The sequence below is a fragment of the Thioalkalivibrio sp. ALJ24 genome, from assembly GCF_000377785.1.
Classification (GTDB): Bacteria; Pseudomonadota; Gammaproteobacteria; order Ectothiorhodospirales; family Ectothiorhodospiraceae; genus Thioalkalivibrio.
This window is the reverse complement of record NZ_KB898726.1, coordinates 141,995-364,807: the sequence shown is the minus strand read 5'-3', so window position 1 is coordinate 364,807 and position 222,813 is coordinate 141,995. Positions and strand designations below refer to the sequence as shown.

The 222,813-nt window shown below is 67.2% G+C and carries 225 protein-coding genes, 3 tRNA genes, 1 other RNA gene and 3 pseudogenes (1 of these 232 running past the window's edge); 143 read left to right on the top strand and 89 right to left on the bottom strand.

From position 1 onward, the window contains the following. The 6 genes from D571_RS14060 to fliT form a co-directional block, all read left to right on the top strand. On the top strand, positions 1–171 hold a 171-nt coding region (locus D571_RS14060; RefSeq protein ID WP_255349491.1), incomplete at its 5' end, for a flagellin. Positions 172–564: 393 nt separating this feature from the next. Next, on the top strand, positions 565–1,803 hold the full coding sequence (locus D571_RS0105885; protein WP_026287624.1) for a flagellin: 1,239 nt from the start codon (positions 565–567) through the stop codon (positions 1,801–1,803). A 62-nt stretch (positions 1,804–1,865) separates the two neighbouring features. Continuing rightward, positions 1,866–2,321 (top strand): flagellar protein FlaG, encoded by a 456-nt coding sequence (locus D571_RS14055; RefSeq protein WP_018935752.1) that lies wholly within the window; start codon positions 1,866–1,868, stop codon positions 2,319–2,321. 162 nt (positions 2,322–2,483) lie between these two features. Continuing rightward, positions 2,484–3,827: a flagellar filament capping protein FliD gene (gene fliD / locus D571_RS0105875; RefSeq protein WP_018935751.1), complete on the top strand. Its 1,344-nt coding sequence runs from the start codon at positions 2,484–2,486 to the stop codon at positions 3,825–3,827. Between the two features lie 33 nt (positions 3,828–3,860). Next, positions 3,861–4,283, top strand: a complete 423-nt coding sequence (gene fliS, locus D571_RS0105870) for a flagellar export chaperone FliS (RefSeq protein ID WP_018935750.1) — start codon at positions 3,861–3,863, stop codon at positions 4,281–4,283. Between the two features lie 11 nt (positions 4,284–4,294). Next, entirely contained in the window at positions 4,295–4,633 is a 339-nt protein-coding gene (fliT, locus tag D571_RS0105865; protein ID WP_018935749.1) for a flagellar protein FliT, read from the top strand. Here the strand turns inward: fliT and D571_RS0105860 are convergent. Next, on the bottom strand, positions 4,630–6,873 hold the full coding sequence (locus D571_RS0105860) for a bifunctional (p)ppGpp synthetase/guanosine-3',5'-bis(diphosphate) 3'-pyrophosphohydrolase (RefSeq protein WP_018935748.1): 2,244 nt from the start codon (positions 6,871–6,873) through the stop codon (positions 4,630–4,632). The genes fliT and D571_RS0105860 overlap by 4 nt on opposite strands. A 106-nt stretch (positions 6,874–6,979) precedes the next feature. Between D571_RS0105860 and D571_RS0105855 the strand changes: the two genes are divergently transcribed. Further along, positions 6,980–7,816, top strand: a complete 837-nt coding sequence (locus tag D571_RS0105855; protein WP_018935747.1) for an alpha/beta hydrolase — start codon at positions 6,980–6,982, stop codon at positions 7,814–7,816. Between the two features lie 53 nt (positions 7,817–7,869). After that, positions 7,870–8,175 (top strand): hypothetical protein, encoded by a 306-nt coding sequence (locus D571_RS0105850; protein ID WP_018935746.1) that lies wholly within the window; start codon positions 7,870–7,872, stop codon positions 8,173–8,175. On the opposite strand, the gene D571_RS0105845 is transcribed toward D571_RS0105850, so the two are convergent. The 4 genes from D571_RS0105845 to D571_RS0105830 form a co-directional block, all read right to left on the bottom strand. Then, the gene (locus D571_RS0105845; protein WP_018935745.1) at positions 8,150–9,373 is read right to left on the bottom strand and encodes an alpha/beta fold hydrolase; all 1,224 of its coding nucleotides are present in this window, start codon (positions 9,371–9,373) and stop codon (positions 8,150–8,152) included. The genes D571_RS0105850 and D571_RS0105845 overlap by 26 nt on opposite strands. Positions 9,374–9,512: 139 nt before the next feature. Beyond that, positions 9,513–11,144, bottom strand: coding sequence for a BCCT family transporter (locus D571_RS0105840; protein ID WP_018935744.1), 1,632 nt, complete (start codon positions 11,142–11,144; stop codon positions 9,513–9,515). Between the two features lie 103 nt (positions 11,145–11,247). Then, positions 11,248–12,453 carry a tryptophan synthase subunit beta gene (gene trpB / locus D571_RS0105835; protein WP_018935743.1) on the bottom strand — a complete coding sequence of 402 codons (1,206 nt, stop codon included), beginning with the start codon at positions 12,451–12,453 and terminating at the stop codon, positions 11,248–11,250. Between the two features lie 140 nt (positions 12,454–12,593). After that, entirely contained in the window at positions 12,594–13,073 is a 480-nt protein-coding gene (locus D571_RS0105830; protein ID WP_018935742.1) for a DUF302 domain-containing protein, read from the bottom strand. 132 nt (positions 13,074–13,205) lie between these two features. Here D571_RS0105830 and D571_RS0105825 point away from each other — a divergent pair, with 132 nt between their 5' ends. The 6 genes from D571_RS0105825 (at position 13,206) to D571_RS0105800 (ending at position 18,346) form a co-directional block, all read left to right on the top strand. Next, entirely contained in the window at positions 13,206–13,844 is a 639-nt protein-coding gene (locus tag D571_RS0105825) for a VTT domain-containing protein (RefSeq protein WP_018935741.1), read from the top strand. A 68-nt stretch (positions 13,845–13,912) separates the two neighbouring features. After that, positions 13,913–15,439: a BCCT family transporter gene (locus D571_RS0105820; RefSeq protein ID WP_018935740.1), complete on the top strand. Its 1,527-nt coding sequence runs from the start codon at positions 13,913–13,915 to the stop codon at positions 15,437–15,439. A gap of 73 nt (positions 15,440–15,512) precedes the next feature. Further along, on the top strand, positions 15,513–16,799 hold the full coding sequence (locus tag D571_RS0105815) for a response regulator (protein WP_026287621.1): 1,287 nt from the start codon (positions 15,513–15,515) through the stop codon (positions 16,797–16,799). Beyond that, entirely contained in the window at positions 16,796–17,500 is a 705-nt protein-coding gene (locus D571_RS0105810) for a sensor histidine kinase KdpD (RefSeq protein ID WP_018935738.1), read from the top strand. The genes D571_RS0105815 and D571_RS0105810 overlap by 4 nt, the downstream gene beginning before the upstream one ends. Positions 17,501–17,606: 106 nt before the next feature. Continuing rightward, positions 17,607–17,975, top strand: coding sequence for a hypothetical protein (locus D571_RS0105805; RefSeq protein WP_018935737.1), 369 nt, complete (start codon positions 17,607–17,609; stop codon positions 17,973–17,975). A 41-nt stretch (positions 17,976–18,016) separates the two neighbouring features. Further along, complete coding sequence (locus tag D571_RS0105800) at positions 18,017–18,346, top strand: non-heme iron oxygenase ferredoxin subunit (protein WP_018935736.1); 330 nt, start codon at positions 18,017–18,019, stop codon at positions 18,344–18,346. Positions 18,347–18,435: 89 nt separating this feature from the next. Here D571_RS0105800 and D571_RS0105795 read toward each other — a convergent pair whose 3' ends face one another. Together D571_RS0105795 and D571_RS0105790 are read right to left on the bottom strand one after the other, a co-directional pair. After that, entirely contained in the window at positions 18,436–18,639 is a 204-nt protein-coding gene (locus tag D571_RS0105795) for a hypothetical protein (RefSeq protein ID WP_018935735.1), read from the bottom strand. Between the two features lie 16 nt (positions 18,640–18,655). Then, on the bottom strand, positions 18,656–18,880 hold the full coding sequence (locus tag D571_RS0105790; protein WP_018935734.1) for a hypothetical protein: 225 nt from the start codon (positions 18,878–18,880) through the stop codon (positions 18,656–18,658). A 345-nt stretch (positions 18,881–19,225) separates the two neighbouring features. Between D571_RS0105790 and D571_RS0105785 the strand changes: the two genes are divergently transcribed. The 9 genes from D571_RS0105785 to D571_RS0105745 all read left to right on the top strand — a co-directional run bounded on the left by D571_RS0105785 (position 19,226) and on the right by D571_RS0105745 (position 28,455). Further along, positions 19,226–22,459 (top strand): putative bifunctional diguanylate cyclase/phosphodiesterase, encoded by a 3,234-nt coding sequence (locus tag D571_RS0105785; RefSeq protein WP_369773855.1) that lies wholly within the window; start codon positions 19,226–19,228, stop codon positions 22,457–22,459. 74 nt (positions 22,460–22,533) lie between these two features. Further along, complete coding sequence (locus D571_RS0105780) at positions 22,534–23,280, top strand: class I SAM-dependent methyltransferase (RefSeq protein ID WP_018935732.1); 747 nt, start codon at positions 22,534–22,536, stop codon at positions 23,278–23,280. Between the two features lie 6 nt (positions 23,281–23,286). Further along, a complete protein-coding gene (locus D571_RS0105775; RefSeq protein WP_026287618.1) occupies positions 23,287–23,553 on the top strand; it encodes a DUF167 domain-containing protein in 267 nt (88 codons plus the stop codon). A 12-nt stretch (positions 23,554–23,565) separates the two neighbouring features. Continuing rightward, on the top strand, positions 23,566–24,600 hold the full coding sequence (gene pyrC, locus D571_RS0105770; protein WP_018935730.1) for a dihydroorotase: 1,035 nt from the start codon (positions 23,566–23,568) through the stop codon (positions 24,598–24,600). 101 nt (positions 24,601–24,701) lie between these two features. Continuing rightward, positions 24,702–25,187, top strand: a complete 486-nt coding sequence (locus D571_RS0105765; protein WP_026287617.1) for a hypothetical protein — start codon at positions 24,702–24,704, stop codon at positions 25,185–25,187. 4 nt (positions 25,188–25,191) lie between these two features. Then, complete coding sequence (locus tag D571_RS0105760) at positions 25,192–25,572, top strand: DUF1992 domain-containing protein (RefSeq protein WP_018935728.1); 381 nt, start codon at positions 25,192–25,194, stop codon at positions 25,570–25,572. After that, positions 25,562–26,641: a PA0069 family radical SAM protein gene (locus tag D571_RS0105755; RefSeq protein ID WP_018935727.1), complete on the top strand. Its 1,080-nt coding sequence runs from the start codon at positions 25,562–25,564 to the stop codon at positions 26,639–26,641. The genes D571_RS0105760 and D571_RS0105755 overlap by 11 nt, the downstream gene beginning before the upstream one ends. A 93-nt stretch (positions 26,642–26,734) precedes the next feature. Further along, positions 26,735–27,547 (top strand): hypothetical protein, encoded by an 813-nt coding sequence (locus tag D571_RS0105750; RefSeq protein WP_018935726.1) that lies wholly within the window; start codon positions 26,735–26,737, stop codon positions 27,545–27,547. A gap of 8 nt (positions 27,548–27,555) precedes the next feature. Continuing rightward, the gene (locus D571_RS0105745) at positions 27,556–28,455 is read left to right on the top strand and encodes a mechanosensitive ion channel family protein (RefSeq protein ID WP_018935725.1); all 900 of its coding nucleotides are present in this window, start codon (positions 27,556–27,558) and stop codon (positions 28,453–28,455) included. 8 nt (positions 28,456–28,463) lie between these two features. On the opposite strand, the gene D571_RS0105740 is transcribed toward D571_RS0105745, so the two are convergent. Beyond that, a complete protein-coding gene (locus D571_RS0105740; protein ID WP_018935724.1) occupies positions 28,464–30,176 on the bottom strand; it encodes an ExeM/NucH family extracellular endonuclease in 1,713 nt (570 codons plus the stop codon). A 101-nt stretch (positions 30,177–30,277) separates the two neighbouring features. Here D571_RS0105740 and D571_RS0105735 point away from each other — a divergent pair, with 101 nt between their 5' ends. Then, positions 30,278–31,156, top strand: coding sequence for an undecaprenyl-diphosphate phosphatase (locus D571_RS0105735; protein ID WP_018935723.1), 879 nt, complete (start codon positions 30,278–30,280; stop codon positions 31,154–31,156). A 9-nt stretch (positions 31,157–31,165) separates the two neighbouring features. On the opposite strand, the gene D571_RS0105730 is transcribed toward D571_RS0105735, so the two are convergent. Together D571_RS0105730 and D571_RS0105725 are read right to left on the bottom strand one after the other, a co-directional pair. Beyond that, positions 31,166–33,685: an ABC transporter permease gene (locus tag D571_RS0105730; protein WP_018935722.1), complete on the bottom strand. Its 2,520-nt coding sequence runs from the start codon at positions 33,683–33,685 to the stop codon at positions 31,166–31,168. Next, positions 33,682–34,392 carry an ABC transporter ATP-binding protein gene (locus D571_RS0105725; RefSeq protein ID WP_018935721.1) on the bottom strand — a complete coding sequence of 237 codons (711 nt, stop codon included), beginning with the start codon at positions 34,390–34,392 and terminating at the stop codon, positions 33,682–33,684. Before D571_RS0105725 ends, D571_RS0105730 begins: the two co-directional genes overlap by 4 nt. On the opposite strand from D571_RS0105725, the gene D571_RS0105720 reads away from it, so the two are divergent. Then, a complete protein-coding gene (locus tag D571_RS0105720; RefSeq protein ID WP_018935720.1) occupies positions 34,391–35,089 on the top strand; it encodes an arylesterase in 699 nt (232 codons plus the stop codon). The genes D571_RS0105725 and D571_RS0105720 overlap by 2 nt on opposite strands. Before the next feature lie 53 nt (positions 35,090–35,142). Here D571_RS0105720 and D571_RS0105715 read toward each other — a convergent pair whose 3' ends face one another. After that, positions 35,143–35,472, bottom strand: a complete 330-nt coding sequence (locus D571_RS0105715) for a hypothetical protein (protein ID WP_018935719.1) — start codon at positions 35,470–35,472, stop codon at positions 35,143–35,145. A gap of 104 nt (positions 35,473–35,576) precedes the next feature. On the opposite strand from D571_RS0105715, the gene D571_RS0105710 reads away from it, so the two are divergent. Further along, positions 35,577–35,653, top strand: a tRNA-Arg gene (locus D571_RS0105710). Between the two features lie 8 nt (positions 35,654–35,661). Here D571_RS0105710 and D571_RS0105705 read toward each other — a convergent pair. Genes D571_RS0105705 through D571_RS0105695 form a run of 3 tightly spaced genes read right to left on the bottom strand, consistent with a single transcriptional unit; the run spans position 35,662 to position 40,427 of the window. Then, on the bottom strand, positions 35,662–35,973 hold the full coding sequence (locus D571_RS0105705; protein ID WP_018935718.1) for a circadian clock KaiB family protein: 312 nt from the start codon (positions 35,971–35,973) through the stop codon (positions 35,662–35,664). Then, complete coding sequence (locus tag D571_RS0105700; RefSeq protein ID WP_018935717.1) at positions 35,970–37,685, bottom strand: ATPase domain-containing protein; 1,716 nt, start codon at positions 37,683–37,685, stop codon at positions 35,970–35,972. The genes D571_RS0105705 and D571_RS0105700 overlap by 4 nt, the downstream gene beginning before the upstream one ends. A gap of 15 nt (positions 37,686–37,700) precedes the next feature. Continuing rightward, positions 37,701–40,427: an EAL domain-containing protein gene (locus D571_RS0105695; RefSeq protein ID WP_026287614.1), complete on the bottom strand. Its 2,727-nt coding sequence runs from the start codon at positions 40,425–40,427 to the stop codon at positions 37,701–37,703. A 442-nt stretch (positions 40,428–40,869) separates the two neighbouring features. Here D571_RS0105695 and D571_RS0105690 point away from each other — a divergent pair, with 442 nt between their 5' ends. Further along, a complete protein-coding gene (locus tag D571_RS0105690; RefSeq protein ID WP_018935715.1) occupies positions 40,870–41,463 on the top strand; it encodes a CBS domain-containing protein in 594 nt (197 codons plus the stop codon). A gap of 33 nt (positions 41,464–41,496) precedes the next feature. Here D571_RS0105690 and D571_RS0105685 read toward each other — a convergent pair whose 3' ends face one another. The 3 genes from D571_RS0105685 to D571_RS0105675 are packed head-to-tail and all read right to left on the bottom strand — an operon-like array spanning position 41,497 to position 43,976. Beyond that, positions 41,497–42,585, bottom strand: a complete 1,089-nt coding sequence (locus D571_RS0105685; protein ID WP_018935714.1) for a succinylglutamate desuccinylase/aspartoacylase family protein — start codon at positions 42,583–42,585, stop codon at positions 41,497–41,499. Then, positions 42,586–43,491 (bottom strand): 30S ribosomal protein S6--L-glutamate ligase, encoded by a 906-nt coding sequence (gene rimK / locus D571_RS0105680; protein ID WP_018935713.1) that lies wholly within the window; start codon positions 43,489–43,491, stop codon positions 42,586–42,588. It abuts the gene before it with no gap. 14 nt (positions 43,492–43,505) lie between these two features. Next, positions 43,506–43,976 carry an ATP-dependent zinc protease gene (locus D571_RS0105675; protein ID WP_018935712.1) on the bottom strand — a complete coding sequence of 157 codons (471 nt, stop codon included), beginning with the start codon at positions 43,974–43,976 and terminating at the stop codon, positions 43,506–43,508. A 146-nt stretch (positions 43,977–44,122) separates the two neighbouring features. On the opposite strand from D571_RS0105675, the gene D571_RS0105670 reads away from it, so the two are divergent. Together D571_RS0105670 and D571_RS0105665 are read left to right on the top strand one after the other, a co-directional pair. Beyond that, positions 44,123–46,348, top strand: a complete 2,226-nt coding sequence (locus D571_RS0105670) for a TonB-dependent siderophore receptor (RefSeq protein WP_018935711.1) — start codon at positions 44,123–44,125, stop codon at positions 46,346–46,348. Between the two features lie 65 nt (positions 46,349–46,413). Beyond that, positions 46,414–47,493, top strand: a complete 1,080-nt coding sequence (locus tag D571_RS0105665; RefSeq protein WP_018935710.1) for a lipoate--protein ligase family protein — start codon at positions 46,414–46,416, stop codon at positions 47,491–47,493. A gap of 111 nt (positions 47,494–47,604) precedes the next feature. Here the strand turns inward: D571_RS0105665 and D571_RS0105660 are convergent, their stop codons facing one another. Together D571_RS0105660 and D571_RS0105655 are read right to left on the bottom strand one after the other, a co-directional pair. After that, positions 47,605–48,600 (bottom strand): SPFH domain-containing protein, encoded by a 996-nt coding sequence (locus tag D571_RS0105660; RefSeq protein ID WP_018935709.1) that lies wholly within the window; start codon positions 48,598–48,600, stop codon positions 47,605–47,607. Continuing rightward, positions 48,597–49,121 (bottom strand): NfeD family protein, encoded by a 525-nt coding sequence (locus D571_RS0105655; RefSeq protein WP_018935708.1) that lies wholly within the window; start codon positions 49,119–49,121, stop codon positions 48,597–48,599. The genes D571_RS0105660 and D571_RS0105655 overlap by 4 nt, the downstream gene beginning before the upstream one ends. Positions 49,122–49,259: 138 nt before the next feature. On the opposite strand from D571_RS0105655, the gene ppk2 reads away from it, so the two are divergent. Further along, positions 49,260–50,093 carry a polyphosphate kinase 2 gene (ppk2, locus tag D571_RS0105650; protein WP_018935707.1) on the top strand — a complete coding sequence of 278 codons (834 nt, stop codon included), beginning with the start codon at positions 49,260–49,262 and terminating at the stop codon, positions 50,091–50,093. Positions 50,094–50,138: 45 nt separating this feature from the next. Here the strand turns inward: ppk2 and D571_RS0105645 are convergent, their stop codons facing one another. After that, positions 50,139–51,134 carry a serine/threonine protein kinase gene (locus tag D571_RS0105645; protein WP_018935706.1) on the bottom strand — a complete coding sequence of 332 codons (996 nt, stop codon included), beginning with the start codon at positions 51,132–51,134 and terminating at the stop codon, positions 50,139–50,141. A gap of 104 nt (positions 51,135–51,238) precedes the next feature. On the opposite strand from D571_RS0105645, the gene D571_RS0105640 reads away from it, so the two are divergent. The 12 genes and pseudogenes from D571_RS0105640 to D571_RS0105590 all read left to right on the top strand — a co-directional run bounded on the left by D571_RS0105640 (position 51,239) and on the right by D571_RS0105590 (position 60,344). Beyond that, positions 51,239–52,036, top strand: a complete 798-nt coding sequence (locus D571_RS0105640) for a motility protein A (protein WP_018935705.1) — start codon at positions 51,239–51,241, stop codon at positions 52,034–52,036. 10 nt (positions 52,037–52,046) lie between these two features. Further along, positions 52,047–52,151 (top strand): annotated as a pseudogene (locus D571_RS14610) (flagellar motor protein MotB); the annotation flags it as partial. Positions 52,152–52,311: 160 nt separating this feature from the next. Continuing rightward, positions 52,312–52,746, top strand: coding sequence for an OmpA family protein (locus D571_RS13620; RefSeq protein WP_018935703.1), 435 nt, complete (start codon positions 52,312–52,314; stop codon positions 52,744–52,746). Positions 52,747–52,889: 143 nt separating this feature from the next. Next, on the top strand, positions 52,890–54,812 hold the full coding sequence (thrS, locus tag D571_RS0105630) for a threonine--tRNA ligase (RefSeq protein WP_018935702.1): 1,923 nt from the start codon (positions 52,890–52,892) through the stop codon (positions 54,810–54,812). A gap of 15 nt (positions 54,813–54,827) precedes the next feature. After that, positions 54,828–55,346 carry a translation initiation factor IF-3 gene (gene infC, locus D571_RS0105625; protein ID WP_083916872.1) on the top strand — a complete coding sequence of 173 codons (519 nt, stop codon included), beginning with the start codon at positions 54,828–54,830 and terminating at the stop codon, positions 55,344–55,346. Positions 55,347–55,451: 105 nt separating this feature from the next. Continuing rightward, on the top strand, positions 55,452–55,652 hold the full coding sequence (gene rpmI / locus D571_RS0105620; RefSeq protein ID WP_018935700.1) for a 50S ribosomal protein L35: 201 nt from the start codon (positions 55,452–55,454) through the stop codon (positions 55,650–55,652). 20 nt (positions 55,653–55,672) lie between these two features. Next, a complete protein-coding gene (gene rplT, locus D571_RS0105615; protein WP_018935699.1) occupies positions 55,673–56,032 on the top strand; it encodes a 50S ribosomal protein L20 in 360 nt (119 codons plus the stop codon). Between the two features lie 134 nt (positions 56,033–56,166). Then, positions 56,167–57,195, top strand: a complete 1,029-nt coding sequence (pheS, locus tag D571_RS0105610) for a phenylalanine--tRNA ligase subunit alpha (RefSeq protein ID WP_026287612.1) — start codon at positions 56,167–56,169, stop codon at positions 57,193–57,195. Continuing rightward, positions 57,195–59,558: a phenylalanine--tRNA ligase subunit beta gene (gene pheT / locus D571_RS0105605; protein ID WP_018935697.1), complete on the top strand. Its 2,364-nt coding sequence runs from the start codon at positions 57,195–57,197 to the stop codon at positions 59,556–59,558. Before pheS ends, pheT begins: the two co-directional genes overlap by 1 nt. A 3-nt stretch (positions 59,559–59,561) precedes the next feature. After that, the gene (locus D571_RS0105600) at positions 59,562–59,861 is read left to right on the top strand and encodes an integration host factor subunit alpha (RefSeq protein WP_026287611.1); all 300 of its coding nucleotides are present in this window, start codon (positions 59,562–59,564) and stop codon (positions 59,859–59,861) included. Continuing rightward, positions 59,845–60,201: a MerR family transcriptional regulator gene (locus D571_RS0105595; protein ID WP_018935695.1), complete on the top strand. Its 357-nt coding sequence runs from the start codon at positions 59,845–59,847 to the stop codon at positions 60,199–60,201. The genes D571_RS0105600 and D571_RS0105595 overlap by 17 nt, the downstream gene beginning before the upstream one ends. A 66-nt stretch (positions 60,202–60,267) precedes the next feature. After that, positions 60,268–60,344 (top strand) — tRNA-Pro (locus D571_RS0105590). A 97-nt stretch (positions 60,345–60,441) separates the two neighbouring features. Here D571_RS0105590 and D571_RS0105585 read toward each other — a convergent pair. From D571_RS0105585 to D571_RS0105530, 11 genes are all read right to left on the bottom strand, one after another. Beyond that, positions 60,442–61,575 (bottom strand): phage integrase Arm DNA-binding domain-containing protein, encoded by a 1,134-nt coding sequence (locus D571_RS0105585; RefSeq protein ID WP_026287610.1) that lies wholly within the window; start codon positions 61,573–61,575, stop codon positions 60,442–60,444. Continuing rightward, positions 61,572–61,772: a hypothetical protein gene (locus D571_RS0105580; RefSeq protein ID WP_018935693.1), complete on the bottom strand. Its 201-nt coding sequence runs from the start codon at positions 61,770–61,772 to the stop codon at positions 61,572–61,574. The genes D571_RS0105585 and D571_RS0105580 overlap by 4 nt, the downstream gene beginning before the upstream one ends. A gap of 79 nt (positions 61,773–61,851) precedes the next feature. After that, positions 61,852–62,361, bottom strand: coding sequence for a single-stranded DNA-binding protein (gene ssb, locus D571_RS0105575; RefSeq protein ID WP_018935692.1), 510 nt, complete (start codon positions 62,359–62,361; stop codon positions 61,852–61,854). Next, the gene (locus tag D571_RS0105570) at positions 62,361–62,543 is read right to left on the bottom strand and encodes a carbon storage regulator (protein WP_024328866.1); all 183 of its coding nucleotides are present in this window, start codon (positions 62,541–62,543) and stop codon (positions 62,361–62,363) included. The genes ssb and D571_RS0105570 overlap by 1 nt, the downstream gene beginning before the upstream one ends. Continuing rightward, positions 62,543–62,749: a hypothetical protein gene (locus tag D571_RS0105565; RefSeq protein WP_018935690.1), complete on the bottom strand. Its 207-nt coding sequence runs from the start codon at positions 62,747–62,749 to the stop codon at positions 62,543–62,545. Before D571_RS0105565 ends, D571_RS0105570 begins: the two co-directional genes overlap by 1 nt. Then, the gene (locus D571_RS0105560) at positions 62,742–62,999 is read right to left on the bottom strand and encodes a hypothetical protein (protein WP_018935689.1); all 258 of its coding nucleotides are present in this window, start codon (positions 62,997–62,999) and stop codon (positions 62,742–62,744) included. The genes D571_RS0105565 and D571_RS0105560 overlap by 8 nt, the downstream gene beginning before the upstream one ends. Next, positions 62,996–63,616 (bottom strand): HNH endonuclease signature motif containing protein, encoded by a 621-nt coding sequence (locus D571_RS0105555; protein ID WP_018935688.1) that lies wholly within the window; start codon positions 63,614–63,616, stop codon positions 62,996–62,998. Before D571_RS0105555 ends, D571_RS0105560 begins: the two co-directional genes overlap by 4 nt. 257 nt (positions 63,617–63,873) lie before the next feature. Next, on the bottom strand, positions 63,874–64,884 hold the full coding sequence (locus D571_RS0105550) for a DUF1351 domain-containing protein (RefSeq protein WP_018935687.1): 1,011 nt from the start codon (positions 64,882–64,884) through the stop codon (positions 63,874–63,876). Between the two features lie 16 nt (positions 64,885–64,900). Next, positions 64,901–65,560, bottom strand: a complete 660-nt coding sequence (locus tag D571_RS0105545; protein WP_018935686.1) for a lambda exonuclease family protein — start codon at positions 65,558–65,560, stop codon at positions 64,901–64,903. Then, a complete protein-coding gene (locus D571_RS13615) occupies positions 65,557–66,339 on the bottom strand; it encodes an ERF family protein (protein ID WP_018935685.1) in 783 nt (260 codons plus the stop codon). The genes D571_RS0105545 and D571_RS13615 overlap by 4 nt, the downstream gene beginning before the upstream one ends. 117 nt (positions 66,340–66,456) lie before the next feature. Beyond that, positions 66,457–66,747, bottom strand: coding sequence for a hypothetical protein (locus D571_RS0105530; protein WP_018935683.1), 291 nt, complete (start codon positions 66,745–66,747; stop codon positions 66,457–66,459). 164 nt (positions 66,748–66,911) lie between these two features. On the opposite strand from D571_RS0105530, the gene D571_RS0105525 reads away from it, so the two are divergent. The 3 genes from D571_RS0105525 (at position 66,912) to D571_RS0105515 (ending at position 68,765) form a co-directional block, all read left to right on the top strand. Then, positions 66,912–67,130 carry a hypothetical protein gene (locus D571_RS0105525; protein ID WP_018935682.1) on the top strand — a complete coding sequence of 73 codons (219 nt, stop codon included), beginning with the start codon at positions 66,912–66,914 and terminating at the stop codon, positions 67,128–67,130. 128 nt (positions 67,131–67,258) lie between these two features. Next, positions 67,259–68,137, top strand: a complete 879-nt coding sequence (locus tag D571_RS0105520; protein ID WP_026287609.1) for a DNA-processing protein DprA — start codon at positions 67,259–67,261, stop codon at positions 68,135–68,137. Between the two features lie 49 nt (positions 68,138–68,186). After that, the gene (locus D571_RS0105515) at positions 68,187–68,765 is read left to right on the top strand and encodes a hypothetical protein (RefSeq protein ID WP_018935680.1); all 579 of its coding nucleotides are present in this window, start codon (positions 68,187–68,189) and stop codon (positions 68,763–68,765) included. 119 nt (positions 68,766–68,884) lie between these two features. Here the strand turns inward: D571_RS0105515 and D571_RS0105510 are convergent, their stop codons facing one another. After that, positions 68,885–69,547, bottom strand: coding sequence for a LexA family transcriptional regulator (locus tag D571_RS0105510; protein ID WP_231363045.1), 663 nt, complete (start codon positions 69,545–69,547; stop codon positions 68,885–68,887). A gap of 84 nt (positions 69,548–69,631) precedes the next feature. After that, positions 69,632–69,811 (bottom strand): annotated as a pseudogene (locus D571_RS14545) (helix-turn-helix transcriptional regulator); the annotation flags it as partial. Positions 69,812–69,907: 96 nt separating this feature from the next. Here D571_RS14545 and D571_RS14605 point away from each other — a divergent pair. From D571_RS14605 to D571_RS0105450, 12 genes are all read left to right on the top strand, one after another. Next, positions 69,908–70,165: a YdaS family helix-turn-helix protein gene (locus tag D571_RS14605; RefSeq protein ID WP_018935678.1), complete on the top strand. Its 258-nt coding sequence runs from the start codon at positions 69,908–69,910 to the stop codon at positions 70,163–70,165. A gap of 98 nt (positions 70,166–70,263) precedes the next feature. Beyond that, positions 70,264–70,650: a hypothetical protein gene (locus tag D571_RS0105500; RefSeq protein ID WP_018935677.1), complete on the top strand. Its 387-nt coding sequence runs from the start codon at positions 70,264–70,266 to the stop codon at positions 70,648–70,650. After that, a complete protein-coding gene (locus D571_RS0105495; RefSeq protein WP_018935676.1) occupies positions 70,647–71,057 on the top strand; it encodes a hypothetical protein in 411 nt (136 codons plus the stop codon). Before D571_RS0105500 ends, D571_RS0105495 begins: the two co-directional genes overlap by 4 nt. After that, a complete protein-coding gene (locus D571_RS14255) occupies positions 71,029–71,838 on the top strand; it encodes a hypothetical protein (RefSeq protein ID WP_024328864.1) in 810 nt (269 codons plus the stop codon). The genes D571_RS0105495 and D571_RS14255 overlap by 29 nt, the downstream gene beginning before the upstream one ends. Beyond that, a complete protein-coding gene (locus D571_RS13600; RefSeq protein ID WP_018935674.1) occupies positions 71,835–72,596 on the top strand; it encodes a hypothetical protein in 762 nt (253 codons plus the stop codon). The genes D571_RS14255 and D571_RS13600 overlap by 4 nt, the downstream gene beginning before the upstream one ends. Continuing rightward, on the top strand, positions 72,596–72,910 hold the full coding sequence (locus D571_RS0105480; RefSeq protein ID WP_018935673.1) for a MarR family transcriptional regulator: 315 nt from the start codon (positions 72,596–72,598) through the stop codon (positions 72,908–72,910). The genes D571_RS13600 and D571_RS0105480 overlap by 1 nt, the downstream gene beginning before the upstream one ends. After that, positions 72,907–73,353, top strand: coding sequence for a hypothetical protein (locus D571_RS0105475; protein WP_018935672.1), 447 nt, complete (start codon positions 72,907–72,909; stop codon positions 73,351–73,353). The genes D571_RS0105480 and D571_RS0105475 overlap by 4 nt, the downstream gene beginning before the upstream one ends. Beyond that, the gene (locus tag D571_RS0105470) at positions 73,350–73,628 is read left to right on the top strand and encodes a hypothetical protein (protein ID WP_024328863.1); all 279 of its coding nucleotides are present in this window, start codon (positions 73,350–73,352) and stop codon (positions 73,626–73,628) included. Before D571_RS0105475 ends, D571_RS0105470 begins: the two co-directional genes overlap by 4 nt. Beyond that, the gene (locus tag D571_RS0105465; RefSeq protein WP_018935670.1) at positions 73,625–74,104 is read left to right on the top strand and encodes a hypothetical protein; all 480 of its coding nucleotides are present in this window, start codon (positions 73,625–73,627) and stop codon (positions 74,102–74,104) included. Before D571_RS0105470 ends, D571_RS0105465 begins: the two co-directional genes overlap by 4 nt. A gap of 181 nt (positions 74,105–74,285) precedes the next feature. Continuing rightward, positions 74,286–74,804 carry a DUF1441 family protein gene (locus tag D571_RS14040; RefSeq protein ID WP_018935669.1) on the top strand — a complete coding sequence of 173 codons (519 nt, stop codon included), beginning with the start codon at positions 74,286–74,288 and terminating at the stop codon, positions 74,802–74,804. Next, positions 74,797–76,920 carry a terminase gpA endonuclease subunit gene (locus D571_RS13590; protein ID WP_018935668.1) on the top strand — a complete coding sequence of 708 codons (2,124 nt, stop codon included), beginning with the start codon at positions 74,797–74,799 and terminating at the stop codon, positions 76,918–76,920. The genes D571_RS14040 and D571_RS13590 overlap by 8 nt, the downstream gene beginning before the upstream one ends. A 2-nt stretch (positions 76,921–76,922) precedes the next feature. Further along, positions 76,923–77,231, top strand: a complete 309-nt coding sequence (locus D571_RS0105450) for a helix-turn-helix domain-containing protein (protein ID WP_156002698.1) — start codon at positions 76,923–76,925, stop codon at positions 77,229–77,231. Positions 77,232–77,453: 222 nt separating this feature from the next. On the opposite strand, the gene D571_RS14250 is transcribed toward D571_RS0105450, so the two are convergent. Next, positions 77,454–78,197 carry a hypothetical protein gene (locus D571_RS14250; protein ID WP_156002695.1) on the bottom strand — a complete coding sequence of 248 codons (744 nt, stop codon included), beginning with the start codon at positions 78,195–78,197 and terminating at the stop codon, positions 77,454–77,456. A 360-nt stretch (positions 78,198–78,557) separates the two neighbouring features. On the opposite strand from D571_RS14250, the gene gpW reads away from it, so the two are divergent. From gpW to D571_RS14240, 16 genes are read left to right on the top strand one after another with little or no spacing between them, the layout of a single operon-like run. Beyond that, on the top strand, positions 78,558–78,803 hold the full coding sequence (gene gpW, locus D571_RS0105445; protein ID WP_018935666.1) for a gpW family head-tail joining protein: 246 nt from the start codon (positions 78,558–78,560) through the stop codon (positions 78,801–78,803). Beyond that, positions 78,803–80,401, top strand: coding sequence for a phage portal protein (locus D571_RS0105440; protein ID WP_018935665.1), 1,599 nt, complete (start codon positions 78,803–78,805; stop codon positions 80,399–80,401). Before gpW ends, D571_RS0105440 begins: the two co-directional genes overlap by 1 nt. Then, on the top strand, positions 80,398–81,735 hold the full coding sequence (locus D571_RS0105435; protein WP_018935664.1) for a S49 family peptidase: 1,338 nt from the start codon (positions 80,398–80,400) through the stop codon (positions 81,733–81,735). Before D571_RS0105440 ends, D571_RS0105435 begins: the two co-directional genes overlap by 4 nt. Before the next feature lie 15 nt (positions 81,736–81,750). After that, positions 81,751–82,122: a head decoration protein gene (locus tag D571_RS0105430; protein WP_026287607.1), complete on the top strand. Its 372-nt coding sequence runs from the start codon at positions 81,751–81,753 to the stop codon at positions 82,120–82,122. A gap of 15 nt (positions 82,123–82,137) precedes the next feature. Next, on the top strand, positions 82,138–83,163 hold the full coding sequence (locus D571_RS0105425) for a major capsid protein (RefSeq protein ID WP_018935662.1): 1,026 nt from the start codon (positions 82,138–82,140) through the stop codon (positions 83,161–83,163). A 5-nt stretch (positions 83,164–83,168) separates the two neighbouring features. Further along, positions 83,169–83,516 (top strand): hypothetical protein, encoded by a 348-nt coding sequence (locus D571_RS0105420; RefSeq protein ID WP_231363043.1) that lies wholly within the window; start codon positions 83,169–83,171, stop codon positions 83,514–83,516. A gap of 3 nt (positions 83,517–83,519) precedes the next feature. Beyond that, complete coding sequence (locus D571_RS0105415) at positions 83,520–84,068, top strand: hypothetical protein (protein ID WP_018935660.1); 549 nt, start codon at positions 83,520–83,522, stop codon at positions 84,066–84,068. After that, a complete protein-coding gene (locus D571_RS0105410; RefSeq protein WP_018935659.1) occupies positions 84,065–84,490 on the top strand; it encodes a hypothetical protein in 426 nt (141 codons plus the stop codon). Before D571_RS0105415 ends, D571_RS0105410 begins: the two co-directional genes overlap by 4 nt. Further along, the gene (locus D571_RS13920; protein WP_018935658.1) at positions 84,487–84,951 is read left to right on the top strand and encodes a DUF1353 domain-containing protein; all 465 of its coding nucleotides are present in this window, start codon (positions 84,487–84,489) and stop codon (positions 84,949–84,951) included. Before D571_RS0105410 ends, D571_RS13920 begins: the two co-directional genes overlap by 4 nt. Beyond that, entirely contained in the window at positions 84,941–85,240 is a 300-nt protein-coding gene (locus D571_RS0105400) for a hypothetical protein (protein ID WP_029681210.1), read from the top strand. Before D571_RS13920 ends, D571_RS0105400 begins: the two co-directional genes overlap by 11 nt. Next, complete coding sequence (locus D571_RS0105395; RefSeq protein WP_018935656.1) at positions 85,237–85,803, top strand: phage tail protein; 567 nt, start codon at positions 85,237–85,239, stop codon at positions 85,801–85,803. The genes D571_RS0105400 and D571_RS0105395 overlap by 4 nt, the downstream gene beginning before the upstream one ends. Next, positions 85,800–86,096, top strand: a complete 297-nt coding sequence (locus D571_RS0105390) for a hypothetical protein (RefSeq protein ID WP_018935655.1) — start codon at positions 85,800–85,802, stop codon at positions 86,094–86,096. The genes D571_RS0105395 and D571_RS0105390 overlap by 4 nt, the downstream gene beginning before the upstream one ends. After that, a complete protein-coding gene (locus D571_RS0105385; protein ID WP_018935654.1) occupies positions 86,093–86,506 on the top strand; it encodes a hypothetical protein in 414 nt (137 codons plus the stop codon). Before D571_RS0105390 ends, D571_RS0105385 begins: the two co-directional genes overlap by 4 nt. 14 nt (positions 86,507–86,520) lie before the next feature. Continuing rightward, a complete protein-coding gene (locus D571_RS0105380; protein WP_018935653.1) occupies positions 86,521–87,672 on the top strand; it encodes a phage tail tube protein in 1,152 nt (383 codons plus the stop codon). Further along, entirely contained in the window at positions 87,672–88,037 is a 366-nt protein-coding gene (locus D571_RS14245) for a hypothetical protein (protein ID WP_018935652.1), read from the top strand. Before D571_RS0105380 ends, D571_RS14245 begins: the two co-directional genes overlap by 1 nt. Continuing rightward, the gene (locus tag D571_RS14240; protein ID WP_024328862.1) at positions 88,034–88,345 is read left to right on the top strand and encodes a DUF1799 domain-containing protein; all 312 of its coding nucleotides are present in this window, start codon (positions 88,034–88,036) and stop codon (positions 88,343–88,345) included. The genes D571_RS14245 and D571_RS14240 overlap by 4 nt, the downstream gene beginning before the upstream one ends. Here the strand turns inward: D571_RS14240 and D571_RS0105365 are convergent. Then, entirely contained in the window at positions 88,317–88,514 is a 198-nt protein-coding gene (locus D571_RS0105365; protein WP_018935650.1) for a hypothetical protein, read from the bottom strand. The two genes, D571_RS14240 and D571_RS0105365, sit on opposite strands and share 29 nt — an antisense overlap. A gap of 46 nt (positions 88,515–88,560) precedes the next feature. Between D571_RS0105365 and D571_RS0105360 the strand changes: the two genes are divergently transcribed. Genes D571_RS0105360 through D571_RS14575 form a run of 9 tightly spaced genes read left to right on the top strand, consistent with a single transcriptional unit; the run spans position 88,561 to position 97,846 of the window. Next, positions 88,561–90,543 carry a hypothetical protein gene (locus tag D571_RS0105360; RefSeq protein WP_018935649.1) on the top strand — a complete coding sequence of 661 codons (1,983 nt, stop codon included), beginning with the start codon at positions 88,561–88,563 and terminating at the stop codon, positions 90,541–90,543. Further along, a complete protein-coding gene (locus D571_RS0105355) occupies positions 90,540–91,169 on the top strand; it encodes a DUF2460 domain-containing protein (protein WP_018935648.1) in 630 nt (209 codons plus the stop codon). The genes D571_RS0105360 and D571_RS0105355 overlap by 4 nt, the downstream gene beginning before the upstream one ends. Then, a complete protein-coding gene (locus D571_RS0105350; RefSeq protein ID WP_018935647.1) occupies positions 91,166–92,020 on the top strand; it encodes a DUF2163 domain-containing protein in 855 nt (284 codons plus the stop codon). The genes D571_RS0105355 and D571_RS0105350 overlap by 4 nt, the downstream gene beginning before the upstream one ends. Beyond that, the gene (locus D571_RS13580; RefSeq protein ID WP_018935646.1) at positions 92,013–92,426 is read left to right on the top strand and encodes a C40 family peptidase; all 414 of its coding nucleotides are present in this window, start codon (positions 92,013–92,015) and stop codon (positions 92,424–92,426) included. The genes D571_RS0105350 and D571_RS13580 overlap by 8 nt, the downstream gene beginning before the upstream one ends. Beyond that, on the top strand, positions 92,419–95,994 hold the full coding sequence (locus tag D571_RS0105340; protein WP_018935645.1) for a phage tail protein: 3,576 nt from the start codon (positions 92,419–92,421) through the stop codon (positions 95,992–95,994). Before D571_RS13580 ends, D571_RS0105340 begins: the two co-directional genes overlap by 8 nt. Beyond that, positions 95,991–96,962 carry a hypothetical protein gene (locus tag D571_RS0105335; protein ID WP_018935644.1) on the top strand — a complete coding sequence of 324 codons (972 nt, stop codon included), beginning with the start codon at positions 95,991–95,993 and terminating at the stop codon, positions 96,960–96,962. The genes D571_RS0105340 and D571_RS0105335 overlap by 4 nt, the downstream gene beginning before the upstream one ends. Next, complete coding sequence (locus D571_RS0105330; protein ID WP_018935643.1) at positions 96,955–97,356, top strand: hypothetical protein; 402 nt, start codon at positions 96,955–96,957, stop codon at positions 97,354–97,356. Before D571_RS0105335 ends, D571_RS0105330 begins: the two co-directional genes overlap by 8 nt. After that, positions 97,353–97,712 carry a hypothetical protein gene (locus D571_RS0105325; RefSeq protein ID WP_018935642.1) on the top strand — a complete coding sequence of 120 codons (360 nt, stop codon included), beginning with the start codon at positions 97,353–97,355 and terminating at the stop codon, positions 97,710–97,712. The genes D571_RS0105330 and D571_RS0105325 overlap by 4 nt, the downstream gene beginning before the upstream one ends. Continuing rightward, positions 97,712–97,846, top strand: a complete 135-nt coding sequence (locus tag D571_RS14575; RefSeq protein WP_018935641.1) for a hypothetical protein — start codon at positions 97,712–97,714, stop codon at positions 97,844–97,846. The genes D571_RS0105325 and D571_RS14575 overlap by 1 nt, the downstream gene beginning before the upstream one ends. Before the next feature lie 38 nt (positions 97,847–97,884). On the opposite strand, the gene D571_RS14230 is transcribed toward D571_RS14575, so the two are convergent. From D571_RS14230 to sohB, 4 genes are all read right to left on the bottom strand, one after another. After that, positions 97,885–98,880, bottom strand: coding sequence for a DUF2971 domain-containing protein (locus tag D571_RS14230; RefSeq protein ID WP_156002689.1), 996 nt, complete (start codon positions 98,878–98,880; stop codon positions 97,885–97,887). Between the two features lie 110 nt (positions 98,881–98,990). Further along, positions 98,991–99,356: a hypothetical protein gene (locus tag D571_RS0105315; protein WP_156002686.1), complete on the bottom strand. Its 366-nt coding sequence runs from the start codon at positions 99,354–99,356 to the stop codon at positions 98,991–98,993. A gap of 323 nt (positions 99,357–99,679) precedes the next feature. After that, positions 99,680–100,180: a DsrE family protein gene (locus D571_RS0105310; RefSeq protein WP_018935639.1), complete on the bottom strand. Its 501-nt coding sequence runs from the start codon at positions 100,178–100,180 to the stop codon at positions 99,680–99,682. A 157-nt stretch (positions 100,181–100,337) separates the two neighbouring features. Further along, on the bottom strand, positions 100,338–101,558 hold the full coding sequence (gene sohB, locus D571_RS0105305) for a protease SohB (RefSeq protein ID WP_018935638.1): 1,221 nt from the start codon (positions 101,556–101,558) through the stop codon (positions 100,338–100,340). A gap of 65 nt (positions 101,559–101,623) precedes the next feature. Between sohB and D571_RS0105300 the strand changes: the two genes are divergently transcribed. The 3 genes from D571_RS0105300 to D571_RS0105290 are packed head-to-tail and all read left to right on the top strand — an operon-like array spanning position 101,624 to position 104,688. Then, entirely contained in the window at positions 101,624–102,004 is a 381-nt protein-coding gene (locus D571_RS0105300) for a hypothetical protein (RefSeq protein ID WP_018935637.1), read from the top strand. Continuing rightward, positions 101,992–102,900 carry a LysR family transcriptional regulator gene (locus tag D571_RS0105295; protein WP_083916871.1) on the top strand — a complete coding sequence of 303 codons (909 nt, stop codon included), beginning with the start codon at positions 101,992–101,994 and terminating at the stop codon, positions 102,898–102,900. Before D571_RS0105300 ends, D571_RS0105295 begins: the two co-directional genes overlap by 13 nt. Positions 102,901–102,903: 3 nt before the next feature. After that, positions 102,904–104,688 carry an N-acetylglutaminylglutamine amidotransferase gene (locus D571_RS0105290; protein WP_018935635.1) on the top strand — a complete coding sequence of 595 codons (1,785 nt, stop codon included), beginning with the start codon at positions 102,904–102,906 and terminating at the stop codon, positions 104,686–104,688. Between the two features lie 42 nt (positions 104,689–104,730). Here the strand turns inward: D571_RS0105290 and moaB are convergent, their stop codons facing one another. Further along, on the bottom strand, positions 104,731–105,294 hold the full coding sequence (moaB, locus tag D571_RS0105285; protein ID WP_018935634.1) for a molybdenum cofactor biosynthesis protein B: 564 nt from the start codon (positions 105,292–105,294) through the stop codon (positions 104,731–104,733). Between the two features lie 55 nt (positions 105,295–105,349). Between moaB and rluB the strand changes: the two genes are divergently transcribed. Further along, positions 105,350–106,339, top strand: a complete 990-nt coding sequence (rluB, locus tag D571_RS0105280) for a 23S rRNA pseudouridine(2605) synthase RluB (RefSeq protein WP_018935633.1) — start codon at positions 105,350–105,352, stop codon at positions 106,337–106,339. Positions 106,340–106,348: 9 nt separating this feature from the next. Then, a complete protein-coding gene (locus D571_RS0105275; RefSeq protein ID WP_018935632.1) occupies positions 106,349–107,014 on the top strand; it encodes an endonuclease III domain-containing protein in 666 nt (221 codons plus the stop codon). 4 nt (positions 107,015–107,018) lie between these two features. On the opposite strand, the gene D571_RS0105270 is transcribed toward D571_RS0105275, so the two are convergent. From D571_RS0105270 to D571_RS0105260, 3 genes are all read right to left on the bottom strand, one after another. Further along, positions 107,019–108,398 (bottom strand): sigma-54-dependent Fis family transcriptional regulator, encoded by a 1,380-nt coding sequence (locus D571_RS0105270; protein WP_018935631.1) that lies wholly within the window; start codon positions 108,396–108,398, stop codon positions 107,019–107,021. A gap of 234 nt (positions 108,399–108,632) precedes the next feature. Further along, the gene (gene cydB, locus D571_RS0105265) at positions 108,633–109,634 is read right to left on the bottom strand and encodes a cytochrome d ubiquinol oxidase subunit II (protein ID WP_018935630.1); all 1,002 of its coding nucleotides are present in this window, start codon (positions 109,632–109,634) and stop codon (positions 108,633–108,635) included. 4 nt (positions 109,635–109,638) lie between these two features. Beyond that, complete coding sequence (locus tag D571_RS0105260; RefSeq protein ID WP_018935629.1) at positions 109,639–111,045, bottom strand: cytochrome ubiquinol oxidase subunit I; 1,407 nt, start codon at positions 111,043–111,045, stop codon at positions 109,639–109,641. A 374-nt stretch (positions 111,046–111,419) separates the two neighbouring features. On the opposite strand from D571_RS0105260, the gene D571_RS0105255 reads away from it, so the two are divergent. Further along, positions 111,420–112,784 carry an NAD(P)/FAD-dependent oxidoreductase gene (locus D571_RS0105255; protein ID WP_018935628.1) on the top strand — a complete coding sequence of 455 codons (1,365 nt, stop codon included), beginning with the start codon at positions 111,420–111,422 and terminating at the stop codon, positions 112,782–112,784. Between the two features lie 70 nt (positions 112,785–112,854). Next, positions 112,855–113,607, top strand: a complete 753-nt coding sequence (locus D571_RS0105250; RefSeq protein WP_018935627.1) for a metallophosphoesterase — start codon at positions 112,855–112,857, stop codon at positions 113,605–113,607. Here D571_RS0105250 and D571_RS0105245 read toward each other — a convergent pair. Next, positions 113,604–114,347 carry a hemerythrin domain-containing protein gene (locus D571_RS0105245; RefSeq protein WP_018935626.1) on the bottom strand — a complete coding sequence of 248 codons (744 nt, stop codon included), beginning with the start codon at positions 114,345–114,347 and terminating at the stop codon, positions 113,604–113,606. The two genes, D571_RS0105250 and D571_RS0105245, sit on opposite strands and share 4 nt — an antisense overlap. Further along, positions 114,340–114,885 carry a hemerythrin domain-containing protein gene (locus tag D571_RS0105240; RefSeq protein ID WP_018935625.1) on the bottom strand — a complete coding sequence of 182 codons (546 nt, stop codon included), beginning with the start codon at positions 114,883–114,885 and terminating at the stop codon, positions 114,340–114,342. The genes D571_RS0105245 and D571_RS0105240 overlap by 8 nt, the downstream gene beginning before the upstream one ends. Before the next feature lie 271 nt (positions 114,886–115,156). Here D571_RS0105240 and rnk point away from each other — a divergent pair, with 271 nt between their 5' ends. Continuing rightward, positions 115,157–115,567, top strand: coding sequence for a nucleoside diphosphate kinase regulator (rnk, locus tag D571_RS0105235; protein ID WP_018935624.1), 411 nt, complete (start codon positions 115,157–115,159; stop codon positions 115,565–115,567). A 21-nt stretch (positions 115,568–115,588) separates the two neighbouring features. On the opposite strand, the gene D571_RS0105230 is transcribed toward rnk, so the two are convergent. The 7 genes from D571_RS0105230 to D571_RS0105200 form a co-directional block, all read right to left on the bottom strand. Continuing rightward, the gene (locus D571_RS0105230; protein ID WP_026287601.1) at positions 115,589–117,034 is read right to left on the bottom strand and encodes a DNA polymerase Y family protein; all 1,446 of its coding nucleotides are present in this window, start codon (positions 117,032–117,034) and stop codon (positions 115,589–115,591) included. Between the two features lie 146 nt (positions 117,035–117,180). Then, entirely contained in the window at positions 117,181–117,816 is a 636-nt protein-coding gene (gene imuA, locus D571_RS0105225) for a translesion DNA synthesis-associated protein ImuA (protein WP_018935622.1), read from the bottom strand. Then, complete coding sequence (gene lexA, locus D571_RS0105220) at positions 117,813–118,457, bottom strand: transcriptional repressor LexA (RefSeq protein ID WP_018935621.1); 645 nt, start codon at positions 118,455–118,457, stop codon at positions 117,813–117,815. The genes imuA and lexA overlap by 4 nt, the downstream gene beginning before the upstream one ends. 63 nt (positions 118,458–118,520) lie before the next feature. Next, complete coding sequence (locus tag D571_RS0105215) at positions 118,521–120,032, bottom strand: hypothetical protein (protein WP_018935620.1); 1,512 nt, start codon at positions 120,030–120,032, stop codon at positions 118,521–118,523. Further along, complete coding sequence (locus tag D571_RS0105210; protein WP_018935619.1) at positions 120,032–120,805, bottom strand: FKBP-type peptidyl-prolyl cis-trans isomerase; 774 nt, start codon at positions 120,803–120,805, stop codon at positions 120,032–120,034. The genes D571_RS0105215 and D571_RS0105210 overlap by 1 nt, the downstream gene beginning before the upstream one ends. 72 nt (positions 120,806–120,877) lie before the next feature. After that, entirely contained in the window at positions 120,878–121,666 is a 789-nt protein-coding gene (locus D571_RS0105205; protein WP_018935618.1) for an ABC transporter permease, read from the bottom strand. Between the two features lie 6 nt (positions 121,667–121,672). Next, positions 121,673–122,578: an ABC transporter ATP-binding protein gene (locus D571_RS0105200; RefSeq protein WP_018935617.1), complete on the bottom strand. Its 906-nt coding sequence runs from the start codon at positions 122,576–122,578 to the stop codon at positions 121,673–121,675. A gap of 268 nt (positions 122,579–122,846) precedes the next feature. Here D571_RS0105200 and D571_RS0105195 point away from each other — a divergent pair, with 268 nt between their 5' ends. Continuing rightward, positions 122,847–124,208, top strand: a complete 1,362-nt coding sequence (locus tag D571_RS0105195; protein ID WP_018935616.1) for an NRAMP family divalent metal transporter — start codon at positions 122,847–122,849, stop codon at positions 124,206–124,208. Between the two features lie 27 nt (positions 124,209–124,235). On the opposite strand, the gene D571_RS0105190 is transcribed toward D571_RS0105195, so the two are convergent. Continuing rightward, positions 124,236–125,477, bottom strand: a complete 1,242-nt coding sequence (locus D571_RS0105190; RefSeq protein WP_038046766.1) for a membrane protein — start codon at positions 125,475–125,477, stop codon at positions 124,236–124,238. A 123-nt stretch (positions 125,478–125,600) separates the two neighbouring features. Further along, positions 125,601–126,326, bottom strand: a complete 726-nt coding sequence (locus D571_RS0105185; RefSeq protein WP_018935614.1) for an HAD family hydrolase — start codon at positions 126,324–126,326, stop codon at positions 125,601–125,603. A gap of 121 nt (positions 126,327–126,447) precedes the next feature. On the opposite strand from D571_RS0105185, the gene D571_RS0105180 reads away from it, so the two are divergent. After that, positions 126,448–126,903: a cytochrome c gene (locus D571_RS0105180; RefSeq protein ID WP_018935613.1), complete on the top strand. Its 456-nt coding sequence runs from the start codon at positions 126,448–126,450 to the stop codon at positions 126,901–126,903. Positions 126,904–126,981: 78 nt separating this feature from the next. Here the strand turns inward: D571_RS0105180 and D571_RS0105175 are convergent, their stop codons facing one another. The 6 genes from D571_RS0105175 to D571_RS0105150 all read right to left on the bottom strand — a co-directional run bounded on the left by D571_RS0105175 (position 126,982) and on the right by D571_RS0105150 (position 132,166). Next, a complete protein-coding gene (locus D571_RS0105175; RefSeq protein ID WP_026287597.1) occupies positions 126,982–127,752 on the bottom strand; it encodes a hypothetical protein in 771 nt (256 codons plus the stop codon). Further along, a complete protein-coding gene (locus D571_RS0105170) occupies positions 127,739–128,239 on the bottom strand; it encodes a hypothetical protein (protein ID WP_018935611.1) in 501 nt (166 codons plus the stop codon). The genes D571_RS0105175 and D571_RS0105170 overlap by 14 nt, the downstream gene beginning before the upstream one ends. Before the next feature lie 14 nt (positions 128,240–128,253). Next, positions 128,254–128,706 carry a GNAT family N-acetyltransferase gene (locus D571_RS0105165; protein ID WP_018935610.1) on the bottom strand — a complete coding sequence of 151 codons (453 nt, stop codon included), beginning with the start codon at positions 128,704–128,706 and terminating at the stop codon, positions 128,254–128,256. Between the two features lie 85 nt (positions 128,707–128,791). Next, positions 128,792–130,012, bottom strand: a complete 1,221-nt coding sequence (locus D571_RS0105160; protein WP_018935609.1) for a cyclopropane-fatty-acyl-phospholipid synthase family protein — start codon at positions 130,010–130,012, stop codon at positions 128,792–128,794. After that, positions 130,012–130,779: a DUF1365 domain-containing protein gene (locus tag D571_RS0105155; protein ID WP_018935608.1), complete on the bottom strand. Its 768-nt coding sequence runs from the start codon at positions 130,777–130,779 to the stop codon at positions 130,012–130,014. Before D571_RS0105155 ends, D571_RS0105160 begins: the two co-directional genes overlap by 1 nt. Positions 130,780–130,792: 13 nt before the next feature. Continuing rightward, the gene (locus D571_RS0105150) at positions 130,793–132,166 is read right to left on the bottom strand and encodes an NAD(P)/FAD-dependent oxidoreductase (protein WP_018935607.1); all 1,374 of its coding nucleotides are present in this window, start codon (positions 132,164–132,166) and stop codon (positions 130,793–130,795) included. A gap of 113 nt (positions 132,167–132,279) precedes the next feature. Here D571_RS0105150 and D571_RS0105145 point away from each other — a divergent pair, with 113 nt between their 5' ends. Beyond that, positions 132,280–133,077: a DUF3429 domain-containing protein gene (locus D571_RS0105145; RefSeq protein WP_018935606.1), complete on the top strand. Its 798-nt coding sequence runs from the start codon at positions 132,280–132,282 to the stop codon at positions 133,075–133,077. A 27-nt stretch (positions 133,078–133,104) separates the two neighbouring features. Then, positions 133,105–133,707: a GTP cyclohydrolase I FolE gene (gene folE, locus D571_RS0105140; protein WP_018935605.1), complete on the top strand. Its 603-nt coding sequence runs from the start codon at positions 133,105–133,107 to the stop codon at positions 133,705–133,707. Positions 133,708–133,744: 37 nt separating this feature from the next. Here the strand turns inward: folE and D571_RS0105135 are convergent, their stop codons facing one another. The 7 genes from D571_RS0105135 to D571_RS0105105 form a co-directional block, all read right to left on the bottom strand. Next, complete coding sequence (locus D571_RS0105135) at positions 133,745–135,349, bottom strand: TolC family protein (protein WP_026287595.1); 1,605 nt, start codon at positions 135,347–135,349, stop codon at positions 133,745–133,747. Next, a complete protein-coding gene (locus tag D571_RS0105130) occupies positions 135,336–138,407 on the bottom strand; it encodes an efflux RND transporter permease subunit (RefSeq protein WP_018935603.1) in 3,072 nt (1,023 codons plus the stop codon). Before D571_RS0105130 ends, D571_RS0105135 begins: the two co-directional genes overlap by 14 nt. Then, positions 138,404–139,621, bottom strand: a complete 1,218-nt coding sequence (locus D571_RS0105125; RefSeq protein ID WP_018935602.1) for an efflux RND transporter periplasmic adaptor subunit — start codon at positions 139,619–139,621, stop codon at positions 138,404–138,406. Before D571_RS0105125 ends, D571_RS0105130 begins: the two co-directional genes overlap by 4 nt. A gap of 112 nt (positions 139,622–139,733) precedes the next feature. Beyond that, on the bottom strand, positions 139,734–140,456 hold the full coding sequence (gene phoU, locus D571_RS0105120) for a phosphate signaling complex protein PhoU (RefSeq protein ID WP_018935601.1): 723 nt from the start codon (positions 140,454–140,456) through the stop codon (positions 139,734–139,736). 14 nt (positions 140,457–140,470) lie between these two features. Next, the gene (pstB, locus tag D571_RS0105115) at positions 140,471–141,301 is read right to left on the bottom strand and encodes a phosphate ABC transporter ATP-binding protein PstB (RefSeq protein WP_018935600.1); all 831 of its coding nucleotides are present in this window, start codon (positions 141,299–141,301) and stop codon (positions 140,471–140,473) included. A gap of 41 nt (positions 141,302–141,342) precedes the next feature. Continuing rightward, positions 141,343–143,019, bottom strand: coding sequence for a phosphate ABC transporter permease PstA (gene pstA, locus D571_RS0105110; protein ID WP_018935599.1), 1,677 nt, complete (start codon positions 143,017–143,019; stop codon positions 141,343–141,345). A gap of 22 nt (positions 143,020–143,041) precedes the next feature. Next, positions 143,042–145,312: an ABC transporter permease subunit gene (locus D571_RS0105105; RefSeq protein WP_018935598.1), complete on the bottom strand. Its 2,271-nt coding sequence runs from the start codon at positions 145,310–145,312 to the stop codon at positions 143,042–143,044. Positions 145,313–145,480: 168 nt separating this feature from the next. Between D571_RS0105105 and D571_RS0105100 the strand changes: the two genes are divergently transcribed. Then, positions 145,481–146,140: a YIP1 family protein gene (locus D571_RS0105100; protein WP_051076159.1), complete on the top strand. Its 660-nt coding sequence runs from the start codon at positions 145,481–145,483 to the stop codon at positions 146,138–146,140. A 95-nt stretch (positions 146,141–146,235) separates the two neighbouring features. Further along, positions 146,236–146,352, top strand: a pseudogene (locus D571_RS14225) (dienelactone hydrolase); the annotation flags it as partial. A 165-nt stretch (positions 146,353–146,517) separates the two neighbouring features. On the opposite strand, the gene D571_RS0105090 reads toward D571_RS14225, so the two are convergent. The 9 genes from D571_RS0105090 to D571_RS0105045 all read right to left on the bottom strand — a co-directional run bounded on the left by D571_RS0105090 (position 146,518) and on the right by D571_RS0105045 (position 156,641). Continuing rightward, positions 146,518–147,534: a porin gene (locus tag D571_RS0105090; RefSeq protein WP_018935595.1), complete on the bottom strand. Its 1,017-nt coding sequence runs from the start codon at positions 147,532–147,534 to the stop codon at positions 146,518–146,520. Positions 147,535–148,360: 826 nt separating this feature from the next. Continuing rightward, on the bottom strand, positions 148,361–149,332 hold the full coding sequence (locus tag D571_RS0105080) for a PstS family phosphate ABC transporter substrate-binding protein (protein WP_018935593.1): 972 nt from the start codon (positions 149,330–149,332) through the stop codon (positions 148,361–148,363). Positions 149,333–149,468: 136 nt separating this feature from the next. Next, on the bottom strand, positions 149,469–150,803 hold the full coding sequence (phoR, locus tag D571_RS0105075; protein ID WP_018935592.1) for a phosphate regulon sensor histidine kinase PhoR: 1,335 nt from the start codon (positions 150,801–150,803) through the stop codon (positions 149,469–149,471). 12 nt (positions 150,804–150,815) lie between these two features. Beyond that, positions 150,816–151,505: a phosphate regulon transcriptional regulator PhoB gene (phoB, locus tag D571_RS0105070; RefSeq protein ID WP_018935591.1), complete on the bottom strand. Its 690-nt coding sequence runs from the start codon at positions 151,503–151,505 to the stop codon at positions 150,816–150,818. A 110-nt stretch (positions 151,506–151,615) separates the two neighbouring features. Further along, positions 151,616–152,962 (bottom strand): DUF3422 family protein, encoded by a 1,347-nt coding sequence (locus D571_RS0105065; RefSeq protein WP_026287593.1) that lies wholly within the window; start codon positions 152,960–152,962, stop codon positions 151,616–151,618. A 50-nt stretch (positions 152,963–153,012) separates the two neighbouring features. Next, positions 153,013–153,885 carry a squalene synthase HpnC gene (gene hpnC, locus D571_RS0105060; protein WP_018935589.1) on the bottom strand — a complete coding sequence of 291 codons (873 nt, stop codon included), beginning with the start codon at positions 153,883–153,885 and terminating at the stop codon, positions 153,013–153,015. Positions 153,886–153,905: 20 nt separating this feature from the next. Further along, positions 153,906–154,595: a phosphoglycolate phosphatase gene (gene gph / locus D571_RS0105055; protein WP_018935588.1), complete on the bottom strand. Its 690-nt coding sequence runs from the start codon at positions 154,593–154,595 to the stop codon at positions 153,906–153,908. Then, positions 154,592–155,296: a bifunctional 2-polyprenyl-6-hydroxyphenol methylase/3-demethylubiquinol 3-O-methyltransferase UbiG gene (gene ubiG, locus D571_RS0105050; protein WP_018935587.1), complete on the bottom strand. Its 705-nt coding sequence runs from the start codon at positions 155,294–155,296 to the stop codon at positions 154,592–154,594. The genes gph and ubiG overlap by 4 nt, the downstream gene beginning before the upstream one ends. A gap of 7 nt (positions 155,297–155,303) precedes the next feature. Then, complete coding sequence (locus tag D571_RS0105045) at positions 155,304–156,641, bottom strand: TRZ/ATZ family hydrolase (RefSeq protein WP_026287592.1); 1,338 nt, start codon at positions 156,639–156,641, stop codon at positions 155,304–155,306. A gap of 157 nt (positions 156,642–156,798) precedes the next feature. On the opposite strand from D571_RS0105045, the gene D571_RS0105040 reads away from it, so the two are divergent. The 4 genes from D571_RS0105040 (at position 156,799) to D571_RS0105025 (ending at position 161,742) form a co-directional block, all read left to right on the top strand. Next, positions 156,799–157,806: an NAD-dependent epimerase gene (locus D571_RS0105040; protein ID WP_018935585.1), complete on the top strand. Its 1,008-nt coding sequence runs from the start codon at positions 156,799–156,801 to the stop codon at positions 157,804–157,806. A gap of 86 nt (positions 157,807–157,892) precedes the next feature. Next, positions 157,893–159,026: a polysaccharide export protein gene (locus D571_RS0105035; protein ID WP_026287591.1), complete on the top strand. Its 1,134-nt coding sequence runs from the start codon at positions 157,893–157,895 to the stop codon at positions 159,024–159,026. An 8-nt stretch (positions 159,027–159,034) separates the two neighbouring features. Further along, complete coding sequence (locus tag D571_RS0105030; protein WP_018935583.1) at positions 159,035–159,475, top strand: low molecular weight protein-tyrosine-phosphatase; 441 nt, start codon at positions 159,035–159,037, stop codon at positions 159,473–159,475. A 35-nt stretch (positions 159,476–159,510) separates the two neighbouring features. Then, positions 159,511–161,742, top strand: coding sequence for a polysaccharide biosynthesis tyrosine autokinase (locus D571_RS0105025; protein WP_018935582.1), 2,232 nt, complete (start codon positions 159,511–159,513; stop codon positions 161,740–161,742). A 17-nt stretch (positions 161,743–161,759) separates the two neighbouring features. Here the strand turns inward: D571_RS0105025 and D571_RS0105020 are convergent, their stop codons facing one another. Both D571_RS0105020 and D571_RS0105015 read right to left on the bottom strand, forming a co-directional pair. Next, positions 161,760–163,673 (bottom strand): nucleoside-diphosphate sugar epimerase/dehydratase, encoded by a 1,914-nt coding sequence (locus D571_RS0105020; RefSeq protein ID WP_018935581.1) that lies wholly within the window; start codon positions 163,671–163,673, stop codon positions 161,760–161,762. A 119-nt stretch (positions 163,674–163,792) separates the two neighbouring features. Then, positions 163,793–163,883, bottom strand: a tRNA-Ser gene (locus D571_RS0105015). Between the two features lie 449 nt (positions 163,884–164,332). On the opposite strand from D571_RS0105015, the gene soxB reads away from it, so the two are divergent. Both soxB and rlmM read left to right on the top strand, forming a co-directional pair. Then, positions 164,333–166,066, top strand: coding sequence for a thiosulfohydrolase SoxB (soxB, locus tag D571_RS0105010; RefSeq protein ID WP_026287590.1), 1,734 nt, complete (start codon positions 164,333–164,335; stop codon positions 166,064–166,066). A gap of 157 nt (positions 166,067–166,223) precedes the next feature. Next, positions 166,224–167,306, top strand: coding sequence for a 23S rRNA (cytidine(2498)-2'-O)-methyltransferase RlmM (gene rlmM / locus D571_RS0105005; protein ID WP_018935579.1), 1,083 nt, complete (start codon positions 166,224–166,226; stop codon positions 167,304–167,306). Positions 167,307–167,318: 12 nt separating this feature from the next. Here rlmM and D571_RS0105000 read toward each other — a convergent pair whose 3' ends face one another. Together D571_RS0105000 and ssrA are read right to left on the bottom strand one after the other, a co-directional pair. Then, entirely contained in the window at positions 167,319–167,738 is a 420-nt protein-coding gene (locus D571_RS0105000; RefSeq protein ID WP_018935578.1) for a secondary thiamine-phosphate synthase enzyme YjbQ, read from the bottom strand. 68 nt (positions 167,739–167,806) lie between these two features. Next, positions 167,807–168,168: a transfer-messenger RNA gene (gene ssrA, locus D571_RS14030) on the bottom strand. A 102-nt stretch (positions 168,169–168,270) separates the two neighbouring features. Here ssrA and purL point away from each other — a divergent pair. The 34 genes from purL to D571_RS0104830 all read left to right on the top strand — a co-directional run bounded on the left by purL (position 168,271) and on the right by D571_RS0104830 (position 202,488). Continuing rightward, positions 168,271–172,146, top strand: coding sequence for a phosphoribosylformylglycinamidine synthase (purL, locus tag D571_RS0104995; RefSeq protein ID WP_026287589.1), 3,876 nt, complete (start codon positions 168,271–168,273; stop codon positions 172,144–172,146). 30 nt (positions 172,147–172,176) lie between these two features. Beyond that, complete coding sequence (locus tag D571_RS0104990; RefSeq protein WP_018935576.1) at positions 172,177–172,725, top strand: PilZ domain-containing protein; 549 nt, start codon at positions 172,177–172,179, stop codon at positions 172,723–172,725. Between the two features lie 57 nt (positions 172,726–172,782). Then, a complete protein-coding gene (locus D571_RS0104985; RefSeq protein WP_018935575.1) occupies positions 172,783–174,183 on the top strand; it encodes a sigma-54-dependent Fis family transcriptional regulator in 1,401 nt (466 codons plus the stop codon). Positions 174,184–174,326: 143 nt separating this feature from the next. Next, positions 174,327–175,700 carry a sigma-54-dependent Fis family transcriptional regulator gene (locus tag D571_RS0104980; RefSeq protein WP_018935574.1) on the top strand — a complete coding sequence of 458 codons (1,374 nt, stop codon included), beginning with the start codon at positions 174,327–174,329 and terminating at the stop codon, positions 175,698–175,700. A gap of 58 nt (positions 175,701–175,758) precedes the next feature. Continuing rightward, a complete protein-coding gene (gene fliE / locus D571_RS0104975) occupies positions 175,759–176,100 on the top strand; it encodes a flagellar hook-basal body complex protein FliE (protein WP_018935573.1) in 342 nt (113 codons plus the stop codon). 28 nt (positions 176,101–176,128) lie between these two features. After that, a complete protein-coding gene (fliF, locus tag D571_RS0104970; RefSeq protein WP_026287588.1) occupies positions 176,129–177,820 on the top strand; it encodes a flagellar basal-body MS-ring/collar protein FliF in 1,692 nt (563 codons plus the stop codon). Beyond that, positions 177,810–178,823: a flagellar motor switch protein FliG gene (gene fliG / locus D571_RS0104965; RefSeq protein WP_018935571.1), complete on the top strand. Its 1,014-nt coding sequence runs from the start codon at positions 177,810–177,812 to the stop codon at positions 178,821–178,823. The genes fliF and fliG overlap by 11 nt, the downstream gene beginning before the upstream one ends. Continuing rightward, positions 178,820–179,557 carry a FliH/SctL family protein gene (locus D571_RS0104960; RefSeq protein ID WP_018935570.1) on the top strand — a complete coding sequence of 246 codons (738 nt, stop codon included), beginning with the start codon at positions 178,820–178,822 and terminating at the stop codon, positions 179,555–179,557. Before fliG ends, D571_RS0104960 begins: the two co-directional genes overlap by 4 nt. Continuing rightward, positions 179,554–180,933, top strand: a complete 1,380-nt coding sequence (gene fliI, locus D571_RS0104955; protein WP_018935569.1) for a flagellar protein export ATPase FliI — start codon at positions 179,554–179,556, stop codon at positions 180,931–180,933. The genes D571_RS0104960 and fliI overlap by 4 nt, the downstream gene beginning before the upstream one ends. Continuing rightward, a complete protein-coding gene (gene fliJ / locus D571_RS0104950) occupies positions 180,930–181,391 on the top strand; it encodes a flagellar export protein FliJ (RefSeq protein ID WP_018935568.1) in 462 nt (153 codons plus the stop codon). Before fliI ends, fliJ begins: the two co-directional genes overlap by 4 nt. 67 nt (positions 181,392–181,458) lie before the next feature. Beyond that, positions 181,459–182,556 (top strand): flagellar hook-length control protein FliK, encoded by a 1,098-nt coding sequence (locus D571_RS0104945; protein WP_026287587.1) that lies wholly within the window; start codon positions 181,459–181,461, stop codon positions 182,554–182,556. Between the two features lie 194 nt (positions 182,557–182,750). Then, positions 182,751–183,227 (top strand): flagellar basal body-associated protein FliL, encoded by a 477-nt coding sequence (gene fliL / locus D571_RS0104940; protein WP_018935566.1) that lies wholly within the window; start codon positions 182,751–182,753, stop codon positions 183,225–183,227. A 9-nt stretch (positions 183,228–183,236) separates the two neighbouring features. After that, positions 183,237–184,214, top strand: coding sequence for a flagellar motor switch protein FliM (gene fliM / locus D571_RS0104935; protein ID WP_018935565.1), 978 nt, complete (start codon positions 183,237–183,239; stop codon positions 184,212–184,214). 16 nt (positions 184,215–184,230) lie between these two features. Further along, positions 184,231–184,833, top strand: coding sequence for a flagellar motor switch protein FliN (fliN, locus tag D571_RS0104930; RefSeq protein WP_018935564.1), 603 nt, complete (start codon positions 184,231–184,233; stop codon positions 184,831–184,833). Between the two features lie 2 nt (positions 184,834–184,835). Beyond that, positions 184,836–185,270, top strand: coding sequence for a flagellar biosynthetic protein FliO (gene fliO, locus D571_RS0104925; RefSeq protein WP_018935563.1), 435 nt, complete (start codon positions 184,836–184,838; stop codon positions 185,268–185,270). Next, complete coding sequence (fliP, locus tag D571_RS0104920) at positions 185,267–186,022, top strand: flagellar type III secretion system pore protein FliP (protein ID WP_018935562.1); 756 nt, start codon at positions 185,267–185,269, stop codon at positions 186,020–186,022. The genes fliO and fliP overlap by 4 nt, the downstream gene beginning before the upstream one ends. A gap of 9 nt (positions 186,023–186,031) precedes the next feature. Continuing rightward, positions 186,032–186,301, top strand: a complete 270-nt coding sequence (fliQ, locus tag D571_RS0104915) for a flagellar biosynthesis protein FliQ (protein ID WP_018935561.1) — start codon at positions 186,032–186,034, stop codon at positions 186,299–186,301. 9 nt (positions 186,302–186,310) lie between these two features. Then, positions 186,311–187,084, top strand: a complete 774-nt coding sequence (gene fliR, locus D571_RS0104910; RefSeq protein ID WP_018935560.1) for a flagellar biosynthetic protein FliR — start codon at positions 186,311–186,313, stop codon at positions 187,082–187,084. A gap of 1 nt (position 187,085) precedes the next feature. Then, positions 187,086–188,246: a flagellar biosynthesis protein FlhB gene (gene flhB / locus D571_RS0104905; RefSeq protein WP_018935559.1), complete on the top strand. Its 1,161-nt coding sequence runs from the start codon at positions 187,086–187,088 to the stop codon at positions 188,244–188,246. After that, positions 188,243–190,345 (top strand): flagellar biosynthesis protein FlhA, encoded by a 2,103-nt coding sequence (gene flhA, locus D571_RS0104900; RefSeq protein ID WP_018935558.1) that lies wholly within the window; start codon positions 188,243–188,245, stop codon positions 190,343–190,345. The genes flhB and flhA overlap by 4 nt, the downstream gene beginning before the upstream one ends. Before the next feature lie 55 nt (positions 190,346–190,400). After that, positions 190,401–191,717, top strand: a complete 1,317-nt coding sequence (gene flhF, locus D571_RS0104895) for a flagellar biosynthesis protein FlhF (protein WP_083916870.1) — start codon at positions 190,401–190,403, stop codon at positions 191,715–191,717. Then, complete coding sequence (locus D571_RS0104890) at positions 191,707–192,531, top strand: MinD/ParA family protein (RefSeq protein ID WP_018935556.1); 825 nt, start codon at positions 191,707–191,709, stop codon at positions 192,529–192,531. The genes flhF and D571_RS0104890 overlap by 11 nt, the downstream gene beginning before the upstream one ends. Further along, complete coding sequence (locus tag D571_RS0104885) at positions 192,528–193,289, top strand: RNA polymerase sigma factor FliA (protein ID WP_026287585.1); 762 nt, start codon at positions 192,528–192,530, stop codon at positions 193,287–193,289. Before D571_RS0104890 ends, D571_RS0104885 begins: the two co-directional genes overlap by 4 nt. 40 nt (positions 193,290–193,329) lie before the next feature. Beyond that, positions 193,330–193,710, top strand: a complete 381-nt coding sequence (locus tag D571_RS0104880) for a chemotaxis response regulator CheY (RefSeq protein ID WP_026287584.1) — start codon at positions 193,330–193,332, stop codon at positions 193,708–193,710. A gap of 35 nt (positions 193,711–193,745) precedes the next feature. Next, positions 193,746–194,528 carry a protein phosphatase CheZ gene (locus tag D571_RS0104875; RefSeq protein ID WP_018935553.1) on the top strand — a complete coding sequence of 261 codons (783 nt, stop codon included), beginning with the start codon at positions 193,746–193,748 and terminating at the stop codon, positions 194,526–194,528. A 71-nt stretch (positions 194,529–194,599) separates the two neighbouring features. Next, positions 194,600–196,810, top strand: coding sequence for a chemotaxis protein CheA (locus D571_RS0104870; protein ID WP_018935552.1), 2,211 nt, complete (start codon positions 194,600–194,602; stop codon positions 196,808–196,810). Positions 196,811–196,812: 2 nt separating this feature from the next. Next, positions 196,813–197,925 (top strand): chemotaxis response regulator protein-glutamate methylesterase, encoded by a 1,113-nt coding sequence (locus D571_RS0104865; RefSeq protein ID WP_018935551.1) that lies wholly within the window; start codon positions 196,813–196,815, stop codon positions 197,923–197,925. Between the two features lies 1 nt (position 197,926). Beyond that, positions 197,927–198,670, top strand: a complete 744-nt coding sequence (locus tag D571_RS0104860) for a flagellar motor protein (protein ID WP_018935550.1) — start codon at positions 197,927–197,929, stop codon at positions 198,668–198,670. A 6-nt stretch (positions 198,671–198,676) separates the two neighbouring features. Then, entirely contained in the window at positions 198,677–199,546 is an 870-nt protein-coding gene (gene motD, locus D571_RS0104855) for a flagellar motor protein MotD (protein WP_018935549.1), read from the top strand. A 16-nt stretch (positions 199,547–199,562) separates the two neighbouring features. After that, positions 199,563–200,363, top strand: a complete 801-nt coding sequence (locus D571_RS0104850; protein ID WP_018935548.1) for a ParA family protein — start codon at positions 199,563–199,565, stop codon at positions 200,361–200,363. Beyond that, positions 200,360–201,097, top strand: coding sequence for a chemotaxis protein CheW (locus tag D571_RS0104845; RefSeq protein ID WP_018935547.1), 738 nt, complete (start codon positions 200,360–200,362; stop codon positions 201,095–201,097). Before D571_RS0104850 ends, D571_RS0104845 begins: the two co-directional genes overlap by 4 nt. Positions 201,098–201,205: 108 nt before the next feature. Further along, a complete protein-coding gene (locus D571_RS0104840; RefSeq protein WP_018935546.1) occupies positions 201,206–201,688 on the top strand; it encodes a chemotaxis protein CheW in 483 nt (160 codons plus the stop codon). A 67-nt stretch (positions 201,689–201,755) separates the two neighbouring features. Next, complete coding sequence (locus D571_RS0104835; RefSeq protein ID WP_018935545.1) at positions 201,756–201,983, top strand: hypothetical protein; 228 nt, start codon at positions 201,756–201,758, stop codon at positions 201,981–201,983. 82 nt (positions 201,984–202,065) lie between these two features. After that, the gene (locus tag D571_RS0104830; protein ID WP_018935544.1) at positions 202,066–202,488 is read left to right on the top strand and encodes a DUF2802 domain-containing protein; all 423 of its coding nucleotides are present in this window, start codon (positions 202,066–202,068) and stop codon (positions 202,486–202,488) included. On the opposite strand, the gene D571_RS0104825 is transcribed toward D571_RS0104830, so the two are convergent. Beyond that, a complete protein-coding gene (locus D571_RS0104825; protein ID WP_018935543.1) occupies positions 202,489–202,803 on the bottom strand; it encodes an EscU/YscU/HrcU family type III secretion system export apparatus switch protein in 315 nt (104 codons plus the stop codon). It lies immediately after the preceding gene. Next, a complete protein-coding gene (locus D571_RS0104820) occupies positions 202,800–204,029 on the bottom strand; it encodes a flagellar hook-length control protein FliK (protein WP_018935542.1) in 1,230 nt (409 codons plus the stop codon). The genes D571_RS0104825 and D571_RS0104820 overlap by 4 nt, the downstream gene beginning before the upstream one ends. A 141-nt stretch (positions 204,030–204,170) precedes the next feature. Here D571_RS0104820 and D571_RS0104815 point away from each other — a divergent pair, with 141 nt between their 5' ends. Then, the gene (locus D571_RS0104815; protein ID WP_018935541.1) at positions 204,171–204,674 is read left to right on the top strand and encodes a low molecular weight protein-tyrosine-phosphatase; all 504 of its coding nucleotides are present in this window, start codon (positions 204,171–204,173) and stop codon (positions 204,672–204,674) included. 98 nt (positions 204,675–204,772) lie between these two features. On the opposite strand, the gene D571_RS0104810 is transcribed toward D571_RS0104815, so the two are convergent. Then, positions 204,773–207,961, bottom strand: a complete 3,189-nt coding sequence (locus tag D571_RS0104810) for an Rne/Rng family ribonuclease (RefSeq protein ID WP_018935540.1) — start codon at positions 207,959–207,961, stop codon at positions 204,773–204,775. Positions 207,962–208,408: 447 nt separating this feature from the next. On the opposite strand from D571_RS0104810, the gene D571_RS0104805 reads away from it, so the two are divergent. From D571_RS0104805 to D571_RS0104795, 3 genes are read left to right on the top strand one after another with little or no spacing between them, the layout of a single operon-like run. Continuing rightward, complete coding sequence (locus D571_RS0104805; protein ID WP_018935539.1) at positions 208,409–209,401, top strand: RluA family pseudouridine synthase; 993 nt, start codon at positions 208,409–208,411, stop codon at positions 209,399–209,401. 8 nt (positions 209,402–209,409) lie between these two features. Further along, positions 209,410–210,114: an HAD family hydrolase gene (locus D571_RS0104800; protein ID WP_026287583.1), complete on the top strand. Its 705-nt coding sequence runs from the start codon at positions 209,410–209,412 to the stop codon at positions 210,112–210,114. Between the two features lie 25 nt (positions 210,115–210,139). Then, positions 210,140–211,099, top strand: a complete 960-nt coding sequence (locus D571_RS0104795; protein WP_018935537.1) for a S49 family peptidase — start codon at positions 210,140–210,142, stop codon at positions 211,097–211,099. A 6-nt stretch (positions 211,100–211,105) separates the two neighbouring features. On the opposite strand, the gene D571_RS0104790 is transcribed toward D571_RS0104795, so the two are convergent. The 5 genes from D571_RS0104790 to D571_RS0104770 are packed head-to-tail and all read right to left on the bottom strand — an operon-like array spanning position 211,106 to position 217,594. Then, positions 211,106–211,780 carry a CsiV family protein gene (locus D571_RS0104790; RefSeq protein ID WP_018935536.1) on the bottom strand — a complete coding sequence of 225 codons (675 nt, stop codon included), beginning with the start codon at positions 211,778–211,780 and terminating at the stop codon, positions 211,106–211,108. After that, positions 211,781–215,251, bottom strand: coding sequence for a transcription-repair coupling factor (gene mfd, locus D571_RS0104785; protein WP_018935535.1), 3,471 nt, complete (start codon positions 215,249–215,251; stop codon positions 211,781–211,783). 51 nt (positions 215,252–215,302) lie between these two features. Next, the gene (locus D571_RS0104780; RefSeq protein ID WP_018935534.1) at positions 215,303–216,223 is read right to left on the bottom strand and encodes a carbon-nitrogen hydrolase; all 921 of its coding nucleotides are present in this window, start codon (positions 216,221–216,223) and stop codon (positions 215,303–215,305) included. After that, positions 216,220–217,299 (bottom strand): agmatine/peptidylarginine deiminase, encoded by a 1,080-nt coding sequence (locus tag D571_RS0104775; RefSeq protein WP_018935533.1) that lies wholly within the window; start codon positions 217,297–217,299, stop codon positions 216,220–216,222. Before D571_RS0104775 ends, D571_RS0104780 begins: the two co-directional genes overlap by 4 nt. Positions 217,300–217,309: 10 nt before the next feature. Then, positions 217,310–217,594 carry a hypothetical protein gene (locus D571_RS0104770; protein ID WP_018935532.1) on the bottom strand — a complete coding sequence of 95 codons (285 nt, stop codon included), beginning with the start codon at positions 217,592–217,594 and terminating at the stop codon, positions 217,310–217,312. Positions 217,595–217,815: 221 nt separating this feature from the next. Here D571_RS0104770 and D571_RS0104765 point away from each other — a divergent pair, with 221 nt between their 5' ends. After that, positions 217,816–219,066, top strand: a complete 1,251-nt coding sequence (locus D571_RS0104765; protein WP_026287582.1) for a lipoprotein-releasing ABC transporter permease subunit — start codon at positions 217,816–217,818, stop codon at positions 219,064–219,066. Continuing rightward, on the top strand, positions 219,059–219,772 hold the full coding sequence (locus D571_RS0104760) for an ABC transporter ATP-binding protein (RefSeq protein WP_018935530.1): 714 nt from the start codon (positions 219,059–219,061) through the stop codon (positions 219,770–219,772). Before D571_RS0104765 ends, D571_RS0104760 begins: the two co-directional genes overlap by 8 nt. A 3-nt stretch (positions 219,773–219,775) precedes the next feature. Here D571_RS0104760 and D571_RS13570 read toward each other — a convergent pair whose 3' ends face one another. Next, the gene (locus D571_RS13570; RefSeq protein WP_018935529.1) at positions 219,776–220,462 is read right to left on the bottom strand and encodes a DUF2062 domain-containing protein; all 687 of its coding nucleotides are present in this window, start codon (positions 220,460–220,462) and stop codon (positions 219,776–219,778) included. Positions 220,463–220,557: 95 nt separating this feature from the next. Between D571_RS13570 and D571_RS0104750 the strand changes: the two genes are divergently transcribed. Further along, positions 220,558–222,813, top strand: the 5' portion of a protein-coding gene (locus D571_RS0104750) for a DNA internalization-related competence protein ComEC/Rec2 (RefSeq protein ID WP_018935528.1). It continues 75 nt past the right edge of the window; only the first 2,256 of its 2,331 coding nucleotides appear in the window; its start codon is at positions 220,558–220,560; its stop codon lies beyond the right edge, outside the window.

Sequence of the window (222,813 nt, the reverse complement as noted above, 5' to 3'; positions counted from 1 at the left end):
CTGGAGATCGGTTCGGAGAACCTGTCGGATGCGCGTTCGCGGATCCGGGATGCGGACTTCGCCGCGGAGACGGCGGATCTGACCCGGGCGCAGGTGCTCCAGCAGGCGGGGACCTCGGTGCTGTCGCAGGCGAATGCGGTGCCGCAGAACGTGCTGGGTCTGCTGCAGTAAGGCTTCGGGTTCCTCCGGGCCCGTGCTGCGGGCCATCCCTGGGCCCGCCCCGAGTGATCGGGGCGGGCTTTTTTGCGTTTTGGCGGGTGGTCTTGGCGGGTGCGTTTTCGCGCGCGAGCGCGCTCCTACGGGGAGGCGCGGTCGGGGATATGGGGTCGGGGTACGGGATGGATTGCGGGGATTCCTCGGCGGTGGCAGGAAGTTGCCGCCGGGATCGGCCAGAATCCGGGTAAAGGGGTTCGTGGGGTGACAGGGTGCGCCGCAGCGGGGCGGAAAAAATTTGCCGTCGGGCCTAAAGTTCCTTGCCGGTCGGCCGTTACCGACAGCAGGAGCGGAAGTGTTTCCGCACGGTTGGCCCCCGTCATGGGGCTGTCATGGCAAGAGGAAAAGACCATGTCACAAGTCATCAACACCAACATCCTGTCGCTGAATGCCCAGCGGAACCTGAATGCCTCACAGAATGCACTTTCGCAGTCGCTGGAACGCCTGTCGTCGGGCCTTCGGATTAACAGCGCGAAGGACGACGCGGCGGGTCTGGCGATTTCGGAGCGTTTCACCAGCCAGATCAATGGCCTGAACCAGGCGGTGCGCAACTCGAATGACGGTATCTCGTTCGCCCAGACCGCCGAGGGTGCGCTGGACACCATCGGGGATGCGCTGCAGCGTGCTCGCGAGCTGTCGGTGCAGGCGGCGAACGACACCAATTCGGCCTCCGACCGTCAGGCGCTGAACGACGAGGTGCAGCAGCTGATGGAAGAGGTCAGCCGCGTGGCCAACTCGGCGGAGTTCAACGGTGGCCGGATCCTGGACGGCACGGTGGATGATCTGTTCTTCCAGGTGGGGGCGAACCAGGGTCAGAGTATCGCGGTGAGCGGTGTCGATGCCCGGACTTCCCAGCTGGGGACCACCGAAGTGGTGGGGGACGAAGGCCTGACACAGGAGCAGATCGCCAGCCTGAGTGATGAGACGACGTTTACCGATCTCAATATCAATAGCGAGGATTTCGACGAAACGATCGAGGTGGATCTTTCCGGAAATGGCGACTCGGAACCGGCGCGTACGCTGGAGGATGCAGTGCGGCAGATTAACGCCGCGATTACCGATGCGGCGACGGGTGACGGGGACGACGCGGCCGCCATTGCCGATGCCAATCTCGAAGCGTCTCTCCGGGTGACTAACGACGGCGAAACGACCATTGCCATCACGTCGCGGTTTGGCACGGACGAATTGGCGGTCACGGGGGGAGAAGTCAATTTCGATGGCGAGGGTGATGCTGATGTGACCCTGTTTGGGGGTACATCTCCGGCGGCGTCAGACATTACGCTGAACGACATCGACGTGACGACGCGTGATACGGCGACTCAGGCGATTGGTGCGCTGGATGGTGCGCTGACCGAGGTGAACTCGCTGCGCGCGGAGCTGGGTGCGGTGCAGACGCGTTTCGAGAGCACGATCTCCAACCTGGAGATCAGCGCGGAGAACCTGTCGGATGCGCGTTCGCGGATCCGGGATGCGGACTTCGCCGCGGAGACGGCGGCGCTGACCCGGGCGCAGGTGTTGCAGCAGGCGGGCATCGCGGTACTGAGCCAGGCCAACGCCGTGCCGCAGAACGTACTGGGGCTGTTGCAGTAAGCTCCCAATGACCAGGAGGGGGCCGGTCGTTTCAAAGCGGTCGACCCCGGGAGGGCCTAGAGATGACGGAAATGATCAACAACAGCATGCCCGGTGCTCAGGGGATCACGTCGAACGCCCGTTCGGGCGAGTCCGGGGGCGGGCGAGTCGATGCCCGCGGTCCGGAGAGGGCGGGCGGCGATACGGCGGTCGAGCGGCAGGGCGTTGCCGCCACGGTTGACGCAGGCGGGCCCGGGCGGCAGGGCACCTCCGCCGCCGAGGGGCGCGAATCGGGGGAGCCGGTGGAGGCCTCCGATCTCGCGCCGGTGGTGGAGTCCATCAATGCCTATCTCCAGAACAGTCAGCGCACTCTGGAGTTCAGTGTCGATGAGTCCAGCGGACGTACCGTCATCACGGTGATGGACGGGGAAAGCGAGGAGATCATCCGCCAGATCCCGCCTGAACAGATGCTGGCCCTTGCGGAGCATTTCGAGAACGAGCGGGATCTTGGCGGCACGGGGTTTGTCGACAAGGCGTGAACGTTTAATGCCGGGCGGCATTGTTCTTGCTGTTTTGTCAGGGGGCCGACCGGGCCCCCGGCTGGATCATCATGATCCGGGTCCTAAAGTTTTCGGCGCCTGCGCCGTTAGCTTACTCAGAAACGACCAGACACCCGCGGTGCGGGCAGGAAGGCAGCAGCGATGGCGATCAGTTCACTCGGCGTAGGTTCCGGCCTCGATCTCAACCAGATCGTGGGCGATCTGGTGAACGCTCAGCGAGCGCCGCGCGAGGAGCGCCTGAACGAGCGCGAGGAGCGCATCGAGGCCGAGATCTCGGCCTACGGTTCGCTCAGCAGCAGCATCGACGGGATCGGGTCGGCATTGTCCGACCTGGCGGATTTCGAGCCCGAGCAGTCCGCCTCGCTGAGTAACGGGGACGTGGCCTCGGTGGTGATCACCGGGGATGCGCCCAACGGCGACTTCAATATGGACGTGCAGGAGCTGGCCACGGCGCAGACCGTGGCCTCGGATTCCGGTCAGTTTGATTCCCCGGACGACACAGTCGGTGCCGGCACCTTCAGTATCTCGGTGGGTGGCGGTGACCCGGTCTCGCTGGATATAGATGAGGACGACACCCTCAACGATCTGCGCAATGCCATCAACGACGCCGATGCCGGGGTGCGTGCCTCCATCGTCAACGACGGCAATGGGCCGCGGCTGACCATGACGTCCGAGAGCACGGGCGAGGAAAACACCATTAACGTCGAGGTCGACGGTGATGAAGGTGGCCTGGGCCGGCTGGCGAATCTTGGTGAACCCGAGACGGTCACCGTGAAGGCACAGGATGCCGTCGTGACCATCGACGGTATGGAGATCACCAGCGCCTCCAACACCCTGGAGGACACCATCGAGGGCATGGCCATCGACCTCGAGGGGGTCGGGCAGACCTCGGTTTCGGTGAGCGAAGATCGGGACGAGTTGCGCAACGGTCTGGAGTCGTTCGTTGAGGCCTATAACACGATGGTCTCCGAGACCAACGAGATGACCGCTTATGACCCCGAGGAAGACGAAGCCTCGGTGCTCACCGGTGACAGCACGGTGCGCTCGGCGCGCAGCCGCATGAGCAATGCGCTGATGGAGCGTTCCCAGGTCGACGGCATCAACAACCAGACCCTCGCCGAACTCGGTATCACGACTCAGCGTGACGGTACGCTGTCTTTTGACACACAGCGTTTTGACGAAGTGATGGGTCGCGAAGGGTTCGAGGACGTGTCCGCCATGGTCCGCGATATCGCCGGCGGCATGGAAGAGACCCTGCAGGGGATTACCGGGCCCGAGGGTCTGATCCAGACCCGCCAGGACGGGCTGCAGAACGAACAGGACCGCGTGGACCGTCAGCGCGAGCGGCTGGATGACCGCATCGAACGACTGGAAAGCCGGCTGGTGCGCCAGTTTTCCAGCATGGATACCTCCGTCGCCCAGATGCAGCAGACCGGGGATTTCCTGCAGCAGAGGCTCGGCGGCGGTGGCGGTGGCATGATTTAACGATCCCCTGGGGGGAGAGCAACGGAGGCGAACATGTACGGCATGAACACGAGAAAGAATGTGGATTCCTACCGCCAGGCAGGCATGCTGTCGGAGGTGCAGGTCGCCGATCCGCACCGCCTGGTGCAGATGCTGTTCGAGGGTGCGCTGGAACGCATCGCGGTCGCGAAGGGCGCGATGAAGGCCGGCAATGTCGCCTACAAGGGTGAACGGATTGGCAAGGCGATCGACATTATCGATTCGCTGCGCTCGATGCTGGATGACAAGCACAATCCGGAACTGGCCGAGCGCCTGGCCGCGCTGTATTCCTACATGCTGCGCCGCCTGACCGAAGCCAACCTGCACAACGATCCCGAGCGGCTCGACGAGGTGTCGAAGCTGCTGCGCGAGATCAAGGCAGGCTGGGACGAGATCCCGCCGGAATACCGCAACCCCGCCTCCAACCGGGCGAGCTAGCCGCCTCCGATATGGCCGATTCGTCCACTTCGGCGACCTCGCTCGAGGAGGACCTGGAGGTCGTTCTCCAGCGCCTGCGCACCGCAGTGCACGAGGAGGCCTGGGAAGACCTCCCCGAACTGGACCTCCAGGCCCGCGGGCTGATCGAGGAGGCGTTCGGTTCCGCCCCGCGCCTGGCAGATGCCTCCGGGGCGCGTTCGCGTGCCGCGCTGGAGGCCCTGTCCGAGTTCTACCGCGAGACGGTTCCCGAGATTGAGCAGCGCCGCCGCGCGGCCCTGGAGGAGATCAAGGGCCTCAGGGCCGGGCGCAAGGGCGTGAACGCCTACCAGGCGGCCCGGCGCACCGGCTAGTCTTTCCCGCACTCCGGGGCGGCTGCCGGATCGTGCGCGCGGCGCACGCCGTAAATGTTTTCCAGTGAGCAGAGGCGGTCGAACAGGGTGCTCAGCTCGCCCAGATCCGTGACCTCTGCCTCCAGTTCCATGCGCACGCTGCGATCCTCCGGATCGGTCTGCGTGTTCACCCGCAGCAGATTGATCCCGCATTGCGAGAAGACCCCGCCCACCTCGGCGAACAGCCCGGGGCGGTCCTGAGCCTCCAGTTCCAGTGACACGATCTCGGTCTCGGGTTCGTCGCCCCAGTTCACCGGGATCAACCGCGCGCGCTTGTCCTCTGGCAGGTGGAGGATGTTGGGGCAGTCGTCGCGGTGGACCGAGACCCCGGCACCGCGGGTGATGAAGCCGATGATCGGGTCGCCCGGCTGCGGGTTGCAGCACTGCGCGCGGGTGGTCAGCAGGCCGCCCACGCCGCGGATACGGATGTCCTCGCCGTTTGCTTCTCGGCTCTCAACACTGGAGCGGCGCTCGCCCCGTCGCGGCCGCGCGGGCGGGGTGGCGGCCGTATCCTCCCGGGTGCTTTTCTCGCGTTCCTGCCGCTCGCGGATCATGTGCGCCAGGCGTCCGGCGATCTGCCCGGTGGTGATGTCGCCGGCGCCCAGCGCGATCATCAGTTCGTCGAACCCGGGGTATTTCATCTGCCGCGCGAGTTCGTCGCGATCGAGGTCGGGGATGCGTTCGTGCAGTCCGAGACGCTGGCATTCCCGGTCGAACAGCTGTTTGCCGGTGGCCAGGTGCTCGTCCTGATGCTGCTGGCGGAACCAGGTGCGCACCTTGGCCCGCGCCCGCGAGGTGTTGAGGTAGCCGAGGTTGGGGTTGAGCCAGTCGCGGCTGGGGCCGCCCTCGCGCGCGGTAAGGACCTCGACGCGTTCGCCGGAGCGCAGCCGGTAGGTGAGCGGGACGATGCGCCCGTCGACCTTGGCCCCGCGGCAGCGGTGGCCCACCTCGGTGTGCACGGCGTAGGCGAAATCCAGCGGCGTGGCGCCCTGGGCCAGGTCCAGCACGTCGCCTTGCGGGGTCAGAACGAACACGCGCTGGTGCAGCGGCTCGCTCTGGATCTCGTCGAGCAGGTTCTGGTCGGAGCCGTCGGTCTCCAGCAGCTGGCGCAGCGAGGTGATGGCCTGGTTGAGGGCGCGATCCTCGCTCCCGCCCTCCTTGTAGCGCCAGTGGGCGGCGACCCCCAGTTCCGCGAACTCGTCCATCTCGCGGGTGCGGATCTGTACCTCCACGAACTTGCCCTCGGGTCCCACCACCGCGGTGTGCAGGGACTGGTAGCCGTTGTCCTTGGGGTTGGCGATGTAGTCGTCGAACTCGCCGGGCAGGTGGCGCCAGTGGTTGTGCACCACGCCCAGTACGGTGTAGCAGGTGGCCAGGCGGTCCACGATCACGCGCGTTGCGCGCAGGTCGTACAGCTCGGACAGCGGCGTATTCTTGCGCTGCATCTTCTTCCAGATGCTGTAGATGTGCTTGGGCCGGCCGAATACCCGGGCCTCGATCCCGGCATCGGCGAGGTGCTTTTGCAGCATCCGGGTGAAGCGCGCGACATACTCTTCGCGTTCGGTGCGGTTCTCCTCCAGCCCGCGCGCGATGTCGCGATAGGTCTCGGGTTCGAGGATGCGCAGCGAGAGGTCTTCCATCTCCCACTTGAGCTGGCCGACCCCCAGCCGGTTGGCCAGGGGGGCGATCACGTCCAGGGTCTCCTGCGCCAGCGCGCGGGCACTGGCGTCGGGTTCCTTCACCACCAGGCGCAGGTGCTGCACGCGGAACGCCAGTTTGATCAGCACCGCGCGCACGTCGTCGACCATCGCCATCAGCATGCGGCGCAGGCGTTCGGCCTGTTCGGGCCGGCCGGCCGGGGTCTCGAAGCGTCGGCGGACCAGTGCGGAGACGTTTTCGGTGAGCTGCGCGACACGTTCGCCATAGTCGTGGCGCAGGGCCTTTGTATCGGCGTGGCCGGCCAGATAGGCCGGGACCAGCAGGGTCGCGATCAGGGTCTGGCGATCAACGTTCAGGTGGCGCAGGATCTCGGCGACATCCAGCGCATGCGCCTCCAGACCGGCGGCCTCCACCGCGGCCAGTGCGGCATCCAGCGCCGAGGCCAGGTTTGCGTCGGGCCCGGCATCGCCGGCCAGGCGCTGCAGCAGCTGGTCGCGGTCAAGTCCGCGGAGTTCGGTGTTGGTCAGCAGGGAATGGCGCATCGCGGCAGTCGGCTCGGGTGCGGCGCCGGGGCGCCGGACATTCGGTGACTCGTCTCGCATTGTACGCGAGTTGCGACCGTGCACGGGGATGTTCAGGATGCCCGGCATGGGCACTGTGATCCGATTTCTCATCCTGCTGGCCACGGGCTACGCCGTGATGGTGGCAACCCTGTACCTGATCCAGGACCGCATGGTGTACATGCCGTCGCGCGACGTGACCTCCACCCCGGCGGATGCCGGCCTGGAATACGAGGAGGTCTGGCTGGAGCCGGATGAGGACGTACGTCTGCACGGCTGGTACGTGCCGGGCCCGGACGAGGAGGCGCCGGTTCTGCTGTTCTTTCACGGCAATGCCGGGAACATCGGGCACCGTCTGCATTCGCTGGAACAGTTCCATCAACTGGGCCTGGCCGTACTGATCATCGATTACCGCGGTTATGGGCGTTCGTCGGGCCGGCCGGACGAGCCGGGCCTGCACGCCGATGCCGACGCCGCCTGGGCGTATCTCCTCGACGAACGGGGCTACGCGCAGGAGGATATCGTGGTGTTCGGCCGCTCGCTGGGGGCGGCGGTGGCCGCGCGCCTGGGCGCCGACGAAAGCCCCGGGGCGGTGATCCTGGAGTCGGCGTTCACCTCGGCGGCGGATCTGGGCGCCGAGATCTATCCGTTCCTGCCGGTACGCTGGCTGATCCGTGACCCGTATCCGGTGCGCGAGCACGTGCGGCGCATGGGGTCCCCGCTGCTGCTGGTGCATGCACGCGAAGACGAGATCGTGCCCTTCGAGCATGCGCGCCGCCTGCAGGCGGCGGCTCCGGGTACGCCGCCGATCCTGGGTCTGTGCGGCGGCCACAACGACGGCTTCCTGCGGTCCGGACCGCTCTACACCCGCGGGTTGCAGGATTTCCTTGCCGCGGCCGGCGTGCTGCATGGCGGAACGGACTGAGCCGCGACGGGTCCATCATCTCTCAACACCACTCGCTGCACGGGACAAAAGACATGAAAGCACTGCTGATCGATGCCGAAAAACAGTCCATCGAACCGATCGAGACCGGCGGACGGGAAGACCTGCCCGGACTGATCGGCTACGAAACCCTCGAGGCGGATACGATCGGCCCCGAAGGTGACACCCTGTTCTTCGACGAGGAATGTTTCCTGCGCGGAACCGCCGGTCGTTTCCAGATCGACAGCATCATTCCGGTGTCCGGCCGGGGCGTGGTGGTCGGTTCCGCGGATGGCGGCACCACCCTGCAGGATGTCGTCTCCGACGTGGACAGCCTCAGCGCGCGTCTGAAGTACCTGTAGGCCGTTCCCGGGTCTCTACCTGCACCTCGCCGTGCAGGGTGCGGTGTACCGGACAGCGATCGGCGATCTGCAGCATGCGTTCGCGCTGTTTCGTATCCAGGTCGCCCTCGATGGTGATCTCGCGGGTGATGTGGTCGACCGGACCGTTCTCGCCCTTGAGCTTCTCGTGCTGCAGGTGCACCCGTACGCGTTCCAGCGGCAGCTGCTTGTGCGTGGCGTACATGCGCAGGGTCATGGTGGTGCAGGCCCCCAGTGATGCCAGCAGCAGCTCGTAGGGGTTGGGGCCGGTGCCATCGCCGCCGACGTCCGGCGGTTCGTCGGCCAGGAAATGGTGCGGGCCGATGCGTACGTCCTGCTGGTACTGGCCGTCGCCGGTTTCCTCGACCGTCACTTCGGTCCCGTCGCCGAGCGCGTCCGCGTCGGCCGACCCCCCCTCGTCTTCTCCGAGGTAGCGTGCTCCCCAGGCGGCGACCAGTCCGGCCACGTATTCGGCATCGGCCGGATTGAGCAGGGTGTGGTCGGCATCGTCCAGTGACACGAAGCTCTTGGGATGGCGCGCGGTCTCAAAGATGCGGCGCGCCGCGTCCACCGACACTACCGTGTCGCCCGGAGCGTGCAGGATCATCAGCGGCCGGTCGAGGTCGCGTATGCGTTCGGCCTGGGTCTGGCTGCGCAGGTCCTCGACGAACTCCCGCCGGATACGGAACGGACGGCCGGCGAGGTTCACCGTCGCCTCGCCTTCGGTCTCGATGGTCTCCAGCGCCTCGCCGAAATGATCCAGCACGCTGTCGGCCTCGAACGGGGCGGCGATGGTGGCGACCGCGCGGCATTCGGGGATGCGTCCGGCCACCCCGAGCACCGCGGCGCCGCCCAGGCTGTGCCCGACCAGCAGCGCGGGTGCGGCATCCCGGCCACGCAGATAGTCGGCTGCGGCCAGCAGGTCCTCCAGATTGGAGGAGAAGCCGCTGTTGGCGAAATCGCCCTCGCTGTCGCCGAGTCCCGTGAAGTCGAAACGCAGCGTTGCGATGCCGGTTTCAGCCAGCCCGCGGGCGATACGGTTGGCGGCGCGGTTGTCCTTGCCGCAGGTAAAGCAGTGGGCGAACAGTGCCCAGGCCCGAACGGGGCCGGTGGGGCGATCGATGCGCCCGGCCAGCATCTGGCCCCGGTGGCCAGGAAATTCGACACGTTCTCGGCGCATGCAGCGGCCTCCTGTGTTCGTGCCGGGATTCGGCCGGATTCTGCCCGGATCCCGGAAAATAAAAACCCGCCGGAAGGTTCTCCCGGCGGGTTGCCAGGCCCGACCCCGGGAGGGGCCGGGCACCAGGGGAACGGAACGGTTACCCCTGAGCGGCTTCGGCCTCGGCCAGCCGGATGAGCTTCAGCTCGTGGAACAGCCCCATCAGCAGGCTGACCGCCATGACCAGCAGTACGATCATGAACGGCAGACCCGTGCTGACGGCTCCGGCCTGCAGGGCCTCCAGTGCGGCCGCTCCGCCGACCGCCAGCAACACGGCGGCGAGTACGCCCTCGATGGTCGCCCAGAACAGACGCTGGGACTGCGGCGCATCGGTCTTGCCACCGGAGGTGATGCTGTCGATCACCAGCGAACCGGAGTCCGAGGAGGTGATGAAGAACACCAGCACCAGGACCACGGCCAGGAACGAGGTGATCGCGGCCAGCGGCAGGTTCTGCAGCATCTGGAACAACGCCAGCGAGGAGTCGGTGATGCCCTCGTCGGCCAGCACGCCGACGCCGTCGCGCACCTGGTCGATGCCGGCACCGCCGAACACGCTCATCCACACCACCGTGACCAGGGTGGGGACGATCAGCACCGCGGTGACGAACTGACGCACGGTACGCCCGCGCGAGACCCGCGCGATGAACATTCCGACGAACGGCGACCAGGAGATCCACCACGCCCAGAAGAAGATCGTCCAGCTGTGGTAGAAGGTCTCGTCCTCGCGCCCGACCGGGTTGCTCAGCGGGATCATGTACTGGACATAGGCCGAGACGGTGGTGCCGGTGTTGGCGAGGAAGGCGATGAAGCCGCCGAAGATCATCACGAACAGCATGAGCAGGCCGGCAACCACCAGATTGATGTTACTGAGCACCTTCACCCCGCCATCGATGCCGCGCATGACCGAGAGCAGCGCAATCACCGTGACGCCGATGATGATCGCCAGCTGGGTCTGCAGCCCGCCGTCGATGCCGTCGAACAGGAAGTCCAGCCCGGCGGCCGCCTGCTGCGCGCCCAGCCCCAGCGAGGTGGTCAGGCCGAACAGCGTGGCCAGCACCGCGAGGGTGTCGATCACGTGTCCGAACGGCCCCCAGACGCGCTCGCCCAGGATCGGGTAGAACGCCGAGCGGATGGTCAGCGGCAGGCCCTTGTTGTAGGCGAAGAAGGCCAGGGCCAGGCCGACGATGGCGTAGACCGCCCAGGGATGCAGGCCCCAGTGGTACATGGTCGCGCCCAGTGCGGCTTCCTTGGAAGCTTCGGTGCCGCCCTCGATACCCAGCGGGGTGCCGAACCACTCGGTGAAATAGCCCACCGGTTCCGCCACGGCCCAGAACATCAGGCCGATGCCCATGCCCGCGGCGAACAGCATGGAGAACCAGGACAGCAGCCCGAAGTCGGGTTTGGCGTCCTGGCCGCCGATCCGGATGCGTCCGATTGGCAGGAGGATCAGGGCGATCGCGAACAGGACAAACAGATTGCCGGCCGAAAGGAACAGCCAGTCGAAGGTTTCCTGCATCCAGGTCTGGGTGGCGCTCAGACCGTCATTCGCCCGGTCCGGGAACAGCAATGCGCCGATGACGAACAGCAGGATCAGGCCGGCACTGACCACGAAAACGGGGTTGTGCAGGTCCAGCCCGAGGGGGTTGATGTTTTGCTCACCGATCTCGTGATCGGTTTCGTAGGCCTTTTCCAGCTCTTCTCTTTGTTTTTGCAGATCGTCTTGGTCGCTCACCCCGCTACCTCCCTTGTTTGGTGACCTCGCGATGATTGCACGGTCGTGACGGATTCCTCAATCCGGATGGCGTTTTGGGTGGACTTGTGGGTCCGTTGGTGGTTCAGGCGGGGTCGCCGTGGCCGAAGGTGCGGGCCACGTAGTCGATGTCCTTGTCACCACGGCCGGAGAGGTTGACCAGTACCGTGCTGCCGGGGTGCGCCTCGCCGTGCTGCACCGCCCAGGCCACCGCATGGGCGCTCTCCAGTGCGGGTATGATCCCCTCGGTGCGCGAGAGACGGTAGAAGGCGTCCAGCGTCGCGTCGTCATCCACCGCATGGTAGGCGACCCGTCCGGCGGTCTTCAGATAGGAGTGCTCGGGACCGACCCCGGGGTAATCCAGCCCGGAGGCGATCGAATGCACCGGGGCCGGGTTGCCCTCGTCGTCGGTCAGCAGCATGCACTTGAAGCCGTGCAGCATCCCCGGTTTGCCGAAGGTCATGGTGGCGGAATGCTGCCCCGGTTCGCTGCCGCGACCAAGCGGCTCCACGCCGTTGAGCTGCACCTCGGGGTCCTCGATGAAACCGGCGAACATGCCCATCGCGTTGGATCCGCCCCCGACACAGGCGACCACTTGTTCCGGCAGCTGGCCGTCGGTCAGTTCCTGGTACTGTTCGCGTGCCTCGATCCCCACCACCGACTGAAAATTGCGCACCATCATCGGGAACGGATGCGGTCCGACCACCGAGCCGATCGCGAACAGCGCCGTGTCGGCCTGCGAGAGATAGGACTGGAACGCGGAGTCCACCGCTTCCTTGAGGCTGCGCCCGCCGAAGGACACCGGGACGACCTCGGCCCCCATCAGCTTCATGCGGGTGACGTTGGGTGCCTCCTTCTCGATGTCGATCTCGCCCATGTGGATCTCGCACTGCATCCCGAAACAGGCCGCCGCAGTGGCCAGGGCCACGCCGTGCTGGCCGGCGCCGGTCTCCGCGATCAGCTTCTGTTTGCCCATGTGCCGCGCAAGCAGGGCCTCGCCCATGCAGTGATTGAGCTTGTGCGCTCCGGAATGGTTGAGGTCCTCGCGCTTGAGGTAGATATGCGCGCCTGCCTCGCGGCTGAGGTTGCGCGCGTAGTAGACCGGTGTGGGGCGCCCCTGGTAATGGCGGCGGATGTAGCGCAGTTCCTGGAGGAAGTCGGCCGACAGCGCCAGCTGACGATAGGCGCGTTCGATCTCGGCGAAATGGGATTCCAGTTCGGGCGGCAGGAAGGCGCCGCCGAATTCGCCGAAATAGCCTTCGGCATTCGGAAAATCCTTCAGATAGGACATGGCGGTCTCGTGGCTCGGGCGGCGGGGCCGCGTGGTTACCTTTGGAGGGTCACCATGATCCTGCGCCGGCCATCGCTTGCCAAGAGATGCGGGGGAAGGGCATGCCCGGACCCGCCGGGGGGCCGGGCAGCCGGGTGGCGTTACTGCAGAACGCTCTCGAGGATGCGTTCGTTGTCCTCGGTGGCGTCGGCCATGATTTCGGCGATGCTGCCGCCGAACACCCGCGCCACCAGACCGGTGTTCATGCGCGAGACGATGACCGTGCCGTCGCTGCGCTCGTACACCGAGACGCGGCAGGGCATCATGGAGGTCACCAGGTAGTTGTCTTCGTCGCTGAGAAGGTTCCCGGCATGGTCCGGCTGGCACAGTTCGAGTACCGTTGCCGGAGCGACGTCGTACCCGTGCTCGCCCACGGTGCCGCTCAGGTCGTGCTTGGTCGGGATCGCCCAGCCTTCAGCTTCAGCGGCATCCTCGATGCGTTCAATCGTCTCTTCGTAGCCGTACTGGCTTTCGTCCTCGACGATCATCAGCCCGGGAGCGGCATTGTAGGCGTAGGCAAAGGCCAGGATGATACCGGCTATGAGCCCGATGATGGCTCCCAGCAGGAAACGGTTCTGCATGATCACTCTCTCCTGTCGTTATCGTGTTCTCCCGGATCGACCGTTCCACGGTCGCCGGGCTTACTACAGCTTACTCGCCGGAGCGGCCGTTTGACTATTCCGGCTGCCCTGCGGGAACACGGCGGTCCGGCGATGCTCGGCCTGCTGGTGGTGGCCGGCATCGTGGCCGGCAGCCTGCTAGGGGATCCCGAGTGGGTGCTGGCGGCCGGGCAGCAACTGACCGCGGACCCATGGCGTCTGGCCGGGCTGGTGGTGCTGATGGCGGTGCTCTTCACCTTCGCGCTGCCGGGAAGCCTGGTGGTGTGGCTGATCGCGCCGTTCGTGCCGCCGTGGATCGCGGTTCCGCTGCTGGTTACCGGCAGCACGCTGGGGGCGATGGGCGGATACTGGCTGGCGGGGCGGCTGGGGTCGGATCGCGGGCCGCTGCGACGCCATCCCTGGCTGGTGGATGCATTGCGACGCCACGGAGACTTCCTGCATCTGATGGCGATGCGGACCTTCCCGGGCTTCCCGCATTCGGTGATCAACTACGCGGCGGGCATGCTGCGGCTGTCGCGCGTGGCGTTCGTGCTGGCGACCATCCTGGGGCTGAGCGTGAAATGGGGCGTCTACGCCAGCGTGCTGTATGGCGCGGCGGAGGCCATCGAGCGGGGCGAGGCGCTGGACCTGCATACTCTGGTGCCGCTTGCGGTGCTCGCGGTGCTGCTGCTGGCCGGGGGGTGGCTGCGTCAGCGGGTCCGCCGTTCGGTGGACGGTCCGGCGGGGCGCTGACCGGGTTTCGTGCGGTCGGGATCTCGCGCAGGATACTCGACACAGTCGACGGAAATTGGAGAGCCCGGATGATGCTCGGACGGCCGCATGCGTTCTTCGCCACCGTGAATCCGGTGGTGTTCACCGCGTCATCCATCGTGGTGCTGACTTTCGTGCTGTTCGGGGTTGTGTTCACCGAGACGGCCTCGCTGACCTTTGCCGCGATCCACGGATTCATCACCCAGTATCTGGGCTGGATCTATATCCTGGCGGTGACCATCTTCCTTGCCTTTCTGGTCTGGCTGGCGCTCAGTCCGTACGGGCGGATCCGGCTCGGGAATACCGAGGACCGTCCGGAGTTCAGCTTCATGGCGTGGTTCTCCCTGCTGTTCGGGGCGGGCATGGGCATCGGTCTGATCTTCTGGAGCGTGGCCGAGCCGATGCTGCACTACCAGAACCCGCCGTTCGGCGAGGGCGAGACCCAGGAGGCGGCCGGTGAAGCCATGGCCTTCACCTTTTTCCACTGGGGCCTGCATGCCTGGGCGGTGTACGTGGTGCTGGGCCTGTCGGTGGCGTATTTCTCGTTCCGCAAGGGGCTGCCGCTGACGATCCGCTCGATCTTTTATCCCATGCTGGGGGACCGGATCTACGGGCCGATCGGGCACGTGATCGACATCCTCGCGGTGTTCGGGACGCTGTTCGGTCTGGCGACCTCGCTGGGCTTCGGCGCGATGCAGCTGAACACCGGCCTGAACGTGCTGTTCGGCATGCCGGTCTCCGGCTGGTTCCAGGTGGGGATCATCGGGGCGATCACCTTCGTCGCGGTGATGGCGGTGATCTCCGGGCTGGACCGCGGGCTGAAATGGATGAGTCTGGCCAACCTGTGGCTGGCCACGGCACTGCTGCTGTTCGTGCTGCTGGCGGGCCCGACGCTGTTCATCATCCGCTTCTTCCTCGACTCCATCGGCGAGTACCTCAACCACATCGTGCAGCTGAGCCTGACCGCAGGCGCGATGCAGGAGGCCGAATGGCAGAAGGAGTGGACGATCTTCTACTGGGCCTGGTGGATCGCCTGGTCGCCGTTTGTGGGGATCTTCATCGCGCGGGTCTCGCGCGGGCGCACCATCCGCGAGTTCATTGCCGGCGTGCTGCTGCTGCCGTCGCTGTTCGTGTTCGTGTGGCTGGCGGTGTTCGGCGGCACGGCGCTGCATTTCGAGCTGTTCGGAGACGGCGCGGGGATCGCGGCCGCGGTGGCCGAGGACACGACCATTGCGCTGTACGCCACGCTGGAGCAGTTGCCGCTGTTCCATCTGGCCTCGGGGCTGGCGACCGTCCTGATCGCGACCTACTTCATCACCTCGTCGGGGTCCGGGACCCACGTGATCGACGCGCTGGTCTCGCGCGGGAGTACGCGCTCGCCCAAGCGCCAGCGGGTGATCTGGGGCATCACCGAAGGCGCGGTGGCGGCCACCCTGCTGATCGTGGGCGGCGAGATGGCGCTGGACGGCCTGCAGACCGGGGCGATCACCGCAGGGTTGCCGGTGGCGATCATCCTGCTGTTCGCCTGTGTGAACCTGACCCGGGCGCTGCAGGGGGAAAAGGCCGCCCCGTACTGACGCACCGGCAGGCGCGCGGGAAGTCCCTGTTCCGGGGCTTGGTTTCGGCGGGCGGCTGCGCGACACTGCGCGCATGTCGACCGCCGCTCCCTCTTCCCGTGCCGGATCTGCCGGGCGTGCCCTGTCGCGTCTCGCGGTGCTGGTGGTGGACGACTTCTCCAACATGCGCGCGACCTTGCGCGAGATGCTGCTGACCTCGGGCTTCGAGGACATCGATCTGGCACGTGACGGCGTCGATGCCCTCGAGAAGCTGGAACGCCGGCGTTATGACATCGTGCTGTGCGACTACAACCTGGGTGACGGCCCCGACGGGCAGCAGGTGCTGGATCGGGCGCGTGAACAGGGCTGGGTGGGACCCGCCACGGTGTTCGTAATGGTCACCGCCGAGAACAGCAACGAGATGGTGATGGGTGCGCTGGAGGCCGGACCCGATGCCTACCTGTCCAAGCCGTTCAACCGCGAACTGCTGGTGGTGCGTCTGCAGCGCGCGCTGCGCCGGCGCGAGCCTTTGCGGCAACTGGACGGATACTGGCGGCACGGGGATCGGGCTCGGGCCCGCGCGGAAGCGGAGCGCATGCTGGAGGCGGGTGAAGGGCGTGCGCCGGATCTGCAGCGTCTGCGCAGCGATCTGGCCCTGGCGGAGGGCGAGCTGGCCGTCGCGGCCGAGGCCGCGCGCGCGGTGACCGGCGACACCACGCCACCCTGGGCGCAGGTACGTCTGGGGGAGGTGGCCGAGCGAGAGGGGGATCTCGCAGCGGCGGAGGAGGCCTATCGCGCGGCGATCGCAGCGACCCCGTATTACATGCCCGCGCATGACCGGCTGGCGGGGGTGCTGGAGCAAACCGGCCGTGAACGCGAGGCGCTGGACGTACTGGCGGCCGCCGTGGAACGTTCGCCCAAGTCCCTGGCACGCCAGCGCGCTCTGGGGCGCCTGGCCCTGGCGCTGGGGGAGTATGACCGGGCGGCGCGCGCCTGGCGCCGCGCGATGGCGCTGGCCAAGCAGATGCAGGTGCCCGATCCGGGCGATCTGGCGCATCAGCTGGAAGCCCTGATCGCGCGCGGCGCGACCCGCGAGGCCCGCACCCGGCTGCAGATCCTCGAGAACGAGTACCGCGGACACCCGGAGGTCACGTGGTGGGTGGTGCTGACGCGGTTGCGCCTGCTGGCGGCAGGTGTGGCGATCGACCGCACCGGGCTGCTGGCGGAGCTCGATGCGGCCCTGGCCACGGGTGCGCCGCCGGAGAACCTGCGCGAACCGCTTGCGGATCTGCTGGATCAGGCAGGGGAGGGCGCACACGCCGGGGCGTTGCACGGCGGCGGTACGGCGAACACCGCGCCGCAGGACACGGGGGACGAGTGAAAGGCATCGATTTCGGCACCGTCATCGCGATCTCCATCCACGACATGAAGAACTCGCTGGGAATGGCGATGAATACCCTGGAGTCGTTGCGCGACCCGGAGACCGGGGAGTGCCACTGCGATGAGGAAACGCTCGCGCGGCTGCAGTACGAGGCCCATCGTGTGCACGACAGCCTGGTGCAGATGCTGGCGCTCTATCGCAACCAGCAGGGGCTTTACACCCCGCAGTTCCGGCCGGTGCTGGTGATCGAGCTTCTGGAGGACTACTGGGCGTCCAGCAAGCCGCTGATGGATCACAGCGGAGTGACCATGACCATCGACTGTGACGAGGATCTGGAATGGGTGCTCGACCGCGATCTGGTCACTGCCGTGCTGGAGAACGTGGTCACCAACACCGTGCGCTACAGCAGGGGCCATATTCGGCTGTCGGCCACGGCACGCGACGGTGAGCTCAGCTTGCAGGTGGAAGACGACGGCCCGGGTTTTCCCGACCACATGCTGGGAATGCGCAGCACCGAGGACCAGGCAGGGCTGGATCGGCGCGCCGGGCGGACCGGGCTGGGGCTCTATTTCTGCGCGATGATCGCCGAACTGCATGCGGCGCCCGACGGCACGCACGGATCGGTGCGTCTCTCCAACGACGGCGGGCCGGGTGGCGGCCGCTTCGTGCTGCGCCTGCCGGCGCTGCCGCCATCGAGCTGAATCAGGTCATATGCAGCGGCGAAACCCGGTGCCGGCGGCGGTTTCGCGCGCGGGGGCCTGCGGCCGGTTAACCTGTAACTCAAACGTAACCCAGGTGAAGATGACGATGCATTCGGGACGGATTCGCAACGCGGGACGCGGGCTGGCGGCCGTACTGGCCGGGATGGTGCTGCTGGCGGGCTGCGGTGGCGAAACCACGTCGCAGGTGACCCTGGATCAGCTGGCCGGCGCCGCCGCCGACTTCGACGGCGAGATGGTGGAGGTCACCGGTCGCGTCGAGACCTTCGAGGACCCGCGCCATTACTGGATCGAGGACGATCCGCAAAACCGGGTCGCGATCAGCCCCGAACAGACGGTTGCCGACCGGGTGGGAGAAGAGGTCCGGCTGGTTGGTCGCTTCTCGTACAGCCCGGAGGACGGCCGTTCGCTGGAGGTCGATGAGGAGGCCACGGCGGCCGCCAATGCCGGCCTGTGAGCGCGGCCCGTACAGATTTCAAACGAGCAGGTGGATCGGATATGACGGACTGGATTGATGTGGGGCCGGAGGGGTCCATCGAGCCCGGTGATCACCGGCTGCTGGAGGCCGGGGAGATCGAGGTGGCGGTGTTCAACGTCGATGGTCGCTATTTCGCGCTGGAGAATCTCTGTTCACACGAGGACTTCCCGCTCGCCGGCGGCACCATCGACGACGACTGTATCTACTGCCCGCTGCACGATGCCGCATTTGACCTGTACACCGGCGAGGCTCTGACACCGCCAGCCGAGGACCCGGTCCTCACATTTCCGGTGCGGGTGCAGGACGGGATGATCCAGGTCGGTGACCGTCCGCACGAGGACGAGGGTTGAGCTCCGGGCTCTCCTGCTGATCCTGCATCAGGGATGCGCGGGGTTCGCGGCCCCGCGCAGTGAATTCCCGGTGAATGCCGGCGGCCGGCTCAGTCGACCGGGGGCATGTACTCGTAGCGCCGATGGTCCTCAGGCTCCGGCATGGGAACTCCGGCGGCCTCCAGGGCCTCGGTAAGTTCCTCGCAGTCATCCAGCTCGTCAGCCCGGCTGCGCAGGGTGTACAGCGCGTCCGCGGCCTCGGCCTCGGGCATGTGGATGACGATTTCTCCGTTTTCGGCCTTGTCGAGATGCATGGTCGAACCTCCTGAATCAGTCTTCGATCGACGGCTGGCGCGGTGCGTGTTCGTCAAACGCGTGCGGGGGCTGGCGGAATTCGTTTTCCAGCTCGTAAACCGCCTGCTGCAGTACCGACGTCAGGGCGCGCGCCCCGTTGCGGATCTCGCCGTCGAGTTCCGTGAGGTTTTCGGCGATCGAACTGGCGGTCTTCTTGTCCAGGGTGATCGTGACGATGCCGTTCTCGTTGCGGACGTCCATGGGCGTCTCCTTTTGCGATGGTCGCGTTGTGGACTTGATCCACCTCAATAATAGGACAGTTTTTTCGGAGTAAAATTCCCACCGGTTCCCGTCGTGCTTTTCAGCCCCCGTCTGTGCTGTCCCGCGTTCTGTCAGCGTGGGACTGCGGTGGGGGCATGCGTGTGTCGCTCGGGGACCAGTCTCTCTCAATCCTTCGGGGGCCCGTTCCATGCCATCGCGTCCAGTCGGAGCCTGGTGTTGATCCTTTCGCGTTCCCGGATCCTTCGAATCAGCCCCGCGGCACTCGTCGTGCTCGGCTATCTGGTGGCGGGCTCGTTGTGGGTTGCGCTGTCCGACCTGCTGTTCATGTGGTCCTTCGGGCTCGACGAGCAGGTGACGCTGATCAGCCTGCTGAAGGGGCTGGGTTTCGTGTGGGTCAGTGCGGCGCTGTTGTATCTGGCGATGCTCTTTCTCGCCGATCGGCGTGGCTCGCGAGCGGGCCGGCTGCTGGCGCGCGAGCGAGTCCGCCAGCCCTGGCTGTGGGCGGCGCTGGCCGGTGCGGTGGCCGTATCGGTGGGTGGCGTGGCCTTCGGGACCTTTCATGTCGCACAGGCCAGTGCCGAGGAGCAGGTGCGCGAGGAATTGCGCGCCACCGCGTTCCTCAAGGCCGGGGTGGTCGACGGATGGATGGGCGAGCGGGTGGGCGACGCCCGCATTCTGGCTCAGGCGCGTGGTTTCACCGCCTTCGTGATGTCGCTGCAGCAGGGTGAATCGGTGCTGGTGCGGGAGATCCTGGAACAACGCCTGGAGCAGGTCCGGTCGTCCTATGGCTACCGTTCGGTGGCGGTGCTGGAGACCGACGGAAGCACCCTGCTGTCCAGCGGGGACGATTCCCACGCGCGCCCGGCGGCACGCGCGGCGCGCGACGAAGCGCTGGCGACCGGCGAGGTCAGCCGGGGCCATGTGGACCAGCTCGACGGGGAGGGCAGCCCCCGCCTGCACTGGGCGGCCCCGCTGCACGACCATCGGGATCACGCCGCCGGCCCGATGGCGCTGGTGGTTCTGTCCACCGATCTGGGGCAGGTGGCCCCCCTGCTGGGTGCCGCGGCTGCTGTGGACAACGGGGACATGGTCACCTATCTGATCCGCCATGCAACGGAAACCGATGGCGATGCCGTTCCGGTTGTAATGCGGCTGGATGACGGCGCTGCGGAACGTATCCCTCCGCCGGCGGAGTTCACGCTGCTGGAAGCGCATCTGCATCCGGAGCGGGCCGGTGATGCGGTGAAACTGGCGCCGACGGACGGTGCGGGACGCGGCCGGCTGGCGGCGGTGCACGCGCTTGACCGCGATGACTGGTACGTGGTGATCAAGCGGGACCGGTCGGCACTGGTCGCCGCAGCCCATCATCAGGCCCTGTGGACCGGAGGGGCGCTGCTGATGGTGTGGGTCCTGATGGCCGGGGCCGGGGCGCTGGTCGGTCGCCAGCAGTGGCTGCAGCGTAACCTGCGGTTGCTGCAGTCGCATTCCGAGCAGGACCGTCTGTTGCGCGTGTTCTTCGACATGCCGTTCGTGGGCATGGCCGTGTCCGGTCCGGGCGGCCGCGGCTGGGAGCGGGTCAATCAGTGCCTGGCGGACATGCTGGGGTACTCGTCCGAGGAGCTGACCCGGCTGGACTGGGACCGGCTGGCCATGCCGGAGGACCGCGCACTGGGAGCCGAACAGGACCGCGCGATGCGGGCCGGCGAGCGCGATGGCTACGAGGTGGAAAAGCGCCTGCTGCGGGCCGACGGCCGCGTGATGGTGGGGCACCTGTCGTTGAAGTGCACGCGCCACGGGGATGGCCGGCTGGACCGGGTGGTGGTCACGATGGAGGACATCACCCGTCGACGCGAGGAGGAGGAACGCCAGCGGCTGGCGTCCGTGGTGTTCGAAAACACCCGCGAGGGCGTGATGATCACCGACGCCAGTGCCCATATCCTTTCGGTCAACCGGGCCTTCACCGAGCTGATGGGCTATACCCAGGACGAGGTGGCGGGGCGCACGCCGAAGATGTTTCAGTCCGGACGTCACGGGCAGGATTTCTACGACGAGATGTTCCGCCAGCTGGAGGTATCCGGCCACTGGCAGGGCGAGATCTGGAACCGGCGCAAGAACGGGGAGGTTTTCCCGGAGCTGCAGAGCATCACGGCGGTCCATGATGTGCAGGGCCGGCGCACGCACTACGTGTCGGTGTTCGCCGACATCTCGCGGCTCAAGGCCTCGGAAGAGGAGCTGGACTACCTGGCCCACCGAGATCCGCTGACCGAGCTGCCGAACCGCCGTTTGTTGCTGGCGCGTCTGGGCCATGGCATCTCGCTGATGCGCCGGCGCAACGGCGTCCTCGCGCTGCTGATCGTGGACCTCGACCGCTTCAAGGACGTCAATGACAGCCACGGCCATGCCGCCGGCGATGCCCTGCTGCGCACCGCGGCGATCCGTCTGCAGCGCGAGCGGCGCGGGACCGACACGGTGGCACGGCTGGCGGGCGACGAGTTCGCGGTAGTGGTCGACAACCTGGCCCACCCGGACGACGCCGGCATGATCGCCGAATCCATGATCCGCCACCTGGCCGAGCCCTGCGACCTCGGCAACGGGGTCGAGGTTGAGGTGGTGGCCACGGTGGGTATCGCGCTGTTCCCGGATCACGGCGCCGGTGCCGAGGCTCTGCTGCAACAGGCCGGGACCGCGCTGTCGCGTGCGAAGGAAGAGGGGCGGGGTTCCTATCGCTACTACTCGGACGCCTATACCGAGGCGGCTCGCGAACGCATCGACCTCAGCTCGCGTCTGCGCCGCGCGATGGAGAACGACCACCTGGAGGTCCACTACCAGCCGCAGTACGAGATCGCCACCGGCCGCCTGATCGGGGCGGAGGCCCTGCTCCGCTGGAACGATCCGGAGCTGGGCGCGGTGTCGCCGGGACGTTTCATCCCGGTGGCGGAAAAGACCGGTCTGATCGTCGAGCTGGGCACCTGGGTGCTGCAGCGGGTGATCCGTCAGGGGCGGGCGTGGCTGGACGCGGGCCATCCACCTGTGCGACTGGCGGTGAATGTCTCTCCGTTGCAGTTCCGGCGCATGGCGCTGGACGAACAGGTGGAGGCGGCCCTGGAGGAATATGGCCTGCCCGCCGAGTGTCTGGAGCTGGAGATCACCGAGTCCGCACTGATGGGGGACCCGCTGCGTGCGCGTCGCGTGCTGGAATCGCTGCGCGCCCGCGGAGTGCATTTCGCCGTGGACGATTTCGGGACCGGGTATTCCTCGCTGTCGCAGCTGAAGAGCTTCCCGGTCGATACGCTCAAGGTCGACAAGAGCTTCGTCGACGGTCTGGCGGGCGTGGTGGCCGAGGACGACGTGCACGACCGGTCGATCACCACGGCCATCATCGCGATGGCCCACGGCCTCGGGATGGCGGTGGTGGCCGAAGGGGTGGAGACCGCCGATCAGCTGGAGGCGCTCTGTGCGCTGCGGTGTGATTACTACCAGGGCTACTTCGCCAGCCGGCCGCTGGCAGCCGCGGACTTCGAACGCGACGTTCTCGCCTCCTCCGAACAGGGGGGGTGAGCCGCCGGTGGAATTGGTACACTGCGCGCCTTGTCCGGCTGGCCCGCCGACGGGCCCATGGGAGAATCGAGACGATGGAAACGGATCCGGAGCGCAAGCCGCACCCCGTACTCAAGGACTATTACGGCGACGAGAGCAACAAACGGGCTTTCGTCGACGACCTTTTTGACCGTACGGCGCCCTACTATGACCGCATCCTGCGCTTCGGCTTTCTCGGGACCGGTCAGGCCTACCGTCGCTATGCGCTGAAGCAGTCCGGTCTGCAGCCGGAAATGGAGGTCCTGGACGTGGCCACCGGCACCGGCCCGGTGGCCGAGGAGATCCGCAAGATCACCGGCGACGAGCGCATTACCTGTGTGGACCCGTCGCGCGGCATGATCGACGTGGCGCGCGGCAAGCTCCGGTCACGCTTCATCCAGGGGCTGGCCGAGGATCTGCCGGTCGCCAGCGAGCAGTTCGACCGCGTGTACATGGGCTACGGCCTGCGCCACGTACGCGATCTGCGCGAGGCCTTCGGGGAATATTTCCGCGCGCTCAAGCCCGGCGGGCGCTGCACCATCCTCGAGGTCTCGCGCCCGCGCACCCGGCGGCAGATGGCGATGGCGCGGTTCTATTTCCGCGATTTCATCCCGTTTCTCAGTCGAGTCCTGACCCGTGATCCCGACGGGCATACGCTGATGCGTTACTTCTGGGAGACCATCGACCAGTGCGTGCCCCCGGAAGAGATCATGGAGACGCTCGAATCGGTGGGCTTCGAGAACGTCCACCGCGACGTGCAGCTGGGCGTCTTCTCTGCTTACATGGCCACGCGACCGGCCTGATCCGGCGTGGCTTCGGCCCGCCTGAAACTGCGCGTGGCACCCGGAAGCCGGCAAGATGCGGTGGCCGGCTGGATGGGCGATGCCCTGAAGCTGCGGGTCCGCGCCGCCCCCGAAAAGGGCCGGGCCAATCGCGCGGTAGAGCAGCTGCTGGCGCGTGAACTCGGGCTTCCGGTGGATGCGGTGCGCGTTGTGGCCGGCAGGACTGGCCGCGACAAGACCGTGGAGATCGACGGCTGGAGCGTGACCGGGCTCCAGCAACACTTCGGCGCATGACAAGGATTACCAATGGAACGCCTGACGCTGACCCGCCCCGATGACTGGCATCTGCACCTGCGCGACGGGGACATCCTCGCCTCGGTGCTGCCGGACACCGTACGGCGCTTTCGCCGGGCGATCGTGATGCCGAACCTCAAGCCCCCGGTGACCTCGGTGGATGCAGCAGCCGCGTACCGCGACCGCATCCTCGCGGCCCTGCCCGACGGGGCCGATTTCGAGCCCCTGATGACGCTCTATCTTACCGAGGAGACCACGCCCGGGATGATCGATGCGGCGCGGCAGTCGGGCTTTGTCCATGCGGTCAAGCTGTATCCGGCGGGGGCCACCACGCATTCCGCCAGCGGGGTCACTGACATCCGCCGCTGCTATCCGGTGTTCGAGGCGATGGAGCGGGCCGGGCTGCCGCTGCTGATCCACGGCGAGGTGACCGACCCGGACGTGGACATCTTCGACCGCGAGGCGGTGTTCATCGAACGCCACCTGCAGGGCCTGGTGCGCGATTTCCCCGGGCTGCGCATCGTGCTGGAACACGTGACCACCGAGGCAGCGGTGTCCTTCGTGGAGTCCGCGCCGGACAACGTCGGCGCGACCATCACCCCGCAGCACCTGCTGTACAACCGTAACGCACTGTTTGCCGGCGGCATGCGGCCGCATCATTTCTGCCTGCCAATCCTCAAGCGCGAGCGCCACCGCGAGGCGCTGCTGCGTGCGGCGACCAGCGGGCATCCGCGCTTCTTCCTCGGGACCGATTCCGCACCGCATCCGCGCCACGCCAAGGAGTCGGATTGCGGTTGCGCCGGGATCTATTCGGCACATGCGGCCATCGAACTGTATGCCGAGGCCTTCGCCGCCGCGGGTGCGCTGTATCGGCTGGAGGGGTTCGCGAGCCATCATGGTGCCGATTTTTATGGCATGCCGCGCAACAACGACACCATCACCCTCGAGCGTGCGGAATGGACGGTGCCCGAGGCGGTGCTGTTCGGCCACGATCCGGGCGTGCCTCTGCGGGCCGGCGAGACCATCGCCTGGCGCGTGGCCGAGTGAAGCCCGCGCCGCCCCGGGTTTGAACCACGAGACGGTTGGCGCGGTCTCTCCGACCAGAACCTTTCAATGCGTTTTCGCAAGGAGTCAACGTGCGTGACAGTGTGACCGAACCTGAAGTACAGCGCGGAACCCTCTGGTTCTGGCTGCTGATCAGCCTGGGCGTGGCCGCGGCCATCATCGGGCTGGGCATGCAGCTGGAGCCGGCGGGCGCGGCCATCCTGCGCGCCCCGCTGGAGTCGCCTGCGGCCGGTGCCCTGGGCTTCGGCCTGATGATGATCTGGGCTGCCTATGCCTACGCCCTGTCGGCCGGCAAGGCCGCGGGCTCCCAGGAGATGGGACTGGTCGTGCTCAACCTGGGCCTGCCGCTCGCGCTGATCGTACTGTGGACCTGGGAGATCAACGCGCTCTCGTTCTTCGTCGCCGTGGGCTGGGCGATCAGCCTGGGCGGCATGGGCATCCGGCTGTTCCGGCGCGAGCCGCTGGCCGGCGTGATGATGCTGCCGATCTTTGGCGTGAGCCTGACCGCGATCCTGCTGTCGCTGACCCTGTGGATGCTCCCGGTGGCCCAGCAGGGCGGTGCCGTGTAACGCGATGCTTCTGAGCGAGGCGCAGATCGAGGCGCAGCTGGCCGATGCCGCGCGGCGCGGGGAGTTCGACGATCTGCCCGGTGCCGGGCGGCCGCTGCAGCTGGATGACGACCGCGACGTGCCGGAAGACATGCGCATGGCGTTTCGCATCATGAAGAACGCCGGCTACGTGCCGGAAGAAGTCCGGCTGCGCGGCGAGATCGCCTCGGTCGAGGCCCTGCTGCGCGAGGCCGAGGAGCCCGAGGGCCGGGAGCGCCATTCGCGGCGTCTGCGCGTGCTGCTGGACCGTCTGGCACGCGAGCGCGGGCGCAGCGGTGGCGATGCCGGCCTGGCCACCGAGTCCGGGTATTTCCGGGCCCTGTGCGCAAGGCTCGATGGCGAGTGAGCCCCCGCGCGGCCGTGGCAGTGCCAGCCGGCCGGCCGCCCGCTACGAACCCCTGCAGCGCGAACCCGTGGACGACGGCTGGGTCGGGGACGACGATCCCGCCCCGGCGCTGCGCACCGAAGTGACCCCGGAGACGCCGCGCAGCCTGCTGGTGCGCAACGACTCCCCGGACGTCCCGTTTACCCTGTCCATCAATCCCTACCGGGGCTGCGAGCATGGCTGCGCGTACTGTTTCGCGCGGCCGGCGCATGCCTATGTGGGGCTGTCGCCCGGACTGGACTTCGAGAGCCGGCTGTACGTGAAGACTGGCGCGGCGGCCGTGCTGCGCCGCGAACTGGGTGCGCGCAACTACAGGCCGTCACCGGTCGCGCTGGGCATCAACACCGATGCCTACCAGCCGGTGGAGCGGGAATGGCGGGTCACCCGCGAGCTGCTGGAGGTGCTGGCGGAGAGCGCGCATCCGGTGTCCATCGTCACCAAGTCGGCGCTGGTGGAACGCGACCTCGATCTGCTGGGGCCGATGGGGCACGCCGGACTGGCGCAGGTGGCGGTGTCCCTGACCAGCCTCGATCGCGGTCTGTCCAGGCGTCTGGAGCCGCGCGCGGCGGCCCCGCAGCGGCGCCTGGAGACCATCCGGCGGCTGACGGATGCGGGCGTGCCGGTGAGCGTGCTGGTGGCCCCGCTGATCCCGGTGTTGACCGATGGCGAGACCGAGTCTCTGCTGGAGGCGGCGGCTGCGGCCGGTGCGGTCTCGGCCGACTACGTACTGCTGCGCCTGCCGCGCGAGGTGGCGGGGCTGTTCGAGGAGTGGCTCCGGGCCCACGAACCGCTGAAGGCGGAACACGTGCTGGCCCGCCTGCGCGAGGCGCACGGCGGGCGGGTCTACGATTCCAGCTTTGGCCAGCGCATGCGGGGCTCCGGGGCGTGGGCCGATCTGCTGGGCCAGCGCTTTGCCCTCGCGCGGCGCCGCCACGGGCTGGACCGCTGGTCCGGGGATCTCGATTGCTCCCAATTCCGCCCGCCGGCGCCAGCGAAGCCGGCCGATGACCGGCAGCTGGATCTGTTCTGAGCTGTTCCCCCGGTGCCGGGGCGTGGTCGGGCCGGCGGGTCGCTTCTGCGGCTCGCTTCTTCGCGCTACAGTGGCCCGGAGGAGGGAGAGCCCATGGGCGTACGCGTACATTCGAATTCCGGCGAGGATGCCGGCTGGTGGGGGCCGGTGGAGCTGCCGCCCGGGGCCACCGGGTACTGGGCGATCGGGCCGCTGGACCTGTGGCTGAAACGCTGCGCCGATGAGTGGGACCTGTGGCTGGCCCGCGAGCGGGATCCGGAGGAAAGCGGTTTCCGGCGCGAGATCCCGGCGCGCGAGCCGGTGCCCGAGAAACCGGCGGAGCAGCGACGGTTTGCCGGCACCCCGGGCGGGGCGACGGCCACGCTGGCCGTGGCTCTGGCCGACCGGCCGGTGGTCAGTCGTCCGGAGGCGCCGTTCCATGTGCCCGCGGGCGGCGAGGTCACCCTGTATGTGAGCACGCCCGCCTGGGTGCAGCTGCGGCTGGGAGAGACCCGGCTCCACGAGTTCCCCGCGTATCCCGCCTCCGATACCTGGTTCGGCCCGAACACGGTGGAGGGCGAGCTGTGCTATGCCAGCCGCACCCAGGCGCGCATGACCCTCGAAGACGTGCCCGAGCGCGCCCATCGCGTGCTGACGCCGCTGACGGTGCACAATGCCGCCGGCGACACCCTGCTGCTGGAGCGCATCAAGCTGCCGGTGCCGCGCCTGCCGGTGTATGCGGATGCCCGCGGCCGCCTGTGGACCTCGGCGGTGCGGGTACAGCACGAGCCCGAACGGGACCTGGCCGAGGTCAAGCTGGGCGAGGGGCCGCCGGCCGAGTCGCCCCGCGCGCGGCGGGTGGCCGAGCCGCGTGAATCGGGTGGCAGCCGCTTCAGCCTGCGCGCGTTCAGCGCACTGTTCCATTAGGGGGCGAGATGGAAGAGGGTTCCTGGATCGCGCGCAGTGTGGAGCTGATGACCGCCGATGCGGTGCTCGCGTGGGTCCGTGCGGCGATCTATCTGGGGGTGGGGCTGCTGCTCGCGCGGGTGGTGTCGCGCACCCTGATCCGGGTCGCGGGACGCCATCTGGACGCCCAGCAGGCGATGCTGGTGCGACGCATCGGGTTCTACCTGGTGCTGGTGCTGGCCGGGGTATCGGCCCTGCGCGAGCTGGGCTTCGACCTGACCGTGCTGCTGGGGGCGGCGGGCATCCTGACGGTGGCCATCGGGTTTGCCTCGCAGACCTCGGCCTCCAACCTGATCTCGGGCCTGTTCCTGATCGGCGAGCGCCCGTTCGCGGTGGGCGACGTGGTCCGGGTGGGCGACGTGACCGGCGAGGTGCTGTCCATCGACATGCTGTCGGTCAAGCTGCGTACCTTCGAGAACCTGATGGTGCGGGTACCCAACGAGACCCTGGTGAAGTCGCAGCTGACCAACCTGACGCGCTTCCCGATCCGGCGCCTGGACATGCAGATCGGCGTCGCCTACCACGCCGACATCGTGCGGGTGCGCGAGATCCTGATGGACGTGGCCGACCGCGAGCCGCTGTGTCTGGAGGAGCCGCGCCCGCTGTTCATCTTCCTTGAATTCGGCGACTCGGCACTGAAACTGCAGTTCTCGGTCTGGGCGAAGCGGGAAAACTTCCTCGACCTGCGCAATCGCATGCACATCGCGGTGAAGAAGGCCTTCGACGAGGCCGGCATCGAGATCCCGTTCCCGCAGCGCACCCTGGGTTCGCTGACCGGCGCCCCCTTCCCGGTGCGCGTGGTCTCCGGCGACGAGCCGGCGTCCGGGCCCGAGGTCCCGCCGGTGGACAATACCCCCGGTAATAGTTGACCGGCGGCCTACGGGCGCAGGTCGAGCCACACCGGGTCATGGTCGGAGGCGCGCCAGGGGCCGTCGGCCGGATGCGCGCCGTCGAAGCCGAGGAACACGGGTTCGTCGGCGTTCACCGCCCAGGTGTCGGCGGCCACGACCCGCGCGGCCAGCGCCTCCGGGCCGAGCAGGTAGTCCAGCTGCCCCGAGCGGCCGCGGAACACGTAGGTGTGGATGGTCTCCGGATCCGTGGCCACCAGGTCCTCCTTGCCGGCCGCGCGCAGGGCGGCCAGCGGGTCTTCGGCGGCGTAGCTGTTGAGATCGCCGGCGATGATCACCGGCGGGTCGTCCGGTCTGGCCTCGCGCTGCCGGGCGATCCACTCCGCCAGGCGCTCGGCCTGCTCGGTGCGGCGCTGGTTCCAGCAGCCCTGACCGCGGTCGATGTCGCCGTGCTCCGGACAGCCGGTCTTGGCCTTGAAGTGCACGGCCACCACGCCGAAGGGTTCGCCGCCGTCGCGTGAACGGAACCAGCCCAGCAGCGGCGGGCGATGGTGGACCGCATCCCCGTCGGCCGCGGTGTCCAGCAGTTCCACCCGCTCGCGGTCGTAGAGCAGGCCGACCTGGATCGCATCGGTCCCGCTGTCGGGGTGGGCGGCCTTGCGCATGTGCGTGCGCTCGTCCAGGGCATCCACCCGCTCGCGCAGCTCGCGTCCGGCGGCGGGGCGGTTCTCCAGTTCCACGAATGCGAGGATGTCCATCGCCAGGCCCGCGAGCTGGGCGTCCAGCTTGGCGGTCTGGCGTTCGCGTTCGGCGGGGTCCTGCGCGCCGCGCTCGCCCAGGGTGACAAAGTCGTTCTCCAGGTTCGCGGTGGCGATGCGCAGGGTGTCGTCGCCGGGCTCGGGTGGTGGGTCGGGGCGGTCCCCGCCCTCCCATTGCGGCGGATACACCGGATGCACGCGGTGGGCGTCGAAGGCGTGGGTCAGGATGCCGGTCAGGCCGTCCACCCGACTGCCGACGCGGCGGGTGCCGTGGTCGTCCAGATACGGCACCGGGTCGGGGCGGGCGCGGTAGCTGCCGTCGTCCAGCACGATGCGGCGATCCCCGTTGCCATCGCCGTCGCCGCCATCCGGATCGCCGAATTCCCCGGTCTGGCCCGGGTGGCGCAGGCGCCCGCCGGCGGCAAGGTCCAGGCTGCCGTAGCGCGCCAGTTCGCGATTGGCGGTGACGGTCAGGGTCTGGTCAAAACGCACGCGCACGTCTTCCAGTGCCTCCAGCCGTTCGGCGTCTTCCGGCAGGCGCAGGGTCACGGCCTGCGGGGGTTCGCCGCGCCGGCAGCGCTCCAGTGCCTGCATCCGGGACAGCTGCGGGCGGCCGTGGTGGCGGCCGAAACGCGCATGGACCTGCACCCGGTCGCCGGGCTGCAGGTCGGTGTCGGCGTGGTCCGGGGCGTACACGAACAGTCCGCTGGGCGGGTTGGTCGCGTCGTCCTGCAGATAGAACCCACCCAGCGCGTCCTCGTCCTGGAACACGCCGCTGACCGTGCCCTCGGCGACCACGGGTTGATCCTCGTCCACCGCGCCGGCGCGCAGTTCGTCGAGGGCCACGCGGTCGTCGATCGGCGGGGCGGGGCAGTCGGCGGTGGCCGCCCCCGGCAGGGCCGGGGCCAGCAGCAGGATGAGGGCGGCGGTGGCGGCGCGAGGGTTCCGCACGGCGCGCGGGGTGTGGCGGGTCGGTGCATGCATGGTTTCTTCCCTGGCGGGCGTGTGACGGCGCCCGGCGATTTCGTCGTGTGATTTCCGTATACTGCGGCGCCTTTCCCGCCCGCGGACAAGAGCGAACGGCCATGGCGATCTGGATCGCGACCCTGCTGGGGATCGTACAGGGTATTTTCATGTTCGTGCCGGTGAGTTCAACCGCGCACCTGGTGCTCACCCAGCACTGGCTGATCGGCCAGGGCCACGAACTGCCGCCGCCGGAGAGCCCGGAGATGATCCTGTTCGATCTGGTGGTGCATGTGGGCACGCTGGTGTCGATCGTCTATGTGTTTCGCCGCAGCCTGTGGCAGCTCTCCGGCGGCATCCTGCGCGAGAGCTGGCAGTGGGCCGCGCGGCGCGGCGAGGCGCGGCGCGAGATGCTGTATTTCCGTCTCGGGATGCTGTGCGTGCTGTCGGTGGTCGCGACCGCCGCGGTGGGCTTTACCCTCAAGGCGGCCTTCGAGCAGGTGTTCGCCAACCCGGTGCTGATCGCCGGGACCCTGACCCTGACCGGCGTGCTGCTGTGGTGGACCGACCGCCTGAGCCGGCGCCCGCTGGGGCTGCGCAAGCTGAACCCGCGCATCGCGACGGTGATCGGCGTGGCCCAGGGCTTTGCCCTCGTGCCCGGGCTCAGCCGCAGTGGCATGACCATCGTGTTCGGCCTGTTCAGCGGGCTCAAGCGGCGCTGGGCGGCGGAATACAGCTTCTTCCTCGCGATCCCGACCATCCTCGCGGCCACCGCCGTGCAGTCGCTGGACGTGTTCAACCACGACGGCCTGGGCGATCTCTCATGGTCCGCGCTGATCACCGGGTTCGTGGTCTCCGCGGTGGTCGGCGTGGTGTCGCTGAAGATGGTGCTGTTCTTCCTCTATCGCTCCAGCCTGAAGGTGTTCTCCATCTACGTGTGGATCCTGGCCTTCCTCGTGCTGTTCGGCTTCCTCGACACCGGCGTGATGTACGGCCACTGAACCATCGCGTCACTCCGGCCCGCGCAGCACCGTGAGCGGGGCCTGATCCAGCACCCGCCGGGTGCCGAGCCAGCCGGCCAGCGCGATGCCGAGGGTGCCGCCGCCGATCCCGTAGACGAACGTCATCGGGTTGATGCGGTAGTCGAAGTCGAACACCTGCCAGGCCAGCAGGGCCCCGATCGCGGTGGCGATGATCGCCGCCAGCAGCCCGGCGAGAAAGCCCAGGGTCCCGAACTCGGCCAGCAGCGCGTTACGGATGTCGCGGCGCCGAGCACCCAGGGTGCGCAGCAGTGCGGCCTCGCGCCGGCGGACGTCGCGGGTCGCCTGGACCGCGGCGAACAGCACCGTCAGCCCGGCCACCAGGGTGAAGAGGAACACGTATTCGACCGCGCGCGTGGCCTGTTCGATGATGTCGCGCACGCGCTCCAGGATCGCGCTGACATCGATCGCGGTGACCGCCGGGAAATCGCGCAGCCAGCGGCTCTGGGCGTCGTGCATGTCCTCCGGCAGGCGGAACGCGGTGATATAGGTGCGCGGCTGCTGGTCCAGCAGGGCCGGGGCACCGGTGACGAAGAAGTTCACCCGGAAGCTGTCCCAGTTCACCTCGCGCACGTTCGTGATGGTCCCGCGCACCGCGCGCCCGCCGATGCGGAAGGTCAGGCTGTCGCCCAGTTCCAGCCCCAGGCGTTCCATCAGCCCGGCCTCCACCGAGAGCCCGTCGGAATCCGGCTGGTCAAGGGTCCAGTAGCCTTCCACCACCGGGTTGTGCTCCGGTGGCTGTTCCGCGTAGGACAGGTTGAACTCGCGGTCCAGCAGGCGTCGGGTGCGCTCGTCGTCGAAGTCCTCGGGCCCCACCGGCAGGTCGTTGATGGCAACCAGTCGGCCGCGGATCATCGGGTCCATCTGCGGCCGTTCCAGCCCGGCCTCTTCCATGCGGTCGGCCAGCCGGTCCTGTTCCCCCGGCTGGATGTTCACGTAGAAGTGGTTGGGCGCGTCCTCGGGGATGCTGGCATCCCAGGCCTCCAGCAGGTCGACGCGCACGATCGCCAGCAGCAACAGCGCGAGGATGCCCACGCTGAAGGCCACCAGCTGCACCGCGCTCAGCCCGCCGCGCCGCGCCAGATTGGCCAGACCGAAACGCAGCGCGATGCCGCCGCGGTCACGCAGCGGGCGTACCGCCAGCACCAGGGCCGCCCCCAGCAGGCCGAGGATCAGCAGGGCCCCGGCGGTGCCCAGCAGGACCCACAGGGCGAGCTGCGCATCGGCCGCCTGCCACCACAGCAGGGCGCCGAAGGCCGCCACCGCCAGCCCGCCCGACAGCCACACCGAGGCCGACGGCAGGCCGATGTCGCGGCGCAGTACCCGCAGCGGCGGGATCTGCCCGATGCGCAGCATCGCCGGCAGGGCGAAGCCGGCGGCGGTGATCAGGCCGACGCCCAGCCCGGCCACCACCGGTCGCAGGCCTGGCGGGGGCAGATCGGCGTCCAGCCAGTCGCCCAGCAGGGCGGCGAGCACGAACTGCGCGGCGAAGCCGATGGCCAGCCCGATCAGCGAGGCGATCAGGGCAACCAGCAGCACACGCCCGAAATACACCGCCAGCACCCGCCGTGCGCTGGCGCCCAGGGCGCGCATGATCGCCGCCGAGTCGGCGCGGCGCTGGGCAAAGTGGTGTGCCGCCACCGCGATCGCGGCCCCGGCCAGCAGCACGGCCATCAGCGACGCCAGGCCGAGGAAACGCTCGGCGCGCTCGATCGCCGCGCGCAGCTCCGGATCGGCATCCTCCAGGCCCTGGATGCGCTGTCCGGCCTCCAGACGCGGTTCCAGCCACTGTTCGAACCCGGCCACCGCGCTGTCTGCCCCGCGCAGGTGGAACTGGTAACGCACGCGGCTGCCGGGGCCGATCAGTTCGGTCGATTCCAGGTCCTGGTAGGCGAGCAGCAGCCGCGGTGCGAGATCGGTGAGCGCACTGCCGCGGTCGGGTTCCAGGGTCAGGACCGCGGTAATCTCCAGGTCCCGGTGTCCGACGGTGACCGTACCCCCCGGTTCCAGACCGAGGTCGTTCAGCAGGCTGCTCTCCAGCCAGGCCTCGCCGGACTCCGGTCCCTCGGTGACGGCCCGTTCCCGGCCCTCGGCATCGCGGATGCGGGCCTCGCCCACCAGCGGCCAGTCGGGATCCACCGCGCGCAGGGAACTCAGTCGCGAGCGGTCCTCCGCACCGAACAGCACCGAGGGCAGGGCGGCCGTGCGCACCTGTTCCAGTCCCCGCTCGCGGGCCTGTTCCACCCACTCGTCGGGGATCGGGTCGCGCGCGACCACCGACAGGTCCCCGCCCAGCAGGGAGGCCGCCTCGTCGGCCATGCCGCGGTCGACGCGGTCGGTGAAAAAGCCCACCGCGGCCACCGCGGCCACCGCCACCACCAGGGCAGCGGCCAGTACCCGCAACTCGGCCGAACGCCACTCCTGACGGGTGCCCCGCAGCCATCCCCGCAGCTGGCGCAGCGGATGATGCAGTCCGGCCGCCGGACTCATGCCAGAACCCCGTCCTGGATGCGGATGATGCGGTCGCAGCGCTGCGCCAGTTCGGGGTCGTGGGTGACCAGCAGCAGGGCAGCGGGGACGTGGCCGGGTTCGGGATCGTCGGTGAGGGCGAACAGGTGTTCGATGATGCGTTCGCCGGTGCGCCCGTCGAGGTTGCCGGTGGGCTCGTCGGCGAACAGGATGGCCGGCCGGTCGACGATCGCGCGCGCGATCGCGACGCGCTGCTGTTCGCCGCCGGAGAGCTGGTGCGGATAGTGGCGCGCGCGCTCGGTCAGCCCCACGCGCTCCAGTGCCTCGTGGGCGCGGCGGGTCAGCTCCGCGGCCGGCTGCTGCGCGTGTTCCGGGTTGAGCTCCAGCGGCAGGAGGGCGTTTTCCAGTGCGGTCAGGGCCGGCAGCAGCTGAAACGACTGGAACACGAAACCGACCCTTCCGGCGCGCAGGGCCGCGCGGCCGTCCTCGTCCAGTTCGCTGATGGTCTGGCCCAGCAGTCGAACTTCTCCGCCACTGGGGGCGTCAAGACCCGCGAGGAGACCCAGAAGGGTCGACTTGCCCGAGCCGGAGGCGCCGAGGATGGCGACCGTCTCGCCCGGGTTGACCGCCAGGGACACGCCGCGAAGGATGTCCAGCGTGCCGCTGGGCCCCTCCACTCGCTGGCGCAGGTCCGTGGCTTCCAGTACTGCTTGCGAGGATGCATCCATGTCGCGTTTCCCGTTGCTGATCGTTGGGTGTCTTGCCCTGCTGTTGAGTCTTCCGCTCGCCGCGAATTCCCCGCCGGCGGAGAATTCTGCCCACAAGGCCCCGGAGGACGACACCCATCGCCTGCTTGTGTTCGGCGATTCGCTCAGTGCCGCCTGGGGGATGGACGAGTCCGAAGGCTGGGTGGCCCTGCTGGAAGAGCGCCTGGAGGCGCGCGATGGCCACTGGCGGGTGCACAACGCCTCGATCAGCGGCGAGACCACGGCCGGCGGCCGTCAGCGCCTCCCGGACGAACTGGAACGCGTCGAGCCGGACATCGTCATCCTCGAGCTGGGCGGCAATGATGGCCTGCGCGGGCTGGCGCCCGCCGCCATGCGCGAGAACCTCGAGGCCATGCTGGATGCCATCGACGCCGCGGGCGCGCAGACCCTGTTGCTGGGCATCCGCATCCCGCCCAACTACGGTCCCCAGTATACGGACCGCTTCGAGGCGGTGTTCCGCGAGCTGGCGAAAGAACGCGAGCTGGCCTTCGAGCCGTTCTTTCTGGACGGGGTGGCCGACGACGAGGTGATGATGCACGACGACGGGATCCATCCGTCGGCCGAGGCCCAGCCGCAGCTGCTGGACAACGTATGGCCGGAACTCGAGCCGTTGCTGGAGCAGGTGGAGGCGGCGACGGCCGAGCGGGCGGGAGAGTGACGGATGCCAGAATGACGGGCTGAAGAGCGATCCGGGCTGCAGCGGCACGGCGCTCAGTCGTCGGCGAGCTCCTCGCGACAGCGCCGGAGGACGTCGTCCGGGAGCAGGGCGCGCAGCACCGGATGCAGGTCCGGTTCCACCTCGCTCAGCAGGGGCAGCGTGCGCACGCGGGACTGGCGGGACAGCGGATCGCCGTACTGGTTGGTCTGAATGCTGCGGTCCACGCCGGCATCCATCAGTGCGATTCCGGGCTGACCGCCGGGTCCCTCGTCGAGGATGTCGATCAGTTCCACCACGCGACCGTCAACCTCGCCGCGCACGCCCACCAGGGGGCACAGCAGATCGATCAGCCGCCCGGCTTGCTCGGAGTTCAGCTTTGCCATGCCCGTACATTAGTTCGCCGGCGCGCGGTGCGCCACCCCGCGGCCAGCGGCGGGGCGTTTTCGACATGCCGCCAGCCGCGCGTATAATCCGGATTCCCGCCCGCGTCTCCGTAGCTCAGCTGGACAGAGCAACCCCCTCCTAAGGGGTAGGTCGCAGGTTCGAATCCTGCCGGGGACGCCATTTTCGGTTTACGTATTGGTTTGCAGTTCGGCGAGGAATCGCCGCAGCTGTTCCTCCTCCGACAGGTCCCCGTAGAGCACCGAGACTTCGCCATTCGCGTCGGTCTTCAGCAGCGAGGGGGTGGCGAACACCGACTGGGTGATGCCCTGTTGGGGGTGTTCTAGAAGATCGACCTCCTGAGGTTGCAGGTCGGAGCGGCCGATTTGCTCAAGCATTCGGGCGAGGTTGGCCCGCGCGCGCTGCGAGCGGGGTGCCGATCCGGTTACGAAGAGGGTCAGCACGGGGATGGAGGCTTCGCCATGGTCCTGATTCTCGTTCAATGCTGTTTTCCTCCGTCGGCATGCTGACCTTCTTTGAAGGGTTCCGGATCGTGATCCGGGTCCCGGCGGCGGCGGATTTCTTCGTGATAATCGTGTTCCAGACGATCGGTCTCGCCGCTTGTCCGATCCAGGTGGTCGCGTTCGGCCTCCAGACGCTGTCGTTCTGCCTCCGCCTGCAGGATGCGCTGTTCCAGGTCCAGACGCCGGCGCTCGCGCTCCAGCTGTCGCTGGCGCTCCCGCTCCTGATTCTCGCGTTCCTTCATCGCGCGCGCCGTCCCCATCAGCACCTCCGAGCCGGATGCGTAAACATCCGCGAGGTCCAGTCCGCTGTCGGACAGGATCAGTTCGCGCTGCTGATTGGAGTGAGCCGAACCGCGCGATTTCACGATGGACAGCGACCGGTTACGTTCGCCCCCGCGTTCGTTGTAACCGACGACAATCCAGGTATCGGCCAACGTGGAGACATAGCCCAGGGTGGCTTCTCCCTCCGGGCCCTCTACACCGCTCAGTGCGGTCAGAACGGTGGTGATGCCGCGTCGCCGGGCCAGATCGCTCAGCTGTTCGGTCGCCAGATGGGCGCCTTCGGTGGCACTGGCTTTCAGCAAGGCGGAGACCGGATCGATGATCAGGCAGTCGGGAGCGAAACCGTCGATCAGGCGTCGCAATGCGAGGAAGTGTTCGGTGACGCTCGAGGCGTAGGCGGAAAAGTCCTGAAACCGGACGGTCCCGCTGGCGACCGGGCTGGCCAGGTCGATGCCCACCGATGCCAGATTGCGGACATAGGCCGTTTCCAGCTCGTCAAAGCTGATGTACAGCACGCGTTCGCCCTCGCGTGCCCGGGTCTCTGCGAAGGTTCCGGCCAGGGTGCTCTTGGCGGTCCCCGGGCGCCCGGAGATCAGCAGGCTGGAACCGCGATGGATGCCGCCACCCAGGAGGCTGTCCAGACGCGGGATGCCGGTGTTCAGCCGTTCGCTGCCGGCCGCTGGCTGACCGATCGGAAGGGCCTCGTGGTAGGGGAGCTGGATGCCCTCGCCATCGATGAGCATCGGCATCTCGTCGGCGACATGGTCGCTGCCCCGATACTTGGTAACGCGCAGTGAGCGGTTGAGCTTCTGCTGGACCACGCGCGCGGAGAGCAGCAGGCTCGACGACAGCAGGAACTCGATCCCTTCCAGCCAGGCCGGTGCCGGGCTGTCACTCCGTGCCTTGCCGGTGATCAGCACCGCCTGACCGTGGGTCTCGCAGTGATCGTTGATCCGGCGGATCTGCTCGATGGCGGCACGCGGGGTTGGCTGGAGCTGCAGGAGCTGGTCGATGCCGTCGAAGATCACCCAGCCTGCATTGCTGCCGGCCGCGGCTGTGACGGCACTCAGCAAGCCTCCGATGTCGAATTCGCCGGCCGCCTCGGCCCCTGGATGCGGGCCTGCGTCAATCAGCTGCCAACGCTCGGACTCCAGCAGGTCAGCGCCCCAGGTAAACGAGGCGGCGTCGCGGCGAACCTGCTCGGGCGATTCCTCGAAGGTCACGAAAACGCCGCGTTCACCCCGTTCCACCGCTCGGGCCAGGATCTGCAGACACAGGATGGTCTTGCCGGCGGCGGGTTGGCCGAGGACAAGCGTCGCCTGGCCTTTGGGCAGGCCGCCGCGAGTGGCACGGTCGAGCCCGGCGATGCCGGTTTCGAACTTTTGCAGTGTGTTTTCGGGTCGGTCCATGCGCACTCCGGTTGTTCAGGTCGATGGCGGGTGAGAGCTGCCCAGCGGCAGGCGTCCTCGCTGCTCCAGCAACCAGCGGAAGTCCTCCGCCTCCAGCGGCATGCTGTAGTAATAGCCCTGGCCGAAGGGACAGCCCATTTCCAGCAGGGCCTCGCCAACCTGCGCGGACTCGACGCCTTCGGCAATGACTTCCGCATCCATCGCCCGGGCCAGTGTCACCACCGTCTCCACGATGTGGCGATGGAAAGGCTCGTCCAGCAGGTGGAACACGAAGCCCTGGTCGATCTTGATTTCGTCGAAGGGGTACTCCTTGAGGTAGAGCAGCGAGGAATAGCCGGTGCCGAAGTCGTCCAGAGACAGGCGCACGCCCATTTCATGCAGGGAGCGCATCTGTCGCAAAAGGGCGTAGGACTGTCCGATGAACACCCCTTCCGTAACCTCCAGTGCCAGTTCCTCGGGGGCGACCCCCGATTCTTCTAGGATGCTTTGCACGCGTCGTGCAAAGTTGCCGACCTCGAACTGCGTCAGCGACACGTTGACCGCCACACGGACCGGTTCGAGGCCCGCATCGCGCCATTCGCGCAGATGCCGGCAGGCCCGCGCGAGCGCCCAGTCGCCCACTGCGGTGATCTGCTGACTCTGTTCGGCCAGGCTGATGAACAGGTCCGGCGGGAGCAGGCCGCGCTCGGGGTGATTCCATCGCAGCAGGGCCTCGCAGGACACCAGCCGGCCACTGGCCAGGTCCACCTTGGGCTGGAAATGGAGTTCGAGCTGGTCCTCGTTGAGGGCCTGACGCAGATCGCGCGTGAGGTCGATGCGCTCCTGGGTTTCCTCGAGCAGTTGAGGGGTGAACGCCGACCAGAGCTGGGACGCCTCGGCATGGTTGCGGAACTGGGCGAGCTCCGCCTCGTGCAGCAGATCCTCCGCCGTGCGACGCCGGGTACCCATACGGGTAAAGCCCATGCGAATCGCGACCTCGAACTCCGCGCCGTTCATCGCGAAGGGCGCGGTCAATGCGTCGTGCAGCTCGTCCAGCTCGAGTTCCGGCGGCTCGCGGGGTTCGGCGAGGAAGACAACGAATTCGTCGCCGCCGATCCGGCCCGCCAGGCCGCGGTCGCCCGCCTGTCCTTTCAGACGCTGCCCGAATTCCTTCAGCAGCCAGTCGCCGGCCTCGTAGCCGTAAGACTCGTTGATGTCGCGCAGTGCCGCGATGTCCGTGATCACCAGGATACCGGCCGGATGCCAGTGCTCCCCATCGATCCGTTCCTGCAGCGCCCGTTCGAAGCCAGAACGTGACAGCAGTCCGGTCAGGGCGTCCTCGAAGGCGAGCCGGCGGAGTTGCTCCTCGGCCTTCTTCAGGGGGGTGATGTCCTGCTTGATCGCCACGTAGTTGATGACCCGACCCTGTTCGTCCTTGAGCGGCGAAATGACCTCCTGTTCCCAGAACAGGGTCCCGTCCTTGCGCCGGTTCTGGATCTCTCCGGTCCAGGTCTCCCCGGCGGTGATGGTCCCCCAAAGATCCCGGTAGACCTCGTCCGGCGTGTTGCCGCTCTGGATCCGGGCCGGTGTCTGGCCCAACAGCTCATCTCTGGAATAGCCGGAGACCCGTTCGAAGGCCGGGTTCACGTATTCGATGTGGCCTTCCAGATCGGTGACGGCGACCGCCGCCGGGCTCTGCTCGATGATGTGGCGGAACCGGTGGAGCTGGCGCTCACGTTCGCGGTGGCGGGTCAGATCCTGGAAGGCCCCCTGGGCCCCCACGATGCGGCCTTCAGCATCAAAAAGCGGTTCGCCCAGTGCACGTACCCATTTGCGCTGTCCTTCGGTGTCAATGATGGCCAGCTCTTCGTCGTAGGGGAGCCCCCGTTGGATGCAGTTGTTGAACAGGGTGCGGATCCGGTCCCGCGACTCGGGAGCGTAGAAGTTGATCCCGTCCTCGATCGGCGGGGCGTATCCCTCAGGCATGCCATGGATCTCGGCGACCACCGGGGACCAGGCGATTCGCCCGTCATCGAGATATACCGACCAGCCGCCGACGCGGGCGATCTGGCCGGCCATCTCGATCAGGTGGGCCTGGCGTTGCAGTTCGTTCTCGGCCGCACGCAGGTCTGTGATATCGGTAATGACCGCTCCCGCCCGCTGTTTCCGGTCGAGACCAGGGCCAAGCGGATAGTAGTTCACCCGAAGTCGACGGCGCTGGCCATCGGTCGTGGTGCGCTCGGTCTCGTACCTCACAGTCTCCCCGCCCAGGCAGCGATCCAGATAGGGTTTGACCGTTTGCTCAAAATAATCCGCTCCCAGAATTTCGGGCAGTGAACGCCCCACGAGCTCCTCGTCAGTCAGCCCGTAATGTTCGCGGTAGGCGCGGTTGGCCCATGTGTAGCGGTAATCGGCATCGGCGATGCCGCACAGATCTTCGCTATTTTCCAGGAGATCGTGGAGGTGCTGGAGGAGCTCTTTCTGTGCCCGCAACCGCGCGGAAGTCTCCCCCGAAGAGTGGAGCATCCGGCGGAGCGTCGCTGCGAGATCGGTTTTGTCTGCCTGCTCTCCGATGGGCACCAGGGCCTGCGAGGCAGCCTGCCGGTACTCTTCCAGCCTGATTTTTAGCGTTCGTTCGGAGGCCTTCAGGCGGCGCAACAACAGCCGGAAAGCGAGTGCCGCGAGGACGACGCCGGAAAGGGAACCGGCGATCAGTGCCGTGAGCAGGCACACATCAACGCTGGCAAGACCGTCCGGGATCAACCTGGAAGACCCGATGAAGTGCTTTCACCGGACCATCTGCCGGCAGAGCCCTCGGGGGCGACCGGGTGAACCGGGTGCTGCAGCGGTTCGTGGCAGGCAACTTCACCAGTCCGCGGCAACACGAACTCGAAGGAACGTCGAGTGGGTGTCATTTCCAATACAAGCCTTGTATGCGTCCAGTACCATAACGATACAGGGCTCGACTTTTGACAGTCGAGTGGTTGCAGCTTTTCAGCTGTATCTAGGGGGTCAATATCAATCCACCGAATTCATCCTGCCATGTGGTCGGAAAGCCGCTGGCCGGCCCGTCCGAGTCGGCGTGGATTCATGTCGTCGCGGCAGCCTCAATGACACTGAACGAAGATTTCTGACTACACTCCGAGGGAATGACCTTCGTGCGGGGTTCGCGCGAGGGCCGTGCAACCACGTCAAGGAGCGGTTCATGAACAACAGCTTTGCCCCCATCCAGACTCGCCCGCTGTCAGCGGATACCGCCGTGCTGCGCTGCGATGGCGTTCTGGCGCCGCGGGTCACGCCGGAGTCGCCGGCGGATCGCGCCATGACCGACCTGCGCAAGGTGCCGGCGGTCACGACCATGGCGGACATGCGGGCCGACGAGGCGCTGCAGCGGATGATCCATGCCGGGGTTCGCCTGCTGCTGGTGGTGGATGCGCAGGATTCCGTGAAGGGTGTGGTGACCGCGCGCGACATAATGGGCGAAGGCCCGGTGCGGGCCGCGCAGGAGGAAGGGATCCCCCGCGACGCGGTGGAAGTGAAGCACGTGATGAGCAAGGTCAGCGAACTGGAAGCGATGGACCTGGACAAGGTGGAACACTCGCGCGTGGGTGACGTGGTCCGGACGCTGAAGAAATCGGGGCGCCAGCATGCGCTGGTGGTGATGCGCCGGGACGACGGCAGCGAGGCGGTATGTGGCCTGTTCTCGGCGACCCAGGTGGGGCGTCAGCTGGGCGTGGAAGTCTCGCCGGAAGGGCCGGCTCAGTCGTTCGCCGAGCTGGAGCGTTCGCTGGCGTCCTGATCCCGGCGGGAAGGCGGGCCGGGGCGTTATCCCTCAGGCGGTGTCGTTGCCGGCGTTGCCACCGTTGCCGCCATCGGCGTAGGGGTAGCCGGTCGCCTCCAGGTCTTCCTGGAAGGTTTCCAGGCGCTCCACGGCGATGTCGGTGCGGTGGAACTGGGCGATGTGGAACACCGCGTCGCCCTCGTTCACCAGCGGCAGGCGGAGCTGGCCGATCACGATGCCCGACACCGGGGCACGGATCTCGGTCTCGCGTTCGCCGAACGGGTCGGAGACGATCCCCAGCAGGGTCTGGCCGCGGATCACCCGGTCGCCCTCGCGCACGAAGATGCGCAGGATGCCGCTCTCCGGTGCGCGTACCCAGCTGGAGGCGCGGGCCATCACCGGCTCGCGGCGACGTCGGCGGGGCGGGACGGGCAGCATGCCCAGATGGCGCATGACCTCGATGATCCCGTGCACACCGCCGCGGATCGAGAGTTCGTCGAAGCGCAGGGCCTCGCCGGCCTCGTACAGCAGGATGGGCACCTGCCGCTCCGCGGCCGCCTCGCGCAGGGAGCCATCGCGCAGGGCCGAGTTGAGGATCACCGGTGCACCGAAGGCCTGGGCCATCTCGCGCGTCTCGCGGTGGTCCAGGTTGGCGCGGATCTGCGGCAGATTGGAGCGATGGATGGCCCCTGTATGCAGGTCGATGCCGTGGGTGCTGTTGTACACGATCTCGCGCATGAACAGGCGCGCCACGCGCGCGCCCAGCGAGCCCTTGCGGGACCCGGGAAAGACCCGGTTGAGGTCGCGCCGGTCGGGCAGGTAGCGGCTCTGGTTGATGAAACCGTGCATGTTGACCACCGGCACCGCCAGCAGCGTGCCCTTCATGCGGCGCAGGGCACGCACCTTGAGCAGGCGGCGGATGATCTCGACGCCGTTGATCTCGTCGCCGTGGATGGCGGCACTGACGAACAGCACCGGTCCCTTCTGCCGGCCGCAGACCACCTGGACCGGCATGTGGGTAGGGGTGTGGGTGTACAGGCTGCCGACTTCCAGTTCCACCGTGCGCCGTTCGCCCGGCTGCACGGTGGTGTCCCCGAGGGTGATCGGCCGGTTGCGGCGCGCCCGCGGCAGTCCGGCCATTCAGCCGCGACCCTTGGTCTTGGTTCGGTTGGGCTTCGCGTTCTTCTGGATGAAGTCGATGATCATCCCGGCGACGTCCTTGCCCGAGGCGGCCTCGATGCCCTCCAGTCCGGGCGAGGAATTGACCTCCATGACCACTGCGCCGTGGTTGGAGCGCAGCAGGTCGACGCCGCACACGTTCAGGCCCATCACTTTGGCCGCGCGCACCGCGGTGGCGCGTTCCTCCGGGGTAATCCGGCAAAGCGCCGCACTGCCGCCGCGGTGCAGGTTGGAGCGGAATTCGCCTTCCTTCGCCTGGCGCTTCATGGAGGCGACCACCTTGTCGCCGATCACGAAGCAGCGGATGTCCGAGCCCTTCGCCTCCTTGATGTATTCCTGCACCAGGATGTGCTGCTTGAGTCCCATGAACGCCTGGATCACGCTCTCGGCCGCCTGTTTGGTCTCGGCCAGCACCACGCCCAGGCCCTGGGTGCCCTCCAGCAGCTTGATCACGCAGGGCGCGCCGCCGACGGTGGCCAGCAGATCGTCGATGTCATCCGGTGAATGGGCGAAGCCGGTAACCGGCAGACCGATCCCGCGGCGCGACAGCAGCTGCAGGCTGCGCAGCTTGTCGCGCGAGCGCGAGATGCCCACCGATTCGTTCAGCGGATAGACGTTCATCATCTCGAACTGGCGCAGCACCGCGGTGCCGTAGAAGGTGACCGAGGCCCCGATGCGCGGGATGACCGCGTTGAACTCGTCGAGGATGTCGCCCTTGTAGTGGATCTGCGGTTTGTGCGCGGTGATGTTCATGTAGCAGCGCAGCGGGTCCACCACGCGCACCTCGTGGTCGCGCTGCTGCGCGGCCTCGACTAGGCGGCGGGTGGAATAGAGCTTGGCGTTGCGGGACAGGATGCCGATCTTCATGGGGTTCCCCGGTGTCAGTGGGCGGCTTCGTCGTCGCGGATGTCGGGCGGGCCCGGTGGCCGTCCGAGGGAGAACGAGGCGCCGGGATCCACCAGGAACCGGCCCCGCATCGCCTCGCGCCCGAGCAGCATGCGAAACATCATGGTATCGCGACTGGTCAGGGAAAGATCCACCGGCATTTGCACATCCCCGATATCCAGTGACGTGCGGATGAAATAGCGCTCGCTGCGGTGGCCCCCGGAGTCGGTGACCGGACGCACGTCCAGCACCGGGGCCTCGCACCAGACCTCGTGGCGGTCATCGTGCTGACGCGGGTGCATGCCGAAGCGCACCCATTCCTGGCCGTCGCGGGAGAAGGTCTCGATCGCGAACGCATGCAGTGCCGAGCTGCGCGCCCCGGTGTCGACCTTGCACTTGATTCGCTCCAGGCCCAGTTCCGGCAGTCCGACCCACTCGCGCCAGCCAAGGATCGCGGGCGTCTTCATCGGGGGCTCGTGGGGCGCGCGCCCGGGGAGTGACCCGCAAAGGATTCCGGCGTATACATCAGCTTCTCCTTATTGGCAGTGGGGATCCGCTTGCGGCCCGGGCCGACCCTGCCTAAATTGCGTGCCTCGATAACGGGGAGAGCACCATGACGCAACGTACCATCGGGAAGACGACGCTGGCCACGCTGCTGGCCGTTCCGGGCGCGGCCCTGGCCCAGGGCGAAGCCGTGGATCTGGCACCGGTATCGGTGACGGCCACCGGCTACGAGGCGCTGGTCGAGGATACGCCGGCATCGGTGACGGTCATCGACCGCGACGAGATCCGCAACCGCCCGGGGGTGGGCGTGGGCGACCTGCTGCGCGGCGAAGCGGGTCTGGCCACCGCGGTGGACGGCTCGGTGGGGCAGGACCCGATTATCCGCGGTCTCAAGCGTGACCAGGTGCTGGTACTGGTGGACGGCGTGCGCGTGAACGCGATGCAGCCGCCGGCGCGTGGTTCGCTCGCCTCCTACGTGAACATGGATCTGATCGAACGCATCGAGATCGTGCGCGGTCCGAGCTCGGTGCTCTACGGTTCCGGCGCGATGGGCGGGGTGATCAACATCATCACCCGCAGCGGCGATTTCACCGAAGAAGAGGAAATGAACGCCTGGAGCCGTCTGGGCTACAGCTCGGTGGATCGCGGGCTGCGCACCGCGCTGGGGGTGACCGCCTCCAACGAACGCCACGTGCTGGACTTCTCCACCGCCTATCTGGATACCGACGACTACCGCATGGGCGACGGTGATCGCCTGGACGACAGCGGGACCCGGCAGCAGGCCTATCACCTGCGCTATCGCACCCGTCTGACGCCGGACCACGAGCTCGGTTTCCGCGCCCAGCGTGACGAGCGCGAGGACGTGTGGTACCTGGCGTCGCGGACGTTCACCGATGATAATCCGGAAGACGTGAACCCCGGACTGGGGGTGGTAACGGATGAACAGCAAGCGCTTGCATTACAGCAGAGGTTGCAGCAACAGCCCCGGGGCCTGAATACCCATTACACGCCGACCCAGACCCGGGACCTGCTGGAGGCGAGTTACCAGGGCGATTTCGGCGGCGCCTGGGCGCCCCGGATCGAGGCCTCGATCTACCGCCAGGAGCTTTCGCGCGGCAACTACGACTGGAGCCATGCGCTGGGGCGGGACTACCGCGTCTCCGACACCGACTTCACCACCGACGGGGCCCGGATCCAGACCGAGCTGTTCCCGACCGACAACCAGATCCTGCTGGTGGGCGCCGAATACTGGCGCCTGCGGGCCAGTCCGGATTCCTATATCGGTCATGTCGATCAGGATTACCGTCCGAATGACGACTCGGCCCCGTTCCCGGTGCTCGCGGGGGACACTGGCGCCCGCGAGGATCTGGCGTTGTTCATCAATTTGATCGATGACGGTCAGATCGATTCGCAGGGCGTGTTCGTGCAGCACGAGACGTTCCTCGATGCCGGTACCCTGAACCTCGGCCTGCGATACGACCGTGTGGAGGGCGATGCGGATGCGGTCTCCGGGCATGACGGAGATCTGCAGCAGGTGGATCACAACCTGAGCTGGTCGGCCGGTTTCAACTGGGATCTGCGTGAGGAGATCAATCCCTACGTCAGCCTGTCCGAAGGCTACCGTTCTGCCAGCCTGATCGAGCGGTTCCTGACCTATCCCTACAGCGACGGCAATGCCTGGACCTCGGATCCGCAGCTGGATCCCGAGCGCAACCGGACCCTGGAGGTCGGCGCGCGCGGGCATCTGCAGGGCTTCAACTACATGGTCTCCGCCTACGAGAGCCGGATTCGCGACTACATCGGTGGGCTCACGCCGGAGGAGGGCCAGCGCCAGACGGTCAACCTGGACGAGGCCCGCATCCACGGGGTCGAGCTGCAGGTCCAGCGTCCGTTCACCGAGCACGTGAGCGGCGAGTTCACCGGCACCTGGATCCGGGGCGAGAACCGCGACAGTCGGTTCGACGAGCCCCTGGCCGAGATGCCGCCGCCGGAGGCCAGCATCGCGCTGCGCCGCTCGGTGGAGCAGGGCTGGCAGTGGGAAGGCCGGCTGCGTGCGGTGGCGCGGCAGGATCGCACGGCGGACCGCTTCACCGACAACACCGAACGCGAGACCGCTGGCTTCGCGACCGGGGATCTGCTGGTGGGCTATCGTTTCCAGCCGTCCGGTCTGCTGCGCCACAACGAACTGACCTTCCAGGTGAACAACATCGCCGACAAGGCCTACCGCGAGCACGTGACCGGCCAGCGCGAAAACCAGATAGACCCGGCGCGCGGGGCACAGGAGATCCTGGCCCCCGGTCGCAGCTTCGGCGTGGTCTGGTACGCTGAGTTCTGATCCGGCCCGCGACCGGAACCGCCATGGACAGCGGGGCCCGGCCCCGCTCGATCAGAGGAAGGAAGATGCGTTTGCGCGTGATCGATTTCGGGCAGCAGCCCGCACTGCGTTCCCAGGCCGTGTATCACGGTGTGGCCGAGGCGATGGGGCCGGACGACGATCCGGTGCTGACGCTGGTAAATCCCGATGATCCCTACGTTTGCGTGGGGCTGCATCAGGAGATCGCCCTGGAGGTGGACGAGGAGTACTGCGAGGAACAGAACCTCCCCGTCGTGCGCCGGCATGTGGGGGGCGGCGCGGTGTATCTGGACCGCGACCAGATGTTCTTCCACTTCATCTACCCGAGCGCGAAGGCCCCGCGTATCGTCTCGCAGATCTATCAGAAGTTCATCGATCCGGTGATCCACACCTATCAGGATCTGGGGGTCAACGCGACCTTCCGTCCGGTGAACGACATCCACGTCGACGGGCGCAAGATCGGCGGCACCGGCGCGGCCAGCATTGGCGACGCGACGGTGATGGTCGGGAGCTTCATGTTCGATTTCGACACCGCGACCATGGCGCAATGCCTGAAGGTTCCGTCGGAGAAGTTCCGCGACAAGCTGCGTGCCGGCATGGAGGACTACATCACCACGCTCACCCGCGAGCTGGGGGAAAAGCCGCCGCGCGAGACGGTGCGCGAGGCGTTCCTCAAGCGGGTCGGCGAGGAGCTGGACGTGGACGTCGAGATGAGCGAGCCGACGGCCGAGGAGATCGCCGCCATCGATGAACAGGTGCACGCCCTGGCGGATCCCGAGTGGACTTACCGCAAGGGGCGCAAGTTCGTGGAGATGGGGGTCAAGATCGCTGCGGGCACGCATCTCACCGAGGGTGCGCACAAGGCGGCCGGCGGGCTGATCCGCGCGCAGCTGATGGAAAAGGACGACGAGATCGCCGATCTCCTGTTGTCCGGCGACTTCACGGTCTTCCCTGAAGACGGCATGGATCGGGTCGCGGAGGCCCTGCACGGGATCCCGCTGGAGGAGCCGGTGCTGCAGGATGCGGTGGCCACGGCCATGTCCGGAGTGGGGCTGGATGCCCCGGGCATCGAACCCGGGGATGTGGCGGCGGCCATTCTGGCGGCTCGCCACCACGAACCGCACTGAGTACGGGTACGGCCCGTATCAAGGCGGCGTAGCAGGCACGGCGGCTAGGCCGGTTAGGCAAGGCCGGGCGGTGGGTCCCCACCGCTCGGCGCATGCCGGTTGGGCACGGCGTCAGCGACCCTGCGTCGGGGTGCCGGTCACCGTCCCGGCCGGGCTGTCGACGCTGGACATCGCCCCGGCACCGAACAGGTCGCGCATGCCGCCGAGTGATCCCAGCAGGGCGGTGCCTTCCATCGGCACGAACACGCGGTCGCCCTGTTTGGCCAGTTCGGGCAGCATCTCGATGTAGCGCTGTGCGATCAGGTACTGCACGCCGGCCATCGGGTCGTTGGCCTTGCCCTCGAGGGCGGCCATCACGTTCTGGATGGCCTCCTTCTCGCCCTGGGCCACCAGGATGGCGGCCTGTTTCTGGCCCTCGGCCTTGGCGATCTCCGCCTGCTTGTCCCCCTCGGCCTTCTGGATCTCGGCTTCCTTGTAGCCCTCGGCCTCGCGCACCGTGGCGCGGCGGTTGCGCTCGGCGACCATCTGCTGGTTCATCGCCTCACGGATCTCCTGCGGGGTGTCGATATCGCGGATCTCCACGCGGTTCACCTTCAGGCCCCATTTGTTGCCGGCCTCGTCCATCACCGCCTGCAGGCGTGCGTTGATCTCCTGGCGCGACTCGAAGATCTTGTCCAGCTCCATGGTGCCGATCTCGGAGCGCAGCGAGGTCTGGGCAAGGGTCTGGATCGCCAGCACCAGGTTCTCGGTGCCGTAGACCGCGGCCTGCGGGTCCATGATCTGGTAGTAGAGCACGCCGTCGATCTGGACGCCGACGTTGTCCTGGGTGATCACCGACTGACTGGGGAAGTCCAGCACGACCTCGCGCATGTCGATCTTGTCCTCGGTGCGCACCACCGGCTGGTCGTTCTTGAAGGTGAGGATCGTGATTGCCCGGGGTCGGTCGATGAACGGGATGATCAGGTTCAGGCCCGGCTCCAGGGTGCGGTGGTACTTGCCGAGGCGTTCGATCACCTGGGCGCGGCGCTGCGGGATCATGGTGATCCCCATGCTGAGGAAGACCGCCACGAGGACGGCGATGGCGATGAGGGTAATGAGCGTGTTCATGCGGAGTTCCCTTCGTTGGTATGGCTGGAGCGGGTATCGGCGGCGTCGCCGGCCGGTTGCACCACGGCGGTGATGCCCTGAAAACGCAGGATGCGCACGGCGTCGCCTTCGCGCAGGGTCTGTTGCGGGTCTTCGGCGCGCGCCGGATAGGCGTCGCCCAGCACGCGCACGCCCAGACCGCCGTTATAGGGTTCGAGATGGAGGATCTCGTCGCGTACGCGCGGGTCGTCCGGCGGGCCCTGCCGGGGTCGGCCGGACCAGCGGCGGCCAACCCAGAAGGCCAGGGCGCCGGCCAGGATCATGCCGACCACTCCGGCGCTCAGCTGGCCGGCGAGTTCGGCGCCGAACGCGGCCGCCACCATCGCGCCGAGCGCGCCACCGGCCAGCACCAGGGTGATGCCCCCGCCGCCGGACATCAGTCCGCCCAGCAGGAGGAGGTCGATGATCAGGATCAGCAGGGCAGCGAGCAGCCAGATCTGCCAGGGGTCCAGCGCGCCGGCCCAGGAGGCGATGTCGGCCATGGTTCGGTTCCTTCCGTTGTGTGGGTCGACCCTGCCCGACTCGGCGCGGGCTTGCAATGCATGGTCAAGGTCCCGAATGGATGCCCGCGCCCCGCACGGGCTGCCATACTGCGGGTCCGTGATGGCCGGAGACAGCAGATGGCGGATGGGGAACGCCTGCGGCGCTTTGATGCCGAGGACTACAACAAGGAAGGCGTGCTGCGGCGCAAGGTCTACGAACGGGAGCTGCGCCGGCTGCAGGTGGAGCTGATCAAGTTGCAGCGCTGCGTTCAGGCCGAGGGGCGGCGCGTGGTGATCCTGTTCGAGGGCCGTGACGCGGCCGGCAAGGGCGGGGTCATCAAGCGGATCATGGAGAAGAGCAACCCGCGCATCGTGCGTACGGTCGCGCTGGGCAAGCCGTCGGATCACGAACAGGGGCAGTGGTATTTCCAGCGCTATGTCGCGCATCTGCCGGCGGCGGGGGAGATCGTGCTGTTCGACCGCTCCTGGTACAACCGTGCCGGGGTCGAGCGGGTGATGGGGTTCGCCTCGGATGAAGAGGTGCGGCGCTTTCTCCATGCCTGTCCAACTTTCGAGCGGCTGCTGGTGGAAGATGGCATCGAGCTGTACAAGTACTGGTTCTCGGTCAGCGAACAGGAGCAGGAACGTCGCTTCCGGGCGCGGGTGGAGGATCCGGTCAAGCGCTGGAAGCTCTCGCCCATGGACCTGAAATCGCGCGAGCTGTGGCACGAATTCTCGAAGGCCAAGGACGACATGCTGCGCCATACCGATACCGCGCATGCGCCCTGGCGCATGGTGGATGCGGACATCAAGCGGCACGCGCGGCTCAACTGCATCGCGGATATCCTCGCGAACATCCCCTACAGCGACCATCCGCCCGAGCGACCGGTTCTCGAACCGCGCGTCTGGGCCAACGACCAGGACGCCCGCGGGCCGCTGCTGACCGGCAAATATGTCCCCGCGCGGTACTGAACGTGGCGCTCCCCGGAGGGAGCCCGGGCAGGGCCCGGGACCGGCTCAGGGCAGGGCCAGCGGGGGTTCGTCCAGTGCCGCGCGCTGTTCGCGCAGGGCGAGGATGTGCTCCTCCCAGAAGCGCGGGGTGTAGAAAACCGGGAAGCCCTGGACGAAGGCCGGATCGTCTGCGCGCCTTGCGAGCCAGGCTGCATGGCGCAGGATGCGCACGGTGCGCAGTGGTGCGATCAGGGCCAGTTCGCGCCGGTCGAACGGGCGGAAGCTCTCGTAACCCTCGAGCAGGTCCAGCAGCTGCGCGGTCATCGCGGACGGATCGCCGGACAGGAACATCCACAGGTCCTGGATCGCCGGGCCGGTGCGGGCATCGTCGAGGTCGACGAAATGCGGACCGGCATCGGTCCACAGCAGGTTGCCGCGATGGGTGTCACCGTGCAGCCGGATCGCCGGAACCTCGCGCAGCAGTGCCTGGAAATCTTCCAGACGCCCGCGGATGTCATCGGCCAGGCCGCTGTAGACGGCCGCAAGCTCCGGCGGCAGCCGTTCGCTGGCGAGCACGTCTTCGCGTGCCGCGGCGGCCATCCCGACGAGATCCATGACCTCGCGGTGACGAAATACATGGGCCGCCCCGACCTGGTGGATGCGGGCGATGAACTGGCCAATGCGTTCCAGCACCTCGGGCTGTTCGAGATCGGGGCTGCGGCCGCCACGCCGCGGCCAGATTGCAAAGCGGAAGCCTGCGTGCCGGTGCAGGGTCTCGCCGTGCTCATCCGCGAGCGGCGCTACCAGCGGGATCTCGGCCTCAGTCAGCTCGCGGGCGAAGGCATGTTCCTCGCGGATGGCGGCATCGCTCCAGCGCCCGGGACGGTAGAACTTGCCGATTACCGGGATCGAACGGCCGTCGTCTCCCTCGGTGCCGATCTGATAGACCCGGTTCTCGAAGGAATTGAGTTCCAGCAGCCGCCCGTCGCAGCGCAGGCCGGTGGTTTCCACCGCATCAAGGATGCAGTCCGGGGTCAGGGCGTCGTAGGGATGCGTTTGCATGCGGGCATTGTGACACGCCGGGACGCCCGGGGCGGGCGTGCAGGGGGCGCTTATATTAGGATGGGGCGCTAGCAACCCAGGTCGTTTTGCGTACGGGGTCCCATTTGGACAAGGCAACCCTCTTTGGCGTGGTGATGGGGCTGGTCGTCATCTTCGGCGCCATCATCCTCAGTGGTCAGGCCGCCGATTTCTGGCATCTGCCGGCGGTGCTGATCGTGTTCGGCGGCACCATGGCCGCCACGTTCATCAAGTTTCCGTTCCGGAACGTGATGAGCTCGATGCGCGTGGCGGCCAAGACCCTCTATTACCAGGAGGACGATCCGCGCGCGCTGATCGAGCGGACCAAGGAGCTGGCGCAGGTCGCCCGCAAGAAGGGCCTGCTGGCACTGGAAGACGAGGCGACGCCCAACGACTTCTACGCCAAGGCCCTGCAGCTGTCAGTGGACGGCTTCGAGCCGGAGCGTATCCAGCACGTGCTGCGCGAGGACCTGGAGCTGTCGCTGGAGCGCCACGAGACCGGGCAGAAGGTGTTCCGCTCGATCGGCGAACAGGCGCCGGCCTTCGGCATGATCGGCACGCTGGTGGGTCTGGTGCAGATGCTGGGCAACCTGGAGAGTCCCGAAGCGGTAGGGCCCGGCATGGCGGTAGCTCTGCTTACAACGCTTTACGGCGCGATCTTCGCGCAGCTTGTGGCCCTGCCGATCGCGGACAATCTGGAGATGCGGGCGCGCTCCGAACACATCACCCGGAGCCTGATCGTGGATGCGGTCGACTGCATCCACCAGGGCTTCAACTCGCGCATGATCGAGGAGATGTTGCTGCCCTACCTGCCAAGCAAGCAGCGCGAGAAGGCCGCCGAGGAGCTGGAGCAGCAGACGCAGGCCCAGAGCCAGGGTTCCTGAGGCCCCGGACATGGCCGTGCGCAGGAACAAGAAGGGGGAGGGCGGCGCCCCGCGCTGGATGACCACCTTTGCCGATCTGATGGCGGTGCTGGTGGTGTTCTTCGTGATGCTCTACTCCTTCTCGACCATCGATGCCGAGAAATACGAGCAGATGGCCGAGTCGCTGCGCGAGGTGCTGGGCTCCACCGAGGTCGAGGAGGAAGCCCCGGCCATGCTTCGAGGAGCAGGCGGCCTTCGAGCTGGGCGAGAAGGACCTGGACGCGGACTTCGTTCCGGTGCTGGAGCGCGTGGCCGAGGTGCTGGCGGAGACCCCGGGCCAGATCGTGATCGCCGGGCATACCGACGACCTGCCGATCCGCAGCGAGCGTTTCCGTTCCAACTGGGATCTGTCCACCGCTCGGGCGGTCTCGGTAGTGCACGTGATGGAGGATACCGGCGTGGAGCCGGCGCGCATGCGTGCCACCGGGCATGCGGACACGCGCCCGCTGCGTCCCAACGTGGATGCCGAGAGCCGCGCCCGCAACCGCCGCGTGGACGTGCTGTTGATGGAGGACGACGACCCCGATCCGGCCGATGCCTCCAGCAGTCCCATCAACGGCGAGGCTGACGAAGCCCCCGTGCCGCTGGAGGACGATATTCCTCCGGGGGAGGACCTGTCCGAGCCCGATCCGCCCGTGGGGCCGGAGGACATGCCGGACGGTGACGAGTAAGGGCGGCCCCGCGCCCGGCGCGGGTTTGCTGTCGGGGCGAGGGCGCATCGTGATAACCTTCGCATATCGGTTTTCCGATCCCCTTCATCTTTCTGAATCCGCGACGTTCGACCCCGCGTATGGGTCGGCGAAGGAGTTTCGCAATGCCAGCAGTATCCCTCCCCGACGGCAGCCGCCGCGAGTACGAGCAGCCGGTCACCATCATGGACGTGGCGAAGGACATCGGCAGTGGTCTGGCCAAGGCCGCGCTCGCCGGCAAGGTCAACGGCGAGCTGGTGGACGTCCGCCACACGATCGAGGACGACGCCGAGGTGGCGATCGTCACCGACCGGGACCCCGAGGGCGTGGAGATCATCCGTCACTCCACCGCGCATCTGATGGCGCAGGCGGTCAAGGAGCTGTTCCCCGAGGCCCAGGTGACCATCGGGCCGACCATCGAGAACGGCTTCTATTACGATTTCGCCTACGATCGCGGCTTCACGCCGGAAGATCTGGAAAAGATCGAGAAGCGGATGAAGGAGCTGGCGAAGCAGGATCTGCCGGTGGAACGCTCGACCATGGACCGCGACGACGCGGTGGACTATTTCCGTGAGATGGGCGAGGAATACAAGGCCGAGATCATCGCCAGCATCCCGCAGGGCGAGACCATCTCGCTGTACCGTCAGGGTGATTTCGTCGATCTGTGCCGCGGCCCGCATATCCCGTCCACCGGGAAGCTGAAGGCATTCAAGCTGACCAGCGTGGCCGGGGCGTACTGGCGCGGTGATTCCGACAACGAGATGCTGCAGCGCATCTACGGGACCGCTTGGCCGAACAAGCAGCAGCTGGAAGAACACCTCCATCGGCTGAAGGAGGCGGAGCGGCGCGACCATCGCAAGATCGGCGCAGAGCTGGACCTTTTTTCGATCCAGGATGAGGCTGGCGGCGGCCTGGTGTTCTGGCACCCGAAGGGTGCGCGCATTCGCCGCGAGATCGAGAATTTCTGGTACGAGATGCACGAGAAGGCCGGCTACGACTTCGTCGTGTCGCCGCATATCGCCAACCTGGAACTGTGGCACACCTCCGGTCACGCCGAGTTCTATGCCGACTCGATGTACGAGCCGATGCAGGACGAGCACCAGGCGTTCCAGCTCAAGCCGATGAACTGCCCGTTCCATGTGTTGATGTACAAGGATCGGCTGCATTCCTATCGCGATCTGCCGATCCGCTGGGGCGAAATGGGGACGGTCTACCGCCGCGAGATGTCCGGGGCCCTGCATGGTCTGATGCGCGTGCGCGGCTTCACCCAGGACGACGCCCACATCTTCTGCCGCGAGGACCAGATCGAGGACGAGGTCATGGGCGTCATCGATCTCACCCTGGAGACCCTGCGCACCTTCGGCTTCGAGGATTTCGACGTGAATCTGTCGACCCGGCCGGATGACGCGGTGGGTTCGGACGAGATCTGGGACCACGCGACCCGTGCCCTGCGCGGTGCGATCGAGAAAAAGGGGCTGGAATACAGCCTGGACGAGGGCGGTGGTGCCTTTTACGGCCCCAAAATCGACATCAAGATCCACGACGCGATCGGCCGCCAGTGGCAGTGCTCGACCATCCAGCTCGACTTCAACCTGCCCGAGCGTTTCGACATGGAGTACGTCGCCGAGGACAACGAGCGGCGCCGCCCGATCATGATCCATCGCGCCCTGCTGGGGTCGGTGGAACGCTTCTTCGGCGTGCTGATCGAGCACTACGCCGGGCACTTCCCGACCTGGCTGGCGCCGATTCAGGCCTCGGTCCTGACCATTACCGAACGCCAGGACGACTATGCCCGGGACGTGGCGCGGCGCCTGCGCGAACAGGGCTTCCGGGTCGAGCCCGACTTGAGAAACGAGAAGATCGGCTTTAAGATCCGCGAGCACACGCTCAAGCGCGTGCCGTACCTGCTGGTGCTCGGAGACCGGGAGATGGAAGAGGGCAAGGTCGCGGTTCGTACCCGTGACGGGGAGGACCTCGGTTCCATGTCCCTGGACGATCTGAGCGAACGCCTCGGGAAAGAGGTCGCCAGCCGGGGCACCGGAACCTGAACTGGAGAAAAGGCCATTAGCGCAGCGAAAACCGTTCGCCTGAACGATCAGATTACGACGCCGAAGATTCGGCTGATCGACGCCGAAGGCGAGAACCGGGGCATCTTCGGAACCCCCGAGGCCCTCGAACTGGCCCAGGAGTCCGGGCTGGACCTGGTGGAGATCTCGCCGAACGCCGAGCCACCGGTCTGCCGGATCATGGACTACGGCAAGTACAAGTTCGAGCAGTCGAAGAAGGCACAGGAAGCCAAGAAGAAGCAGAAGCAGATCCAGATCAAGGAAGTGAAGTTCCGTCCCGGGACGGACGAGGGCGACTACAACGTCAAGCTGCGCAACCTGCGGCGCTTCCTCGAGAACGGTGACAAGGCCAAGGTCACCATCCGCTTCCGCGGTCGCGAGATGCGCCACCAGGAACTGGGGAACGAGCTGCTGGACAAGATCGAACAGGACGTGTCCGACATCGCGGTGGTGGAACAGCGCCCCAAGATGGAAGGACGCCAGATGATCATGGTGATGTCGGCCCGCAAGAAGTAATCGGGTCGCCATCCAGCAAGGGGTGGCAGGTTTCCGCATACCTGATCGCCCTGTTCACAAACGACCGGCCCCGCGGGGAACCGGTCCGAAATGCCGGAGAAGAAAATGCCGAAGATCAAGACCAATCGGGGTGCGGCCAAGCGCTTCACCCGTACGGGGTCGGGAAAGTACAAGCGGTTTCAGTCGCACCGCAGCCACATCCTGACCAAGAAGGCCACCAAGCGTAAGCGTCACCTGCGCAGCCCAGCGATGGTGCACGATGCCGATACGGCCGCCGTGCGCAAGATGCTGCCCTACCGTCGTTGAACTGACCGAGGAATCGAGACATGCCACGAGTCAAGCGCGGTGTAACCGCTCACGCCCGTCACAAGAAGGTCCTCAAGCAGGCGAAGGGGTATTACGGGGCACGCAAGAACGTCTATCGCGTTGCCAACCAGGCCGTCATCAAGGCCGGCCAGTATGCCTATCGTGACCGTCGCCAGAAGAAGCGCGACTTTCGCTCGCTGTGGATCGTCCGCATCAACGCCGCCGCGCGGCAATTCGACCTGTCCTACAGCCGCTTCATGAGCGGGCTGAAGAAGGCCGGCATCGAGATCGACCGCAAGTCGCTGGCCGATCTGGCGGTGCACGACCTGCCCGCTTTCGGCAAGCTGGCTGAACAGGCGAAAGCCGCCCAGGCGGCCTGAGATCCCGCAGGATCACCGCCGGTCCCGGCCCTCCGCTGTGGAGGGCCGGCGCGGCCGGCAACCCCGGATCATGCGGGAATCCCGAAAGGGGAGGGTTCAGGCCCTCCCTTTTTTGTTTGCAAAGGGGGCAGTACGTGGAGCAATTGCAGGAGCTGACCGACGAGGCGCTGGCGCGGGTCGAAGCCGCCACGGACCTGAAGGCGCTGGATGACGTCCGGGTGCATTATCTGGGCAAGAAGGGCGTGCTGACCGCCCAGCTCAAGGAACTGGGCCGGCTGCCGGCGGAGGAACGTCCGGCCGCGGGCCAGGCGGTGAACGCGGCCAAGGAACGCGTGGCGGAGGCGATCGAGGCGCGCAGGACGGCGCTGGCCGAGGCCGAGCGCGAGGCGCAGCTGGCGCGGGAACGGGTGGACGTGACCCTGCCGGGGCGCCGGCCTGCGGCCGGGGCTCTGCATCCCATCACTTCGACCATCGAGCGCATCGAGCATTTCTTTGCCGGGCTGGGGTTCCGCGTGGCGGAAGGCCCCGAGGTTGAGGACGACACCCATAACTTCGAGGCCCTGAACATCCCGGCGCATCACCCCGCGCGTGCGATGCACGACACGTTCTACTTCGATGCCCACCGCGTGCTGCGGACCCATACCTCGCCAGTGCAGATCCGCGCGATGGAGCAGCAGAAGCCACCGTTACGGGCGATTGCGCCGGGGCGGGTCTACCGTTGCGATTCGGATCTGACCCACAGCCCGATGTTCCATCAGATCGAGGGACTGTGCGTGGACGAGGACATCACCTTTGCCGATCTGCGCGGGATCCTGGACGCGTTCCTGCGCGGCTTCTTCGAACGTGATGATCTGGCGACCCGCTTCCGGCCGTCGTATTTCCCGTTCACCGAGCCCTCGGCCGAGGTGGACATTCAGTGTGTGCATTGCGGCGGTGACGGCTGCCGGGTGTGCAAGCACACCGGCTGGCTGGAGGTGATGGGCTGCGGGATGGTGCATCCCAACGTGCTGGGCCATGTCGGGATCGATCCGGAGGCGTACACCGGGTTCGCGTTCGGGTTGGGCGTGGAACGCATGGCGATGTTGCGCCACGGCGTCAATGACCTCCGGCTCTTCTTCGACAACGACATCCGCTTCATCGGGCAATTCGGGCAGGCAGGCTAATGCGCATCAGTATCGAATGGCTGCAGGACTGGCTGCAGATCGACGAGACCCCGCAGGATCTTGGACACCGGCTGACCATGGCCGGGCTGGAGCTGGACGCCATCGAACCGGCGGCCCCGGCGTTCCATGGCGTGCGGGTCGGCCGCGTGCTCACCGTGGAGCCCCACCCGGACGCCGACCGCCTGCGGGTGTGCCAGGTGGAGGCGGGCGAGAACGAACCGTTGAACATCGTGTGTGGCGCGCCGAATGTCTACGCGGGCATGGTGGCGCCGGTCGCGGTGGTCGGGGCGGAGCTGCCGGGCGAGTTCCGCATCAAGCGCTCGAAGCTGCGCGGCGTGGCCTCCGAGGGGATGCTCTGTTCGGCCCGCGAACTGGGCCTGGCCGAGGACGCCGAGGGTCTGCTGGACCTTCCGGCCGATCTGGAACCCGGTGCGGACCTGCGCACGGCGATGGGGCTGGACGATCATGTGCTGGATGTGGACCTGACGCCCAACCGCGCGGACTGCCTTGGCATGCGCGGGATCGCACGGGAGTGTTCCGCGCTGCTGGATCGCCCGCTGCATGCGGGCGACATCGCGGCCGTGACGCCGGAACTGGATCGCCGCGTACAGGTGCAGGTGGAGGACGAGCAGGCCTGTCCGGTCTATTCCGCGCGGGTGCTGGAGGGCCTGGATGCCGGCGCGACCACGCCATTGTGGATGTCGGAGCGGTTGCGGCGCGCCGGGGTGCGCCCGATCTCGGCGATCGTGGACGTCACCAACTACGTGATGCTGGAGCTGGGGCAACCGCTGCACGCCTTCGATGCGGATCGCTGCGGCGACACCATCCGCGTGCGTCGTGGGGGCGAGGGGGAGACCCTGACCCTGCTGGGCGGCGAGCAGACCGTGAAGCTCTCTCCCGCGGACCTGGTGATTGCCGATGCGGAGCAGCCGCTGGCGCTGGCCGGGATTATGGGCGGCGCCAGTTCGGCAGTGGACGCGGAGACCACCCGCGTGGTGCTGGAATGCGCGCATTTCGCGCCGCGTGCGCTCGCCGGGCGGGCGCGCGAGCATGGCCTGCACACCGATGCTTCGCACCGTTTCGAGCGGGGCGTGGACCCGACCCTGGTTCCACAGGCGATGGAGCGCGCCAGTGCCTTGCTGGTGTCGATCTGCGGCGGCGCCTGCGGGCCGGTGGTCACCGCCGGCGAGATCCCGTCCGTGCAACGCGAGGGGGCGATCACGCTGCGCGCCACCCGCATCCAGCGGCTGCTGGGGGTGGCCCTGGAGGCGGGTGTGGTGGAGCGTATCCTGCGTGCGCTGGACTGCGTGGTCGAGTCAGGGGACGAAGGCGAATGGCGGGTGTTTGCCCCGCGGGCACGCTTCGACCTGGAGCGCGAGGAAGACCTGATCGAGGAACTGGCGCGGGTGCATGGCTACGACCGGCTTCCGCGCACGCTGCCCCGTCCGGTGGCGCCGGTGCCCCCGGACAGCGGCCTGAAGGCCCTGCGCGAGGGTCTGACCCGGCGCGGGTTCCATGAGGTCATCAGCTTCAGTTTCATTGACCGCGAGGTATCGCGCGGCTTCTATCCCGAGGTCGAGCCGCTGGCGCTGGCCAACCCCATCGCCTCGGACATGAGCGTGATGCGCCCCGGGCTGTGGCCGGGACTGGTGACCACCGCCGCGTGGAACACCGCACGCCAGCAGAACGATCTGCGGCTGTTCGAACACGGCCTGCGTTTCGTGCCCGACGCCTCCGGCCTGCGCCAGGAGCCGCGTCTGGCCGGGCTCATGACGGGCCGAGCGGTGCCCGAACACTGGGAAGGCGAGGCGCGTGAACTGGACTTCTTCGACGCCAGCGGCGAGGTGGAGATGCTGTGCACCGGCCTGGATGCGCCCCTGCGCCTGCGCGCGGAGCGTCACCCGGCACTGCACGATGGCCAGTCGGCACGGGTGCTGGCCGGGGAAGACCCGATCGGCTGGGTCGGGCGGCTGCATCCGGCGCTGGCCGAGCGATTCGACCTGGGGGCGGTGTTCCTGTTCGATCTGGACGCGCGCGCGGTGTGTCACGACCCGGTGCCGCAGTTCCGGCCGCTGTCCGCGTATCCGTCGATCCGGCGCGATCTGGCCCTGGTGGTGGCGGAGGAGGTTCCGGCGGGGGACCTGCTGGCTGCGATCGAGGCGCTGGATCTGCCACTGCTGCGCGAGGTGCGGCTGTTCGACGTGTACCGCGGCAAGGGGCTGAACCCGGGCGAGAAGAGTCTTGCTCTGGGCTTGATTTTACAGGCATTTGAACGCACGCTTGATGAATCCGACGTGGCCGGCGTGACCGATGCGGTGGTCGCGCAGCTCGAGTCCCGGTTCAACGCGACCCTGAGGCACTGATCGATGGCAGCTGTGACCAAGGCGGATCTGGCCGCCACGCTGAACGAGGAACTCGGCCTGAACAAGCGCGAGGCCAAGGAATTCGTCGAAATGTTCTTCGAGGAGATGCGTCAGTCGCTGGAGAACGGCGAGGGCGTCAAACTCTCGGGTTTCGGCAATTTCGTGTTGCGCGACAAGAATCAGCGCCCGGGCCGCAATCCCAAGACTGGCGAGGAGATCCCGGTGTCCGCCCGACGGGTGGTCACCTTCCGGCCGGGACAGAAGCTGCGCGAGCGGGTTGAGAGCTATGCTGGAAGCGAGTAATCACCAGGAGCTGCCGGCGATCCCCGGCAAGCGCTACTTCACCATCGGCGAGGTCGCGGAGCTGTGCCAGGTCAAGCCGCACGTGCTGCGCTACTGGGAACAGGAATTCCCGATGCTGGAACCGGTGAAGCGCCGTGGCAACCGGCGTTATTACCAGCGCCAGGACGTGATCCTGATCCGCCAGATCCGGGCCCTGCTGTACGAGGAGGGCTACACGATCAACGGGGCGCGTCAGAAACTCTCCGGTGACGAGGCGCGCGAGGATCACCAGCAGGCGCAGCAGATCATCCAGGATACGATCCAGGAGCTGGAATCGGTACTCAAGGTCCTGCGCACCTGAAACCGGCCCCCGAGGGCTGCGGGGGCCTTTCGCGCAGGGTCGTGGTCGATTACCATATGCGGCGTTCGGGGCGTAGCGCAGTCTGGTAGCGCATCTGCATGGGGTGCAGAGGGTCGCAGGTTCAAATCCTGCCGTCCCGACCAAATTTCTAGGGGCCGGTCAGCGAGTTACGCGCCGGCCCTTTTTTGTGCCCGGGTGTGTTGGGAATTCGTTTGCGATTCGTTTGCGAAACGAAGGCCGTCATCCGACATCCAGACCGGCCTCCGCATCCACCCAGGTCTCCCGGTGACGGCTCAGGTAGACCTTGGTCATGGCCTGGCTGGAGTGACCTAGAAGCCGCTGCACGGCGTCCTCGGACCACCCGGCTTGCCGGTACAGGTCTGCGCCCAGGGCGCGCACTTCGTGCAGGGACGGCCGGGCCCTGCTGGGGAGTTCTGACCGGATGCCCAGTCGATCCCGTACCCGGGCGAACTCTCGGCTCAGGCGTTCGGGCACCAGCTGTGTCCAGTGTTCCTTTCGCTTCTGGTGGTCGCGCCGGTTCCTGGTCGGCCGTCGGTGGATCAGGAAAGGGGAGAGCACGTCATCACGGCATGCATCGATTACCCTTTGTAGTTCGGGCCCGATCGCAATGCGGATATTGCCCGCCTCTTTGCCCGCGATTTTCTGCTGCCGCACCAGCAGGTGGCCGTCCTCGATATGGTCGAAGCGCATCACGACAAGGTCACCCCGGCGCTGGCAGGTCTGCAGCGCCAGATCCAGCGCGTTGCGGAACCATGGCTCCCCGGCATCGCGAATGGCGCGCCATTCGTCCAGGGTCAGGCGCTGGCGCTGGACCACCTCGGTCTTCGTCGCCGTCCCCTCGACCGGGTTGTCGTCCCGCAGGCCCTCCGCGACCATCCACGCGAATGCCTGCCGCAGCACGTTCCTGCGCGAGTTGCTGGACCGGGGCGGGTACTGGTTCAGGTGTTCGGCGATGTGCCGGCGCGTGACTTCGTGCGCGTCCAGGTGGCCGAACTGCCCGGCCGCCTCGCGCAGCATGTTCGTGTAGTCGTGGATCGTCTTCGCGGCCATAGGGTTGCCCTGGCTGTTTCGCCGGTCGGGCAATGTGGCTGCAAAACGCTCGAGTACGGTGCCGATCTGGTCAGGCCCGGCCAGCACGGCCGCGGCCATCGTCTCGGCTTCCCTGCCTGTAGGCATCAGGCGCGAGTTGAGGATCTTGGCCGCCTGTATCGCTTTGGCCTTGTCCACGCCCATGCCGTGCCGCTTTCGGGTCTGCGGGTGCTCATAGACGTAGTACGTCCGCCCCCGGCTGACCGTGGTATACAGGTTCGGCGGCAGGTCGCGCCTTCCTTTCTTTCGCGGGCGAGGGCTCATGCGGACTGCAGCACCCGCTCGACCAAGGCGTCATGAGTACCGGCCAGCCAGGCGTCCTCGTCGACGTAGTACAGCTTGCCCACGATCTTGCCAGGCACTTCGCCAGCATCGATCCAAGAGCGTACGGTGCGCCGCTGGGGCTGGCTTTCCTGGTCGAAATACCGCTGGCGGAATTGATCGACGGTGATCAGCTTCATACGTCACCCCTTGGTGCCGGCATTTCGCCACTGAGGTATGCGTGCTCGGTCTGCCCGTTCTTCAGCTCCGCGACACCCATCACCAGATCCCCCGAAGCGGCGAGAACGGGACGTCATCGTCATCGAAGGAGCCACCCGGACCGGACGACGGGGAGGACGAACCGCCACCGAAGCCGTCGCCACCGGGGCCCGGGTCGTAACCGCCGCCGTAGCCGGCACCGGCAGCAGCGGCACCGCCGGCGCCACCGCCGCCGCGTCCACCGACCAGCTGCATGTCACTGGCGACGATCTCGGTGGTATAGCGATCCTGACCGTCCTGCCCCTGCCACTTGCGGGTCTGGATCCGGCCCTCGATGTACACCTGGGAGCCCTTGGACAGAGACTGCGCGGCGATGTCGGCCAGACGACCGAACATCACGACCCGGTGCCATTCGGTGTTTTCGCGCCGCTCCCCGCTCTGCTTGTCGGTCCACTGCTCCGTGGTGGCCACGCGGAAGTTGGTGACGGTCGCCCCGCCGGGCGTTTCGCGCTTTTCGGGGTCGGCACCGAGGTTGCCGAGAATGACCGCCTTGTTGACTCCGCGAGCCATCAGTCCGTCTCCTGCTTCTGTTCCTGGTCGCGTTGGCGACGCACTTCCTCGCGGTCGATCCGCATGTCCTCCGGGGCCGTGACGCCGATCCGGGCCTGCGACCCGTTCACGTCCAGCACCTCCACGGCGATGTCCTCGCCAACCATCAGCCGCTCACCTACCTTCCTGGTTAATACCAACATCAGCTCGTCTCCCTCAGTTGCTTCTCCAGCTTCCGGACCCGCGATTCCACGCGAGCCCGGACCGTCTTTTGCAGCCCCGGCACCTCCAGCGCATCCCGGCATTCCTCCAAGGTGAAGCGGTCCACCATCTGCCGGCGGCTGTCGGTGTCCACCGTCTGGATCTCGCGGCCCAGGGTCTCGTCGTATCGGGCGAACGGGTTATTCATCGCTGCCTCCGTTGATCATGCGCATCTTCCCGCCGCCACCCGGCATCCGACGGTCGTCCGGGATGAACCCCGTGCCCTGGGTCTGCTCGGTCGCGCGCAGGTAGTCGACCTCGACCTTGGCCGTCTCGGTGATCTGCTTGCTGACCTCGCAGATGGTCTTCGCCTTGTCGATGTCCATGTTCCCGGCGCGCAGGTCGCGCAGGGTGTCGAACAGGTGCGTGCGCAGGTCGTCGATCTTGTCGGTGCTCATGCGGATTCCCTCCGGTTGATCTGGCGTTTCAGGGCACCGCGGAGGCGGATCACGTCCGCGATCTCCTTCGGGTAGCGGGTCAGGAAGCTGTTGCGGCGCATCAGCTCGGAGCGGGGGATGCATTCCAGGCGGTCCGGGGTGATATCGGACTCGACGGTGGTGTGCATGCCCTGGCGGAACACGACCGCGTGACCCTCGGGCACCGGGCCATGCGCTTCTTCCCAGACCAGCCGTGCGACCGGGACCCAGCGGCGCGCCGGCACGATGTCGCGTGAGTCGGTCACCTTGCGCTCGAGTATCCCGTCTCGGGTGACGCGGGTGCTGCCGATGGGCTTGTAGTTCGGGGACTCGCTGGGTGCGCGTCCGGGCTTGAACCGCGTCTCTGCCGAGCGGCCGCCGGCTTTGTGACGCTTGCCCTTGTTCCAGCTCGTCTGCCCAGGGCGGAACTGCCCGGGGCCGGACGCCAGGTATTCCGGCGACTTGCTCAGCCCCAGAGTTACGGCGCGGTTGCTCACTGACGATTCGGACCGCCCCAGCACCCACGCGATGTGCTGGTTAGATCGGCCCGGGTACAGGCCCCGCAGCACCTTGTCTTCGTCTTCTGTCCACTTCGCCATGCCTGGCTCCTCGTCTTGTGGCTCTTCGCGCCATCCGGTGGTGCGGTCTCGACTTTCCCAGACGACCTTGGTTAGAAGATCAGCGTGAGACCACACCCCGCATGCCGCGGGAAACGGCCCGTCTCGTGGGCCCTACGGCTTCGCCCGAGGCAAGAGGCCTCGTCTCCGCTGCGGGTGTTGCGCACCGCCCGCGGGCGCCCTGCGTTACCGGCCGGACCCTGGCAGGGGCAGGGCATGGCCTCCGGCCGGTGATGGAATCAGGCGGCGGCCTGGTGTCGATGGATCTCGATCCGCGTCAGGCTGGTAATCCCCGCGGACTCCATCTTCTTGCGCAGGGCCGACTCGAGTTGTTCGTCGCTGACCCCGGGCGGGACTTCGGTCTCGAAGGTGCCGACCACGGTCACCGCGTGCTTTCCGGGGGAGGATTCCCGCGGGGGCGGGTCCGGGGTGTGCTGTTCCGTCGTGTCCATCGGAGCAGTGTGCTGCTGCGGCTCGGAGTTGATGGGGCTCGCATCCGGCCGGTTCGCCCGGGTCGCTTCGGCGGCGGCCGCCTGGCGCTCCTGGCGTTCCTGTTCGCGCTGGCGGGCCACCTGCTCACGCTGCAGCTCGGCCTCGAGGATGCGCTGCAGCTCGGCCGAGTAGGTCGCGTCGTCGGATTCCAGCACCCGGTGAACGTGGCCCTGCGTGAGGGGCGCGGACAGCCCGGCTCGGTAGCTGGCGTTCTCCAGCTCGAGAAGGCGCATGCGCACCTTGTCCTGCCGGGCCTTGTCCTCGCGCACCCGGGCCTCCAGGGTCTCGCGCGGGCCTTTGGCCAGGTTCCCCTTGGCAGTGACGGCAGTGACCTTCACCAGGTCCTCGATCTCGGCGCGCTGGTGGTGATCCTCGACCTCCAGCTCGTCCCAGCCATCGGCCCGCAACGCGCTCAGCATTTCGCGGGCTTCTTCTCTCACCTGGTCCTCGTACTTCTGCACCTGTCCCAGGATCCCCTGGCGCGCGTCCTCGCACTTCGATTCGAGGGTCTTGATCTGCTTCTCGAAGGCGGCGATTGGGGCTTTGGCTTCGTCGGCCGCGGCCTTGCGACGGCTCGCCAGCTCGCCCTTGAGCTTGTTGATCTCCGTGGCGGCGGCCTTGGCGTCCTTCACGCCGTCCTCGGTGACGACGGTTTCGTACTGCGCCAGGCGTTCGTCCAGCGCCTTCTCCAGCTGCTCGAAGTTCAGGTCGAGCACGGCCGGCTGGGTTTCGATGCGGATCAGGTTCTGCATTTCCATGGGTTACTCCGTGCGATCAGAAGATCGTGTCGAGATCGGGTTCTTGGGCCGGGATGGTGTCTGGGGCGTGCATCGGTTCGCTGCCGCGCCGGACCTTCTCGACGATGTCCGCCAGCTCCTGGTTGAACTGGTCAATGGCGCGCGAGATCTTCCGGATGCGCTTCTCGTCCCGGTACACGCGCTTGATGAACGGCGGCAGGCCGCGGCAGTAACTGATGAAGTCCCACCACTCCCGCTCCGCGACCCAGATCAGGCCGTCGATCTGGGGCATGTGCTCGGCAGGCACTTCCTCCGCCAGCAGCACCTCCAGGTGAAGGTGAGGGAGCTTGGTCTTGACCTCGCATCCGCCATCAATGCCCACCAGGCCATCCGGCGAGCCTCCCTTGTCTCCGTTACGGATGAACCCGACCTGCTCCACGTCTACCTCGCGAATGAACCCGTAGGTCTCGCGCGCCTCGTCTTCCTGTTCGTGGCCGCGCCGTGTGTGCTGGTTGCTGAACCCGGGCATGGGCTCGCCGGTCAGGATCTCGCCGGCGAGCTTGAGCATGTAGGTGCGCCGGGTTTTCCCTTGCCCGCGGTCGATCAGCTCGCCGAACTGCGAGGCTGTGGGGATCCCAGCGCGCACGCGCAGCCACTCCTCAGTGCCCTGTTCGATGTCGCGGTGGATCTCGATCATTGCGAGGCCCCGTTCTTCTGGCTCTGCTTGTGCTTCAGCATTTCCATCGCGCGCGGAAACTGATCGGCGCGCAGATCGGAGAGGGGGATACTCCGGCCGTTCGGAATGCCGGCGAAGGCCCAGTCCTTGAACCGGTCGATGTCCGATCCCGTGGCCTCCAGCATGTCCTCGATCTGGCTCAGCTGTTCGTCGCTGATCTTCTCGACCGGAGTTCCTGCGTCGCCGCCGTCGTCGTCCTGGTCACTGGCGGCGAGGCCGGTGGCCGCGAGCAGGGTGTACCGCTGCAGGTAGGTGATCGTGCTGCCCACCTGCTGGAGGCCGTTCTTGTTCCCGCTGTTGTCCGGCTGGCCCGCCAGCGTCACGCGCTCCTGGTGACCTTTCTCGTGCGCTACGATGCAGGTCACCTTGACCTGGTTGCCTTCCTGTTCCGTGGTCCAGCGGAAGGAGAGCCCGTGCGGGGCCATGGCCTGGCTGATCACGTTGGAAACGTGGTCCAGGGTGGCGTGCCGGTAGTGGGTGCGGCCCTTGTTGCTGGTGAAGTCCACCTCGGCATTCTTCTCGATCCGAGGCGGGTCGGCCTTGAACGCTGCCATGGCGCGGTCGAACGCCTTGCGGGCTTCGTTGGTCTCCCAACGTTCGTGCATGTCCATCAGGCGTTCCAGCTGGTCGGCCTGGCCGGACTGGACGGCCTTTTCGGCCAAGGCCAGCATCGGCGAGGACACCGGTGGCTGATCCTGTTCGATGGTGGCAACGTCGGCTGCTGCATGGTGGCTGGTCACGTCAGGACCTCCGGTTGGTGATTGCTTCGAAGACATCCGCCAGGCCTGCGAGGACGGCAAACATGCCGAACACCGGTGCCACGTAGGCGAGGGCGACGAAGGCTGTCTCCAGCGAGCTCATGCCGGAGCCTCGTCCCGCAGCACGTCCAGCACGAGACACGAGAACTGCAGCGGATCGCGCTGTGCCCGGTTGGCCATGCGTTGAACGGTGTCCATGTGATCGCGCAGGGCGATCGTCACCGCCCACTCGGCACCGGAGTTCAGGAATTCCGCCGCGACTTCCTGGCTGCCGAAACTGCGTGTCAGGGCGCGACCGCAGCCTTCAGCCACCGCCGCGACCACCTCGGGGTCGGCGTCGACCTCGTCTGCGACGCGCTGGATGTTGGTCTGCGTGGGCTTGTCGTACATGACCGTCCCCTTTCGTATCGGTAAAGGCGATAATAGGAAAAACCGATACCCTACGTCAACAGGAGAAAATGGTTGTGCCGATACTCCCTGATATTGCGGAAACGAGGTTAGTCCTCAGGTAACTCGGCGGCTACGATTCAGGGCAACTTCAGAGAGGAACCGGCATGAGTGAAGAACGGCGACCCACGACGGTCACGCTTGGGGCGATGCTGATTGCGGTTAGCGGGGCGTTTCTGGCGGGGATGGCGGCTGGCGCGGTTTGGGAGGACCGCGCCGGCAGCTACAGCACGGTCGATGAGTGCGTGCTGGAGCACTACGCGGGCGGGAATGAGCTTGAGATGATGGCCCTGGAGCGACGGTGCGAGGCCACGATGGGGGAGTAAGAGGCAGTGCCAGCCTGGCCATTCCGATATCTCCGTCCCCAGTGATGGCCGGGCATGGTTGCCTGCATAGGCGTGGTAAACTATCCCGAACGATTCACGTTGGTGGACCGCAATTCATGCAGCTACCCTTGGAAGCCGAGACAGCTGACTTCCCCGCCGTCTCCCCATGGTTGGAGATGGGGGCGTACGAGGCTCTGTGGCTGAAAGATGGCGTGAACACCTTCAAGAAAGTTGCTGATCTGTTTCGGTCTAACCCTGGTGCGCTTCCCTCTGAATTGGTTTCCAGGGAGGAAGCTGAGCGTCGGGCAAACGAGGTTCAGCAAGTTCTTTGGCGTGCCGGCGTGCGGTCGTTCGGGGTTCGTGTGCACCAAGCTGGGGAGTACCCACAGAAGTTGCGCGATGCGAGCCATCCCGTCGAACTTCTCTACTACCAGGGCCGGTGGGACCTGACAGAGCTTCCGTCGGTAGCAGTGGTTGGTGCTCGCAAACCCAGTGATGAAGGCCGTGCGCGCGCGCGCAAGTTAGCCAAGAAGCTGGTCGAGAGCCGTTACACGGTCGTATCCGGGCTTGCGGCGGGCATCGATTCCGAGGCGCACAAGGCGGCGATCGATGCTGGCGGGAACACCGTCGCTGTCATCGGGACGCCGTTGAGCCACAACTATCCGAAAGAAAACAAGGAGTTACAGAGTCAACTGGCTAGGGATTTTCTAGTGATTAGCCAAGTTCCTGTGCTGCGTTATGAGCGTCAGGGACCGAAGCAGAATCGCTTTTTCTTCCCGGAGCGCAATGTGACGATGTCCGCCCTGACCGAGGCGACCGTCATCGTGGAAGCAAGCGACACGTCAGGAACGCTAACCCAGGCCCGTGCGGCCCTAGCGCAAGGTCGCAAGCTCTTTATCCTCGACAGTTGCTTTCAAAACAGCCAGATAAGCTGGCCGTCCCGGTTCGAGAGAAAGGGAGCGGTCCGGGTCAGAACGTTCGAAGACATTTTGGACCACCTTGGGTAACCAACGTTTCAGCCGGATCGATCAGCTTACACGGGGTGAACACGCCCGGTTGAGCGATGACGATGAGTGCTACTACCTCCGCGAGTACGCGTCAGGAGAAAGTTACAGCTACAGCGACACTAACCAACTGATCTTCAACCTAAAAAAAGGACCGGAGAAGCGGGGGACCGCTGAGTGGAAGTACAAACGCAGAGCTATCCAGAAAGCCGGAAGGATGCTTCGCGAGAGCATGCCGAAAAAGTGGCTTCAGGACGGTACGTTCGTCCCGGTCCCGCCATCCAAAAACCCATCGGACCCAGACTATGACGACCGCATGTGGTGGGTTCTGGAGTCCGTCGGCGATATTGACCGCCGCAAGCTAGTGGTTCAGGACCGCTCGTTCGCCCCCGCCCATTTACGGGGCCCCGCCCAAAGGCCTACAGTCGACGAGTTGGTGAGTGCTTACCGCATCGACCACGACCAGGCCGACCCTCCGCCAACCCGTATTGCTGTCGTCGATGACGTGCTGACTGCGGGCACTCACTTCAAAGCGATGCAGCATGTCCTGCAAGAGCATTTCCCTCAGGCTCGTATCGTTGGCCTGTTCATTTCCCGGCGGATATGGCCTGAAGACGACGAGCCGTTTTAGCGCAAACGACGGCAAGTACCAGAGCCGGAATAACTCCCTACACAGTTCCATAGGCGAGCTTCATAAGGGAGGCATTCTTCGGAAGGTCCAGCTGTGGAAGGGGGAACCCTGACAGCTGGTCATCGGAGGTTCCTCTTGTGCTGGACGACCGGGCCAATCAGCGAGCCCGGGTTGCCGGAGTCGATGGTGATGGTCGCGTAGTCCGGATTCAGGGGCACCAATTCATAGACCGGGTGCCCCTGGCTGTCCCGGCCGCGGTCTCGGTATTTCTTGACGGTGGCCTCAGCGTCGCCATTGACCCTCGCCACCACAATGTCGCCGGGGCGCACCGGTGCATCCGGGTCCACGATGATGATCTCGCTCTCGCGGAAGTCGGGTTCCATGGACCGGCCGCGGATCTCCAGGGCGAAGGTGTGCGGGCCTAGGGCCTCGGCCGATGCCGGATCGAGCCACTCGTGCCGGTGGCCGTCGCCGCACTCGTAGGCGTCTACGATCTCGCGCGGGGAGCCAGCTTCTACGTAGTCGATCACAGGGATACACCGCGCGTTTTGCACCGTCGGGATCGCCGACAGTGCGGCCTGGGATTCGGCCGCACCTAGGGTGCATTGGCTGTATTCCCCGTCCCGCCATCCTGGGTAGTACTCGTCCAGGATGTCTTCAACATGATCTGGATGGTCCAGCGCTGTTTGCTGGCTTGAAGATACCCCTATCTGGTCGACAAGTTGGACGATCTGCAGGTAGGCATCCTCATTTGGGTTGAACTGCTCCAGAAATGCCCGCAATGCCTCCTTCTCCCGACTCGTTACACCGTCGATGTCTCGGTTCGGGACTCTCTTGCTACCTCCACCGCCCCCTATCAGATCGCTGGGGGTGACGCCAAGGATGCGAGATATACCGTCGACCTTTGGCCAGCGCGGGGTGTGTTTGCCGGTTTCCCAGCCGGCAACCGTAGCTTGGCTGACGCCCATCTTCCGGGCCAGCTCAACCTGGCTCAGCCCCGCGCGCGCCCGCGCGTTACGTATCCGATGTCCGATTTCTGTACTCATCACGGCAAGTGTATAGGTAGACCCTAATCAGGTCACATAGGCCACGCCGGTCTTCCGGTGTTGCGAGATATAGGTTTAGACGATATTATTCGCCGTATGAGTGGAAATACCGATACTCGAGCGGCGCTGCGTCGGGCGTTGAAGTCACTCGATCCTCCGACGCAGGTCCATCTCGCCAAACGGATGGGCGTGTCTCAGCCGTCCGTGTGGGAGTGGATCCAAACCGGACGTGTACCGGCGAAGCGCTGTCGTGAACTGGAGGCTCTTACGGGGGTTCGGGCCGAGGAGTTGCGGCCCGACATCTTCTCCCCCGTAGAGCGCGATGGCGGCGTTCGTGCGAAGGAGTCGGCCTGAATGGCGCATGACGAAGCGCTCCTGCTTGGGTGCGCTTTTTTTGTGGCACCGGAGGGCTTTCCCACGCCATACCACCAAGACGGACCGAGGGGGAAACCATGAAACAAGAGGACCTGTGGCACGACAGCCTGGAAGAGGCACTGCGCACTGTAGTGATGGCGCTCGGCGGCCCGAAGAGGGTGGCGTCCGATCTGTGGCCGGGCAAGTCCATCACGGATGGCGCTCGGCACCTAAACCACTGCCTGGATACGGAGCGCGCCGAGAAACTTTCGCTCGGCGAGCTGGTGTGGCTGCTGCAGGCGGGCTCGCGCGCTGGCGTGCATACCGCAATGGCTCACCTGGCCGAATCCGCGGGGTACGCGGAGCCGAAGCCGGTAACGCCGGAAGAACAGCAGAGCGAATTGCAGCGCGAATACATCGCCGCGGCCAAGGCCATGGAGCAGGTCGTCAAACGGATGGAGCGCCTGCAAGGAGGTGATGCATGAGCTGGAACCCCGAGATTCCCCTGGAAGATCACCTGCCCGCCGAGGGCATCCCACTGATGATTTGCACGCCGATCCAGCGCGCGGCAGAGGCCGAGGACCGTGCGCGGGATCGGCTGGCGGACACTGCGGCCACCTGGTCGGAGGTCGAGATCCGGCGATGGCTGGAAGAGCAGCACCCTGTGATGCGCGCCGACATGGCGCAGCGCATCCGGACCCGAATCCCCGCTGGCAGGCCGGGTCAACAGCCTGCTGACTTCCTCCGCCGGTTGCCGGGGTCCAACCTCCGGCCTTTCTCCGGGTGGAGACCACAAAAAAGCCCCGGCTGGCTGGCGGGCCAAGTGCCGGGGCTCATCAACTACACGGACATAAGGATATCAGATGGCTCGAATTCGAACAATCAAGCCTGAGTTCTGGCAGGACGAAGATTTGGCCGCATGTTCACCGCATGCCCGCCTGCTGGCAATCGCTCTTCTTCAGCTGTGCGACAAGAACGGCGTGTTCAGAGCAATCCCGATGCAGATCCATGCCCATGCGTTCCCCTGGGAATCAGAGGTGAATATCCCGTCGCTTCTCGAGGAACTGGAGGGGTGTGGGTACGTGATTTTGTACCGCGTCGACGGGAAAAGCTACGGCCATATCCCCGGTTTCACCAAGCACCAGCGGATACAGGGAAAAGAAGCCACAGCGGATGGTCAATATCCGGCCCCAGATCAAGCAGATACGCATGAGGAAAAGCCAAGTATTCCCGGCGAATACGGCGGTGATTCCCGGGGTGATACAGGAAAGGGAAGGGGAAAGGGAAAGGGAACAGGGGAAAAGGAACAGGGAACAGGCGCGCAAGGCGCGAGCGGTTCTGGCGAACCGCGGCTTGTTCATTCGACCTCGGATCGCTTCGAGGAATTCTGGCAGCAGTACCCGAAGAAGAAGGGCAAGAAGCCAGCCAAGGAAGCATGGACGCGCAAGCGGCTGGATGGACGAGCCGACGAGATCATTGCCGACGTCCAGCTTCGAGCCGGAACAGATTCCGGGTGGCGCCAGGGATTCATTCCGAACCCGCTGACCTACCTCAACCAGGAGCGATGGCAGGACGAGATCCAGCGCGATGGGCCGCAGGGTCAACCGAAAGTCGCCAGCAACCAGGAGGCTGTTGATTCGTTCGTCCAGTGGGCGAAAGGAAGGGCGGAATGAACCCGAATACCGACGCCAAGCTGTTCGGCGACATCGTTCGCCACACCATGGAGTTCTACGACAAGACGGTATCGGACGGGGCGCTACGCATGTGGTGGGCCACCCTCGAGAAGCACCCTATTGAGGAGGTGCGGGCTGGTCTGCAAGCGCACCTTCAAGACCCCGACCGTGGCCGCTGGGCGCCGAAGCCTGCCGACGTGATCGCGCACATCGAATCCCGCCAGGCCAGCCAGTGGCCTGAGTCCGACGAGGCCTGGTCCACGGCGCTGCGGGCGATGGACGAGAACGACACTGTGATCTGGAACGACGAGATCGCCGCGGCTTGGGGCATTGCACGGCCGATTGCTGAGGCAGGCGACGAGGTGGGGGCTCGCATGGCTTTCCGCGAAGCCTACCGGCGTGAGGTGCGCGCGGCCCTTGAGGAGGGGCGCAGCCCCCGGGTCCGGGTGTCGGCCGGACATGACCCGGATCTCCGGCGGGACGCCATTACGCATGCCGAAGAGCGAGGCCTGATTACGCACGACCAGGCGAAGAACCTGCTGCCGCCACCCGAAGAGGGCATGGCCGATGAAGTGGCCGGTCTTCTGACTGGTGGCGTTGGGGAGCCGACGAGCGTGGAAGACGCCCAGAAACGTTTGCGAGGTATCAAGGAGCTCTTGGGGGAAAGCGACCACAGCGGAAAGATCGAGGAAACCCAGGAAGTGCGCAGGCGCCGTGAGGCGGCCCGTGCGGCAGCGAGAAGAGCGGAGGGAGCGTGATGCGAATCGAAACCCCGGCAAGCCGGCCGACCGACCCCGGCACCAGCGCGGTGGCCGAGCGCGAGATCACGGCCAGCGGCAAGCGTCACCAGCAGATGCTCGCGACCGTGGATCTCCTGCGCTGCCACCCCGGGCTCACCAGCTCGGAGCTGTCCCGCACGCGCACCGCGGAGAGCATGGGCCTCGACCGCTACATGATCGCACGCCGACTGCCGGACGCAGAGACAGCCGGCCTCGTGGAGCGCGGTCCATCCCGCCGCGACGTGATGACCCATCGGACCGGCGTGACCTGGTGGCCAAAGGAGGTGGAGTGAGCGGCCGTTTTCTCTTGCCCGCCGGGGATGCCGAACGCGGATACCCGCGGGCGCAGATGGCGGTGGATGCCCTGCGCGAGGCGGCCAAGCGCACGAAGGCGGACGGCCGGCCCCAGGAGGTGATCATCCGCGAGTGGCAGCCGCCGCGCACCGACCCGCAGCGCAAGACGCTGTGGATGTGGCACGGAGAGGTCGCCGCTGAACTGAGCATCCGCACCAGCCGCCGATGGGCCAAGGAGGACGTTCACGAGGTGATCTTCATCCCGCGGTTCATGCCGCCGCAGGGCACCGAGCTGGTGGACCCGGAAACCGGCGAGATCCTGAGCCGAAACAAGCGCACCAGCGAGGCCACGAAGCCGGAGATCACGGAGGCGATGGAGCGGTACATGGCCTGGTGCTACCAGATGGAGATCGAGATCACGGTGCCGGAGGAAGGGTGGTGAGCAAGCCGAGCCGCGAATACATGGGCCGCGTGTCCGAGGTGCCGTGCGTGCTGTGCGAGTGCCTGGGTATGCCCGGGGTGCCGGCCGAGGTCCACCACCTCCGCGAGGGGCAGGGCGCAAGCCAGCGGGCCAGCGACTACCTGACCGCGGCCCTGTGCCCTGAGTGCCACCGCGGCCCGATGGGCGTGCATGGCGACCGGGCGCTGCTGCGCATGGCGAAGCTCGAGGAACTGGACCTGCTGGCGCTGACGATCGAGAGGGTGATGAAGCGATGACGGACAAGCTGTACCTCGGTATCGACCCCGGCGCGACCGGGTGCCTGGCGCTGCTGGACACGCAAAGCGAGTACGTCGAGCACCTGCTGATGCCGACCACCAAGACCGGAAAACGCAGCCGGGTGAGCGGCGCGGCGGTGGGCGCATGGCTGGCGGAGTACAGCGGCCGGATCGCGCATGTGTTCGTCGAGCGCGTTGGGGCCCGGCCGGGCGAGTCGCCGCATGCCGCGTTCAGCTTCGGGCACTCCGCGGGTCTGGTCGAGGGTGTGATCGCCGCCGCTGGTCTGCCGGTAACGCTCGTGACGCCGCAGGTATGGAAGCGGCATGCCGGCCTGACCGGCAGCAACAAGGACTCGGCCCGGTCGCGAGCGGTCCAGCTGTACCCCGGCGTCCGGGATCTGGACCAGAAGGCGAAGGGGCAGGCCCTGGCGGACGCGCTGCTGATCGGCCGGTATGGAGTCGAGCGGTGTGTCTGAGGACGAGCGCCGCAACAAGGTCGCGCGGGGGATGGTGGCCTGCTGGAGCCGATGGCTATCCGTACTTACTGGGATGGGCGGACATGAGGGTCCTTCTGGCGGATGTGGCGCGTGCGGGTGCGGAGAGGCGCGAATTTCGACAGTTTTTGGCATGCCCTGTGCTTTGTTTCGTTGAGGGTCTATGGCGGATGTAGCGGAGACAATTCCGGAGTGCCGGAGGGCCAACAAGGCGGAGACGGCGTGGTTCTTCGATATCACGCTGCCCACCCTGGAGAAGTGGATCCGTGAGGGCTGCCCGGTGGTTCAGCGTGGGTCGCGCGGAGTGGCTTGGGTTCTCGATCTGCGTCAGGTGGCCGAATGGCGATACTCCGCCAAAACGGCGGAAGGCGATATCGACCCGGAAACCCTCCCTCCAGGAGAGCGCAAGCAGTGGTACGACGGCGAGAAGATGCGCCGCGAACTGCAGGTGCGTGATCGGGAATTGATCCCCGCATCCGAGGTGGAGGCGTCCGTGGCGACGGCATTCTCCGCCATCGCGCAGTCGCTTCTGGCCATGCCGGACAACCTGGAGCGCCGGGTCGGTTTGGATCCGGCTTCGGCCGAGGCCGCGGAAGCGGTCATCCACGAGACGATGAATGACCTGGTAGAGCGGCTTGGCGCGCTGGCGCCGGTCGAGGCACCGGAGGTGACTGATGGGTGATTACGCCTCGCCGTGGCCGGTGATCCGCGGCGCGAGCCATGCGTTCGTGCCGCCGCGCAAGGTGTCCGTGGCCGAGGGTGTGGAGCGCACGCTGGTGCTGAGGCAGCCGGGTGGGTATTCCGGACCTTGGTCGGCGAGCGAGACGCCGTACATGGTCGAGCCGATGAACATGCTCGCCAGCCGGCAGCATGAGGCGGTCTGCTTTGTCGGGCCGGCGCGCTCCGGGAAGACCCTCGGTCTGCTGGACGGATGGCTGGCGCATGCCGTCGTGAACGACCCGGGTGACATGCTGATCACGCAGATGACCCAGGAGAAGGCGCGCGAGTACAGCAAGATTCGCGTAGACCGGGCGATCCGTCACAGCCCGGAGATTCACCGCCTGATCAGCACCCGCGGGCACGACGACAACACTCACGACAAGCTGACCCGCCACGGCATGTGGATCAAGATCGGCTGGCCGAGCGCGACTCAGCTGGCGTCCTCGGATTACCGCTACGTCGCGCTGACCGACTACGACCGCATGCCCGACAACGTAGACGGGGAGGGGGCCCCTTTTGGACTGGGGGTGAAGCGCACGCAGACCTACCTGTCGCGTGGTATGTGCATGGTGGAGTCCAGCCCGGGGCGTGAGTACGTCGACCCACATTGGCAGCCGGGGACGCCCCACGAAGGTCCGCCGGCGTCGGGCATCATCGGCATCTACAACCGGGGGGACCGTCGCCGCTGGTACTGGCAGTGCCCGGACTGTTCCGAGTATTTCGAGGCCGCCCCGGGCTTGAGTCTGTTCGCCACGCTGCCCCCGGAGGAAGAACTCCTGGAGTCCGTGCGCAGCCTCGATCTGAAGCGAATGGCGCGCCAGCACGCATTCGTGTGCTGTCCGCACTGCGGCAGCCAGATCGAGGCGAAGTGGAAACACCATCTCAACGATATTCGCACTGCCCGCTGGGTGATGGATGGCATGAGCGTGACCCGGGATGGCGAGATGGTGGGTGAAGCGGTGGAGTCGAGCATTGCGAGCTACTGGCTGGGTGGCGTGGCAGCGGCCTACCAGAACTGGGAGTCGATCATCCTGCGATATCTCCAGGGGCTGCGCGAGTACGCGTTGTCCGGCTCGGACCTGACGCTGCGAACCACCACCAACACCGATCAGGCGGAGCCCTATCTTCCGAGGTCATTGCGAGGCGAGGCTGGCCAAGCCGAGCTGGCGGAGCTGTCCGAGGATTTCCCGCAGTTCATCGTCCCAACCGACCAGGGTGCCCGGTTCGTGACCGTCGCAGTCGACGTCCAGGGCGGTCAGGATTCCCGGTTCGTCATTCAGGCGCACGCGCATGCCCCGGAGCATGAGCAGTGGGTGATCGACCGCAGAGACATCCGGGACAGCAAGCGCCCGGGTTCCAGGTCATCCGGCTGCGCCCAGATCGACCCCGCGAGGTATCCGGAGGACTGGGAGGTTCTGACGGATCTGCTTTCATCCACATACCGCACACCGGTCGATGGAGAAGAGCTGCGCGTGGCGGAGATCATCGTGGACACCGGGGGAGAAGATGGGGTGACCGCCAATGCCTACGCGTGGTGGCTGTCTCTCCCCAACGCGCTGCGCAGCAGAGCCTGGCTGTACAAAGGTGCATCTTCGTCCAGTTCGGCGCCGGTCAAGGAGTCCAAGGCTTCGGACAAGTCGGCCGGCAGATCGCGGACGGTCTGGTTCCTGCTCTGCAACCCCAACCCTCTGAAGGATGCGGTTCTGAACGGCGCCTATCGTGAGGATTCGGGACCGGGAAAGATCCACCTGGGGAGCTGGTTGCGTGCGGATTTCTGGGACGAGATGCGGGCCGAGGTTAAGCAGGCCAACGGCAAGTACCAGAAGGTGCGAAAGCGGAACGAGGCACTGGACTTGTGCGCCATGACCAGGGCTCTGCTCGACCACATGCTGACGCGAAAGCGCAACCGGCTGGACTGGGACAGGCCGCCGGCCTGGGCCAGAGAACTGCACTCCAACGCCCTGCGCGAAGCTGCGGAGAGCCGCCGCTCCAGAAACGCCGAGCGTGACTCCCAGAATGAGCCTGAATCTCCGAGGCGTGCCGACCCGTTCTCCCCGATCCCCTTCAGCGAGACATGACCATGGAACAGAAGAACGACTTCCTGGAAATCATCGAACACGAAGCCCAGACCTGTATCCAGCGGTTCTCGCCGCTCGACCAGCGCATGGCTCGGGACCTGGCGCGCAGCATTTCGGAGCGGGTCCAGATGCGCGCTGGAGGAGACACGCATTACATCCCGCAGGGCGGTCGACCCGCGCGCGAACGGGCTATCGATATGCTGAAAGAGGGTCGATCCATCCAGGAGGTATCTCGAACGTTTCGTGTGTCCAGGCGAACCGTTCAGCGCTGGGTGCGTAACGCCTCACTCTCTGCTAAAACTCCTTCGTAACGCCCGGTTATGGCTGGAAACGTGCTTTGTGCCATTTGTACCACCACAGGGCCCCTGTTTCGATGGTGCAATCTAATAAATGGAAACGTCGTTTCCGGTTCATCCGTAGGGCATTGCTGTCCGTGCTGCGCTTTTCACTCGAGCCGCTCGCGTGCTGCTTTACCTCAGTTTGATTTGCCATCAGTTCGCGAAGAAAGACAAGTATTCTGAAGTTAGAATGGATCAAGAATCATCTCCAGAGTCCACTTGTATATGTAACGAATACTGGGATTGGAGCTGGTCCCCGATTGATGCTACCAAGCGGTTGCAATGGTTCATCGTATCGAGCAGATATTCATTATCGGCAAAAAGAAACATACCGTCCGTCTCACTCAGTGAAAAACCTACTTGTTCAACCTTTCTTCTGTAAGTTGGATTGACTTTCCAGTTGTTGTGAACACCTAAGTCTCGTCGCGCCTTTGCCTCGACGAAGTATGGCCAGCTTTCCTCGACCAATCTTGGGTTGATAGACATTAGTTCGGCAAGGTCTTTTAGATACTCCTTTGGGCTTTTATGCATCAAGCTTTGGAGATGTTTCTCAGCCGCCTCTAGAACCAGCTCGTCCCGTGTCTTATTAAGTGCGTCTTTGAGTTTGAATGGCTTGTTGCCAATTTTGTGTGGATAGTATAGGAGTAATATCTTGGTAACATCTATGAGATAGGTCTCCACTTCTGTAACAACACTCGTCAAGAGCATTCCGGCGAAGTGGTTTTCTATGTTCATACCGGCATTTGTTAAATTGCTTTCTAGGCTGCGAAACGACTTTGCCAGCTCTGGATCGCTCAGGTCGTCCTCGTCAAGAGATAATAGATGGCTGCTAACAAGAATCATGGCAGAGTCGGCTATAGCAATCGACTTTTGGTGAAACCTTTGCTGAATCTCTATGAGCGATCGACCGAGTTTGGCCTTAAATAGATCTGAACTCATTTTCGGGGTCCTTTTTGAGGTCTCTGTTCAATTGACGTGTACTACGGTTTTTTATGGTCGGGGTTGCCCCCCCCCCCTAGGTTAACAGAATAGGTGAAACGACTTAACTTTGAAGGCGAAGCAAGCGGCGCCGCTGGAAGAGGCCTCAGGGTTGACCGTTCCAAGCATAATGCTATGAGTTAGAGAAAGAGTATGGGTGACGGTCGGCTGCGCAACGCGCTCGTTCTGTTGCGACCGATTACGTTATAGTTACCATGTGGAAGCGAGACTCCATTATGCGTGTTTCAGTCGGTGCGGGCGTCATTTCCTAAGACAATTGTCACCTAAAATTGTCCGAACGGGCGGGGTTACGGTCCACGCATGGACGCTGGACTGTTTCAACACCTCCCCCTCTCGGAGCTGCGCAAGCGGCGCGATGAAGCGCTGGACGGGCTCCATGCGCTGAACACCGGCAAGCGGTCGGTCACCCTGCGCTATGGCGACCGGCAGGTGCAGTATTCCGAGCCCGCGCGCCTCGAGGCCTACATCCAGGCCCTGAGCGGCGCCATCCGCGCGAAGAAAAACGGCCGCCCCGGTCGTGGCCCCATTACCCTGGGGGTCGGCTGATGGCCGGCCGTCGCCGCAACCTGGCCGAGCACGCCGCGCCGGAGCGCCCCGAGGCGGAAGCCGCGGCCCACACCGCGGCGGACCCGACCGAGCGCACTATGCGTGAGTGGATGCCGTTCGGCGGATCGGCGGATTCGGACCTGATCCCGGATCTGTCCACGCTGATCCCGCGCTCCCGCGATCTGTCCCGGAACAATGGCGTTGCCTCGAGCGGTATCCAGACGCTCAAGGACAACATCGTCGGCAACACCCTGAAGCTGTCGAGCAAGCCGCACTATCGCATGCTCGGCTGGGGGCGGGACGAAGCCGAGGAATGGTCCAAGGCCAACGAAACCGAGTTCGAGTCCTGGGCCAACACGGTGGAGGCCGATGCCGGTCGGCAGATGAATCTCCTGGGCCTGACCCTGCAGGCCCTGGGGGCCGCGTTCCTCAACGGGGACGCGGTGGCGCTCCCGGTCTGGGTCCCGCGGCCCGGCCACCGCTGGAACACCCGCATCCAGCTGATCGAATCCGACCGTCTGGCCACGCCGCCGCAACTCTATCACCGCGTCGATATTCGCGGCGGGATCGAGCTCGACCGTCATGGCGCGCCGGTCGCGGCCTACATCCAGCGCACGCATCCCGGCGATCGCCTCGGATGGCACCGGCTCAGCGAGCCCTATGCCTATGACCGCGTCCCGTGGTTTACGCCGGATGGCCTACAGCGCGTCATCCACCTGCACGACAAGGAACGCACGGGGCAGAGCCGTGGCAAGCCGATCGTCACCAGCGTGATGAAGGAATTCCGGCTGGCCGGGAAATACTCCGAAGCTCACCTGGAAACGGCCGTCGCGCAATCGATGATCGCCGCGTTCCTGGAGTCCGACCTCTCGCCGGACGCCGCCGCCGAATTGTTCGGTTCGAACCCGAGCCAGGCCTGGAAGGACCAGCTGTCCGGATACCACGGTCGCCTGCAGGGCGCGTCGGTGATCCCGCTTCCGGCTGGCGCCCGCATGAGCGCGTTCAACCCGTCCAGCCCGAACCCGGCGTTTGAGCAGTTCATGGAGTCGACCATGCGGCAGATCGCCACGGGTCTGAACATCCCGTATGAGCTGCTGCTCAAGGACTTCAGCAAGACCAACTACAGCAGCGCCCGCGCGGCCCTGCTGGAAGCCTGGCGCTACTTCCAGGGCCGCCGGCGCTGGATCAAGGACCACTGGCTGCGCCCCATCTATGAACTGTGGATGGAAGAGGCCGCATGGGCTGGCCGCCTGCCGGGCGTATCCCACGCCGACTACCTCGCCAACCGCTACGCCTACTCCCGCTGCCGCTGGGTCTTCTCCGGCCGTGGCTGGGTCGACCCGGTGAAAGAGGCCAACGCCGCCAAGATCCGCATGGAGGCCGGTCTCTCCACCCTCGAGGACGAAGCCGCGGAACAGGGCCAGGACTGGGAAGAGGTGCTGGAACAGCGTGCGCGCGAGCGCCGCAAGGCGCAGGAACTGGGCCTGACGGATCTGACCGAGCGGCCGGTCATGCACGAGCCCGTGGCCCCGGAGCGCGAAGACGATCCGCCGGCCTCCGGCGCGGCCGCCAACCCGACCCCGGAGGCCTCCGAATGAAGTACCCCCATCTCGCCAGCCGCATCTTCAACACCCCGTTGCTGATGCACCCGGAGAAACTGGACGCGATCATCGCCGGCCTTGGCGGCCGTCTGCTGGGGGCCGAACCCGAGCTGAATGATCACGGCCGCGATGACTCGCTTTTCACCACGCAACCGGGGGTGCGGCGCGCCGATGACCGGACCGGCCAGGTCTATTACGCCCACGGCGCCGGCCTGGCCCGGATCGACGTGTTCGGCGGCCTCGCGCACCGCACCCGCATGACTGCCGATTCCATGCTCATCCGCGGCTACCAGGAAGTGGCCCGGGCCATCGAGGCCGCCGCGGACGACCCGCAGGTGGAGACCATCGCCCTGAACCTGGACACACCCGGCGGCGAGGTCTCTGGTGCATTCGAGCTGGCCGCCTCGCTGCGGGACCTGGCCGGCGGCAAGCGCGTCATCGCGATGGTCGACACGCTCGCGCTCAGCGCCGGCTACCTGATCGCCTCGCAGGCGGACGAAATCGTGGTGACGCCGACCGGTCTGGTCGGCTCCATCGGCGTGGTGATGCGCCACGTCGATTTCTCCCGCGCCCTCGACAGCGACGGGATCGAGGTGACGCAGATCTTCGCCGGCGACCACAAGGTCGACGGCAACCCGTATGAGCCCCTTCCGGCCGCCGTGCGCGCGGACTTCCAGGCCGAAATCGATTCGCTCTATGGCGACTTCGTCCAGGCCGTGGTGGATGGGCGGGGCCTCACCGCCGAACACGTGCGCGGCACCCAGGCGCGCACCTACCGCGCCCCGGCCGCGGTCGAGGCCGGTCTCGCGGATCGGGTCGCCACTTTCGACCAGCTGCTTTCCGAGCTGCAGGCCACGCGGTCTGTGGCACTCCCTGCCGGGCAAGCCGCCCGGGCCAACGTCAGCGCAGAGGACATGACCATGACTGACAAGACCAAGGCGGCGGGCGATACCCAGCAGCCCGATGCCGCCAACTCGAACGAAGCCCTCGAAGCCGCCCGCGCCGAAGCGCACGCCGAAGGTCTGGCCGCCGGCCTGGAACAGGGCCGCGAGGAAGAGAAGGCCCGCGTCGCCGGGATTCTGGCGCATGCCCAGGACGAAGGCCGCGACATCGGCATGGCCAAGACCTGCATCGAACAGGGCCTGTCCCTCGATGTGGCCAAGAGCGTGATGGATGCGGCGCCGGTGCCGGCCACGCTCGAAACCAGCCGTCTGCCGAGCCTGGCCCACACCAACGGCCATGACATCGGCGCCGACACCGAATCCGGCGACTGGGACGAACGCGCCGCGGCCAAGGCCGCCGTCGCCCGTTTCCAGGGCTCGGCCCACTAACCGGAGGAACGACCAATGAGCCACGCAATGTTCGATAGCTCCGACTTCGAGAACGACATTCTCGTCGCCGGCAATGCCCACCTTCTGGTGGCGCGCTCCATCACCGTGAAGGACGGGCAGGAACTCAAGCGCGGTGCCGTCATCGGCAAGGACGGAGACGGCAAACACCTGCTTTCGAAGTCTGCGGCTGACGACGGCAGCGAGACGCCGGACCTGATCCTCGCGCAGGACGTCGACGCCACCGGCGGCGACACCGCCGCGATCGCCTACAGCCGCGGCGACTTTGCCGAGCCCGCTCTCACCCTTGGCGACGGTCACGACCTGGAGAGCATCCGGGAGGGCCTGCGCGAGAAGGGAATCATCCTCATGCCGGTCCAGGCCGCCTGATCAGGAGACTGACCAATGGATAACATGCTCTTTTCCACAAACTACATGATGGGCATTCGGGAAAGCCTGAAGCGCCCGTCGACTTTCCTCCTGGATCGGTTCTTCCCGTTCGAGCAGACCGAAACCAGCGAGGAAATCCACTTCGACGTGATCGATCGCACGCGTCGGCTTGCGCCGTTCGTGTCCCCGGTCGTGGCCGGCAAGGTGGTGGAGGCGAGCGGCCATACCACCAAGACCTTCAAGCCCGCCTATATCAAGGCCAAGACGCCGTGGGATCCCAACCGTCCTCTGAAGCGCGCGGCCGGTGAGTCCATTGGCGGGGCCATGAGCCCGATGGAGCGTCTCGAGATGCTGATGGTGCAGACCATGATGGAGCACGACGAAATGGTCTGGCGCCGCATGGAGGTCATGGCGTCTGAGGCGTTGCGCAAGGGTCAGGTCACTGTTCAGGGAGCGGACTACCCGACGCAGGTGGTCGACTTCGGCCGCAAGAGCAGCCTGACCAAGACCCTGACCGGCGAGGACCGGTGGGGTGAGAGTGGCGTGTCTCCGCTGGCTGACCTGAACAAGTGGGCCCTCGAAGCCCTGCAGGCCTCCGGCGCGAAGCCGGTCGACGTCACCCTGGATGTTGAAGCCTGGAAGCAGCTCAATCAGGACGAGGACTTCAAGAAGCGCCTCGACCTGCGCTGGGTCGACAACTCGCTCATGTCGATGGGCGGCCCGGATGCCCAGGGCGGCACCTACATGGGCACCGTCGACGGTTTCAACTTCTTCCTGTACGCCGACTGGTACATCGACCCGGCCGATGGCGAAGAAAAGCCGATCCTGCCGAGCCACACCGTGATCCTGTCCGGTCAGGCGCTCGAGGGCGCGCAGGCGTTCGGCGCCATCCGGGATGAAGCGGCCGGCTACCAGGCCGTGCCGATCTTCCCGAAATCCTGGGTCGAACAGGATCCGGCCGTCCGGTACGTGATGTCGCAGTCCGCGCCCCTGGTGGTGCCGACCCGCGTCAATCACTCCATGTGCGTCACGGTGCGGTGACCACCATGGAGATCACCGCCACTGTGACGCTGGTGGTCGCCGGGGGTGATGTTGCCCCCGGCGAGGTCACCGAATTGAACGAGGCCGAAGCCCGCAGCCTGATCGAGCGCGGCTTTGCGCGGGAGTACAAGGACCCCGCGGCGTCCCGGTCCAAATCGGCGAAGCCGGCACTGGACGCGGCCGCTGATGCAATCCTGGCCCACAACGTCGACCAGATCGTCGAGATCCTGCCGGATCTTGGCGACGGCAAGCTGGTCGAGCTCCGGGAGCGGGAAGAGGGCGGCAAGGGCCGCACCACGCTGGTCGACGCCATCAAGGCGGAGATCTCCGGCCGGGCCGAAGGCGAGGGCTGACCCGTGAGTCTGACCAGCCTGCACAAGCGCCTGCCGGAGATCGAGTCCGGGCGGATGATCCCGGCCTCGGAACTCGACTGGCAGGACGATGTCACCGACGCCCTCCAGCCGGAAGAGTGGCCCGAGGGCGTGCTCTCCGAGCTCGAGGCATCCGTGATCCTGGTCCTGTCCCAGCTGCGCACCAGCGCCGGGGTGCCGTTCTATCCGTCGCCGGAGCCCGGGGCGCATGTGCGGTCGGAGGGCACCAGCCAGCACAGCACGCAGGGCGGCGAGCGCCTGTCGCGTGCGACCGACTTCTACGTGCACTGGGACCACGCCGCCAAGGTGCTGGAGATCGCCCGCCGCCACCCGGCCGTGGGCGGCCTGGGCATCTATGACTCGCTGATGCTACGGGGCACGCCCGGCGATTACTGCATGTTCCACATCGACACCCGGCCGCAGCGTGTGCCCTGGGTCGGGCACGGCCGCGAGCCGATCGAGTACGTGCTGCAGGCCAATGAGCCCGCCCGCTATCACCGGCTGATCGCCGACATGCTGGAGGCCCACGCATGAACCGCCGAAGCTTTCTCGCCACCGCTGTGGCCTCGGCTGCGGCCGCGGGCCTGAGCGCCTGCGCCACGCTCGAGCGCATGGGCGGCGGTGCCCGCGCCGCCGTGCAGTACGCGACCCTGCGCTACCTGGGGGACGACAGCCTCCGCGCGGAACGCGCCCGCCACGTGCTGGTGGAAATCCGCCCGGTCGCCACCGGGGAGACCACGCTGGAGGCCCTGGCGCAGGCAGTCGAGGATGCAATCCCCTGGGATGACCTCGACCTCGCCGACGCCACCCTGCTGGCAGAACTGCTGGGCGCCCTGCGTGCCGAGCTGGAATCCCGCATCGGCGACGGCCTGCTGGATCCGGACGACGTCGAACGCGTGGAGCGCGTGATCGACTGGATCGATGACGCCGCCGCTCGGGTGGAGTCTCGGGGATGATCATGCCGTCCGGATATCCCCTGATCGGCGATGCTTGGCTCGACCGCCTGGTGACCCAGGCCGTGCGGCCGGGCTGGTCCCGCACCGTGCGGCCCGCGCGGTTCGTCTCGGAACGCATCGACCGCACGATCCGCATCCCGGCCGGCTTCGAATTCGACTGGGATTCGGTCCCGCGCATCCCGTTCCTGCACGCCTGGCTGAAGGGCCGGGCAGAGCAGAGCGCCGCGCTGCACGACTGGCTGTACCACGCGCAGGCCGTCGACAACCTGCCCATCACCCGCCGCACCGCGGATCGCATCTTCCTGGACGCGATGGTGGCAGAGGGCGTCTCGCGCCGTCACCGCTGGGCGATCTACGCCGGCGTGCGCATCGGCGGCTGGGCGGCCTGGCGTCGGGGTCCTCGGCACACGCGCCGGGCCGCTGCACCCAAGACAACCGATGGAGGCTTGGATGTCAGATGATCGAGTGGTCGATGTGGTCCTGGATCGCATGAACAAGCTCGACGCGAAGGTCGATCAGATGGCCGAGGCGATCACCAACCTCGCGCGGGTGGAAGAGCGCATGAGCAACGGAGCCGACCGTATGAACGGTCATGCCCGGGAGATCAAGGATCTCCGCGAGCGCGTGCAGGAGCTGGAGAAGCTCCGCTGGAAGGCCGCCGGCGCAATGGTCCTTGCCTCAGCGCTGGGGGGCCTGCTGGGCGCGTTCGGCGGCCTCGAGCTGATCGGCAGAATCGGGGGTGCCGCGTGATCGAGCTCGACACGCAGGGCGCCTCTATCCGGCAGCTCGAGCGCATCGCGCGCGAGGTGTCGATCGGGATCGTTCCGGATTCGATCTCCCGGGCGCTCAACCGTGCGACCACGGCAACCCGAACCCGCGCGAGCTCCGCCATCCGACAGGTCTACAACGTGCCCGCTGCCGAGGTGCGCGGCACATTCCGTATCACGCGCGCGAGCCGGACGCGTCCCGAGGCGCTGATCGAGTCCCGCGGTGTCCGGCTGCCCCTGTCGCGCTTCGGCGCGCGCCAGACCCGGCGCGGGGTCACGCTGAACGTCCGCCGGTCCACCGGCCGCCGCCTGCTGTCCGGCGGGTTCTTCGGCCAGGGCTCCATGCCTTCGAGCCGCCTGTTCCGGCGGGAGGGGTCCGCGCGGCTGCCCGTGGAACAGCTGTTCGGCCCCGCTGTACCGCAGATGCTGCAGGAGTCCGGTGTCGAGCGGCAGGTTCTGCAGCGCGCCGAAGAGGTCTACCTCTCGACCCTGGAACACGAACTGCGCCGGCGGATCGACCGCGCTGTCGCGAGGGCCAACCGATGATCGAATTCGGACCCATGCACGACGCCATGGCCAACGCCTTCGGCGAGGACGCCACGTACCTGCCGGCGGACGGTGACCCGGTGTCGATGAAGGCGGTGCCTCACTTCGACGCCCCCGCGGAGGAAGAGGGGGGCGTGTACGTGCGCCGCACCACCGTCGACTTCCGCAGCGGCCAGGTGAAGCCGCGCAGCGGCGACCGTATCACCCTGTCCACCGGCACCTGGTACGTCGACCGGCAGGAATCGGACGACGGCTACATCACCACCGTGGTGCTGGGGAGGAAAGAGTCGTGAAGCTGCAGGCCCTGGTCGACCGACTGAACGCCGAATGCCCCGCGCTGGCCGGGCGTGCCCGCCTGCTGCGCGACCTGAGCGAAGTGGAGAACGTCGACGGCGAGCTGCCCGCGGCGTTCGTGCTGCGCTCGAACGACACCGCGGCGCAGGCAGACGGCGTGGCCGGCATGGTCCGGCAGGCACGCACCCGCACCGTGGCCGTGCTGCTGATGGCCGATCCGCCGCAGGAAGCCGGCGAGCCCATGGAGGCCCTGCGCACCGAGGTTCTGGAGGCGCTGCTGGGCTGGCAGCCCGACCCGGCCATCCAGCTCGAATACGCCGGCGGTGAAGCCCAGGCCCCGCAGGCCGGTATCGACCGCTGGCAGGACACCTTCCGATACACCGATCACCTGCGCGGTGGCGCGCAGTAACCGAGGACACCGCAATGGCGAAGCTGATCCGCAAACGATTCGTCGACGTCGCGCTGGAGACCGAATACGGCAAGGACCCGGGCGCCGACCGCGTCGCCCTGCTGCCGAACAGCGACCTCTCGCTGACGGTCGAGGGCAACACCGTCACCCGTGACACCGTGCGGGACACCCTGTCCCCGCAGGGCCATGTGGTGGTGGACCGCCGGCAGGAGGTGAGCCTGCCGCTCGAGCTGCGCGGCGCCGGCCTGGACGAAAACGACGAACTCAAGGTCCCGGAGACCGACGTGCTGCTGCGCGCATCCGCGTTCGAGCGCGAGGACGGCGCGCGTCTGGTGCTGACGAGCGTGTCCGGCGACTTCAAGCGCGGCGAGACCGTGCAGAACACCACCGCCGAAGAAACCGCGGGCACCGTCGCGGACTGGGATCCGGAAGAGAAGACCCTGTACCTGCGCGACCTGCAGGCGATGCCCGACGCCAGCGACGAACTGGAGGGCGAGGACAGCGAGGCGGCGGGCACGGTGGATGCCGCTGCGGACGCCTGGGTATATCGGCCCGCTTCCCCGCGCCCGAACGACCAGGATTCGGTCTACCTGCGCTACGACCTCGACGGCAACCTGCACAAGGTGGCCGGGGCCCGTGCCACGTTCTCCCTCAATATCACCCGCGCGGAGATCCCGCAGATCACGTTCACCCTGTCGGGCAAGTACCTGGAGCCCGCGCCGGGCGGCCCCATTTCCGGGGAATACCTTGACCAGGTGCCCACGCCCGCCCTGGGTGCCCGGATGACCATCGGCAACCTCGACATGCAGCAGGTGGCCGTCAACTCCGTGCAGGCCGACATGGCGAATGAAGTGCAGCCGCGTAACGACATGCAGGCCGAAGACGGGTTCCGGGGCTTCCTGATCACCGAGCGCGACCCCACAGGATCGGTGGACCCGGAGGTGACCGGCCTCGGGGACTTCAACCCGTACAAGGATTGGTCGCAGGGCAACTACGTGGCCATCGCCGCGGGTATCGGAACCGGAGCGGGCCGACGTGTCCGCTTGGTGATGCCGCGCACGCAGTACACCCAGCTGCCGTACGACAGCCGCAACGGCATCGCCACATATGACCTCGGATTCCGCGCCACCGGCGAGGATGACGAGCTGATGCTGGTGTACTCCTGATGCGCGCCTTCCGGAAAGAACGGGCCCCGGTGTGGTGGCCGGTGCAGGTGGTGGAGGCCGCGGACCATGGCGAGACCGAGACGTATGAGTTCGAGGCACGGATCCGGCCGCTCTCCACCGATCAGGTGAACCAGCTTTCCGCCGGGAGCCGGCCCGACCCGGTCGGGCTGCTGCTGGAACACGTGGTCGACTGGAGCGGCCCACACGACCCGGACACCGGCGCGGCGATCCCGTTCTCGCGCGAGACCCTGGAGCAGTACCTGGGACAGTCCATCCCGTTGCTTCACGCCCTGGAGCGGGCGCTGCAGGAGGTATCGACCGGGGGTGGTGCGGCAAAAAACTCGAAGACGTCGCGCGCAGGTTGATCGACCGGGGGCGCGCGGCGGACGACCAGAACCTATCCCCGGAACTGAAAGCGGCACTCAGGCAGCGAGAGGAGCGGGATGAACCGATCGACGTATGGCCGGAGAACTGGGATGCAGTGGAGGTGTTCCTGCGCTGCCAGACCCAGTGGAGAGTGGGCATGGCCGGCGCCACCGGCCTCGACTATGCCGGCGTCGATGTGGCCCTGCGGCGGTACGGCCCGGATGACCCGGATGACTGTTTCGAGCGCGTTCAGCACCTGGAAACAGCCACGCTCCGGATCATTTCCGATCGTCGTCAGTCTTCGTGACACCGGTCTCCTGGTCAATCCGCTTGCGGATGCCGATGCCGCCCCACACCAGGAGCCCGAGACCGGCCCATATCGGCCACTGGCTGCCGCCCTCTGCGGCCTCCGTGAATCCGTACAGGATCATCAGCACGCCAATGATCTGGAGGAATACGCCGGCGGGTTTGGTCATGTCGATGCCTCACGATTCGAACGGGATAATGCGGGGAGTGTAGCCCATGGCGCGTGAGGTTCGCTTCGGCGTCCGCCTGACGGGGGACTCGCAGGGCGCCGTCAACGCCATGCACATGACGGACCGCGAGCTGCGGCGTCTGGGTCGCCAGATCGAGCGCAAGGACCGGACCATTCGCCGGTCGCGCCGCGAGTGGGACGTGTGGGCTCAGAGCATGGGTGGCGTGCGCCGTATCCTGGGCCCGCTCGCAGGCATCGGCGGCGTGAGCCTTCTGCGCCGCACCGCATCCAACGTCATCGAACAGACCGCCGCCATCAGCGAGGCCGCCGACGTAGGCGGCGTGACCGCGGAGACCTATCAGGAGCTGACCAAGGCGTTCGAGGATCTTGGCGGGATTGCCGAGGGCGTCACCAGCGGTGCGCTGCGCCGCTTTAACCGGCGCCTTGGTCTGGCCGACCAGGGCACGGGCGCCGCCGCCGGCACGTTCGAGGACCTGGAGATCGCGATCCGCGACGTCGATGGGCAGATGCGCAGCACGGACGACGTGCTGCGCGAATCCCTGCGCACCCTGGCCGACATCGAGAGCGGGTCCGAGCGCGCCGCGCGCGCCTCGCAGATGTTTGGCGAGGACGCCGGCCCCCGGCTGGCCGCGGTGCTGGGGCAGGGTTCCGACGCGCTGGACGAACAGATCGACGCCCTGCGCGAACAGGGCCGGGTTCTGGACAACGAGACCGTGGCCAATGCCCGCGCGGCGAACGATCAGCTCTCGCAGATGCGGGACATCATCAGCAGCCGGTTCAACCAGCAGATCCTCGACAACGCCGACTCGTACATGCAGCTGGCGGATGCGCTGGCCACCGCGGCGGAAAAAGGTCTCGACTTCCTGTCCGTCACTTCGGATCTCACGAAGTGGGCTGCAGAGGGCGCCGCCGCCCGGACCGGGGGCATCGCGGAAGATGACATCGCCCGTCTCGAACAGGAGAGCGACCGCATCGAGACGATGCTCAACCTCGAGGGCATCGCGGGGATGGGGCAGCGTCTGCGGTTCTTCGGGCGCGACGGTCTGGTGCAGTACTACTCGCGCGACGAGCTCGAGCAGGAGCTCGAGGAAATCGACCGCGCCATCCAGCGCCATTACGAGCGGCAGGAACAGAGGGGCACGCGCGACCAGGGCCCGCGTATCGAGCCGCTGGATATCCCCACCGGACGTTCCGCTCCGGAGCCTCAGCCGATCCCCGAACCGGAGAGCGATGACGCCGGATCCGCCCCCTCCGGCGAGAGCGGACCCGGATGGCTCAGTCGGGAGATGGAGCGGCAGGTCGCACTGATCCGCGAACAGACGGAGGCCTACCGCGAGCTCGAACAGGAGGGTTCCCGGGTATACGAGGAGACCCGCACGCCCCTGGAAGAGCTCAACCAGGAGATGGCGCGTCTGGACCACATGCTGGACGCCGGGGTCATCAGCTGGGACACCTACGCCCGCGCCACCCTGGACGCGCAGGAAAGCATGGATGACTTCGCGGACCGCAACGAGGAAGCTTCCAGCGCGGCAGAGGAGTTCTGGACGGAGGCTGCGCGCAACATGCAGCGGTCCATGTCGGACTTCTTCTTTGACGCGATGCAGGGCGAGATGGACGACCTTGTCGGCAACTTCAAGGCCACGATTGATCGGATGGTGGCCGACCTGCTCGCCAGTCAGCTTCTGGAGACGATTGGCGGGGCGATGTCCGAGCAGGGCGGATTCATCGGGGCTATTGGCGGTGCGATGGAATCGTTCGACGGCGGCGGGTACACCGGCCCCGGGCCGCGGTCTGGCGGTGTGGACGGGAAAGGCGGATTCCCAGCGATTTTGCACCCGAATGAGACCGTTACCGATCACACCCGCGAACGCCGTGGCGGGCAGGGTGGCGGTATTACCGTGAACATGAACATCCAGGCACAGGACGCCGACAGCTTCCGGCGCAGCGAGTCGCAGGTCATGGCGCGCACGCAGGCTGCGATGGCCAGGGCTTCGAGGAAGAACCTATGACCAGTTTCCACGACATCCGGCTACCCGAGCGAATTGAGCGCGGTGCTGTGGGTGGGCCGAAATTCTTGACCAACGTCGTGACCATGGCCAGCGGGCACGAACAGCGCAACGTCGAGTGGTCGCAGGAGCGCCCCGAGTACGACATCTCATACGGGCTACAGGACGCCGAGGACATCCAGTCGGTGCTGGCGTTCTTCCGCGCGCGCATGGGCCGCGCGTATGGGTTCAGGTTCAAGGACTGGGGGGACTTCCAGGCCAAGGATCAGCATCTGGGAACGCTGCGCTACGACAGCACCGAGTTCCAGCTCGTGAAGCGTTACGGCGACCCCGCGTACACCCGCAGGATCACCCGGCCCGTGGAGGGCACTGTGACGGTGTACGCCGACGGGCAGGCGCTCCCTGATGGGGACGTGTCCGTCGACCATAGCACCGGCGAGGTCACGATCAGCGGGGACTCGGTGCCGCCGGAGCCAGAGGAAGGTGAGCCGCCGGAGGAAAAGGAGCTGACGGCGACGTTCGAGTTCGACGTGCCGGTGCGGTTCGCCGAGGATGCGATGGAGGCGATGGTGGATCTCCAGCATCTGCAGACGATTCCGTCTATCCGGCTGCTGGGGGTGCGCGAATGAAGGACATCGGCGGACTGGCCGACCTGCTGGAGCAGGAGGTCACGACCCTGGCAACCTGCTGGCGGCTCGAACGCCGGGACGGATTCGTGATCCGGGCAACGGACCACGACCACGACCTGACCGTCGATGGCGAGACCTACGCCGCCCGCACTGGGTACACGCGGAGCGCCCTGGCGACCACCGGCGCCCTGTCCGTGGACAACGCCGACCTCGACGGCGTGCTGAGCACGGACACGATCACCGCCGAGGATATCCGCGCCGGGCTCTACGATCACGCCGAGCTGCGCGTGTTCGCTGTCGACTGGCAGGATCCGGATGCCGGACGCATCAACCTCCGGCGGGGTTGGATCGGCGACGTGACCCTGTCCCGGGAGGGGCACTGGCACACCAGCCTGCGGGGCATGACGCAAGCCCTCGCGCAGAACATCATCGAGAGCTACACCCCGAACTGCCGCGCCGACCTCGGAGACAACCGCTGCAAGGTGGACCTGTCCGAGTGGACGCACACCGGCGTGATCCTCGGCCCCGGGACCGATCTGACGCTGGAGGCCTCGATCAGCGATACCGACGGGGTGGACGCCAGCATCTTCGAGCACGGCGTGCTGACATGGACGAGCGGCCAGAACGAGGGCAAGGTGATCGAAGTCACGGCCGTGGATCTCGAGAAGGACACCATTACCCTGGCGTTCCCGCCATCGTACACGCCGGCAGCCGGGGACGAGTTCGAGATCTACGCCGGCTGCGACAAGCGTCTGGAGACCTGCCGCGATCGGTTCGACAACGTGCTGAACTTCCGCGGCGAGCCGTTCATCCCGGGCAACGACTCCCTGATGGAGTACCCCGATGGCTGAACCGGTTGCAGAAGCGCGGAAGTGGCTCGGAACCCGCTGGCGGCACCAGGGGCGCGGCCCGGCCGGCGTGGACTGCCTCGGTCTGGTCGTGATGGTGGCCGATGCCCTCGGATTGCCGCACCACGACCGCACGGACTACGGCCGTCGGCCGGAGGGCACGCGCCTGATGCGCGAGCTAGACCGGCTGCTGCCCCGGGTCCACCTCCAAGACGCGTCTCCGGGGGATGTCCTCGTGATCGCTGAGCGTGCGCAGACCCTGCACGTCGGCATACAGTCCGAGAAGCGCGGCGCGCCTCACATCATCCACGCCCATGCCCACCGCCGGAAGGTGATCGAGGAACCGCTGGTCTCCCCTTGGGCCGAGCGCGTGGTCGGCGTGTTTCGCCTGGAGGTGAAGCATGGCTGACCTCGTTCTGGGCGGTGTCGGCGCGGCGGTCGGGTGGTTTGTTGGCGGCCCCACAGGGGCGAAAGTCGGCTGGGCGTTGGGGTCGGCGGCTGGCAGCTACCTTTTCACCGACACGCACGAGCAGGAGGGGCCGAGGCTCGAAGACCTGTCCGTGTCGACCGCGGCCTACGGGGAGCCCATACCTGTGGGCTTCGGGTCATTCCGCACCGCGGGGAACCGCATCTGGGCCACCGAGCTGCGCGAGGAGTCGGACACGACCACCCAGGGCGGAAAGGGCGGCGGCGACGAGGTCGAGGTGACGGAGTACAGCTACTACGCCTCGTTCGCCATCGGGCTCGCGGCCGGACCCATCGAAGGCGTCACCCGCATCTGGGCCGACGGCAAGCTGATCCATGATCGCACCGGGGGTTCTGTTGACCAGTCCTTCGACGGCCGACTGCAGTTTCGGGTCTACCCGGGCGATGAAGAGCAGATGCCGGACCCGTTGATCGAGGCGCACGAGGGCGAGGGCAACGTCCCCGCGTTCCGCGGCCTCGGGTACATCGTATTCGAGGACCTGCCCCTCAACAGCTTCGGGCGCCGCGTTCCGATGATTACATGCGAGGTGGTGTTCAAGTCAGACTCCGCATGCCCGGCCCTCAAGGGGGAGTCCCTGCCGGACGCGGAGTTCACATCCTCGACGCACAGCCAGGCGAACGTGGACTGGCGCAATAACATGCTCATTCTTCGGTCCAGGGACGGGCTGCGTAGGTTCAACTTGCGCACACTGAAAGAGGAGTTCCAGGCGACAAACGAGGAAATCCTCAGCGATCCCGCCGTACTGGATGGGTCAGGTATTGACGAGGACACATCGCCTAACCACCCGATCTTTGGGCCAGATGGCTACCTGTACTCGCTGTTCGGGGCCGGCAACACCAACCCGCTGATGAAAATCGACCCGGATTCGTTGACTGCCGTCGATCGGTTCGGATCCAGGGCGATTAGCCTTTCTATAAACTCCGGCGGATTCACTATTTCCACGGCGTTCGGGTTCATTCAGGCATTTTCGGCCGAAGATCAGGGGTGGAGCACGATATTGCTTGGGTCCGGCCGGTGGGACACCCCGGTCATTGGTGCGATCGACGCCGACTCCATGCAGTGGATTGGCCGCTTCGACTCGGGAGAAACCGAGGCGACGCAGTGCCGGCAGATCATCCAGGGCAAGCGCGATCAAAGCGGAGACGCCTGGATCCTGCGTTCGGGCGGGGCAAACAACACGCATGAGACCCGCCTCCCGATCGAGCGCATGACGGCTCACATGGAGATGGGGCCCCTCGGAATATCCTACCGCCTGGAGTTCACTGGAAAGTGGGCGCTGTCCCCGGATGACGTGGGGGCGGTCAAGTTCACTCGGGAGCCGAACCGCGGGGTGTACGACCCGATTGATGACGCCATTGTGTTCCTGGTCGGTCTGGAGTTCGGTGACCCGGAGAAAAACCCCGAGGGGTTGTATGCGGTGAAGTTCGGCGGCGACAGCGGCGTCCTGTGGGTGTCCGAACGTCTCTTCAGCAGCTCCGGAGGGCTGCGTCGTTACGATGTGAACCACGCCGTAGCTACCACCCGAACCGAAGGGCGATTTATGGCGTGGAAGCACGGCGACTGGGTGGTCAAGATCGACTTGCGCTCCGGTAGGGTCGTCACGAAGACGGACTGCTGGCCGTCGGGGGGCGCTGTGTACTCGTACCACGCCATGTCCTATGACCCCGCCAGCGACAGCATTGCGGGATGGGGGGGGCCAGACTACGGCTTCGCCAGCCGTTTCCTGCTGGATCGAGCTTCTGGCAAAGGCACGACCCCGGCGGAGATCGTGGAGGGTCTGTGCGAGCGCGCGGGGATCACCGATGTCGACGTGTCCGAGATCCATGATCCGGAGGTGCGAGGCTACGCGATCACGCGGCAGACGCCTTTGCGGAACGGCATCGAGCCCGTGATGGAAGCGTTCAACTTCGACGCGGTGGAGTCCGACGGCACGCTGGTATTCCGCCCGCGCGCCCGCGGCGGCGACGAGGCCACGGTGCTGACCGACAAAGACCTGGTGCCGCTGTCCGACTCCGGCGATGCCGTGAAAATCGAGCGCGTTCAGGAGGTGGATCTACCCGCTTCGGTAACGATGAAGTTCCAGGACCAGGAGTCCGACTACCAAGAGGCGGCACAGCAAGTGCGCCGTGTAGCGCAGCCGAACCCGTCGATGGAGGCCCGGTCCAGCGTGACGCACAACCTGCCGCTTGCGCTGCATCCCGATCAGGGGCGGCAAGCGGCGGACCGTGCGCTGACAGCGGCATGGACGGAGCGCGAGGGCTTCGAGTTCCGACTCCCAGCGCGATTCCTCGCCTACGATCCGACCGATCTCGTGCGCCTGCCGATGCCGGGCGGCGAATACGCTCTGGCACGCATCACGGAGGCGGAGGTCGGTGCGAACTGGGAGATCCGCTGCACCGCGTCCCGTCATGTGCCGGAGGCCTACAGCTCGGAGGTGACGGCTGATCTCGGGGGCGCACGCGTTGGTCGGGTCGAGGCGGATGTCCCCGGTCGTTACGCGATCCCGGAGGCCCCGCTTCTGCGGGACGAGGATGAGGCGGGAGAGGCCCTGACCACCCGCTACCTGTTTGCCAGTCCGGCATCGGACGGAAAGTGGCGGTCGCTGGCGCTGATGCGAGCGCGGGACGGGGTCGACTGGGACCGGGCCGCCCATACGTCGAGCCCGGCGGTGATGGGGTCGCTGCGGTCGGGTATCGGGGCTCCGCCGAGTCCGTGGGTGTGGGATCGCGAGACCGTTATCGAGGTGAGAGCCTACGACCCGGACGGTCAGGTCCAGTCTCGCACGGAACGACAGGTCCTCGATGGCAGGAACGCCGCCCTGATCGTCGACGCGGACGGGGATTGCGAGGTCATCCAGTACCGCGATGCGGAGGAGATTGGGGCGGGCATCGTGCGGCTGAGCCACCTGCTGCGAGGTCGCCGCGGAACTGAGCACAACCTCAAGCATCGCGCAGGCGCGAAGGTCGTGCTGATGCCCGATGCCGGGACGATGTGGCACGAGCCTGTCGACATGGTGGGCCGCCAGATCCGTTATCGAGGAGTGGGGAGAGGTCAGTCGCTCGAGGACGTGGACACCCGCGCCCGGACGATTACCGGGGCGGACAAGAAGCCCTACGCCCCGGTCCATATCGCCGGCGATTGGACGATGGACGGCATCAACATAACGTGGGTCCGGCGCACCCGCACAGGCGGCGCCTGGCGCGACGGCACAGGCACTGTCCCGCTGGCGGAGCGGTCGGAGCGGTATGAGGTCGACATCCTCGACGGGGACGGCGAAGTGCTGCGCACGTTGGAGTCCGACGAACCCAGCGCGCTCTATCCGAGGTCGCATGCCATCGAGGACTTCGAGTCGGTGCCGGATTCGGTCGATGTCCGCGTGTACCAGATCAGCGAAACCGTCGGCCGCGGCCGGGCCGCAAAAGCAACACTGTTGGCCGATGGGAGCCCGCCGACCAACATTGAGCTCCCGGTAATGGAGAAAGTGCAATGACGATTCTGTTTGTAGGGTCTGAACCCGGCGATTTCGACGAGCTCGACTTTTCTGGCACAGACACCGGATCGGTGGAGTCCGGGGACCTTTCTCGGTGTGCGGTGGAGATTCGAGGCGGGAGCGACGAGTTTGTGTCGGCGAAGTTCAGCGCATCCGCTGAGGTTTGCGCGCGAGCCCGGGTTGTCATGGATCATGCTGAGGGCGACATCGCCGACGGATATGCCCTCATAGAGCTGCGGGCTGACGGTTCTCCGGTTGCTGGGATCATTGGGGACGACGAGAAGTTCAAGGCCGCATACCACGACGGCGAAAACTGGGTGTTTGTGGAGGAAGTGGAGGGGGTCGCGTTCAATGAGGCGGGGGCCAATTTCCCGATGGTCCATGTCAAAGACGGTGGCATCGAGTGGTATCTCAACGAAGGCCTTGTAGCCAGCGAAGAGCTGGACACTAGCGACTATGGGGATATTGACGAGGTTCGGATCTTTGTTACGACGTCGGGGCTTTCCTTCAATCAAGTGTATGTGTCTGAGGTTATTGCCGCTGACTTCAGCTTGCGGGGCCACCGCCTGCGTACCGTAGAGCTCGACGGCAACGGGGAAAAGCAGGACTGGGACGGCTCCGTCGAAGATATTAACGCATGCGACACCCCCGAAAGCGATATAATCTCAAGCGACACCGCGGGCGAAGTGTCCACGTTTACCCTGAAACGAATCGCGGAGGCCGACTTCGAGGACCTTGATGTGCAGGCCTTGATCCTGAAAGCCTCGATCCAGCGCGAAGGCGGACCGGATGAGGTGGCCGGCGTGGTCCGTGTAGACGGCGAGAACTACGAGACCGGGCAGGCGGCCCCTGAATCGACCTGGGACAACCATCAGTTCGTATGGGAGACAAACCCGGAAACCGGGCAGGCTTGGACCAACGACGAGATCGACAACGCAGAGCTGGGGCTGGTGACGCGCGATGTCTGAGATCCAGAGTCACAGGGCCGTCGGCTATGCCTTGCTGGCTTTTCCAGAGGTCATGGCATCGAAAAGGGCCGTCGGCTATGCCCTGCTTTCGCCGCCCGGCGTGGTCGGATCCCATCGCGCGGTCGGCTACGCATTGCTTTCGCGGGACGTTTATGACGTCGGCGATGTGCTGACCGTGACGGACCACGGAGAATGGACGCGCGACCCGCAGGAGTTCGGTTATCAGTGGCTGCGCGACGGCGAGACGATCGAGGGCGCGACCGACGCGGAGTATACCTTGACTTCGGCAGACGCCGGCCATGAGGTCTCAGTCCGTGTGATCGCAAAGAACCCCTACGGCCAAGGCGAAGCCGAAGCAGAATCCAACAACATCGTCGCGGAGGCCCCGCAATGAGCAGCCCGAACTTGAACATCAGCCACATCGCCGCGAACCAGGACCAGAAGGAAGTGACCGCGAACGAAGCGTTCGATGCGCTGGATCGCGCGCTGACGGGTCTCGGTGAATGGGACGTCGGCGAAGGCGGCCCCGACGAGGATTCGTTCCGTATGCACTTCGCATGGAAGCCTGACGAGGAACTGACGGAGGACGCGACATTCGGCGTCCCCGATGTGCGGCGCCCGTTCGTGATCCTCAACCCCAGCGATACCTACTCCATTACTGTCGTCGCCGGTGATGACAGTTTCGACGTTTCGCCGGAAACTGCCGGATGGTTCTACTACGACGGGGACACGCTGTGGAAGCTGTCGTAGTGACCGTCGAACTGGTCGGCGGCGGCGAACAGCGCGTCCGCGGCGACCAGCCCGCCGGCACCAGCGTCTACGTCCGCGCCGGCCGCATCGAAGACGAAGCCCCCGACCTGCCGCAGGACAGCATCACCGTTTAATAGTCGGTTACGCTTTTATAATGTCGAGCAGCTATGAGTTACTCATCAATAGGTCTAAGCACAACCTTCCTAGATCCATGGTCTGGGGTGGCGACTTCGACTGGAATTCCATTGGATTGGCATACTTCTTTTATCTGTTCTGAAAAAGTTTCACCGGCTTGGTATCCAAGTATAACTTTTGTTATTTCGGGGGCGCCGCACTCTCTTGGGCCAATGCCGAAAGGCACGCAGTAACGCCATTCACGCTCATGCTCCCACTTCTTATCCTTTACTAGGGCGGCCACCAGAGATAACCGTTGAATGTTTCCATCAGGTTTTAAAGATTCCAGCATGTGGTTTGTTGCGTCCATGCCGCCTTCGAGATACTGAACCGGCAAGGTAAGCCTTTGAAAAGCTCGCGGCGCAATTTGGCTCCTCGGGTTATACTCAATGCAGGCACCCTGGAACGGCTTATCATTGTAATATCCCCACATTTGTTCAGCGAGCGGAGTGTCGGTAAACGAGCACAATGGATTCGAATCTTGAATTAGTTTCGAGAATTGTTGGCTCAATGGCTTGAAGCTTACGTCTTTAATTGCCTTCTTCAAGGCTAATGCAGCCTCCTTGGACTTCTCTTTTGACCACCCTTCGTTTTCAATAAAATATGCCGCAGCCTCATAGACCGAATTAAATTGCAAGACGTCACGTTCTTGCTGCTTGCTAATTGTTTTCCCTTGCCCCCTGAGGTACTCAATCCAATCGTTCGGTGATCCCATCGCCTTTTCTGCGAGGTCGTCAGCGTTAACTCTTAAGCAGGAATCAAAAACATCGTTTTGTTGGTTCGCCGGGCTAGCATAAACATACCCTCGTCTTATTTCGTCCACAGCATAAGGTGTGGATGGATTTTGTCGGGGACACGATTCGGAACGAAATCGATATAACCTCTTGGGCATTTCACGAAAATTTTTTATCTCCAGTATATCGAGTGCTCGCTCGGATTCAGGGAGAGAGAAAATAAGAGAGGCGTATGTATCCTCAGGTGAGATAGAATTCATCCAATGCTCCGAGGGTGGGGTTTACTGCACCGATCTGTGGACGGCCCCGAGATGCAATTCTCGAGGCCGGTGAAAGGATGAGATGCAAGGCGGCAGTGGTTTCCACCTGATCAATCGAAACGCGTGATCTCCAGGGTGTATTCCCCATCGTCTTGGTGATCCGCCACGCAGGTGTAGTAGTGCCGCTCGGTCCCGCCCAGGGCGTTGTCTGCATCAACCCAGCCCCGCACCTCGAACGTCCCATTGTCTTCATCCACGGCCGTCTCCGAGTCCCCCCAGCCGGAGAATTCCGCCGAACCCGGATCCCGCAGCTGATCACGGACGTGATCCATGCAGAGCACCCGCGCATCGCCCCGGTGCGCCTGACGATCCTCGCCACCGCCTGAGCACCAGGCCATCAGAACGCCCGCACCGATCACCACGACCACCGCCGCCACCGCCGTCTGCGCCGGCGTCGCCTCCTGCTTTTCCGCCATGTCCATGCCCTGAATAGAATGAGGGTTTCAGGCTACCCGGCGCGAGAGCATCCTGCCAGTCGACCTGCCAACACCGGCCGCGGCGATTGCAAAACCGTCACGCATCTATTTGATTTCAAATGCACCGAAACGCCGCCACACGCAGCCCGCCTGACGCCCTGTTTACAGAGGAAATTCAGAGACTTCCGATGCGTTTGCGCGTATTCATGGGGTGCAGAGGGTCGCAGGTTCAAATCCTGCCGTCCCGACCAAACAGCAAAAGGCCGCCCGGGGGGATCCCCGGGCGGCCTTTTTTGTGTCAGCCGGAGGAATGTGCAGCTTGCCTACTGCATGTAGGAATAGCCTTCCTGCTGCAGCTGGATGATCTCCGAGTCGGCCATGGGGACGATCTCGACGAAGCCGTGGATCTCTTCCGGCTCGATGCCGCGCAGGGCCGCAGAGGCCTCGCACATCCGGATCTCGATGTTGCCGGCGCGGGTCAGGGATTCGGCACGGCGCATCAGCTCCTCGCGCTCGTCAAACTGATCGCGGGTGAAGAAGGGCACCTCACCGCCGTGCAGCACCAGCACGATATGCGAGTCGAACGGATCGGCCTCGTAGACGTTGTTGAGCATGCTCACACGGTCCAGTACGAAGGCCATTTCACTCTCGGAATCCACGGCCACGTCGTAGACCACCCGAGTGGGTTCGTAGTCTTTCTGGTTGACCTCGGCGGATCCCCAGGGCATGTCGTCGTCGGCCGTGGCAACCAGCGGGGCGCCCAGCAGCAGGGCCCCGGCGAGCAGGGCCGAGAGTGGGCCGGTACGGTGCAGAAATCCGGACATGTCGTTCTCCCTTGCGTTGGCAAATCTGACGGACATACCGCTGAGACGCTCCGGCCCCGGGTTTCCATTCCCTTCCGCTCACGCCCGTTTTGGCCGGGGCGGGGCACGGGTAGTGGAATGTGGCCTGGTTCGCGTTATTCGGCTCCGGTTGTCGGGCTCAGGCCCGGCTTTCCGGGGTGTGGCCGTGCAGCACCCGTTCCAGCAGCCGTTCGGCGGCCATGCCGATCCGTCGGCCCAGCGGCCGGGCCCGGGTATAGGTGACCTCGAAGACTTCGGCCTCGCGGGCCAGGTTCATCAGCAGGTCGTCGCTGGTGCCGACCTCGTCGGCCAGGCCCAGGGCGCGTGCCTGGTCGCCGTACCAGTGTTCGCCGGTGGCCACGCGTTCCAGTTCGAGTTGCGGGCGGTAGCGCTGCAGGAACTGCTTGAACAGCTCGTGGGTCTCGTCCAGGTGTTCCTGGAACTTGCGTCGGGCGGCATCGGTGTTTTCGCCGAACACGGTCAGCGTGCGTTTGTAGTCGCCCGCGGTCAGCAGTTCGAAGTCGATATCGTGGCGGTCCAGCCAGCGGTGGAGGTTAGGGATCTGCGCGACCACGCCGATGGAACCGAGGATCGCGAACGGGGCGGCGACGATGCGGTTGCCCACCGCGGCCATCATGTAGCCGCCGCTGGCGGCCACGCGGTCGACCACCACGGTGAGATCGAGGCCCGCCTCGCGCAGGCGCCCGAGCTGCGAGGCTGCCAGGCCGTAGGACGGCACCATCCCGCCCGGGCTCTCGAGACACACTACGGCGCGGTCACGGCCGGGCTCCGCCAGGGTGAGTACGGCGGTCACCTCCTCGCGCAGACTGTCGACCGCGGAGGCGCGGATGTCGCCCTCGAAACGCAGCACGAACACTCTCGGCGCGGGTGATTCCATCTCGATCTCGAGCACCTCCGGCTCGCGGTCGCCGGATGCCGCGGCAGGTTCGGCGGTCTTCTCGTACCCTGCGGAGGTCTCCGGGGCGGGCTCGCTAACGGCTGCGGTGGCATTCGCGTCGGTGTGGGCGCGGGTTTCTCCGCCTTCGGTCTCGCCGGTCGCGGGGTTTCCGGGCCGGTTCGCCGCGGTCCCGTTGCCGGTGAAACCGTGGGTCGGCGCCCGCCGCCGGCGCAGGCGGTCGCGCAGGCGCTGCAGGCGGGTGCGCGGGCCCTCCACCGCGCGGCGCACGGTCTTCTCCATGCGCGCATAGCGGTCGTTCAGACGCTTGACGTTGAGCTGGTCGGGGCGTCCCTCGCGGCTGCGGGCGATCAGTCCGGTGGCGGCGCTCATCAGGATCAGCACCGCCAGCACGGCGGTGACGACCTTGGCGAAGAACATTCCGAAGTCCTGCAGCAGTTCCATGCGAATCCTCTGTGATAACGGGCGTGGGTGGTCGACGCATCCGGTGTGCGTGCCATAATGCCACCATGAATGGTTCTGACGCTGCGGACCCGCGCCAGGCGGGGCAATTCCATGGTTGCGAGGCCGCCGGTACCGAGGCCCCCGAGCCCATCCTCTACCACGACGTTCCGGTGCTGAGCCTGCGCCAGGTGGATATGTGGAACGGCCTGCCCAAGGGCACGGCCTTTCGCATGTTCCGGGCGCGCGAGGCCGAGCTGGAAGAGGGGCGCGATTTCTTCCTGATCCGCCGCGGCGAGGAGGCCGAGCGGGTGGAACAGTGGCGCGCGGATGGCCTGATCTATCCGGCCACCGTCCACGTGGTTCTGCTGGGTGCGCGGGCCGTGGAACGGATGCGCGCCGAGTGGCATGCGCGCACGCACAATCCGGACTGCGGATGTCCCGGGTAACCCTCGAACAATGGCGGATGTTCAAGGCGGTGGTGGATGCGGGCGGCTTTGCCCGCGCCGCCGAACGGGTGCACAAGAGTCCGTCCAGCGTCAATCACGCGGTGCAGAAGCTGGAAGAGCAGCTCGGGGTCGAGGTGTTCGAGCTGCAGGGCCGAAGGGCGGGGCTGACCCCGGCGGGCCAGGCCCTGCTGCGCCGTGCGGAGCACCTGCTCGAGGAGGCGGCCGAGATCGAGGCGCTCGCCGGCGCACTGGCCGGTGGCGTGGAGTCGGAACTGCATCTGGCACTGGAACAGATCGTGCCAATGGGACCAGTGCTGGAGGCGCTGGAGGCGTTCTCGCGCGATCAGCCGGCTACCCGCATCCAGCTGCACGAGGTGGTGCTGGAGGACGGCGCGCAGCGGCTGGCCGAGGGTCAGGTGGACATGCTGCTGGCGCCACACGTGCCGTCGGGCTTTCTCGCCCACGAGATTGGCGAGCAGGTCATGGTCTGCGTGGCCGATCCCGGGCATCCGCTGGTGAACGGCACGGGAGGACTGACGCGGCGTGATCTGCGGCCGTATCGGCAGGTGGTGCTGCGCGACAGCGGGGAAAAGGGCGGCGGTGAAGGGGGCTGGCTGGATGCCGACCAGCGCTGGACCGTGGGTCATGTCTCCACCGTGCTGGACGTGCTGCGCTGCGGGGTCGGTTTCGCCTGGGTGCCGCTGGACCGGGCGGCCGCCGATCTGGACGCCGGTCGCCTGACGGAACTGCCGCTGGAGGCCGGAGCGCGCGTACGGGTGCCGTTCTATCTGACTCTGGCCGACGGTGGTGCCGCCGGGGTGGCCGGGCAGGCGCTGGCCGACGGGCTGCACGCGGCCTTTCAAGACAGCCGGTCTGCGACCGGAAAGGATCGATAGATCATGTGCGGAATCGCCGGAGAATTCGTCCGGGGCGAACGGCGCGCGAACGCGGATGTGGTCGCGCGCATGCTGCCCTGCCTGGAGCGTCGAGGTCCCGATGCCGACGGCCTGTGGGCGTCGGGCCGGGTGGCGCTGGGGCACCGGCGGCTGTCGATCCTCGACCTCTCGCAGCGAGCGCACCAGCCGATGTTCGACCCCGCGAGCGGTCTTTCGCTGGTGTTCAACGGGGCGATCTACAACTTCCGCGCGCTGCGCAGCGAACTCGAGGGGCGTGGTCACCGGTTCTTCTCCAGCGGTGATACCGAGGTGATCCTGCGCGGCTATGCCGAATGGGGCGAGGGCGTGGTGGCACGCCTGCACGGCATGTTCGCCTTCGCGCTGTTCGACGGGGAACGGCAGCGGCTGCTGCTGGCCCGTGACCGCATGGGCATCAAGCCCCTGTATCTCGCGCGCACCGGTGACGGGATCCGGTTTGCCTCCAATACCGCGGCCCTGCTGGCCGGAGGCGGCGTGGATACCGAGCTGGACCCCGAAGGCCTGCACATGCTGTTCTCGCTGCATGCGGTGGTGCCGGCGCCGCGCACGGTGTTGCGGGGCGTGCGCAAGCTGGAACCCGGTCATTACATCACCATCGATGCGCGCGGCCAGGAGCGCCGCGAATGTTACTGGACACTGTCGGCGCGGCGGCCAGCAGAAGCGGTCAGCGATGCGGAATGGCAGGAGCGCATCGAACACGGCCTGCGCCGCGCGGTGCGCCGCCGACTGGAGGTGGCGGACGTCCCGGTGGGGGTTCTGCTGTCGGGCGGCCTGGATTCCAGCCTGCTGGTGGCGCTGGCCATGGAAGAGGGGGCGCAGGATCTGCGCACCTTTACCGTCGGTTTCGAGGATCAGCCCGAGGAGAAGGGCTCGGAGTTCGAGTATTCCGATCCGGTGGCGGAGCGTTACGCGACGGATCATCAGGCCACGCTGATCCCCAACGATCAGGTGCTGGCGCGGCTGCCGGAGGCGGTGGAGGCCATGGCCGAACCGATGTTCGGGCAGGATGCGGTGGCTTTCTACCTGCTCTCCGAACAGGTTTCGCAGCACGTAAAGGTGGTGCAGTCGGGCCAGGGGGCGGACGAGGTCTTCGGCGGCTATTTCTGGTACCCGCAGATGGCGGAGGACCGTCACGGTGACTGGGTGGAACGCTTCCGTCGGCATTACTTCGACCGCGATCACCCGGAGATGGCCGAGATGCTGCGCCATCCGCCGGCGGACGACATCACCGGGGACTGGCTGCGCGAGCAGTTCCGCCAGCTCGAGACCGACCGTGCGGACTCGTTCATCGACGCGGTGCTGGCGCTGGACGTGACCACGCTGATCGTGGACGACCCGGTCAAGCGCGTGGACAACATGACCATGGCCTTCGGTCTGGAGGCGCGGGTGCCGTTCCTGGATCACGAGCTGGTGGAGACCGCCGCCGCGATGCCGCCGCATCTGAAGCTGGGCGACGGCGGCAAGGACGTGCTGCGGCGCATCGCCCGCGGCCGTCTGCCGGACACGGTGCTGGACCGGCCCAAGGGCTATTTCCCGGTGCCGGCGCTGAAATACGTGCGCGGCGAGTTCCTCGAGTTCATGCGCGACATCCTCAACTCGCGTGCGGCGCGCGAGCGCGGGCTGTATCAGCCGGCCTACATCGACAAGCTGCTGGACGCCCCGGACCAGTATTTCACCCGCATCCAGGGCTCCAAGCTGTGGCACGCGGCATTGCTGGAGTACTGGCTGCAGGTCCACGTGGATGGCTGAGTCCCGTGCCCGACCGGTCAGGGGGCTGACCTCCCACCCGTCTCAGGTCTCCTTCAGGCGCGGCATCAGCATGGTCAGGTTACAGGGCATGGTGCGGTCGTCGAGCTGGGCGCGGATGATGCGATCCCAGGCGGTGCGGCAGGCGCCGGTGGAGCCGGGCAGCACGAAGATGTAGGTGCCGTTGGCCACGCCCGACAGGGCACGCGACTGCAGGCTGGAGGTGCCGATCTCCTCCCAAGAAAGCATGCGGAACAGCTCGCCGAAGCCCTCGATCGTCTTGTCCAGCAGCACCGACACCGCCTCGGGGGTGCCGTCGCGGCCGGTGATGCCGGTGCCCCCGGTGGTCAGGATGGCATCGATCTGCGGGTCCGCGATCCAGCGTGAAATCACTGCGCGCAGGGCGTAGATGTCATCCGGCCGGATGTCGCGCTCCGCGAGCCGGTGACCGGCCTTTTCCAGACGTTCCACCAGTGCGTCGCCGGAGCGGTCCTCGGCGGCCGAACGGCTGTCGGAGACGGTCAGCACGGCGATGTTCAGCGGCGTGGTGACGGGATCTCCGGTCTCACGGCCGGCCTCATGGCCGGTGTCGGGCGTATTCGTGCTCATGGCGGTATCCGCTTGGTGTATCGTGGGCGGTCATCATAAACAGTGGCAGGGCTTGATGCAGGAACGGGTACAGAAGGTCCTCGCGGCCCGCGGTCTGGGATCGCGGCGCGAGATCGAGGGCTGGATCGAACGCGGCGAGGTGCAGATCAACCAGCGCACTGCCGCGCTGGGGGATCGCGTGGGTCCGGATGACGTGATCCGGGTGCGCGGCCGCGTGGTCACGCGACCGGAATATCCGCACCGCTGGATCGCCTATCACAAGCCGGTCGGCGAGATCTGCTCGCGCTCCGATCCCGAGGGACGGCGGCCGGTGTTTGCCAGCCTGCCGAAGCTCAAGGGCCAGCGCTGGGTTGCGGTGGGCCGGCTTGATCTGAACACCTCGGGGCTGCTGCTGTTCACCACCGACGGCGAGCTGGCGAATGCGTTGATGCATCCCGGCGGTGCCATGGAGCGCGAATACGCGGTGCGCGTGCTGGGCGAGGTCCCGGAGGAGACCCGGCGGATGCTGCTGGAGGGCGTGGAGCTGGAGGACGGCCCGGCGCGCTTCGACGCGCTGGAGGCCGGTGGCGGCGACGGCGCCAACCAGTGGTACCACGTGATCGTGAGCGAGGGCCGCAACCGCCTGGTCCGGCGGCTGTGGGATGCGGTCGGGGTGACGGTGAGCCGCCTGATCCGGGTGCGCTACGGGCCGGTGCTGCTGGGGCGGGGGCTCAAGAGCGGGGCCGCACGGGATCTGGAGGTCGCGGAGGTTGCGGCCCTGTACCGCGAGGCAGGTCTGACGGTGCCGCAGGATCTGCAGCCCCCGGAGAAGCGCCGCGGCACCCGGCCGAAGAAGAAAAAGGCCGGTGGTGCGGCGCGCGGGCGTGACAAGGGTGAGGGCTGGAGTTCTTCACGCCCCGGGCGTTCGGCGAAGGCCGGCAAGAGTCCCGGAAAAGCCAACGGAAAGACCGCCGGGGCCAGCAAGCGCGGCCCGCGCCCGGGTAAGGGCCAGAGCAAGGGCTCGGGCAAAGGGTCGGGCACGGGCCGGGGCCGGCCGGGGCGCTGAGCCGTGGCCATGGAGCCCGATACCGCGCCGCCGGATTGCCGCACGCTGCTGCGGTGCCTGGGTGCGTATTACGGCCCGCTGCACTGGTGGCCGGCGGAGACCGCCTTCGAGGTCATGGTCGGGGCGATACTGACCCAGAATACCGCCTGGACCAACGTGGAGCGCGCGATCGCGGCGTTGCGCGAGGTGGACGCGCTGCATCCGGCGGGGATGGCGGCCCTGGCCCCGGAGGAGCTGGCCGAGCGGATCCGGCCCTCGGGGTATTTCAACGTGAAGGCCGACCGGCTGCGCCACCTGCTTGCGTTTCTCCAGGAGCGCGGCGGGATCGAAGCGCTGGCGAATCTGGAGACCGGGGCATTGCGCACGGCCCTGCTGGGGGTGAAGGGGATCGGCCCCGAGACCGCCGATGACATCCTGCTGTATGCCTTTCACCGGCCGGTTTTCGTGGTGGATGCCTATACCCGGCGGCTGTTCGAACGCCTTGGCCGGCCGCATGCCCGTGACGGCTACGAGACCCTGCGGGTGTCGGTGGAGGCCGAGCTGGGTACGGACGTCGCGGCCCTGAACGAGCTGCATGCGCTGATCGTGGAACACGGCAAGCAGCGCTGTCGCCCGCGTCCGCTGTGTGACGGCTGCCCGCTCGCCCGTGTTTGCCGGGGCGCGGTGCCGGAGTAAGCCGTCAGGCTCGGGGGTCGGGTCCCGGGGCGTCCAGTTTCTGCAGGTAACGGTACAGGCTGCGCTCGCTGAGCCCCAGACGTGCGGCCAGCGAACGCCGGTCGCCACGGTGCACGGTGGCGGCGTAGCGCAGGTATTCGCGTTCCACCTCCTCCAGCGGCCGGATCTCGCCGCCGGTCAGGGCGCGCGGGGGCGGCAGGTCCTGGTGATCCGGGTCTTGGGTCACCTCGGGCCCCAGGTGCTCGGCGCGGATCTCGTGGCCGTCGCTCAGCAGGGCGGCCCGCTCGAGGATGTTGCGCAGCTCGCGGATGTTCCCGGGAAAGGCGTAGTGTTCCAGAGCGTCGCGGGCGGCTGCCGCGAGATGCGGCCGGGCCGGCAGGTCGAGGCGATCGAACAGAGCCTCGGCCAGCACCGGGATGTCGGGCTTGCGTTCGCGCAACGGCGGGACCCGGATCGGGAAGGTACTGAGGCGGTAGTAAAGGTCCTCGCGAAACTCGCCGTCGCGCACCAGCTGGCGCAGGTCGCGGTGCGAGGCGCAGACCAGCCGGAAATCCGCGCGACGGGGCTCGCTGCTGCCCACGCGACGGAAGGTGCGCGTCTCCAGCAACCGCAGCAGCTTGACCTGCAGCCCCGGCGGCACGTCGCCGATCTCGTCCAGAAACAGGGTGCCACCGGAGGCGGATTCGACCAGCCCGGCCCGGGCATGGGTGGCCCCCGTGAAGGCGCCGCGTTCGTGGCCGAACAGTTCGCTCTCGAACAGGGTCTCGGTCAGGCCGGAGCATTCGACCGGGACGAAGGGCCCCTCGCGGCGGTGGCTCTGGTCATGGATCGCACGGGCGACCAGTTCCTTGCCGGTACCCGATTCCCCCTGCAGCAGAACCGAGGCCTCGCTGGGCGCCACGCGGCTGACCAGTCCCAGCATCTCGTTGAAGGCCGGGGAGTGGCCGACGAGACCCTGCTCGTTGGCACGCGGGCTGGAGACCGGCAGGTGGTGCAGCACCTCGATCAGGTAACGCAGTTCACCATCGGATCCGTAGATCGGGAACATCTCCACGTCCACATGCTCCTTGCCGCGGGCCGTGTGGTGAACATGCAGCGTGCGGTGGGGCTTTCCGGTCGCCAGGGTGTCCCGCAGAGGGCAGGTCTCGCCCGCTTCGTCACAGGGACGCCGGAAGTTGTGCGACGCCTCGTAACAGCGCTGGCCGTTGCCCCCGGCATCCACGTCGTACAGGCGCCGGTACGCCTGGTTGGCGCCCAGGATGTCGTAGTCCGGTGACAGCAGGATGGCGGGCTCCTGAAATACGTCGAGGATACTGACAACCTCGTCGCGGTCCAGGCCGCGTGTCCAGCGGGGTACGGCTTCTGTGGGCAGTTTTTCGTTCACGATGCTGACGGCTCCGTTGTCCGGGGACAGCTCCCTTCGCGTGGCAGTATCTCCCGTGTGTCTTGTTGGAGTCATGTTCCCGCGTCGTGTTCCGGTCCTCCGCCAACAAAAAACGCCACGAACCCGGAGGTCCGTGGCGCCTCGTGTCCGCCCCGCAGCGGGCGGTTGCCTGCGAGCCGGGTCCGGAGAGAGAGAAAGACCCGGTCGCAAACCCTGGACGGTCAGGCGGCGGAGTTAGTGATAACCCGCATCCGCCGTGACCTTCCCGCGGAAGACCCAGTAGGTCCACGCGGTATAGCCAAGGATGATCGGGATGATGAACAGCGCCCCGATCAGGATGAACAGCTGCGCATCCGGAGAAGAGGCGGCGTCCCAGAAGGTGTAGTCCGGCGGGACCACGTACGGCCACTTGCTCACGATCAGGCCCAGGAAGGTGAAGATGAACAGGGCGATCGTCGACACGAAGGGCAGGCCTTCATGGCGCCGGCGTACCGAGCGCAGGATCTGCCAGGCCGCCAGCAGCGCCAGAGCCGGCAGGATCCACAGGATCTCGAAGGTGCCCATCCAGCGTTCCATCACCTTGGCGTCGATGAACGGCGTGATCGCACTCACCAGACCGAAGACCACCAGCACCGCACCCAGCAGCCACGGGGTCACGCGGTATGCGAACGCCTGGGTTTCACCCTCGGTCTTGAGGATCAGCCAGGTCGCGCCCAGCAGGGCATAGCCCGCCATCAGGCCCAGACCGGTGAGCACCGTGAACGGCGTCAGCCAGTCCAGCGCGGTGCCGGCGTAGTTCAGGCCGTCCATCTGGAAGCCCTGGATGTAGGCACCGACCACCGCACCCTGGGCGAAGGCCGCAACCATCGAGCCGATCGCGAAGGAGGCGTTCCAGCCGCGCCGCGATTTCGCCGAGCTCGCCTTGAAGCGGAACTCGAACGCGACGCCGCGGAAGATCAGCCCGGCCAGCATCAGGAACACCCCGATGTACAGTGCCGGCAGGAACACCGAGTAGACCAGCGGGAAGGCCGCCAGCAGGCCGGCGCCCCCGAGGATCAGCCAGGTCTCGTTACCGTCCCAGACCGGGGCGACCGAGTTCATCATGATGTCGCGTGACTGCTCGCCGGGGGCGAAGGGAAAGAGGATCCCCACGCCCAGGTCAAACCCGTCCATCAGGACGTAGCCGACCAGTCCGACGGCGATGATCACGACCCATACCAGTGTGATATCGACCATGGTTTCAGCTCCTTGCGTCAGCGGCAGGGTAGTCATTGAACGGCGTATCGGCCGCCGACAGCGGGCGCTTGGCGTGCTGCGGCTCCTGCACCGGATGGTCCGGCTCCGGACCCTTGCGCACGATGCGCACGATGTAATAGACGCCGGCGGTGAAGACCACGGCATACACCGCGATATAACCGAGCAGACTGAACAGCGCCATACCGCCGGTCAGCGACGGCGTGAGGCCGGTCGCGTGGTCCATGATCTCGTAGACCAGCCAGGGCGCACGGCCCGTTTCGGTCACGAACCAGCCGGCCAGCACCGCGACGAACGGCGTCGGGATCATCCAGGTCAGGCCCTTGAGGAAGCGCTCGGACTCGAACAGGTTGCCGCGGTAGCGCAGCCAGGCACTCCACAGGGCGAAGCCGATCATCACGAAGCCGATGGCCAGCATGATGCGGAACGACCAGAAGGTGATGCCGACCGGGGGACGTTCCTCCGCGGGCACCTCCTTCAGACCGGGCACCTCGCCGTCCAGCTCGTGGGTCAGTACCAGCGAGGCCATATTGGGCAGGCCGATCTCGAAATGGTTGGTCTCGTTGGCCGAGTCGGGGATGGCGAACAGCAGGAACGGGGCTCCGCGCTGGGTCTCCCAGGTGCCTTCCATTGCCGCCACCTTGGTCGGCTGGTGCTCGAAGGTGTTGAGGCCGTGGATGTCGCCCACCACCAGCTGTGCCGGGGCGGCGAACAGCAGGATCCACATGGTGGTCCCCAGCGCCTTGCGGTTCATCTCGACGTGCTTGTTGCGCAGCAGGTAGTAGGCGGAGACACCCGCCACCACGAAGCCGGCGGTCAGCAGCGAGGCCAGCCCCATGTGGAAGAAGCGCGGCCAGAAGCTGTCGTTGAAGATCGCCTGACCCCAGGAGGTCACGTGGAAGATCCCGTCCACCATCTCGACGCCGGCCGGCGTCTGCATCCAGCTGTTGGCCACCAGGATCCAGAACGAGGAGATGAAGGTGCCCAGCGCCACCATCATCGCCGCGAACACGTGCATGCCCTGCGGGACACGATCGCGCCCGAACAGCAGTACGCCGAGGAAGGCCGCCTCCAGGAAGAACGCGGTGATCACCTCGTAGGACAGCACCGGCCCGAGGAAATTGGCCGTGGCATACGAGAACACGCTCCAGTTCGTGCCGAACTGGAAGGACATCACGATCCCGGAGACCACCCCCATGCCGAACACGACCGCGAAGATCTTGATCCAGAACTTCGAGATTCGGGTGTACAGGGCATCGCCGGTCTGCCAGGCCCGGAATTCCAGGAAGGCGATGAACGACGCGAGCCCGATGGTGAATACCGGGAACAGAGCGTGAAATGACACGACGAATGCGAACTGCAGTCGTGACAGGAGTAAGGGGTCAAGCTCCATGGCATTGCCTCCGTGAACGATTGAGAGAGGACGCGCTGTGCGTTCCGCCCCAGTGACAATCAAGTTGCGTGCCAGTTCTCGATTCGGGATGGGCGAGGGCGCTGCAAGGCGGTTTGCGGGCGTGCCTCGGGACGGACCCGGTGTGCTCGGGGCGTTGGGCATGCCGCACGTGACAGTTCAGGGGATATGGGTGACATGATTGGCAGACAAAGCGTCGGAAGCAGGGCGACGAAAGGGCACAGGCCCCGGTTTTCTCCCGGTTGGTGGCACTGGCACGAATTCTGTATGTCAGAAGCGTTGAAGCGCGGCGCTACCAGCGACCGCTCCCGAAAAAGATGCCCCGCCGGATGACGGGGTCGCGAGGAGGCAGAAACATGACAGATCGCAAGAATGCTGGTTCGTCGAAGGCACCGCTGGTGTTGCGGGACGGACTTTCGCGGCGGGATTTCCTGAAACTGACCGGTGGGCTGACGGCGGCGGCCGCCGTGGGGTCCGCGCCTGCGGTTGCGCAGGCCGGCGTGCAGACGCGTGCGCGGATCGTCGTACTGGGCGGCGGCGCGGCCGGGCTGACCGTGGCCGCGCGGCTGCGGGACCTGCTCGACGGGGCGCGAATCACCGTGGTCGAACCGAGCGAGACCCATCACTACCAGCCGGGCTGGACCCTGGTGGCATCCGGGACCTATTCGGTGAGTGACGTGACCGCCCGCAACGAGCATTACATCCCCCGCGGCGTCGACTGGAAGAAGGACTATGTGGCGGCGGTCGACCCCGAGAGCCAGGTGGTGGAGACTGCCGATGGCGATCGACTGGATTACGACTTCCTGGTGGTGGCCACCGGTATCTATCTGGATTACGAAGCGATCGAGGGTCTGGAACGCGCGGATATCGGCAAGAACGGGCTGACCAGTATCTATGCCGGGCCCGAACAGGCGCGGCATGCGTACGAGCAGACGCAGCGTCTGGGCGAAGAGGGCGGCGTGGCCCGGTTCAATATCCCGAATACGCCCATCAAGTGTGCGGGGGCGCCGATCAAGGCCACCCTCATCGCGGAGGATCTGCTGCGTACGGCGGGGCAACGGGATCGCGTGGAGATCCATTATCACGCCCCGGAAGGCCCGCTGTTCAGTGTTGAACGCTTTGACGGAATGGTGCGGGACCTGTACGCCGAACGAGGCGTGGGGATCGAATCCGGTTCAGTGCTGCAGGGCGTGGAGCCGGAACTGCGCCGCGCGACCTTTGTGGACGGCAACGGCGAAAGCGAGACGGTGGAGTATGACTACCTGCACGTGGTGCCGCCCATGCGCGCTCACGACTGGGTGCGCGATGCCGGTCTGGCGCTTGAAGACGGCGATCTGGCGGAAGGCGGCTGGCTGGAGGTGGATGACGAGACCTTGCAGCATGCCCGCTACCCCAATGTGTTCGGTGCGGGTGACGTGGTCGCCACGGCGATCGGCAAGACGGCCTCCACGGTCCGTGCCCACGGTGCGGTGACCCCGGACAACCTGGTGTCGGTGCTGCAGGATCGCGAACCGAAGCAGCGTTTCGACGGCTACACCTCCTGCCCGCTGATCACCGAGGTCGGCAAGGCGTCCCTGGTCGAGTTCGACTACACTCTGGAAGAGGTCCCGACCTTCGGCTTCATCGATCAGGGGCAGCCGAGCTGGATGTGGTGGCGCCTGAAGGTGCACATGATCAAGCCGCTGTACTACAACATGCTGCGCGGCCGTTACCTGCGCTGATCGGGGGCGGCGCGCGCCCGGGGGCGGGGATGCGTTAGGGTAAGCGCATTCGCAAACCCCCGGGAGCGGCGTGGCACCCGATATTCTGTTCTATGGCGATCCCCACGGTCTGTTCGAGCCCCTGATCGAGGCAGTCGCGCGCCACCGCCCGCAGGCGGTGGTTCTGCTGGGGGACATGGAGCTGCGCGAGCAGTCGCTGGATGTCGTTCTGGCGCCGTTGCGGGAAGCAGCGGGCTCCGGGGAGCCGGAGGTCTACTGGATCCCCGGCAATCACGAGAGTGATACCGATGCGGCCTGGGCGCATGTGTTCGGCAGTTCGTATGTGTCGGGCAATCTGCATGCACGTGTGGCGGAAGTCGCCGGCCGGCCGGTGGCCGGGCTGGGCGGCGTGTTCCGTGGCCGCGTCTGGTACCCGCGGGGCCCGCGCTGCCAGGCGCCGGTCTTCTTCACCCGAAGCGAACACGTAGCGCAGCTGCCGGAACGCGATCGCTGGCAGGGCGCCGGGGATCGCGAGCCGGGTCTGCCCCGGCGCCATCGCACGTCCATCTATCCCGAGGACATCGAGCGCCTGCGCGGGCTAAAGGCCGACATCCTGGTCACCCACGAGGCACCGTCACCGCATGCCAGCGGCTTCGACACCATCGACGGGCTGGCCGAGCTGCTGGGGGCCGGGCTGATCGTTCACGGGCACCATCATCAGGACTACGAGGCGCAGACCCCGGACGGGGTGCGGGTGCGCGGTGTCGGGCGGGCCGGTGTGCTCGGCCTGTATCCGGGCGGCCGGCTGGAGACCCTGACGCCCGGGAGCGGGGATCCTGGCTAGGTGTGATCCGCGTCCGGCGAATCCTCCGTTTCGTCCGTCTCGCCGGGGACGATGAGCATGCTCCGGGCCTTGCCGAAGAGTTCGCGCGCGACATCGGGTTGTTCGCGCAGACGCCGGCTCCAGTGCGGAAACAGGTTCTGCTCCTCGCGCCCCTCGTGCTTGGCCAGTCCGCCCGAGATCAGCGCAAAGAACGGGGCGATGGCCCAGGGTTCGTCCACGCCCTCGGTGAATTCATGTTCCAGCATCGCGGTCTGGTCCAGCAGTTCGTCATGCTCGCGAAGCATGATCGAGGTCGGGTCGTCGCCGCCGGGGTGGCGCGGCAGATCCAGCAGCGGGACGATCAGCTCGTTTTCCACGTGCACGTGACGCCGCAGCCCGGCGACGTAGGCATGAAAGGCCGGGGCGGCGCCTTCGGCGTCGCCGGCGTTGACCCGGTGCAGGGCGCTGGCGAACAGCCGGTCGATGCGCAGGTGGTCGCGGGTGAGGAGATCGACCAGGTCGACGGGCTCGGTGTCCTCGCGCCGGCGCACGCGCAGCGTCCACACGGGTGGGCCGGTCTCGACGGTTTCCCAGTGGATGGCATGGCGCAATTGCTGCGCGACCGCGGCCATCAGCAGATCGGGCTCTTCCTCCACCAGCACGTCGAAGGTCTGGCCGGCGCCGAGTTCGCGCAGGGTGTAATACGCGCGGGTGTGGGCATGGTCGCCCAGCCCGCGCAGGTCGAGAGTGAAATCAGCCATGGGGCTCCGGTTCCAGGGCGCGCCGGCGGGCCATGGATTGGCCGATGGCGCGGCATTGATCGGCGTCCAGCAGGTGTTCGGCCAGGGGCAGAACGGCTTCCTCCTCGAGGGCGAGATGGCGACGGTACTGCTCAACCCAGTCCGCAGCGTCATCCAGCGAGGCATCGCGCCCTTCGGCGATGTCGAGCAGGGCCGGTTCCAGGCGCGACCAGCCGTTCTCCAGGGTTGCGTGTTCCGCGGTGAGACGGTCCAGCCAGTCCGGCAGTCGGGGGTGGCAACCGGGATGATTGCCGAGGCGCTTGAGCCGCGGAAACAGGTCTTGGTCCTCGTCGGCATGGTGATGCGGTGCCGAGGCATTGAAGTATGTCAGCAGACGCTGGGCGGCGGCCTGGGCCTCGGCATCCGCGCCATGATCGGGGACGTGGGCCTGCAGGCGTTCGAGCGTCTCCAGACAGGCCTTCAGGCGGCGATGACAGGCTCGCAGGAAGTCGAGAGGCCGGTCGAAGCCGGGCAACGGTTCGTTCATCTGGAGATTCATGCGGGCCTCGGGATGCACGTATGTCCCCTGTGTAGCAGTTCGGTGGGCGTGTGGCCTTGATGCGGATCACATCGTGCGGACGGTTTGTCTTTTGCGTCATTCGCCCCCAGAATCGTCGGGACAGAGGCACCGGCGTCCGCGCGGGCGTTCGTGTGCCCGGTTCGGGCTGCGTCCGTGGCCCGGTTTGCGGTGTCCGTCGTTGCCGGCGGCCTTTTCCCGGAGATTCGTCCGGTCACCCCGCAGGGGGTGACCGGCCCTGAGAGGTGGAGTTGTGGACAAGCCCGAGATCGTTGTTTCGGCGACCGACATGGAACGGCTGGACAAATTGCTGGAATCCGCTTCGGCGGAAGAATGGCCCGGCAAGTCACAGCTGGAGGCCGAACTGGATCGCGCGCGGGTGGTGGACTCGCACGAGATACCGGCATCGGTGGTGACCATGAACTCCAGCGTGCGTTTCCGGGTGGTGGAATCCGGCGAGGAATTCACCATGACCCTGGTCTACCCGCGCGACATGGATGACAGCGGGCAGACCCTGTCGATCATGGCGCCGGTGGGCAGTGCGCTGCTCGGGTTGTCGGAAGGCGAGGAGATCGAGTGGCCGCGTCCGGGCGGGGGCGTGATGCACGTGCGCATCGACAAGGTGCTGTATCAGCCGGAACGCGCCGGTGAACACCATCGCTGACCGTCATCCCGTGCGCCGGGGTTATCCCCAGTATCCCTGACGGTACCAGTGCCCGCTGCGCAGGCAGCGGAACAGCCAGAGGCCGCGCCCGTGCGGGTCGCGGGCCAGGGCGTAGTCGCGGCGCTGATCGCCGTCGCGATCCCACCAGCCGTTTTCCAGGCGTCCCAGGGGACGGAACTCCCGTGGTTCCGGCGGCCCGTCGATCGGGGCCGGTGCGTGCACCCACAGGGCCGTGCCGCAGGCCCGCTGTGCAGGGCCGGGTGAGGGGCTTCCCGGCCGCGTGGTGGTGAATACGGGATCCTGCGCGCTCTCCGGAGTGGGTGTGCCCCGGTTGGCCAGGCCGCCGACCCGCTGCGAACCCAGCCGTGCCCGCAGCCGCGCCAGCACGGCGGGGGGCTGCGTGGCGTCCGCGTTCGTGGCGGCGGGTTCGCCGCCGAGCAGGGTGTCGGCAGTGGCGGCGGGTTCCAGCAGCTCGGCCGCATACAGGCGCAGGCCGATGACCGGGGCCTGCAGGGTCTCGCGTTCCAGCCGGGTCTGCCACAGGCTCAGCCAGTCCGTGGCGCGGATACCCGGCTGGCCGCGTTCCAGGTGCAGGGATGTGCAGGTCTCGCGATGCTGCAGCTCCAGCTGCATGCCCTGCAGGCTCCGTGCCCGCCCGCGCAGCTGCTGCTCGGCCTGCTGCAGCAGGCGGCGCAGAGGAAACACCAGTGCGGTGCTCGCGCGGATCTCGTGATCCAGGCGCAGCGCGAGTTCCAGGGTGTCCGGGGGGCGGAAACGTGGCAGGGTCTCGGGCGCATCGCCCAGCAGGCGGTCGATGGTCTGCAGCAGCCCCGGGCCGTGGCGCCGCGCCAGTTCCGCGCGTGGCAGACGCAGGAGATCGCCGAAGACCCGCAGTCCGGTGGATCGCAGGGATTCGCGGGTGGCGGGCGGCAGCGGCAGGCTCTCCAGCGGAAAGCGCTCCAGACTGCGCCGCAGGGCGTCACGGTCCTCGGGGATCTCCGGGGATCGGCAGGCAGCCAGCAGGCGCGCGGCGGCCGGGCTGCGGGCCATGCCGGTACGCGGGTGGAAGCCCAGTTCGCGCAGCACCGTCTCCGCCCGTTCGCGCAGGGCCGCCAGCCCGCCGAACAGGCGCCGGCTGCGCCCGACCTCCAGCAGGATGCGCTGCTCTTCGGGTTCGGGATGCACGTGGTCGCTGAACTGCAGCAGGGCGGCGGCCAGCTGGTGAATCTCGCGTGCGCGGGCCGCCGGGTCGTCCTCGATCAGCTCCGGGGCGTCCAGCAGGGCCAGGGCATCGCCCAGCGGCATGCCCGGATGGGCCCCGGCATGGCGCGCGACGCGGTTGGCGGCATGCACCCGGGGACGCTCCCCGCGTTCCACGATCAGCAGCGGGTGCTGCGCGAGGCGGGCGGCGTCCGCGCGGCGGCGGGCCTGGAGGTCCAGGGCCAGATGCGGGAACTGCACGGCCAGCCAGCATTCCCGGGCCTCCGGGCGGGCGGCCCGGAGCGGAGCGGGTTCGGGGGCACGGGCCGGTTCCGCGGGCGCGGGGAGCAGCTGCAGGTTCGGTCCCGGGGCGGCGCGATCCGGTGCCGGACGGGGCGCGTGTGCAGCCGGGTTCACGGGATCGCCTCCGGGTCGAGATCCAGCGGCCGGTCGCGGCAGTTGCGCGCGCCATGACCCTTGAGGAACTGCAGGCGCAACCCTCCGCCGTGCGGTTGCCAGTGCAGGCGCTGGTGTGCGGGCGAGGGCTGTTCGGCGGCCTGCGGCGGCCGGTAAAGCACGGCACAGGCGCGGCTCTCGCCGGCGGCCAGGCGCAGCCTGCGCAGCTGCGCGGTCTCCGCCGGTTCCGGGATCCAGGCCAGCAATACCCCGAAGGCCGGGTCGCGCAGGCACTGTTCGGCGCTCCACAGGCACTCGCGGGTGTGTTCGGCCCGGACCAGCAGGACCCGCTCCGGGGGGATGCCCAGCTGCTGCCAGCCGGGGAGCCACGGGGTAGCCGGCGGACCGATCAGGGCGATCCACAGCCGCGCGCGCCCGCAGGCGGCGAGCATCGGGATCAGCAGGCGGGTCTCGCCGCTGCCGAAGGGCGCGCCCAGCAGTTCCACCAGCTGGCCGCGTGGCCAGCCGCCGCCCAGGGCCGTTTCCAGTTCGGGCGTTCCCGCCGGCCAGACCGCGTCGCCGCTGGAGGGGGCGCCCTGGCGGCCGCGCCACAGGGACGGGTGCTCCAGCAGCGAGTCCAGGGCGCGGCTCATTCCCTTTCCAGATCGCGCAGCACGCCCACGCCGATCCCCTCGATCGCCAGTTCGCGGCGTTCGGGGTCGATCTCGATGGGGGCGAAGTCCGGGTTTTCGGGCAGCAGGCGGATCCGTGAACCATCGTGGTGGAAGCGCTTGACCGTGACCTCGTCCTCGATGCGCGCGACCACGATCTGGCCATCCCGGGCCTCCGGCGTGCGGCGCACGGCGAGCAGGTCACCGTCGAGGATGCCGGCATCACGCATGCTTTCGCCGTGTACCCGCAGCAGGTAGTCGGGGCGGGCGCGGAACAGGGCGTCGCCGAGTTGGTAGTGCCCCTCGATGTGTTCGGTGGCCAGCAGCGGCGAGCCGGCCGCGACCCGGCCGATCAGGGGGATGCCGTCCGTTCCCGAGGGCATGCCGGGAGACGGGCGGGCGTCGGGGGGCAGGCGGATCCCGCGGGCCGCCCCGCCCACCAGTTCGATCGCGCCCTTGCGCGCCAGGGCCTTGAGGTGGCATTCCGCCGCATGGGGCGAGCGGAAACCGAAGGCCGTGGCGATCTCGCTGCGCGTGGGCGCGGTGCCCTGGGTGGTGACCACCTCGGTGATGTAGTCGAGGATGGCCTGCTGGCGCGGGGTGAGCGACGGGACGGACGACACGGGGGCGGCTCCGGATACTGTTCATAATTACAGTAACCGGAGGGTGCCCGGGTCGGCAAGCGGTCAGTCGGGGTCCGCTTCAGCTCCGTCTTCTACGTGTCCGGTGTAGAAGCGCCGGGCGTCGTTGAACAGCTCGGCGTTGCTGTCGGCACGCATGTACAGCATGTGCCCGCCGGGATAGCGGCCGGTGACAATGCGCTCGTCGTCGCCCGGGTCCGCGGCATGCGCGATCTGCCTCAGCAGCCATTCGGTGGCGAAATAGGGGGTGATCAGATCGGCCTCGCCGTGCACGCTGAAGATGCGAAAGCGGGGATCGAGTGCCAGGGCGGTGGCCAGGTCGTCCATCGCCGAGGCCGGGCCAGTGCGCTGCGAGCTGTCCCAGTCCCAGGCACCGAAGACCTCGCGGCTGAGCAGGCGATACTGATGCCCGTGTGACCAGTCCAGGGTGTTGCGCAGGTGGTCCAGCATGGCGGTGGACAGCGGGGCCACCAGACCGTCGAGGATGGCATCGGCCTGCGGCCGCGTGCGGGTCGGGACCGGATCGGGCGAATCAATCCCGCCATCGTACAGGCTGACCAGCCGGCCCTCGTCCCGCAGCAGGCCACGCTGCGCCATGTTCAGCGTGACGCGGCCGCCGGTCGCGCGCAGGTGGTCGCGCTCCATCCCGGTGAAGCGGGCCACTTCATCGATCCAGTCCGCATCGATGCGCCGCGGGTGCAGCAGGCCCTCGAGATAGTCCCCCAGCGCGAATGCCTCCGCCTGCTCGAGGCTCGGCGGGTCATCGCCCAGGCGGTCATGCGCGCGTGCCGAGGCGGTCAGCGCCGGCAGCATCAGGGCGTTCGGGAGCGGGCGTCCGGTGCCGCCCTCGAGCATGCCGAAATCCAGCGCAGGCGAGACCAGAACCGTGCCCGAGACGCTGATACCGGAGTTGCGCATCAGCCGCGCCGGCAGGGCGCCGGCGCGATAGCCGCCATAGCTCTCGCCACCGACGTAGACCGGGTCCCCGCGGCGTTCGTGATCGTCCAGCCAGCGTTCCAGCATCTCCTCCAGCGCGGCCAGGTCGCCCTCCGGCTCGAAGAAATCCTCGCGATCGCCGGCCTCCATGACCCGACTGAAACCGGTGCCCGGCGGATCCACGAAGACGAGGTCGGTAAACGCCAGCCAGGTCTTCGGGTTGTCCACCAGGCGCGGCGGGGTGGTGGCCGAGAGGCCACGCTCGTCGGTGTCCAGAACGCGCGGGCCGAGCCCGCCGACGTTGAGATAGGCGGAGGCCGCCCCCGGGCCGCCGTTGAACAGGAAGGTCACCGGGCGCTCGGTGTCTTCATCCTCCACCGTATAGGCCACGCTGAAGACCCGTGCCTCGGGGTGTTCGCGATCCTCGCCCAGCGGGGTGTAGCCGACCGTTGCGCGGTACTCCAGCCGTTCGCCGTCCACCGTTTCCAGCGAATGCGTGGTGGTCACCGGCTCGGGAATGACCGCCGGCAGTTCCTCGCGGTTGTCTTCTTCGCCCGGAGCCGGGGCCGAGAGCAGCAGCAGGACCAGACCCAGGGCCCCGGGTCCGCCATGTCGCCGCATCAGCAAACCGCCGTCTCCTCGGTGTCGGGGCAGTCCTGCCGTACCACGCCGTCTTCTTCCAGCCAGTGCTTGATGCCGTCGGTGACGTTGTGAACGTCCTCGTACCCCAGACCGTCGGCCAGCGCGCGGGCCAGCACGCCGGTGCGGCTGCCGGTGCGGCAGATCAGGACCACGGTGTCGTCCGGGTCCACGGCGTCGGTGAATTCCTCGCCGAATTGCGGGATGAACTGGCCGCGTTCGTCGAAGGCGGTCAGGCGCAGGCTGCCGTCGACCACCCCGGTTTCGGACCATTCGTCGGGCCGGCGGATGTCGACCACGGTCACGTCATCGCGTTCCAGCATCTCGGCCAGCTCGTCATTGTCGAGTCCGCCGAACGGGGCCGGTTCCACCTCCAGGATCTCCACCTCGAAGCGCAGGGTCGCGTCCGGCGGGATCACGTCACCGGCGCCCTGCGCCCCGTAGCCCAGTTCCGGCGGGATGATGATCTCGCGCTCGCCGCCCTCGCGCATGCCCTCCAGGCCCTTCTCCCAGCCGGGGATGACCTCGCCGGCGCCCAGGGTCAGGCTGAACGGCTGACCACGGTCACGGCTGGAATCGAAGGGCTCGCCCTGATCCTCGCCGTCCTCGTGCACCCAGCCGGTGTAATGCACGGTCACCGTGTCATGACGCACGACCTCGTCGCCGTCGCCTTCCTCGAGGTCACGGACTTCCACGTTCTGCGCCAGCGCGGCGGCCGGCAGGGCCAGAAGGATTGCAAACAGCCAGTTCTTCATCGATTCGTACCTGAAGGTTATGGAAAGGGTTCGTTTTCAGAGGACAACGCGCATCATTGGAACATTCCCGCTCTATTGCAACAGCCGGCGGCGGATGCGGTAGCTGGCCACGCAGATGGCCAGGACCCCGTACCCAACGATGACCGCCAGATGCGGCAGCCAGCGGACCGGCCATTCGCCGGTCATCAACGGCCGCACCAGCTCGATCACATGGGCCAGCGGCAGCATCCAGGCCAGGGTCTGCACCCAGTCGGGGAGCTGTTCCAGCGGGAAGAACACCCCGGACAGCAGCAGCATGGGGGTGACCGCCAGGGTGAAGTAGTAGAGGAAGAAATCGTAGCTGCGCGCCAGCGAGGTGACGACCAGTGCCAGCGCGCCGAAGGTGAAGGCGGCGAGGAAGATCACCGGCAGCGCGAGCAGGGCGCGCGCATCGGCCACCAGCCCCAGCAGGCTGGCCACGATCAGTACGGTGATCGCGGAGATCAGGCCCTTGGTGGCTGCCCACACCGCCTCGCCGAACACGACGTCGTCCAGCGTGAGCGGGGTCGCCAGCATGCCGAGCCAGGTGTTCTGTTCCGCCATGCGCGTATAGGCCGAGTACATGCCCTCAAAGCTGGCGGTCATCATCGCGCTGGAGGCGACGATGCCGGAGGCGATGAACACCATGTAGCGCATGCCGTCGACCTCGCCCACCAGGGCACCAAAGCCGGCGCCGAACGCCAGCAGGTAGAGGATCGGTTCGCCGAAGTTGCCGACCACCGCGGGCAGCAGCAGCTTGCGCCAGACCCGCAGGTTGCGGCGCCACACCGCAAACATGCGCAGGCCGGGACGCGGGAGCAGGGGGTGGGTGCGCTGACTCATGGGTACTCAGTCCCGCAGGTCGTGTCCGGTGAGCTTGAGGAAGACGTCCTCGAGATTGGCCTCGCGCAGGCCCATGCGTTCCCCGCGTGCCTCCAGCCGCCCGCGCAGGCGTTCCGGATCGGGGGTGTAGATCAGCCAGGTGTCGGCGACCTGGTGGGCACGGTCGCGCGGCCCCAGTTCGTTCTCGATGGAGGCCGCGGCTCCGTGGCCGGCGACCGTGGCCACCCAGGGCTCGACGTGCTCGCGGATCAGCCGGGCGGGTGTGTCACAGGCGATGATGCGGCCATGGTCGATGATCGCGATGCGGTCGCACAGCTCCTCGGCCTCTTCCATGTAATGCGTGGTCAGCACCAGGGTTACGCCCGAGGCGCGCAGTTCGCGCAGCTGTCGCCACAGGTGGTGGCGGGCCTGGGGATCGAGGCCGGTGGTGGGTTCGTCGAGGATCACCGCGGCCGGGTCGTTGATCAGCGCGCGGGCCAGGGTCAGGCGGCGTTTCATGCCCCCGGACAGGGACTGGATGGTCGCGTCGCGCCGGTCGCTCAGGTTGACCTGCTCCAGCAGGGCATCGACCCGTGCCTGCAGCGCGGGGCCGGACAGGCCGAAATACGAGGCATAGGTGAACATGTTCTCGCCCACCGTGAAGTCCGGGTCGAGGGTGTCGAACTGCGGCACCACCCCGAGGCGGTGACGGATCCGGCGCTCGCCCTCGGGCATCGCCTCGCCGAGCACTTCGATGTGGCCGGCATCGATGGGGCTGAGGCCCAGCAGCATGCGCAGGGTGGTGGTCTTGCCTGCGCCGTTGGGGCCCAGCAGGCCGAAGAACTCGCCCTTCGGGATCTCCAGGTTCACGCCGTCGACCACCGGCGTGCCGGTATACCACTTACGCAGGTCCTGGATACGGATGGCGGTCACGGGGCGTCCTTTCGCAAAGCGGGTGGCGGGGACCGCGCACAGTGTAAGGTGTTCCCGCCGGTTGGCGGGAAGGCTGCAGGACCGCGCGGGGATTTTCGGTGCCCGTTGCCCGTGGTCGTCCTCGGGGCAATGCGCTACCCTTCGCCGCGCCGCATTCGCGCGCAAGCGCGCTCCCACGAAGGCAGGCGGACCTCGGCCGAGCTGCAGCGCTTATCGGGTTCGTGCTTGTCGGGTGCGGCAGACTGTTCCGGCCAACGCGAGGTGATCCATGCATTTGTTCTGGCAACCCCGGACGGATCTGGGCAAGGCGATCGGGCCGGGCATCCTGATGGCCGGCGCCGCCATCGGCGGTTCCCATCTGGTGTCCTCCACCCAGGCCGGAGCGCTCTACGGCTGGTCCCTGCTGGGACTGTTGCTGCTGGCCAACCTGTTCAAGTATCCGTTCTTCCTGTACGCGGTGAAATACCGCGCGGCCACCGGCGACACGATCCTGCATGGCTACCGGCGCATGGGTAAGGGCTTTCTGGCGGCCTTCTTCGGCCTGAATCTGGTCAATGCCTTCCTCAACACCGCGGGGGTCGCGTTCATCTCCGCCAGTCTGTTTCTGGCGTTTCCGTTCGTGGACGCCGCCGAATACGTGACCGGGATCGCCATCGGCATCCTGCTGCTGTGTGCCGCGATCATCCTCGCCGGGCATTATCAGCTGCTGGACAAGATTGCCAAGGTCGTGGTGTTCCTGCTGGCGGTGTCGACCCTGACCGCGGTGATCGTGGCGATCTGGCAGAGCGCGGAGATCCCCGAGGGTTTCGTCGGACGCGACCCCTGGGATCTCGCCTCCATCGGCTTCATCATCATGTTCATGGGCTGGATGCCGGCCCCCATCGACATCGCGGCGTGGCCGTCGCTGTGGCGGACCTCGCGCGAGATCGAGACCGGGCACCGCGCCACGGTGGGCGAGTCGACCACCGATTTCCACATCGGCTACATCGTGACCGTGGTGCTGGCGGTGTTCTTCCTCGCCCTGGGTGCGCTGGTGATGTATCGCGCGGGCGCGGGGATCGAGCTGGCCGACATGACGGCCGGCGAGTTCTCCGCTCGCTTCATCGAGATGTACACCTCGACCATCGGTGACTGGGCGCACTGGCTGATCGTGCTGGCGGCGTTTTCCGCGATGTTCAGTACCACCCTGACCTGCATGGACGGCTGGCCGCGCTCGCTGGCGATGAGCACCCTCCTGCTGTTCGATCGCCCGGAGACGGGGCTGCGGCGCACGCTGGTCGCATGGCTCCTGTTCACCGTGGTGGCCAGCACCGTGATCATTCAGTTTCTGCTGACTGATCTGCTGGCGATGCTGCAGTTCGCGATGGTGGTGTCGTTCCTGACCTCGCCGGTGTTCGCCTGGCTCAACTATCGCGCCATCCAGCGCCCCGAGGTGCCGGAGAAGGATCGCCCCGGGCCGGTGTTGCATGGGCTGTCATGGGCGGGCATGGCGTTCTTCGTGGTGTTTACGCTGCTGTTCGTGGTGTGGTTCTTCGGCCTGCAGGATGCGGCCGAGGAGGAACGCGAGCGGATCCAGGAAGAAGAACAGGCGCTGGTGGCGCCACCGCCGGAGGGCGGCGCGCGGGTCTGACTGCGGTGGCGTCCGGGTGGTCCGGGGTCAGTCGGCGGCGGGCCGGGTCAGGCGGCGGACGATCAGCGTCAGCAGCACGGCCAAGGCGATCGCGCCGATCGCGAACACCGGGCTGGAGAGCAGATCCGGGCGCAGCAGCAGCAACAGGCCGAGCGCCAGCATCATCATTCCGGACAGCAGCTTGAGCAGGCGCCCCTCGTGTTCCTGCAGCTTGCGGTTGCCCAGGGTGGAGGCGAACAGCGCGACGATCGCCAGCATCGGCAGCACGTAGATCAGGTTGTATGCGAGCAGATAGCTGTAGTAGCTCACCGCGCCGGGATCGTGGGTGGTCAGGATCCGCGTGTAGATCATCGGGAAGCCCAGGGTGCAGAGGATCTCGTAGAGATTGACCACCACGGCCAGGACCACGGTGGCCCCCAGAACCCAGGGCAGGCTGTCGGCCTGGGTCAGTTCGCGCATGCGTCGGAACAGGCCCGGCCGGGCCGAGTCCGGGATGCTCAGCGATACCCCGCGCTTGAACAGGAAATAGTCCTTGATGTTGATCAGCGCCATTGCCAGCGCCACGGCCCCGGCGATCCGCGTGATCAGGGGCATCTCGCCGAGCACCAGGAAGGCGTTCAGCCAGGCGGTCATGAAGGTGAAGTAGATGACCCCCGAGATGGTCACGAACACTCCGCCGATCAGCAGGATACGGCCCCGGCTGCGGCTGTGCACCACCACGCTCAGCAGGAACAAGAGGACAAAGAAGGCGCAGGGGTTGAACGCGTCGAAGCCCGCGAGGATCAGGGTCAGCGCCGGCAGGGACAGCTGATCGGGACGCAGCTCGCCGACCAGCGGCAGACGCAGCGGCTCGGCGTCGGTCCACAGCGCGCGTTCCAGCTCGGGCGGTTCGCCGGCCTGAACCCGCCGGTGGCAGGTCTCCAGCAGTTCGCGCAGCCGGGCCTCCTGACGTCCGCGCGCGTCGAACCCCTCCAGCATCGCATTGCAGAACAGGAAGCCGGGCACCGCCCGCGCGTCCTCGCCGATCTCGGCGGCCATGCCGCGATAGACCTGGCCCAGAGCCGGATTCGCGGTGAGGTCGTAGCTGCGCACGGCCAGCCAGGGGTAGTCCTGCGCCAGCTGATGGACCACCGGCAGCGCGTCCAGACAGCGCGGACACTCGCGGGTCCAGAAGAAATGCAGGGTGATCTCCGGCGCCTGCGCAGCGGGATCGTCGGCGGGGGCATCGGCCTGCGCGGGGCCGGGCAGCAGCCACGGCAGGATCAGCATCAGCCACAGAACCGCGGGCACGAGACCCGCACTGGCGGGCCGGCAGCGAGGCGATGGGTATGCCGGTCCCGGCATCAGAAGCTTCCTGCGTGGCTGTATACGCAGCAGTATAGCGGGCGCGGCTCAGGGATTGTCGAGCAGCCGCGGCACCCGTTCCAGCCGGCCGATGCGCAGCGGGGCGGGGGAAGGGTGTTCCCACGGCAGGGCGCCAGGGTTGTACCAAGCCGCCTGCATGCCGGCCTCGCGTGCTCCCACGACGTCCGCTACCGCGTCGTCGCCGACGTGCAGGATCGCGTGGGCCGGGACGCCCGCGCGGCGGCCGGCGAGGGCGAAGATCTCCGCGCCCGGCTTGGCCACGCCGGCCTCGGCCGCGCCCACCGCGAAATCGAAATAGCGCCCCAGCGGGGTGCGGAAGACATCCGCATTGCCGTTGCTGATCGCGCCGAGGATGACCCGGCCTTGCAGGCGTTCCAGCACCGGCACGGCCTCCGGAAACGGTGTCACCTCGTTGCGGGCATGCCAGAACACCGCGAAGCCTTCTTCCTCCAGGGTGTCGGGGCAGGCATCACAGCGCTGTGCCAGTCCCCGCAGCCAGCGCTTGCGCAGGCGGGTCAGGTCGTGGCGTTCCTCCGGTGCGGCGGCGCGCATGAACGCCGCGCGGTCGGCCACCAGGGCCTCCGGATCGAAGCGGGCGCAGACCTGCGGCGCGTGCTCGCGCAGCCAGGCATAGAAACGCGCCTCGGCGTGCCGGATCGCCGGCATCACCGGCCACAGGGTATCGTCCAGATCGAAAGTGACGCATTCGACCGGGCGGCCATGGCCGGGGGGAATCGATGGGTTCGAATTCATCGGACGAGATTGTCGGATAATGTGCGTGAAGAGTCCCTTTCCCGGTCGCGAAGCAGGTGTAAAATGAAAGGGAAACTCCGTCAATGACTTCCGTTTCACCGGAATGAAAGGAGCAAGCGTCATGAAAAAATACCTGCTGCGCAGTTTGCCCGTGGCTCTGCTGGGAGCGCTGATGATGACCGGCACCGCCCAGGCCGTGGATCCCGAGGACGCGATCGAATACCGCCAGGGCGTGTTCAAGGCGTTCAGCTGGAACTTCGGTCCGATGGCCGGCATGGCCCAGGGCGAGATCCCCTTCAACGAGGAGATGTTCCTGCAGCGCGCCGATCAGCTCGCGCGTCTGGCCGACATGCCCTGGCAGGGTTTCACCGAAGACTCCGATCTCGGTGATACCGACGCCAAGATGGAGGTCTGGGAGGACGCGGACACCTTCGAGCAGAAGATCGAGGAATTCAAGGAAGAGGTCGCTGCCCTGGAGGCCCTGATCGACGAGGGCGCCGAGGAGATGCAGCTGCGGCGTCAGGCCGGTAACATCGGCCAGTCCTGCCAGGCCTGCCACGACAGCTTCCGCGACTGATCCACGCGGTTGTCGAAGCCGGGCCCGCTTGTCCCTCCCGGGACAGCGGGCCTTTTTTCATTGTGGGCTGGGGCGGTGTCAGTCGGCCGGATCCACGCGGATCTCCAGGGAGACCGCGTCGCGGTCCCGCGTGGTGCGCCGGCGCACCGGCGGGTGCGTCTCGCGCGCCTGTTCGTCCAGGCGCGAACGGACCCCGGCAAAATCGTGCCAGCGACCGGTCTCCAGGGTGACGTCGGTCTCCACCCGTTCGTGCCGGGCGCCCTCGCGCAGCGGAATCTGATGGATGTGCGAGGCCACGACGCGGACCCGTCCGTCCGGCTGCATGCGGGGCTCGACGACGAAGCCCCGTTCGGTGTCGCGGAACAGCGGTTCCACCGCGACCCCGGCGCGTCCGGCGAACAGGCGATAGCCGGCGGGGAGGGTCTCGCCGACCATCAGGATCGCGCGGCCACCGTCGCGCAGGCGCAGGTATTGCTCGCGCTCGTCACCGCGCCGGGTGGTGAAGCGGCGGACCAGACCCCGGCGCTCGCCGTCCTCGTCCCCCCGGCGCCGTACTCTCAGGATCAGGTCGGGGCGGGCCTGATCGAGCTTCGCCGCAAGGTCGCGGATATCCTCGAGGTCGTGGGCCGCGGCGCGCACCAGCAGGCGGAAGCCATCGGCCTGCAGGGTGGCTGCGGGGAAGACCGCCCGAAGATCTTTGACGATCTCCTCCGCGCGGCGTTGTTGCAGTTCGATCACCGTGACTTCGGTGTGCGGGTCGCGCGCCGTCAGGGGGCCGGGCAACGCCGCCAGCAATAGCGTGGCCCCTCCCGCGCGCAGGAACCAACGGCGGCGCTCAGAGGTGCACACGCCTGAGCTCGCTGGATTCCCTGCCGGACACCCAGCTGGCCTCGAATTCCTGGGCCCGGCGCCAGGTGTGGCCGCGGTGGTCGGTATCGCCGCGCAGGATGCGCCGGCTGCCGGAACGGGTCAGCTGCATCCAGCCGGACTGGTCGGCCACGACGGTCATCACCAGCGGGGCGTTTTCATCCAGTTCAAGTACGCGCACGGACACGGCCGTGGTCAGTCGCTTGAGTGTTGTGACCAGCTCGGGCATGCGGTCTTTCAGGGCAAGGTCGTCGTCCACCAGCAGGCGGATGTCCGTAGCGCGATGGCGTTGTGCCATCCGCGCCAGGGTACCGGGGAGGTCGTCGTCGGCGAGCTCCTCCAGCAGGGCTACCGGGGTGTGAATCCACAGGATCCGGCTGGCGTTTTCGCTCAGTTCCCGCAGCATGGCGCGCGCCTGCTCCTGCGGATCTTCGGGGTTGTCGCCTTCCTTGCTCATGTCCTGGCTCATGCCTTGCTCCCGGGTCAGCCGGCGCGGGCCATGTGGTCCCGGACGCGGCGCAGCATGCGCCGGTGGGGGATGCCCGCATCCACGAATGTGTCGCTGATAATAAAGAAATCGTGGCGGGCATAGAATCCCAGCCGGGAGGCCTGGGCGTTCAGCCAGACGTGCTCCCAGCCGTGCTGGCCGGCCGCCGTCAGCGCGCATTCCAGCAGGTGGGAGCCGATGCCGTGGCCGCGCCAGGGCTGGCGTACCGCCATGCGGCCGATCTGCCCGCTGGGCAGCAGGCGCAGGGTGCCGATTGGTTCGCCATCGGGATCCTCCGCGAGCCAGTGCAGCGCGCCGGCGTCCAGCCCGTCGAATTCGAGGTCCTCGGGCACCTGCTGTTCTCCGACGAAGACTTCGCGACGGACCCGGGACAGTGCTTCCTGGTCGGCAGGCCAGCTGGCCTCCCGAAAGATGATCTGCCGGAACATGAGCCACCTCCTCCGCGGCATGGCCGGTCAGGATGGCCACACCGGACACCCGAGTGTAGTCCAGGCGGACCGGACCTGCCCGGGGTCAGGGTCGCTCGAGCACGACCTGCATCAGATCGACGCGGCCGGAGGTGAAGCCGACCTCGCAGTAGGCGAGGTAGTAGCGCCACATGCGCAGGAAATCCGGTGCATAGCCCAGCGCCTCGATGGCCCCGCGGGTGCGCAGGATCTCGCGGTGCCAGTGCGCCAGGGTCCGCGCATAGTCGGCACCGAAGAAGGCCCGGTCCACCACGCGCAGTTCGGACTCGGCGGCCGAATCGGCAAAACGTGACGGGGTTGGCAGCATGCCGCCGGGGAAGACGTAGAGCTGGATGAAGTCGGCATTACGGCGGTAATACTCGAAGGCCGATTCCTCGAGGGTGATGACCTGCACGGCCGCGCGTCCGCCCGGGCGCAGGCAGTGGCGGATCTGGTCGAACCAGGTCGACCACCAGCGCTCACCCACGGCCTCGAACATCTCGATCGACACGGCGTGGTCGAACGTCTCGTCCAGTTCCCTGTAATCCTGCAGGCGCAGGTCCACCCGGTCTTCCAGGCCCGCGCGGCGGATGCGCTCGCGGGCATGTTCCAGCTGCTCCTGCGACAGGGTCAGGCCGGTCACCCGGTAACCGCGCCGGGCGGCCAGCTCGGCGAAGCCGCCCCATCCGCAGCCGATTTCGAGGATGTGGGCCCCGGGCTCCGGCGCGAGGCGCTCGAGCAGACGTTCATATTTGTGCTGCTGCGCCAGCTCCAGGGGTTCGTCGCCGCGATGGAACAGTGCGGCGGAATAGGCCATGCCGCGATCCAGCCACAGGCGGTAGAAATCGTTGCCGAGGTCGTAGTGGAAGCGGATGTTGGCGCGACTGCCACGCGGCGAATTGCGCCGCAGCCAGTGGCGCAGCCCGTCCAGCCAGCGTTGCGCGGCGGGGCGTTGATAGATCCCGACGAGCCGGGCCTCGTTTTCCATGGCCAGACGCAGCAGGGCCGGCAGGTCGGGGGTCGTCCATTCCCCGGCGATGTAGCCCTCGGCGAACCCGATGTCACCGTGGCGCGCGAGCCGCAACAGGGTCTTCCATGGACGGCGCAGATGCCAGGTGGCCTCGCTGCCGGGGCCATGGCCGGCGATCTCGCGGCGTTCGCCGTGCGGCCCGATCAGGGTCAGGCGGCCGCGTTCCAGCCCTTCCAGCCGCTGGGCCAGCAGGTCCAGGGCCCGGGTTGCGGCGCTGCGGGCGGGAGCCGGCAGCCGCTGCGTGCGTTCCAGTTGCATCAGGTCATCTCCTTCTCGGGCGGTGCGGGGCGCGGGTGATACTTCCCGCCGCGCCACCAGATCTTGAGGGCCTGCCAGTGGATCAGTGCGAGCACCTGGACGGCCATCCATGGCATGCGCAACCACTGGCGGAGCAGCGCACCATCGGTCATGGCGCGGGCGTGACCGGACTGGGTGGCGACCAGCATCAGGCGTTCATCCTGGAATTCGCGGATGGCCACGCGCATCGGGCTCCCGTCCATGAGTTCGGGGACCCGCAGGGTGAAATGGTAGCGGGCCTGCATGTCGATGAAGGGCGAGACGTGGAACACCTTGTCTTTCTCCCCGCGCAGGACGCGTCCGTGCACCCGGTCGGCCCGCAGGAGGTAGTGATGGTGTTCGCCGAAGGTATTGCGTACCTCCAGCAGTACCGCTTGCAGGCGCCCGTCGGAGTGATGGCAGTACCACAGGCTCAGCGGGTTGAACGCGTGGCCCAGAACCCGGGGCGTGGCCTGCAGCAGGATGCGCCCGCCACCGGGCTCCAGGCCCCCTTCGCGCAGGCGTTCCTCGATCCACGGTCGCCACGGCGTGCCGTCGCGGCGACCGTGGTCGCGGGTGTACACGCTGAACAGGTTGAATCGGTTCAGCGAGAACCAGCGACGGTCCCGCGCGAGTGCTTCGAGGCGGTCGATGTCGAACAGCGCGCTGACCACCCGATAGCGAAAACGATACTGCTGCGGGAACAGCCGCTGGTGCATCACCGGACCACAGAGCAGGGCGCCATCCATCACCGGCTCTCCGTCACAGCGACCGCGGGCGTGCCGGGGCCGAGGCCGGCAGCGGCCCGCCCGCCGGCTCCGGTGCCGGATCGATCGCGGGCCGCGCAGGGACCGGAGTATCCGTCCCCTGCGACCAGGGGATCTCCACACCCAGCGCCTGCCCGACGGCCTGTGCCGAGCGCAGCCCGTCCTCGTGGAAGCCGTCGCCCATCCAGGCCCCGGCAAAGTACAGCCCGTCGTCGCCCTGGTGTTCGGCCAGTGCGGTGCGCGCGCGCTCGGCCGGCGCATCCATCACCGGGTGCTCCCACAGGAACTCGCCCAGGGTGAGCGACGGGTGCGGATCGGCCACCGGGTTGAGGCTGACGATGTAGTTCTCGCGCCGCTGCAGGCGGTGCAGGGCATTCATCCAGTACGACACGGAGACCCCGCGATCCCCCGCTTCACGCTCGCGCATGAGATAGTTCCACGACGACCAGACGCGGCGTGAGCGCGGCATCAGACGGGTGTCGGTATGCAGCAGGGCGCGGTTCTCCTGAAACTGGCAGGCGGCCAGGCGGCTGCGGGTGGTCTGCGGAGCGCCGTCCAGCAGCCGAAGGGCATCGTTGGCGTGGCAGGCGAACACCACCCGTTCGAAGTCCTCCGACCAGCCGTCGGCGTGGACCCGCCAGTGCGCCGGGCGCGCCTCCACCGCGGTGACGGCCCTGTGCTGCACGCTCCCGGGCGACAGGCGTTCGGCGAGCCGGGCGACATAGCTCTGCGAGCCCCCGACCACCGTGCGCCATTGCGGGCGATCGCGCAGGTCCAGCAGCCCGTGATTGCGGAAGAACCGCAGGAAACCGGCCGCCGGGAACTCACGCATGCGCTCCGGCGGACAGGACCAGATCGCCGCCGCCATCGGCAGCAGGTAATCCTCGGTGAAACCCTGCCCCAGACGATGGCGGGCCAGAAACTCGCCCAGGGTCCCCTCGGGCATCGCCTCGCGCGCATGCAGCTCGTGCCCGAGGCGGTTGAAGCGCAGGATATCCGCTACCATCCGCAGGAAGCGGGGCCGCAGCAGGTTACCGCGCTGCGCGAACAGGGTGTTGAGATCGCTGCCCGCATACTCGAGACCTGCCGGCTGCTGCGACACCGCGAAACTCATGTCGGTGGCGCGGGTCCGCACGCCAAGTTCGCCGAACAGGCGGGTGAGCAGCGGATAGTTGCGTTCGTTGTAGACCACGAAGCCGGTATCAATCGGGGTCGGACCCTGAGAGTCGGCCACGGTGACCGTGTGGGCGTGCCCGCCGAGACCGGGGGCCTGCTCGAACAGTCGCACGTCGTGGCGCTGTTGCAGGATCCAGGCCGAGGCGAGCCCGGCAATGCCGCCGCCGACGACGGCGATACGCTGTTTTTCCATGTCCTGGCTCTCCAGCGGCCGGGGTCGTATCTCATCTTATACAATACCTGTACAATATTTGTAAATCGGCAGGAGCCGGGAAATTCCCGAATTCATCTTCCCGGGAGGACGTGATGACGGCAACGAACGACACGCAATGGCCCGAAGCGGTGCGCCGTGCACTGGAGACCCACGAGATCGTGCTGGTGACCTCCGGGCTCAGTGATACCCGCGAGGCCGAGGCCCTGCTGGATGAATTTCGCCCGGGCCGCTGGACGCGCCTGGAATGGGGCATGGGTTCGGCGGAGAATCGCGAGGCCTTTCATCAGTTGCAGCAGGCCACCGGCATGCGCATGCTGCCCCTGGTGGTGACCCGCGACGGGGCACTGGGCGGTCTCCCCGAACTGCGTGCCCACCTCGGGGCGGGTGCTGGGGCCGGCAGCAACCCGGTGGCCGCCGCGGCGGGACCGGACGCAGCCACGGACCCGGGTGCGCGGGATCCGGCGCTGACCATCCTGGGGGCCGGCGGCCTGATCCCGTTCGTGTTCTTCGGGGCCGGGGCGTGGATCGCCCAGCCCGAATGGCAGGCTTTCGCGCTGAACGCGCTGGCGCTTTATGGTGCGGTCATCCTGGCCTTTCTGGGGGCGATCCACTGGGGGCTGTACCTCGCCGATCGCCGCCATCGGGTCGGTCCGCTGTCGGCGCCGGGCTGGGCGGTGATCCCGCCGGTGCTGGCCTGGCTGGCGGTGCTGCAGCCACTGCCCGAGGCACTCATGACCCTGGCGGTGCTGTTCCTGGTGGTATTGTGGGTCGACCGTTACAGCCTGCGGGGCCGCCGTCTGCCACCGGGCTATCTGACCCTGCGCATGGTCCTGACCACCGGCGCGATCCTGTCCCTGGCCGCGGGCCTGGGGGCGATGATGGTCGGCTGATCCGTTCTGATCCAAGGAGAACATTCGATGGATGCCGTTTCGCACAGCGACGAGGAACCCGACAACCGGACGCCGGCCGACCAGCTGGCCGCGCACTACCGCGAGATCCTCGCGGGGCTCGGCGAGGACCCGGAACGCGAGGGGCTGAAGGACACCCCGCTGCGCGCGGCGAAGGCGATGCAGTATCTGACTCGGGGCTACGAGGAGGACCTCGACCATATCGTCAACGGGGCGCTGTTCACCTCGGACAACGACGAGATGGTTCTGCTGCGCGACATCGAGCTTTATTCGCTGTGCGAGCACCACGTGCTGCCGATCATCGGCAAGGTGCACGTGGCCTACCTGCCGGACGGCAAGGTGATCGGCCTGTCCAAGATCGCACGCATTGTCGACATGTTCGCCGCCCGCCTGCAGATCCAGGAGAACCTCACCCGTCAGATCGCCGAGGCCCTGATGCAGGTGACCGGCGCCAAGGGCGTGGGCGTGGTAGTGGACGCGCGCCACATGTGCATGACCATGCGCGGGGTGGAGAAGCAGCACTCCTCGATGGCCACCTCGGTCATGCTCGGTGCCTTCCGCGAAGACTCGCGTACCCGGCGCGAATTCCTCAACCTGATCGGTCGCAGCTGACAGTTACCTGCAGCCCGCCCGGTTCGGGGGGCAGGCACTACGGGGCAAGGGGTTCCGGTTCGCCGCCCGGCGCCTCGATCCCGCGGTGGTGCAGGAGGGTCCCGGAGGCCTGCAGCAGGGCGGTGCGGGCCTGGCGGAAGGCTACGATACTGTCGGTGCGCTCCAGGCGACTTTCCAGCAGGTCGCGCTGCGCCCGGGCCAGGGCGAGGGCGGTGCCGGTGCCGGCACGGAAACGGGCCTTCTCCACGCGCAGCTGTTCCTCCTGAAGCTTTACCGTCTCCTCGCGGGCGTTGATCTGCTCGCGCAGGCGTGCGGCCTCGAACCAGGCCGCGCGCACGTCCTCCACCGCCAGCTGCTCCAGGTTGGCCAGGGTCTCGTGGACCTGCTGGCGGGTCAGCCGCGCGCGGCGATGCTCGGCCTGCGCCGCGCGCTGGCCGATCGGGAGCTCGAATTCCAGACCGGCGGCCAGATCGTAGCCGGAGCCGCCATCGCCGGTGGCACTGGAGGCAAAGCTGTCGGCATAGCCCGACTGGCCCAGGGTCACGAAAAAATCCAGCCGTGGGAGCAGGCCGTTGCGGGTACGCACCAGTTCCAGCTCGTCGCGCCGGGCCCGCACGCGCGTCTCGTTGAGGTCGGGCCGGTGGTGCCGGGCCAGGGCCACCCAGGTCTCCAACGGCTCCAGAGAATAACGCTCCAGCTCGGGCTCGGAGACCGTCTCCAGCCGGGTATCCCACAAACCGCCCTGGCCGTGAATGCGGCGCGCGAGCGCGTCCTGTGCCACCGCGCGATCGCTGCGGGCGTCGATCAGCCCCTGGCGGCGCAGCGCGACCTCGGCGCGCGCCGACACCTCCTCGGTCTCCGGCAGGTCGCCCGCGCGGATCCGGCCGCGGGTCTCTTCCAGCTGGCGTTCGGCCACCTCCAGCGCCTCCTCGAAGATCCCGACCCGCTGGCCGGCGAGGACCAGATCCCAGTAGCGCGCCTCCACGTCGTTCAGCAGTTCCTCCACGTAGCCGCGCAGCTCGTGTTCCGAGGCCCGCACGTCCAGCCCTGCCTGTTCCAGCCGGACCCGGTTGGATTCGATGCGTCCGCCGCGCAGCAGGGCCTGGGTCAGGGTGACCCCGCCGCGCGCGGTGTACTGCGCCTGATCCACGCGGTTGCTGTCGCTGCGCTGGCCACGCACGGACAGGGTCAGTTCGGTGCCGGTGGGCAGCTCCTGGCGCAGCCCGACCTCGCCACTGCGGCGGGTCGAGACCACCTCGTCGGTGACCCCGATCTGGTCGAGCTGGCGCACGCTGCGGTCACGGCCGGTCTCCACCTCGGCGAACAGCGCGGGGTCGAACACCGCCTGCTCCTGGGCGACGAAGGTGTCCTGGATCGCCGGCTGCAGGCGTTCCGCGCGCAGCCCGGCGTGGTTCTCCAGCGCCGAGGTCACCGCTTCCTCCAGCGTCAGCAGAAGCTGGTTCCCGGTATCGCCGGCGGGAGTCCCGCCCGACGGCGCGACGCCTTCGGTCACCGCCAGCACCTCGTCCGGCAGATCGAGCTCCAGCGCGGAGGCGGCGGGTGCGGCCAGCAGCCCGGCCAGGCCCGCACCCGCGAGCAAGGCGACCATCGTGGACGGTGAGCGGCGATCAGTCATGGGCATCCACCATGCGGTAGACCGGCGGTCGCTGGTGCGAGCGGCGGTAGAACAGCAGATAAAGGGCCGGTATCAAAAACAGCGTGATCAGCGCGGAGGACAGCAGGCCCCCGATCACCACCCGCGCCATCGGCGCCTGTGCCTCGCCGCCTTCGCCCGCGCCAATGGCCAGCGGGAGCAGGGCGAGGATGGTGGTCAGGGTGGTCATCAGGATCGGTCGCAGGCGTTCCCCGGCGGCGGTGATGACGGCCTGCACGAGCTCCATGCCGTCCGCGCGGTGGCGCCGGGCCATGCGGTCCACCAGCAGGATGGCATTGTTCACCACGATCCCCACCAGCAGCAGGATACCGATCAGCGACTGCACGTTCAGGGTGGTGCCGGTGACTCGCAGCGCGAGGACCACCCCGATGATGGCCAGCGGCACCGAGAACATCACGATCAGCGGATCACGCAGCGATTCGTACAGGCTGGCCATCACCATGTAGACCAGCAGCACCGCCAGCAGGGTGCCCAGCAGCAGCTCCGAGAACGCCGCTTCCTGTTCCTCGATGTCGCCGGTGACCGAGTAGTCGATCTCCGCCGGCAGCGGGATCTCCTCCAGCGCCGCACGTACGTCCGCGGCCACCTCGCCCAGCGAACGTCCGCCGATGTTGGCGTGCAGGGTGCTGATCCGTGCCTGTTCGCGACGCTCGATGGAGTCCGGCCCGATCGCCCGGTCGAAATCGACCACGCTGCGCAGGGCCACGCGGTCGCCGTCCTCGTTGCGCAGGGTCAGGTCGCGCAGGTCATCCAGGGTGGCGGTAACCGCGTCGCGCAGCTGTACCCGCACCGGGACCTCGTCTCCGGCCGCGCGCAGGGCCCCGGCACGGGTACCGCCCAGGGCGGTCTCCAGGGTCTGCGCAATGGCCTCGACTTCCACGCCGAGGTCGGCGGCCCGGTTGCGGTCGATGCGGGTGGCGAACTCCGGCTGGCCACCGTCCTCGGCGACCCGCGTGTCGGTGATGCCGGGGACGTCGTCCAGTGCCTGTTCGAAGCGTTCGGTAACCGCGCGCATGGTGTCGAGATCGAAGCCGCGCACCTCGATCGCCAGGCTTTCCTCGTCGTCGCCACCGAAGCCGCGGAAGAAGATTCCGCCGCGCGCCCGCACGCGGATCTCCGCACCGGGGGGATCGCCCAGCGCACTGCGCAGGGCGTCGGCAATGTCTTCGGACGAGCGCTCGCGGGCATCGCGCGGGCCGACATTGATGCGCATGTTGGCGGCCGCCGGCGACGAGGCGCGGAAGGCCGAGGCGCCGATGCTGTTCACCAGGTGCTGCAGTTCGGGGACCTCGTCACGGACCTGCTCTTCCAGGTCCAGCATCACCGTCTGCAGCTCGTCCAGTGGCGTGCCCGGTTCCATCGACAGGTTCACGCGGATCTCGCCCTCGTCGGTGGCGGGCATGAACTCGGTGCCGACCCCGCGCAGCCCCGCCAGCGCGATGATCAGCAGCGCCAGGCTGATGCCCACCACCGACCACGGATTATCCAGCGCCGGACGCAGCGCCCGCGCGTAGGCCTGTTCCATGCGCTCGCGCATGCGCGGCGCGGACGCGGGGCGGCGCATGCGCGCCATCAGCATCGGCACCAGGGTCAGCGCGACGATCAGGGAGGCGAACAGGGCAAAGGCCACCACCACCGCCAGGGGCTGGAACAGATGGCCGGCCAGTTCCTCGGCAAAGAACAGCGGCAGGAAGATCGCCAGGGTGGTCAGGGTGGAGGCGACGATCGCCGGTGCCACGCGCCCGGTGCCCTCGGCCGCCGCGGTGGTGGGCGCGAGGTCGGGAACCTGTTCGCGTCGCCGCGCGATGCTCTCCATCACCACGATGGAGTTGTCCACGATCAGGCCCACGCCCAGCGCCAGCCCGCCCAGGGTCATCAGGTTCAGGCTGTGGCCGCCGAAATGCACCAGCGCGAAGGTCGAGATCACCGCCAGCGGGATCGCGGTCGCGGCCACCAGGGTATAGCGCAGGTTGCGCAGGAACAGCAGCAGCACCAGCATCGCCAGCGCCGAGCCATAGAGGATCGCCTGGCCGACGTTGGCGATGGAATTGCGGATGAATCCCGACTCGTCGCTGACCGCGCTGATGCGTGCCTGCGGGAAATCACGGTTGATCGCGCGCAGTTCGGCGTGCACCCGGTCAGCGACCTCGACGGTGTTGGCGTCGGTCAGCTTGCGGATCGCCAGCACCACGCCGTCCTCGAAATCCACCCGGAAGCGGCGGGTCTCGCGTTCGTGGGTGTCCAGCACCCGGGCCACCTGGTGCAGGCGGGTGCGGCCGTCCTCGTCGCGGTGGACCACCACCTCGCCGATCTCGTCCAGCGCCTCGAACTGGGCCGGGGTGCGCAGGTTGAATTCGCGGCGGCCATCCCGGATCGGCCCGCCCGGCGCGATCACGCTGGCCCCGGTCAGGCGCGAGCGGATGTCGTCCAGCCCCAGATCCAGCGCGCGCAGGCGGTCCGGCTCGACCTCCACCCGGACCTCGCGCTCCAGTCCTCCGCGCACGTCCACCGCGGCCACCCCCGGCAGGCGCTCGAGGCGCGGGCCGATGCGATCGTCGATCAGCCCGCGCAGGTGGATCGCGTCCAGTCCGCTGGCCACGCCCAGCAGCATGATGGGCGAATCCGCGGTATCGAACTGGCGTACGCGCGGGCGCTCCGCGTCGTCCGGCAGGCTGCTTTCGATGCGCGCGATGCGGTCGCGCAGGTCATCCATCGCCGCGCGCAGGTCGCTGCCCCAGGCGAGGGTGATGCGCACCCGCGAGTTGCCCTCGGCGGAGGTCGAGCGGATCTCCTCGACCCCGGTGACCGCGGCCGCGGCCTGTTCGATCGGCCGGGTCACCAGCTGTTCCACTTCCTCCGCCCCGGCGTTCGACCACGAGGTGTTCACGGTCATCACCGGCAGGGCGATGTCCGGCAGCAGGGCGACCGGCAACCGGGTGAGGGCGGACAGCCCCAGTACCAGCACGATCAGCGCCACCATGCTGGTCAGCACGGGGCGGTGAACCGTGAACTGCGCCGGATTCACTGGCCGGACCCCGGTGCGTCGTCGCGGATCCGCAGCGGGGTGCCGTCACTCAGCAGATGCTGGCCCAGCACCACCACCCGGGTCCCGGGTTCCAGTTCGGGTTCGCGCAGTTCGATGAAATCGCCGTCGCGTACCCCGGTGGTGACCGTGTGGCGGCGGGCGACCGGGGCGTCATCCCCGTCTTCCCCGGCATCCTCGACCACGAAGATGACCGCGCCGGCCTCGCGGTGCATGACCGCGTCGCGGGGGATGGCAAGCCTTTCCGCATGCCGGTCGAGTTCCACCGACAGTTCCGCGAACATCCCCGGCCGCAGGCGTTCGTCGTCATTGGGCAGCTCCACCTCCACCCGTGCCTGACGCGAGCCCGGACGGAACTCCGGCGCGATGCGCGAGATTTCCCCGTCGAAGCGTTCCCCCGGCCAGGCGGGCGTGGTCACCTCCACGGGCATGCCCCGCTGCAGCCGGGCGTAGTCACCCTCGGTGACCGACAGCACCGCGCGCATAGGGGTCAGCCGGACCAGCGTCAGCAGCGTGTCGCCGGTGCCCACCAGCGCGCCACGATCGACCTGGCGTTCGGCCACATAGCGGGTGGCTCCGGATTCTCCGTCGTCGTTGCGATCGGCGTGAATCCGGGTGTATTCCAGCTGGATGGCCGCCGAACGCACGGCGGAGCGGTTCTGCCGCAGGCGCGACTCGGCCAGCGCCACTGCGGTGACCGCCAGCTCCCGTTCGGTCTCGGCCGCCTCCAGCTCCGAGGACGAAGCGATCCCCTGTTCGCGCAGGTCGCGGGTACGAGCCAGCTCGCGACGCGCGGCCGCCTCGCCGGCGCGGGCCTCGGCCAGTCCGGATTCGGCCACTGCCAGCTCGGCCTCGGCACGCTCCAGTTCCTGTTCGAACTCCTCGGCATCCAGACGCAGCAGCAGATCCCCGGGTTCCACCCGGTCGCCGAGTGCCACCGCCACCTCGCGCACGTGGCCGGTGACCCGAGGCGTGATCTCGATCCGGTCACCGCCTTCCAGCGAACCGGTGAAGCGCCGGCGCTCGACCAGCTCGCGGCGCTCGGCTTCGGCGGTCACCACCGCCACCGGCCGTGCGTCACCCCCGCCACGCCGGTCGGAGCCGTCGGGATCGCCGCCGCCGGGCCACCACCACACGGCCACGGCCAGCACGGCCAGGGCCACGAACAGAACAGGGATCACGGACAGACGACGCATGGCAACCCGGGCGGGGACGAGGACGGGACCGGATTGTACCTTGCCCGTCGCCCCTGAACGTCCCGTGAATGCCCGGTGATTGACTAAGGATTGCGGGTCGACGGGACTCGCGTCAGTGCCGGTCGCCGGTGGCCTCGGCCGCCATCTGTTCGTAGCTGGTGTGGCGCACGTTCTTGCCCTTGACGAAATAGACGACGTATTCGCATATGTTGCGGGCGCGGTCGCCAATGCGTTCGAGGGCGCGGGCGGCCCAGACCACGTCCATCAGCCGCGGCACGGCGTCCGGGGCGGCGGTCATCTGTTTCATCAGCTTGTGGGTGACCGATTCGTACAGGCTGTCGATCTGGATGTCCTGCTGGGCGACCCGCACCGCCTGTTCGGTGTCCATGCGGGCGAAGGCATCCAGCGCGCCACGGGTCATGTGACGCACGTGTTCGCCCATTTCCGCGAGATCGCTCATCGGGGCGGTCTGGCGGTCGGCTTCGAGCAGATGCAGGCCCATGCGGCCGATGCGCTCGGCCTCGTCACCCATGCGCTCGAGATCGGTGATGGTCTTGATCACCGCGATCACCAGACGCAGGTCGGAGGCGGTGGGCTGGCGCCGGGCGAGGATGTGGGTGCACTGTTCGTCGATCTCCACCTCCATCGCGTTGATGCGGTAGTCGGTGGTCATCACGGTCTCGGCCTGCTCGGTGTCGCCCTCGACCATCGCGTTCACCGCGTCGGCAAGCTGCTGTTCCACCAGCCCGCCCATCGCCATCACGCGCTTGATGATGTCTTCCAGCTCTTCGTTGAACTGGGTGGAGATGTGCTGCTTGAAGAAGCTCGTATCCATGTCTGCAGGGCTCCTCAGCCAAAGCGGCCGGTGATGTAGTCCTCGGTCTGCTTTTTGGCGGGCGAGGTGAACAGGGTGTCGGTATCGGCGTATTCGATCAGCTCGCCCATGTACATGAAGGCGGTGAAGTCGGAGACGCGCGCGGCCTGCTGCATGTTGTGGGTGACGATGACCAGGGTGTAGTCCTTTTTAAGCTCCATCATCAGTTCTTCGATCTTCAGCGTGGCCAGCGGGTCCAGCGCCGAGCAGGGCTCGTCCAGCAGGAGTACTTCGGGGTCGATGGCGATCGCGCGGGCGATCACCAGGCGCTGCTGCTGACCGCCGGACAGGCCGAAGGCGTTCTCGTGCAGGCGGTCCTTGACCTCGTCCCACAGGGCCGCGCGGCGCAGCGACCTTTCCACCACGTCGTCGAGCCGGCGCCGGTTCTTCACGCCCTGCAGGCGCAGGCCGTAGGCCACGTTCTCGTAGATCGACTTGGGGAAGGGGTTGGGCTTCTGGAACACCATGCCCACCCGGCGGCGCAGCTCGGGCACGTCCACGTCGGCGCCGTAGATGTCCTCGCCGTCGAGGCGGATGGTGCCTTCGATACGCGCGGCGTCGATCAGGTCGTTCATGCGGTTGAAGCAGCGCAGGAAGGTCGACTTGCCGCAGCCGGACGGGCCAATGAACGCGGTGATCCGGTTCTTCGGGATGCGGATGTCGATGCCCTTGAGCGCCTGGTCGTCGCCGTAGTAGAGCTTGAGGTCCTCCGCGCTCAGGCACATCTCCTCGTCGGCCAGTCGCAGCCCGCGGTCCGGGCGGTCGTCGGCGGTCACCTGAACGGTGTGGGTTGCGGTTTCACTCATCTTGGTTGACTCCTGAAAAGGGGGCTCCCGGCGGTCGGGGGTCAGTCACTGTCGGCGCGGTACTTCTCGCGCAGGTAGTTGCGGATCGAGATGGCCGTCAGGTTGAGGACGATGATCACCATCACCAGGACCAGCGCGGTGGCGTACACCAGTGGCCGGCCGGCCTCGACGTTGGGGCTCTGGAAGCCGACGTCGAAGATATGGAAGCCCAGGTGCATGAACGCGCGGTCCAGGTGCAGGAAGGGGAAGTTGCCGTCCATCGGAAGATTGGGTGCCAGCTTGACCACGCCCACCAGCATCAACGGCGCTACTTCGCCCGCGGCCCGGGCCACGGCCAGGATCAGCCCGGTCATCATCGCCGGGGCCGACAGCGGGATGATCAGGCGCCACAGGGTCTCGGCCCGGGTCGCCCCCAGTGCCACCGAGCCGTGGCGGATGCTGCCGCCGATGCGGGTCAGGCCTTCCTCGGTCGACACGATCACCACCGGCAGGGTCAGCAGCGCGAGGGTCAGCGAGGCCCAGATGATCGCGGGCGAACCGAAGGTCGGCGAGGGCAGGGCATCCCGATAGAACAGCTGGTCGATGTTGCCGCCCAGGAAATAGACGAAGAAGCCCAGGCCGAAGACCCCGAACACAATGGACGGCACGCCGGCGAGGTTGTTCACCGAGATCCGGATGATGCGCACCAGCGGGCCCTGTTTTGCGTATTCGCGCAGGTAGATCGCGGCCAGCACGCCAAAGGGCGTGACCACCACCGACATGATGATCACCATCAGCACGGTACCGAACAGCGCCGGCAGGATGCCGCCCTCGGTGTTGGCCTCGCGCGGGAAGCCGGTCATGAAGTCCCAGAACGCGCCGACGTAATGACGCATTTTGGCGAACGTGCTCATGTCGTTCGGCCACCAGGCGTGCACGATGCTCGACAGGCGAATGGTCTCGCGCTGGCCGTCGGCGGTCTCCAGCACCACCGCGTAGCGCCGCAGCTCCTCGCGCAGTTCGTTGCGGCGTTCTTCCAGCTCGCTGTACTGCTCGTCCAGCTCGGCGCGTTCGGCGCGCATCGCTTCCAGACGCTGTTCGCGCTCCTCCTGGCCGTCCAGACCCGCCTCGATGGCCCTCCGGATGCCACGCTCTTCGAGGCGCAGCTGCTCCATGTCGTGATTGACCCGCCCGATCTCGAAGCGCTCGATGCGATTGATCTCCTGCACCAGCTCGCGGGTTTCGGGCATGCGCTGCTCGAAGGCCTCGCGTGCCTCGTCGCCCTCGGCGACGACCTCCCCGCCGATCTCGAAGGCACGGACATAGCCGTAGAAGTTGCCCCATTGCAGGCGTTCCAGCACCACGATATCCGCGGGAGTGCTGCGCTCGCGGATGAAATCCTCGAGGAACCATTCGAAGTCGCGGTCATCCAGATCGCGGTTGCCGATCTTGTACAGGCTGCGCTCGACGATCTCCTGGTCGTCGGGGACGGTAAAACCGGCCTCGCGGGCGGCCTGGGCGGTCAGGGTCTGCGAGCGCGACAGTTCGCCCATCACCCGGCGCGGCTCGTCGTCGCGCTCGGTCTGGTACTCGAACTCCACGACGTCGGAGGGCCAGAAGAACGACAGGCCGTTGACGGCGATCATCGCGATCAGGCCAAAGACCATCACCATGGAGGCGGCGACGGCCCCGGCGTTGAGCCAGATCCAGGGCGTGCCCGTTTTGAACCAGCGTTTCATGTTGGCGTCCCGTATCGGCGGTTCAGAGGGTGGCGTACTTGCGGCGCAGGCGCTGGCGCACGATCTCGGCGACCGTGTTCACCACGAAGGTCATCGCGAACAGCAGCAGTGCGGCCAGGAACAGGATGCGGTAGTGCGTGCTGCCCACCGCGGCCTCGGGCATCTCCACGGCGATGTTGGCCGACAGCGTGCGCATGCCCTCGAAGATGTTGAAGTTCACGACCGGCGAGTTGCCGGTGGCCATCAGCACGATCATGGTCTCGCCCACCGCGCGGCCGAAGCCGATCATCACCGCGGAGAAGATCCCCGGGCTGGCGGTCAGCAGGACCACGCGTACCACCGTCTGCCAGGGGGTGGCGCCCAGCGCCAGCGACCCCTGGGTCAGGTGCTTCGGCACGTTGAAGACCGCGTCCTCGGAGATCGAATAGATCGTGGGGATCACCGCGAAGCCCATCGCGATCCCGATGACCAGGGCGTTGCGCTGGTCGTACTCGATGCCGGCACTGGTCAGCCACTGGCGGGCGTCGCCGTCGAAGAAGGCGATTTCCAGCATCGGGCTGATCTCGACCGCGAACCAGCCGACCGCGATCACCACCGGGATCAGGATGGCGGCCTCCCAGCCCGGCGGGACCATCTCGCGCACACGCTCGGGGATGCCGCGGGTCCACAGCAGGGCCATGCCCAGCATCGCCAGCGGCATCAGGATCAGGATGCTGGCGATGGCCGGCAGGTTGTTCTCCACGAACGGGGCCAGCCACAGACCGGCAAGGAAGCCCAGAATGACCGTGGGCAGGGCCTCCATCAGCTCGATCCCGGGCTTGGTCAGGCTGCGCATGCGCCGGGACATGAAATAGGCGCTGTAGATCGCCCCCATGATCGCCAGCGGGGTGGCGAACAGCATCGCGTAGAAGGCGGCCTTGAGCGTGCCGATCGTCAGCGGTACCAGCGAGAACTTGGGTTCGAATTCGTCGGTGGCCGAGGACGACTGCCAGACGAAAGCGGGCTGGGAACGGCCTTCGTACCAGACCCGCTCCCACAGCACGTGCAGCGAGACCTCGGGGTGGCGGTTGTTCAGGGCCATGGCCTGCCAGCGTTCGTCGTCGTCCACCGCCAGCAGCAGACGGTTGCGCGGGTCGACGTAGACCCGGTGCAGCGGCCGGTCCGAGATCGACCGGTGCAGCAGGGTGCGCTGGGAGGTTGAGTAGTGAACCCCCAGCTCGCCGGTGTCGTCGGCGGTGAGGAAGCCCTTGCGGATGTATTCGGGCTGGATGTTGCGCAGGGCCCCGGTGTGGGACTGAAAGTCGCGCACGCGGGTGATGCGGTTCACGTTGTCGTCATCGCGCACCAGCATGTACTGGGTGACCGTGCCGTCGGAGCCGCCGACCATGACGGACACCGTGCCGAGCAGGTAGTCCAGCGAGGTCACCTCGGCATCCTCTCCGGTGATGACCCGCTTGCTGTCGACCCGCTCCGCCCGAGCGGGGTTGCGGATGTCGTAGTAGTGCAGCTGGCCCTGGTCGTCGCCGACCATCATGATGCGGCCGGTGATGTCGAGCAGGATGCGGGTCGGGGTCGCCCCCTCGGGCAACCTCGGAAGGTCGTACGCATCGCGCTCGACGGTGGTCTCGCCGGTCATCATCGAGGTGGTTTCCTCGAAGCGCACCAGGCGCAGATCGCCGTCTTCGGTGGCCGCCGCCACGCGGATCCCGCTGCGGCCGCGCTGGATGCCGACCTGCGCGATCGCGCGACCTTCGGAGTCCACGTCCAGCAGTGCGGTGTCCTCGTCGCCCAGCGGGAACACCAGCCCCGGATCGTAGATCCGCCCGTCGCGCGTGAACTCCTCGCCGTATTCGAATTCCGTGGCCAGTACCTGGCCATTGTCCAGACCGGCGGCCACCAGCCGGGTGCGCGGTTCCGCCGCGCTGAAACTGGTGACCCGGACGTCATCGGGGATGGGCAGGGACTCCTCGTGGGTGACCTCCCCGCTGCCCGGCCGGAAGAACACCGCGCGGCGGTCTTCGGTCAGACGAACGCCCAGTTCCCGGTGGCGATTGACCGCCAGATGGATCGTCTGCGTGTCGGCGCCTCCGGGGGCTTCGTATTCGGCCGCCGGTTCCATGCTGGCACCCTGGAAGATGGGCAGGGTCTCCTGCGCCAGATAGACGAACATCAGGACCAGCGCACCCACCACGGCAATGCCGAAGAAGGAGATCACGTAGCGGGCCATGTGATCCTTGGCCCGGCGCCAGCGCTGGAAGCGGTCGAGGCGCGACTTCAGGGTTGCGACGGACATGCGGATTCCCGGTGTGGCGAATGGGCGGGGTGCGACATGGCCGTGATGGTAGGAGGCGGATATGACAAAGCCGTGACACCTGTATGACGCCCGAATGACCGCACTGCGGCGGGCTACAGGCCACGCAGGTGTCATCCTTCTGTCATGCACATGACACACAATCCGGGCATGGACACGAATCAGAAAAACGACGCGAAATCCGGTGCACTGCCGGGTCCATGGGGCCTGGCGGTGCGCATCATGATCCACCCGGCGGGCACCCTGCGCCGCCTGTCCGGACTGAGTGAGGCGGGGGCCTTGCCGTCGTGGCCGCGGGTCTTCCTGCGTCTGGGGGTGCCGCTGATCGTGGTCAGCGTGCTGGTCAGCCAGTGGCTCTACACGGTGATTCCCACGGGACTGCCGCCGGAGGCGATGCCCGATCCATGGGGCTTCGGTGTGTACAGCGCTCTGACCATGTCCATCGGGGTCCTGGGCCTGGCTGCGGGCGCGCATTACATGAGCGAACTGTTCCAGGGGCATTCGGTGCCGGAGCGGGCGATGCTGGCGTCGATCGTCGGCCTGATACCGGCCTGGTGGGGCAACGTGATCGCTGCTTTCCCCTGGCCCTGGGGTAACGTGACCGGGCTGGCGCTGATTCTCTCCAGCCTGGTGCTGCTGTACTGGAGCCTGCGGATGATCGCCGGACTGCGCCGGGGCAACCGCATCGGGGTGTTCGTGGCGGCCGTGTTCTGCGGCCTGTTCGTGACCCTGATCTTCGGCTGGGCGCTGATGGACCTGATCCCGGGCGCGGTGCCGGAACATCGCATGGGCACCACCTGGCTGATCTGATCCTGATTCAGACACGCACACAAGTCCGCGCCCGGCGAAATACACGCTTCCGAGGCACCGCCCCGAGTCTGATCACGAAGCCGTGTCCAGTGGGAGGGGATCTCGACCGCGGGCTGGATGTCCTGCTGGAGCGCGACGACATCCACGGGGACCGTGCCTGCCTGGTGTCCGTCGCCCGCGGCGGATACAAGACCCTGAAAGTCGCGGTGACTGATTCGACTTCCGCAACGGCAACAACCGCAGCTTCGCCGATGACCTCGCGGTGCGCAGCGATGATGCGGGTCATCCGCTCCGCCAACCAGTACCTGCGGGACGGCTGAATCATGGCAGGAGGCACCCCGACGGCTGGATCCGTCGGGGCCGGTTGCTGCGGGAGCTCAGAAATCGTAGCGCATCCCCAGCGACACACCCAGGGCGTTCTCGCCGGCGGCACCGCCGGGGCCGGAGGTGCGGGCCGCGCCCCACGGGGTCAGGGAAGACATGTCATCGTTGTCCACGCTCGCGATGTTGGCGTAGAAGCGCAGGTCGCTGTCCACCCGGTATTCGCCACCGAAGGCGTACATGGTGGCATCCATGTCGTCGAGGTCGGAGTCGAGATGGAAGATGTGCCCGCGCAGGTACCAGTCGGGCGCGACCTGGAACTGCCCGCCGAAGCCGAAGACCTCGCCGTCATCCCCGGCAAAGCTCTCGCTTTGCTGGTACAGGCCACCCAGGGTGATCGCGTCGGTGACGTCGTAGCTCGCCGCGAGGCGCCAGGCGTCGGGACTGTCGTTCCCGTCCTCCTGTTTTTCGTAGGCCAGCGCGCCGTTAAGGCCGCCCAGGTCCAGCGTCAGCGAGGTGGAATAGGCGCGGTCGTCCGCGCCATCGACCGTGGTGGCGCCCTCCAGGCGATTGGAATACTGGAAATCCCAGGTCACCCCGCCGAAATCGGGGCTCCGGTAATGGATGCTGTTGCGGAAGCGTTCGTCAAACCGGCCGTGGGCGGTCGTACGGGTCAGGTTGCGCATGTCGCCGACCTGGTCGCCGAAGAAGTTGGCCGGCCCGCGTGCCCCCTTGAAGGGGGTGTCGAATTTGCCCAGGCGCAGCATGCCCCAGTTGTCGCCCCGCACGCCGGCGAAGGTATCGCGGGTGGCGAACTGGGTGCCTTCGGTGTCGAAGTCGATCTGCTGTTCGATCTGTGCGATACCGATGATCTGGTCCCGGAACTCGCGCTTCGCGCTGACGCCCAGCCGGCTGGAGTTGCTGGAGACGTTCAGCTCGTTGTAATCGGCACCGTCGTCCAGGATGTCGACGGACAGGTGGGCGCGGCCGTACAGGGTCAGGTCGGCGGATGCCACCGCGGGTACGACCAGGCCGGCGGTGATCAGGCTGGTCAGGAGGTGCTTTCGATTCATGTCAGGGCTCTCCAGTCTGGCGAATAAGGTCAAGTGGCTGACGAGGCACGCAGGGGTGCACTCGACAGGGCCTCAGGATGGAGAGCGCCGGTGACGGCGCGGTGTCGCGGCGATGAAGAAGCCGTTACCCCGCAACAGCGTCGCGCGGAAGCAACGGGGATCAGGCTGGAGTTGTCCGAGTTGTGGTCGAATCTGGTGTTTGGGCAATGGCGGGTTCAGGCGGCGCTTCGGTCGGTGATGGATGAGTCCTCGTCGTTGATGAGTTCCGTATGCACGACGCCATGGATGAACGCCACCCCGCGCTCGAGCATGTCGAGCCATCCGTACATTGGAGCCAGCGCCAGCGGTAGACGCTTGGATCGTGCTTGCGCTGTTCGGCGTGCTCGGCCAGCCACTGCTGCTTGAGGCGGCCCAGCGTCCAGGCCTACAGCCCCTGGGCCTGATCGCCCAGCAGCGCTCTGAGCGCCTCCCGAAAACCACCGGTGGACACCTTTGAGATAGAGCCAGGCCAGCCGCCCCTGGACCGAGCGTGCCCGGCGCAGAGTCGGCGGCAGCAGCCGGGAAGTGACATGCCGGCCGCGGCCGGACCGATCGCGGGTCTTCGGGAACTGCACTGGCACATCGCCGATGCCGGTCTGGACCCGGCGCTCGGCTTGGTGGCCGTTCCTTGCCTCCGCCCGCCGCCCGTCCGGCATGCGATCCCCCGCGCAGGGCCCCATACCTGTCTGCAACTCTCCCTCACAGCGATCCCACCCCGATAAACTTGCACGCAAAAAAGCCGGCCCCGCATGCGGGGCCGGCCAGCGGTGCACGGGACCGGACGGGATCAGTCGATACCCAGGTTCCCGCGCTCGCGTTCGACCACGGCGGCCGGCAGCGGGATGAAGCCATCACGCGCCACCACCTGCTGGCCTTCCTGCGACAGCACCATGTTCAGGAATTCCTCCTGACGCGGGGCCAGGCCGTCTTCCGGGTGCTTGTTGACCATCACGTACAGGAAGCGGGCGAGGGGGTAATCTCCGGTCGAGGCGTTGTCGCCGGTGGGTTCGAAGTATTCGCCTTCGGTCTCGCCCAGCGGCACGGCGCGGACCTCGGAGGTCTTGTAACCGATGCCGGAGTAGCCGATCCCGTTCAGCGATTCGGCCACGCCCTGGACCACCGAGGCCGAACCGGGCTGCTCGTTGATGGCATCGCGGAAGTCCCCGTCGCAAAGCGCGTGCTCACGGAAGAAGCCATAGGTGCCGGAGACCGCGTTACGGCTGTACAGGGTGAAGTCCCGATCGGCCCAGGAGCCGTCCAGACCCACCTGGCCCCAGCGGGTGATGTCTTCCGGATTGCCGCAGCGGCGGGTCTCGGAGAAGATCGCGTCGACCTGTTCCAGGGTCAGACCCTCGATCGGATTGTCCTGGTTCACATAGACGGCGATGGTGTCGATGGCCACCGGGACCGCGGTCATCTCGTAGCCGTGGCGTTCCTCGAACTCGGCGTGCTCGCTGTCACGCGGCATGCGGGACATCGGGCCGAAGTCGGCGGTGCCTTCGGTCAGGGCGGGCGGGGCGGTGGAGGTGCCGGCACCCTGGATCTCGATATCGACGTTGGGATAGAAATCCTGGAAGGCCTCCGCCCACAGCGCCATCAGGTTGTTGAGGGTGTCCGAGCCCTCGCTGGAAAGGCTGCCGGAGATTCCGCTGACGGTCTGATAGGACGGGATATCGGCGTCGACGTCGGCCGCGGACATCGGGGCGGACGCGATGGCGGCGGCGGTGGCCAGGGCCAGTACACTGCGCTTGAGCAACATGGTGTTCTCCTGATTGCGTTTGAGCGAAAGGTCGGGTTTTCGGTGACCTCGGAGATGGATTATCCGCAGGAGAATTGACGCGCCTTTGACCGGAAGATGACCGAAATATGACAGTGGCGCCGTCACCACGCGGTTTTTAGTCGCTGCGGGCGATTTCCGCCTCGCCCACCGCCCGGCGAAGCCGCTCCGCCGGGAACTGGCAGGCAAAGCGGCTGCCGCGACCGAGTTCGCTGTCGATGTGCAGCTGACCGTCGTGACGCAGCAGGACGTGCTTGACGATGGCCAGACCCAGCCCGGTGCCGCCCCGGTCCTGGGTGCGGCCACTGTCGACACGGTAGAAGCGTTCGGTCAGGCGTTCCAGATGGTGGCCGGCGATCCCCGGGCCGTCATCGATGACCGCCAGGTGCCCGCCCTGTGGCGTGGCCTTCCACTGCACGCGGATGCGGGTGCCGGGCGGGGTGTACTTGACGGCGTTGAAGACCAGATTGGCGAAGGCCGAGCGCAGTTCGTTCTCGGTGCCCAGGATCTCCAGGCCCGGTTCGTTCTCCAGCTCGATGCGGTGTCCGCGCTCGCCGGACAGCAGCTCCGCCTCGTGCACCAGATTGCGCAGCAGATTGCCGGGGTTGAACCAGTCCTGCTCGGCGCGCTCCGAACCGGTTTCCAGACGCGAGAGCATCAGCAGGTCATCCACCAGCAGCTTCATGCGCTCCGACTGTTCGCGCAGCAGCTTCACCGAATCGAACAGTTCCGGCTGATCCTCCAGCTCGTCCTCCAGGGTCTCGGCGACCCCGTAGAGGACGGTCAGCGGGGTGCGCAGCTCGTGCGAGACGTTGGCGATGAAGTCCCGCCGCATGACCTCCAGGCGATGCAGATGGGTGGTGTCGCGCGCCAGCAGCAGGAACTGGTGGTCGCCGTAGGGCACCAGCCGGACCTCCAGCCACAGGTCCGCGTTCACCGGGGACGGCAGGTTGAGCGCATCGCGTGGCGGCGAGTCCGGATCCATGAAACGCATGAACTCCGGGTGCCGCACCAGGTGGGTGATACGCCGGCCCTCGTCGGCCGGCCAGTCAAGCCCCAGCAGGCGGGCGGCGGTCTGATTGGCCCACTCGATGCGGTAGTCCGGGTTGAGGACCACCACCGCATCCGGCAGGGCACTGGCGGACTCGCGGTAACGGTCCAGCAGGCGCCGCAGTCCGGCGACCCGGCGCAGACGCCGCTGGCGGCGCTGATGCAGCCCGGTGAAGATCTCGCCCCACAGACCGGGGGCGTCCGGGGGCTCGCTGCGTCCGCCGCGGCGGATCCAGTTCTCCAGCCGGTAAAGCTGCCAGAGGTTCCATGCCAGCAGTGCCCCCAGCAGGGCGATGGCGGCCTCGAGCAGATAGCCCAGCGCCCCGCCGATGGCAAGCACCGTCAGGGCGATCAGCAGGTGGCGGGCGACGAGTCGTGGCCAGGGATTCGGTGGTGGCTGCACGCCGGGTTCCGTTCAGTCCTTGTCGGAGAAACGATACCCGGTACCGCGTACGGTCTGCACCAGGCCGTCGTGGCCGGTGTCGGCAAGCGCCTTGCGCAGGCGGCGGATGTGCACGTCCACGGTACGCTCCTCGACGTACACGTTGGTGCCCCAGACCTTGTCCAGCAGCTGTTCGCGGGTAAAGACCCGGTCCGGATGCGTCATGAAGAAATGCAGCAGGTTGTATTCGGTGGGCCCCAGCGGAATGGCCTCGCCGTGGCCGCTCACACGGTGGGAGAGCGGGTCCAGGCGCAGGCCGGAGAGCTCCACCGGCTCCTCGGCGCTGGTGGGCGTGGTGCGTCGCAGCACGGCCTTCAGCCGGGCGACCAGCTCGCGCGGGGAAAACGGCTTGACGATGTAGTCGTCGGCGCCCACGTCCAGTCCGCGTACGCGGTCCTCTTCTTCGCCGCGGGCGGTGAGCATGATGACCGGGATGTCCCGGGTCACCGGACTGGCCTTGAGCGTGCGGGCCCATTCCAGGCCGGTCATGTCGGGGAGCATCCAGTCCAGCAGGACCAGGTCCGGCGGGTCTTCCAGCAGCGCGGTGCGGGCGCTGGCGATGTCGCCGGCCTCGTGCAGTTGGTACCCGGCTTTCTGCAAGGGCCGGCGGAGCATCTCGCGGATCGCGAGGTCGTCTTCCACCAGCAGAATCGAAACAGCCATGGTCGGCTCCGGTTGCCTGATGACGCTATTGGATAACAGCCGTGTTACAGGCATGTGAACGCGCAGATAACCGCGGGCGCCGCATGCCGTGGCCGGAGCCGTGCGCCGGGTCAGGGTGCGCCGCCATCGCGCTTGCCATCGTCGCCATGCCCGGCCGTGATGCGCGCGCGCATGCGGCGCAGTGCGTACCACACCCCGCCGACCACCACCGGGACGGTGGCACCGATGGCGATGTTGACCGGGATCGGCAGCGTGCCGGCATCGTCCATGCCGCGCAGGAAGTAGGCCACGAGGCTGGTGAGGTAGTAGGAGATCACGACCACCGACAGCCCTTCGACGGTCTCCTGCAGGCGCAGCTGCAGATGGGCACGCCGGTTCATCGAGCGCAGCAGGTCGCGGTTCTGGTTTTCCACCGCCACGTCCACCCGGGTGCGCAGCATGGAGGTGGTGCGGTTGATCCGGGTCGCGAGGCTGTTGAGGCGTTCTTCCTGCGAGCGGCAGGTCCGCATGGCCGGATCCAGGCGCCGGCCGAGGTATTCGCACAGGGTCTGCAGACCGGGGATGCGCACCGGGCGCAGCTCCTCGGCGCGCTTGTCCACCATCGAGGCGTAGGCGCGTGCGGCATGAAAGCGGGTCGCCGTGTGGCTGCCCATGCGCTCGACATCGGCGGCCAGATCGGACAGCGCGGCCAGCAGGCGCTGTTCGCGGTCGGTCCCCTGGAAACGTTCGGAGATCCCGGCCATCTCGTCGTTGATGTCGTTGAGCCGGCCTTCCAGCTCGTTGAGTTCGGGCATCAGCTCGCGCGCCAGCGGCAGCGCCAGCAGGGCCATCAGGCGATAGGTCTCCAGTTCGAGGACGCGCTGCACCAGGCGCCCGGCCTGACGGCGGGAGAGGTCCACGTCGCGCACCAGAAAGCGCTCGAAGCCGTCCTCGCGCACACGAAAATCGGTGAACACCCGGCCATCGCCGCCGGAGACGCCGTTGCCGGCGAACGAGTACGGCGCGAACAGCTCGCCCAGCTCCTGCATACTGCGCACCGGGGCGTCGCGCGGTTCCAGTTCCAGGTGGATAGCGGCGATGGTCTCGCCGGGCAGGCCGGTCAGCCAGTCGATCGGGACCCGATGGATGGCCGGATGGGCAAACGGTTCCTGCCGGGGTTCGCTGACCACGAAGAAGGCCCAGGTGGAGAATTCGTTGTGGCGCTCCCAGCGCAGGCGGAACTCGCCCAGATCCACTGCCACGAAGTTCTCCCCGTCCAGCGGCGGCTGGACCCCGTGGCGCCGGCACAGGTCGGCGACGCATTCACGCTCGCGCTCGATCGCGTCGCGCGGGGTCAGCAGGGCCAGCCAGGAGACCCGCGCCGGTGGCTCCAGGGGTTCGTAAAAACGGGTGTGGATCTCGTCCTGGATGGACTCACGCAGCGGGTGGTTGCCGGGCAGCAGCGGGTTGGTTTGCATGTCGGGCGCCGGGTGGTGGTTCGGAGTCGGGAGCGGATCGGGGAGGACGTTCAGGCGCCGCTGCCCCGGCGGCGCGGCCGCAGGCTGTGCCACAGGATCACCGCCATGTCGCGGGTTCGCAGGCGGGGGCGGGCGAACACGTCGTCCTGCTGGCGCAGGCGCCACAGCACGCGCGCGCCCCCGTTGACGATGGCGCGGATCTCCAGCCCGAGCCGCCCGCGCAGGGTCCCGCCCAGCGGGGCGCCGGCGCGCAGCAGGCGGTCGGCGCGGGCGTACTGGAACCGCATCAGGTTCTGCAGGGGCAGGGTGTTGAGCCGTTCGCGCAGCATCACCTCGGTCACACCGTAGCGGGCCATCTCGTCCTGCGGGAGATAGATGCGGTCGTTTTCGCTGATGTCCTGGTGCAGGTCCTGGTAGAAGTTGATCAGTTGCAGAGAGGTGCAGATGGCATCCGACTGGCCCAGCATGGCGTCATCGGGATCGCCCTGCAGGTGCAGGATCAGCCGGCCGACGGGGTTGGCCGAACGCCGGCAGTATTCCATCACCTCGCCGATGTCCGCATAGCGGGTCTTTTCCAGGTCCTGGATGAACGCGTCCGCGAGGTCGACGAAGGGTTCAACGGGCAGGTCGAAGCGCCTCTTCGCATCCGCCAGCGCGATCCATTCGGGGGCGGTCTCCGCGGCCGGGTCGTCCAGCGCGCGGACGTGTTCCTGCATGGCCTGCAGATCGGCACGGCGCGCGTCGACCGGGCGCGAATCCTCATCGGCGAGGTCGTCGGCGTCGCGTGCGTAGCAGTATATCGCGGCCACCGGGTCGCGCATCTTGCGGGGCAGCAGCCGCGAGGCGACCGGGAAATTCTCGTAATGCGTGGCCGCCCGCTGGCGGCAGTGCCGGTAGGCGGCGGCAATCTCGCTTCGAGCCATTTCGGCGTCCCTTTCCCGGACTACGGGAGGCAGGTGTCGGGGATGTCGCTCAGGGCGGCATGCCAGGGCCAGAAATCGCCGGGCTGCTCGAGCATGCCGTCGGCACCCCAGGTCTGCGGGTCCTGAGCGGAATCGATATAGCCCCAGCCGGCGATCAGGGTAGACATGCCGGCCCGCTTGCCGGCGACGATGTCTCGCTCGGCATCGCCCCAGTAACAGTGGCGTGCGGGCTCGAGCCCGGTCTGGCGGGCGGCCAGCCACATGGGATCGGGGTCCGGCTTGCGTCGTGCGAGGCTGTCGCCGGAGACGATCGCGCTCATGCGCGGGGCGAGGCCCAGGGCCTCCAGCAGCGGTTCGGTCAGCCATGTCGGCTTGTTGGTGACCACGCCCCAGTGCCAGCCGCGCGCCTCGATCTCGCCCAGCAGGGCGTCCATGCCCGGGAACAGGGCGGTGGCGATGCACAGGTCGCGCGCGTAGATCTCGAGGTAGCGCTTTTTCAGGGCCTCGGTTTGCTCGTCCGGCGCATCGGGGAAGGCCAGAGTGACCAGGGCGTGCGAGCCGTGCGAGACATGGTTGCGCACGGCATCGAAGGGCAGGGGCGCGCGGTCGTTCTCGGCCAGCAGCCGGTTGAGCGCGGCGTGCATGTCGGGTGCGGTGTCGAGGAGGGTCCCGTCCAGATCGAACAGGACCGCGCCCGGTTCGTGGCTCATGCGCGTGCGGCCATCAGGTAGTTGACGTCGGTGTTCGGGGTGAGGCGGTAGCGTCCGGACAGCGGCGACCACGTGAGGCCGGTCATGTCCACCACTTCCACCTGGTGCCGGCGCAGCTGCGCGGCCAGTTCCGACGGACGAATGAAACGGCCGTACTCGTGGGTGCCGGCCGGCAGCAGGCGCATCACGTATTCGGCGCCCACGATGGCCTCGGCAAACGCCCGCGGGGTGCGGTTGATGGTGGAGAGGAAGATCCAGCCGCCGGGCCGGACCAGCCGGCACAGGGCGTCAATCACGTTCTCCGGATCGGGTACGTGTTCCAGCATTTCCAGGCAGGTGACCACGTCATATTCGCCCGGGTGCTTTTCCGCGTGCTCCTCGGCCGTTACGTGCAGATAACGCACGGAAACACCGCTGTCGTGGGCGTGTTCGCGCGCGACTTCCAGGTGTTCGGCACCGGCATCGAGTCCGGTGACCTCGGCGCCGCGTACGGCCATTGCCTCGGACAGGATCCCGGCGCCGCATCCGACATCGATGACCTTCTTGCCGGCGAGATCGGCGTGACCGTCGATCCATTCCAGGCGCAGGGGGTTGATCGCGTGCAGGGTGGCGAAGGCCCCGTTGGGGTCCCACCATTCGTGCGCGCGATCCGTGAACTTGTGGATCTCGGCCGGATCGACGTTGGAGTGCGTCTGGGTCATGGGCGGTTCAGCTCTCGCAGGCTTGCAGGGTCTCGGCCACGCGGCCCTGCCACCGAACGGCGCTGGCGTGGATGGCCTCAAGGTCAAGCGTAAGCAGTTCGCGGTCGGCGAGCAACGCCCGCCCGTCCACCCATACGTCGCGCACGGCCTCGCGGGTGGCGGCATAGACGATGCGTGCGTGCGGATCGTGTTCGGGCTGCAGCTCCGGGCCGTTCAGGTCGAGGCTGATCAGATCGGCGCGCTTGCCCGCTTCCAGTGAACCGATCTCGTGATCCAGCCCCAGGGCGCGCGCGCTGCCCAGGGTCGCCATCTCCAGCACGCGCTCGGCCGGCAGCGCGGCTGCATCGCCACTCACGCCCTTGGCCAGCAGGGCCGCCGTGCGCATCTCGCCGATCATGTCGAGGTCGTTGTTGGAGGCGGTCCCGTCGGTGCCCAGCGCGAGGTTGATCCCGGCCTGGTCCAGCCGCGCCACCGGGCAGAAGCCGGACGCCAGCTTGAGATTGGATTCCGGGCAGTGCGTGATCGACACCGGCCGGTTCTCCAGCAGGGCCAGATCTTCGTCGCTGACCTGGGTCATGTGCACCGCCATGAACGGCTGGTCCAGCAGACCGAGGCGGGCGAGGCGGGCCAGCGGGCGTTCACCGCCGTTGCTTACCGCCTCTTCCACCTCGCCGGCGGTCTCGTGCACGTGGGTGTGCACCGGCACGCCCAGCTCACGGGCGCGCTCGCCCACCCGCTGCATGCTCTCGTCACCCACGGTGTAGGGCGCGTGGGGGGCGACGGTGAAGCGGATGCGGGGGTGATCGCCCCAGGTGTCCACGACCTCGCGACCGCGCTGGAAGTATTCGTCCGGGGTCTGCGCCCAGGGGGTGGGGAAGTCGAACACCGTCAGGCCCATCACCCCGCGAATGCCGCTGGCATCGACCGCGGCGGCGGCATCATTCACGAACAGGTACATGTCGGAGAAGCAGGTCGTGCCGCCCCGCAGCATCTCCGCCGCGGCCAGCCGAGTGCCGTCGTTCACGAATTCCGGCGACAGCAGTTTGCCTTCCACCGGCCAGATGTAGCTTTTCAGCCATTCCATCAGCGGGCGATCGCTGCCGACGCCGCGCAGCAGGGTCATGCCGGCATGGGTATGAGCGTTGACCAGTCCGGGCATCAGGGCATGTCCCTCGCGATGTTCGTGGCGGGCCTCCGGGTATTCCGCCAGCGCCTGCTCGCGCGAGCGGACCGCGACGATCCCGCCGTCGCGGATGATCACCGCGTGGTCGTGCAGGACAGTGCCCCGCGGCACCATTGGCAGCACCCAGGTCGCGCTCACAATCAGCGTCGAACGATCCGTCATCGGCCACTCCGCATCCGGTTTCTGCAGGCCGCGCATGGTAACGCAAACCGGTCCCCCGCGATGGTGGCGGGTGCACGCGGACAGAGTGGCGGGTACTATACGTCGCGTACGGATACTCCCACTGCGACCCGCACCGCACCCGGAATCGAACGCACGCATGAAGATCCTCATTACCGGAACCGCCGGTTTTATCGGCAACGCCCTGGCTCAGCGCCTGCTGGAGCGCGGCGACGAAGTCATCGGCATCGACAACCTGAATGACTACTACGACGTGTCGCTGAAGGAGGCGCGCCTGGCTCGCATCCGGGACCACGAGCGCTTCACCGACGTGCGCGAGGACATCGCGGATCGTGAGGCGATGGAGCGGGTGTTCCGCGAGCATCGGCCGCAGCGCGTGGTTAACCTCGCCGCCCAGGCCGGCGTGCGCTACTCGCTGGAGAACCCGGCCGCCTACATCGACACCAACCTGGTCGGCTTCGGCAACATCCTGGAGGGCTGCCGCCACAACGGCGTGGAGCACCTGGTCTACGCCAGCTCCAGCTCGGTGTACGGCGCCAACGAGGAGATGCCGTTCTCGGTGCACCACAACGTCGACCACCCGCTCAGCCTCTACGCCGCGAGCAAGAAGGCCAACGAGCTGATGGCGCACACCTACAGCCACCTTTATCAGCTTCCGACCACCGGCCTGCGCTTCTTTACCGTCTACGGCCCCTGGGGCCGTCCGGACATGGCACTGTTCATGTTCACCCGCAAGATCCTCGCCGGCGAGCCGATCGACGTCTTCAACTACGGCAACCACCGGCGCGACTTCACCTACATCGATGACATCGTCGAAGGCGTGATCCGCACCCTCGATCACCCGGCCCAGGCCAACGCGGACTGGAGCGGGGCGCAGCCCGACTCCGCCACCAGCGCCGCGCCGTACCGGCTGTACAATATCGGGGCACACCGGCCGGTGGAGCTGATGCACTACATCGAGGTGCTGGAAGAAAACCTCGGCAAAAAGGCCGAGAAAAACCTGCTGCCGCTGCAGCCCGGTGACGTCCCCGATACCTACGCCGACGTCGAAGACCTCAAGGCCGACGTCGGCTACGAACCCTCCACTCCGGTAGAAGAAGGCGTCGCCCGCTTCGTCCGCTGGTACCGCGACTATTACGGGGTCTGACCGCGCACGGACGCTGTGGCATGAGTCAGGGTCGATCTGTATCCTTCCCGTTCCGTTTTTGAAGCCGACCCCCGAGGGATTCGCGGATGTCTTCCGCAAGGTATGCCTTGTTTTCCCTGCCGCTGCTGGCGGCGCTGGGCCTTTCCGGCTGCGCGTGGGCGCCGGGCGGGTATATCCAGGAGCGCGCGGAATCCGAACCCCTGCACGACATGGTGGAGGTGCGGCCGATCACCCGCGGACTGGTGCGCCAGGAACTCGCGGAGACCCCCGAGGTGCCGGATCTGGAGCAGGCCCGGGAGGAGCTGGGGGCGGACGTCCCGCATTACGACTACCGCATCGGGCGCGGCGACGTCCTCAGTATCATCGTGTACGACCACCCCGAGCTGACGATCCCTGCGGGCTCCGAGCGTTCGGCGGCGGAGTCGGGCAATACGGTGCATTCTGACGGGACGATCTTCTATCCGTTCGTGGGACGGGTCGAGGTGGAAGGGCTGACGGTGGCCGAGGTCCGCGACGTGCTGGCCGAGGAACTGTCCGCGGTCATCAGCGATCCGCAGGTGGAGGTGCTGGTGGCGGATTACCGCTCGCAGCAGGTGCACGTGACCGGCGAGGTCCGCGAGCCGGGGCGCCAGCCGGTTACCAACGTGCCGCTGACGGTGCTGGACGCGATCAATGACGCCGGTGGCCTGACCGAGGAAGCGAACTGGCACAACGTACGTCTGACACGCGATGGTGAAGAAGTGCCGCTGTCGATGTACGCGATGCTGAGCGAGGGCGATCTCTCCGAGAACCGCGTGCTGCGGGATGGCGACGTGCTGCACGTGCCGGACACCACCGACCAGAAGGCCTACGTGCTCGGCGAGGTGGGCGAGCCCCGCAGTATCCCGATGGGGCGTGGACGGATCTCGCTGACCGACGCCTTGACCGAATCGGGCGGTTTCAACGAGGCGACGGCGGACGCCAGCGGGATCTTCGTGATCCGGCAGGCCGCGCCCGACTCGGATCTGCTCGCGACGGTGTATCAGCTGGATGCGCGCGATGCGACCGCCCTGCTGCTGGGCACTGAGTTCGAGCTGGAGCCGATGGATATCGTGTATGTGACGACCACGCCGCTGGGTCGCTGGAACCGCGTGATCAACGAGCTGTTGCCGACCGTGAACGCGGTCTATCGCGCCTCGCAGGCCACTCGCGATGTCCGCGACCTGCGTGACGATTTCTGACGGCGCTCATGTTCGAACGCATCCTGGTCGTATGTACCGGTAATATCTGCCGCAGCCCGGTCGGTGAGGCACTGCTGCGCCGCCATGCGCCGAAGCGCCACATCGGATCCGCCGGTCTGGGAGCGCTGGTGGGCGAAGGGGTGGCTCCCCAGGCGCGCGCGCTGGCCGAGGCCGACGGGCTGGACGTGTCCGCACACAGCGCGCGCCAGTTGACTTCCAGCTTGCTGGAACAGTCCGATCTGGTGCTGGTGATGACTGACGGTCAGCGCCAGGCGATCGGTCGCAACCATCCGCGCGCGCTGGGCAAGACCATGCGTTTTGGTCACTGGCTGGACGAGGGCCGCGGACGCGACATCCCCGATCCCTACGGCAAGAGCGATGATGCGTTTCGCGAGGTGCACGTGCTGCTGACCGAGGCGGCGCGCGGCTGGGCGGAACGGCTGCGCTGAACGGCCCCCAAAAGACCACAGGAACACGATAATCCATGGCGCAGAATCCCTCTCCCTCGGCTCCGGCGGATGACGAAATCGATCTCGGACGGCTGTTCGGGCTGCTGCTGGATCACAAGTGGTGGATCGTCGGCATCACCTTCCTGTTCATGCTGGGTGGTGGTATCTACGCGAACCTGGCCACACCGATCTATCAGGCCGATGCGCTGGTGCAGGTCGAGGAGACCGGGGGCATGCGCGCGCCGCTGGACGACATGCGCGAGATGCTGGGGCGCGAACCCCGTGCCTCGGCCGAGCTGGAGATCCTGCGGTCGCGCATGGTGCTGGGACAGGCGGTGGACCGTGAGCGCCTGGATCTGGTGGTGAGGCCGGTGCACCTGCCGGTGATCGGCGAGTTCCTGGTGCGCCGGGGCTGGGCACGGGCCGACGCCGCCATGCTCGGCGGGCCGGGTGCAGGTTACGCGTGGGCGGGGGAACATCTGAGCCTAGGGGATCTGCGGGTCTCGCCGGAGATGGAAGGCCGGGTCATGGAACTGGAGGTCACCGGTGAGGACCGGTTTGTCCTGCGCCACGAGGAGGAAGAAGTCGGTGAAGGCCGGGTCGGCGAAGAGGCCAGTTTTATGGACGGGCAGGTGATCCTGTTCGTCGAGGAGGTGTCTGCCGCACCGGGTGCGCGCTTCGAGCTGCGGCGCGATTCGCGGCTGAATGCGATCCGTGACTTGCGCAACCGTTTTCAGGCCAGCGAGCAGGGCAGCGAGAGCGGGGTGTTCAGTCTTACGTACACCGATTCGGATTCGGATCAGGCCCGGCGCGCACTGAACGCGATCAGCGACATCTATCGCCAGCAGAACGTGGAACGTCAGGCGGCGGAGGCCGAACAGAGTCTGGAGTTCCTGGAGGATCAGGTGCCCGAGGTGCGCGCCCGCCTGCGCGAGGCCGAGGACGCGCTCAACGAGTACCAGGTGGAGCAGGAAAGCGTTGACATGTCGATGGAGACGCAGTCGATCCTCGACCGTCTGGTGGAACTCGATCGCCAGATCACCGAGCTGGAGTTCGAGGAGGCGGAGATCTCCCGGCGCTACACCCAGAGCCATCCCACCTACGTGACCCTGCTGGAAAAACGCGAACAGCTGCAGAACGAGCGTCGCTCGCTGCAGGAAAAGATCGGGGGGTTGCCCGAGACCCAGCAGCAGGTGCTGCGGCTGCAGCGCGACGTGGAAGTGAATCAGGAGGTCTACGTCCAGCTGCTCAACCGCATGCAGGAGCTGGATATCACTCGTGCCGGCACTGTGGGGAACGTGCGCATCCTGGATGATGCGGCGGTGTTGCCGTCGCCGGTGGAGCCGCAGCGCGGTCTGATCGTCGCACTGGCGACAGTGCTCGGCGGGATGCTGTCGGTGGCCCTGGTACTGCTGCGTGGAATGCTCAACCGGGGCGTGGAGTCGCAGGAACAGATCGAGGAGCTGGACCTCCCGGTGTATGCGACCGTGCCGCTTTCGGATGTACAGCAGAAACTGATCAAGCGTCTGCGCCGGCGACGCGACAGTCGGAGCAGTGGCAGGCGTGAAGGCGCCGCGTCCGAGCAAGGTGTGGTGAGCGGCGTGCTGGCCTCGTATTCGCCCACCGACGGGGCGGTCGAGGCCCTGCGCGGACTGCGCAGCAGCCTGCATTTTGCGATGCTGGAGGCTGGGGACAACCGGCTGGTGATCACCGGGCCGAGCCCCGGGGTGGGCAAGAGCTTCATCTCGGTGAATCTGGCCGCGGTGTGTGCGCAGGCGGGTCAGAAGGTGCTGGTCGTGGATGCCGACCTGCGCAAGGGCCACATCCACCATGCCTTTGGCGAGTCCAGCGCGGGCGGGTTGTCGGATATGCTGACCGACAAGCTGACTCTGAGCGAAGCGATCCGCGAGACCGACATCGAGGGGCTGGACTACATGGCCCGTGGCTCGGCGCCGCCGAATCCGGCCGAGCTGTTGATGAACGAGCGCTTCACCCGGTTCCTGGATCAGGTGAGCGAGGAGTACGATCTCGTGCTGATCGATACCCCGCCGATCCTCGCGGTGACGGATGCGTCTGTGGTGGCGCGGCACTGCTCGACGACCCTGATGGTGGTGCGCTTCCAGCTCAACCCCGTGCGCGAGATCGAAACCGCCCGACGGCGTCTGGAGAGCGCGGGCGTGGAGACCCGGGGGGCGATCCTGAACTCGATGGAGGCTACGGCCAGCGCCAGTTACGGGTACGGGTACTACCACTACTCGTACAAGTAAGTAGCGGGCTGGCTCGCTCAGTCGGCGGGTGCGGGCCGGTATTCGGGCAGGATTCGCCGCAGGTGCTCGCGCGTGGCCTCGGCATCCATCGCCTGATCGGCGGCCTCCAGTTGCTCCAGGGCCCGGCCCAGGGTCTCGGGTGCGGCATGGTCTTCGCGTGCCTGCATGATGCGCGGGTGCCGGGTCGGTTCCACGTTGTCGCCGATCAGCAGTTCCTCGTAGAGCTTCTCGCCCGGTCGCAGGCCGGTGAAGGTGATCGCGATGCCATCCGCTGGCTGGCCGTTCGCGTCGCGGACCTGGCGTCCGTGCAGTCGGATCATCCGTCGCGCCAGGTCCTGGATGCGCACGGCTTCGCCCATGTCGAGGACGAAGACCTCGCCCCCGCTGGCCATGGTGCCGGCCTGGATCACCAGCTCGGCCGCCTCGGGGATGGACATGAAATACCGGGTGATCTCCGGGTGGGTCACGGTCACCGGGCCGCCCTCGCGGATCTGGCGGTGAAACAGCGGCACGACCGAACCCGAAGAACCCAGTACGTTGCCGAAACGCACCATGCTGAAGATGGTGCCCGGGGTGTTGGCGGCGCGGTCCTGCAGGATCATCTCGGCCAGGCGTTTGCTGGCGCCCATCACGTTGGTGGGGCGCACGGCCTTGTCGGTACTGATCAGGATGAAACGTTCGACCCCGGCGGCGATGGCGGCATCGGCCAGTATGCGGGTGCCGAACACGTTGTTGCGCACCCCCTCGACGGCATTCTCTTCGACGATGGGCACATGTTTGTAGGCCGCGGCGTGGTACAGGGTCTGGACCCGGTTCAGGCGCAGGATGGATGTCACCCGGCGTTCCAGGGTGACGGAACCCAGCAGGGCATGGATGGCGCAGTCCAGTCGCAGTTCCTCGCGCAGGGCACGCATCTCCTGTTCGATACGGTAGAGCGCGTACTCATTGCGTTCGAGCAGGACGAGTTCGGCGGGCTCCTGACGCAGGATGCGCCGGCACAGTTCGGAGCCGATGGATCCGCCGGCACCGGTAACCATCACGCGCCGGCCATGGATGCTGCAACGCAGCAGATCGGGCTGCGGCGGCACCGGGTCGCGGCCCAGGAGGTCGGCGACGTCGATGTCCTCGAGCTGCTCCAGCCGTGCCTGGCCGGAAACCACCGCCTCCATGGACGGCACCGACTGCACATGCAGCGGGTAGGGCTCCAGGCGCTCCAGGATCGTCTTGCGGGTGGATCGCGACGCGGACGGTATGGCCAGCAGGATGCGCCGGATCCCGTGCTGGTGCAGCAACGGCCCGATCATGCGAGGTGGATGAACCCGGATGCCGTTGATCGCCTGACCTTGCAGGGCCGGGTTGTCGTCGATGAAGGCGATGATGCGGAACTGTCCGGCCGGACCAAGGCCGGCGGCGAGCTGCATGCCCGCCGCGCCGGCTCCGTAGACGAGCACGGGCTCGGCATGCCGACGGAGCTCGTTGACCGTGTGGTACCAGCTGCGCACCAGGAAGCGGCTGCCACCCACATACAGAAACGCAAGGATGGCGAAATTGACCGGGACCAGCCGTGGAAAGTCGTCGAGACGTCCGATGGCCGCGGCCGCCCACAGCAGAAGGGCCAGCAGGATCACGCCGGTGAGTACCGACCACACCGCGCGCGTCCCCATAAAGCGCACCACCGCGCGGTACAGGCCCAGGCGGGCGAAGATGAACACGCCGGCCACGGGCAACAGGGGGAACAGCCACCAGGCATTGAGCATGGCCGGCGGCAGGGGTTCGGCCAGACGGATGGCGAAGGCGCTCCAGAGGGCCAGCGGAAGCATGACCACGTCGGCCGCGACCATGAGCCAGCGCTTGGTGCGGCGCGGCAGGTTGATGAGGGAACCGAGCCAGCGCGTGCGCCGGCGGCCTGGCTGGTTGGTGGGGTTGCCCATTCTTCCCTGGTCCCGGTGCGCGAGATGCGCCTGTGAGGAGCCCATGTAAAAAAAGGGCCCGGAGGCCCTTTTCGTCGAGTTCCGGACACCTGAGCGGATGCCGGAGATCTCCTTCAATCTGGCGGAGAGGGAGGGATTCGAACCCTCGATACGGGGTTACCGTATACACACTTTCCAGGCGTGCGCCTTCGACCGCTCGGCCACCTCTCCGTAAGCCGCGAAAGGTTAAACCACGCGACGGTCCGGCGCAATGGCCCGGATCGCTTAACCGTCCCCGGGACGGCCGGTAGCAAAAGGTCCGGGGACATTTCATTCCGAACGCGTTTCTCATTGATCTGCATCACAATCTCGTTTGTGTCGCCAGCTACAGTCGGAGGTGCCAGCTTCGATCGGTGCCGTCGACCACGGGGCATGCCGCGTTCGATCGGGTAGCCGTTGAGTGGTGTATGTCGCGTATTGGCCCCTGCCGTTCGGGAGGGGCCTTTTTTGTGGATTCTCCTCGCTTTATCCCTTGCGAAGGTGGGTCTTTCGCGACGCCGGGTGCGTTCGGCGTCACATTGTGCCGCGAGCCCGCAGGGCGAGCGAAACGTGATGGAATAACGCGCACCCGGTGGGCGTCTATCGGTTTACATTCAGGTCCCAACACTCAGGAGTGGTCTATGAACCTCACGCGGAGGGAATTCCTAGAAGTCATGGTGGCGGCCGGGGCGGCCGGTCTGACCGGCACCGCCTGGGCGGGCGAGAGCATCAACTGGCAGCGCGCGCCGTCGGATTTTTACGACATCAAGCCGTTCGGCAACGTGTCGCTGCTGCACTACACCGACTGCCACGCGCAGCTGATGCCGGTGTATTTCCGCGAGCCGGACGTCAACATCGGCGTGGGGGACATGAAGGGCAAGCCGCCGGTTCTGGCCGGCGAGGCCCTGCTGGAACACTTCGGGGTCGAGAAGGGCACCCCCGAGGCGCACGCGCTGACCTACATCGATTTTGCCGAGGCGGCGGAGAAATACGGCCGGGTCGGTGGTTTTGCCCACCTGTCGACACTGGTTAAGAAGCTGCGTGCCGATCGCCCGAACTCGCTGCTGCTGGACGGCGGTGATACCTGGCAGGGGTCCGCAGTCTCGCTGTGGAGCGGTGCGCAGGACATGGTCGACGCGCAGAAGCTGCTGGGCGTGGACGTGATGACCGGTCACTGGGAGTTCACCTTCGGTGACGAGCGGCTCATGGAGGTCATCGAGAACGACTTCAAGCCCAACGGCATCGATTTCGTCGCACAAAACGTCGAGGATGCTGACTGGGGTGACCGGGTGTTCGAGCCCTACACCATCCGCGAGATGAACGGGGTCCCGGTGGCGATCATAGGCCAGGCCTTCCCCTACACCTCGGTGGCGAATCCGAGCTACATGTTCCCGGACTGGTCCTTCGGGATCCGTGAAGAGAAAGCGCAGCAGATGATCGACGAGGTGCGGGAGAAGGGCGCCAAGGTCGTCGCCATCCTGTCGCACAACGGAATGGTCACGGATATCGAGATGGCCCGTCGCCTGCGCGACGTCGACGTGATCATGGGTGGCCACACCCACGACGCGATCCCGGGTGCGCTGGAAATCGAGAACGCCGCCGGCGAACGTACTCTGGTGACCAACGCGGGTTCCAACGGCAAGTTCCTTGGCGTGCTGGATCTGGATGTGAATGATAGCGGCGTGAAGGACTACCGCTTCAAGATGCTGCCGGTGTTCTCCAACCTGCTGGAGCCCGACGAGGAGATGGAGGCGCACATCAAGGAGGTGCGCAAGCCGTACGAGGACAAGCTTATGGAAGAGCTGGCGGTGACGGACGACCTGCTCTATCGCCGCGGCAACTTCAACGGCACCTTCGACGAGATCATCCTCGAGGCGATGATGGAGCGCATGGACGCCGAAGTGGCGCTGTCGCCGGGCTTCCGCTGGGGTATCAGCGTGCTGCCGGGCCAGCCGATCACCTTCGAGGAGCTGATGAGTCAGACCGCGACCACTTATTCCGAGACCACCCGCAACGAGATGACCGGGGCCCAGCTGAAGAACGCGATGGAAGACGTCGCGAACTCGATCTTCAACGAGGATCCGTTCCGACACCGCGGCGGCGACATGGTGCGTACCGGTGGCATCACCTACACGATCGACCCGCACAAGTCGATGGGCGAGCGCATCACCGACGTGGAGATCAACGGCGAGCCCCTGGATCCGGACCGCAACTACGTGGTGGCGGGCTGGGCCGATGTCCACGAGCCGCACGACACCGAACCGGTCTGGGAGATCGTTGCCGACTGGCTGCGTGACAAGGAAACCGTGTCGGTGGGGCAGCCGTACCTGCCGAAGGTGAAGAACGTGGAGGACGATCCCGGCATGGCGCGCTGATCGCCCGGCCGGATCGCCGACCATCAGGGCCGCCCCGTCAGGGGCGGCCTTTTTTGTGGACGCGTGTGCGGGCGGTCTTGCCGGGGTAGCCCGGGCTGGCGGCGTGCACCACGGCTGGGGCATCCTGCGTGCCGATACGGGCCGGGAGGGGACCGGAATGGAGCCGGGCATCGAAGAACTGCTTTTCTACTGTCGGGCCGGGTTCGAGAAGGACCTGGCCGGGGAACTCGCGGCGGAGGCCGGGCGCGCGGGACTCGCGGTGTACCTGCGTTTTGCCGACGCCGCGGCCTTTGTGCGCCTGTTGCCGGCCGACGGCCAGCCGGAAGCGCTGCGCGAGGCGCTTGCGCTGGAGGATCGCATCTTTGCCCGCCAGCGCCTGCCGGCCCTGCATCCGCTGGAAGGTCTGCCGCGCGAAGACCGGGTCGGGCCGATCGTGGAGCGCGTGCAGGCGGCCGGGTGGTCGTTCGAGACGATCTGGCACGAGACCCCGGACACCAACGAGGGCAAGCAGCTGCAGCGTCTGGGCAAGGCCCTGGAGCGCCCGCTGGCCGCAGCGCTGCGCGCGGCCGGGTCGCTGCGCGAATCGGGTGCCGCCGGGGGGCGGCGGCTGCACTGCTTCTGGACCGCCGGCGATCGGGTGCAGCCGGGACTCGCCGAGCCGGACCGAAGCAGCGACCGGCCGGGCGGGATCCTGCGACTGAAGGCGCCGCGTGCGGCACCCAGCCGCTCGGCGCTCAAGCTGGAGGAGGCCTGGCATCAGTTCCTCACGCCGGCGGAGCGCGAACAGCGCCTGAGCGAGGGCATGTCGGCCGTGGACCTGGGTGCGGCCCCGGGGGGCTGGACCTGGCAGCTGGTGCGGCGCGGCCTGCACGTGCAGGCGGTGGACAACGGGCCGATGGATCCGGGCCTGATGGCCGGGGGGCAGGTCGAACACGTGCGCGAGGACGCGTTTACCTGGTTGCCGCCGCGCCCGGTGCACTGGCTGGTGTGCGACATCGTCGACCGGCCGGGACGGGTGAGCGATCGGATCGGGGACTGGCTGGAAGCGGGCTGGGCGGAGGAGGCGATCTTCAACCTCAAGCTGCCGATGAAGAAGCGCTACGAGACCGTGCGTGAATGTCTTGATCGGCTGGAAGGCCGGCTGGCCGGGCGCGGATTTCGCCTGCGCGCGCGCCAACTCTATCACGACCGTGAGGAGATCACCGTACACGCGCGCCCGCCACGCGGGCGTCCGGCATGATCGGACACTGGCCTATTCCCCCTGGACGGTGACCGTGACGCGTCGCTGGTGACCGGCGTAGCGGTGTTCCAGCAGGAAGATGCCCTGCCAGGTGCCGAGGCTGGCCCGGCCTTCGGTCACCGGGACCGTGAGGTCGTTATGGGTCAGCATGGCGCGGGCATGGGCCGCCATGTCGTCGTCGCCTTCCATGTCGTGGTGATAGGCCGGGTCACCGTCCGGCGCGAGGCGCGCGAGGATGGTCTCGAGGTCGCGGCGCACGTCGGGGTCGGCATTCTCCGTGATCAGCAGCGAGGCGCTGGTGTGATGCTGGAAGACATGGCAGGTCCCGGTGGTGATGCCGGACTGGCGGATGACCCGGTTCACGGCCTCGGTGACCGGAACGGAACCCCGGCCGCGGGTGGTGAAGGTCAGGCTTTCCTGGTGAACGCTCATGGGGTGGGTGCACCGTTGGATAGTCAACGAAAAAAGGCGCCCGCAGGCGCCTGATTGTCTTCAGAATGTGGTGGAGGCGGCGGGAATCGAACCCGCGTCCGCAGGCCCTCCGCCCTCGGCTCTACATGCTTATCCTGTCTTTGCGTTTAACCAGCCGCTACCCGACAGGCAGGGAAGACGACTGGCGATCCCGGTTGAGTTTTAACGGATCCGCGCCGGGCACGCTTCACCGCGAGCTTGTGAGAGTCGACGCCCGATACTGGACGCACAAGCACGGCTCCAGTCGGACGGCACCCTACCGGGTTTTAAGCGGCGAGTGCGTAGTTGTCGTCGTTGGCAACTATTTTTTTGCAGTGATTTTTACGAGGCTCACTACATCCTCGGCATGCACCTCAGGTTTTGCGACCCGCGTCGAATCCAGGTCGCCCCCTTCGCAACTACTGAGACAGGGTACCGCAGCCGGAGTTCCCGCGCATCCGTTACAATGCGCGGCTTGATCGAGGCTCCAACCACGGCATACCGGGTGACAATGATGCGGGTTTTTGAAGGCGGCACGGCGGTTTCGTCCTTTCGGCTGCGGACGCTGGAGGCGGCGCTGGGCGAACGTACCGGAGGGACGGTTCGGCTGGCCGCCCGTTATCTGTATTTCGTGCAGCTGCACCGCCGCCTGCATCCCGAGGAGGAGCAGCGCCTGGCCGCACTGCTGGAAGAGGGAGATCCGTGGACGGCGCCCGGTTTCGAGGCGCGCCGTGAGCCGGTGGTGATCCCGCGCCCGGGCACCATCAGCGCGTGGTCCTCCAAGGCCACCGAGATCGCGTGGCACGCGGGGCTGGAAGGTGCGGTGGAACGCATCGAGCGCGGCACGCACTGGTACCTGGCGGGCGAATGGTCGGAGTCACTGTCGCTGGCCGAACTGGCCGCGCCGCTGTTCGACCGCATGACCGAGGCGGTGATCGAAGATCCGGCCGATGCGGGTGCGCTGTTCCGTACCGAGACCCCGCGGTCGCTGCAGACCGTGACGCTGGAGCCGGATGCCCGCAGCGCGCTGGAACGGGCCAACGGCGAGCTCGGGCTGGCCCTGTCGAGCGAGGAAATCGATTATCTGACCGAGGGCTACCGCGCGCTGGGGCGGGCGCCCACCGACGCCGAACTGATGATGTTCGCGCAGGCCAATTCCGAACACTGTCGCCACAAGATCTTCAACGCCGACTGGGTGGTGGATGGCGAGGCGCAGGACCGCACGCTGTTCGGGATGATCCGCGAGACGCACCGGAAGCACCCGCAAGGCGTGCTGTCCGCCTACAGCGACAATGCCTCGGTGATCGAGGGTCACCACGGGGTGCGGCTGATGCCCGACGCCGACGGCGAATATCGGCGCGAGTCGCTGGACCTGCCAGTATTGATGAAGGTGGAGACCCATAATCATCCGACGGCGATCTCCCCCTGGCCGGGAGCGGCCACCGGCTCCGGCGGCGAGATCCGCGACGAGGGTGCGACCGGGCGCGGGTCTAAGCCCAAGGCCGGGCTGACCGGCTTTACCGTGTCCAACCTGCGTATCCCGGAGCATCCGCAGCCCTGGGAGCAGGATTTCGGTCGTCCGGGGAGAATCGAGAGCGCACTGAACATCATGCTGGAGGGGCCGATCGGGGCCGCGGCATTTAACAACGAATTCGGGCGGCCGGCACTGTGCGGCTATTTCCGTACGCTGGAGACCGAGCTGCCGCACCCGGACGGGGGCGAGGTGCTGTACGGCTACCACAAGCCGGTGATGCTGGCCGGGGGCGTGGGATCGATGCGCGGCGAGCACGTGTACAAGGGCGACGTGCCTGCACAGACGCCCATCGTGGTGCTGGGCGGCCCGGCGATGCTGATCGGGCTGGGCGGCGGGGCCGCTTCGTCGATGGCCAGCGGGGCGAGCAGCGAGGCGCTGGACTACGCGTCCGTGCAGCGCGGCAATCCCGAGATCCAGCGCCGCTGCCAGGAGGTGATCGACCGCTGCACCGCGCTGGGCGCGGACAACCCGATCCGCTCCATCCACGACGTGGGTGCCGGCGGGCTGTCCAACGCGATCCCGGAGATCCTCGACGATGCCGGACGGGGCGGGCGCATGGAGCTGCGCGAGGTACCCACCGCCGAGCCCGGCCTGTCGCCGATGGAGCTGTGGTGCAACGAGGCGCAGGAGCGCTACGTGCTGGCGGTGGACGCGGCGGCGCTGGAGGCCTTCCGCGCGATCTGCGAGCGCGAACGGGCACCGTTCGCGGTGGTCGGCGAGGCCACCGACGACGGCCATCTGCGGGTCGACGACCGGCTGTTCAACCAGCCGGCGGTGGACATGCCGATGGGAATGCTGCTGGGAAGCACGCCGAAGATGACCCGCGAGGATCGGCGCCGCGCGCCGCCGGTCACGCCGCTGGAGACCGACAGCCTGGATCTGCAGGACGCGCTGCAATGGGTGCTGAACCTGCCGGCGGTGGCCGCCAAGCATTTCCTGATCACCATCGGTGACCGTTCCGTGGGCGGTCTCGTGGCACGTGATCCGATGGTGGGGCCGTGGCAGGTACCGGTGGCCGACTGTGCGGTGACGCTGACCGATTTCGAGGGTTCCACCGGCGAGGCGATGGCCATGGGCGAACGTTCGCCGGTGGCGATCCTGTCTGCCCCGGCCTCCGGACGCATGGCGATCGGCGAGGTGGTGACCAATCTGGCCGCGGCGGACATCGACGGTACCCATGCGATCCGGCTGTCCGCGAACTGGATGGCGGCCGCCGGCGTGCCGGGCGAGGAGGCCGGTCTGTTCGACACCGTGCAGGCGGTGGCCGAGGACCTGTGTCCACAGCTGGGCATCAGCATTCCGGTGGGCAAGGATTCGCTGTCCATGCGCACCGTGTGGCAGGACGAGGCGGGCCGGGAGCGCCACATGCACGCGCCGGTGACGCTGGTGGTGTCGGGCTTTGCGCCGGTCGCGGATGCCCGGCGCAGCCTGACGCCACAGCCGGATCCGCGGGAGGGTGGCAGCCTGTGGTTCGTGGATCTGGCCGGCGGGAAGATGCGTCTGGGCGGTTCCGCGCTGGCGCAGACCGGGGCCGGGATCGGCGAGGTCCCGCCCGACGTCGAGGATCCGGTGGCCCTGCGGGCCTTCGTGGCAGAACTTGGCGTGCTGCGGCGCGAGGGCCTGGTGTGCGCGTATCACGACCGCTCCGACGGTGGGCTGATCACCACGTTGCTGGAGATGGGCTTCGCCGGACGGTCGGGTCTGGACATCGAGGTGCCGGAAGCGGTGCCCGATGCCGCGGCCTGGCTGTTCAACGAGGAGCTGGGGGCGGTGATCCAGATGCGCGCCGGGGCCGAGGAGGCGCTGACGGATGCGATGCAGCGCGCCGGTCTCGGTGACCGGCTGCACGCGGTCGCGCGGCTGCGCGCGGACGATGCCGTTCAGGTGCGGCAGGCCGGGCGGAGCCTGCTGGAATCCACGCGCGCGCGGCTGCAGCGGCAGTGGCAGGCCACCAGCTGGCGTATGCAGCGACTGCGCGACAACCCCGAGTGCGCCGACGAGGAATATGCCCGCATCGATGCGGATGACGGGTTGTGCGAGCGCCTGCGCTTCGATCCGGCCGAGGACATTGCGGCGCCGTTCATCGCCACGGGGGTCCGTCCGCGCGTGGCAATCCTGCGCGAGCAAGGGGTCAACGGCCAGCTGGAGATGGCGGCGGCCTTCGAACGGGCCGGCTTCCGGCCGGTGGACGTGCACATGACCGACCTTCTGGAGGGGCGTCAGGACCTGGCCGGAATGCAGGGGCTGGCCGCCTGTGGCGGCTTCTCTTACGGTGACGTGCTGGGTGCCGGTGGCGGATGGGCGCGCACCATCCTCAACCATGCGGGGCTGCGGGACCAGTTCGCGGCGTTCTTCGAGCGCGACGATACCTTCAGCCTGGGGGTCTGCAATGGCTGTCAGATGCTGTCGCGCCTGGCGCCGCTGATACCGGGGGCCGACCACTGGCCGCATTTCGTGCGCAATCGGTCCGAACAGTTCGAGGCGCGGCTGTCGCTGGTGCGGGTCGAGCCGGGGCCGTCGGTCCTGCTGGACGGCATGGGGGGCTCGGTATTGCCGGTGGCGGTGTCCCATGGCGAGGGCCGGGTGGAGTATCCCGGGCAGACCCCGGTGCATGACCGGGCCGCGCTGCGTTACGTGGAGGCCGATGACTCGCCGGCCGAGGCCTATCCGGCCAACCCCAACGGTTCGCCGCGCGGGGCGACCGCCTTTACCAGCGAGGATGGACGCGCGACGATCATGATGCCGCATCCGGAGCGGGTGTTCCGTACGGTGCAGCACAGCTGGCATCCCGAAGAGTGGGGCGAAGATGGCCCGTGGATGCGTCTTTTCCGCAATGCCCGGGCATTCGCGGGCTGAACCAGCGCATCCGTGCAGGGGAGCGAAGACATGAGCGAGCAGGACTGGAGTGACTGGCTGGGCGATACCCTGACGGTGCGCACGTCGCTGGCGGTGGGGCCGACCAATCGGCCGGTTACTCGCGGGGAACTGGCCGAGCGGCTGGTGGACGGCATGGAACTGTTCGAGGCGGGAGGAGGCCGCGGTCACGCGGCGCACGGGGTTGCCGACGAGACGGCGCTGGAACTGCAGCGGCTGGAGCGCAAGCTGGACCTGCTGGTGCACCTGCTGGCCGAGGCCCTCGAACCCGAGCGTCCGACGGCCCGCCCGGTGGTCATCAGCCGCGGCGGGATGGTGCTCCCGGCGGGTACGCTGGGTGACGACGCAGACCGCCTGGCCCTCTATCTGAGCGATTTCCTGCCCCAGCCGCTGGTTCTGGGTGTCGAGACGCCGACGCCGCGCGAGAACGCCCAGCTGATCCGCTGGACCCCGCATGATGACCGCATGCACGATGCACTGGGGCGCTGGATCTTTCGGCTGCACCGTCGGGACGTGGCGGAAAAGCGACAGAAAGTTGACGGCGGCGCGGGGTCGCATTGATACTGCGACTGGTTTCACGGAGGAGGCCGCAAACCCACGACCGGAGCCCTCGAGCGAATGGCGAAATCTGCGGACGACGACAACGGACTCCACATTGCCCTGGGTGGTGAACCCGAGGCCGCCCGCGATACCCGGGCCATTCTTTCCTCCATCGGCTGCGAAGCCGAGACCCGCATCGATGCCGACGGGCTGACCGACGGCAGCCGGGAACCGGCTGCCATCTGGCTGTGCGGGCCGGCATCGACGGTGGCCGCCCAGGCCGACAGTGCGCCTGACAACCTGCCGGTGGTGGCCCAGCCGACCGATGGTGGCAGTGTGGACCACCATGCGGTGGACTGGGTGGTGGAACATCCGGTGCCGGTCTCGCGGGTCACCCAGATCCTGCAGTGGCTGCGGTTCGGCGGGCAGCGCATGCATGACGACGTACCCGGTCTGGTCGGCAGCCACCCGACCATGGTCGGCGTGAAGCGCCTGGTGGCGCAGGTGGCGCGTACCGATGCCACGGCCCTGATCCTGGGCGAGACCGGCTCCGGCAAGGAAGTGGTCGCCCGTGCGATCCACGACGCCTCGGAGCGGGCGGACCGGCCGTTTGTCGCGGTCAACTGCGGTGCGATCCCGCCGGATCTGCTGGAGAGCGAACTGTTCGGGCACGAGAAGGGGGCGTTTACCGGGGCCTTCACTGCGCGTACCGGGCGTTTCGAACTGGCCGGAGACGGCACATTGTTCCTCGACGAGATCGGGGACATGCCGCTGCCCATGCAGGTGAAGCTGCTGCGGGTACTGCAGGAGCGGGTGTTCGAGCGGGTGGGCTCGAACAAGTCCATCACCACCCAGGCACGCATCATTGCTGCAACCCACCGCAACCTCGACGAAGCCGTGGCCGAAGGGCAGTTCCGCCAGGACCTGTTTTTCCGCCTGAACGTCTTTCCCATCGAACTGCCGCCGCTGCGCGAACGCTCGAGCGACATCCCGCTGCTGGTATCGGCGCTGGAGGAGCGGCTGCGCGAGCAGGGGGCGACCCCGGCGCACCTGACCCCTGCGGTGGTCCATCATCTCGGGCGCCTGGAGTGGTCGGGCAACATCCGCGAGCTGGCCAATCTGCTGGAACAGCTGTCCATCATGTATCCCGATCTGCCGGTGGATCTTGGCCAGCTCCCGCCGCGCGTGCGGCCGGAGGGGGTGGAGGACCGTAGTGGTTCCGCCCCTGAGCCGGGCACCGGGGCTGCTGCGGCCGCCCCGTCGGCCGCGGGCAATGGCGTGCTGGGGGAGAACGGGCTGCCGCCCGAGGGGGTCGACCTGCGCGACTTCCTCAACGATCTCGAGCGCAGCATGATTGAATCGGCGTTGACCGAAACCGGGCACGTGGTGGCGCGCGCCGCGCGACGGCTGGGGATGCGGCGGACCACCCTGGTGGAACGCATGCGCAAGTTCGGTCTGGGACGGGATTCTGACGCCTGACCGGCGGCGGCAAGCCCTTGCCGCTGTCGGGATCCCGACGAAAAGCGGCAAAGGCAATCACAGGTCCCGGAAAATAAAGAAGAAAAAACATCTGGCACGCCGCCTGCTTGAGGCAGTCCGAATCCCAAGACAGGACGGCAGCCATGCCTCGAGCGACCCTTCTTCTGGTCAACGCCGACGCCACCCTGCGCGAAAGCGTGGTGCAGGTGCTGGCCACCATTCCCCGGGTTCGCCTCCAGGACTGCGATGATCGCGAGCTCGAACGCTCGCTGGAAACGCTGCGTCCCGAGGTGGTCCTGATCGCCCATCCGGCCACGGCGGAACTGCGCGAACGGATCCCCGCGCATCTCCCCGTTGCGGTGGTGAGCCCCGAGGCCACCCACGACAACGAGATCGCCGCGATGCGTGCCGGAGTGGACGCTCATTTCGGTCTGCCGGACATGGCCGCCCCGCTGGCACAGTGGCTGCGGGATCAGCTGCCCGGGCCCGGGAACCAGCCGCGCATCCCCGAGATGGTCGCCCGCAGCGAGCGCATGCGTTCGCTGGACGCCTTTGCCGAGCGCATCGCGCGAACCTCCGCGACGGTCTTCATCACCGGCGAATCGGGGGTGGGCAAGGAGGTCCTGGCGCGTCAGATCCACGCACGTTCGCCGCGTGCCGGGGCGCCGTTCGAGGCGATCAACTGCGCCGCGTTGCCGGAGGCCATGCTGGAGGCTCTGCTGTTCGGGCATGCCAAGGGCGCGTTCACCGGGGCGATCGAGGCGCGCCCCGGCAAGTTCGTGCAGGCCGACGGTGGCACCCTGTTGCTGGATGAGGTCACCGAGATCCCGGTGCATCTGCAACCCAAGCTGCTGCGGGTCCTGCAGGAGCAGGAGGTCGAGCCCCTGGGCGCGCGTCGCACCCGGCAGGTGGACGTGCGGGTGATCGCCACCTCCAACCGCGATCTGCGGGAGGCGGTGGCCGAAGGCGCGCTGCGCGAGGATCTCTACTACCGCCTGAGCGTGTTCCCGGTGCGCATCCCGCCGTTGCGCGAGCGCCCGGAGGACATCCCGTCGCTGGCGCGCGCGTTGCTGAGCCGTGCCAGTCAGGGGCGTCTGGTCGACTTGACTCCGGAGGCCGAGGCGCGATTGATGGGCCATCACTGGCCCGGCAATGCGCGCGAGCTGGCCAACGTGATGGAGCGGGCCGCGACCCTGGCCGGCGATCCGGCCGACGGACGCGTGGATGCACAAGCCATCTGGCTGGATGCCGACATGCTGGAAGCGGAGCAGGGTGCCAGCATGGCTGGCGCTTCGGTGGATTCGGCGGGCGCTGGTGACGACAATCCGGCGGCCCCGCTGCTGGAACAGACCCTGCAGAGCCAGGAGAGCCGGGTGATCCTGAACGTCCTGCGCGAATCCGGCGGTCGGCGCAAGGAGGCCGCGGAACGCCTCGGGATCAGTCCCCGTACGCTGCGCTACAAGCTGGCGCGCCTGCGTGAATCGGGGATCCAGGTGCCGCGTACCGGCTCCATCTGATGATTATGGCCCCATTTTTGCTTGAAACTCCCCCGAGATCGTATGCCGGAGGCAGGGCATGAGTGAAATGCAGATCCAGAACGTACTGCAGCAGATGCGTCAACTGTCGGAAAGCGGCGGGGTCGAGGCTCCCGGCACTGGCGGCGGCGCCGGCAGCGGGACCGGTCAGGCCGGCGGGGTCGACTTCCAGAATGTGCTGCGCGATTCCCTGCGCAACGTCAACGAGGTCCAGCAGAACGCCAACGATCTGCAGACCCGTTTCGAGCTGGGGGATGAAAACGTCTCCCTGCCGCAGGTGATGGTCGCGATGAACAAGTCCAGCCTGGCCTTCGAGGCCACCAATCAGGTCCGCAACCGTCTGCTGGACGCCTACCAGGAAATCATGCGGATGCAGGTGTAGTGCCTGAGCCTCCGGGAGAACATTGATCATGGCCGCAGCACAGCAAAGCCTGCCCGCCGTCGTAAGCGGTGGCATCAAGGATTTCGGGAGCATGCCCGCCGGCCGTCAGCTGGCCCTGATCGGCATGCTGGCCGGGGCGGTGGCGGCCGTTGCGGGCATCCTGATATGGGCACTCAGCCCCACCTACGTCCCGCTGTATACCTCGCTGGAACAGGACGAGGCGGCCGAGGTCGTTACCGCCCTGGACGGGGCGGGCATCCGTTACCGGGTCGATTCCGGGACCGGCCAGATCAAGGTGCCGCGCGCCGATGTGGGCGAGGCGCGCCTGCATCTCGCCGGCGAGGGGCTGCCGCGCTCCGGCGATGTGGGCTTTGAACTGCTGCAGGAAGATACCGGCATCGGTACCAGCCGGATGATGGAGAGTGCGCGTCATCGCCGCGCGATGGAGGGCGAGCTGGGACGCACGGTGTCGTCGCTGGACGCGGTGGAACGTGCCCGGGTGCATCTCGCGGAGGGCGAGGATTCGGTCTTCGTCCGCGAACGAACGCCGGCCAGCGCATCGGTCACGGTGCACCTGCGCGGGGGCCGGTCGCTGAGCGAATCCCAGGTCCGCGCGATCGTGCACATGGTGGCATCCAGCACCTCCGATCTGTCGCCGGAGAACGTGACGGTGGTGGACCAGCGGGGACGACTCCTGACTGAAGACGGCGCGGACGATCGCGGTATGCGCCAGAGCGGGGACCGGCTGTCGTTCACCAGCCAGGTGGAACGTCGCTATGCCGAGGCGATCCGCGATCTGCTGGCGCCGCTGGTCGGGAGCGATCACGTGCGGGTCCAGGTCTCGGCGGACATCGATTTCTCCGAGATCGAGCGCACCGAGGAGCTGTACGACCCGGACACCATCGCCCTGCGCTCGGAACAGGTGTCGGATGATCTGCGTCCCGACATGGGCGAGGGTCCGATGGGGGTACCGGGTGCGCTGACCAACCAGCCGCCGGCCGGCGGCGCGGTGGGCGAGGAGCAGGAAAACGGCGAGGAAAATGCCGAGGATGCGCCGGCCGGCCAGCGCTCCAGTTCGGCCACCCGCAACTTCGAGGTGGACCGCCGCTTCGCCCATATCCGTGAGATGCCGGGGGGAGTGGAGCGTCTGTCGACCGCGGTGGTCGTTGATTTCCGCGAGGAGGTCGGCGAGGACGGCGAGGTCCAGCGCGTGGCACGGGATGCCGAGGAGATCGAACGCCTGGAGAATCTGGTGCGCCAGGCCGTGGGCTTCAGCGAAGATCGCGGTGACTCGATCAATGTGGTGAGCGCCCCGTTCGAGGCCCCGGTGGAAGACGAAATGGTCGAAGAGGAGCGCCCGTTCTGGACCCAGGGCTGGTTCATGGACCTGGCCCGCCTTGTGGGGGCGCTGCTGCTGGCGCTGATCGTGCTGCTGACGGTCGTGCGCCCGGCCCTGAAGCACCTGATGAGCGGCTCTGGCGCGCGTCCTTCGCAGCAGGAGCCGGATGAGGGCGAGGAGAGCCTGGCGCTGACGGACCAGAGTACCGGCGCGGGGGCCGCTGGCGGTGCGGCCGGCGAGGGTTCGGCGGTGGCCGCGCTCGGCGGGCCCGAGCAGGATCAGCAGGAGATGGATCTGGAGGCCGTGCGCGGTATGGTGAAGGAGGATCCCAAGCGCGTGGCGCAGGTGATGAAGACCTGGTTGAACGAAGATGGCCGATAGCAAGAAGTCCAAGCTGGACGGCGCGGAACGCGCGGCCGTTTTCATGATGAGCCTGGGCGAGGAGGCGGCCGCCGAGGTGATGCGCCACATGGGGCCCAAGGAGGTCCAGCGGATCGGCGCTGCCATGGCCAATATGGAAAGGATCTCCCGTACCGACGTGAATGCGGTGCTGGAGGAGTTTTCCGGCCACGTGCGTGAACAGACCGCGCTGGGGATCGGGGCCGACGACTACGTGCGTTCCGTTCTGCAGAACGCACTGGGCGAGGACAAGGCCGAGGGTCTGATCGACCGCATCCTGCTGGGACGCAATTCCAAGGGTATTGAGGCCCTGAAATGGCTGGACCCGCGCGCAATCGCCGACATGCTGCGCAACGAGCATCCGCAGATCGTGGCCATCGTGATGTCGCATCTGGATGCCGACCAGGCTGCCGAGACCCTCGGGTATCTGCCGAACCGGGTGCAGTCCGACGTGATCATGCGCATCGCCACGCTGGATGGCGTGCAGCCTTCCGCGCTACAGGAGCTCGACGACATCCTCGACCGTCAGCTGTCCGGCAACAGCACCGCCAAGACCTCGATGGTCGGCGGGGTCAAGACCGCCGCGGACATCATGAACCTGATGGACGGCTCGCGCGAAGCCGAGATCATGGACAGTGTCAGCGAGATGGACCAGGACCTGGCCGGTCGCATCGAGGAACTGATGTTCGTGTTCGACAACCTGATCGATGTCGACGACCGCGGCATCCAGACCCTGTTGCGCGAGGTGTCCACCGAGTCCCTGGTGCTGGCGATGAAGGGTGCCGACGACGATCTCAAGGACAAGATCTTCAGCAACATGTCCAAGCGCGCCGCGGAGATGCTGCGCGAGGATCTGGAGGCCAAGGGTCCGGTGCGGGTCTCCGAGGTCGAGGGTGCGCAGAAGGAGATCCTGCAGGTGGCGCGGCGCCTGGCCGAGAACGGTGAGATCGTGCTCGGCGGCAAGGGCGGGGAGCAGATGCTGTGAGCCTGCACGATGCCGCCTCCGCGGGTGCCGCCTCCCTGTGGGAGCCGCCCGAGTTCGACGAGAACGGGGAACAGTCGGAACAGCGTCGCCTGCCCACCGCCGCCGAGATCGAGGCGATCGAGGAGGAGGCCCGGCAGAACGGTTTCGAAAGGGGTTACGCCGAAGGCCACGAACTGGGCAAGAAGGAAGCCGAGAAGGCCGCCCGCGCGCGCGAGGAGAAGAAGCTGCGCGAGGCGGTGGCGGCCCTGGAGTCGGTCGGGCAGGGGCTCAGTGACCCGCTGGCCGAGGCCGCCGATGCGCTGGAGCCGGAGCTGCTGGCGCTGGTGACGGCGCTGGCGCGACAGGTGGTCCGGGTCGAACTCCAGACCCGTCCGGAGATCATTCGCGAGGTGCTGGACGAGGCGATGCGGCAGCTGCCCGGGCGCAACCGCAGCGTGCGGGTGCATCTGAATCCGGAGGATCAGGCGCTGGTGGAACAGTGGGGTTCGGGGCAGGCCGGCGAGATCACCTGGGTTCAGGATCCGGACCTGGCACGTGGCGGCTGCCGGGTCGAGGCGGGGGCCTCGGCGGTGGATGCCAGCCTGGAACGGCGCCTGCGTCAGGCGGTCGAGGCGATCTGGGAGGGCCACGCCGTGGTGCCGGATACCGGTCCGGACCCGGGCCCTCGGTCGGCGTCCCCGGCCGGCACGTCGGCCGACGATGATTCCACCCGCGACCAGGAGGATCCGGCATGACGGCCCGTATTCGTGATGCCCATGCGCGCCAGCGTGACGGACTCACCGCCGGCCTGCGCGAGCGTCTGGAACAGTCGCGCGGGCGAGTCGAAAGGGTCGCGGCACCGCAGTCGCAGGGCATCCTGTCCCGGGTGACCGGCCTGACCCTGGAGGCCGAAGGACTGCGCCTGCCGCTGGGCGGGCGCGCACTGATCCATGGCGAGCAGGGCGAGGCGGTACCCGCCGAGGTGGTGGGCTTCCAGAACGATCGCACGTTCCTGATGCCGGAGGAGGCCGCCGCCGGGCTGGTGCCGGGGGCGCGCATCGAGCCGGTCGATACCCAGCGTTCGATCCCGGTGGGCAACGGGCTGCTGGGCCGGGTGATCGACGCGCGCGGCGAGCCACTGGACAACCTGGGCCCGATCCGCACCCATGACCGGGCCACCCTGAACGGTCGCCCGATCAATCCGCTGTCGCGGGCCCCGGTGCGCGAGCCGCTGGATACCGGCGTGCGTTCGATCAACGCGCTGCTTTCGGTCGGGCGGGGTCAGCGCCTGGGGCTGTTTGCCGGCTCCGGGGTGGGCAAGAGTGTGCTGCTGGGGATGATGACCCGGCATACCAGCGCGGATGTGATCGTGGTCGGGCTGATCGGCGAACGCGGGCGCGAAGTGAACGACTTCATCCACGATATCCTCGACGAGGAATCGCGCCGGCGCACGGTGGTGGTGGCGGTGCCGGCGGACCAGTCGCCGCTTCTGCGTCAGCACGGTGCCTGGGTGGCGACCACGGTGGCCGAACAGTTTCGCGATCAGGGCCTGAACGTACTGCTGCTGATGGACTCGCTGACCCGCTTCGCCCAGGGCGCGCGCGAGATCGCGATGGCGATCGGCGAGCCTCCGGCCTCCAAGGGCTATGCGGCCTCGGTCTTCGCGCGTCTGCCGCAACTGGTGGAGCGTGCCGGTAACGGCGACGTCGGTGGCGGTTCGATCACCGCGTTCTACACCGTGCTGGCCGAGGGGGATGATCCCAACGATCCGATCGTGGACGCCGCGCGGGCGATCCTGGACGGCCACGTGGTGCTCTCGCGCGAGATCGCCGAGACCGGCCGCTACCCGGCGATCGACGTGGGGGCGTCGGTCTCGCGCGTGATGAGCGCGCTGATCTCGCCGGAGCACGAGAAGGCGGCGCGGCGTTTCCGCGACCTGGCCGCGACCTATCAGCGCAACCGCGATCTGATCTCGGTAGGGGCCTATCGCAAGGGCGCGGATCCGCATCTCGACCAGGCGGTGGCGATGCATGACCGGCTGGAGCAGTTCCTGGCCCAGGGCACCCGCGAGGCGGTGGATTTCGACACCGCACGCGATCAGCTGATCGCGCTGACCGGAGGCGGGGCATGAACCCGCGGCGTATCGAACGCCTGCTGCGCATCCGCCGCATCGGCGAGACCGAGGCGACCCGCGAACTGGGCGAGCGGATCGCCCAGCTGAACGCGGCCGAGACCCAGCGCGACCAGCTGGAGACCTTTCAGCAGGAATACCTGGCGGCCTCCATGCCCGAGGACCCGAATACCCTGAAGTGGCTGGCCGGCATGCGGCAGAAACTGCGCGAGGCACTGGAGCAGCAGGCCCTGCGCATCCAGGCGGCCGAGAGTCAGGTGGAGAGCGCGCGGGCGCAGTGGCTGGAACATCACCGCGACTGCAAGTCGCTGGAGAAACTGCTGGAACGGGTGCGCGCCGAGGAAGAACGCCATCAGGCGCGACGCCGGCAGGTGGAGCAGGACATGTGGGCGACCCGCCAGGCCTATGCGCGCGAACCGGATGGCCGTGCGGACGGGGAAAACTGGCAAGGATCTTGATAGAGAGCAGGACACGGGCCCCGCGCGGGGCGACGCGCCGGCGGCGCGCAACAGGCGAGGACGGGACATGATCGCAGCACAGGCATCGGGACAGGGGATGGGCGCCTTGGCACAGCTGTTCGAGGGTGGCGAGGGCCTGGAGAAGCTCAAGGATCTGAAAGAAAAGGCGAAATCCGGCGAGGACGGATTTCTGAAGGCCCTGCGTCCGCAGCTGGAGGCGATGCTGTCCGCGCTCGGCGCGGATGAAGCCGAACTCGCGGAGCTGGATATGGAAGGCCTGATCCAGCGCTTTCAGGATCTTTTGCAGGGGCAGGATCTGACCGCCGGGGACGGCAAGGCGTTGCCGCCCGAACTGCTGGAGGACCTGGATGGCGAGGTCCGGGTGGACGGCAAGGAGCTCCGGGGCCTGCTGCAGGATGCCCCGGATCCGGATGCCCGTGCCGACGCCGGGGTCTCGGTCTCCCTGATGCGGCTGTTCCTGCAGGCGGGCCCGGATGGCCAGGGCACCGGCTCGCGTCTGCAGGAGCTGGCGTCGGGCGCGCTGTCCGGCGCGAATCCGGCCGGTGGCTCGCGCGAGGGGACCACCGAGATCCTCGCGCAGTGGCTGACCCAGGCCTCGGAGTCGGCCCGCGCCGGACGCGAGCATGCCCAGCAGCTGGCGCAGCCGGCCGCACAGACCGCCGAGGGCGAGGGCGGGCGAGGCAGCGCGATGCGTCTGGACCTCACCCGTTTGCTGCAGGCCTCGGGTGATCGCCAGCTCTCCGAACAGATTCAGATGATGGCGCAGGCCCGCGGCGGGCGGACCGAGATGAAACTGCATCCCCCGCAGCTGGGAGTGCTCGATGTGCGCGTGACCATGGAGGGAGATCGTGCGAGCGTGCAGTTCTTCAGTAACAACCCCGTAACCCGCGAAGTGCTGGAGGCAGCCATGCCCCGGCTGCGGGACAGCCTGGCGGACAGTGGCCTGGAGCTGGCCGATGCCTCGGTGTCGGACGAGCCGCCGGACGATTCGGCGGATGCGGAGATGGCCGGCGACGGTTCCGGCCCGCGCGGTGAGGAACAGGCCGCGGTCGGCGAAGGCGAGGAGGCCGAGGGCGAGGATGGTCCCGTGACCCCGGGCAGCACGTTGTCCTTCCTCAACCGGCGGGTAGACCTGTTCGCCTGAACGTGGCGCCAGAATCTTGACTGGCGGGGCCGCCGGCGTTCGGTTCATTGACGCATGCGCCTGGGACTCGCTCCGATGACACCGGGGTTGCGCCCCAAACAGTTCCGTCAAGTCTCTGTCTTGTAAGCCGAAACCGATCATGGCACCGGGATTGCTTGGGTTCCGTCAGCGAATCCACGCAACCCGGGTGTGTCATGGCGGAGAAGGAAGTCGAACTCGAAAACAAGGGCGGTGGCAGGAAATGGACCCTGATCCTCCTGCTGATCGTGGCCCTGCTGCTGGCCGGTGGTGGTGGCGCCGCCGCGTGGTTCCTGCTCACGCAGGACGATGACGCGGCCGCGGAGGATGTCCCGCCGGAACGCCATTATTCCTCCCTGGATGCGATGACGGTGAACATCGATGCGCCCGGCCGCATCCAGTTTCTGCGCGTGCAGATCGGCCTGGTATCACAGGATCCGGCAGTGCTGGAGGCGGTGGATGAGCACCTGCCGGTGGTGCGCAACGACGTCCTCGGCCTGCTTTCCGAGCAGGAATATACCGAGCTGAACACGCGCGAGGGCAAGGAGGCCCTGGCCGCTGACCTCGAGTCGGCCATTCGTGGTGTCCTGGACTCGCGCGGCGCGCCCTCCGATCTGGAGCGGGTGGTATTCACCGAACTGGTGATGCAGTAGGGCGGCGTCATGGCACAGCAGACCGACATTCTGAGCCAGGACGAGATCGACGCGCTGCTGCACGGCGTCGATTCCGGCGACGTCGAGACCGAAGAGGAAGAGTTTCCCCACGACGGCCAGGCGCGCGAGTTCAATTTCGCCACCCAGGATCGCATCGTGCGCGGGCGCATGCCCACGCTCGAGATGATCAACGAGCGTTTTGCCCGGCACCTGCGCGTGCGGCTGTTCAACATGCTGCGGCGATCCGCCGAGATCTCGGTGGCCGGGACCCGGCTGACCAAGTTTTCCGAATACATGCACTCCCTGTTCGTACCCACCAGTCTGAATCTGGTGCGTGCGCATCCGCTGCATGGTACCGGGCTGTTCGTGTTCGACCCCAAGCTGGTGTTCATACTGGTGGACAACTTCTTCGGCGGCGACGGACGCTTCTACACCCGCATCGAGGGACGTGACTTCACACCGATGGAGATGCGCGTGGTGCACAGCATCCTCGAGGGCGCATTCGAGGACATGACCAAGGCCTGGGAACCGGTGATGGACATCAATTTCGAGTTCCTCAACTCGGAGGTGAATCCCCAGTTCGCCAACATCGTCAGCCCCACCGAGATCGTCGTGATCAGCGAGTTCCACATCGAACTGGACGGTGGCGGCGGCAACCTGCACGTGACCCTCCCGTACTCGATGATCGAGCCGATTCGCGAACAGCTGGACACCGGCATCCAGTCGGATCGCTCCGACGTGGACCAGCGCTGGATGAACGCCCTGCGCGAAGAGGTGCAGTTCGCCGATGTCGAGGTCACCTCCGAACTGACCCAGGCCGAAGTCACGGTACAGGAACTGCTGGATATCAAGCCCGGAGACATCATCCCGGTGGAGCTTCCCGAAGAGGTCACACTGAAGGTCGAAGACATCCCGCTGCTGCGGGGCAAGTTCGGGGTTTCGAATGGCCAGAACGCGATCAAGATCACCGGTCGCGTCCAACGATAGGCAAGAGGACAGGACGATGGCAGAGCAGGACGAACGTCCGGACGAAAAGCCGCAAGGCAACACCGCTACGCGGGAAGACGGCGAGGAATCCGTGGACCAGGACGCACTGGCGGACGAGTGGGCCGCGGCCCTGGCGGAGCAGGAGGACAGTGCCGGGGGCGAGGCGGAAGACCCCGATGCGCTGCTGGCGCAGGCGCAGGCCAACTCGCACGAGAGCGATTCGGCCAACGCCGCGTCCACCGGGACCGGCGGGCGCGGCAAGGCGCGCAGTGGCGATGAACGTCGGCACAAGCCGGACCCCGACGCGCGGCCGATGGAGCCGGATGAGTTGACCGATTCGGGGCAGGGGGACGACCAGGACGTCAACCTGGACATGGTGCTGGACGTTCCGGTGACCATCTCCATGGAGATCGGCCGCACGCGCATCCCGATCCGCAACCTGCTGCAGCTCAACCAGGGGTCGGTAGTCGAGCTGGAACGCCTCGCGGGAGAGCCGCTGGACGTGCTGGTCAACGGAACCCTGATCGCGCACGGCGAGGTGGTGGTGGTGAACGAGAAGTTCGGCATCCGCCTGACCGACGTGATCAGCCCCAGTGAACGCATCCGGAAGCTGAAGTAGTCATGTCGGTACGCGGACTCACCGGAGGACTGTGGCTGCTGGCGCTGCTGCCGGCCGGCGCACTGGCCGAGGATGACAGCGGCGCGATGAGCGCGGCGGCCTACCTGTCGCAGCTGATCGGCGGGCTGCTGATCGTGATCGCGGCGATCGTGGTGCTAGCCTGGGTGCTGCGGCGTACGCAGGGCAGCGTCGGCCACGGGCGCCAGCTGATCGACGTGCAGTCGGTGCGCTCGGTGGGTGCCCGCGAGCGGCTGATGCTGGTGCGCGTGGGCGACGAGCAGGTGCTGATCGCGGTGGCGCCCTCGGGCATCCGCACCCTGCACACCATGGAAAAGCCGGTGGAGGTCCCCGCCGGAGGCGAGGGCCCCGATTTTTCCGGGGTGCTCAAGCGGGCGGTGGGCTCGCGCCGTGCCTCCGGGGGAGGTTCGGAGTCGTGAACGCGCGGTTCTTCTTTCCGCTCCTGCTGCTCGGGCTGTGGCTGGTCCCCGGGCTGGCGGGGGCGCAGGTGGGACAGGGCATCGATGCGGTGACGATCACCACCGACGAGGACGGCGGCGAGACCTGGTCGGTGACGCTGCAGATCCTGGTCCTGATGACCCTGATGACGCTGCTGCCGGCGGCGCTGATCATGATGACGGCCTTCACCCGCATCCTGATCGTGCTGGCGATCCTGCGCCAGGGTCTGGGAACCACGCAGACGCCCTCCAACCAGATCCTGATCGGTCTGGCGTTCTTCCTGACCCTGTTCGTGATGGCGCCGGTGCTGGAGGAGATCCAGGAGGTGGCGGTGGATCCCTACCTCGCCGAGGAGATCGGCACCGAGGAGGCGCTGGAGGCCGGGATACAGCCGCTGCGCGAGTTCATGCTGGAGCAGACCCGTGAAAGCGATCTGCGCATGTTCGCCGAGATCAACGGCATCGACGGTTTCGAGGACCCCGACGACATCCCGCTGTCGCTGCTGGTGCCGTCGTTCGTGACCAGCGAACTGAAGACCGCCTTCCAGATCGGCTTTCTGATCCTGATTCCGTTCCTGATCATCGACCTGGTGGTGGCCTCGGTGCTGATGTCGATGGGGATGGTGATGCTGTCGCCGCTGATCATCTCGCTGCCGTTCAAGGTGATGCTGTTCGTGCTGGTGGACGGCTGGGCCCTGTTGATGAACACACTGGCGACCAGCTTCTTTGTTTAGGAGGCGCAGATGACACCCGAAATGGTCGTGGACATCGGCCGCGAGACGCTGATGATCGTGGTCCTGCTGGCCGCCCCGCCGCTGCTGACGGCGCTGGCGGTCGGTCTGGCGATCGGGATGCTGCAGGCGGCGACCCAGATCCAGGAGATGACCCTGTCGTTCATCCCCAAGTTGCTGGCGATGTTCGCCGCGCTGCTGGTCAGCGGCCACTGGATGCTGTCGCTGATCGTCGAATTCACCGAGCGCCTGTACGAAGGCGCGCCGGGCATGGTGGGCTAGCGGGGTCCCGTGGTCATCACCACCGAACAGATGCTGCTGTGGGTCGCTGCGGTCATGTGGCCGCTGGCGCGCATCAGCGCGATGGTGCTGGTGATGCCGGTCTTCGGTGGTGACCAGCTCAACGCGACCATCCGCATCGCGGTGGCGTTGATGCTGGCCCTGGTGGTGGCGATGCAGGAGCCGCCGCTGCCGGACGTCGACCTGGTCAGCCTCGAGGGGGCGATCGTGACCCTGAACCAGGTGCTGATCGGCCTGACCATGGGCTTCATCCTGCAGCTGGTGTTCTCGGCGCTGACCCAGGCCGGGGAGGTGATCGCGCTGTCCATGGGGCTGGGCTTCGCCTCGGTGATGGATCCCGCCCAGGGGGTTCAGGTGCCGGTGGTCTCCACCGCACTGATGAGCATGGCCACGCTGATCTTCCTGGCGATGAACGGTCATCTGATCCTGTTCGAGCTGCTTTTGACCAGCTTCGAGGTGATGCCGGTGGCACCCTCCGGACTGGATGCCGAGGCCTTCATGCAGGTCGCGATGTTCGGCCAGACCATGTTCGCCGGCGCGGTGCTGGTGGCGCTGCCGGCGGTAGCCTCGCTGCTGGTGGTCAACCTCTCGATGGGCGTGATCACGCGCGCCTCGCCGCAGCTCAACATCTTCGCCGTTGGCTTCCCGATGATGATCCTGATGGGCTTTGTCCTGTTGCTGCTGGTGCTGCCGGGGCTGCCGGAACGCGTGGGGGACCTCGCGCTCGAGGGCTTCCAGCTGATCCAGGTCCTGCTGGGGTTCTGAGATGGCCGAGAACGAGAACGGACAGGAAAAAACCGAAGAGCCGACCCAGAAACGGCTGCGGGAGGCGCGCGAGAAAGGGCAGGTGCCGCGATCGCGCGAGCTGTCCACCTTTCTTGTGCTGATCACCGCGGGCATCTTCATGCTGTTCTTCGGCCCGACCCTGGGGGCGCAGCTGGCCAGCCAGACCGAGGCACGCCTGGCGTTCGAGCCCGAGCTGGCACACGACCCGGACCTGCTGCTGCCGTACCTGGCCGACCAGATCTTCCAGACATTGCGCAGCCTGCTGCCATTGTTCGGGGTGCTGATGGTGGCGGCGGTGATGGCGCCGATCCTGATCGGCGGGGCGAATTTCTCCTGGCAGGCCGCGGCCCCCAAGGCCTCCAAGCTGAACCCGATCAAGGGCCTGAAGCGGATCTTCTCGTGGCAGGGGCTGATGGAGTTCGGCAAGACCCTGGCCAAGTTCACCCTGGTGGGTACGGTGGCACTGCTGACCCTGTGGACCTTCTCGGACCGTCTGCTGGGGCTTGGCCAGGAGCCACTGCATCAGGGCGTGGCGCATGCGGCGCAGATGGCACTGGGGACGTTCATCGCGGTGTCTGCGGCGCTGATCATCGTGGCCGCGATCGATGCGCCGTTCCAGATGTGGAACCACCAGAAGCAGTTGCGCATGACGCGCCAGGAGCTGAAGGACGAATACAAGGAGACCGACGGCAAGCCCGAGGTCAAGCAGAAGATCCGTCAGCAGCAGCAGGAGATGGCGCAGCGGCGCATGATGCAGGAAGTACCGAAGGCCGACGTGGTGATCACCAACCCGACCCATTACGCGGTGGCGATCGTCTACGAGGCCTCGAAGATGTCGGCGCCGAAGGTGGTGGCCAAGGGCGTGGACGAGGTGGCCGCGAACATCCGCGAGATCGCCGACGAGCACAACATCATCCGCGTGGAGGCGCCAAAGGTCGCGCGTGCGCTGTACTTCACCACCGATCTCGACCGCGAGATCCCGGACGGCCTGTTTGTCGCGGTGGCGCGCATCCTCGCCTACGTCTATCAGCTCAAGCGTGCCGATCAGGGCGTGGACATGCCTGATGATCTGCCGGTGCCGGACGAATACCTCGATCCCCACCGCGGTCGCCACGGTCGGCGTCGGGAAGGTGACGCATGACCTTCCTTGATCGCCTGAGCGGTATGGGGCGCTGGGGGCTGGGTGCGCCGCTGCTGCTGATCGCGATGCTGGCGATGATGGTGGTGCCACTGCCGCCCATCGCTCTGGACGTGCTGTTCACCTTCAACATCGCGCTGTCACTGGTGGTCATCATGGTCGCGGTCTATACCCCGCGACCGCTGGAGTTCGCGGTGTTCCCCACGGTGCTGCTGGTGGCCACGCTGCTGCGTCTGGCGCTGAACATCGCCTCCACCCGGGTGATACTGCTGGAAGGCCATACCGGCACGGACGCGGCCGGGCAGGTGATCCAGGCCTTCGGCGACTTTGTGGTCGGCGGCAACTACGCGGTCGGCCTGGTGGTGTTCGCGATCCTGATCATCATCAACTTCGTGGTGGTGACCAAGGGCGCGGGGCGCGTGTCCGAGGTCAGTGCCCGCTTCACCCTGGACTCCATGCCCGGCAAGCAGATGGCGATCGACGCCGACCTCAACGCCGGGCTGCTGACCCAGGAGGAGGCCCGCCGGCGGCGTGACGAGATCGCTCAGGAGGCGGACTTCTACGGCTCGATGGACGGGGCCTCGAAGTTCGTCCGCGGCGACGCCATCGCCGGCATCCTTATCCTGTTCGTGAACATCATCGGTGGGCTCAGCATCGGTGCGCTGCAGCACGGCATGTCCATCGGCGACGCCGCCACCAACTATGTGCTGCTGACCATCGGCGACGGCCTGGTCGCGCAGATCCCGTCGCTGGTGCTGTCCTCGGCCACCGCCATCATCGTGACCCGCGTATCCACCAGCCAGGACATGGGCCAGCAGGTGCTGGGGCAGATGTTCTCCAAGCCGCGCGTGCTGTACGTGGTTGGCGGTGTCATCGCCTCGCTGGGCATGGTCCCGGGCATGCCCAACGCGGTGTTCCTTGGTCTGGCCTCGATGGCGGCCGGAGGTGGGTACCTGATGGCGCGGCGGCAGCGCGAGGCTTCCGCCGCGGTGGAACGCCTGCCGGAGGCGGAACAGCAGGAGCCGTCGCCGGAAAGCCGCGAGCTGTCGTGGGACGACGTGCCGCCGGTGGACCTGGTCTCGCTGGAGGTCGGCTATCGCCTGATCCCGCTGGTGGACCGGACTCAGGATGGTCAGCTGATGGGGCGGATCAAGGGCGTGCGCCGCAAGCTGTCGCAGGAGCTGGGTTTTCTGCTGCAGCCGGTGCATATCCGCGACAACCTCGAGCTGAGCCCGAATACCTACCGTATCGCCCTGCTGGGCGTCACCGTCGCCGAGGCGGAGGTGTTCCCGGACAAGGAGCTGGCGATCAATCCGGGCGAGGTCTTCGGCGAGGTGCCGGGCACGCCGACGAAGGATCCGACGTTCAATCTGGATGCCCTGTGGATCGACCCCGAGAACCGCGAACAGGCGCAGGGGGCCGGCTACACCGTGGTGGACGTATCCACGGTGATCGCCACCCATCTGTCGCAGGTGTTCCGCGAGAACGCCCACCGGCTGATCGGCCACGAGGAGGCCCAGCACCTGCTGGACCAGCTGGCGCAGCGTTCGCCCAAGCTGGTGGAAAACCTGGTGCCGAAGACCCTCTCGCTGAGCGTGATCCTGAAGGTCCTGCAGAACCTGCTGGCCGAGCAGGTCTCCATCCGCGATCTGCGCACGATCGCCGAAACCCTGGCAGAGGAGGGTACCAAGAGTCAGGATCCCGGCACTTTGACCGCCGCCGTAAGGGTCGCGCTGTCGCGCTCCATCGTCCAGGACCTGGTGGGACCGGACGAAGAACTGCCCCTGATCGCACTCGATCCGTCGCTGGAACAGCTCTTGCATAAGTCTCTGCAGGGCAGCAATGGCGAGACTGTCGGACTGGAACCGGGTCTGGCCGAGAGGCTGCAGCGATCGGTGGGCGAGGCCGCCCAGCGCCAGGAGGCAGCGGGACAGCCGGCGGTGCTGGTAGTGGCCCCGGAGATCCGGTCCTGGATTGCCGGCTGGCTGCGGGGAGCGGTGCGCAACCTGACCGTCCTCGCATTCACCGAGATCCCGGACAACCGACGGATCCGGGTCGTAGCCACGGTGGGACAGGATGAAGCAGACAAGAAGTCGGCGTGATGTGCGAACGGGCATGGCCTGAAGCACCAGTCAACGATCGGCGGGAGAACGAACGATGAATGTCAGACGATACCGGGCACGGGACATGCGTGACGCGATGCGTCAGGTCCGCGAGGAGCAGGGCGAGGACGCGGTCATCCTGTCCAGCCGCCGGGTCGATGGCTGGCTGGAGGTGGTCGCCGCCCTGGACGGTGGCGACGAGCCGGCGCAGGCGGCCGCCCAGCCGCAGCGTGCGGCGTCGCGCGAGGTGCCCCGCGAAGAGAAGCCCGAACCTCAGGCCGCTGCGGGTGCGCCGGGTAGCGGCCGCTCGCGTCCCAGCACCCACTGGCCCGCCGACCCCGAGGTCTCGGCCATGCGCCAGGAGCTGCGCGACCTGCGCAGCCTGCTCACCCGGCAGTACGAGGAGAACGAACAGGCGCGCTGGGCGGCACGGCATCCGCAGGCGGCGGAGTGCAAGGCCCGGCTGATGGATCTGGGGTTTCGCGAACCGCTGGCGCGCAGTCTGGCCGGCAGCATCCTGGATGACCACACCGCCGAGGAGGCCTGGGAACGCCTGCGTGCCCGCCTGTCGGGAGCCATCGTGACGGCGCGCTCGACCATCCTCGACGAGGGCGGAGTGCTGGCGCTGGAGGGGCCGACGGGGGTGGGCAAGACCACCACCATCGCGCGGATCGCCCTGCGCCAGATCCGGCGCATGGGTCCGGACTCGGTGACCCTGGTCACCATGGACGCGCAGCGCATCGGTGCCACCCGTCAGCTGCAGGCCTTCGGACAGATGGCCGGGACCCCGGTGCGGGTGCTGGAGAACGTGGCCGAACTGCGCGAGATGGCACGGCGCTCGGCCGGCAGCGGTCATCTGATCCTGGTCGATACCGCCGGGCAGTCGCCACGCACCGCGCCGCGCGAACCGCTGCTGCCGGACATGCCGGCGGACGTGCGCGCCGAGACCTGGCTGGTGGTGTCCGCAACCACCCAGGGCGTGGCCCTGAGGCGCGTGCTGGAGTCCTTCGCGGCGACCGAGCCCTCGGCCCTGGTGCTGACGAAGCTGGACGAGGCGGAACAGCTTGGCGAGGTGCTGTCGGTACTGCTGGACCAGCCGCTGGGCATCGCGTTCATGAGCGATGGCCAGCGGATTGCGGAGGACTTTCACCGCGTGGATACCGGCCACCTGACCCGGCTGGCGCTGCAGGAAGAGACAGAACACGGGGCCGCCGATGCATGGCTGGACGAGGCCATGCAGGCCTGGCGGCGGCGCGAGGCGGCCGATCGTGAGGCCCGGCGACCGGGATCCACGACCGACCGGCAGGGTGGCGGGGAGCCCGCGCCCCTGGAGATGATTCAACCAGTGCTGAAGGGACGTCATGTCACATAACACCAAGCCCCTGAAGGTCGTCGCGGTGGCCTCGGGCAAGGGAGGGGTCGGCAAGACCAACGTGTCGGTCAACCTGTCGGTCGGGCTGGCCCGTCTGGGCCGCGAGGTGATGCTGTTCGACGCCGATCTGGGGCTCGCCAACGCCGACGTGCTGCTGGGTCTGCGGCCCGAACGCACGCTGCATGACCTGGTAACCGGTGTCGTCGACGATCTGGAGGACGTGATCATCGACGGGCCGGAGGGAATCCGCGTGGTCCCGTCGGCGTCCGGTATCGCGGCGATGGCCAATCTGAGCCGCGCAGAGCACCACGGCCTGATCCAGGCCTTCAGCATGTACACGCGTCCGCTGGACGTGCTGGTTGTGGATACCGCTGCGGGACTGCAGGAATCGGTCACGAGTTTCTGCCAGGCGGTGCAGGAGACCCTGGTGGTGGTGACCGACGAACCCGCCTCGCTCACCGATGCCTACGCGCTGATCAAGGTCCTGCACCGCGATCACGGCATCACCCGGTTCCGCATGGTCGCGAATATGGTGCCGGGCCGGGCAGGCGCGGAACGGGTGATGCAGAAACTCCAGGCGGTTTGTTCCAAGTATCTGCCGGAGGTCATACTGGATCTGGTCGGCGTGATCCCGGCGGATGAATCCCTGCGCCAGGCGGTGCAGAAACGCTCCCCGGTCGTGCAGCAGTATCCCGGGAGTCCCGCGGGCAAGGCGTTTCTGGAACTGGCGCGCAAGGTGGATGCCTGGCCGGTGGCGCGTGGAGCCGGCGGCGGGGTCGGTTTCTTCGTCGAGAGGATGCTGCAGAGCGCATGAATACACCAAGGAACAGAGTGGCGGGGTACGCGCAGGCGGGTACCGGGGGCCCGGACCGGCTGGTCGCGGAGAACGTGGAGCTGGTGCACCGGATTGCCCATCATCTGATGGCCAGGCTGCCGGCGTCGGTGCAGGTGGACGACCTGGTGCAGGCCGGGATGGTCGGCCTGATCGAGGCGGCGCGTCAGTTCGAGGGCGGTCAGGGCGCGACCTTCGCGACCTACGCGGGCATCCGCATCCGTGGGGCGATGATCGACGAGCTGCGCCGCAGTGACTGGACGCCGCGTTCGGTGCATCGCAACAGCCGGCGTATCTCCGAGGCGATGCAGACGGTGGAGGCGCGCGAGGGACGGGCGGCGCGCGCGCCCGAGATCGCCGAAGAGCTGGGCGTGCCGGTGGAAACCTATTACCAGATGCTGGATGATCATGCCGGGGCGCATCTGTTCGCACTGGACGACGTAGGCGGCCCGGAAGGCGAGGCGGACCGGGTACTGGAAGGTGCCGAGCAGTCCCCACCGCGGCGCATGGAGGCCGGCGAGTTCCGCGACGAGCTGGCCAGCGCGCTGGGGGATCTGCCCGAGCGCGAACGGCTGGTCCTCAACCTCTACTACACCGAAGAGCTCAACCTGCGCGAGATTGGTGCCGTGCTGGACGTGACCGAATCACGAGTGAGTCAGATCCGCAGCCAGGCAGTCCATCGTCTGCGTGCGCGCCTGGGTTCGTGGCTCGAGGACGTCGAGGCCCTGCAGCTATTTTAAGGTTCAAATACATTCCCGGAGCGAACTTGTGGACAAGGGTATGAAAATCCTGATCGTGGACGACTTCTCCACGATGCGGCGCATCATCAAGAATCTCCTGCGGGATCTCGGCTTCAACAACACCATGGAGGCCGATGACGGGAGCACCGCCCTGCCGATGCTGCAGAACGGCGATTTCGATTTCCTGATCACCGACTGGAATATGCCCAACATGCCGGGCATCGACCTGCTGCGCGAGGTGCGCAAGGACGACCGCCTGAAGAGCCTGCCGGTGCTGATGGTCACGGCGGAAGCCAAGCGCGACCAGATCGTGGAAGCCGCGGAGGCCGGCGTTAACGGGTACATTGTGAAACCGTTCACCGCCGAGACCCTCAAGGAAAAGATCGAAAAGATCTTCGAACGCATTGAAGCGCAAGGCTGAATACCGCGGACTGCCGGTCGGGCAGGAGAGAGTGGATGACCGAACAAGATCAACACCCGGAGAGGAATCCCCTCGATCTGGCGCGGCAGCTGGTCGGTGCCCTGGAGACGGGTGACGAGGAAGGCGCGCGGCGCCTGATCCAGGACCTGGCGCGTCCGTACGAACGCGAGCTGTTCGACGAGCTGGGCAAACTGACCCGCGATTTGCACGAGGCCCTGGAGAGCTTTCGGGGTGATTCGCGCCTGGTTGAACTGGCTCAGGACGAGATCCCGGATGCGCGCGAACGCCTGAACTACGTGGTCACGCAGACCGAACAGGCAACCCACGAGACGCTCAACGCCGTGGAATCGTCGCTGCCGATCGCCGAGGAATTCGCCAGCCGCGCCGCCGACCTGACCGAGAAATGGACCCGCTTCCGCAACCGCGAGCTGTCGGTGGAGGAGTTTCGTGAATTCGCCCGCGAACTGGACACCTTTTTCGAACAGACCGGGAGGGACACCGAGGAACTGCGGCGTCTGCTGTCCCAGGTGCTGATGGCGCAGAGCTACCAGGACCTGACCGGTCAGGTCATCCGCCGGGTGATCCGGCTGGTTACCGATCTGGAAGAGAACCTCGTGTCGCTGATCCGGTTGTCCTCCGGGCGCCTGGAACGCGACGCCGAGAACGCCGCGCAGCGGGCACCGGCCGAGGACGACAAGGCGCGCGAGGAAGACCGTCGCGGGCATGGGCCGGCGGTGCCGAAGACTCAAGATTCCGGTCAGGATGTCGTTCAAGGACAGGACGAGGTGGACGATCTGCTGTCGAGTCTGGGTTTTTAGGATTGCGCCCGGCTCCCCGCTGAACGCGCAAACGCCCGTCGACGATTCGAGTCACCGGAAGGAGAGACCGCATGGCCATCGACCCCAATGACGAGATCCTCCAGGACTTCCTGATCGAGGCGGGGGAGCTACTGGAGGGCCTGAACGAACAGCTGATCGATCTGGAACAGCACCCGGATGACACCGATCTGCTGAATGCGGTCTTTCGCAGTTTTCACACCATCAAGGGCGGGGCGGGTTTTCTCGGCCTGGATGCCCTGGTCACGGTGTGTCACAACGCCGAGGACGTGTTCAACCTGCTGCGCAATCACGAGCGCCAGGTGGATGGCCAGCTGATGGACACCATGCTGCGGGTGCTGGACACCCTCAACGTGATGTTCGGCGATCTGCGCGACGGCCAGGAACCGACCCCGGCCCCCGAGGATCTGGTCGACACCCTGCGGCGCATGGCGCGCAACGAGACCGTGCCCGCCGACGGCGGCGGTGACGCGGAACCGGTCGGTGATGATGAAGGGGCCGCAGCTACGGCGTCGGAGGAGGGTGATGCCGGGGCGGGCACCGAATGGCCGGAGGAGGCGCTGGAGGACGTGCCGACCGAGGCGCCCGCCGACCACGCAACGGCGGGGCAGGATGAGGTTCGCGTCGGGGCCGGGGACGAGATCACCGATGACGAATTCGAGGCGCTGCTCGACAGCCTGCATGGCGACCGTCCTCCGCAGCCGGTGGATCCGGGCACCGCGGTCGAGGCCGCGCCGGAGGTGGCCGCCGGCGATGCTTCCGCCGACGAAATCACCGACGACGAGTTCGAGAGCCTGCTGGACGAACTGCAGGCGAAAGGTGCGGGGCCGCCGACCTCGGCTCCGGAATCGTCTGCCGCGTCATCCGGGTCCGGGGTACCGGCGGAACCGTCCGCGGAACCGGAAGAGGCTGCGGAGAAGCAACCTGAAAAGGTACCCGAAGGCAGGTCGCAGGAACCGGCTGCGGAGGCCGCGAAGGCCGGAACGGACCAGCCGGCCGCCGCGGGGGGTGGTCGCGGAGGCGGTGCGGGCGGTGGTCAGGGCGGCGGCCATGGGGAGACCTCGGTAAGGGTCGATACCGAGCGCCTCGACGAGATCATGAACCTGGTGGGCGAGCTGGTGCTGGTGCGTAACCGGCTCAGCATGCTGCGCTCGGAACACGTGGACGACGAACTGGGCAAGGCGATCAGTTCGCTTGCACTGGTGACCTCGGATCTTCAGGCGTCGGTGATGAAGACCCGCATGCAGCCGGTGAAGAAGGTCTTCAATCGCTTTCCGCGAGTGATCCGCGACCTGTCCCGCAACCTGGGCAAGGAGATCGATCTGGAGATCTTCGGCGAGGAGACCGATCTCGACAAGAACCTGGTCGAGGCCCTGGCGGATCCGATGGTCCATCTCGTGCGCAACGCGGTGGACCACGGGATCGAGATGCCCGAGGAGCGCGAGGCGGCGGGCAAGCCGCGCCGCGGAACGGTGGTGCTGGGCGCGGCGCAGGAAGGCGACCATATCGCCCTGATCATCAAAGATGACGGGCGCGGCATGGATCCGGACGCGCTGCGCCGCAAGGCGGTGGAGAAGGGGCTGATGGAGCCCGCCATGGCCGAGCGCATGACCGACCGTGAGGCGTTCAACGTGATCTTCATGGCCGGCTTCTCGACCAAGACCGAGATCTCGGACGTCTCCGGGCGGGGCGTGGGCATGGATGTGGTCAAGACCAGCCTGAACCAGCTCAACGGGACCGTGGAGATTGAATCGGCCGTGGGCGTGGGGACCACCCTGCGCGTGAAGCTCCCGCTGACGCTGGCGATCCTGCCGGCGCTGATGGTGATCCTCGGCGAGCGCCGTTTCGCGATCCCGCTGGCGGCGGTCTCCGAGATCCTCGACCTCGACTTGACGAAGACGCACTATGTGGATGATCAGGAGGTCATCATAGTGCGCAACCAGACCCTGCCGATCCACTATCTGTCGCGCTGGGCCAGGCCGGAGGTGGAACCCGAACCGCGCGAGAATGCCCACGTGGTCGTGGTCCACACCGCGGATCGTAAGGTCGGCCTGGTGGTGGACGGACTGGTCGGTCAGGAAGAGGTCGTGATCAAGCCTCTGGGGCAGAATCTTCAGGGGGTCAAGGGACTCGCGGGGGCCACCATCACTGGCGACGGTGGCATTGCACTGATTCTGGACGTGTCAGACCTGGTCTCGCTGCTGGTGAGCCAGGTGCCCGGCAGCGGGCGGGCACGCCGGGCCTCCCGACGCGCTGAGGGCTGAGGATGCCGGTCAGGGTTCTGGTGGTGGATGATTCCGGTTTCTTTCGACGCCGGATCGCGGAGATCCTGAACGCGGATATCGGGATCGAAGTCGTGGGGACGGCCGAGGATGGTCGCAAGGCAATCGAGGCAGTGAAGGAGCTGGACCCGGATGTCGTGACCATGGACATCGAGATGCCGGTCATGGACGGCATCACCGCGGTACGCAAGATCATGGCGGAGAGTCCGCGCCCGATCCTGATGTTCTCCAGTCTGACGACCGAGGGTGCGCAGGCGACCCTGGATGCCCTGGAAGCGGGCGCGGTGGATTTCCTGCCCAAGCGTTTTTCCGACATGGCAAGCGACGAGGACAGTGCCCGCGCGCTGTTGCGGCGGCGGGTCCGCAGCCTGGCGCGCAGCCGTGCGCGGTCGTCCAGCGCTCCGGGCGGGGGCCGCCCGAAGACCGAGGCCCCGGTGTCGGAACGGCGTCAGGCGGCCGACCGCAAGGCCATCGAGACGGCGCGCGAGACGCCCAAGCCACCGGTGGCGCGTCCGCCTGCGCCGCTCGGCTCGCTGCGCGCGGTGCTGATCGGGACCTCTACCGGCGGCCCGGTGGCGCTGCAGGAGGTGCTCAAACATCTGCCGACCAACTTTCCTCTGCCGGTGGTGCTGGTGCAGCACATGCCGGCGAGCTTCACGCCGGCGTTCGCCGAGCGCCTCGATTCCATCTGTCCGATCCGCGTGAAGCAGGCGGTGGACGGCGATTTCCTGCGTCCGGGCATCGCTCTACTGGCGCCCGGTGGTCAGCAGCTGACCCTCGAGCGCGGGTCGCAGACCCGCGTGAGGGTGACCGAAAGCCCCGCAGGGACCATCTACAAGCCGAGCGTGGATGCGGCCTTCGAATCCGCGGTGGATGCCCTGCGCGGCCAGGTACTGGCCATCATCCTGACCGGGATGGGAGCGGACGGTCGCGAGGGGGTGCGCGCGCTGAAGGGCTGTGGCGCCCAGGTGTGGTCGCAGGACGCCGCGACCTCCGTGGTCTACGGGATGCCGGCGGCGGTGGCCGAGGCCGGGCTGACCGATCACGTGTATCCGCTGCAGGAGATCGGCCCCGCGCTGGTCAAGGGGTTCTGCTGACGTGGATATCCTGAGCCTCATCGGGATGCTCCTGGGGCTCATCGCGGTGCTGGGCGGAAGCATCGCCAAGGGCAGCGGGATCGGTGCACTGTGGAATGCCGCGGCCTTCCTCATCGTGGTGCTGGGGACCCTGGGAGCGACCCTGATCCAGGCACGCCTGGGGGTGTTCCTGCATGGCATGAAGATGCTGCCCTGGGTCGTCCGGCCACCCGCGATCGACAACGCCGCGATGATCCGGCGGGTGGTGGAATGGTCGAACATCGCGCGCAAGGAGGGTCTGCTGGGGTTGGAAAGCGTGGCCGAGGAGGAACGCGATCCGTTCGCCCGCAAGGGTCTGCAGCTGCTGGTGGATGGCACGGAACCGCAGGTTATCCGGCAGATCCTCGAGTCGGACGTGGACAACCGCGAGGCCTTCGATCTCCAGGGTGCGAAGGTCTTCGAGAGCATGGGGGTGTATGCCCCGACCCTGGGGATCGTCGGTGCCGTGATGGGATTGATGGCGGTGATGCAGAACCTCACCGACCCGGATCGCCTGGGGGCCGGCATCGCCGCGGCGTTCGTGGCCACGGTATACGGGATCGCCTCGGCCAACCTGCTGTTCCTGCCGGTGGCGAACAAGCTGAAGGGGCTGGTGCACGAACGCTCGCGGCATCAGGAGATGCTGATGGAGGGGCTGATCGCGATCGCCGAGGGCGAGAATCCCCGGAACATCGAGAGCAAACTCGGCGGCTACGTGCACGGGTAACGGGAGATGGCACGTCGCAAACGTCGTGAGGAGGAGGCCAATCACGAGGCCTGGGCCATTCCCTACGGGGATCTGGTCACGCTTTTGCTGGCGTTCTTCGTGGTGATGTATGCGATCTCCTCGGTGGACGAGGGCAAGTACCGGGTGCTGTCGGATTCGCTGGTGGAGGCCTTCGGCACGCCGGGCCAGCTGGAGCCGATACAGGTGGGTGACCCCTCGGTGGTCGCGCCCCCGGCGGATGACGTACCGCGCTCGCTGGCGCCCATCGACATCCGGCCCGGCCTGCTGGAAGGCGATGCCCAGGCGATGGATCGCGCGGCCGCGGGGCTGTTCGAAGAGAGTGGTGACGAGGACATCCAGGGACTGCTGGACGAAATCGCCGAGGTGGCCGGCGAGATCGAAGCGGCCATGGCGCCAATGATCGAGGACGGGCAGGTCGACGTTAGCCGGGAGACCTACTGGCTGGAGATCGAGATCACCAGCCAGCTGCTGTTCCCCAGTGGAGAGGCGGGGCTGAACCCGGAGGCCGAGCCGGTACTGCGCGATATCGCGGAGATTCTGGAGCCGCGTGCCGCGCGCATCCATGTGGAAGGCCACACCGACAATGTGCCCATCACCACCGCGGTCTATCCTTCCAACTGGGAACTGTCCGCGGCGCGGGCGGCCACAGTGGTAAGGATGTTCGAGGAACAGGGCATGGACCCGGCGGACATGGTTGCGCTGGGGCACGGAGAACATCGTCCGGTGGCCGACAATGAAACCGCCGCCGGTCGTGCGGAGAATCGCCGGGTGGCGATCGTGGTGCTGCCCGGCGCGGCGCCGCGCGAAGACGGACAACGGGAACCGGAACAGCTGCGCGCGGTGCCGTCACCGTAGCCACGAGGGACATCACATGAAGATCTGGGCAGTGGCCAATCAGAAGGGCGGGGTGGGCAAGACCACCACCACGGTCACCCTTGGCGGCCTGTTGTCCGGGCCGGACCAGCGCGTGCTGCTGGTGGACATGGACCCACACGGTTCCCTCACCGCCTATTTCGGGCATGACCCGGAGACCGCTACCCGCGGGGTGTACGAGCTGTTCAATCAGGCGGTGGAGGGTGAACGGCCCGATCCCGCCGGCCTGATCCGCGAGACCCGCTTCCCCGGGCTGGACCTGCTGACCGCGAGCACCGCGCTGGCTACCCTGGATCGCCAGCTCGGTAGCCGGGGCGGGATGGGGCTGGTGCTGCGTCAGGCGCTGGAGGGCGTGCAGGAAGAATACGACTACGTGCTGATGGACTGCCCGCCGATGCTGGGCGTGCTGATGGTCAACGCGCTGGCGGCCTGCGACGAGCTGCTGGTGCCGGTGCAGACCGAATTCCTCGCGCTCAAGGGTCTGGAACGCATGATCAACACCCTGACCATGGTGCAGAAATCGCGCAAAGCGCGGCTGAACTACCGCATCATCCCGACCCTTTTCGACCGTCGCACGCGTGCGGCGCACGAGGCCCTGGCCGAGCTGCGCCGGCAGTACGGGGACGACGTCTGGTCCGGGGTGATCCCGGTGGACACCAAGTTCCGTGATGCGTCCAGTGCCGGCCAGCCGCTGTGCTTCATGATTCCCGACGCCCGCGGTGTGCTGGCCTATGCCGATCTGCTGGACGCCATCGGCGGGCGGCTGCCCCGTAAACCCGTTCAGAGGCAGGCTCGATGAGCTCCGAACGGCGACAAAACGCACCGCTGCAGGCCGAACCCCGCGCGCTGGAGGACTATTTCGGCGATCTGCTGGAACCGCCTGAGCCGGCTCCGGCCGAGCAGCGCGAGTCGGCCGCCGACCCATCCAGGTCGACTCGCGTGGCAGAGGCACCTTCCGGCCCGCGCAACCTGATGCGGGAGGACATCCTGGAGCCGGTGAGGGCACCGGTGGAGACTCCGGTATCCGAGCCGGCGCCGGCCGGGCCGCCGGTGGTGCCACCTGCGGCCCCGACGTATCCGCGCCCGGAGAAGCCGTTTTCGGCGCTGGAGATCGAGGCCGGGCCGTTGACCCTGCTGGCACCGCTTGTGGATCTGGGCGGCGTGGTGCCGCTGGACAAACTGGAGGTACGGCCGACGCCGGCCCATGCGCCGTGGTATCTGGGCATTGCCGACAGCAAGCAGGGGCGGGTGCAGCTGATCGATCTGGCCGCCATCGTGACACCGTCGGATCGGGAATACGAGCCGGACAGTGCCCGTCAGGTGGTGTTCCTGGCGAATTCCCGCTTCGCCCTGGCTTGCCGGGCGATCCACGGGACCCGCACCATCGACCCGGACCAGCTGCGCTGGCGCAGCGAGCGTCGCCGTCTGCCGTGGCTCGCCGGGGTCGACCGGGAGAAGATGGCGACCCTGCTGGACACGGCCGCGTTGCACGACAGCCTCGCGTCGGGTGACTGGGAGACGGCCCAGGACTGATGTCGGCAGGCCCGGGACTCAAGCGCGGCCGTCCGCGGCCGCTAACCCGGGAAAGTATCCATGTTGCGCGTCCGCCGGGGCGGGCGCGACTGCTCCAAGAGGATGAGCATGAGCGCACAAGACGTTGAATCCCTCGCCAAGGCCGACACGGCTCCCTACGTAACCTTCAGCCTGGCCGACGAGACCTATGCCATCGACGTGCTGCAGGTGCAGGAGGTTCTGAAGGTATCGGACATCGCACCGGTGCCCGGCGTACCCGACTACATCCTCGGGATCATCAACCTGCGCGGCAACGTGGTGACGGTCATCGATGCCCGGCGGCGCATGGGGCTGGACGAACGCGAGCCGGACGACGCATCGCGCATCGTGATCATCGACGTGGACGACCAGAACGTGGGCATCCTGGTGGACTCGGTGTCCGAGGTGGTGCGGATCTCGCCCGACAGCGTGGAACCGGCGCCGGAGGTCGGCAACGACGAGAGCGCGCGCTTCATCCAGGGGGTGACCAGCACCGATGCCGGTCTGACCATCCTGGTGGATCTGAACAAGCTCCTCTCCGACGAGGAGTGGGCGCAGCTGCGGGAGCTGTAGCCCGACACCGCCACGCGGGTTCGAAGGCGCGGCGGGCAGCACGGCAGGGTCCGTGCGGGAGGTGAACATGGTAGACGAACTGCAGCCCGATCGCTCCGTGCGGCCACTGCGCCCGGTGGTGACGCCGCCACGCGATGTGCGGCCGGTGCATACCAGCGTGCCCGGACACGCCCTCAGTGACGACTCCGACCGGGATCCGCTGCTGCGGCCCGGGATCCCTCCCGCCCAGCAGAAACCGCCGCGCTTTGCCGAGCGCGAGCGCCGCCGCGGCGGCCGGATCGACGAATACGCCTGATCCGCGTGCATCGGCTCCGGGCTGGCACCGGGTGGCGTTTTCACGCGACAATCAAGCCGGCCAACCGGAGAGCTGGGATTTCATGGGAGAGAACATACTGGTCTGGGTGGTGGCGGGCATCGCCCTGATCTCCACCATCGTCGCGGCGTTCGCGATCGCGATGGTCCTGCTGCTGAGGCGCCAGCTGGCGGCCCTGCGCCAGGACTACCAGCGCCAGGCCACCTCCCTGATGGCCCTGCAGGGGGCGATGAAGGTGCTGTCCGAGGGGGTGATCAACCACGGACAGGCGCAGGCGGCGGTGCAGCGGGCGCTGGAACGCCTGCATGACCAGCACACCGAATTGCGCGCCCGCGACCCGGATCAGGGTTCCTACGAGAAGGCCATCCAGCTGGTGCGCGAGGGCTATTCGCGCGACGAGGTGCGGCGTCTTTGCAGCCTGACGCCCACCGAACTCGATCTGATCTACAGCCTGCACGGTGCCGGTACCGCACGCGGGGGGGAGTGATCAGTCCCGCGAGTGCCCCAGATCCTCGGGGGTGATCCCGGCCAGCAGGAATACGAAGGCCAGCACCTCGGCCACCGCGACATACAGTTCTTCGGGGATGTCTTCGCCCAGCGGGACCTGCGCCAGCGCCTCGGTCAGTACCGCGTCGTGGTGCAGGGGGATGTCGTATGCCTCCGCGACCCGCAGGATCTCCTCGGCGGTGACCCCGGCCCCGGAGGCCGTGATGCGCGGGGCGTTGTGGCGATCCCACTCCAGCGCGACCGCGCGGTCGCGCCCGGCGGGGCCGCTGCGCCGGTGACGGTCGTCGTCCGTCATGCGCGTTCGTCCAGCATGCCGTGCGCATGCTCCGGCCGGGCGTGAGGGTCGGGGTCCACCGAGCCCTGACGCACGGCCACACTGGCGGGTTCGAGGTCGCGCGCGGCCAGGTTTTCTCGCAGTTCGGACTGATGTCCCTTCAGGCGTTCCACGGTTTCGGCGCGTTCCGCGGTAAAATGCAGGTGCAGTTGATCGCTGCGTGAGTGCAGCACGATGCGGGTGGGGCCCAGCGCGGGCAGATCGAGGGTCAGCCGGCAGCGCCAGTCCCCGGCTTCCTCGTGTGCCCCGGAGCCGGGTCCCTGTTCGATCTCGCCATGCAGGCTCTGGACCCCCTGCGGGGTGCGAAACGGGAGTTCGAAGAACCAGCGCTGCAGGTCCCCGACATCACCTGCCGACTGCAGCTGCAGGCTGGCCAGACGGCCCAGCATGGCTTCCAGCAGACCGCCGGCGCTGGCCGGGCCGCCCGTGGGCGGGCCGCCCGGCTGGATGTTGACCGCGGCCATCTGGCGCAGCGCATCGGCGGCGCGCAGCAGCCGGGCCTTGAGATCGCCCGAGAGGTCGGGGGCCGCGCCGCCACTGCCGGCTACGGCCGTCTGTGCCAGCATTGATTCCATCCAAAGGCCGGACCCGCGAGTCGCCTTTTGCAGACCGTCGGGACGTGTCAGCTGCGCGGCATCCGGCAGCGCGCGCAGCAGGGCGTCGATGCGCGAGGCGGCCGTTTCCGCACGCGCGGTGTTTGCGGTGTTCTCGGGAGGTGTGGCGGAGGACAGGGCCTGCAGCACCGGCCCCAGGGCACGCGCGGCGGGGAGCGTCTGGCGCAGCAGGGCGGACAGGCGATCGCCATCGGTAGCCGAACTCGAACCGGCGCTACCGGCGCCGGGCGCGCTGCCGGGCGAGGGCAGCAGTCGAACCTCCAGCGATGGCGAAGTGCGGGTGATCTCGGCCATCAGGCGCTGTCCGGCCTCGCTGCGTGCCGCCAGCGCCTCGGATATCGCCCCGGCCAGGCGCGCCACCATCACAGCGGTGCGTTCGGCCCGCTCGGCGCCCGCGCCGCCGCCGGCCGGCAGCTGCAGGCGTACGTTGCCGTCCGCCAGGCGCTCGATCATGCGGATCTCCATACGCTGGCCCACGGCCAGCAAGGGGTCGCGTGCGGCGCCGGGGCTGCGCGAACCTTCGCTGCCGGTCGACAACGGGAGCAGGGGACGCGGGCCGGTGAATTCGGCCATGGACAGGCTCGGTGCATGGGTGTGAGGGTCAGGATGTCACAAAGGGCCCGCCGGGCGGAATCGGCCGGTACTTGTCAGCGCGGGCGGGCGCGGGCAGGATCGCGCGCCAGCGCGACCGAACATCAGGAAGGGGAAGACAACATGCCGAAGCTGCGCGTGCTCATGGTGTGCATGGGCAATATCTGCCGTTCGCCGATGGCGCACGGCGTGCTGGAACAGCGCCTGCGCGAACGCGGGCTGCAGGACGTGGTCGAGGTGGACTCCGCCGGGACCCATGGTTATCACATCGGCTCGGGACCGGACCCGCGGGCGCGCGAGGAGGCGCGGGGGCGGGGCTATGACATCAGCCACCTGCGTGCCCGTCAGCTGGGACGCGAGGACTTCGACGAGTTCGATTACATCCTGGTGATGGACGAGGCGAACGAACGGATCGCCCGGCAGCTGCAGCCGGAGGGCTCAAGGGCCCGCCTGCAGCGTTTTCCGGAATATGCGGTGGACCGTCCGGAGACCGAGGTCCCGGACCCGTATTACGGGGGCGGGGAAGGCTTCGTCCATGTGATGGATCTGGTGGAGGCGGCCAGCGACGGTCTGCTCGAACACTTCGCCCGCGAACACGACATTCACGGGCGCCCGCAGCAAGGGTGACCCCGAGCCCCCGTCCCCGGAGCCAGTGCCGGGGCCCATGCCCGGAGTCTGGCCCGGTATCCGGCCCGTCGGGGCCGGCTCCGGGATACGGGGGCGTCCTAGTCCTTCTTCGGTTCGTCGTTGCCGCCGGCTTCTTCAGCCGCCGGATGCGACGGGGAGGGCTTGGCCTGGCCGTCGGGGCTGGCCGCGCCGGATGAAGCCCCGGTTTCGGACGACCCGCCGCCGGACGGCTCGCCGGAGGATGTCTGCGCCGCTTCGCTGTCACCGGATGCCGAACCGGAACGCCGCCGGCGTCCCCGTGTGGCGATCTTGCGCGGTCGTTGTTCCTCGGCCGTCTCGGCCGATTCTGCGCCGCGGGCGGCATTGGTGGCATCATCGCCGCCGCTGGCGGTGTCAGCGTCTCCGGATGTGTCCGTAGCCGGCTGCGGCGGCTCCTCGCCAGCGTCGGCCGCTGCACGCTTTCTTCCGGCGGGCTTCTTTTTCGTCGGGGCCGGAGCCTCCGGTGCGGATGTCGGATCCGGTTCGGCCAGCGCCCCGGGGTCGCCGCTCCCGGCATCTCCTTCCGTGGCTGCCTCGTCCGTGGAACTCCGGGAGCGCGAGCGTTTGCGTCCGCCACCTCCGGAAGCGCGCCGGCGTGCGCCGCCGGTCCCATCCGATTTCGCCCCGGAGGCTGCGGAGGTTTCGCCGGCATCCCCGCTGCTGTCACCGGAACCCGTGCTGGCGTCCGCACCGGTATCGGCTGCCGCGGTCCTGGCGGGCGTGGCGCCGGTTTCCGGTTCAGCTCCCGACGCGTCGTCTTCGGCCTTGCTATCCGCACGGCCCTTGCGGGCGCCAGCGCGACGCTTTCCGCTTCCGGCAGTGTCTGCGCTGTCGCCGCCGGTTTCGGGGCCACTGGTCTTCCGGGGTGTCTCATCCTGATTGGCCTCGGTATCGGCGGCGTCTTCGGATGCACCGCTGTCGGCCTCTGTGTCGCCCTCGGTAGCGCCGCTGCTGGCCTCGGAGGCACTGTCGGCACCGCTTTCGGCGCTGCGCGACCGACCGCCACGACGGCGCCCGCCACGGCGCGAACGCCGGCTGCGGGTACGGCCCTTGCCGGTGTCATCGCCCGACTCCTCGCCATGGCCTGTGGCCGGCCCGCGATGGTCGCTATCGCGGTTGCTGCCGCTACCGGCCTCCTGATCGCCGGCGGGTTCCTCCGCGCGGGCGGCCGGCTTGTCCGCGGGTTTTGCCACGTCAGTGGCCGCGGCGGAATCGGTCTTGGCCGCAGGCTTGTCGGCGGCCTTGCGTGACTTGTCGCTACCCTGCGGCTTGCCCGAACGGCCGCCGGAGCCCTTGCCCCGGTCCTCGCCTGCGTCCGCGGATCGGTCCTTGCGCGGCTTGTCGTCGCGTTCGGATTTGCCGCCGCCCTTGCCGCCACGGGAGCGGCGACTGCCGTTGCCGCCGCCGTCTCCATCCTTGCGCGAGCGTTCCTGGCCGCCGCGGCCGTTGCCTTTGCCACGACGGCCTCGCTCGTCGCCGCCGTCGCGGCCGCTGGAGTCCTCGCCGGCCGTGCCGGCGGTGCTGGCCGGCGGACGGACATTGGGGAACAGGGCGCTCCAGATCCGGCCGAAGAAGCCGGGCTGGGCGACCGGTTCGGATGCCGGGGCGGGCGGGGCCGATGTGGCGGCGGGCGCCGCGGTTTCGGGCGCCGGGGCGGAAACCTTTACGCCCTGGACCAGGGGGCGCTCGGGTTTCTGCCGGCGGTCCTGGTGTGGGTCGGAATCCTCTTCGATGGTCTCCACCAGCTGGTGGCTGCTGCGGTCGCTGACCACCTCCTCGCGCTCGTCGCCACGCACCCGCTGTACGCTGAAATGCGGGGTCAGGAACTGCGGGTTGGGGATCACGCTGATCTCGACGCCGTGGCGCTCTTCGATCTCGCCGATGGACTGCCGCTTTTCGTTGAGGAGGAAGGTACCCACGTCCACCGGGACCTGGGCCAGCACCAGGCCGGTGCGGTCCTTCATGCCTTCCTCTTCCATCAGCCGAAGGATGGACAGGGCCATGGACTCCACGCTGCGGATCTGGCCGTGGCCCTGACAGCGCGGGCAGGTGATCTGGCTGGACTCGCCCAGCGAGGAACGCAGCCGCTGGCGCGACATCTCCAGCAGGCCAAAACGGCTGATGCGACCGACCTGAACCCGGGCGCGATCCATCTCCAGCGCCTCGCGCAGGCGGTTCTCGACCTCGCGCTGGTGCTTGTTGGGGTTCATGTCGATGAAATCGATCACGATCAGGCCGCCCAGATCGCGGATGCGCAGCTGGCGGGCGACCTCCTCGGCCGCTTCCAGATTGGTGTGCAGTGCCGTCTCTTCGATATCGCCGCCCTTGGTGGACCGCGCCGAGTTCACGTCGATGGAGATCAGTGCCTCGGTGTGGTCGATCACCAGGGCACCGCCGGAGGGCAGCTGGACCTCGCGGTCGAAGGCGCTCTCGATCTGGGTTTCGATCTGATAGCGGTTGAACAGCGGGACCGGATCGGTGTAGTGCTTCAGCTTGCGCAGGCTGGTGGGCATGACCATGCGCACGAAGTCTTCAGCCTGCTGGTAGATGGTGTCATCGTCGATGATCACCTCGCCGACGTCGTTGCGCATGTGATCCCGCAGCGCGCGGATGATGACGTTGCTCTCCTGATGGATCAGCGCGGGGGCCTTCGCCTTCCCGGCGGCCTCGGTCACGGCCGCCCACAGGGCGGTCATGTAGTCGAGGTCCCACTGGAGTTCTTCGGTGCTGCGGCCGACCCCGGCGGTGCGGGCGATCAGCCCCATGTCCTCCGGGATATTGAGCCCGGACAGGGCCTCGCGCAGTTCAGCCCGGTCCTCGCCCTCGATCCGGCGGGAGACACCCCCGGCCTTCGGGTTGTTGGGCATCAGCACCAGATAGCGGCCGGCCAGGCTGATGTAGGTGGTGAGCGCGGCACCCTTGGTGCCACGTTCTTCCTTCTCCACCTGGACCAGGATCTCGAGGCCTTCCTTCAGGAACTCGCGGACGGGCTTGTCGCTGTCGGCCGGGGCGCCCACCGCCGAATGCGCGATCTCCTTGAACGGCAGGAAGCCGTGGCGGTCAGCCCCAAAGTTGACGAAGGCCGCTTCGAGGCTGGGCTCGACGCGGGTGATCTTCGCCTTGTAGATGTTGGCCTTCTTGCGCTCGCGCGAGGGGAGTTCGATGTCGAGGTCGTACAGCCGCTGGCCGTCGACCATGGCGACGCGCAGCTCTTCCGGCTGCGTTGCGTTGATCAGTATGCGTTTCATGCAATGGACTCGTCGGGACGTCCTGCCTGCCCGCGGCGCGGCCGAGCGGGCGGAAGGTGAGCCTGCGACACGGCTTCGATACGTCAGGGGTGCGCGCAGGGGCGGCGCGGAGCATCAGGCAGCGCGCCAGCCAGGTGTTCACCAGCAGCCACGGGATCAGCCGTCCGTCAGGACAGCGACCGGGGAAGCAGGACTGGGTTAAAAGAAATAGTGTCACGCGTTCGCTCTTGGCGAGGCCGACTCCGGCGTGTGGCCGGAGCGGTGGATGATTCGTGGCGACCCGGCCCGAAGAAGGGGCGACGCCAGCCGGCAATGTAGGATACGAGGCCCCTTGTGGGCAAGTTTTTTGTGATTTTACCGGGCATTGCGTGACCGTTCGCACCCGTTTGCGGCGCCCGGCACGGATCCGTCGTGGCCGCGCGGCTTTGCCTGCGTTAGCATTTCCGAATGAAATCCCGATCTTCCGATGCCGGGCGCTCCGGCCCGCGCGAGTTCCCGGTGGACGCGCGCGCCGACGGGCAGCGTCTCGACAATTTCCTGCTGCGCGAACTGAGGGGGGTGCCCCGCGGGCTGCTCTACCGGCTGATCCGCAAGGGAGCGATCCGGGTGGACGGCCGGCGCGGGAGCGCCCGCCAGCGTCTGGCCGCCGGGTCGACCGTGCGGGTCCCGGATCTCGACCGGCCGCAGACCGCCGACGCCCCCGACATTCCGCCGCGGGTGCTGGAACGGCTGCGGGCCGCCATCCTGTTCGAGGACGACGACTACCTGGTGCTGGACAAGCCGTCCGGCCTTGCGGTGCACGGTGGCAGCGGGCTGGCGTTCGGGATCATCGAGGCGATGCGGGTGCTGCGGCCGGATGCGGGACTCGAACTGGGTCACCGGCTGGATCGCGAGACCTCGGGGTGCCTGGTGCTGGCGAAAGGGCGGGAGCCGCTGCAGGCACTGCATGAGGCCCTGCGCACGGGGCAGGTCGACAAGCGTTACCTTGCGTTGCTGGTCGGGCGCTGGAAGGACGACCGGCCGATCCACTGCGATGCGCCGCTGGGCCGCGATCGGGGCGAGGACGGCCGCCGGCGGGTGTCGGCCGGCGGCGAGGGAGATGCCCGCCAGCGCGCGGCCGACAGCCTGTTCGTGCCGCTGGAGGCCCACGGGGCGTTTCAGCTGGCCGAGGTCCGCATCGGTACCGGCCGCACCCACCAGATCCGGGTGCACGGGCGGGAGATCGGCCATCCGGTCGCCGGGGATCACGAATACGGACTGCCGGACGCCAACCGCCGGCTGCGCCGGCTGGGCCTCAAGCGCCTGTTCCTGCACGCGCAGGCGCTGCGCTTCACCGATGGACGGGGCGAGGAGCGGATCTTTTCGGCGCCCTTGCCGGACGAACTGGTGGCGGTGCTGAATTCGCTGGACCACGCGACCGAATCAGCAGGAGAGGAATGACCGTGAATATGGCCCGTTCAAGCATGGACCCGCAGGCGCCGTTGCTGCCCCCGGACGACGGCGAACTGCGCCTGGTGGTCTTCGACTGGGACGGTACCCTGATGGACTCGCCACGGCGGATCGTGTACTGCCTGCGCCGTGCGGCCCGCGAGACCGGCCTGCCCGAGCGCGAGGAGTCCGCGCTGCGGGGGATCATCGGGCTCGGGGTGCGGGCAGCGGTGAGCGAGCTCTACCCCGAGCTTGACGAGGCGGGCATGGATGCGTTTGCCACCAGTTACCGCCGCTGTTACCTCGAGGCCGAGGATGCGCCGGAGGAGCCCCTGTTTCCGGGCGTGACCGAGCTGCTCGAGGACCTGGACCGCCGCGGGATCCTGCTGGCGGTCGCCACCAGCAAATCCCGGGCGGGGCTTGATCGGGCCCTGGGCGCCAGCGGTCTGGAACCCCGGTTCGTCGCCACGGTCACCAGTGACGAGCAGCCGTCGAAGCCCAGCCCCGCGATGGTTGAAGAGCTGTTGCGGCGTACCGGGGTGGAGCGCGACCGCACGCTGATGATCGGCGACAGCGTGTACGATCTGCAGATGGCACGGGCCGCCGGGGTGCGGGCGGTTGGTATCACCCACGGGGCTCACTCGGACGACCGTCTGGCCGCCGAACGGCCGGCGGCGCTGCTACCCGACATTGCCGCGCTGCGGCACCGACTGACGGACGCGTAAGGGACACGCTCAGAGGACAACCAAGATGGGATGGTCGAAAGAGGACAAACCGGGCTGGGAACGCGAGACCCTGGAGAAGCTGGTTCAGGCGCAGGTGATCGAGCAGCGCCGGGCCCGGCGCTGGGGCATCTTCTTCAAGATACTGCTGTTCGCCTACCTGTTCGCGCTGCTGATCCTGGTGCGCGGCGACGGCCCGGGCGACTGGTTCGAGACGGAAAAGAAGCCTGCGGAACACGTGGCGGTGGTGGACGTCGACGGTCTGATCGCCTCGTCGGCCGCGGCCAATGCCGAGGATCTGACCAAGACCCTCAAACGTGCCTTCGAGGATGACGGCACGCAGGCGGTGATGCTGCGCATCAATTCCGGTGGCGGCAGCCCGGTGCAGGCCGGGATCATCCACGACGAACTGCTGCGCCTGAGAGAAGAGCACGAGGGCATCCCGCTGTACGCGGTCATCGGGGACATCGGTGCGTCCGGTGCCTACTACATTGCGGTGGCGGCCGACGAGATCTATGCGGACCGGGCCAGTCTGGTGGGTTCCATCGGCGTGCGCCTGGACAGCTTCGGCCTGGTCGACCTGATGGACAACATCGGGGTCGAACGCCGGCTGTTCACCGCCGGCGAGAACAAGGCCTTCCTCGATCCGTTCCTGCCGCTGGAGAGCGAGCACGTGGAACACATGGAAGGCCTGATCGATGACGTGCACCAGCAGTTCATTGACGTGGTGCGGGCCGGTCGCGGCGAGCGGCTGCCGGAGGATGCGGACGTCTTCAACGGCCTGACCTGGACCGGGGAGAAGGCGGTGGATCTGGGCCTGACCGATGGCCTGGGCAACCCGCGCAGCGTGGCCCGTGACGTGATCGGTGTTGAAGAGATGGTGGAGTTCCGGCCGCGACGTACCCCGATCCAGCTGCTCCTGGAGGATCTCGGGGCGATCGTGACGCAGCAGCTGCTGAACCTGGAGTCGCAGCCGCAGTGGCGCTGAAGGCGGTCAGCTGTCGTCGATGCGGGTGACGCGGGCGATCATGCCCACCACCGGGTGGTCGAGATAGAACAGGTCGTCGCCCGAGTTCATCCGCTGGCGCCCGCGAACCGCGACCGCCGACTCGCCGTCCGGCTCACCATGGAAGATCAAGTCGGTTTCCAGATGCAGGAACCGGCCGACCCAGACCCGCAGGCGACCTTCCAGCTCGCGGCGCTCCTCGCCGCGTTCCAGCGGGACGGGGGCCGCCGGACCGCGGTCGTCGTGCAGCGGGGTACGGCGATCCAGGCTGCCCCCCTCGCGCACCGTCAGCCACGGCGTGGTGGCGTAGTCCCGGCCGCGCTGATCCCAGGCCAGACGCGCGATCAGTCGGCTCTCGGAATCATCCTCGATGCGCCGGACCACGTTGCCGAGTTCGAAGCCGCGGCGCGAGCTGCGGTAGGTCCCCTCGCCGATGGGGCCGGAGCCGGGAGAGGGCTGCAGGGCTCGCCCGCTGGTCTCCAGCAGCCGCCGGCTTTCGTCGGTGAGATGCTGGAAGATCACCAGTTCGACGCGGTAATCGCGCCCGACCTGAGCCCCCGCGACGGCCGGGAACAACCAGGGGAGGGTGACCATCGCCCCGAGCAGCTGCCGGCGACGCGGGTTGCGGGGTGCGGATGCGGCTTCGGAAGGGTTGCGTGACATTCAGGCCGCCTCCTGGTTGCGGCTGAGGGTGTTCAGCAGGCGGTGTACCGCCTCGGTGCGGGCCTCCAGGGTTTCCATGCTGCCGTGGAAATGGAAGGCCTTCTGGCCTTCCAGACGATACCCCTGCGGATCCGACTGTACCAGTTCGATCAGTGCCCCGATGTCCAGATCGGGCTCCGACCCGAACACCATCCGCCCACCGGCCGGGCCCATCTCCAGTTTGCGTATGCCCAGCGGCGTCAGCCGCAGGCGCAGGCGTGCCGCCGCGAACAGGGTGCGCGCCGGGTCCGGCAGCAGACCAAAGCGATCGACCAGCTCGACCTCCAGATCGCGCAGGGCGTCCGCGGATTCGGCGTTGCTGATGCGCTTGTACAGGATCAGGCGGGTGTGCACGTCGGGCACGTAATCGTCCGGTAGCAGCGCCGGCAGGCCCAGCTCGACCTCCGTGCCGCCGGGTTCCGGCGCCTCCAGTTCGGGCATCTTGCCGGAGCGCAGGGCGCTGACCGCGCGGTTGAGCAGCTCGTTGTACATGTTGAAGCCGACCTCGGTGATCTGCCCGCTCTGCTCGTCACCCAGCAGCTCGCCGGCGCCGCGGATCTCCAGATCGTGTGAAGCCAGCGTAAAGCCGACTCCCAGGTCTTCCAGCGAGGCGATCGCCTCCAGGCGCTTCTTCGCGTCCGCGCTGAGGCTCTTCCATGGCGGCGTGATCAGGTAGGCGTAGGCGCGATGATGCGAGCGGCCGACGCGACCGCGCAGCTGGTGCATCTGCGCCAGGCCCAGCTTGTCGGCGCGGTTCATCACGATGGTATTGGCGGTGGGTACGTCGATCCCGGTCTCGATGATGGTGGAGCAGACCAGGATGTTGTAGCGGCGGTGATAGAAGTCGAGCATCACCTGTTCCAGCTCGCTCTCGCGCATCTGGCCATGCGCCACGCCCACCCGCGCGCCGGGCAGCAGTTCGCGTACCTGTTCAGCGGTACGGTCGATGGTGTTGACCTCGTTGTGCACGAAATACACCTGTCCGCCACGCCGGATCTCGCGCAGGCAGGCCTCCTGGATGACCGCGTCGTTCCATTCGTTGACGAAGGTCTTCACCGCGAGGCGCTCGCGCGGCGGGGTGGTGATGACCGACAGGTCGCGCAGCCCGGCCAGCGCCATGTTGAGCGTGCGCGGGATCGGGGTGGCGGTCATGGTCAGCATGTCCACCTGCGCGCGCAGCTTCTTGAGGGCCTCCTTGTGGCGCACGCCGAAGCGCTGCTCCTCGTCGACGATCACCAGGCCGAGGTTGTCGATCTTCAGATCCTTCTGCAGCAGCTTGTGGGTACCGATGACGATGTCGACCTTCCCTTCGCGCAGGCCCTCGAGCACCGCTTCCTGCTGTTTGGCCGAGCGGAACCGCGACAGCGATTCGATCTGCACCGGCCAGTCGGCAAAGCGGTCGATGAAGTTCTGGTGGTGCTGCTGCGCGAGCAGGGTAGTGGGCACCAGCACCACCACCTGCCGGTGGTTCTGCACCGCGACAAAGGCCGCACGCATCGCCACTTCGGTCTTGCCGAAGCCCACGTCGCCGCAGATCACCCGGTCCATCGGCTGGTCCGCGGCCATGTCGGAAAGTACCGCGTCGATGGCCTGCTGCTGGTCGAGGGTCTCCTCGAACGGGAAGCCGGCGGCGAAGGCGTGATATTCGGGGGTCTCGGTCTCGAACACCGTGCCCTGCGTCGCGGCCCGGCGGGCATGGATGTCCAGCAGCTCCGCGGCCACGTCGCGCGCCTTCTCCGCGGCCTTGCGCCGGGCCTTGCTCCATTGCTCGCTGCCGAGGCGGTGCAGCGGGGCATGGTCGGCGTCGGCCCCGGCATAGCGGCTGATCAGGTGCAGCGAGGAGACCGGCACGTAGAGCTTTGCGCCGTCGGCATACTCGAGGGTCAGGAATTCGGAGGGCTGACCATTGATCTCCATGGTCTGCAGGCCCAGATAGCGACCCACGCCCTGTTCCTCGTGCACCACCGGTGCGCCGACGGTCAGGTCCGAGAGGTTCTGGATCACCGCGTCGGCATCACGGGTGGGGCGCGTGCGCCGCCGCGTCTGGCGTGCGCGTTCGCCCATCAGGGCTGCCTCCGGCACCACGATGCGATCGTCCGGCAGGGCGAAGCCCTCGGCCAGGGTGCCCACGGTTACGTACAGTCCGGGATCGGCGGCGAGGAAATCCGCCCAGCCGTCCACCGCGTGGTGATCGACGTCGTGGTCGCGCAGCAGGGTGAGCAGGGCCTCGCGGCGCCCGGCCGACTCGGTGGTCACCAGCAGTCGCGGACGCCGCTGCATGACCTCCTGCAGCCGCCGCGCGGGCGCCTCGCGGGCAGGCTCCAGCGCCATTTCGGGCGGCGCTTCGCAGACGAACGGGACGTTGCGGCCGCGTCCCGCGGGCAGTGGCGCGGGGTTCGCCCCCAGGGCCAGTCCCGAGGTGTCCCCCAGGGCCGCGGCCAGGGCCTCGGGGTTCAGGTAGAGTTCGTCCGGCGGCAGCAGCGGGCGCTCGACCTGATGGCGCAGCTGGTCGTAGCGCTGGAATACCTCGTCGGCGAACTGGCCCGCCGCGCCCGCGATGTCGCCCACCTGCGCCACGCGCGCCTGCGGGCAGTAGTCGAAGACCGTATCGAGGCCGTCGAAGAACAGCGGCAGATAGGATTCGATGCCCGGGGGCACCAGCCCCTCGGAGATGTCGCGATAGATCGGGTGGCTGCCGGGGTCACCCTCGAAGCGGGTGCGGTAACGGTTGCGGAAGCTGCGGATGGCCTCTTCGTGCAGCGGGAATTCGTGGCTGGGCAGGATCTCCAGCGCGTCGGTGGTCTCGGTGGAACGCTGGGATTCCGGATCGAAATGCCGCAGCGAGTCGATCTCGTCATCGAGGAACTCGATGCGCACCGGCCGCTCGGCGCCCATGGGGAACAGGTCGAGGATCTCGCCGCGCACCGCGAATTCGCCATGGCTGATGACCTGCTGCACCGCGTTGTAGCCGGCCCGCGCGAGGTCCTCGCGCAGCTGCATGCGGTCGAGCCGTTGCCCGCGGTGCAGGGCGATGCCCTGTTCGGTGAGCCACTGGCGCGGCGGCAGGCGCTGCATCAGCGTGGCCACCGGCATCAGGATGATCCCGCGCTCCAGCCCTGGCAGGCGATACAGCGTGCGCAGGCGCTCGGAGATGATGTCCTCGTGGGGCGAGAACACGTCGAAGGGCAGGGTCTCCCAGTCGGGCAGGCGCAGCAGCGGGATGTCCTGCCCGGCGGTGAAGAACGACCATTCCTCTTCCCACTGATCCGCGGCTTCGTTGGACTCGGTGATCACCAGCAGCGGGTGCGGGAAATCCTGCGCGGCGCGCGCCAGCGCAAGGCTGCTGGCGCTGGCACCGAGGCCGCTCCACGTCTCGAAGCCCGTGCGGGGGATGCGGCCGGGATTCAGGGGGTTGCGCGATTCTTCGGACATGCGATGTGAAGCTTCCGGAATGGCGGACGCGGCATTATACGGGTTCTGCGCTTATGCTTCCGGGTCGATGTAGCGCTTCAGGATCGGATCGTAGGCGTCGATCCGTCGGTCACGCAGGAAGGGCCACATGCGCCGGACGGTATCCACCCGTGCGATGTCCAGGGTGAACCCCAGCACCTCCGCGGTCCGGTCGCTGGCGCGGGCGAGGAATTCGCCCTGCGGCCCGGCGACGAAACTGCTGCCCCAGAAGTGGGCCCCGGCGGACACGCCCGAGGGGTCGCGTTCGTGGCCGATCCGGTTACAGGCCACCAGTGGCAGGCCGTTGGCCACCGCGTGACCGCGCTGCACCGTGATCCAGGCCTCGCGCTGGCGTTCGCGCTCGTCCGCAGTGTCCTCCGGATCCCAGCCGATGGCGGTGGGGTAGATCAGCACCTCGGCCCCGGACAGGGCCATGATCCGCGCCGCCTCGGGATACCACTGGTCCCAGCAGACGAGCACGCCCAGCCGGCCGACCGAGGTGTCCACCGGAACGAAACCGGTATCCCCGGGAGTGAAGTAGAACTTCTCGTAGTAGCCCGGATCGTCGGGGATATGCATCTTGCGATAGGTGCCGACCAGACGTCCGTCGCTCTCCAGCACCACGGCGGTGTTGTGGTAGAGCCCGGGGGCGCGGCGTTCGAACAGCGAACCCACCAGGACGACGCCGTGCCGCCGCGCGATCTCGCCCAGACGACGGGTGGAGGGGCCGGGGATCGGTTCGGCCCGGTCGAAGGTCGCGGCATCTTCCGTCTGGCAGAAGTACGGGCCGGTGTGCAGCTCGGCCAGTATCACCAGACGCGCGCCGGCCGCCGCGGCTTCGGCCACCGCGGTGTCGCTGGCCTGCAGGTTGGCCTCGACGTCACCGGCATCGCGGTGCTGGACCAGCGCAGCCTGCAGGGGTACCCGGTGCTCGGGGGGACGGGCGAGGTTCATGCGTGGAGCGGGTCCTCTTCCTCGGGGATGCCCAGGGCGCCCCGCGGGTATTGCATGGTCAGGCAGTGCAGACTCCCACCCTGACGCAGCACCGGGCGTGCGTCCAGCGTCACGATGTCGCGTCCGGGAAAGGCCCCGGCCAGGCGTTCGCGGGCGATGTCGTCCGCGGCGTCGCCGTGGGCCGGGAGGATCACCGCGCCGTTGAGGATGACGAAGTTGGCGTAGGTGGCCGGCAGGCGTTGTTCGCCGTCCAGCAGAGGCCGGGGCCAGGGGAGCGGAACCAGGTGATAGGGTTCGCCCGAGGGCTGGCGCAGCGCGGCGAGTTCGCGTTCCATCGCGGCAAGTTCCGCGTAGTGCGGGTCCGCCGGGTCGTCGCATTGCTGGTAGGCGATGGTGTCGGGGCCGCAGAAACGGGCGAGGGTGTCGATGTGGCCGTCGGTGTCGTCACCCTCGAGTCGCCCGTGCTCCAGCCACAGCACCCGCTCGGCTCCCAGATGTCTCCGGAACTCGGCCTCGATGGCGTTCGCGTCGAGGTCCGGGTTGCGCCCGGGATGGAGCAGGCAGGAGCGGGTCACCAGCAGGGTGCCGGCACCGTCGGATTCGATGCTGCCGCCCTCCAGCACCATTGGAACCGATTCCACCGGTGCCGCGCCGAACACCCCCTGTGCGGCCAGCGCCCGGGTGATGGCGTTGTCACTGTCCGCCGCATATTTGCCGCCCCAGCCGTTGAAAGTGAAATCCAGCAGACGCGGTCCGTCCGGCTCCAATACGGTGATCGGCCCGTGATCCCGCGCCCAGGTATCGTCCGAGGGGGCCAGAGCGAACCACAGGCGATCGCTGCGGATACCGGCCTCCACCAGCAGACCGGAGAACGACTCGATGTGATCGGGATCCCGCGCGACGATCAGTACCGGTTGGTACTGGCTGATCAGCGCCGCCAGGCGGGCAAACACCGGCTCGACGACGTCGAGAGTGTCGGCCCAGTCGCTGGCGTCGTGGGGCCAGGTCAGCTGGATGCCGGCATGGGGTTCCCATTCCGCCGGGAGGCGGCGGTGTTGCGTGCGGGGCTCGGCCAAGGTTCGGGCTTCAGTCGTTGCGGTCGGCGTGCACGATGGTGTGGATCACCCAGCGATCCTCGAACACCACCGAGAAGTCTTCGTAGTCCCAGCGGGTGATCGGTGGTTCGCCGACGGTCGGGTGACGGGTTTCGGGGTCGCCGTAGCGACTTCTCACCGTGTCCTTGGTCTGACCGCGGGCAGGGACGCTTTCGCGTTCCTTGACGGTGAACGAACCGTCATCGAGCCGCAGGATGTCTGCCTGGGCAGTGCCGGCAAACCCCGCGCCGCCAACGATGGCGAGGGCGGCCAGCATCCCGGCCGCGCGGCGAGTCGTGGATCGGGAGGCAACGCGTTTCCCTGGCATGGCCATGTTCTCCGTTCGCGTATGAAGCCCGGGCTAGGGGCCGGATTGGCATGCACTCATAGTAGGGAAATACGCCGCGTTGTGCATCTGTCCCGGCCGGCTCCGGCGCATCGAACCCGATTCCGCGTGCGGGGATGGGCGGACGGTCGCAGTTCTGGCATTCTTTCCGGATGTTCCGTCCCCTGTCCGTCGCGATCGGTCTGCGCTACACCCGCGCGAAGCGTCGCAACCATTTCATTTCCTTCATTTCGGTGGTGTCCATCCTCGGGCTGATGCTGGGGGTCATGGCGCTCATCGTCGTGCTGTCCGTGATGAACGGCTTCGAAAAGGAGCTGCGCGAGCGCATCCTGGGCATGGCATCGCATGCGACCCTGGAGGAAAGCCGGCGTGCCCTGTCGGACTGGGAAAACGTGAAGGAGCGCGTGCTCGAGGCCGATGAACGCGTGCTCGCTGCGGCGCCTTACATACAGCGCGAAGCGATGCTCAGTGCCCGCAACCGCATCTCCGGCGGCATGATCCGCGGGGTGGAACCCGAACTGGAACTGGATGTCGCTCCCATCGGCGAGCACGTCAAGGAAGGGTCCCTGGAACAGCTGGAGGCCGGGGGCTACGGCATCATCCTCGGGCGCGAGCTGGCGGCCGAGCTGCAGGTCCGGGTCGGCGAGTCGTTGATCCTGATGGCGCCGCAGGCCAGTGTGTCGCCCGCCGGGGTGATGCCGCGCATGCGGCGCTTCGAGGTCATCGGACTGTTCGAGGTCGGGATGTACGAGTACGACCGTGGTACAGCCTTCATCCATCTGGAGGATGCCCGAGCGGTGTTCCAGACCGGGGAGGACATCTCCGGGCTGCGCCTGCGGGTGGACGACATGATGCAGGCCGGGCGGATCTCGCAGGATCTGTCGCGCGAGCTGAATGGCGCCTATTTCATCTCCGACTGGACCCGCCAGCACGCGAACCTGTTCCGCGCGATCCAGATCGAGAAGATCATGATGTTCATTATCCTCTCGCTGATCGTGGCGGTGGCCGCGTTCAACATCGTGTCGACGCTGATCATGCTGGTGACCGACAAGCAGGGCGACATCGCGATCCTGCGAACCCTGGGCATGTCGCCTTCCGGGATCATGGCGGTTTTCGTGGTGCAGGGCATGGTAATCGGCGTGCTCGGGATCCTGCTGGGGACCGCGGCCGGGGTGACACTGGCCCTCAACATCGACGTGCTGGTGCCGTTTATCGAACAGGCGACCGGTGTCGAGTTCCTGTCTGCGGATGTGTACTACATCAGCGATCTGCCCTCCGAGCTGGATCCGGCGGACGTGATGCGCGTGGGCGGCGTGGCGTTCCTGCTGACCATTCTGGCGACCCTGTTCCCGGCCTGGCGGGCGGCCCGCATCCAGCCGGCGGAGGCCCTGCGTCATGACTGATCGCGACCCGCATCTGCCGGTGCTGGAGGCCCGGGGTCTGGAGCGCCGGTTCCGTGACGGCAAGCTGGATGTCACCGTGCTGGGCGGGGTGGACTTTACCCTCGACCCCGGTGATCAGGTGGCGATCATCGGGGCATCCGGGAGCGGCAAGAGCACCCTGCTGCACCTGCTGGGCGGGCTGGACCGGCCCACCGCCGGCGAGGTGCGCCTGCTGGGGACTGCCTGGTCGGGCATGAGCGAGGCGCGGCGCGGGCGGCTGCGCAACCGTCATCTCGGGTTCGTGTATCAGTTCCACCACCTGCTGCCCGAACTGACTGCGGCGGAAAACGTGGCCATGCCGCTGTTCATCCGCCGTACGCCGGCAGCGCAGGCGCGCCGCGAGGCGCTGCACTGGCTGGATCAGGTCGGGCTGGGAGATCGCACCGAGCACAAGCCGGCGGAGCTGTCGGGGGGCGAGCGCCAGCGCGTTGCGATTGCCCGTGCGCTGGTAACCCGCCCCTCGGCCATCCTGGCCGACGAACCGACGGGGAATCTCGATCAGGAGCGCGCTCAGCACGTCTTTGCCCTGCTGCGGGAGATGAACCGCTCCACCGGCACCGCGCTGGCGCTGGTAACCCATGACACCACGCTGGCCGCGCAGCTCGATCGCTCGGTGGAGCTGACCCGGGGAAGCCTGCAGGGCCCGGATCCAGAGGGCGCGGGATAGGGCCTAGCGCCGCGAGCGGGGCCCGCTGTCGCGGTCCGGTTTGCGCGGGTCTGTCCCCGACGGGCGGGCGTTTTCCTCGCCGGCCTCCGCGGGGCCGTCCCCGTTGCCAGACTCCCCGGATCCCGACAGGCGTTCGGCGAACACCTCGCGCAGTTCCGCCTCGCGTTCACGCCGTCGGCGGGCGAGGATTCGCCGGTGGCGGACCCGCTGGATCACGTTCAGGCGCCACAGGCCCCGCACCAGCAGATAGCCGGCCAGGCCTGCCGCCACGCCCAGGACCAGTGAACCGGTCACCAGCGGCTTCCACACGGTCAGCATCTCGGTGGCGAACCACTCCCAGGTTACCTCGGTGCTGAATTCGCGCGGTTCCTCGTCCAGCAGCTTGCGGCCCAAGCTATAGGCCGTATACAACATGGGGGGCATGGTCACCGGGTTGGAGATCCACACCAGGAGGACCGAGATCGGCAGGTTGACCCGGACCAGGATGGCGATGGCACCGGCAATCAGCATCTGCATGGGCAGTGGCAGGAAGGCCACGAACAGCCCCACGGCGAAAGCACCGGCCACGGAGCGGCGGTTGAGATGCCACAGATCGGGCGAGCGCAGGCGCGGCCCCAGCGGCGCGAGGGCACGATGCCCCCGCAGGCGGTCCATGCCGGGGAACAGCTTCTTGATGATGTGTCGGGCCATGTTCTCGGCTGCGCTGGATATCCCGGTTGCGGATCCGGTGACCGGTCACGGGGACGGTACCGGCCAGTCGGAGTTCAGACAATGGTGGAGGGACTGTGATCCCTCCGGCCATCGGTTTCGTGGCGGGTCTCTGGCTGCTGCACCGCAGTGCAGTGCAGCCGTCGATCTGGGCCATTGTCGCCGCGTTCGGGGCACTGTCGGCCGCTGTGCTGGCCCTGTGGTGGCTGCGATCTCGCGGGGATGGACACGATTCGCGGGCCCGGGCGGGACTGCTGTTGCTGACGGGCGTTTTCGCCGGGGTGCTGGCAGGGGTCGGGGCGGGGTCCCTGCAGGGGTCGTTCTGGCTAGAACGAGCCGTCGAGGCCCCGCTGAAGGCGGCCGAACTCCGTGGGCGTGTGGTGGATCTCCCGCGCCATGGCGAGCGCAGCTCCCGGTTTCGCCTGCGCACGGAAGGGGCGCCGCGCCGCGAGCTGCAGGTGACGGTCTATCCTGCACGTCCGGATATCGGGCCCGGTGCGGCGCTGCAGTTGCGCGGGCGCCTGCGGCCGCCGGACGGTCGCGCCAATCCCGCCGGGTTTGATCGTGCCGCCTGGTTCTACCGCGAGGGACTGCATGGTCGCCTGAATATCTCCGCCGGCGATCTGCAGCGGCTGGAGGATGCGGAGCTGCCGGACACCCTGCGCGGGATGCTGCACCAGCGGCGCGATGCGGTCCGTGAACGCCTGCACGAGCAGGGCCCGGAACTGCGCCACCCGGGGCTGGTACAGGCGCTGGTCATCGGGGAGCGCAGCGCGATGACCGACGAGGAATGGACCGCCTTCCTGCATACCGGCACCAATCATCTGATGGCCATCTCCGGCCTGCACGTCGGTCTGGTGGCGGGTTTTGCGGCCCTGCTGGCCGGGGTCGCGTGGCGTTACCTGCCGGGCCTGCGCGAACATTGTCCGCGCCGCCTGCTGGGCTCGGTGGCGGCCGCGAGTGCGGCACTCGGATATGCCGCGCTGGCCGGTTTCAGTATCCCCACCCAACGGGCCCTGCTGATGCTGTTCGTGGTGCTGGCGGCCGTGCTGCTGGGGCGCGCTGGCACGCCATGGCGGGCACTGTTGCTGGCGGCGGTCCTGATCCTGTTCTGGCACCCGCCGAGCGTTCTGGCTCCGGGCTTCTGGTTTTCTTTTGGTGCAGTCGCAGTGATCCTGGCGCTGATCCAGGGGCGTCAGGGACGTCCGGGGTGGCGCGAGGGGGTCACTATCCAGGTGCTGCTGGCACTGGCGATGCTGCCGCTGGCGCTCGCGTGGTTCCAGCTGGGGGCATGGGTGGCACCTGTGGCCAACCTGGTGGCCGTGCCGGTGATCTCGTTCCTGGTGCTGCCCTCCCTGCTGACCGGTGCGGGATTGATGTTCCTGTGGGCCCCGCTTGGGGTGCCGTTCCTGTGGCTGGGCGACCGGCTGCTGGCCCTGCTGGTCGGGGTGCTGCAGAGCATGGCGCAGTGGCCGGGCGCGGTGGAGCAGCACGGCGTCCCGCTGGCCGCCGCATTGCTGGCGGGGGTGGCCGTGCTCCTGCTGCTTCTGCCGCAGCGCCGGCGGCTTGCGCCCTGGGTCCTGCTGGCGCTTGTGCCGCTGTGGCTCCCACTGCGACCGGATCTGGCCCATGGCGAGCTGCGCCTGCGTCTGCTGGATACCGGGGACCAGCCGGTGGTGCTGCTGGAGACCCGCTCCGAGGTTGTGGTCCACGGGCAGGCTCGGGCCGGCGAATGGCGTGCTGCGGTGCTGCCGGTGCTGCGCGAGCGAGGCCCGGGGCGGGTCGACCGGCTGATCTTGTCGCATGGCTCGCCGGATGCGGCCCTGGAGGTACTGGAGGATGAAGCCGCGGTGCCGGTCGGGGAGGTGTGGCATCGCGGCGGCGAGATCGCTTCATCCGCGGCCCGTTCGCGCGTGTGTCGTGCGGGGAAACAGTGGCACCGGGATGGCGTGGATTTCCGGCTTCTGCATCCCCCGAGGGGCTGGGACGCAAGCCGCGCGGCCAGCTGTGTGCTGCGGGTGGACACCGCTGACGGGGCCATACTGCTCGCCGGTTCGCTGCGCGGGCTGGGCGAGGCGGTCCTTCTGCACGGGGCAGCGGAGGAAGACCTGGCCGCGCGGCTGGTGGTGGCGACGGGCGGCGGCGACCCACGGGAAATGGCGCTGCTGCAGGCCAGCGACGCCCCCGTGCTGTGGCTGGCCGGGGCCCTGTCGCATGGGGGCGGCGAGGCGGCCAAATCGGGCGCGCCAGAGGGTTCGGATCTGCCGTGGGCGATCCGCGCCACGGGCCGCCACGGGGCACTGGAGTTGCGAGCCGGCCGGGGCTGGGAGGCC

What these genes read in the sequence shown, in the direction of transcription:
- D571_RS0105885 (WP_026287624.1), top strand. Translation starts at nt 565, where the DNA reads ATGTCACAAGTCATCAACACCAACATCCTGTCGCTGAATGCCCAGCGG.
- D571_RS14055 (WP_018935752.1), top strand. Translation starts at nt 1,866, where the DNA reads ATGACGGAAATGATCAACAACAGCATGCCCGGTGCTCAGGGGATCACG.
- fliD (WP_018935751.1), top strand. Translation starts at nt 2,484, where the DNA reads ATGGCGATCAGTTCACTCGGCGTAGGTTCCGGCCTCGATCTCAACCAG.
- fliS (WP_018935750.1), top strand. Translation starts at nt 3,861, where the DNA reads ATGTACGGCATGAACACGAGAAAGAATGTGGATTCCTACCGCCAGGCA.
- fliT (WP_018935749.1), top strand. Translation starts at nt 4,295, where the DNA reads ATGGCCGATTCGTCCACTTCGGCGACCTCGCTCGAGGAGGACCTGGAG.
- D571_RS0105860 (WP_018935748.1), bottom strand. Translation starts at nt 6,873, where the DNA reads ATGCGCCATTCCCTGCTGACCAACACCGAACTCCGCGGACTTGACCGC.
- D571_RS0105855 (WP_018935747.1), top strand. Translation starts at nt 6,980, where the DNA reads ATGGGCACTGTGATCCGATTTCTCATCCTGCTGGCCACGGGCTACGCC.
- D571_RS0105850 (WP_018935746.1), top strand. Translation starts at nt 7,870, where the DNA reads ATGAAAGCACTGCTGATCGATGCCGAAAAACAGTCCATCGAACCGATC.
- D571_RS0105845 (WP_018935745.1), bottom strand. Translation starts at nt 9,373, where the DNA reads ATGCGCCGAGAACGTGTCGAATTTCCTGGCCACCGGGGCCAGATGCTG.
- trpB (WP_018935743.1), bottom strand. Translation starts at nt 12,453, where the DNA reads ATGTCCTATCTGAAGGATTTTCCGAATGCCGAAGGCTATTTCGGCGAA.
- D571_RS0105830 (WP_018935742.1), bottom strand. Translation starts at nt 13,073, where the DNA reads ATGCAGAACCGTTTCCTGCTGGGAGCCATCATCGGGCTCATAGCCGGT.
- D571_RS0105825 (WP_018935741.1), top strand. Translation starts at nt 13,206, where the DNA reads ATGCTCGGCCTGCTGGTGGTGGCCGGCATCGTGGCCGGCAGCCTGCTA.
- D571_RS0105820 (WP_018935740.1), top strand. Translation starts at nt 13,913, where the DNA reads ATGATGCTCGGACGGCCGCATGCGTTCTTCGCCACCGTGAATCCGGTG.
- D571_RS0105815 (WP_026287621.1), top strand. Translation starts at nt 15,513, where the DNA reads ATGTCGACCGCCGCTCCCTCTTCCCGTGCCGGATCTGCCGGGCGTGCC.
- D571_RS0105805 (WP_018935737.1), top strand. Translation starts at nt 17,607, where the DNA reads ATGCATTCGGGACGGATTCGCAACGCGGGACGCGGGCTGGCGGCCGTA.
- D571_RS0105800 (WP_018935736.1), top strand. Translation starts at nt 18,017, where the DNA reads ATGACGGACTGGATTGATGTGGGGCCGGAGGGGTCCATCGAGCCCGGT.
- D571_RS0105795 (WP_018935735.1), bottom strand. Translation starts at nt 18,639, where the DNA reads ATGCATCTCGACAAGGCCGAAAACGGAGAAATCGTCATCCACATGCCC.
- D571_RS0105790 (WP_018935734.1), bottom strand. Translation starts at nt 18,880, where the DNA reads ATGGACGTCCGCAACGAGAACGGCATCGTCACGATCACCCTGGACAAG.
- D571_RS0105785 (WP_369773855.1), top strand. Translation starts at nt 19,226, where the DNA reads ATGTGGTCCTTCGGGCTCGACGAGCAGGTGACGCTGATCAGCCTGCTG.
- D571_RS0105780 (WP_018935732.1), top strand. Translation starts at nt 22,534, where the DNA reads ATGGAAACGGATCCGGAGCGCAAGCCGCACCCCGTACTCAAGGACTAT.
- pyrC (WP_018935730.1), top strand. Translation starts at nt 23,566, where the DNA reads ATGGAACGCCTGACGCTGACCCGCCCCGATGACTGGCATCTGCACCTG.
- D571_RS0105760 (WP_018935728.1), top strand. Translation starts at nt 25,192, where the DNA reads ATGCTTCTGAGCGAGGCGCAGATCGAGGCGCAGCTGGCCGATGCCGCG.
- D571_RS0105755 (WP_018935727.1), top strand. Translation starts at nt 25,562, where the DNA reads ATGGCGAGTGAGCCCCCGCGCGGCCGTGGCAGTGCCAGCCGGCCGGCC.
- D571_RS0105750 (WP_018935726.1), top strand. Translation starts at nt 26,735, where the DNA reads ATGGGCGTACGCGTACATTCGAATTCCGGCGAGGATGCCGGCTGGTGG.
- D571_RS0105745 (WP_018935725.1), top strand. Translation starts at nt 27,556, where the DNA reads ATGGAAGAGGGTTCCTGGATCGCGCGCAGTGTGGAGCTGATGACCGCC.
- D571_RS0105740 (WP_018935724.1), bottom strand. Translation starts at nt 30,176, where the DNA reads ATGCATGCACCGACCCGCCACACCCCGCGCGCCGTGCGGAACCCTCGC.
- D571_RS0105735 (WP_018935723.1), top strand. Translation starts at nt 30,278, where the DNA reads ATGGCGATCTGGATCGCGACCCTGCTGGGGATCGTACAGGGTATTTTC.
- D571_RS0105730 (WP_018935722.1), bottom strand. Translation starts at nt 33,685, where the DNA reads ATGAGTCCGGCGGCCGGACTGCATCATCCGCTGCGCCAGCTGCGGGGA.
- D571_RS0105720 (WP_018935720.1), top strand. Translation starts at nt 34,391, where the DNA reads ATGTCGCGTTTCCCGTTGCTGATCGTTGGGTGTCTTGCCCTGCTGTTG.
- D571_RS0105725 (WP_018935721.1), bottom strand. Translation starts at nt 34,392, where the DNA reads ATGGATGCATCCTCGCAAGCAGTACTGGAAGCCACGGACCTGCGCCAG.
- D571_RS0105715 (WP_018935719.1), bottom strand. Translation starts at nt 35,472, where the DNA reads ATGGCAAAGCTGAACTCCGAGCAAGCCGGGCGGCTGATCGATCTGCTG.
- D571_RS0105700 (WP_018935717.1), bottom strand. Translation starts at nt 37,685, where the DNA reads ATGGACCGACCCGAAAACACACTGCAAAAGTTCGAAACCGGCATCGCC.
- D571_RS0105690 (WP_018935715.1), top strand. Translation starts at nt 40,870, where the DNA reads ATGAACAACAGCTTTGCCCCCATCCAGACTCGCCCGCTGTCAGCGGAT.
- D571_RS0105685 (WP_018935714.1), bottom strand. Translation starts at nt 42,585, where the DNA reads ATGGCCGGACTGCCGCGGGCGCGCCGCAACCGGCCGATCACCCTCGGG.
- rimK (WP_018935713.1), bottom strand. Translation starts at nt 43,491, where the DNA reads ATGAAGATCGGCATCCTGTCCCGCAACGCCAAGCTCTATTCCACCCGC.
- D571_RS0105675 (WP_018935712.1), bottom strand. Translation starts at nt 43,976, where the DNA reads ATGAAGACGCCCGCGATCCTTGGCTGGCGCGAGTGGGTCGGACTGCCG.
- D571_RS0105670 (WP_018935711.1), top strand. Translation starts at nt 44,123, where the DNA reads ATGACGCAACGTACCATCGGGAAGACGACGCTGGCCACGCTGCTGGCC.
- D571_RS0105665 (WP_018935710.1), top strand. Translation starts at nt 46,414, where the DNA reads ATGCGTTTGCGCGTGATCGATTTCGGGCAGCAGCCCGCACTGCGTTCC.
- D571_RS0105660 (WP_018935709.1), bottom strand. Translation starts at nt 48,600, where the DNA reads ATGAACACGCTCATTACCCTCATCGCCATCGCCGTCCTCGTGGCGGTC.
- D571_RS0105655 (WP_018935708.1), bottom strand. Translation starts at nt 49,121, where the DNA reads ATGGCCGACATCGCCTCCTGGGCCGGCGCGCTGGACCCCTGGCAGATC.
- ppk2 (WP_018935707.1), top strand. Translation starts at nt 49,260, where the DNA reads ATGGCGGATGGGGAACGCCTGCGGCGCTTTGATGCCGAGGACTACAAC.
- D571_RS0105645 (WP_018935706.1), bottom strand. Translation starts at nt 51,134, where the DNA reads ATGCAAACGCATCCCTACGACGCCCTGACCCCGGACTGCATCCTTGAT.
- thrS (WP_018935702.1), top strand. Translation starts at nt 52,890, where the DNA reads ATGCCAGCAGTATCCCTCCCCGACGGCAGCCGCCGCGAGTACGAGCAG.
- rpmI (WP_018935700.1), top strand. Translation starts at nt 55,452, where the DNA reads ATGCCGAAGATCAAGACCAATCGGGGTGCGGCCAAGCGCTTCACCCGT.
- rplT (WP_018935699.1), top strand. Translation starts at nt 55,673, where the DNA reads ATGCCACGAGTCAAGCGCGGTGTAACCGCTCACGCCCGTCACAAGAAG.
- pheT (WP_018935697.1), top strand. Translation starts at nt 57,195, where the DNA reads ATGCGCATCAGTATCGAATGGCTGCAGGACTGGCTGCAGATCGACGAG.
- D571_RS0105600 (WP_026287611.1), top strand. Translation starts at nt 59,562, where the DNA reads ATGGCAGCTGTGACCAAGGCGGATCTGGCCGCCACGCTGAACGAGGAA.
- D571_RS0105595 (WP_018935695.1), top strand. Translation starts at nt 59,845, where the DNA reads ATGCTGGAAGCGAGTAATCACCAGGAGCTGCCGGCGATCCCCGGCAAG.
- D571_RS0105585 (WP_026287610.1), bottom strand. Translation starts at nt 61,575, where the DNA reads ATGAGCCCTCGCCCGCGAAAGAAAGGAAGGCGCGACCTGCCGCCGAAC.
- D571_RS0105580 (WP_018935693.1), bottom strand. Translation starts at nt 61,772, where the DNA reads ATGAAGCTGATCACCGTCGATCAATTCCGCCAGCGGTATTTCGACCAG.
- ssb (WP_018935692.1), bottom strand. Translation starts at nt 62,361, where the DNA reads ATGGCTCGCGGAGTCAACAAGGCGGTCATTCTCGGCAACCTCGGTGCC.
- D571_RS0105570 (WP_024328866.1), bottom strand. Translation starts at nt 62,543, where the DNA reads ATGTTGGTATTAACCAGGAAGGTAGGTGAGCGGCTGATGGTTGGCGAG.
- D571_RS0105565 (WP_018935690.1), bottom strand. Translation starts at nt 62,749, where the DNA reads ATGAATAACCCGTTCGCCCGATACGACGAGACCCTGGGCCGCGAGATC.
- D571_RS0105560 (WP_018935689.1), bottom strand. Translation starts at nt 62,999, where the DNA reads ATGAGCACCGACAAGATCGACGACCTGCGCACGCACCTGTTCGACACC.
- D571_RS0105555 (WP_018935688.1), bottom strand. Translation starts at nt 63,616, where the DNA reads ATGGCGAAGTGGACAGAAGACGAAGACAAGGTGCTGCGGGGCCTGTAC.
- D571_RS0105550 (WP_018935687.1), bottom strand. Translation starts at nt 64,884, where the DNA reads ATGGAAATGCAGAACCTGATCCGCATCGAAACCCAGCCGGCCGTGCTC.
- D571_RS0105545 (WP_018935686.1), bottom strand. Translation starts at nt 65,560, where the DNA reads ATGATCGAGATCCACCGCGACATCGAACAGGGCACTGAGGAGTGGCTG.
- D571_RS0105530 (WP_018935683.1), bottom strand. Translation starts at nt 66,747, where the DNA reads ATGTACGACAAGCCCACGCAGACCAACATCCAGCGCGTCGCAGACGAG.
- D571_RS0105525 (WP_018935682.1), top strand. Translation starts at nt 66,912, where the DNA reads ATGAGTGAAGAACGGCGACCCACGACGGTCACGCTTGGGGCGATGCTG.
- D571_RS14605 (WP_018935678.1), top strand. Translation starts at nt 69,908, where the DNA reads ATGAGTGGAAATACCGATACTCGAGCGGCGCTGCGTCGGGCGTTGAAG.
- D571_RS0105500 (WP_018935677.1), top strand. Translation starts at nt 70,264, where the DNA reads ATGAAACAAGAGGACCTGTGGCACGACAGCCTGGAAGAGGCACTGCGC.
- D571_RS0105495 (WP_018935676.1), top strand. Translation starts at nt 70,647, where the DNA reads ATGAGCTGGAACCCCGAGATTCCCCTGGAAGATCACCTGCCCGCCGAG.
- D571_RS14255 (WP_024328864.1), top strand. Translation starts at nt 71,029, where the DNA reads ATGGCTCGAATTCGAACAATCAAGCCTGAGTTCTGGCAGGACGAAGAT.
- D571_RS13600 (WP_018935674.1), top strand. Translation starts at nt 71,835, where the DNA reads ATGAACCCGAATACCGACGCCAAGCTGTTCGGCGACATCGTTCGCCAC.
- D571_RS0105480 (WP_018935673.1), top strand. Translation starts at nt 72,596, where the DNA reads ATGCGAATCGAAACCCCGGCAAGCCGGCCGACCGACCCCGGCACCAGC.
- D571_RS0105465 (WP_018935670.1), top strand. Translation starts at nt 73,625, where the DNA reads ATGACGGACAAGCTGTACCTCGGTATCGACCCCGGCGCGACCGGGTGC.
- D571_RS14040 (WP_018935669.1), top strand. Translation starts at nt 74,286, where the DNA reads ATGGCGGATGTAGCGGAGACAATTCCGGAGTGCCGGAGGGCCAACAAG.
- D571_RS13590 (WP_018935668.1), top strand. Translation starts at nt 74,797, where the DNA reads ATGGGTGATTACGCCTCGCCGTGGCCGGTGATCCGCGGCGCGAGCCAT.
- D571_RS0105450 (WP_156002698.1), top strand. Translation starts at nt 76,923, where the DNA reads ATGGAACAGAAGAACGACTTCCTGGAAATCATCGAACACGAAGCCCAG.
- D571_RS14250 (WP_156002695.1), bottom strand. Translation starts at nt 78,197, where the DNA reads ATGAGTTCAGATCTATTTAAGGCCAAACTCGGTCGATCGCTCATAGAG.
- gpW (WP_018935666.1), top strand. Translation starts at nt 78,558, where the DNA reads ATGGACGCTGGACTGTTTCAACACCTCCCCCTCTCGGAGCTGCGCAAG.
- D571_RS0105440 (WP_018935665.1), top strand. Translation starts at nt 78,803, where the DNA reads ATGGCCGGCCGTCGCCGCAACCTGGCCGAGCACGCCGCGCCGGAGCGC.
- D571_RS0105435 (WP_018935664.1), top strand. Translation starts at nt 80,398, where the DNA reads ATGAAGTACCCCCATCTCGCCAGCCGCATCTTCAACACCCCGTTGCTG.
- D571_RS0105430 (WP_026287607.1), top strand. Translation starts at nt 81,751, where the DNA reads ATGAGCCACGCAATGTTCGATAGCTCCGACTTCGAGAACGACATTCTC.
- D571_RS0105425 (WP_018935662.1), top strand. Translation starts at nt 82,138, where the DNA reads ATGGATAACATGCTCTTTTCCACAAACTACATGATGGGCATTCGGGAA.
- D571_RS0105420 (WP_231363043.1), top strand. Translation starts at nt 83,169, where the DNA reads ATGGAGATCACCGCCACTGTGACGCTGGTGGTCGCCGGGGGTGATGTT.
- D571_RS0105410 (WP_018935659.1), top strand. Translation starts at nt 84,065, where the DNA reads ATGAACCGCCGAAGCTTTCTCGCCACCGCTGTGGCCTCGGCTGCGGCC.
- D571_RS13920 (WP_018935658.1), top strand. Translation starts at nt 84,487, where the DNA reads ATGATCATGCCGTCCGGATATCCCCTGATCGGCGATGCTTGGCTCGAC.
- D571_RS0105400 (WP_029681210.1), top strand. Translation starts at nt 84,941, where the DNA reads ATGTCAGATGATCGAGTGGTCGATGTGGTCCTGGATCGCATGAACAAG.
- D571_RS0105390 (WP_018935655.1), top strand. Translation starts at nt 85,800, where the DNA reads ATGATCGAATTCGGACCCATGCACGACGCCATGGCCAACGCCTTCGGC.
- D571_RS0105380 (WP_018935653.1), top strand. Translation starts at nt 86,521, where the DNA reads ATGGCGAAGCTGATCCGCAAACGATTCGTCGACGTCGCGCTGGAGACC.
- D571_RS14245 (WP_018935652.1), top strand. Translation starts at nt 87,672, where the DNA reads ATGCGCGCCTTCCGGAAAGAACGGGCCCCGGTGTGGTGGCCGGTGCAG.
- D571_RS0105365 (WP_018935650.1), bottom strand. Translation starts at nt 88,514, where the DNA reads ATGACCAAACCCGCCGGCGTATTCCTCCAGATCATTGGCGTGCTGATG.
- D571_RS0105360 (WP_018935649.1), top strand. Translation starts at nt 88,561, where the DNA reads ATGGCGCGTGAGGTTCGCTTCGGCGTCCGCCTGACGGGGGACTCGCAG.
- D571_RS0105355 (WP_018935648.1), top strand. Translation starts at nt 90,540, where the DNA reads ATGACCAGTTTCCACGACATCCGGCTACCCGAGCGAATTGAGCGCGGT.
- D571_RS0105350 (WP_018935647.1), top strand. Translation starts at nt 91,166, where the DNA reads ATGAAGGACATCGGCGGACTGGCCGACCTGCTGGAGCAGGAGGTCACG.
- D571_RS13580 (WP_018935646.1), top strand. Translation starts at nt 92,013, where the DNA reads ATGGCTGAACCGGTTGCAGAAGCGCGGAAGTGGCTCGGAACCCGCTGG.
- D571_RS0105340 (WP_018935645.1), top strand. Translation starts at nt 92,419, where the DNA reads ATGGCTGACCTCGTTCTGGGCGGTGTCGGCGCGGCGGTCGGGTGGTTT.
- D571_RS0105335 (WP_018935644.1), top strand. Translation starts at nt 95,991, where the DNA reads ATGACGATTCTGTTTGTAGGGTCTGAACCCGGCGATTTCGACGAGCTC.
- D571_RS0105330 (WP_018935643.1), top strand. Translation starts at nt 96,955, where the DNA reads ATGTCTGAGATCCAGAGTCACAGGGCCGTCGGCTATGCCTTGCTGGCT.
- D571_RS0105325 (WP_018935642.1), top strand. Translation starts at nt 97,353, where the DNA reads ATGAGCAGCCCGAACTTGAACATCAGCCACATCGCCGCGAACCAGGAC.
- D571_RS14230 (WP_156002689.1), bottom strand. Translation starts at nt 98,880, where the DNA reads ATGAATTCTATCTCACCTGAGGATACATACGCCTCTCTTATTTTCTCT.
- D571_RS0105315 (WP_156002686.1), bottom strand. Translation starts at nt 99,356, where the DNA reads ATGGCGGAAAAGCAGGAGGCGACGCCGGCGCAGACGGCGGTGGCGGCG.
- D571_RS0105310 (WP_018935639.1), bottom strand. Translation starts at nt 100,180, where the DNA reads ATGTCCGGATTTCTGCACCGTACCGGCCCACTCTCGGCCCTGCTCGCC.
- sohB (WP_018935638.1), bottom strand. Translation starts at nt 101,558, where the DNA reads ATGGAACTGCTGCAGGACTTCGGAATGTTCTTCGCCAAGGTCGTCACC.
- D571_RS0105300 (WP_018935637.1), top strand. Translation starts at nt 101,624, where the DNA reads ATGAATGGTTCTGACGCTGCGGACCCGCGCCAGGCGGGGCAATTCCAT.
- D571_RS0105295 (WP_083916871.1), top strand. Translation starts at nt 101,992, where the DNA reads ATGTCCCGGGTAACCCTCGAACAATGGCGGATGTTCAAGGCGGTGGTG.
- D571_RS0105290 (WP_018935635.1), top strand. Translation starts at nt 102,904, where the DNA reads ATGTGCGGAATCGCCGGAGAATTCGTCCGGGGCGAACGGCGCGCGAAC.
- moaB (WP_018935634.1), bottom strand. Translation starts at nt 105,294, where the DNA reads ATGAGCACGAATACGCCCGACACCGGCCATGAGGCCGGCCGTGAGACC.
- rluB (WP_018935633.1), top strand. Translation starts at nt 105,350, where the DNA reads ATGCAGGAACGGGTACAGAAGGTCCTCGCGGCCCGCGGTCTGGGATCG.
- D571_RS0105275 (WP_018935632.1), top strand. Translation starts at nt 106,349, where the DNA reads ATGGAGCCCGATACCGCGCCGCCGGATTGCCGCACGCTGCTGCGGTGC.
- cydB (WP_018935630.1), bottom strand. Translation starts at nt 109,634, where the DNA reads ATGGTCGATATCACACTGGTATGGGTCGTGATCATCGCCGTCGGACTG.
- D571_RS0105260 (WP_018935629.1), bottom strand. Translation starts at nt 111,045, where the DNA reads ATGGAGCTTGACCCCTTACTCCTGTCACGACTGCAGTTCGCATTCGTC.
- D571_RS0105255 (WP_018935628.1), top strand. Translation starts at nt 111,420, where the DNA reads ATGACAGATCGCAAGAATGCTGGTTCGTCGAAGGCACCGCTGGTGTTG.
- D571_RS0105245 (WP_018935626.1), bottom strand. Translation starts at nt 114,347, where the DNA reads ATGGCTGATTTCACTCTCGACCTGCGCGGGCTGGGCGACCATGCCCAC.
- D571_RS0105240 (WP_018935625.1), bottom strand. Translation starts at nt 114,885, where the DNA reads ATGAATCTCCAGATGAACGAACCGTTGCCCGGCTTCGACCGGCCTCTC.
- imuA (WP_018935622.1), bottom strand. Translation starts at nt 117,816, where the DNA reads ATGAGCCGCGCCCTGGACTCGCTGCTGGAGCACCCGTCCCTGTGGCGC.
- D571_RS0105215 (WP_018935620.1), bottom strand. Translation starts at nt 120,032, where the DNA reads ATGCGGCGACATGGCGGACCCGGGGCCCTGGGTCTGGTCCTGCTGCTG.
- D571_RS0105210 (WP_018935619.1), bottom strand. Translation starts at nt 120,805, where the DNA reads ATGAAGAACTGGCTGTTTGCAATCCTTCTGGCCCTGCCGGCCGCCGCG.
- D571_RS0105205 (WP_018935618.1), bottom strand. Translation starts at nt 121,666, where the DNA reads ATGAGTCAGCGCACCCACCCCCTGCTCCCGCGTCCCGGCCTGCGCATG.
- D571_RS0105195 (WP_018935616.1), top strand. Translation starts at nt 122,847, where the DNA reads ATGCATTTGTTCTGGCAACCCCGGACGGATCTGGGCAAGGCGATCGGG.
- D571_RS0105190 (WP_038046766.1), bottom strand. Translation starts at nt 125,477, where the DNA reads ATGCTGATCCTGCCGTGGCTGCTGCCCGGCCCCGCGCAGGCCGATGCC.
- D571_RS0105185 (WP_018935614.1), bottom strand. Translation starts at nt 126,326, where the DNA reads ATGAATTCGAACCCATCGATTCCCCCCGGCCATGGCCGCCCGGTCGAA.
- D571_RS0105180 (WP_018935613.1), top strand. Translation starts at nt 126,448, where the DNA reads ATGAAAAAATACCTGCTGCGCAGTTTGCCCGTGGCTCTGCTGGGAGCG.
- D571_RS0105170 (WP_018935611.1), bottom strand. Translation starts at nt 128,239, where the DNA reads ATGAGCCAGGACATGAGCAAGGAAGGCGACAACCCCGAAGATCCGCAG.
- D571_RS0105165 (WP_018935610.1), bottom strand. Translation starts at nt 128,706, where the DNA reads ATGTTCCGGCAGATCATCTTTCGGGAGGCCAGCTGGCCTGCCGACCAG.
- D571_RS0105160 (WP_018935609.1), bottom strand. Translation starts at nt 130,012, where the DNA reads ATGCAACTGGAACGCACGCAGCGGCTGCCGGCTCCCGCCCGCAGCGCC.
- D571_RS0105155 (WP_018935608.1), bottom strand. Translation starts at nt 130,779, where the DNA reads ATGGATGGCGCCCTGCTCTGTGGTCCGGTGATGCACCAGCGGCTGTTC.
- D571_RS0105150 (WP_018935607.1), bottom strand. Translation starts at nt 132,166, where the DNA reads ATGGAAAAACAGCGTATCGCCGTCGTCGGCGGCGGCATTGCCGGGCTC.
- D571_RS0105145 (WP_018935606.1), top strand. Translation starts at nt 132,280, where the DNA reads ATGACGGCAACGAACGACACGCAATGGCCCGAAGCGGTGCGCCGTGCA.
- folE (WP_018935605.1), top strand. Translation starts at nt 133,105, where the DNA reads ATGGATGCCGTTTCGCACAGCGACGAGGAACCCGACAACCGGACGCCG.
- D571_RS0105135 (WP_026287595.1), bottom strand. Translation starts at nt 135,349, where the DNA reads ATGCCCATGACTGATCGCCGCTCACCGTCCACGATGGTCGCCTTGCTC.
- D571_RS0105125 (WP_018935602.1), bottom strand. Translation starts at nt 139,621, where the DNA reads ATGCGTCGTCTGTCCGTGATCCCTGTTCTGTTCGTGGCCCTGGCCGTG.
- phoU (WP_018935601.1), bottom strand. Translation starts at nt 140,456, where the DNA reads ATGGATACGAGCTTCTTCAAGCAGCACATCTCCACCCAGTTCAACGAA.
- pstB (WP_018935600.1), bottom strand. Translation starts at nt 141,301, where the DNA reads ATGAGTGAAACCGCAACCCACACCGTTCAGGTGACCGCCGACGACCGC.
- pstA (WP_018935599.1), bottom strand. Translation starts at nt 143,019, where the DNA reads ATGAAACGCTGGTTCAAAACGGGCACGCCCTGGATCTGGCTCAACGCC.
- D571_RS0105105 (WP_018935598.1), bottom strand. Translation starts at nt 145,312, where the DNA reads ATGTCCGTCGCAACCCTGAAGTCGCGCCTCGACCGCTTCCAGCGCTGG.
- D571_RS0105100 (WP_051076159.1), top strand. Translation starts at nt 145,481, where the DNA reads ATGGACACGAATCAGAAAAACGACGCGAAATCCGGTGCACTGCCGGGT.
- D571_RS0105090 (WP_018935595.1), bottom strand. Translation starts at nt 147,534, where the DNA reads ATGAATCGAAAGCACCTCCTGACCAGCCTGATCACCGCCGGCCTGGTC.
- D571_RS0105080 (WP_018935593.1), bottom strand. Translation starts at nt 149,332, where the DNA reads ATGTTGCTCAAGCGCAGTGTACTGGCCCTGGCCACCGCCGCCGCCATC.
- phoB (WP_018935591.1), bottom strand. Translation starts at nt 151,505, where the DNA reads ATGGCTGTTTCGATTCTGCTGGTGGAAGACGACCTCGCGATCCGCGAG.
- D571_RS0105065 (WP_026287593.1), bottom strand. Translation starts at nt 152,962, where the DNA reads ATGCAAACCAACCCGCTGCTGCCCGGCAACCACCCGCTGCGTGAGTCC.
- hpnC (WP_018935589.1), bottom strand. Translation starts at nt 153,885, where the DNA reads ATGGCTCGAAGCGAGATTGCCGCCGCCTACCGGCACTGCCGCCAGCGG.
- gph (WP_018935588.1), bottom strand. Translation starts at nt 154,595, where the DNA reads ATGAGCCACGAACCGGGCGCGGTCCTGTTCGATCTGGACGGGACCCTC.
- ubiG (WP_018935587.1), bottom strand. Translation starts at nt 155,296, where the DNA reads ATGACCCAGACGCACTCCAACGTCGATCCGGCCGAGATCCACAAGTTC.
- D571_RS0105045 (WP_026287592.1), bottom strand. Translation starts at nt 156,641, where the DNA reads ATGACGGATCGTTCGACGCTGATTGTGAGCGCGACCTGGGTGCTGCCA.
- D571_RS0105040 (WP_018935585.1), top strand. Translation starts at nt 156,799, where the DNA reads ATGAAGATCCTCATTACCGGAACCGCCGGTTTTATCGGCAACGCCCTG.
- D571_RS0105035 (WP_026287591.1), top strand. Translation starts at nt 157,893, where the DNA reads ATGTCTTCCGCAAGGTATGCCTTGTTTTCCCTGCCGCTGCTGGCGGCG.
- D571_RS0105030 (WP_018935583.1), top strand. Translation starts at nt 159,035, where the DNA reads ATGTTCGAACGCATCCTGGTCGTATGTACCGGTAATATCTGCCGCAGC.
- D571_RS0105025 (WP_018935582.1), top strand. Translation starts at nt 159,511, where the DNA reads ATGGCGCAGAATCCCTCTCCCTCGGCTCCGGCGGATGACGAAATCGAT.
- D571_RS0105020 (WP_018935581.1), bottom strand. Translation starts at nt 163,673, where the DNA reads ATGGGCAACCCCACCAACCAGCCAGGCCGCCGGCGCACGCGCTGGCTC.
- soxB (WP_026287590.1), top strand. Translation starts at nt 164,333, where the DNA reads ATGAACCTCACGCGGAGGGAATTCCTAGAAGTCATGGTGGCGGCCGGG.
- rlmM (WP_018935579.1), top strand. Translation starts at nt 166,224, where the DNA reads ATGGAGCCGGGCATCGAAGAACTGCTTTTCTACTGTCGGGCCGGGTTC.
- D571_RS0105000 (WP_018935578.1), bottom strand. Translation starts at nt 167,738, where the DNA reads ATGAGCGTTCACCAGGAAAGCCTGACCTTCACCACCCGCGGCCGGGGT.
- purL (WP_026287589.1), top strand. Translation starts at nt 168,271, where the DNA reads ATGCGGGTTTTTGAAGGCGGCACGGCGGTTTCGTCCTTTCGGCTGCGG.
- D571_RS0104990 (WP_018935576.1), top strand. Translation starts at nt 172,177, where the DNA reads ATGAGCGAGCAGGACTGGAGTGACTGGCTGGGCGATACCCTGACGGTG.
- D571_RS0104985 (WP_018935575.1), top strand. Translation starts at nt 172,783, where the DNA reads ATGGCGAAATCTGCGGACGACGACAACGGACTCCACATTGCCCTGGGT.
- D571_RS0104980 (WP_018935574.1), top strand. Translation starts at nt 174,327, where the DNA reads ATGCCTCGAGCGACCCTTCTTCTGGTCAACGCCGACGCCACCCTGCGC.
- fliE (WP_018935573.1), top strand. Translation starts at nt 175,759, where the DNA reads ATGAGTGAAATGCAGATCCAGAACGTACTGCAGCAGATGCGTCAACTG.
- fliF (WP_026287588.1), top strand. Translation starts at nt 176,129, where the DNA reads ATGGCCGCAGCACAGCAAAGCCTGCCCGCCGTCGTAAGCGGTGGCATC.
- fliG (WP_018935571.1), top strand. Translation starts at nt 177,810, where the DNA reads ATGGCCGATAGCAAGAAGTCCAAGCTGGACGGCGCGGAACGCGCGGCC.
- fliI (WP_018935569.1), top strand. Translation starts at nt 179,554, where the DNA reads ATGACGGCCCGTATTCGTGATGCCCATGCGCGCCAGCGTGACGGACTC.
- fliJ (WP_018935568.1), top strand. Translation starts at nt 180,930, where the DNA reads ATGAACCCGCGGCGTATCGAACGCCTGCTGCGCATCCGCCGCATCGGC.
- D571_RS0104945 (WP_026287587.1), top strand. Translation starts at nt 181,459, where the DNA reads ATGATCGCAGCACAGGCATCGGGACAGGGGATGGGCGCCTTGGCACAG.
- fliL (WP_018935566.1), top strand. Translation starts at nt 182,751, where the DNA reads ATGGCGGAGAAGGAAGTCGAACTCGAAAACAAGGGCGGTGGCAGGAAA.
- fliM (WP_018935565.1), top strand. Translation starts at nt 183,237, where the DNA reads ATGGCACAGCAGACCGACATTCTGAGCCAGGACGAGATCGACGCGCTG.
- fliN (WP_018935564.1), top strand. Translation starts at nt 184,231, where the DNA reads ATGGCAGAGCAGGACGAACGTCCGGACGAAAAGCCGCAAGGCAACACC.
- fliO (WP_018935563.1), top strand. Translation starts at nt 184,836, where the DNA reads ATGTCGGTACGCGGACTCACCGGAGGACTGTGGCTGCTGGCGCTGCTG.
- fliQ (WP_018935561.1), top strand. Translation starts at nt 186,032, where the DNA reads ATGACACCCGAAATGGTCGTGGACATCGGCCGCGAGACGCTGATGATC.
- flhB (WP_018935559.1), top strand. Translation starts at nt 187,086, where the DNA reads ATGGCCGAGAACGAGAACGGACAGGAAAAAACCGAAGAGCCGACCCAG.
- flhA (WP_018935558.1), top strand. Translation starts at nt 188,243, where the DNA reads ATGACCTTCCTTGATCGCCTGAGCGGTATGGGGCGCTGGGGGCTGGGT.
- flhF (WP_083916870.1), top strand. Translation starts at nt 190,401, where the DNA reads ATGAATGTCAGACGATACCGGGCACGGGACATGCGTGACGCGATGCGT.
- D571_RS0104890 (WP_018935556.1), top strand. Translation starts at nt 191,707, where the DNA reads ATGTCACATAACACCAAGCCCCTGAAGGTCGTCGCGGTGGCCTCGGGC.
- D571_RS0104885 (WP_026287585.1), top strand. Translation starts at nt 192,528, where the DNA reads ATGAATACACCAAGGAACAGAGTGGCGGGGTACGCGCAGGCGGGTACC.
- D571_RS0104880 (WP_026287584.1), top strand. Translation starts at nt 193,330, where the DNA reads ATGAAAATCCTGATCGTGGACGACTTCTCCACGATGCGGCGCATCATC.
- D571_RS0104875 (WP_018935553.1), top strand. Translation starts at nt 193,746, where the DNA reads ATGACCGAACAAGATCAACACCCGGAGAGGAATCCCCTCGATCTGGCG.
- D571_RS0104870 (WP_018935552.1), top strand. Translation starts at nt 194,600, where the DNA reads ATGGCCATCGACCCCAATGACGAGATCCTCCAGGACTTCCTGATCGAG.
- D571_RS0104865 (WP_018935551.1), top strand. Translation starts at nt 196,813, where the DNA reads ATGCCGGTCAGGGTTCTGGTGGTGGATGATTCCGGTTTCTTTCGACGC.
- motD (WP_018935549.1), top strand. Translation starts at nt 198,677, where the DNA reads ATGGCACGTCGCAAACGTCGTGAGGAGGAGGCCAATCACGAGGCCTGG.
- D571_RS0104850 (WP_018935548.1), top strand. Translation starts at nt 199,563, where the DNA reads ATGAAGATCTGGGCAGTGGCCAATCAGAAGGGCGGGGTGGGCAAGACC.
- D571_RS0104845 (WP_018935547.1), top strand. Translation starts at nt 200,360, where the DNA reads ATGAGCTCCGAACGGCGACAAAACGCACCGCTGCAGGCCGAACCCCGC.
- D571_RS0104840 (WP_018935546.1), top strand. Translation starts at nt 201,206, where the DNA reads ATGAGCGCACAAGACGTTGAATCCCTCGCCAAGGCCGACACGGCTCCC.
- D571_RS0104835 (WP_018935545.1), top strand. Translation starts at nt 201,756, where the DNA reads ATGGTAGACGAACTGCAGCCCGATCGCTCCGTGCGGCCACTGCGCCCG.
- D571_RS0104830 (WP_018935544.1), top strand. Translation starts at nt 202,066, where the DNA reads ATGGGAGAGAACATACTGGTCTGGGTGGTGGCGGGCATCGCCCTGATC.
- D571_RS0104825 (WP_018935543.1), bottom strand. Translation starts at nt 202,803, where the DNA reads ATGACGGACGACGACCGTCACCGGCGCAGCGGCCCCGCCGGGCGCGAC.
- D571_RS0104820 (WP_018935542.1), bottom strand. Translation starts at nt 204,029, where the DNA reads ATGGCCGAATTCACCGGCCCGCGTCCCCTGCTCCCGTTGTCGACCGGC.
- D571_RS0104815 (WP_018935541.1), top strand. Translation starts at nt 204,171, where the DNA reads ATGCCGAAGCTGCGCGTGCTCATGGTGTGCATGGGCAATATCTGCCGT.
- D571_RS0104810 (WP_018935540.1), bottom strand. Translation starts at nt 207,961, where the DNA reads ATGAAACGCATACTGATCAACGCAACGCAGCCGGAAGAGCTGCGCGTC.
- D571_RS0104805 (WP_018935539.1), top strand. Translation starts at nt 208,409, where the DNA reads ATGAAATCCCGATCTTCCGATGCCGGGCGCTCCGGCCCGCGCGAGTTC.
- D571_RS0104800 (WP_026287583.1), top strand. Translation starts at nt 209,410, where the DNA reads ATGGCCCGTTCAAGCATGGACCCGCAGGCGCCGTTGCTGCCCCCGGAC.
- D571_RS0104795 (WP_018935537.1), top strand. Translation starts at nt 210,140, where the DNA reads ATGGGATGGTCGAAAGAGGACAAACCGGGCTGGGAACGCGAGACCCTG.
- D571_RS0104790 (WP_018935536.1), bottom strand. Translation starts at nt 211,780, where the DNA reads ATGTCACGCAACCCTTCCGAAGCCGCATCCGCACCCCGCAACCCGCGT.
- mfd (WP_018935535.1), bottom strand. Translation starts at nt 215,251, where the DNA reads ATGTCCGAAGAATCGCGCAACCCCCTGAATCCCGGCCGCATCCCCCGC.
- D571_RS0104780 (WP_018935534.1), bottom strand. Translation starts at nt 216,223, where the DNA reads ATGAACCTCGCCCGTCCCCCCGAGCACCGGGTACCCCTGCAGGCTGCG.
- D571_RS0104770 (WP_018935532.1), bottom strand. Translation starts at nt 217,594, where the DNA reads ATGCTGGCCGCCCTCGCCATCGTTGGCGGCGCGGGGTTTGCCGGCACT.
- D571_RS0104765 (WP_026287582.1), top strand. Translation starts at nt 217,816, where the DNA reads ATGTTCCGTCCCCTGTCCGTCGCGATCGGTCTGCGCTACACCCGCGCG.
- D571_RS0104760 (WP_018935530.1), top strand. Translation starts at nt 219,059, where the DNA reads ATGACTGATCGCGACCCGCATCTGCCGGTGCTGGAGGCCCGGGGTCTG.
- D571_RS13570 (WP_018935529.1), bottom strand. Translation starts at nt 220,462, where the DNA reads ATGGCCCGACACATCATCAAGAAGCTGTTCCCCGGCATGGACCGCCTG.